This window comes from Tsukamurella pseudospumae (assembly GCF_001575205.1).
In the GTDB taxonomy this organism is placed as follows: domain Bacteria; phylum Actinomycetota; class Actinomycetes; order Mycobacteriales; family Mycobacteriaceae; genus Tsukamurella; species Tsukamurella pseudospumae.
Genome location: NZ_LSRE01000012.1, coordinates 1 through 229,242, shown reverse-complemented (window position 1 = coordinate 229,242; position 229,242 = coordinate 1). Strand labels below are relative to the sequence as shown.

At 70.9% G+C, this 229,242-nt stretch carries 205 protein-coding genes, 4 pseudogenes and 2 riboswitches (1 of these 211 only partly in view); of the genes and pseudogenes, 113 read left to right on the top strand and 96 right to left on the bottom strand.

Translation table 11 applies throughout. The features are described from left to right. From AXK61_RS25970 to aceA, 3 genes and pseudogenes are all read right to left on the bottom strand, one after another. Positions 1-629, bottom strand: a pseudogene (locus AXK61_RS25970) (NAD(P)/FAD-dependent oxidoreductase) (its annotated part extends 223 nt beyond the left edge of the window); the annotation flags it as partial. Positions 630-696: 67 nt separating this feature from the next. After that, complete coding sequence (locus AXK61_RS09895) at positions 697-1,566, bottom strand: 3-hydroxybutyryl-CoA dehydrogenase (RefSeq protein WP_068571127.1); 870 nt, start codon at positions 1,564-1,566, stop codon at positions 697-699. A 165-nt stretch (positions 1,567-1,731) separates the two neighbouring features. Next, on the bottom strand, positions 1,732-3,024 hold the full coding sequence (gene aceA / locus AXK61_RS09890; protein ID WP_068571128.1) for an isocitrate lyase: 1,293 nt from the start codon (positions 3,022-3,024) through the stop codon (positions 1,732-1,734). Between the two features lie 403 nt (positions 3,025-3,427). On the opposite strand from aceA, the gene ramB reads away from it, so the two are divergent. The 4 genes from ramB to AXK61_RS09870 all read left to right on the top strand — a co-directional run bounded on the left by ramB (position 3,428) and on the right by AXK61_RS09870 (position 6,484). Next, positions 3,428-4,828 carry an acetate metabolism transcriptional regulator RamB gene (ramB, locus tag AXK61_RS09885; protein ID WP_068571129.1) on the top strand — a complete coding sequence of 467 codons (1,401 nt, stop codon included), beginning with the start codon at positions 3,428-3,430 and terminating at the stop codon, positions 4,826-4,828. Positions 4,829-5,025: 197 nt separating this feature from the next. Next, positions 5,026-5,547, top strand: coding sequence for a carboxymuconolactone decarboxylase family protein (locus AXK61_RS09880; RefSeq protein WP_068571130.1), 522 nt, complete (start codon positions 5,026-5,028; stop codon positions 5,545-5,547). Further along, positions 5,544-6,128, top strand: coding sequence for an HD domain-containing protein (locus AXK61_RS09875; protein ID WP_197466784.1), 585 nt, complete (start codon positions 5,544-5,546; stop codon positions 6,126-6,128). Before AXK61_RS09880 ends, AXK61_RS09875 begins: the two co-directional genes overlap by 4 nt. 2 nt (positions 6,129-6,130) lie before the next feature. Beyond that, positions 6,131-6,484 carry a VOC family protein gene (locus AXK61_RS09870; protein ID WP_068745074.1) on the top strand — a complete coding sequence of 118 codons (354 nt, stop codon included), beginning with the start codon at positions 6,131-6,133 and terminating at the stop codon, positions 6,482-6,484. 81 nt (positions 6,485-6,565) lie between these two features. Here the strand turns inward: AXK61_RS09870 and thpD are convergent, their stop codons facing one another. The 3 genes from thpD to lpdA form a co-directional block, all read right to left on the bottom strand. Then, positions 6,566-7,438 carry an ectoine hydroxylase gene (gene thpD, locus AXK61_RS09865; RefSeq protein WP_068571489.1) on the bottom strand — a complete coding sequence of 291 codons (873 nt, stop codon included), beginning with the start codon at positions 7,436-7,438 and terminating at the stop codon, positions 6,566-6,568. 153 nt (positions 7,439-7,591) lie between these two features. Then, positions 7,592-8,425, bottom strand: coding sequence for a DUF4253 domain-containing protein (locus tag AXK61_RS09860; protein WP_068571132.1), 834 nt, complete (start codon positions 8,423-8,425; stop codon positions 7,592-7,594). A gap of 84 nt (positions 8,426-8,509) precedes the next feature. After that, positions 8,510-9,892 (bottom strand): dihydrolipoyl dehydrogenase, encoded by a 1,383-nt coding sequence (gene lpdA / locus AXK61_RS09855; RefSeq protein ID WP_068745072.1) that lies wholly within the window; start codon positions 9,890-9,892, stop codon positions 8,510-8,512. Between lpdA and AXK61_RS09850 the strand changes: the two genes are divergently transcribed. The 4 genes from AXK61_RS09850 to AXK61_RS09835 all read left to right on the top strand — a co-directional run bounded on the left by AXK61_RS09850 (position 9,881) and on the right by AXK61_RS09835 (position 13,704). Continuing rightward, positions 9,881-11,962 carry a prolyl oligopeptidase family serine peptidase gene (locus AXK61_RS09850; protein WP_414929994.1) on the top strand — a complete coding sequence of 694 codons (2,082 nt, stop codon included), beginning with the start codon at positions 9,881-9,883 and terminating at the stop codon, positions 11,960-11,962. The two genes, lpdA and AXK61_RS09850, sit on opposite strands and share 12 nt — an antisense overlap. Then, a complete protein-coding gene (locus AXK61_RS09845; RefSeq protein WP_068745069.1) occupies positions 11,962-12,522 on the top strand; it encodes a hypothetical protein in 561 nt (186 codons plus the stop codon). The genes AXK61_RS09850 and AXK61_RS09845 overlap by 1 nt, the downstream gene beginning before the upstream one ends. An 11-nt stretch (positions 12,523-12,533) precedes the next feature. Beyond that, positions 12,534-12,848: a thiamine-binding protein gene (locus AXK61_RS09840; protein ID WP_068571136.1), complete on the top strand. Its 315-nt coding sequence runs from the start codon at positions 12,534-12,536 to the stop codon at positions 12,846-12,848. A 163-nt stretch (positions 12,849-13,011) separates the two neighbouring features. Beyond that, on the top strand, positions 13,012-13,704 hold the full coding sequence (locus AXK61_RS09835; RefSeq protein ID WP_231855495.1) for a L,D-transpeptidase family protein: 693 nt from the start codon (positions 13,012-13,014) through the stop codon (positions 13,702-13,704). 114 nt (positions 13,705-13,818) lie between these two features. Here AXK61_RS09835 and AXK61_RS09830 read toward each other — a convergent pair whose 3' ends face one another. The 3 genes from AXK61_RS09830 to ppk2 form a co-directional block, all read right to left on the bottom strand. Next, positions 13,819-14,649, bottom strand: coding sequence for an alpha/beta fold hydrolase (locus tag AXK61_RS09830; RefSeq protein WP_068745067.1), 831 nt, complete (start codon positions 14,647-14,649; stop codon positions 13,819-13,821). After that, positions 14,646-15,512, bottom strand: coding sequence for a hypothetical protein (locus AXK61_RS09825; protein ID WP_068571139.1), 867 nt, complete (start codon positions 15,510-15,512; stop codon positions 14,646-14,648). Before AXK61_RS09825 ends, AXK61_RS09830 begins: the two co-directional genes overlap by 4 nt. 85 nt (positions 15,513-15,597) lie before the next feature. Then, the gene (gene ppk2 / locus AXK61_RS09820; RefSeq protein WP_139057923.1) at positions 15,598-16,536 is read right to left on the bottom strand and encodes a polyphosphate kinase 2; all 939 of its coding nucleotides are present in this window, start codon (positions 16,534-16,536) and stop codon (positions 15,598-15,600) included. An 89-nt stretch (positions 16,537-16,625) separates the two neighbouring features. Between ppk2 and AXK61_RS09815 the strand changes: the two genes are divergently transcribed. Continuing rightward, entirely contained in the window at positions 16,626-17,276 is a 651-nt protein-coding gene (locus AXK61_RS09815; RefSeq protein WP_068571141.1) for a TetR/AcrR family transcriptional regulator, read from the top strand. A gap of 65 nt (positions 17,277-17,341) precedes the next feature. Here the strand turns inward: AXK61_RS09815 and AXK61_RS09810 are convergent, their stop codons facing one another. The 9 genes from AXK61_RS09810 to AXK61_RS09770 form a co-directional block, all read right to left on the bottom strand. Then, complete coding sequence (locus tag AXK61_RS09810) at positions 17,342-19,108, bottom strand: ABC transporter ATP-binding protein (RefSeq protein WP_068571142.1); 1,767 nt, start codon at positions 19,106-19,108, stop codon at positions 17,342-17,344. Next, positions 19,105-20,829, bottom strand: a complete 1,725-nt coding sequence (locus AXK61_RS09805) for an ABC transporter transmembrane domain-containing protein (RefSeq protein WP_068745065.1) — start codon at positions 20,827-20,829, stop codon at positions 19,105-19,107. The genes AXK61_RS09810 and AXK61_RS09805 overlap by 4 nt, the downstream gene beginning before the upstream one ends. 4 nt (positions 20,830-20,833) lie before the next feature. Beyond that, positions 20,834-21,904, bottom strand: coding sequence for an isochorismate synthase (locus tag AXK61_RS09800; RefSeq protein ID WP_068745063.1), 1,071 nt, complete (start codon positions 21,902-21,904; stop codon positions 20,834-20,836). Further along, positions 21,901-22,524, bottom strand: a complete 624-nt coding sequence (locus AXK61_RS09795; RefSeq protein ID WP_068571144.1) for an isochorismatase family protein — start codon at positions 22,522-22,524, stop codon at positions 21,901-21,903. The genes AXK61_RS09800 and AXK61_RS09795 overlap by 4 nt, the downstream gene beginning before the upstream one ends. After that, on the bottom strand, positions 22,521-24,176 hold the full coding sequence (locus AXK61_RS09790) for a (2,3-dihydroxybenzoyl)adenylate synthase (RefSeq protein ID WP_068571145.1): 1,656 nt from the start codon (positions 24,174-24,176) through the stop codon (positions 22,521-22,523). Before AXK61_RS09790 ends, AXK61_RS09795 begins: the two co-directional genes overlap by 4 nt. Then, the gene (locus tag AXK61_RS09785) at positions 24,173-24,922 is read right to left on the bottom strand and encodes an SDR family oxidoreductase (protein WP_068571146.1); all 750 of its coding nucleotides are present in this window, start codon (positions 24,920-24,922) and stop codon (positions 24,173-24,175) included. Before AXK61_RS09785 ends, AXK61_RS09790 begins: the two co-directional genes overlap by 4 nt. After that, a complete protein-coding gene (locus tag AXK61_RS09780) occupies positions 24,922-25,788 on the bottom strand; it encodes a siderophore-interacting protein (protein ID WP_068571147.1) in 867 nt (288 codons plus the stop codon). Before AXK61_RS09780 ends, AXK61_RS09785 begins: the two co-directional genes overlap by 1 nt. Before the next feature lie 68 nt (positions 25,789-25,856). Further along, positions 25,857-26,795 (bottom strand): methionyl-tRNA formyltransferase, encoded by a 939-nt coding sequence (locus tag AXK61_RS09775; RefSeq protein ID WP_068571491.1) that lies wholly within the window; start codon positions 26,793-26,795, stop codon positions 25,857-25,859. Further along, positions 26,795-28,090, bottom strand: coding sequence for a lysine N(6)-hydroxylase/L-ornithine N(5)-oxygenase family protein (locus AXK61_RS09770; RefSeq protein ID WP_068571148.1), 1,296 nt, complete (start codon positions 28,088-28,090; stop codon positions 26,795-26,797). The genes AXK61_RS09775 and AXK61_RS09770 overlap by 1 nt, the downstream gene beginning before the upstream one ends. Before the next feature lie 120 nt (positions 28,091-28,210). On the opposite strand from AXK61_RS09770, the gene AXK61_RS09765 reads away from it, so the two are divergent. After that, a complete protein-coding gene (locus AXK61_RS09765; protein WP_068571149.1) occupies positions 28,211-29,239 on the top strand; it encodes an iron-siderophore ABC transporter substrate-binding protein in 1,029 nt (342 codons plus the stop codon). Between the two features lie 5 nt (positions 29,240-29,244). On the opposite strand, the gene AXK61_RS09760 is transcribed toward AXK61_RS09765, so the two are convergent. Beyond that, positions 29,245-30,141: a siderophore-interacting protein gene (locus tag AXK61_RS09760; RefSeq protein ID WP_068571150.1), complete on the bottom strand. Its 897-nt coding sequence runs from the start codon at positions 30,139-30,141 to the stop codon at positions 29,245-29,247. Between the two features lie 18 nt (positions 30,142-30,159). Then, positions 30,160-31,140 carry an ABC transporter substrate-binding protein gene (locus AXK61_RS09755; protein ID WP_068571151.1) on the bottom strand — a complete coding sequence of 327 codons (981 nt, stop codon included), beginning with the start codon at positions 31,138-31,140 and terminating at the stop codon, positions 30,160-30,162. Positions 31,141-31,239: 99 nt separating this feature from the next. Here AXK61_RS09755 and AXK61_RS09750 point away from each other — a divergent pair, with 99 nt between their 5' ends. From AXK61_RS09750 to AXK61_RS09730, 5 genes are read left to right on the top strand one after another with little or no spacing between them, the layout of a single operon-like run. Beyond that, entirely contained in the window at positions 31,240-31,476 is a 237-nt protein-coding gene (locus AXK61_RS09750) for a phosphopantetheine-binding protein (RefSeq protein WP_068571152.1), read from the top strand. Then, positions 31,473-31,679: an MbtH family protein gene (locus AXK61_RS09745; RefSeq protein WP_068571153.1), complete on the top strand. Its 207-nt coding sequence runs from the start codon at positions 31,473-31,475 to the stop codon at positions 31,677-31,679. The genes AXK61_RS09750 and AXK61_RS09745 overlap by 4 nt, the downstream gene beginning before the upstream one ends. Continuing rightward, positions 31,676-40,426, top strand: coding sequence for a non-ribosomal peptide synthetase (locus tag AXK61_RS09740; protein WP_068745060.1), 8,751 nt, complete (start codon positions 31,676-31,678; stop codon positions 40,424-40,426). The genes AXK61_RS09745 and AXK61_RS09740 overlap by 4 nt, the downstream gene beginning before the upstream one ends. Next, a complete protein-coding gene (locus AXK61_RS09735) occupies positions 40,423-41,706 on the top strand; it encodes a hypothetical protein (RefSeq protein ID WP_068571155.1) in 1,284 nt (427 codons plus the stop codon). Before AXK61_RS09740 ends, AXK61_RS09735 begins: the two co-directional genes overlap by 4 nt. A 17-nt stretch (positions 41,707-41,723) precedes the next feature. Beyond that, positions 41,724-42,650, top strand: coding sequence for an LLM class F420-dependent oxidoreductase (locus tag AXK61_RS09730; protein ID WP_068571492.1), 927 nt, complete (start codon positions 41,724-41,726; stop codon positions 42,648-42,650). 107 nt (positions 42,651-42,757) lie between these two features. On the opposite strand, the gene AXK61_RS09725 is transcribed toward AXK61_RS09730, so the two are convergent. Beyond that, on the bottom strand, positions 42,758-44,728 hold the full coding sequence (locus AXK61_RS09725) for a GMC family oxidoreductase N-terminal domain-containing protein (protein ID WP_068571156.1): 1,971 nt from the start codon (positions 44,726-44,728) through the stop codon (positions 42,758-42,760). Positions 44,729-44,772: 44 nt separating this feature from the next. Next, a complete protein-coding gene (locus AXK61_RS09720; protein WP_068571157.1) occupies positions 44,773-46,194 on the bottom strand; it encodes an aldehyde dehydrogenase family protein in 1,422 nt (473 codons plus the stop codon). A gap of 98 nt (positions 46,195-46,292) precedes the next feature. On the opposite strand from AXK61_RS09720, the gene AXK61_RS09715 reads away from it, so the two are divergent. Beyond that, positions 46,293-47,534: a helix-turn-helix domain-containing protein gene (locus AXK61_RS09715; RefSeq protein WP_139057887.1), complete on the top strand. Its 1,242-nt coding sequence runs from the start codon at positions 46,293-46,295 to the stop codon at positions 47,532-47,534. A 4-nt stretch (positions 47,535-47,538) separates the two neighbouring features. On the opposite strand, the gene AXK61_RS09710 is transcribed toward AXK61_RS09715, so the two are convergent. The 3 genes from AXK61_RS09710 to AXK61_RS09700 all read right to left on the bottom strand — a co-directional run bounded on the left by AXK61_RS09710 (position 47,539) and on the right by AXK61_RS09700 (position 50,950). After that, positions 47,539-48,060: a mycothiol transferase gene (locus tag AXK61_RS09710; RefSeq protein ID WP_068571159.1), complete on the bottom strand. Its 522-nt coding sequence runs from the start codon at positions 48,058-48,060 to the stop codon at positions 47,539-47,541. Between the two features lie 29 nt (positions 48,061-48,089). Beyond that, positions 48,090-50,006, bottom strand: a complete 1,917-nt coding sequence (gene htpG, locus AXK61_RS09705) for a molecular chaperone HtpG (RefSeq protein WP_082789292.1) — start codon at positions 50,004-50,006, stop codon at positions 48,090-48,092. Positions 50,007-50,200: 194 nt separating this feature from the next. Then, the gene (locus AXK61_RS09700) at positions 50,201-50,950 is read right to left on the bottom strand and encodes an SDR family oxidoreductase (RefSeq protein ID WP_068571160.1); all 750 of its coding nucleotides are present in this window, start codon (positions 50,948-50,950) and stop codon (positions 50,201-50,203) included. 102 nt (positions 50,951-51,052) lie between these two features. Here AXK61_RS09700 and AXK61_RS09695 point away from each other — a divergent pair, with 102 nt between their 5' ends. Next, positions 51,053-51,898, top strand: a complete 846-nt coding sequence (locus AXK61_RS09695) for a helix-turn-helix domain-containing protein (RefSeq protein WP_082777961.1) — start codon at positions 51,053-51,055, stop codon at positions 51,896-51,898. A 145-nt stretch (positions 51,899-52,043) separates the two neighbouring features. Here the strand turns inward: AXK61_RS09695 and groL are convergent, their stop codons facing one another. After that, positions 52,044-53,669 carry a chaperonin GroEL gene (gene groL / locus AXK61_RS09690; RefSeq protein ID WP_068571162.1) on the bottom strand — a complete coding sequence of 542 codons (1,626 nt, stop codon included), beginning with the start codon at positions 53,667-53,669 and terminating at the stop codon, positions 52,044-52,046. Positions 53,670-53,946: 277 nt separating this feature from the next. Between groL and AXK61_RS09685 the strand changes: the two genes are divergently transcribed. Further along, positions 53,947-54,408 carry an SRPBCC family protein gene (locus tag AXK61_RS09685; protein WP_068571163.1) on the top strand — a complete coding sequence of 154 codons (462 nt, stop codon included), beginning with the start codon at positions 53,947-53,949 and terminating at the stop codon, positions 54,406-54,408. 78 nt (positions 54,409-54,486) lie between these two features. Here AXK61_RS09685 and AXK61_RS09680 read toward each other — a convergent pair whose 3' ends face one another. Genes AXK61_RS09680 through AXK61_RS09670 form a run of 3 tightly spaced genes read right to left on the bottom strand, consistent with a single transcriptional unit; the run spans position 54,487 to position 57,991 of the window. Beyond that, positions 54,487-55,665: a DUF7373 family lipoprotein gene (locus AXK61_RS09680; RefSeq protein WP_068571164.1), complete on the bottom strand. Its 1,179-nt coding sequence runs from the start codon at positions 55,663-55,665 to the stop codon at positions 54,487-54,489. Further along, positions 55,662-56,828, bottom strand: coding sequence for a DUF7373 family lipoprotein (locus AXK61_RS09675; RefSeq protein WP_068571165.1), 1,167 nt, complete (start codon positions 56,826-56,828; stop codon positions 55,662-55,664). Before AXK61_RS09675 ends, AXK61_RS09680 begins: the two co-directional genes overlap by 4 nt. Next, positions 56,825-57,991, bottom strand: coding sequence for a DUF7373 family lipoprotein (locus AXK61_RS09670; RefSeq protein WP_139057889.1), 1,167 nt, complete (start codon positions 57,989-57,991; stop codon positions 56,825-56,827). The genes AXK61_RS09675 and AXK61_RS09670 overlap by 4 nt, the downstream gene beginning before the upstream one ends. Before the next feature lie 75 nt (positions 57,992-58,066). On the opposite strand from AXK61_RS09670, the gene AXK61_RS09665 reads away from it, so the two are divergent. The 6 genes and pseudogenes from AXK61_RS09665 to AXK61_RS09640 all read left to right on the top strand — a co-directional run bounded on the left by AXK61_RS09665 (position 58,067) and on the right by AXK61_RS09640 (position 64,963). Further along, complete coding sequence (locus tag AXK61_RS09665; protein WP_068745058.1) at positions 58,067-59,479, top strand: M20/M25/M40 family metallo-hydrolase; 1,413 nt, start codon at positions 58,067-58,069, stop codon at positions 59,477-59,479. Further along, complete coding sequence (locus AXK61_RS09660; RefSeq protein WP_068745056.1) at positions 59,476-60,690, top strand: molybdopterin molybdotransferase MoeA; 1,215 nt, start codon at positions 59,476-59,478, stop codon at positions 60,688-60,690. Before AXK61_RS09665 ends, AXK61_RS09660 begins: the two co-directional genes overlap by 4 nt. 10 nt (positions 60,691-60,700) lie before the next feature. Beyond that, a pseudogene (locus tag AXK61_RS09655) lies at positions 60,701-61,011 on the top strand (GlsB/YeaQ/YmgE family stress response membrane protein). A 56-nt stretch (positions 61,012-61,067) separates the two neighbouring features. Beyond that, entirely contained in the window at positions 61,068-61,802 is a 735-nt protein-coding gene (locus AXK61_RS09650; protein WP_068745054.1) for a phosphatidylserine decarboxylase, read from the top strand. Positions 61,803-61,840: 38 nt separating this feature from the next. Further along, positions 61,841-62,695 carry a CDP-alcohol phosphatidyltransferase family protein gene (locus tag AXK61_RS09645; protein WP_068745276.1) on the top strand — a complete coding sequence of 285 codons (855 nt, stop codon included), beginning with the start codon at positions 61,841-61,843 and terminating at the stop codon, positions 62,693-62,695. A gap of 42 nt (positions 62,696-62,737) precedes the next feature. Continuing rightward, positions 62,738-64,963 (top strand): AAA family ATPase, encoded by a 2,226-nt coding sequence (locus AXK61_RS09640; RefSeq protein ID WP_068745053.1) that lies wholly within the window; start codon positions 62,738-62,740, stop codon positions 64,961-64,963. Positions 64,964-64,997: 34 nt separating this feature from the next. On the opposite strand, the gene AXK61_RS09635 is transcribed toward AXK61_RS09640, so the two are convergent. Further along, positions 64,998-65,444 carry a hypothetical protein gene (locus AXK61_RS09635; protein WP_082789291.1) on the bottom strand — a complete coding sequence of 149 codons (447 nt, stop codon included), beginning with the start codon at positions 65,442-65,444 and terminating at the stop codon, positions 64,998-65,000. 82 nt (positions 65,445-65,526) lie between these two features. On the opposite strand from AXK61_RS09635, the gene AXK61_RS09630 reads away from it, so the two are divergent. The 6 genes and pseudogenes from AXK61_RS09630 (at position 65,527) to mnhG (ending at position 72,087) form a co-directional block, all read left to right on the top strand. Further along, positions 65,527-68,430: a Na+/H+ antiporter subunit A gene (locus AXK61_RS09630; protein WP_068745051.1), complete on the top strand. Its 2,904-nt coding sequence runs from the start codon at positions 65,527-65,529 to the stop codon at positions 68,428-68,430. Then, on the top strand, positions 68,427-69,011 hold the full coding sequence (locus AXK61_RS09625) for a Na(+)/H(+) antiporter subunit C (RefSeq protein ID WP_068745049.1): 585 nt from the start codon (positions 68,427-68,429) through the stop codon (positions 69,009-69,011). The genes AXK61_RS09630 and AXK61_RS09625 overlap by 4 nt, the downstream gene beginning before the upstream one ends. Beyond that, positions 69,011-70,729: a Na+/H+ antiporter subunit D gene (locus AXK61_RS09620; RefSeq protein ID WP_082789303.1), complete on the top strand. Its 1,719-nt coding sequence runs from the start codon at positions 69,011-69,013 to the stop codon at positions 70,727-70,729. The genes AXK61_RS09625 and AXK61_RS09620 overlap by 1 nt, the downstream gene beginning before the upstream one ends. Next, on the top strand, positions 70,722-71,438 hold the full coding sequence (locus AXK61_RS09615) for a Na+/H+ antiporter subunit E (RefSeq protein WP_068745047.1): 717 nt from the start codon (positions 70,722-70,724) through the stop codon (positions 71,436-71,438). Before AXK61_RS09620 ends, AXK61_RS09615 begins: the two co-directional genes overlap by 8 nt. Then, positions 71,435-71,689: pseudogene (locus AXK61_RS09610) on the top strand (monovalent cation/H+ antiporter complex subunit F); the annotation flags it as partial. The gene AXK61_RS09615 and the pseudogene AXK61_RS09610, both read left to right, overlap by 4 nt. Before the next feature lie 65 nt (positions 71,690-71,754). Then, entirely contained in the window at positions 71,755-72,087 is a 333-nt protein-coding gene (gene mnhG / locus AXK61_RS09605; RefSeq protein WP_068745043.1) for a monovalent cation/H(+) antiporter subunit G, read from the top strand. A 24-nt stretch (positions 72,088-72,111) separates the two neighbouring features. Here mnhG and AXK61_RS09600 read toward each other — a convergent pair whose 3' ends face one another. From AXK61_RS09600 to AXK61_RS09550, 11 genes are all read right to left on the bottom strand, one after another. Next, a complete protein-coding gene (locus tag AXK61_RS09600; RefSeq protein ID WP_068745041.1) occupies positions 72,112-73,122 on the bottom strand; it encodes a pyridoxal-phosphate dependent enzyme in 1,011 nt (336 codons plus the stop codon). Next, entirely contained in the window at positions 73,119-74,057 is a 939-nt protein-coding gene (locus AXK61_RS09595; protein WP_068745039.1) for a GHMP family kinase ATP-binding protein, read from the bottom strand. Before AXK61_RS09595 ends, AXK61_RS09600 begins: the two co-directional genes overlap by 4 nt. Next, positions 74,054-75,259: an MFS transporter gene (locus tag AXK61_RS09590; RefSeq protein WP_068745037.1), complete on the bottom strand. Its 1,206-nt coding sequence runs from the start codon at positions 75,257-75,259 to the stop codon at positions 74,054-74,056. The genes AXK61_RS09595 and AXK61_RS09590 overlap by 4 nt, the downstream gene beginning before the upstream one ends. Further along, on the bottom strand, positions 75,256-76,062 hold the full coding sequence (locus tag AXK61_RS09585) for a Rossmann-like domain-containing protein (protein WP_068745035.1): 807 nt from the start codon (positions 76,060-76,062) through the stop codon (positions 75,256-75,258). Before AXK61_RS09585 ends, AXK61_RS09590 begins: the two co-directional genes overlap by 4 nt. Then, positions 76,059-77,060, bottom strand: a complete 1,002-nt coding sequence (locus AXK61_RS09580) for an ABC transporter substrate-binding protein (protein WP_068745033.1) — start codon at positions 77,058-77,060, stop codon at positions 76,059-76,061. Before AXK61_RS09580 ends, AXK61_RS09585 begins: the two co-directional genes overlap by 4 nt. Before the next feature lie 28 nt (positions 77,061-77,088). Next, the gene (locus tag AXK61_RS09575) at positions 77,089-77,838 is read right to left on the bottom strand and encodes an ABC transporter ATP-binding protein (protein ID WP_068745031.1); all 750 of its coding nucleotides are present in this window, start codon (positions 77,836-77,838) and stop codon (positions 77,089-77,091) included. Continuing rightward, positions 77,835-78,902, bottom strand: coding sequence for a FecCD family ABC transporter permease (locus AXK61_RS09570; RefSeq protein WP_068745029.1), 1,068 nt, complete (start codon positions 78,900-78,902; stop codon positions 77,835-77,837). Before AXK61_RS09570 ends, AXK61_RS09575 begins: the two co-directional genes overlap by 4 nt. A 72-nt stretch (positions 78,903-78,974) precedes the next feature. Then, positions 78,975-80,111, bottom strand: a complete 1,137-nt coding sequence (locus AXK61_RS09565) for a glutamate--cysteine ligase (RefSeq protein WP_082789301.1) — start codon at positions 80,109-80,111, stop codon at positions 78,975-78,977. A 2-nt stretch (positions 80,112-80,113) separates the two neighbouring features. Then, positions 80,114-80,848: a superoxide dismutase family protein gene (locus tag AXK61_RS09560; protein ID WP_068745027.1), complete on the bottom strand. Its 735-nt coding sequence runs from the start codon at positions 80,846-80,848 to the stop codon at positions 80,114-80,116. A gap of 118 nt (positions 80,849-80,966) precedes the next feature. Beyond that, on the bottom strand, positions 80,967-81,431 hold the full coding sequence (locus AXK61_RS24915) for a LytR C-terminal domain-containing protein (protein ID WP_068745025.1): 465 nt from the start codon (positions 81,429-81,431) through the stop codon (positions 80,967-80,969). A gap of 19 nt (positions 81,432-81,450) precedes the next feature. Continuing rightward, entirely contained in the window at positions 81,451-81,765 is a 315-nt protein-coding gene (locus tag AXK61_RS09550; RefSeq protein WP_068745022.1) for a DUF3263 domain-containing protein, read from the bottom strand. A gap of 173 nt (positions 81,766-81,938) precedes the next feature. Here AXK61_RS09550 and AXK61_RS09545 point away from each other — a divergent pair, with 173 nt between their 5' ends. From AXK61_RS09545 to AXK61_RS09535, 3 genes are read left to right on the top strand one after another with little or no spacing between them, the layout of a single operon-like run. After that, positions 81,939-82,529, top strand: a complete 591-nt coding sequence (locus AXK61_RS09545) for a peptide deformylase (RefSeq protein WP_068745019.1) — start codon at positions 81,939-81,941, stop codon at positions 82,527-82,529. Between the two features lie 4 nt (positions 82,530-82,533). Further along, a complete protein-coding gene (locus AXK61_RS09540; protein WP_068745016.1) occupies positions 82,534-83,427 on the top strand; it encodes a GNAT family N-acetyltransferase in 894 nt (297 codons plus the stop codon). Next, positions 83,424-83,903 carry a DUF1990 family protein gene (locus tag AXK61_RS09535; protein WP_068745014.1) on the top strand — a complete coding sequence of 160 codons (480 nt, stop codon included), beginning with the start codon at positions 83,424-83,426 and terminating at the stop codon, positions 83,901-83,903. The genes AXK61_RS09540 and AXK61_RS09535 overlap by 4 nt, the downstream gene beginning before the upstream one ends. On the opposite strand, the gene AXK61_RS09530 is transcribed toward AXK61_RS09535, so the two are convergent. Beyond that, positions 83,900-84,238 carry a GNAT family N-acetyltransferase gene (locus tag AXK61_RS09530; RefSeq protein WP_068745272.1) on the bottom strand — a complete coding sequence of 113 codons (339 nt, stop codon included), beginning with the start codon at positions 84,236-84,238 and terminating at the stop codon, positions 83,900-83,902. The two genes, AXK61_RS09535 and AXK61_RS09530, sit on opposite strands and share 4 nt — an antisense overlap. A 136-nt stretch (positions 84,239-84,374) precedes the next feature. On the opposite strand from AXK61_RS09530, the gene AXK61_RS09525 reads away from it, so the two are divergent. The 4 genes from AXK61_RS09525 (at position 84,375) to thiD (AXK61_RS09510) (ending at position 89,058) form a co-directional block, all read left to right on the top strand. Beyond that, positions 84,375-85,214, top strand: a complete 840-nt coding sequence (locus AXK61_RS09525; protein WP_068745013.1) for an ABC transporter ATP-binding protein — start codon at positions 84,375-84,377, stop codon at positions 85,212-85,214. Continuing rightward, positions 85,211-86,335: an ABC transporter permease gene (locus AXK61_RS09520; protein ID WP_068745011.1), complete on the top strand. Its 1,125-nt coding sequence runs from the start codon at positions 85,211-85,213 to the stop codon at positions 86,333-86,335. Before AXK61_RS09525 ends, AXK61_RS09520 begins: the two co-directional genes overlap by 4 nt. A gap of 30 nt (positions 86,336-86,365) precedes the next feature. Continuing rightward, positions 86,366-86,477: riboswitch (TPP riboswitch) on the top strand. Continuing rightward, positions 86,474-88,156, top strand: a complete 1,683-nt coding sequence (gene thiC, locus AXK61_RS09515; RefSeq protein WP_068571190.1) for a phosphomethylpyrimidine synthase ThiC — start codon at positions 86,474-86,476, stop codon at positions 88,154-88,156. It overlaps the preceding riboswitch by 4 nt. A 41-nt stretch (positions 88,157-88,197) precedes the next feature. Next, positions 88,198-89,058 carry a bifunctional hydroxymethylpyrimidine kinase/phosphomethylpyrimidine kinase gene (gene thiD / locus AXK61_RS09510; protein WP_156485631.1) on the top strand — a complete coding sequence of 287 codons (861 nt, stop codon included), beginning with the start codon at positions 88,198-88,200 and terminating at the stop codon, positions 89,056-89,058. A 58-nt stretch (positions 89,059-89,116) separates the two neighbouring features. Here thiD (AXK61_RS09510) and AXK61_RS09505 read toward each other — a convergent pair whose 3' ends face one another. The 3 genes from AXK61_RS09505 to AXK61_RS09495 form a co-directional block, all read right to left on the bottom strand. Beyond that, complete coding sequence (locus AXK61_RS09505; protein ID WP_068745010.1) at positions 89,117-89,581, bottom strand: HNH endonuclease; 465 nt, start codon at positions 89,579-89,581, stop codon at positions 89,117-89,119. An 80-nt stretch (positions 89,582-89,661) separates the two neighbouring features. After that, positions 89,662-90,075 (bottom strand): TA system VapC family ribonuclease toxin, encoded by a 414-nt coding sequence (locus AXK61_RS09500; protein ID WP_175399998.1) that lies wholly within the window; start codon positions 90,073-90,075, stop codon positions 89,662-89,664. 11 nt (positions 90,076-90,086) lie between these two features. Continuing rightward, on the bottom strand, positions 90,087-90,344 hold the full coding sequence (locus AXK61_RS09495) for a hypothetical protein (RefSeq protein ID WP_068571497.1): 258 nt from the start codon (positions 90,342-90,344) through the stop codon (positions 90,087-90,089). A gap of 122 nt (positions 90,345-90,466) precedes the next feature. Between AXK61_RS09495 and thiD (AXK61_RS09490) the strand changes: the two genes are divergently transcribed. Next, positions 90,467-91,330 (top strand): bifunctional hydroxymethylpyrimidine kinase/phosphomethylpyrimidine kinase, encoded by an 864-nt coding sequence (gene thiD, locus AXK61_RS09490; protein ID WP_068745266.1) that lies wholly within the window; start codon positions 90,467-90,469, stop codon positions 91,328-91,330. Here the strand turns inward: thiD (AXK61_RS09490) and AXK61_RS09485 are convergent. The 3 genes from AXK61_RS09485 to AXK61_RS09475 all read right to left on the bottom strand — a co-directional run bounded on the left by AXK61_RS09485 (position 91,296) and on the right by AXK61_RS09475 (position 94,282). Beyond that, on the bottom strand, positions 91,296-92,477 hold the full coding sequence (locus AXK61_RS09485; RefSeq protein ID WP_082777965.1) for an AbrB family transcriptional regulator: 1,182 nt from the start codon (positions 92,475-92,477) through the stop codon (positions 91,296-91,298). The genes thiD (AXK61_RS09490) and AXK61_RS09485 overlap by 35 nt on opposite strands. Positions 92,478-92,585: 108 nt before the next feature. Beyond that, positions 92,586-93,347, bottom strand: a complete 762-nt coding sequence (locus tag AXK61_RS09480; protein ID WP_068745008.1) for a hypothetical protein — start codon at positions 93,345-93,347, stop codon at positions 92,586-92,588. Continuing rightward, the gene (locus tag AXK61_RS09475) at positions 93,344-94,282 is read right to left on the bottom strand and encodes an ABC transporter ATP-binding protein (protein WP_068745007.1); all 939 of its coding nucleotides are present in this window, start codon (positions 94,280-94,282) and stop codon (positions 93,344-93,346) included. Before AXK61_RS09475 ends, AXK61_RS09480 begins: the two co-directional genes overlap by 4 nt. An 85-nt stretch (positions 94,283-94,367) precedes the next feature. Here AXK61_RS09475 and AXK61_RS09470 point away from each other — a divergent pair, with 85 nt between their 5' ends. The 4 genes from AXK61_RS09470 to AXK61_RS09455 all read left to right on the top strand — a co-directional run bounded on the left by AXK61_RS09470 (position 94,368) and on the right by AXK61_RS09455 (position 99,178). Next, positions 94,368-95,879 carry a serine/threonine-protein kinase gene (locus AXK61_RS09470; RefSeq protein ID WP_068745005.1) on the top strand — a complete coding sequence of 504 codons (1,512 nt, stop codon included), beginning with the start codon at positions 94,368-94,370 and terminating at the stop codon, positions 95,877-95,879. Positions 95,880-95,895: 16 nt separating this feature from the next. Then, positions 95,896-96,741 carry a serine hydrolase gene (locus tag AXK61_RS09465; RefSeq protein ID WP_082789289.1) on the top strand — a complete coding sequence of 282 codons (846 nt, stop codon included), beginning with the start codon at positions 95,896-95,898 and terminating at the stop codon, positions 96,739-96,741. Positions 96,742-96,819: 78 nt separating this feature from the next. Then, positions 96,820-97,677, top strand: a complete 858-nt coding sequence (locus AXK61_RS09460) for a LuxR C-terminal-related transcriptional regulator (protein ID WP_068745001.1) — start codon at positions 96,820-96,822, stop codon at positions 97,675-97,677. A 154-nt stretch (positions 97,678-97,831) separates the two neighbouring features. Further along, entirely contained in the window at positions 97,832-99,178 is a 1,347-nt protein-coding gene (locus AXK61_RS09455) for an MFS transporter (protein ID WP_082777994.1), read from the top strand. 4 nt (positions 99,179-99,182) lie between these two features. Here AXK61_RS09455 and AXK61_RS25340 read toward each other — a convergent pair whose 3' ends face one another. The 5 genes and pseudogenes from AXK61_RS25340 to thiO all read right to left on the bottom strand — a co-directional run bounded on the left by AXK61_RS25340 (position 99,183) and on the right by thiO (position 104,060). Then, positions 99,183-100,553, bottom strand: a complete 1,371-nt coding sequence (locus tag AXK61_RS25340) for a TetR/AcrR family transcriptional regulator (protein WP_068744999.1) — start codon at positions 100,551-100,553, stop codon at positions 99,183-99,185. A gap of 11 nt (positions 100,554-100,564) precedes the next feature. Next, a complete protein-coding gene (locus AXK61_RS09445) occupies positions 100,565-101,857 on the bottom strand; it encodes an ABC1 kinase family protein (protein WP_082777995.1) in 1,293 nt (430 codons plus the stop codon). A 199-nt stretch (positions 101,858-102,056) separates the two neighbouring features. Continuing rightward, positions 102,057-102,869 (bottom strand): annotated as a pseudogene (locus tag AXK61_RS09440) (hypothetical protein); the annotation flags it as partial. Next, positions 102,835-103,032, bottom strand: coding sequence for a sulfur carrier protein ThiS (gene thiS / locus AXK61_RS09435; protein ID WP_068744997.1), 198 nt, complete (start codon positions 103,030-103,032; stop codon positions 102,835-102,837). The gene thiS and the pseudogene AXK61_RS09440, both read right to left, overlap by 35 nt. Next, positions 103,023-104,060: a glycine oxidase ThiO gene (gene thiO, locus AXK61_RS09430; RefSeq protein WP_068745264.1), complete on the bottom strand. Its 1,038-nt coding sequence runs from the start codon at positions 104,058-104,060 to the stop codon at positions 103,023-103,025. Before thiO ends, thiS begins: the two co-directional genes overlap by 10 nt. Beyond that, positions 104,057-104,170: riboswitch (TPP riboswitch) on the bottom strand. Its footprint overlaps the gene before it by 4 nt. 32 nt (positions 104,171-104,202) lie before the next feature. On the opposite strand from thiO, the gene thiE reads away from it, so the two are divergent. Beyond that, entirely contained in the window at positions 104,203-104,868 is a 666-nt protein-coding gene (thiE, locus tag AXK61_RS09425; protein WP_068744994.1) for a thiamine phosphate synthase, read from the top strand. Positions 104,869-105,214: 346 nt separating this feature from the next. On the opposite strand, the gene AXK61_RS09420 is transcribed toward thiE, so the two are convergent. Then, positions 105,215-105,685, bottom strand: a complete 471-nt coding sequence (locus AXK61_RS09420) for an NUDIX hydrolase (protein ID WP_068571201.1) — start codon at positions 105,683-105,685, stop codon at positions 105,215-105,217. A 151-nt stretch (positions 105,686-105,836) separates the two neighbouring features. Here AXK61_RS09420 and AXK61_RS09415 point away from each other — a divergent pair, with 151 nt between their 5' ends. The 3 genes from AXK61_RS09415 to AXK61_RS09405 are packed head-to-tail and all read left to right on the top strand — an operon-like array spanning position 105,837 to position 110,545. After that, complete coding sequence (locus AXK61_RS09415; RefSeq protein WP_139057893.1) at positions 105,837-107,174, top strand: hypothetical protein; 1,338 nt, start codon at positions 105,837-105,839, stop codon at positions 107,172-107,174. Next, entirely contained in the window at positions 107,171-108,151 is a 981-nt protein-coding gene (locus tag AXK61_RS09410) for a glutamate ABC transporter substrate-binding protein (RefSeq protein WP_082789288.1), read from the top strand. The genes AXK61_RS09415 and AXK61_RS09410 overlap by 4 nt, the downstream gene beginning before the upstream one ends. A gap of 9 nt (positions 108,152-108,160) precedes the next feature. After that, complete coding sequence (locus AXK61_RS09405) at positions 108,161-110,545, top strand: serine/threonine-protein kinase (protein ID WP_068745262.1); 2,385 nt, start codon at positions 108,161-108,163, stop codon at positions 110,543-110,545. On the opposite strand, the gene AXK61_RS09400 is transcribed toward AXK61_RS09405, so the two are convergent. Genes AXK61_RS09400 through AXK61_RS09390 form a run of 3 tightly spaced genes read right to left on the bottom strand, consistent with a single transcriptional unit; the run spans position 110,542 to position 113,551 of the window. Beyond that, entirely contained in the window at positions 110,542-111,363 is an 822-nt protein-coding gene (locus tag AXK61_RS09400) for an ABC transporter ATP-binding protein (protein ID WP_068571204.1), read from the bottom strand. The two genes, AXK61_RS09405 and AXK61_RS09400, sit on opposite strands and share 4 nt — an antisense overlap. Next, entirely contained in the window at positions 111,360-112,451 is a 1,092-nt protein-coding gene (locus AXK61_RS09395; RefSeq protein ID WP_068571205.1) for a FecCD family ABC transporter permease, read from the bottom strand. Before AXK61_RS09395 ends, AXK61_RS09400 begins: the two co-directional genes overlap by 4 nt. Continuing rightward, positions 112,448-113,551, bottom strand: a complete 1,104-nt coding sequence (locus tag AXK61_RS09390) for a FecCD family ABC transporter permease (RefSeq protein WP_156485624.1) — start codon at positions 113,549-113,551, stop codon at positions 112,448-112,450. The genes AXK61_RS09395 and AXK61_RS09390 overlap by 4 nt, the downstream gene beginning before the upstream one ends. 43 nt (positions 113,552-113,594) lie before the next feature. Here AXK61_RS09390 and AXK61_RS09385 point away from each other — a divergent pair, with 43 nt between their 5' ends. Next, the gene (locus tag AXK61_RS09385) at positions 113,595-114,521 is read left to right on the top strand and encodes an ABC transporter substrate-binding protein (protein ID WP_068571207.1); all 927 of its coding nucleotides are present in this window, start codon (positions 113,595-113,597) and stop codon (positions 114,519-114,521) included. Positions 114,522-114,557: 36 nt separating this feature from the next. Here AXK61_RS09385 and AXK61_RS09380 read toward each other — a convergent pair whose 3' ends face one another. The 6 genes from AXK61_RS09380 to AXK61_RS09355 all read right to left on the bottom strand — a co-directional run bounded on the left by AXK61_RS09380 (position 114,558) and on the right by AXK61_RS09355 (position 122,647). Beyond that, on the bottom strand, positions 114,558-116,120 hold the full coding sequence (locus AXK61_RS09380) for an adenylate/guanylate cyclase domain-containing protein (RefSeq protein WP_068571208.1): 1,563 nt from the start codon (positions 116,118-116,120) through the stop codon (positions 114,558-114,560). Further along, positions 116,120-117,277 (bottom strand): acetate kinase, encoded by a 1,158-nt coding sequence (locus AXK61_RS09375; protein ID WP_068744988.1) that lies wholly within the window; start codon positions 117,275-117,277, stop codon positions 116,120-116,122. The genes AXK61_RS09380 and AXK61_RS09375 overlap by 1 nt, the downstream gene beginning before the upstream one ends. Beyond that, a complete protein-coding gene (pta, locus tag AXK61_RS09370; RefSeq protein WP_068745260.1) occupies positions 117,274-119,424 on the bottom strand; it encodes a phosphate acetyltransferase in 2,151 nt (716 codons plus the stop codon). Before pta ends, AXK61_RS09375 begins: the two co-directional genes overlap by 4 nt. 24 nt (positions 119,425-119,448) lie before the next feature. After that, positions 119,449-120,459, bottom strand: coding sequence for a glucose-6-phosphate dehydrogenase (coenzyme-F420) (gene fgd, locus AXK61_RS09365; protein WP_068571210.1), 1,011 nt, complete (start codon positions 120,457-120,459; stop codon positions 119,449-119,451). Between the two features lie 111 nt (positions 120,460-120,570). Further along, on the bottom strand, positions 120,571-121,488 hold the full coding sequence (locus AXK61_RS09360; RefSeq protein ID WP_068744986.1) for a SpoIID/LytB domain-containing protein: 918 nt from the start codon (positions 121,486-121,488) through the stop codon (positions 120,571-120,573). A 205-nt stretch (positions 121,489-121,693) separates the two neighbouring features. Further along, a complete protein-coding gene (locus tag AXK61_RS09355; protein WP_068744984.1) occupies positions 121,694-122,647 on the bottom strand; it encodes a dipeptidase in 954 nt (317 codons plus the stop codon). A 90-nt stretch (positions 122,648-122,737) separates the two neighbouring features. Here AXK61_RS09355 and AXK61_RS09350 point away from each other — a divergent pair, with 90 nt between their 5' ends. The 3 genes from AXK61_RS09350 to AXK61_RS09340 all read left to right on the top strand — a co-directional run bounded on the left by AXK61_RS09350 (position 122,738) and on the right by AXK61_RS09340 (position 129,108). After that, on the top strand, positions 122,738-124,606 hold the full coding sequence (locus AXK61_RS09350) for an ABC transporter ATP-binding protein (RefSeq protein WP_068744982.1): 1,869 nt from the start codon (positions 122,738-122,740) through the stop codon (positions 124,604-124,606). 96 nt (positions 124,607-124,702) lie between these two features. Then, positions 124,703-127,372, top strand: coding sequence for an ABC transporter ATP-binding protein/permease (locus AXK61_RS09345; protein WP_068571213.1), 2,670 nt, complete (start codon positions 124,703-124,705; stop codon positions 127,370-127,372). After that, complete coding sequence (locus AXK61_RS09340) at positions 127,369-129,108, top strand: ABC transporter ATP-binding protein (protein WP_068744980.1); 1,740 nt, start codon at positions 127,369-127,371, stop codon at positions 129,106-129,108. The genes AXK61_RS09345 and AXK61_RS09340 overlap by 4 nt, the downstream gene beginning before the upstream one ends. Position 129,109: 1 nt before the next feature. On the opposite strand, the gene AXK61_RS09335 is transcribed toward AXK61_RS09340, so the two are convergent. After that, entirely contained in the window at positions 129,110-129,463 is a 354-nt protein-coding gene (locus AXK61_RS09335) for a VOC family protein (RefSeq protein WP_068571215.1), read from the bottom strand. Position 129,464: 1 nt separating this feature from the next. Continuing rightward, positions 129,465-130,289, bottom strand: coding sequence for a MerR family transcriptional regulator (locus AXK61_RS09330; protein ID WP_175399999.1), 825 nt, complete (start codon positions 130,287-130,289; stop codon positions 129,465-129,467). A gap of 67 nt (positions 130,290-130,356) precedes the next feature. On the opposite strand from AXK61_RS09330, the gene AXK61_RS24910 reads away from it, so the two are divergent. From AXK61_RS24910 to AXK61_RS09290, 8 genes are all read left to right on the top strand, one after another. Continuing rightward, positions 130,357-130,848: a nucleoside deaminase gene (locus AXK61_RS24910; protein ID WP_068744979.1), complete on the top strand. Its 492-nt coding sequence runs from the start codon at positions 130,357-130,359 to the stop codon at positions 130,846-130,848. Next, a complete protein-coding gene (locus AXK61_RS09320; protein WP_231855494.1) occupies positions 130,845-131,534 on the top strand; it encodes an ankyrin repeat domain-containing protein in 690 nt (229 codons plus the stop codon). Before AXK61_RS24910 ends, AXK61_RS09320 begins: the two co-directional genes overlap by 4 nt. 67 nt (positions 131,535-131,601) lie before the next feature. Beyond that, the gene (locus AXK61_RS09315) at positions 131,602-132,408 is read left to right on the top strand and encodes a class I SAM-dependent methyltransferase (protein ID WP_068571218.1); all 807 of its coding nucleotides are present in this window, start codon (positions 131,602-131,604) and stop codon (positions 132,406-132,408) included. Next, positions 132,405-132,722, top strand: a complete 318-nt coding sequence (locus AXK61_RS09310; protein ID WP_068571219.1) for a cupin domain-containing protein — start codon at positions 132,405-132,407, stop codon at positions 132,720-132,722. The genes AXK61_RS09315 and AXK61_RS09310 overlap by 4 nt, the downstream gene beginning before the upstream one ends. A gap of 35 nt (positions 132,723-132,757) precedes the next feature. Further along, positions 132,758-133,402 carry a helix-turn-helix transcriptional regulator gene (locus tag AXK61_RS09305; RefSeq protein WP_331710557.1) on the top strand — a complete coding sequence of 215 codons (645 nt, stop codon included), beginning with the start codon at positions 132,758-132,760 and terminating at the stop codon, positions 133,400-133,402. A 94-nt stretch (positions 133,403-133,496) separates the two neighbouring features. Beyond that, positions 133,497-133,961, top strand: a complete 465-nt coding sequence (locus AXK61_RS09300) for a hypothetical protein (RefSeq protein WP_068571221.1) — start codon at positions 133,497-133,499, stop codon at positions 133,959-133,961. After that, positions 133,961-134,626, top strand: a complete 666-nt coding sequence (locus tag AXK61_RS09295) for an ABC transporter ATP-binding protein (protein WP_068744976.1) — start codon at positions 133,961-133,963, stop codon at positions 134,624-134,626. The genes AXK61_RS09300 and AXK61_RS09295 overlap by 1 nt, the downstream gene beginning before the upstream one ends. Continuing rightward, on the top strand, positions 134,623-135,432 hold the full coding sequence (locus AXK61_RS09290; RefSeq protein ID WP_068744973.1) for a hypothetical protein: 810 nt from the start codon (positions 134,623-134,625) through the stop codon (positions 135,430-135,432). Before AXK61_RS09295 ends, AXK61_RS09290 begins: the two co-directional genes overlap by 4 nt. Here the strand turns inward: AXK61_RS09290 and AXK61_RS09285 are convergent. Together AXK61_RS09285 and AXK61_RS09280 are read right to left on the bottom strand one after the other, a co-directional pair. Beyond that, positions 135,409-135,987: a hypothetical protein gene (locus tag AXK61_RS09285; RefSeq protein ID WP_068744970.1), complete on the bottom strand. Its 579-nt coding sequence runs from the start codon at positions 135,985-135,987 to the stop codon at positions 135,409-135,411. The two genes, AXK61_RS09290 and AXK61_RS09285, sit on opposite strands and share 24 nt — an antisense overlap. 52 nt (positions 135,988-136,039) lie before the next feature. Further along, entirely contained in the window at positions 136,040-137,008 is a 969-nt protein-coding gene (locus AXK61_RS09280; protein WP_068571504.1) for an alpha/beta hydrolase, read from the bottom strand. A 151-nt stretch (positions 137,009-137,159) separates the two neighbouring features. On the opposite strand from AXK61_RS09280, the gene AXK61_RS09275 reads away from it, so the two are divergent. The 5 genes from AXK61_RS09275 (at position 137,160) to AXK61_RS09255 (ending at position 145,014) form a co-directional block, all read left to right on the top strand. Then, complete coding sequence (locus AXK61_RS09275; protein ID WP_068744968.1) at positions 137,160-141,068, top strand: Pls/PosA family non-ribosomal peptide synthetase; 3,909 nt, start codon at positions 137,160-137,162, stop codon at positions 141,066-141,068. A gap of 240 nt (positions 141,069-141,308) precedes the next feature. Then, on the top strand, positions 141,309-141,785 hold the full coding sequence (locus AXK61_RS09270; RefSeq protein ID WP_068744966.1) for a GNAT family N-acetyltransferase: 477 nt from the start codon (positions 141,309-141,311) through the stop codon (positions 141,783-141,785). Between the two features lie 36 nt (positions 141,786-141,821). After that, positions 141,822-143,186 (top strand): M1 family metallopeptidase, encoded by a 1,365-nt coding sequence (locus tag AXK61_RS09265; RefSeq protein ID WP_068745258.1) that lies wholly within the window; start codon positions 141,822-141,824, stop codon positions 143,184-143,186. A gap of 154 nt (positions 143,187-143,340) precedes the next feature. Further along, entirely contained in the window at positions 143,341-143,697 is a 357-nt protein-coding gene (locus AXK61_RS09260) for a YciI family protein (protein WP_231855492.1), read from the top strand. Positions 143,698-143,745: 48 nt separating this feature from the next. Then, positions 143,746-145,014 (top strand): RNA polymerase sigma factor, encoded by a 1,269-nt coding sequence (locus tag AXK61_RS09255; protein ID WP_068744965.1) that lies wholly within the window; start codon positions 143,746-143,748, stop codon positions 145,012-145,014. A gap of 1 nt (position 145,015) precedes the next feature. Here AXK61_RS09255 and rfbC read toward each other — a convergent pair whose 3' ends face one another. Continuing rightward, the gene (rfbC, locus tag AXK61_RS09250) at positions 145,016-145,585 is read right to left on the bottom strand and encodes a dTDP-4-dehydrorhamnose 3,5-epimerase (RefSeq protein WP_197466783.1); all 570 of its coding nucleotides are present in this window, start codon (positions 145,583-145,585) and stop codon (positions 145,016-145,018) included. After that, entirely contained in the window at positions 145,582-146,454 is an 873-nt protein-coding gene (gene rfbA, locus AXK61_RS09245) for a glucose-1-phosphate thymidylyltransferase RfbA (RefSeq protein WP_068744963.1), read from the bottom strand. The genes rfbC and rfbA overlap by 4 nt, the downstream gene beginning before the upstream one ends. Positions 146,455-146,519: 65 nt before the next feature. On the opposite strand from rfbA, the gene AXK61_RS09240 reads away from it, so the two are divergent. From AXK61_RS09240 to AXK61_RS09165, 16 genes are all read left to right on the top strand, one after another. Continuing rightward, positions 146,520-147,581, top strand: a complete 1,062-nt coding sequence (locus tag AXK61_RS09240; protein ID WP_068744961.1) for an alpha/beta hydrolase family protein — start codon at positions 146,520-146,522, stop codon at positions 147,579-147,581. Further along, positions 147,578-148,732: a saccharopine dehydrogenase family protein gene (locus tag AXK61_RS09235; protein WP_068744959.1), complete on the top strand. Its 1,155-nt coding sequence runs from the start codon at positions 147,578-147,580 to the stop codon at positions 148,730-148,732. The genes AXK61_RS09240 and AXK61_RS09235 overlap by 4 nt, the downstream gene beginning before the upstream one ends. Continuing rightward, positions 148,717-149,556, top strand: a complete 840-nt coding sequence (locus AXK61_RS09230) for a DNA-binding transcriptional regulator (RefSeq protein WP_068744957.1) — start codon at positions 148,717-148,719, stop codon at positions 149,554-149,556. The genes AXK61_RS09235 and AXK61_RS09230 overlap by 16 nt, the downstream gene beginning before the upstream one ends. A 9-nt stretch (positions 149,557-149,565) precedes the next feature. Continuing rightward, positions 149,566-150,567, top strand: coding sequence for a dTDP-glucose 4,6-dehydratase (gene rfbB / locus AXK61_RS09225; RefSeq protein ID WP_068744955.1), 1,002 nt, complete (start codon positions 149,566-149,568; stop codon positions 150,565-150,567). Positions 150,568-150,715: 148 nt separating this feature from the next. Beyond that, complete coding sequence (kstR, locus tag AXK61_RS09220; RefSeq protein ID WP_068571231.1) at positions 150,716-151,342, top strand: cholesterol catabolism transcriptional regulator KstR; 627 nt, start codon at positions 150,716-150,718, stop codon at positions 151,340-151,342. 131 nt (positions 151,343-151,473) lie between these two features. Further along, positions 151,474-152,292 carry an MlaE family ABC transporter permease gene (locus tag AXK61_RS09215; protein WP_068744954.1) on the top strand — a complete coding sequence of 273 codons (819 nt, stop codon included), beginning with the start codon at positions 151,474-151,476 and terminating at the stop codon, positions 152,290-152,292. Position 152,293: 1 nt separating this feature from the next. Continuing rightward, entirely contained in the window at positions 152,294-153,163 is an 870-nt protein-coding gene (locus AXK61_RS09210; RefSeq protein WP_068744952.1) for an MlaE family ABC transporter permease, read from the top strand. A gap of 8 nt (positions 153,164-153,171) precedes the next feature. Further along, positions 153,172-154,203, top strand: coding sequence for an MlaD family protein (locus AXK61_RS09205; RefSeq protein WP_068744949.1), 1,032 nt, complete (start codon positions 153,172-153,174; stop codon positions 154,201-154,203). Between the two features lies 1 nt (position 154,204). Beyond that, a complete protein-coding gene (locus AXK61_RS09200) occupies positions 154,205-155,209 on the top strand; it encodes an MlaD family protein (protein ID WP_068744947.1) in 1,005 nt (334 codons plus the stop codon). Next, positions 155,206-156,198 carry an MlaD family protein gene (locus AXK61_RS09195; protein WP_068744945.1) on the top strand — a complete coding sequence of 331 codons (993 nt, stop codon included), beginning with the start codon at positions 155,206-155,208 and terminating at the stop codon, positions 156,196-156,198. Before AXK61_RS09200 ends, AXK61_RS09195 begins: the two co-directional genes overlap by 4 nt. Further along, positions 156,168-157,283 (top strand): MlaD family protein, encoded by a 1,116-nt coding sequence (locus AXK61_RS09190; protein WP_068744943.1) that lies wholly within the window; start codon positions 156,168-156,170, stop codon positions 157,281-157,283. The genes AXK61_RS09195 and AXK61_RS09190 overlap by 31 nt, the downstream gene beginning before the upstream one ends. Then, positions 157,283-158,308, top strand: coding sequence for an MlaD family protein (locus tag AXK61_RS09185; RefSeq protein WP_068744941.1), 1,026 nt, complete (start codon positions 157,283-157,285; stop codon positions 158,306-158,308). The genes AXK61_RS09190 and AXK61_RS09185 overlap by 1 nt, the downstream gene beginning before the upstream one ends. Further along, complete coding sequence (locus AXK61_RS09180; protein WP_068744939.1) at positions 158,305-159,363, top strand: MlaD family protein; 1,059 nt, start codon at positions 158,305-158,307, stop codon at positions 159,361-159,363. Before AXK61_RS09185 ends, AXK61_RS09180 begins: the two co-directional genes overlap by 4 nt. A 27-nt stretch (positions 159,364-159,390) precedes the next feature. Then, positions 159,391-161,481 (top strand): acyl-CoA dehydrogenase, encoded by a 2,091-nt coding sequence (locus AXK61_RS09175; protein WP_068744937.1) that lies wholly within the window; start codon positions 159,391-159,393, stop codon positions 161,479-161,481. A gap of 122 nt (positions 161,482-161,603) precedes the next feature. Beyond that, a complete protein-coding gene (locus AXK61_RS09170) occupies positions 161,604-162,389 on the top strand; it encodes a 2-keto-4-pentenoate hydratase (protein ID WP_068744935.1) in 786 nt (261 codons plus the stop codon). A 23-nt stretch (positions 162,390-162,412) separates the two neighbouring features. After that, positions 162,413-162,601 (top strand): ferredoxin, encoded by a 189-nt coding sequence (locus AXK61_RS09165; protein ID WP_068744933.1) that lies wholly within the window; start codon positions 162,413-162,415, stop codon positions 162,599-162,601. Between the two features lie 110 nt (positions 162,602-162,711). Here the strand turns inward: AXK61_RS09165 and dmpG are convergent, their stop codons facing one another. Both dmpG and AXK61_RS09155 read right to left on the bottom strand, forming a co-directional pair. After that, the gene (dmpG, locus tag AXK61_RS09160) at positions 162,712-163,761 is read right to left on the bottom strand and encodes a 4-hydroxy-2-oxovalerate aldolase (RefSeq protein WP_068744931.1); all 1,050 of its coding nucleotides are present in this window, start codon (positions 163,759-163,761) and stop codon (positions 162,712-162,714) included. Continuing rightward, a complete protein-coding gene (locus AXK61_RS09155) occupies positions 163,758-164,672 on the bottom strand; it encodes an acetaldehyde dehydrogenase (acetylating) (protein WP_068571508.1) in 915 nt (304 codons plus the stop codon). The genes dmpG and AXK61_RS09155 overlap by 4 nt, the downstream gene beginning before the upstream one ends. Positions 164,673-164,879: 207 nt before the next feature. Between AXK61_RS09155 and AXK61_RS09150 the strand changes: the two genes are divergently transcribed. From AXK61_RS09150 to AXK61_RS09140, 3 genes are read left to right on the top strand one after another with little or no spacing between them, the layout of a single operon-like run. Further along, on the top strand, positions 164,880-166,109 hold the full coding sequence (locus AXK61_RS09150; RefSeq protein WP_068745255.1) for a cytochrome P450: 1,230 nt from the start codon (positions 164,880-164,882) through the stop codon (positions 166,107-166,109). Continuing rightward, positions 166,106-166,678 (top strand): TetR/AcrR family transcriptional regulator, encoded by a 573-nt coding sequence (locus AXK61_RS09145; protein ID WP_068571243.1) that lies wholly within the window; start codon positions 166,106-166,108, stop codon positions 166,676-166,678. Before AXK61_RS09150 ends, AXK61_RS09145 begins: the two co-directional genes overlap by 4 nt. A gap of 37 nt (positions 166,679-166,715) precedes the next feature. After that, positions 166,716-167,474: an IclR family transcriptional regulator gene (locus AXK61_RS09140; RefSeq protein WP_068571244.1), complete on the top strand. Its 759-nt coding sequence runs from the start codon at positions 166,716-166,718 to the stop codon at positions 167,472-167,474. A 49-nt stretch (positions 167,475-167,523) separates the two neighbouring features. Here the strand turns inward: AXK61_RS09140 and AXK61_RS09135 are convergent, their stop codons facing one another. Genes AXK61_RS09135 through AXK61_RS09125 form a run of 3 tightly spaced genes read right to left on the bottom strand, consistent with a single transcriptional unit; the run spans position 167,524 to position 169,868 of the window. Then, a complete protein-coding gene (locus AXK61_RS09135; RefSeq protein WP_068571245.1) occupies positions 167,524-168,207 on the bottom strand; it encodes a nuclear transport factor 2 family protein in 684 nt (227 codons plus the stop codon). Continuing rightward, complete coding sequence (locus AXK61_RS09130; protein WP_068745253.1) at positions 168,208-168,972, bottom strand: glucose 1-dehydrogenase; 765 nt, start codon at positions 168,970-168,972, stop codon at positions 168,208-168,210. Positions 168,973-168,977: 5 nt separating this feature from the next. Next, positions 168,978-169,868, bottom strand: coding sequence for a 3-oxoacyl-ACP reductase (locus AXK61_RS09125; protein WP_068571246.1), 891 nt, complete (start codon positions 169,866-169,868; stop codon positions 168,978-168,980). 120 nt (positions 169,869-169,988) lie between these two features. Here AXK61_RS09125 and AXK61_RS09120 point away from each other — a divergent pair, with 120 nt between their 5' ends. Genes AXK61_RS09120 through AXK61_RS09105 form a run of 4 tightly spaced genes read left to right on the top strand, consistent with a single transcriptional unit; the run spans position 169,989 to position 175,502 of the window. Further along, positions 169,989-171,170 carry an acyl-CoA dehydrogenase family protein gene (locus AXK61_RS09120; RefSeq protein ID WP_068744929.1) on the top strand — a complete coding sequence of 394 codons (1,182 nt, stop codon included), beginning with the start codon at positions 169,989-169,991 and terminating at the stop codon, positions 171,168-171,170. Positions 171,171-171,191: 21 nt separating this feature from the next. After that, positions 171,192-172,274, top strand: coding sequence for an acyl-CoA dehydrogenase family protein (locus tag AXK61_RS09115; protein WP_068744927.1), 1,083 nt, complete (start codon positions 171,192-171,194; stop codon positions 172,272-172,274). Next, positions 172,271-173,914, top strand: coding sequence for a GMC family oxidoreductase (locus tag AXK61_RS09110; RefSeq protein ID WP_068744925.1), 1,644 nt, complete (start codon positions 172,271-172,273; stop codon positions 173,912-173,914). Before AXK61_RS09115 ends, AXK61_RS09110 begins: the two co-directional genes overlap by 4 nt. A 1-nt stretch (position 173,915) precedes the next feature. Then, positions 173,916-175,502: a long-chain-fatty-acid--CoA ligase gene (locus AXK61_RS09105; RefSeq protein ID WP_068571250.1), complete on the top strand. Its 1,587-nt coding sequence runs from the start codon at positions 173,916-173,918 to the stop codon at positions 175,500-175,502. Here the strand turns inward: AXK61_RS09105 and AXK61_RS09100 are convergent. Next, positions 175,491-177,008, bottom strand: a complete 1,518-nt coding sequence (locus AXK61_RS09100) for an ATP-dependent DNA ligase (protein WP_068744923.1) — start codon at positions 177,006-177,008, stop codon at positions 175,491-175,493. The genes AXK61_RS09105 and AXK61_RS09100 overlap by 12 nt on opposite strands. A 108-nt stretch (positions 177,009-177,116) precedes the next feature. On the opposite strand from AXK61_RS09100, the gene AXK61_RS09095 reads away from it, so the two are divergent. Both AXK61_RS09095 and AXK61_RS09090 read left to right on the top strand, forming a co-directional pair. Next, positions 177,117-178,145: an ATP-binding cassette domain-containing protein gene (locus tag AXK61_RS09095; protein ID WP_068744921.1), complete on the top strand. Its 1,029-nt coding sequence runs from the start codon at positions 177,117-177,119 to the stop codon at positions 178,143-178,145. Further along, entirely contained in the window at positions 178,142-178,963 is an 822-nt protein-coding gene (locus AXK61_RS09090) for an ABC transporter permease (RefSeq protein WP_068571253.1), read from the top strand. The genes AXK61_RS09095 and AXK61_RS09090 overlap by 4 nt, the downstream gene beginning before the upstream one ends. Before the next feature lie 22 nt (positions 178,964-178,985). Here AXK61_RS09090 and AXK61_RS09085 read toward each other — a convergent pair whose 3' ends face one another. Together AXK61_RS09085 and AXK61_RS09080 are read right to left on the bottom strand one after the other, a co-directional pair. Then, the gene (locus AXK61_RS09085) at positions 178,986-182,207 is read right to left on the bottom strand and encodes a BTAD domain-containing putative transcriptional regulator (protein WP_231855491.1); all 3,222 of its coding nucleotides are present in this window, start codon (positions 182,205-182,207) and stop codon (positions 178,986-178,988) included. Between the two features lie 28 nt (positions 182,208-182,235). After that, positions 182,236-183,816, bottom strand: coding sequence for a succinic semialdehyde dehydrogenase (locus tag AXK61_RS09080; protein WP_068744919.1), 1,581 nt, complete (start codon positions 183,814-183,816; stop codon positions 182,236-182,238). Positions 183,817-183,861: 45 nt separating this feature from the next. On the opposite strand from AXK61_RS09080, the gene AXK61_RS09075 reads away from it, so the two are divergent. After that, positions 183,862-184,881: an LLM class F420-dependent oxidoreductase gene (locus AXK61_RS09075; RefSeq protein ID WP_068744917.1), complete on the top strand. Its 1,020-nt coding sequence runs from the start codon at positions 183,862-183,864 to the stop codon at positions 184,879-184,881. Positions 184,882-184,916: 35 nt separating this feature from the next. Here AXK61_RS09075 and AXK61_RS09070 read toward each other — a convergent pair whose 3' ends face one another. From AXK61_RS09070 to AXK61_RS09055, 4 genes are all read right to left on the bottom strand, one after another. Continuing rightward, entirely contained in the window at positions 184,917-186,086 is a 1,170-nt protein-coding gene (locus AXK61_RS09070; RefSeq protein ID WP_068744915.1) for a hypothetical protein, read from the bottom strand. An 82-nt stretch (positions 186,087-186,168) separates the two neighbouring features. Next, positions 186,169-186,855 carry a hypothetical protein gene (locus AXK61_RS09065; RefSeq protein WP_068744913.1) on the bottom strand — a complete coding sequence of 229 codons (687 nt, stop codon included), beginning with the start codon at positions 186,853-186,855 and terminating at the stop codon, positions 186,169-186,171. A gap of 9 nt (positions 186,856-186,864) precedes the next feature. Further along, entirely contained in the window at positions 186,865-187,362 is a 498-nt protein-coding gene (locus tag AXK61_RS09060) for a pyridoxamine 5'-phosphate oxidase family protein (protein WP_068744911.1), read from the bottom strand. Positions 187,363-187,366: 4 nt separating this feature from the next. Continuing rightward, positions 187,367-188,470: an NAD(P)H-dependent flavin oxidoreductase gene (locus tag AXK61_RS09055; RefSeq protein ID WP_068744910.1), complete on the bottom strand. Its 1,104-nt coding sequence runs from the start codon at positions 188,468-188,470 to the stop codon at positions 187,367-187,369. 119 nt (positions 188,471-188,589) lie between these two features. Here AXK61_RS09055 and AXK61_RS09050 point away from each other — a divergent pair, with 119 nt between their 5' ends. Continuing rightward, positions 188,590-189,384, top strand: coding sequence for a crotonase/enoyl-CoA hydratase family protein (locus AXK61_RS09050; protein WP_068744908.1), 795 nt, complete (start codon positions 188,590-188,592; stop codon positions 189,382-189,384). A 75-nt stretch (positions 189,385-189,459) separates the two neighbouring features. Here AXK61_RS09050 and AXK61_RS09045 read toward each other — a convergent pair whose 3' ends face one another. After that, positions 189,460-191,013 carry an AMP-binding protein gene (locus AXK61_RS09045; protein ID WP_068744906.1) on the bottom strand — a complete coding sequence of 518 codons (1,554 nt, stop codon included), beginning with the start codon at positions 191,011-191,013 and terminating at the stop codon, positions 189,460-189,462. A 160-nt stretch (positions 191,014-191,173) separates the two neighbouring features. Between AXK61_RS09045 and AXK61_RS09040 the strand changes: the two genes are divergently transcribed. Genes AXK61_RS09040 through AXK61_RS09030 form a run of 3 tightly spaced genes read left to right on the top strand, consistent with a single transcriptional unit; the run spans position 191,174 to position 194,351 of the window. After that, positions 191,174-192,103 (top strand): Zn-ribbon domain-containing OB-fold protein, encoded by a 930-nt coding sequence (locus AXK61_RS09040; RefSeq protein WP_068571511.1) that lies wholly within the window; start codon positions 191,174-191,176, stop codon positions 192,101-192,103. Next, on the top strand, positions 192,100-193,179 hold the full coding sequence (locus AXK61_RS09035) for a thiolase domain-containing protein (RefSeq protein ID WP_068744904.1): 1,080 nt from the start codon (positions 192,100-192,102) through the stop codon (positions 193,177-193,179). Before AXK61_RS09040 ends, AXK61_RS09035 begins: the two co-directional genes overlap by 4 nt. Next, a complete protein-coding gene (locus AXK61_RS09030) occupies positions 193,179-194,351 on the top strand; it encodes a thiolase domain-containing protein (protein WP_068744902.1) in 1,173 nt (390 codons plus the stop codon). The genes AXK61_RS09035 and AXK61_RS09030 overlap by 1 nt, the downstream gene beginning before the upstream one ends. Positions 194,352-195,018: 667 nt before the next feature. Here AXK61_RS09030 and AXK61_RS09025 read toward each other — a convergent pair. Then, entirely contained in the window at positions 195,019-196,242 is a 1,224-nt protein-coding gene (locus AXK61_RS09025; protein ID WP_068571268.1) for a cytochrome P450, read from the bottom strand. 244 nt (positions 196,243-196,486) lie between these two features. Between AXK61_RS09025 and AXK61_RS09020 the strand changes: the two genes are divergently transcribed. Both AXK61_RS09020 and AXK61_RS09015 read left to right on the top strand, forming a co-directional pair. Beyond that, a complete protein-coding gene (locus AXK61_RS09020) occupies positions 196,487-197,647 on the top strand; it encodes a steroid 3-ketoacyl-CoA thiolase (RefSeq protein ID WP_068571269.1) in 1,161 nt (386 codons plus the stop codon). A gap of 4 nt (positions 197,648-197,651) precedes the next feature. Further along, positions 197,652-198,638, top strand: a complete 987-nt coding sequence (locus AXK61_RS09015) for an NAD-dependent epimerase/dehydratase family protein (RefSeq protein WP_068571270.1) — start codon at positions 197,652-197,654, stop codon at positions 198,636-198,638. A 113-nt stretch (positions 198,639-198,751) separates the two neighbouring features. On the opposite strand, the gene AXK61_RS09010 is transcribed toward AXK61_RS09015, so the two are convergent. Further along, positions 198,752-199,657: an SDR family oxidoreductase gene (locus AXK61_RS09010; RefSeq protein ID WP_068744900.1), complete on the bottom strand. Its 906-nt coding sequence runs from the start codon at positions 199,655-199,657 to the stop codon at positions 198,752-198,754. Between the two features lie 28 nt (positions 199,658-199,685). After that, positions 199,686-200,483, bottom strand: coding sequence for an SDR family oxidoreductase (locus tag AXK61_RS09005; protein ID WP_068571272.1), 798 nt, complete (start codon positions 200,481-200,483; stop codon positions 199,686-199,688). A 104-nt stretch (positions 200,484-200,587) separates the two neighbouring features. On the opposite strand from AXK61_RS09005, the gene AXK61_RS09000 reads away from it, so the two are divergent. Genes AXK61_RS09000 through AXK61_RS08985 form a run of 4 tightly spaced genes read left to right on the top strand, consistent with a single transcriptional unit; the run spans position 200,588 to position 204,100 of the window. Continuing rightward, entirely contained in the window at positions 200,588-201,430 is an 843-nt protein-coding gene (locus AXK61_RS09000; protein WP_068571273.1) for an enoyl-CoA hydratase family protein, read from the top strand. Beyond that, the gene (locus AXK61_RS08995) at positions 201,427-202,305 is read left to right on the top strand and encodes a CoA transferase subunit A (RefSeq protein ID WP_068744898.1); all 879 of its coding nucleotides are present in this window, start codon (positions 201,427-201,429) and stop codon (positions 202,303-202,305) included. The genes AXK61_RS09000 and AXK61_RS08995 overlap by 4 nt, the downstream gene beginning before the upstream one ends. Further along, positions 202,302-203,045 carry a CoA-transferase subunit beta gene (locus AXK61_RS08990; RefSeq protein ID WP_068571275.1) on the top strand — a complete coding sequence of 248 codons (744 nt, stop codon included), beginning with the start codon at positions 202,302-202,304 and terminating at the stop codon, positions 203,043-203,045. Before AXK61_RS08995 ends, AXK61_RS08990 begins: the two co-directional genes overlap by 4 nt. Further along, positions 203,042-204,100 carry an NAD(P)H-dependent flavin oxidoreductase gene (locus AXK61_RS08985; RefSeq protein ID WP_068744896.1) on the top strand — a complete coding sequence of 353 codons (1,059 nt, stop codon included), beginning with the start codon at positions 203,042-203,044 and terminating at the stop codon, positions 204,098-204,100. The genes AXK61_RS08990 and AXK61_RS08985 overlap by 4 nt, the downstream gene beginning before the upstream one ends. 106 nt (positions 204,101-204,206) lie before the next feature. Here the strand turns inward: AXK61_RS08985 and AXK61_RS08980 are convergent, their stop codons facing one another. From AXK61_RS08980 to AXK61_RS08965, 4 genes are read right to left on the bottom strand one after another with little or no spacing between them, the layout of a single operon-like run. Further along, a complete protein-coding gene (locus tag AXK61_RS08980; RefSeq protein ID WP_068571277.1) occupies positions 204,207-205,370 on the bottom strand; it encodes an acetyl-CoA C-acetyltransferase in 1,164 nt (387 codons plus the stop codon). After that, positions 205,367-205,972, bottom strand: coding sequence for a TetR/AcrR family transcriptional regulator (locus tag AXK61_RS08975; protein WP_068571278.1), 606 nt, complete (start codon positions 205,970-205,972; stop codon positions 205,367-205,369). Before AXK61_RS08975 ends, AXK61_RS08980 begins: the two co-directional genes overlap by 4 nt. Then, positions 205,965-206,753, bottom strand: a complete 789-nt coding sequence (locus tag AXK61_RS08970) for an SDR family oxidoreductase (protein WP_197466782.1) — start codon at positions 206,751-206,753, stop codon at positions 205,965-205,967. The genes AXK61_RS08975 and AXK61_RS08970 overlap by 8 nt, the downstream gene beginning before the upstream one ends. Beyond that, a complete protein-coding gene (locus AXK61_RS08965) occupies positions 206,750-207,910 on the bottom strand; it encodes an acyl-CoA dehydrogenase family protein (RefSeq protein ID WP_082777973.1) in 1,161 nt (386 codons plus the stop codon). Before AXK61_RS08965 ends, AXK61_RS08970 begins: the two co-directional genes overlap by 4 nt. Positions 207,911-208,022: 112 nt before the next feature. Between AXK61_RS08965 and AXK61_RS08960 the strand changes: the two genes are divergently transcribed. The 6 genes from AXK61_RS08960 (at position 208,023) to AXK61_RS08935 (ending at position 214,640) form a co-directional block, all read left to right on the top strand. Next, positions 208,023-209,552 carry a FadD3 family acyl-CoA ligase gene (locus AXK61_RS08960; RefSeq protein WP_068571280.1) on the top strand — a complete coding sequence of 510 codons (1,530 nt, stop codon included), beginning with the start codon at positions 208,023-208,025 and terminating at the stop codon, positions 209,550-209,552. Further along, positions 209,549-210,445, top strand: a complete 897-nt coding sequence (locus tag AXK61_RS08955; RefSeq protein WP_068571281.1) for an enoyl-CoA hydratase — start codon at positions 209,549-209,551, stop codon at positions 210,443-210,445. Before AXK61_RS08960 ends, AXK61_RS08955 begins: the two co-directional genes overlap by 4 nt. Then, the gene (locus AXK61_RS08950) at positions 210,445-211,605 is read left to right on the top strand and encodes an acyl-CoA dehydrogenase family protein (RefSeq protein WP_068571282.1); all 1,161 of its coding nucleotides are present in this window, start codon (positions 210,445-210,447) and stop codon (positions 211,603-211,605) included. Before AXK61_RS08955 ends, AXK61_RS08950 begins: the two co-directional genes overlap by 1 nt. Beyond that, positions 211,602-212,618 (top strand): acyl-CoA dehydrogenase family protein, encoded by a 1,017-nt coding sequence (locus AXK61_RS08945; protein WP_068571283.1) that lies wholly within the window; start codon positions 211,602-211,604, stop codon positions 212,616-212,618. Before AXK61_RS08950 ends, AXK61_RS08945 begins: the two co-directional genes overlap by 4 nt. Next, complete coding sequence (locus tag AXK61_RS08940; protein ID WP_068571284.1) at positions 212,615-213,655, top strand: acyl-CoA dehydrogenase family protein; 1,041 nt, start codon at positions 212,615-212,617, stop codon at positions 213,653-213,655. The genes AXK61_RS08945 and AXK61_RS08940 overlap by 4 nt, the downstream gene beginning before the upstream one ends. Positions 213,656-213,725: 70 nt before the next feature. Next, positions 213,726-214,640, top strand: coding sequence for an SAM-dependent methyltransferase (locus AXK61_RS08935; RefSeq protein ID WP_068571285.1), 915 nt, complete (start codon positions 213,726-213,728; stop codon positions 214,638-214,640). 47 nt (positions 214,641-214,687) lie between these two features. Here AXK61_RS08935 and AXK61_RS24905 read toward each other — a convergent pair whose 3' ends face one another. Next, on the bottom strand, positions 214,688-214,855 hold the full coding sequence (locus AXK61_RS24905; RefSeq protein WP_156485620.1) for a hypothetical protein: 168 nt from the start codon (positions 214,853-214,855) through the stop codon (positions 214,688-214,690). 76 nt (positions 214,856-214,931) lie between these two features. Between AXK61_RS24905 and AXK61_RS08930 the strand changes: the two genes are divergently transcribed. After that, positions 214,932-215,432 (top strand): hypothetical protein, encoded by a 501-nt coding sequence (locus AXK61_RS08930; protein WP_139057898.1) that lies wholly within the window; start codon positions 214,932-214,934, stop codon positions 215,430-215,432. Between the two features lies 1 nt (position 215,433). Here the strand turns inward: AXK61_RS08930 and hsaB are convergent, their stop codons facing one another. From hsaB to hsaA, 4 genes are read right to left on the bottom strand one after another with little or no spacing between them, the layout of a single operon-like run. After that, positions 215,434-215,997, bottom strand: coding sequence for a 3-hydroxy-9,10-secoandrosta-1,3,5(10)-triene-9,17-dione monooxygenase reductase subunit (hsaB, locus tag AXK61_RS08925; protein ID WP_068571287.1), 564 nt, complete (start codon positions 215,995-215,997; stop codon positions 215,434-215,436). Beyond that, a complete protein-coding gene (hsaC, locus tag AXK61_RS08920; protein ID WP_068571288.1) occupies positions 215,997-216,917 on the bottom strand; it encodes an iron-dependent extradiol dioxygenase HsaC in 921 nt (306 codons plus the stop codon). Before hsaC ends, hsaB begins: the two co-directional genes overlap by 1 nt. Positions 216,918-216,944: 27 nt before the next feature. Next, positions 216,945-217,814 carry a 4,5:9,10-diseco-3-hydroxy-5,9,17-trioxoandrosta-1(10),2-diene-4-oate hydrolase gene (gene hsaD / locus AXK61_RS08915; protein ID WP_068571289.1) on the bottom strand — a complete coding sequence of 290 codons (870 nt, stop codon included), beginning with the start codon at positions 217,812-217,814 and terminating at the stop codon, positions 216,945-216,947. Between the two features lie 2 nt (positions 217,815-217,816). After that, the gene (hsaA, locus tag AXK61_RS08910) at positions 217,817-218,992 is read right to left on the bottom strand and encodes a 3-hydroxy-9,10-secoandrosta-1,3,5(10)-triene-9,17-dione monooxygenase oxygenase subunit (protein WP_068571290.1); all 1,176 of its coding nucleotides are present in this window, start codon (positions 218,990-218,992) and stop codon (positions 217,817-217,819) included. 162 nt (positions 218,993-219,154) lie between these two features. Between hsaA and AXK61_RS08905 the strand changes: the two genes are divergently transcribed. From AXK61_RS08905 to AXK61_RS08875, 7 genes are all read left to right on the top strand, one after another. Beyond that, positions 219,155-220,618, top strand: coding sequence for an FAD-dependent oxidoreductase (locus AXK61_RS08905; RefSeq protein ID WP_068744894.1), 1,464 nt, complete (start codon positions 219,155-219,157; stop codon positions 220,616-220,618). Positions 220,619-220,853: 235 nt separating this feature from the next. After that, positions 220,854-221,300, top strand: a complete 447-nt coding sequence (locus tag AXK61_RS24900) for a hypothetical protein (RefSeq protein WP_139057899.1) — start codon at positions 220,854-220,856, stop codon at positions 221,298-221,300. Positions 221,301-221,494: 194 nt separating this feature from the next. Then, complete coding sequence (kstD, locus tag AXK61_RS08895; RefSeq protein ID WP_068571293.1) at positions 221,495-223,219, top strand: 3-oxosteroid 1-dehydrogenase; 1,725 nt, start codon at positions 221,495-221,497, stop codon at positions 223,217-223,219. Continuing rightward, positions 223,216-224,391 (top strand): Rieske 2Fe-2S domain-containing protein, encoded by a 1,176-nt coding sequence (locus AXK61_RS08890; protein ID WP_068571294.1) that lies wholly within the window; start codon positions 223,216-223,218, stop codon positions 224,389-224,391. Before kstD ends, AXK61_RS08890 begins: the two co-directional genes overlap by 4 nt. A 5-nt stretch (positions 224,392-224,396) precedes the next feature. Further along, complete coding sequence (locus tag AXK61_RS08885; RefSeq protein ID WP_197466781.1) at positions 224,397-224,717, top strand: hypothetical protein; 321 nt, start codon at positions 224,397-224,399, stop codon at positions 224,715-224,717. A gap of 15 nt (positions 224,718-224,732) precedes the next feature. Next, on the top strand, positions 224,733-225,815 hold the full coding sequence (locus AXK61_RS08880) for a ferredoxin--NADP reductase (RefSeq protein ID WP_068744892.1): 1,083 nt from the start codon (positions 224,733-224,735) through the stop codon (positions 225,813-225,815). Positions 225,816-225,845: 30 nt separating this feature from the next. Then, entirely contained in the window at positions 225,846-226,745 is a 900-nt protein-coding gene (locus tag AXK61_RS08875; protein WP_068744889.1) for a MaoC/PaaZ C-terminal domain-containing protein, read from the top strand. On the opposite strand, the gene AXK61_RS24895 is transcribed toward AXK61_RS08875, so the two are convergent. Further along, the gene (locus AXK61_RS24895) at positions 226,690-228,462 is read right to left on the bottom strand and encodes a hypothetical protein (RefSeq protein ID WP_156485619.1); all 1,773 of its coding nucleotides are present in this window, start codon (positions 228,460-228,462) and stop codon (positions 226,690-226,692) included. The two genes, AXK61_RS08875 and AXK61_RS24895, sit on opposite strands and share 56 nt — an antisense overlap. Positions 228,463-228,746: 284 nt before the next feature. Continuing rightward, positions 228,747-229,242, bottom strand: a 496-nt coding sequence (locus AXK61_RS08870; RefSeq protein WP_156485618.1) for an IS30 family transposase, incomplete at its 5' end; no start/stop codon positions are given.

The window sequence follows — 229,242 nt, the reverse complement described above, 5'->3', positions numbered from 1 at the left end:
CGCAGGGCGTCACCCTCGACGACCAGGCCGGCCACGGCACCGTCGACGATGCTGGTGCCGCGCGCCTCGATCGTGGTCCGGTCCTCGGTGGAGATGTCGAGGCCGTTGGTGAAGAACACCATGTCGCGCGACCACTGCGGGATGAGCAGCGCCTGGTGCACGGACATCGCGGCCACCTCGCCGCCGATCACCGCGAGCGGGCGGTCGCGGACCTCGTAGCCGTGGCAGAAGGGGCAGTGCAGGACGTCGCGGCCGAACCGCTCGGCGACGCCGGGGATGTCGGACAGCACGTCGGTCAAGCCGGTGGCGACCAGCAGGGTCCGAGCGCGCAGCACCTCGTCACCGGCGACCACCTCGATCAGGTCGCCGTCCCGCCGCGCGGCCGTCGCCCTGCCGGAGTGGACGCGCACGCCGTAGGCCTGCGCCTCGCGCCGACCGATCGCCAGCAGCTCCGCCGGGTTCAGTCCGTCGTGCCCGAGGTAGCCGTGCATGTGCTCGGCCGGGGCGTTGCGGGGCTCGCCCGCATCGACGACGGTGACCGAACGTCGCGCCCGGCCGAGGACCTGTGCCGCGGTGAGGCCGGCGGCCCCACCGCCGACGATGACGGTGTCGATGATGATCTCGTTCATGGGATCCACCGTGCCCCGGAAACGACTGAACCGGCAAGTTTCCTTGCCGGTTCAGCAACTGTTCTGTCTACTTCGCGGGGTACTCGAAGAAGCCGCGGCCGGCCTTCTTGCCCTTGTAGCCGGCCTCGACCATGCGCAGCAGGAGCGGCGGGGCGGCGTAGAGCGGCTCCTTGTACTCCTCGTACATGGCGTCGGCGATGAACTTCACGGTGTCCAGGCCGATGAGATCGGTCAGCTTGAGCGGGCCCATCGGGTGTGCCAGGCCCAGCACGATCGCCTTGTCGATGTCCTCGGCCGTGGCGAAGCCCGACTCGTACATACGGATCGCCGAGAGCAGGTACGGGACCAGCAGGGCGTTGACGATGAAGCCCGAGCGGTCGGTCGCGTGCACGACCTGCTTGCCCAGCACCTCGGAGGCGAACTGCTCGGCGCGGGCCACGGCACCGTCGGACGTGGACAGCGAGCTGATCACCTCGACGAGCGGGAGCACCGGCACCGGGTTGAAGAAGTGCAGGCCCAGGACGCGGCCGGGGTTCTTCGTGGCCTCGGCGATGCGCTGGATCGGCAGCGACGAGGTGTTCGACGCGAGCACGGCGTCGGGGTCGGTCACCACGGCGTCGAGCTTGCCGAACACCTCGGCCTTGACGGCCTCGTTCTCGACGATGGCCTCGATCACCAGCTGGCGGTCGGCGAAGTCGGCGAGGTCGGTGGTGAAGGTCAGCCGCTCGGCGGCCTGGTCCCGCTCACGCTCGGTGATCTTGCCGCTGGACACGGCCCGGTCCAGCGACTTGAGGATGCGCGCGCGACCGCCGGCCGCGAGCTCCTCCGTGGCCTCCCAGACCAGCACGTCGGCGCCGGCGCGGGCCGACACCTCGGCGATACCGCCACCCATTTGGCCGGCGCCCACGACACCGACGCGAGAAACACTCTCAGACATTTCCGCCTCTCCGAAACTTCTGCCGATATGAAGGAGGCCCGCAACGTCGCGTTGCGGGCCTCCTGTCAGGTATTCGGGCACGTTTGCGCGTACCCCTGTGGGATTACCCTCGTCTCACCTCACGCACTCGTCGCGTGTGACACGGGGCACTCCCAGACCAACTCCCTAGTGGAACTGGCCTTCCTCGGTCGAGCCCTTCAGCGCCGCGGTGGACGTGTTGGGGTCGACGGTGGTGGCGATGCGGTCGAAGTAACCGGCGCCGACCTCGCGCTGGTGCTTCGTGGCGGTGTAACCGCGCTCCTCAGCAGCGAACTCGCGCTCCTGCAGGTCGACGTAGGCCGACATCTGGTTGCGGGCGTAGCCGTGCGCCAGGTCGAACATCGAGTAGTTGAGGGCGTGGAAGCCGGCCAGCGTGATGAACTGGAAGGTGAAGCCCATGGCGCCCAGCTCGTTCTGGAACTTCGCGATGGTCGCGTCGTCCAGGTGCTGCTTCCAGTTGAACGACGGCGAGCAGTTGTACGCCAGCAGCTGGTCCGGGAAGTCGGCCTTGACGGCCTCGGCGAACTTCTTGGCGAGCTCGAGATCGGGCTTGCCGGTCTCCATCCAGATCATGTCGGCGTAGGGCGCGTAGGCCTTGGCACGGGCGATGCAGGGCTCGACACCGTTCTTGATGCCGAAGAAGCCCTCGGACGTGCGGGTGCCGTCGAGGAAGGGCTTGTCACGGTCGTCCACGTCGGTGGTCAGCAGCGTGGCGGCCTCGGCGTCGGTACGGGCGATCACCACGGTGGGGGTGTTCGCGACGTCCGCGGCCAGACGGGCCGAGGTCAGGGTGCGGATGTGCTGCTGGGTGGGGATGAGCACCTTGCCACCGAGGTGGCCGCACTTCTTCTCCGAGGCGAGCTGATCCTCCCAGTGGGTACCGGCGGCACCCGCGGCGATCATGGCCTTCTGCAGCTCGTAGACGTTGAGCGCGCCACCGAAGCCGGCCTCGCCGTCGGCGACGATCGGCACGACCCAGTTGTCGACGGCGTTGTCGCCCTCGACCTTGGCGATCTCGTCGGCACGGAGCATCGCGTTGTTGATGCGGCGGACCACGGCCGGAACCGAGTTGGCCGGGTACAGCGACTGGTCCGGGTAGGTGTGGCCCGCGAGGTTCGCGTCGCCGGCGACCTGCCAGCCGGAGAGGTAGATGGCCTTGAGGCCGGCGCGCACCTGCTGCACGGCCATGTTGCCGGTGAGGGCACCCAGGGCGTTGATGTACGAGCCGTCGCCCTTGGTCACGCCGTCCCAGAGGATCTCGGCGCCGCGCTTGGCGAGCGTGTTCTCCTCGACGACGGAGCCCTGGAGCTCCTCCACCTGAGCGGCGGTGTAGTCGCGCTTGATGCCGTTCCAGCGCGGGTTGGTGTCCCAATCCTGCTGGATCTCTGCGGCGGTCCTCGGCTGTCCGACGGTGCTCATTGGCTCCCCGTTCTTCGCTCTAGTCGATAAAGATTCAATCGGCCACCGATGGCGGGCGAGAGGCTGATCGCTAACCCGCTTCACTGCACCGGCGTTGCGCCTGAAGCCACTGTGCCACACCTAAAGCCGCAGGCCAAGGCAGTCGACGATGCCAAAGCAAGCCATGAAATCAGGAAGATCGTGCTAATTCTGCGAAGGATCGTCGCACGGCCCGCAGAAAAAAGTACGTCCGTACTGGGAGTTTGCGGGCCGGGCTTCCCGGCCCCGTCGGGCCGATTCCGACGGTCCGCCGCGGCCCGGCCGCGCACCGTCGGACCGGTTGTGTGACGTACTTCACTGCGAAGGTGGGCGATCGCTCCCGGAACGCACCGGTAGCTGGGCTTCCACGACTAATATTCGCTGCATGTCCAAGACCTTCGTGGGTGCTCGCCTCCGGGGCCTGCGCAAGGAGCGCGGGCTGTCGCAGGCGTCCCTCGCGGAGGCGCTGGAGATCTCGCCGTCCTACCTGAATCAGATCGAGCACGACGTGCGGCCGCTCAGCGTGCCGGTGCTGCTGAAGATCACCGACGTCTTCGGCGTGGACACCTCGTTCTTCAACTCGCAGGACCAGACACGGCTCATCGCGGAGCTGCGCGAGGTCACGATGGACGTCGACGCGCCCACCAGTACCGACGAGCTCTCCGAGCTGGCCCGCGACCACCCCGGCTTCGCCCGCGCCATGGTCGCGCTGCACCGCCGCTACCTCGGCGCCGCCGACCAGCTCGCGCAGGTCACCGACGGCCGCAACGACCCCGGTGCGCGCGGCAGCATCCCCAACCCGCACGAGGAAGTGCGGGACTTCTTCTACCAGCGGCAGAACTACTTCCACGAGCTGGACACCGCCGCGGAGGAGCTCACCGCCCGGATGCGCATGCACAGCGCCGACGTCCGCACCGAGATCGTCACCCGCCTCGAGGCCGTGCACAACGTGTCCATCCGCCGCCGCGTCGACCTGGGCGAGACGGTGCTCCACCGGTACGACCCGCGCACCCGCGTGCTGGAGATCAACCGGCACCTGTCGGGCGGGCAGCAGGTCTTCAAGATGGCCGCCGAGCTCGCGTACCTCGAGTGCGGCCGCGAGATCGACGCCATGGTCGACGGTGCCGGGTTCGGCTCCGAGGAGGCCGGTCGCCTCGCGCGGCTCGGGCTCGCGAACTACTACGCCGCTGCGGTGGTGCTGCCGTACACGCAGTTCCACGGCGCCGCCGAGGAGTTCGAGTACGACATCGAGCGGCTGTCCGCGTTCTTCTCCGTGAGCTACGAGACCATCGCGCACCGTCTGTCCACGCTGCAGCGCCCCAACCTGCGCGGCGTGCCCCTGTCCTTCGTCCGCGTCGACCGCGCCGGGAACATGAGCAAGCGGCAGAGTTCCACCGGCTTCCACTTCTCGGCGTCCGGCGGCACGTGCCCGCTGTGGAACGTCTACGAGACCTTCGCGTGGCCGGGCAAGATCATCACGCAGATCGTCGAGATGCCCGACGGCCGCAACTACCTGTGGGTCGCGCGCACCGTCGAGCGCCGGGCCGCGCGGTACGGCCAGCCCGGCAAGACCTTCGCCATCGGCATCGGCTGCGAGCTGCGGCACGCCCACCGCCTCGTCTACGCCCGCGGCCTGGACCTGAGCGACGCCAACGCCACCCCCATCGGCGCCGGCTGCCGCGTCTGCGAGCGCTCCGGCTGCCCCCAGCGCGCCTTCCCCGCCATCGGCAAGAGCCTGGATATCGACGAGCACCGTTCCACCGTCTCGCCCTACCTCGTCCGTTAGCGACGTGCCCTCGACATCCCCGCCAACCGCTCCACGGTCAGCCCCTACCTCGTCCGTTGGCGACCTGCCCTCGACATCGCCGCCAATCGCTCCACGGTCTTCCCCTACCTCGTCCGGTACGCCGATCGCCCGACGGTGAAATGAACTTCGTTCAAATCCTGCTCCCGGCGGTGCACCGCACGCGGTAGCGTCGGGTCATGACACCGCGTGTGACGCCCGGCGGACTCGGCCGGCTCGGACCGATCAACTACGCCATCGCCAAGGTCGGGGCGCGGGCCGTCCGCGCCGACGACATGCACCTGTTCTCCACCCTCGGCCGCACGAAGCGGCTGTTCCTCGGCTGGCTCGGCTACTCCGGCATGCTGATGCCCTTCGGCGCGCTCAAGCGGACGGAGTCCGAGACGGTCATCGTCCGCGTCGCCCACCTGCGGGGGAACGCCTACGAGCTCGGCCACCACCGTCGCATCGGCGCCCGCGCCGGCCTCACGGCGACCCAGTTCGAGCGGATCTTCGACGGCTCCGGCTGGAACGAGCGCAGCGCTGCACTACTGGACGTGGTCACCGAGATCGTCGAGGACAAGTCCGTGTCCGACGATGCCTGGGCCCGCCTCGCCGAGTTCTACGACGAGCGTCGGCTGGTCGAGATCGTCCTGCTCGCCACCAATTACGACGGCCTCGCCACCACGATCGACGTCCTGGGGATCGAGCCGGAGCGGTGACGGCGCCGTCGACCGCCCTGCTCGCCGCCGCCCAGCGCGACGACCTGTTGTCGCGCTGGAACGAGCCGCACCGCAGGTACCACACCGTCGACCACCTTGCCGGGGTGCTGCGCGGCCTCGATGACCTCGCGGCGGCCGGCGCTCCCTTCGATCGCGACGCCGTCGAGCTCGCCGCATGGTTCCACGACGCCGTCTACGTGATCGGCGCCCCGGACAACGAGGAGCAGTCGGCCGTCCTGGCCGAGCAGATGCTGGGCGGTGAGCTGGGTACCGAGGTCGCGCGACTCGTGCGGGTGACGGCCGACCACGACGTCCCCGCCGGCGACCCCGACGCCGCGGCCCTGTGCGACGCCGATCTCGCCGTCCTCGCCTCCCCGCCCGACCGGTACCGCGCCTACGCGGCAGCGGTGCGGGCGGAGTATTCGACGGTGCCCGACGACCTGTTCCGGCCGGGCCGCGCGCAGGTTCTCCGCGGCCTGCTCGAGCACGCCTTCCTGTTCCACACCGCAGCGGGGCGGGCCCGGTGGGAGGAAGCGGCGCGCGCCAACCTGGTCGCAGAATTGAACGAGCTGGAGGCCTGATCATGCAGGTGCACAAGGTGATCACCAACATCGCGGTCGACGACATCGACGCCGCCCGCGGCTTCTACGCCGACTTCCTCGGCCTGTCCGACGAGGAGTTCAACCTCGGCTGGGTCGCCCGCTTCTCCTCCCCCGACCATGCCGCCAGCGTGCAACTCGTGACCGGCGACCGCACCGCGGAGATCGACTCCGACATCTCCGTGATGACCGAGGACGTCGAGGCCGCGTGGGCGGAGGCGCAGGCCTCGGGCTACGAGATCGTGCACCCGCTGACCAGTGAGGAGTGGGGCCCGCGACGGTTCTTCGTCCGCGCCCCGGACGGCACGGTGGTCAACGTCGTCGGCCACCCGCACTGACGGCTCACGAATTCGAATTCTGCGGCATCGCAGGGTGCGCAAGAGCACACGTGACGCCGCAGAACTCGAATTCGTGAACCGCTAGCGCGTCGCCAGGTAGTCCGGGCGACGGGCGTCGGCCGCGAAGGGCTCGCCCAGCTCGTTCGACGCGGCGTTGAACACGACGAACAGGTTGGACCGCGGGTACGGTGAGATGTTCCCGGCGGAGGCGTGCAGGCAGTTGCAGTCGAAGTACAGTGCGCTGCCCGCACCTCCGGTGACCTGCTCGATCCCGTATTCGTCGGCCATCGCAGCGATGACGCTCTCCTCGGGCGTCCCGAACGGCGGGCGGTAGGACTTCAGCGACTGGCGGTGGTACTCCCCCGGCGTCCGGCCGACGCACGAGACGAACCGGCGGTGCGATCCCGGCATGATCATCAGCGATCCGTTGAACGGCGTGTTCGGCGTGAGCGCCAGCGAGACGCTCACGGCGCGGGGCGTCGGCATGCCGTCCTCGGCGTGCCAGGTCTCGAAGTCGCTGTGCCAGTAGAAGGGCCCGCCGGCGAAACCCGGCTTGAGGTTCACCCGGCTCTGGTGCACGTAGACCTCGTCACCGAGCAGCTGCCGGGCGACACCGGCGATCTCGTCGCGGGCGATGATCGACGCGATGCGCTCGCTGAGCTCGTGCACCGCGAACACCGAACGCACACTGCCGTCCGAGGTCTCGCGGATCACGCGCTCGTCCGGCCCGAGCCGTGCCGTGACCGCGTCGATCTCCGAGCGCACCTCACGGATGTCACCGGCATCGAGCACGCCCTCCACCGCACGGAAGCCGTGCGTCGCGAAGTGGTCGACGGCACCGTCGGGCCAGGGTCCGGAACGTCCGGGCCAGACGACGGGGTCGCGTCGATCCTGGATCTCACTGGTGTCGACGCGCGTCGGGTAGTGGTCGGTGAGCGTCGCTGCGTGGTTCATCGATTCCTTCCGTCCGTGCAGTGCGTTCCACTGCTGCCTCACGGCGCGGACGTCCGACGGTGACCGATGCCCCTTCTCGACCCGGCGCCGTGGCATCGCCACGCCGCGCACCCGACCCTGCCAGGGTCCGGGACGAGTGTCCAACTCAGCCGGTCAGTCCCACCAGAACGACCAGTGGGTCCATTCGGTCAGGCCCTCGCGGTACGCGGCGGTCCCCTCACCCCGGTCGACGTTGTCGGGGCAGAAGGCGTAATGCTCGGACAGCACACCGTCGAGCTGCTCGGGAGACTGCGGCGGGCGCGCGACCTGCAGCATCAGGGCGTCGTCGCCGATCGACACGGGCACTGCGCCGAACCGCTCCTCCCACGAGCGCAGCACCGACGAGACCTCCGTGCCGCTCAGCCCGTCGTCGCTCGCGCCGAGCCAGCCGACCGCGTGCGGCACGTCGGCGGGTCGCGCGACGGGCACGAGCAACAGCGCGCCGGCGCCCTCCACGTCGAGCGCGCCGGCGGGCAGCTCAGCGCCGGGCACCGCCGCGGCCAGTGCGGTCACGGCCGCCGGGCGGTCGGGGTCGGCGTCCGGATCATCGGCATCTGCGTTCTCGGCGCCGAGCCGCAGGAGCACGGGTAGGGCGTCGCCGACGGTGCTCTCCGGCCCGGCGAGTTCACCGTCTCCCCACGGCTGCCCCAGGTCTCCCCCGCTCCATGCCGCGTCGTCGCCGACGTCGCCCGGGACGTCGCCGTCCCACGAGTCCGGGCCGTCCTGGCCACGGCCGTGCGCCTGCAGCGGCCACAGTCCGGTGGTGCCGAAGACGGCCGCGAGGTCGCGGATCAGCGCACCCAACTGGTCGGCGGGCACCACATCGGCGCTGATCCAGGCGATCTCCTCGCCGCCCTGCGAGTTCACCGCCTTGCCCGGCGGGAGCTTCACACCCCCGATCTCGGTGGTATCGGCGGCGGGCAGCTTTCCGGGGGTGGCTCGGAACATCGTCGAACGCCTTTCATCGGGGGGAGGAGAGCACGTCGGCCCGGCACCGTCGATGACGATGCCGGGCCGACGAGGGTGCGGTTCCTACAGGTTGATCATGTGGCCGGCGAGGCCGTGGATCGACTCCTGCAACGCCTCGGACAGCGTGGGGTGCGTGTGCACGTTGCGGGCCAGCTCGTTGACGGTGAGGTCCCACTTCTGCGCGAGCGTGAGCTCGGGCAGCAGCTCGGAGACGTCGGGGCCGATGAGGTGGCCGCCGAGCAGCTCGCCGTACTTGGCGTCGGAGACCAGCTTGACGAAGCCGACGGGCTCGCCGAGGCCCTGGGCCTTGCCGTTCGCCGAGTAGGGGAAGGTCGCGGTCTTGACGTCGTAGCCCTCGTCCTTCGCCTGCTGCTCGGTGAGGCCGAACGAGGCGACCTGCGGCTGGCAGAAGGTGGCGCGCGGCATCATGCGGTAGTCGCCCAAGGCCTGGGTCTCGGCCCCGGCGATGGTCTCCGCGGCCACGACGCCCTGCGCCTCGGCGACGTGCGCCAGCTGCAGCTTCGCGGTGACATCGCCGATGGCGTAGACGCCGGGCACGTTGGTGCGCATGAAGTCGTCGATGGCGATGGCGCCGCGCTCGGTGAGGGCGACGCCGGTCTTCTCCAGGCCGAAGCCCTCGGTGCGCGGCGCGAACCCGATGCTCATGAGCACCTTGGAGACGGTGATCTCGCCCGGCCCCTTGGGGCCGGTGTACTTGACGACGACCTGCGAGCCCTGGTCGTCGACCGACTCGACCTTGGTGGAGGTCAGGATGTTCACGCCCAGCTTCTTGTACTGCTTGGCGATCTCCTTGGAGACGTCGGCGTCCTCGTTCGGCAGCGCGCGGTCCAGGAACTCGATGATCGTGACGTCCACGCCGTAGTTCTTGAGGACGTAGGCGAACTCCATGCCGATCGCGCCGGCGCCGACGATGGCGATCGACGCGGGCAGCTCGCGGGTGAGGATCTGCTCCTCGTAGGTGACCACGTTGTCGGACAGCGTGACGCCGGGGAGCAGGCGGACCGTCGAGCCCGTGTCGATGATCACGTTGTCGGCGGTCACCGTCTGATCGCCCACCTGGATGGTGTGCGCGTCCACGAAGACGCCGTAGCCGTTGATCTCGGTGATCTTGTTCTTCTTCATCAGGAAGTGAACGCCCTTGACGATCCCCTCCGACACCTTGCGGCTGCGGTCGAACGCAGCCCCGAAGTCGAACGAGACGTCACCGGAGATGCCGAAGAGCTGCGCCTTGTGCGTGAAGGTGTGCGCCAGCTCGGCGTTCTTCAGGAGTGCCTTCGACGGGATGCAGCCCACGTTCAGGCACACACCGCCCCAGTACTTCTCCTCGATGACCGCGACCTTCTGCCCGAGTTGGGCGGCGCGAATAGCGGCGACGTAGCCTCCTGGGCCGGCGCCGAGAACAACAGTGTCAAAGTGATCAGCCACGGGATTCAGCGTAGCCCTACTGTGGTGTCCATGGACCAGTACGCATGGCTCGAAGACGTGGAATCCGCCACTGCCCTCGATTGGGCCCGGGCCCGCAACGCCGAGAGCACGGCACGCCTGACCGGACCGCGGTTCGACGAGCTCGAGTCGCGTGTCCTCGCGATCCTCGACACCGACCAGCGCATCCCCTACCCGGTCCGCCGCGGCGAGCACCTGTGGAACTTCTGGCGCGACGCCGACCACCCCTACGGCCTGTGGCGCCGCACCACCCTCGAGTCCTTCCGCACCGACAGCCCGGAGTGGGAGGTCGTCATCGACGTCGATGCCCTCCGCGAGGCCGAGGGCGAGAACTGGGTCTGGGGCGGGGCGGCCGTCCTACGCGGGGAATCGCCCGACGGTGCGCGGTACGACCGGGCGCTCGTCTCCCTCTCGCGCGGCGGCGCCGACGCGAGTGTGGTGCGCGAGTTCTCCATCTCCCGCCGGGAGTTCGTCGACGGTGGCTTCTCACTCCCGGAGGCGAAGAGCCGGATCGCGTGGATCGACAAGGACACCGTTTACGTGGGAACGGATTTCGGTCCGGGATCGCTCACCGACTCCGGGTATCCGCGGCTGGTGAAGCGGTGGCGGCGCGATACCCCGCTGGGGCACGCGGACCTCGTGTACGAGGGGCACCACTCGGACGTCTCGATCGGCGCGGGGTACGACGACACCCCCGGCTACGAGCGGCATTTCGTCACCCGCGCGATCGACTTCTACAACAGCGAGATCTACCTGCTCTCGCCGGACACGTTGGCACTGGAGAGGATCGACGTCCCGACGGATTCCGACGCCGACGTCCACGAGTCACGGCTGCTGGTGCGCCCGAAGTCGGCGTGGGAGCTGCCCGGTGGTGTGGTGGAGCCGGGCGCCTTGGTCGCCTTCGATTTCGACGCGTACCGGGCGGGCTCACGCGAGCACAGCACCGTCTTCACGCCCGACGCGCACACCGCCCTCGCCGGGTACGCCTGGACCAAGTCGTATCTGTTGCTCTCGACGATGCGCGACGTGCGCTCGGAGCTGCACACCCTCGAACCGGGAACCTGGGAACGCCGGGAGACACGCGGCTTCCCCGAGCTGGCCGAGATCGGCGTGTACTACACGGACCCGCGCGAGGGCGACGAGATCTTCGCCACCGCCAGCGGTTTCACGCTTCCGCCCACGCTTCTGCACGGCGAGGCCGGCGGCTCCGTTGAGCCGCTGAAGTCCGCGCCCGCGTTCTACGACGCCGAGGGCGTGACCTCCGAGCAGTTCTTCGCGACCAGCGACGACGGGACGCAGGTCCCGTACTTCGTGGTCCGCCGCCCGCAGGAGGACCCGCAGCCGACCCTGCTCTACGGCTACGGCGGCTTCGAGGTCTCCCTCACACCGGACTACACCGCCGTGTCCGGCGCGGCGTGGATCGAGCAGGGCGGGGTGTACGTGCTCGCGAACATCCGCGGCGGCGGCGAGTACGGGCCCGATTGGCACACAGCGGCTCTCAAGGAGAACCGGCTGCGCGCGTACGAGGACTTCGCCGCGGTCGCGAAGGATCTCGTGGCCCGCGGCATCACCACGCGGGCGCAGTTGGGCGCGCAGGGCGGGTCGAACGGCGGGCTGCTCATGGGCGTGATGTACACGCGGTACCCGGAGTTGTTCGGCGCCATCGTCTGCCAGGTTCCGCTGCTGGACATGCGGCGCTACCACCAGCTCCTTGCCGGGGCGTCGTGGATGGCGGAGTACGGCGACCCCGACGATCCCGCGCAGTGGGCGTACATCAGCGAGTACTCGCCGTACCAGAACCTGCCCGAATCCGCCGGTGCGCCCGGAGATCTGCCCGCGCTTCTGGTCACCACGTCCACCCGCGACGACCGCGTGCACCCGGCGCACGCCCGCAAGTTCGTCGCGGCGCTCGAGGCGCGCGGCATCGACGTGGACTACTACGAGAACATCGAGGGCGGCCACGGCGGCGCGGCCGACAACAAGCAGGCGGCGTTCAAATCCGCTCTCGCCTACGAGTTCCTGTGGCGCGAGCTGGGATCCGCGGAGTCCTGATGCCGGTCCGCACCGCCCGGTCGCTGGCGATCTTCATGGGGCTGATGACCATCGCCTGGTCGGTCCTGGGCCTGCACGCGTACCCGCTCGTCGCCGCGATCGGCGCGGTGCTGGGCGCGGCGATCGCCCTCGGCGCGGTCGTCACCGCCCGGCGGGGCGCCCCGGCCCCGGCACCGCCGTCGCCCGGGACCGGAGAGGCGAAGGCCCGCCAGGTGTTCCGGATCGCGGTCGCGCTGGAGACGGTGGCGATCCTGGCCGCGATCGTGGTCCTCAACAAGACCGGTCACCCGGAGTTCATCATGCCGTCGATCGCGCTGGCGGTAGCGCTGCACTTCTTCGTGTTCCTGGTGAGCCAGCCGAGGTTCGCGCTGCACGTCGTCGCCGGCACGGTGGGCACCGTCGGCGCGGTCGCCGCGATCGTGCTCATGGCCACGGGCACCGTCGGGACCGCTGCCGGCCACGCGATCGCCGGCGGGGCGCTCGCGCTGTGCACCCTGGCCTACGGGCTGACCTTCCTCCGCGTCGTCATGTCGAACACCACCGGCCGCGGCCGGAACTGAGAGGACACATCATGCTCGCAGCTTTCTCGATCAGCCCCATGGGCGGCGACCAGAGCCCCGACGGCGGCGTCGCCGCAGCGGTCGCGGAGGCCGTCGCCATCGTGCGCGCCTCAGGCTTGCCGAACGAGACCACGTCCATGTTCACCACCATCGAGGGCGAGTGGGACGAGGTGATGGGCGTGATCAAGGCATGCGTGGACCGCCTGGCCGAGTCCGCCCCGCGGGTGTCCCTCGTGGTCAAGTGCGACATCCGCCCCGGCCACACCGGCCAGCTCACGGCCAAGCTCGAACGGATCGAGCAGCACCTCCGCGACAACGATCACTGACCGTCACGCGAGGCCCGACTCGGCGTCGCCACCCCTCCCGCGGAAGTTCTTCACCCGTCATCGGGTTGCAACCCACTACTCAGCGAGAGACTCCCGCGGGAGAACGGTCGCGGCCGGGCCGCAGGACTTCATGAGTGCCGACCACCATGTCATACTGTGGCGCATGTTACTAAAGAGGCGCCAGGTGCTCATGAGGTTCGCCGCGATCCCCGCGGCGGCCGTCGCCGCATCGCTGGCGATCCCGCACGCCGCAGCAGCCGACGCCGACAAGGCCCTGCTGGACGCCGCCATCGCGGCAGCTCCGAGCGCGCGCGAGGTCATCACGGTCGCGGCACCGTCGTTCTCCTCGACGGACGTGCAGGTCTCGGCGTGGGCGCTCCTCCAAACGGGCTGGACGAAGGTCTTCGGGCCGGTCCCGGGCAAGGTCGGGGAGCAGGGCATCGGCGAAGGCAAGGACGATGTCCCCCGCACCCCGTTCGGCGTCTTCGCGCTGGACCAGGCGTTCGGCCGGCAGGAGAACCCCGGCACGACGCTGCCGTACACCAAGGTCACCGATCAGCAGTGGTGGGACGGCAACCAGAGCTCACCGACCTACGACACGATGGTCACCCGCGCCACCAGCCCCGGCCCGGGCAGCGAGAACCTCTACGGCGCCGGTCCCGTCTACGACTACGCCGTGCATTTCAACAACAACCCGTCCCACACGCCGGGCAAGGGCGGCGCCATGTTCCTGCACGTCACAGACGGCAAGCCCACTCTCGGCTGCGTCGCGATCAGCAAGGAAGGCATGGTCACTCTTCTGAAATGGCTGGCGCCCGCACACAACCCGGTGCTCGTCACCGGCCTCGCCGGGTAGCCATGCGCCACACGCATGGCTCATCTCCCAAAAATCACCACTGACCTGCAGTTTCGCAGCCATGCGCCGCACGCATGGCTCGTGCGATCGACCATGCCACTCCGCCGAGACGCGCTACACCTTCTGCGCGATCCATCCCGACAGCGCGGGGATCACCGCATCGGGCGAGAGGATCCACTGGTTGTGGCCCAGCGGTTCCGCGATCCGTCGATGCACGGACGCGGGGAACTTCTCCCCCACGAACCGGGACTGCTCGTCGCTGACCAGTTCGTCGCCGGCGATGGCCAGTGTCAACACCGGCGTCTTCGTTCCCGCCAGCCGCGCCTCGTAGTCCACGTCCGCTCCGGAGACGTTGAAGTCGCCCGTCTGCACCAGGTGGTCGAAATCGCGGACGATGCCCTTCGGAACCTCTCCCAGCCCGTCGGGACCGGACCAGTGGCCCCGTCGGGCCGCGGTACGCGCGGCGACGGAGGTACCGATTCGGCGGGCGGCGCCGGACAGCCCGTCGAGCTTGTAATAGCCCGTGCCGCAGGCGATCAGGACCACCCCGGCCAGGTTCCGCCGGGCCCGCGCGGCGTACATGACACCCATCAGCCCACCGAGGCTGTGCCCCACCAGGATCCGCGGCGCACCGGGGAACTTCTGCCGCGCCAGGGCGGACACCGCCGGGTAGTCCTCCACCACCACGTCCTGGAAGCCGTGGGAACCGCCGGCACCGCGGGGCCGCGAATCGCCCTGCCCCCGTAGCTCGGCCACCACCGCGTTGAAGCCCGCGTCGATGAGCCCACGCCCGAAGTCGTCGAAGTACCCGGCGGGCACGTTCACGCCCGGCCAGATCATCAGTACGGGCGCGGCCGGGTCCGGCCCGCGGAAGATCCGGACGGGGTTCGTGGTCCCGTCCTGGTAGGTCAGCGTCGCGACGGTCGGCCGGGCGGTGGAACTCACCAGTCCCGCCGTTCGGCCCGCCGCGCCGCGACCGCGCCGAGCCCGCCGAAGATCAGCCCCAGCAGCGCGAGCGCGCCGCCGACCGCCGCCTCGGTCACGATCCACGGGGTCAGGCTCTTCGTCACCTGGCTCAGCGCCGCGTCGATGACCGGGCTCAGTCCGCCGGTGCCGCTGCGGCCCGTCACGTACGACGGTGCCGCCACGCACAGCATCCAGGTCACGCCCGCGGCGACCGCGCCGCCCAGCCCCAGGTAGAACAGCATGAATCCACGACGGTGCGCGGCGAGCAGCGCCAGCAGCGCGGCGACCACCGCCACCAGCGGCGCGATCCACGCGACCTGCTTCAACTTGTCGGCGATCTCGGCGTACCGTCCGGCCCGGAACAGGTCCCGGTTGGCGCCCGTGCCGGACAGGTCGATCGTGACCCGCTCGGGAACCGTCACCTTCACGTTGTTCGCCTCGGCGACGGACGTGATCATCGGCGCGAGGTCGATCTCCGCAGTGGTCGCGCCGCGCAACCGCTGCTCGGCGGTCGGCCGCACCAGCAGCCACGTGTGCACCTGCCCGATCGCCTCCTTGAAGGCGCCCGGGAACTGCGGGCCGTGGGTGTAGGTCGAGACATAGGGCGTGATCGCGGACAACGGCGGGCGCGCGTCCCCCTGCTCGGTGAGCAACCGCTGCACCTGCTGGGCGATCTCCTGCGCCATGGCGTCCTGCACCGCCGGGTCGTGCCCCAACGGCTCCATGAGCGTCATGAACGCGCCGCGGTCGAGCACGGTGTTCTTCGCCCAGACGGCGGGGACCGCCACGAAGGTGGCCAGGATCGCCACCAGAACGAGGAGGAAGGCCGTCAGAGAACGCACGGCGACAACGGTACTCGACGGTGCCGCCGGGCCCGGTCCGCTCGGCGCACCGTCGGCCCCGCGAACCGGCCCGCGCGGCGCACCGTCAGTCCCCGATCAGGTCCCGGCCGCGCCCGACGATGAGAGGATCCGGTCCCGACGCGAGGACCTCCATGTCCTTGTTGTCGTAGTCGAACTTGTCGAGGATGTAGCGCATGGCGTTGAGGCGGGCGCGCTTCTTGTCGTTGCTCTTGACCACGGTCCAGGGCGCGTAATCGGTGTCCGTCGCCGCGAACACCTCCTCCTTCGCCGCGGTGTAGCCGTCCCACTTGTCCAGCGACGCGAGGTCCATCGGCGAGAGCTTCCACTGCCGCACGGGGTCGATCTGCCGGATCGCGAAGCGGGTGCGCTGCTCGAGCTGGGTCACGGAGAACCAGAACTTGGTCACGTCGATGCCGTCTTCGACCAGCATCTTCTCGAACAGCGGCACCTGGTGGGTCCAACGCTCGTGCTGCTCGTCGGAGCAGAAGCCCATGACCCGCTCGACGCCGCCGCGGTTGTACCAGGAGCGGTCGAACAGGACGATCTCACCCTTGGTCGGGAAGTGGTCGATGTAGCGCTGGAAGTACCACTCGCCGGCCTCACGCTCGGTGGGCTTGACCAGCGCCACCACGCGCGCGCCACGCGGGTTGAGGTGCTCCATGAACCGCTTGATGGTGCCGCCCTTGCCGGCGGCGTCGCGGCCCTCGAACACGATGACCAGGCGCTGGCCGGTGTCCTTGACCCAGCGCTGCAGCTTGAGCAGCTCGATCTGCAGCAGCCGCTTGTCCCGCTCGTACTCCGAACGCGCCATCCGCTCGGAGTACGGGTAGCCCTCGCGCCACGTGTCCACGACGTGCCGCTCCGGGGTGAGCAGCACCGGATCGTCGTCATCGTCGTCGTTCACGGAGAAGCCCTCGGTCGCCCGGAGGTCGACGATCTTCTGCAGTGCCTCGCGGCCGCTGACCGCGCTCAAATCGATGCCCACGGGCAGGTCGAGATCCATCACGGCCGGAAGCGTACGGGCAGGTCCGGACCGGCGGGTGAACGTCGCATGAACGCGGGGTGCATCCGACCCGCGTAAACTCCTCGGCGATGCCTACCACCGCCAACCGCGCACGCCGGCGCGCCGAACACCTCGGTCCCGAGCGTCGCCGCCCCCAGGTCCTGGACGCCGCGCTGGAGATCGCCGCGCGCGACGGTCTCGGTGCCGTGACGATCGGCACCGTCGCCGACCGCCTGCAGGTCACGCGCCCCGTGATCTACTCGTGTTTCCCGGACCGCGTCGCGCTCATCACCGAGCTGCTCGACCGCGAGACCGAGACGATGATGGCCTTCGTCCTCGCATCGCTGCACAGCGCCCACGGGGAGGATCCCGAGCAGGCCTTCATCATCGGCATGCGCGGCCTGCTCGACGCGGTGAACGAACGCGCCGACACCTGGCAGTTGTTGTTCTCCGGCGTCACCGACCCGGAGGTCGTGCACCGCGTCGTGGCCGCCCGCGCCACCCTGGCGCGGCAGGCGGAGGAGTGGATCCGGCCCGCGCTCACCCGGTGGTGGGACATGCAGGGCCTCGATGAGAAGCTGCCGATGCTGATGGAGCTCTTCGTCTCGGTCTGCGAGGCGGCAGTGCGGTCGATGCTCGCCGACCGCCCCGACGACGCCCCCGCCTCCTGGCGCGGCGATTCCGAGCGGATCGGCACGTTCTACGGTTCGGCCGTCTACCGCGCCTTCCACGACGCCTGACGGTCCGCCCGCCGGTACTGCCGGCGGCCCGTCCCGGTCCGCCCGCCCGACGGTCCGCCGTCACCTCACCGATGCCGGGACCAGGCGGCCCAGAGCCGGGCGTACCGTCCGCCCGCGGCGCGCAGGCTCTCGTGCGTGCCCTCCTCGACGATGGCGCCGTGCTCCATCACCAGGATCCGGTCGGCGCGCGCCGCCTGGCTCAGGCGGTGCGCCACCACCATCGCCGTGCGCCCGGCGAGCGCGGCCTGCGCGGCGTCCTCGAGGACGTCGGCGTCGGCGCTGTCCGCGTCGGCGGTGGCCTCGTCGAGGATCACCACCGGCGGATCCAGGAGCACCAGCCGGGCGAGCGCCAGCTGCTGCTCACGCTTCGGGGTCAGGGCGTGCCCGCCGGCCCCGACGACGGTGTCGAGTCCGTCGTCGAGCATCTCCACCCACTCGCGGGCGCGAACGCGGTCCAGTGCGGCGCGCAGATCGTCGTCGGTGGCATCGGGCGCGGCCATTCGCAGGTCCTCCGCGAGGGTCCCGGCGAAGACGTGCACGTCCTGCGTGAGCAGCACGGGCGCGGCGTCCTCGGGGAGCGTCGCGAGGTCGGTGCCGCCGATCCGGACCGCGCCGGCGTCGGGCACGTGCACCCCCGCGATGAGCGCGGCGAGCGTCGACTTGCCCGCACCGGAGGTGCCGACCACGGCCACCGTCTCCCCCGACTCGAGGGCGACGCTCACCCCGTCGAGCACGCGGCGCGCGCCGCCGTACCCGAAGGCGACGCCGTCGACCTCCACGCGGGGCGGCCCGTCCGTCCGGTTCACCACGCCCGACGGTGCGCTCTCCCCGTCCGCCAGCCGGATGACGCCGACGATGCGGGCGAGCGAGGCGCCCGCGGACTGGATGTCGTCCATCACCATGAGCAGGGCACCGATGGGTCCGAACAGCCGCAGGAAGAGCAGCATCGCGGTGGTCACGGCGCCGACGGTCGCGAGCTCGCGATCGACGAGCGCGTAGCCGAGCAGCAGGATGGTGGCCATGCCGACGAACTCGGCGAGGTTGACCCGGCCGAACAACCGGTTCTGCACGATCCGCGCCCGCATCGTCCAGCGCACGACGCCCCACGACGCGGTGCTCACCCGCAGGCTCGAGCGCTCCATGAGGTCGAAGGCGTGCACCGTGGGCAGGCCGCGGATCGAGCCGAGCATGTGGTGTGCACGCACTGCCATCGCCGCCCGTTCTGAGCGGTAGACCGGGGGCGCGGTGCGCACGTACATGCGGGCGCCCAGCGCGTACACGGGCAGCACCACGAGCACCACGAGCAGGAACCGCCAGTCGAGCGCGGCGAAGCCGCCGATGGTGACGACGACGGAGAAGCCCGACCGGGCGAGTGCGGGCACGCCCCGCGAGATCGCCTGGCTGACAACGCTGACATCGTCGGTGGCGCGGGAGACGAGGTCGCCGGAACCGGCCTCCTCGACGCGCGCCTGCGGGAGCCGGAACGCGGCGCCCACCATGGACTCGCGCAGCCGCGCGAGGGCGGTCTCGAAGAGCTGGGCCGTGAGCGCGATCCCGATGCCGGTGAACGCAGCCGACGCGATGGCCGCGACCACCATGAGGCCGCCGATGCGCAGTACCTCGAGGTATCCGCCGTCGTCGATGGCGATGTCGACCATCGCGCCGAATCCCCAGGGCACGGCGAGGCCGAGGGCGGCGCCCACGAGCAGGACCGCGAACACGACGAGCAGCGGCCCGCGTTTCCCGGTGAGCAGCCCGCGGGCGTAGCGGAAGGTCTCGCGTCCGCCCGCGACGGGCAGGGCGCCCTCGGCGGTGTCGGTGGCGATGGTCATGCGCGTACCTCCGGTGCGGCCGTGACGATCTCGTCGTCGCGGCTCAGCGTGAGCACGGTGTCGGCCGCGGCGATGAGCGTCGGAGACTGCGTGAACACCACCGTCGCGAGGCCCGCGCGCGCCGCGCCGAGTCGCTCGGCGATGGTGGCCTCGGTGACGGAGTCCACGGCGCTCGTCGGGTCGACGAGTACGAGGGTCCGGGTGTCGGTCGCCAACGCGCGGGCCAGCGCGACGCGCTGCCGCTGGCCGCCGGACAGTAGCCGGCCGGCCTCGCCGACGGGCGTCTCGAGCCCGTTCGGGAGCACCTCGAGGACGTCGTCACAGGCGGCGGCGAGCAGCGCGGCGGCCACCCGGTCGGGCGCCGCGTCGGCGCCCACGTTGTCGGCGACGGTGCCCTCGAACAGGGTGGTGGCGTGCGGCGCGACACGCACGGCCCGCAGCGCGGCCGGCTCGTCGAGCGTGTACAGGTCCGTGGTCCCGACGGTGACCGACAGGCCGGGGTCCGGGGCGCCCGTCCGGGCGAGCAGGGTGGTCGCGGCGGTCGCGGTCCCGGGGTCGCACACGACGGCGGTGACGCCGACGGACGGGAGCTCCAGGTCGACGGTGCCGCCACCCACCGGCAGTCCCGTGATCCGCACGGGCACGGCACCGTCGGGATCGGCGACCGTGCCGGCGTCCCGGGCGTACCGCGCCTGCAGCACCATGAGCACGCGCTTCGCCGAAGCGTTGCCGGCGACCCAGAACTTGCCGAAGTTGGTGCCCATCGCCTGCAGCGGCGACATCACCACCTGGGTCAGGCCGACGACGGTGATGAGCTGCCCCACGCTGAGGTCACCGTGCACGGCCTGCACCCCGGCCAGCACACCCACGACTACGACGAAGACCGCGGCGACGGCCTCCATCGAGCCGACATAGGCGCCCTCCGAGCGGCGGGCGCGGATGACGGCGGCCAGGGCGCGGGCGCTCGCCGCGCGGTAACGCCGGTCGGCCTCCCTCTCGGCGTGCATGCCCTTGACCACCCGGAGCCCGGCGACGAGATCGGCCGCGGAGCCCGCGGCCTCGCCCGCCGCCCGCTGCTCGGCCTCGCTCCGGGCGCGCAGTGCTGCGCCCGCCTTGTCGAGGCACCAGAGCATCGCGGGGGCGCCGAGCAGCACGAGCAGGCCGAGCTGCCAGGAGATCGACAGCAGCACGACGCCGCAGAAGACCACCGCCGCCAGCTCGCCGACCGGATAGAGGCCGAGCGCGACCGACATCGCCAGCCGCTGCACGTCCGAGGTGGCGATCGACAGCAGCACGCCCGGCGGGTGGCCGCCACCCAGGCCGCGCGGGTCGAGGATCCGGTCGGTGACCTGCGTCCGCAGCCGATGCTGCACCGTGTTCATCCCGAGGAAGCCGATCCGTGAGCCGAACCGGAAACTGAAGGACAGGAAGGCGAACAACACGCCCAGCAGCAGCACCCAGCGCACCGTCGATCCCCAGTCGCCGGTCTTGATCGCGCGGTCGATGGCGAGCCCCATCACGACGGGGACGAGCGCCTCGCCCACCTGGTGCCCGATGATGAGCAGCCCCGCGGGGAGCGTGCGCGACGGGTTGCCGAACATGGTGCGCAGCACCAGTGAGCGGGGCGTGGTGTCGTCGTCGACGCCGATCGGCCGGTGGTCCGGCTGCTGCTCGGGCGCCTCGAAGAACACCGGCAGGCGGCTGCCGGTCCAATCGGTCATCGGGTCAGCTCCGGGCGGTCTCGGTGACGAGGAAGGGTCCGAGCACGGTGCGCAGCTTGTTGTGCGTCTCGGTGAGCTCGGCCCGCGGGTCGGACGCGCCGACGATGCCGCCGCCCGCGTAGGCCCGCAGCGCTGTCCCGGCGACCTCGGCGCAGCGGATGCTCACGCGCCAGTGCCCGTCGCCGCTCGCGTCGGTCCACCCGACGGCGCCGGCGTAGAAGCCCCGCTCGCCCTCGATGTCGGCGATGGCGCGGGCGGCGCTCGCGCGGGGGAAACCGCACACCGCCGGGGTCGGATGCAGGGCCAGCGCCAGGTCGAGGGCGGTGGTCGACGGGTCGCGCAGCGTCCCGGCGATCCTGGTTCCGAGGTGCCACACGGGCCCGGCCCGGGTCACCGACGGTGCGCCGGGCACGTCCAGCTCGGCGCACAGAGGCGCGAGCGCGGCCGCGATCTCGTCGACGACGTAGGCGTGCTCCTCGCGGTCCTTCTCGGAATCCAACAGGCCCTCGGGCGTCGACGCGGTGCCCGCGAAGGGGTGGCAGTAGACGGTGTCGCCCATCCGCGCGACGAGCACCTCGGGGCTCGAGCCGACCAGCGCGCGCCCGCGGAACGCGTCGCCGGCAGCCGCGAGGTCGACGGCGAAGGCATTGCCCTCGAGATCGCGGTCCGCCAGCGCTGCGGCCACGGCGAACGGATCGAGCGGCTCGGCGGCCTCGAAATCGACCGCGCGCGCGAGGACGACCTTGCGCAGGTCCCCGGGGCCGGTGATGAGCCGGACGGCCCGCTCGACCCGCGCCACGTGCTCGGCGGGCTCGGGGTGCTGGGCGGTCAGCGTCAGGGTCGGCAGTTCCGCTGCGGGGCGCGCGGGCAGGGCGCCGAATCGGACGGGCACCGTCAGCGCGGCGGGATCGTGCAGGTCGAAGGGCAGGGCGCCGACGACGACGGGAGCGCTCCCGTCGCGCAGGGCCGCGGCCGCCGCGTGCGGGTCCGGGAACACCGCGCGGACGCCGCTCCCCGCGTGGGACCGCCCCGCAGCGGTCAGCAGGAAGTGCGGCTGCTCGCCTTCCTGAGTCATCGCAGTGCCTCCAATACCCGATCCGTGCTCTCCACTCTGCCGCATCGAGTGGACACGTAGGTGAGTGCGCGCTCGTGATCCTCCACCGAGAAGTCCGCGACGGCGTCGCGCACCACGTAGGGCTGGACATCCCGCATGAACGCGTCGAGGGCGGTGGTCATGATCCCGATGTGGGCGTAGATCCCGGCGATCACCAGCTGGTCGCGGCCCCACGCGCGCATCCGCTCGGCGAGGTCGGACTTGGCGAACGCGCTGTAACGCCACTTGGTGAGCAGTACGTCGTCGGCCGCCGGGGTGAGCTCGGCGATGATGTCCTGGTTCGCGGTGGCCAGCCCGGGCCCCCAGAAATCGGTGAGCAGCGCCCGCTCCTCGGGGTCCTGGTCCCCCGGCTGCGCGGTGTAGACGACCGGCATTCCTGCGGCGCGCGCCGCGGCGCGCAGGGCCACGATGTTCGGCACGACGGTGCGCAGCGGCTCGGCGTCGCGCCGGAACGGGCCGACGAAGTGCTCCTGCATGTCGTGGATGAGCAGCACGGCCCGGCCGGGTTCGACGGCCCAGTCGACGGTGTCGGCGCACTCGATGCCGGGCAGTTCGTAGACGATGCTCTTGGGCAGGCTCATTGCTTGTCCTCCTGGTCCGCCCTGGAGAGCTGCTCCGCCAGGGTGCGCCGCAGCTCGCGGCGACTGATCTTGCCGACGCCCGTGGTCGGGAACTCGTCGGCGAACACGATGCGATCGGGCACCTTGTACTCGGCCACGCCCCGGGCGCGGACGAACTTCTTCAGTTCGGGAACGGTCGGCCGCGCGCCCGCGGTCAGGACGACGGCGCAGGACCGCTCGCCGAGGAAGTCGTCGGCCACGGCCACGACCGCCGCGTCGATCACGGCGGGGTGCGCGATGAGGTGGTTCTCGACCTCCTCGGCGGCGATCTTCTCGCCGCCGCGGTTGATCTGGTCCTTCGCGCGGCCCTCCACCACGAGGTGCCCGCTCGGCAGCCGCCGGACGATGTCCCCGGTGCGGTAGAAGCCCTCGGCGTCGAAGGACTCGGCGTCGACGCCGCCCAGGTAGCCACGGATCGTGTACGGGCCGCGCGTCCAGAGGAGGCCGGGCTCGCCGTCGGCGACGGGGAGGCCGTCCTCGTCGAGCACGCGCACCTCGTCGTCGGGCGAGATCGCCCTCCCCTGGGTGCCGAGCACGAGATCCTCGGGATCGTCCGCACGCGTGTAGTTCACGAGCCCCTCGGCCATGCCGAAGACCTGCTGCAGCCGGCAGCCCAGCTCGGGCTCGACGCGGCGCGCGGCCTCGGGGGTGAACTTGGCGCCGCCCACCTGCAGGACCTCGAGGCTGGACAGGTCCGCGGTCGCGGTGGGCCGGGCCTGCAGCCAGAGCATCGCGAGCGGCGGCACGAGCGAGGTCATGGTCACCTTCTCGGCCTCGATCAGCGGGAAGGCCCGCGACGGTGCCGGGTCGGTCCCCAACACGACGGTGCCGCCGGCCCACAGCACTCCGAGGATGCCGGGGCTGCTCATCGGGAAGTTGTGCGCCACGGGCAGGACCACCAGGAACCGGGTACCGGGTCCGAGTCGGCAGATCGTGGCGGACTCGCGGACCGAGTACAGGTAGTCGGCGTGGGTGCGCGGGATCAGCTTCGGCACGCCGGTAGTACCGCCCGAGAGCTGCAGGAAGGCCAGGGATTCCGGTTCGACGGTGACCGGCGTCCCGCTCGCTACGCTCCCGGCGACGGTGACCGGCGTCCCGTCCGCGTTCCCGGCGCCGAAGGGCTCGTCGTCCACCACGAACGCCCGCACGCCGGTCTCCGCAGCGACCTCTGCGGCGAGGCCGCGGTGATCGAACCGGTTGATCGACGCGGCGGTGACGAGCGCCTTCGCCCCGGCCGTCAGTACGAAGTGGGTGAGCTCGCTGCGACGGTGCGCGGGGAGCGCGAACACGGGGACCGCACCGATCCGGAACAGCCCGAACAGGACCGAGACGTACTCGACGGTGTTCGGCAGCTGCAGCACGACGCGGTCGCCCGCTCCGATGCCGCGGGCGACCAGCCCCGCCGCGATGGCCGCGGCGGCGGCGTCCAGCTCGCGATAGGTCAGGCGGACCCGATCACCCGTGCGGTCCTCGCCCACGAGGGCCTCGGCGTCGCCGAACCGCTCCGCGGCCTCCGGAAGGAAGCCGGCGAAGGTGTCGCCGTTCCAGTACCCCGCCGCGCGGTAGCGCTCCGCGAACTCGGGCGGGAAGTACCGGGTCTCGGTGCTGGTCATGCGGTGGCTCCTCCGTCGACGGTGAGTACCTGCGCGGTCACGTGCCGCGCGTCGGGCGAGAGCAGGTACTCGATCGCCCCGGCGATGTCGTCCGCATCGGCGATGCGGCCCAGCGGGATTCCGGGCCGGTGCCGCGACAGGTCGCCGGCGATGGCCGCCTCGGCGGCCGCGGCGCCGCCGAACGCCGTCTGCATCGGCGTCGCGGTCGAGCCGGGAGCGACCACGTTGACCCGCACGCCGCTGCCCGCCACCTCGAGCGCCAGGGCCAGTGTGAGGTTGTGCGCGGCGGCCTTCGACGCGCCGTACACGCCCAGGCCCACGCGGGGGCCGTTGCCGGCGTTGGACCCGACGACGACGGCGGAACCCGTTCCGCGTTCGGCCATCCGGGAGACGACAGCGGTGAGGACGTTCGCGGTGCCGGTCAGGTTCACGCCGAGTGCGGCCGCGATGTCGGCGGCGGACGCATGGAGCACGGGCCCGGTCACGAGGACTCCGGCGCAGTGCGCGAGCGCGTCGACCGGCCCGCCTGCGCGCTCGGCGGCGTCGAGGGCCGCGAGCACGGCGGCGCGGTCGGTCACGTCGACCACGTGGGAGGACGCCGTGCCGCCCGCGGCGGACACGGCGCGCGCGGTGGCGACCAGGCCGTCGGCGTCACGGTCGGCGAGGGCGACGGGTCCGCGCCGCGCGAGCCGCAGGGCGGTCGCGGCACCGATTCCCGACGCCGCGCCGGTCACGAATGCGTGCATCAGTGGTCGTCCTCGTCGAAGTCGGCGACGCCGAGCTTCCAGTAGCCCGTGATGTCCTGGTCGTGCTTGGGCAGTTTCCACGCCTCGGCGACCCAGCGGCGCAGGGGCTTGAGCACCCCGGCCTCGCCGGCCAGCCAGCAGTACCACCGCTCACCGTCGGGTACCTCCTGCGGGAGCTCGGCGACGGCACGCTCCAGCACGTCGGAGGTGCCGGGCGCGGCCTCGCCGCGGTGCAGCCAGCGGACCTGGAAGCCCGGCGGCGGGTCGAGCGGGATCTCCTCGGAGGCGTCGATCACCTCGATGAGCGCCCAGCCGGCGGCGTCGCGCGGCAACTCCTCGAGCCAGCGGTCCATCGCCGGCAGCGCGGTGATGTCGCCGGCCATGAGGTACCGGTCGTAGCGCGGGGGCACGATCACGCCGCCGGGCGGGCCGGCCACGTGGATCCGCGCGCCCGGGGCGACCGCCTCGGCCCAGTCCGAGCCGAGGCCACCCGGGTGCAGGGCGATGTCGATGTCGAGCTCGCCCGCGGCGGCGTCGTAGCGGCGCACGGTGTACTCGCGGGTGATCGGCCGCGGGTCGCGAGGCCAGTGCAGCATGAGCCCGTCCTTGCGCGGCAGGTTGAGTTCGCCGCTCTCCTCGGGGTAGAGGAACTTGATGTGATCGTCGGCGGCGTGGGTCTGGAAGCCCTCGAGCTCGGGGCCTCCGAGGGTCACCCGGATCAGGCCTGCGCCCACCCGTCGGGTGCCGCGGATCTCCAACTCGCGCATGCCGATCGGGTAGGGCACGCGCTCGGCGCCCTCCGTCGCACCGCCGAGCACCTCGGCGATCCGCTCGTGATGTCGAGCGCGGTGATCGGTTCGTGCCATGTCGATGGTCCTGTTCGTCGGGCTGGGCTGGGCTGGGCTGGGCTGGGCTGGTGGTCGCGACGGGCGGGTCAGGTGCCGAGGTAGGCGCCGGAGTCACCGAGGATCTTGGCGGCGGGGTGTTCGGCGCCGTCTGCGGTGCGGACACGCTCGACGACGAGGGCGGGGTTGCCGCCGCGCCAGGCCTCGGGGCCGGCGACGACGGCGATGCCCTCGCCGTCGGGGACGCATACCCGCCCGGGCGTGCCGCCGTACCGCTTGGTGGAGACGGACGCGGCGGTGATCGCCAGTCGCTCACCACGGAAGACGGTGTGCGCGTTCGGGTACGGGTCGGACTGCGCGCGGATCAGGCGTTCGATCGCGTCGGCCGGCCAGGACCAGTCGATCGCGCTGTCGGAGTCGGAGCGCTTGTGGAAGTACGTCGCCGCGGCGGGGTCCTGCGGGATCGGCTGTGCGGTCCCGGCTTCCAGCTCGCCGAGGGACCGGGCGACCAGCGGGCCGATCAGGTCGACGGTGCGGTGGAACAGGTCGACGGTGCGGTCGGCGGGCCCGACGGCGATCGACTCCTGCGCGATGATCGGACCGGTGTCGAGCCCGTCGTCCATGAGGTGCGCGGTGACCCCGACATGGGTCTCGCCGTTGATCAGCGCCCAGATCAGCGGCGAGAAGCCGGCGTAGCGGGGCAACAACGAGTCGTGGATGTTGAGCGTGCCCAGGCGCGGCATGTCGTAGATCGACTTCGGCAGCCAGGTGCGCCAGTTGTTGGCGACGATGATGTCCGGATCGGCCGCTGTGACGGCCTCGAACAGGGCGTCGTCGGGCTTCTTCGCGAGGTGCACCGGCACGCCGCGGTCGGTGGCCAACTGCTCCACCGAGTCGTTCCACATCATCTCGTACGGGTTGTTCGACACGGGATGGGTCACCGCGAGGGTGACCTCGTGGCCCGCGTCGAGGACGGCGGACAGCGTGCGGTGGCCCCAGGTCTGGAAGCCGAAGGTGACGACGCGCATCATGCTCCCTTCGCGACGGTGGTGAGGGCGGTGTCGGCGACGAGTCCGTCGAGGATCTCGCCGGAGCGGACGGCGACGTTCGACAGCAAGGTCGACCCGAGGCCGTGGGTGGATTCGGTGGCACCCTGCACGTACAGGCCGGCGACGGGCTCGCCGTCGATGGTGAGGCGGTAGTCGCGGCCGACGCCCAGGCGCTCGGGCGCCACGTCCCATCCGGCGAGCACGTCGGAGACGCCGATCGAACGGAAACCGGTGGCGCACACGACGGCCGTGTAGTCGGCGGTGTCGGTGACGCCCGCGAGGCGGTCGTGCAGGTCCACGCGGACCCCGGTGTCCGACGGTGCCGCGGAGACCACGGCGGTCGCCGGGCGCATGACCAGGCGGCGGCGCCCCGTGACCTTCTCCTGGTACTCGACGGCGAAGAGCTCGTTGATCAGCTCCAGGTCGACGCAGCCGTAGTTGGTGGTGGCGTGCCGGGTCATCAGCTCGGCGCGCACCTCCGCCGGCGCGTCGTAGAAGTCGTCCACGGCCTGCGGGTCGAACACCCGGTTGGCGTACGGGCTGTCGTCTGCGGGCTGGAAGCCGTAGGAGTTGAACGCGCACTCCACCACGGCCTCCGGGTAGCCGCGGTGCAGGTACTGCGCGACCTCCGCCGCACTCTGACCGCCGCCCAGCACCAGGAAGCGGTGCGGCGCCGTGGGGTCGAGCGCGGCGGCATCGAGGTGCTCGAGCAGTCGGTGGTTGTGGAACAGCCGGGGTCCGGTCTCGGCCCACTCGGGAACACGCTCGCGCAGCCCCGTCGCCACGACGACGGAGCGGGCGCGCAGTTCCCCCGCACCGTCCGGGCCGGTGTACCGGACGAGCCACCGCGCACCGTCGACGGCGATGCCGTCGAGCCGCTCGACGGAGGTGACCGTGGTGCCGTACTCGATGCGCGCGGCGACGGTCTCGGCCACCCAGGAGAGGTAATCGGTGAACTCGACCCTGGTCGGGAAGAAGGTCTGGTGATTGATGAAGTCCACGAGCCGCCCTCGCGCCTCGAGGTAGCTCAGGAAGGTGAACGGGCTGCGTGGATTGCGCAGGGTCACCAAGTCCTTGAGGAACGCGATCTGCATGGTCGCACCGTCGAGCAGCATGCCGGGGTGCCACGCGAAGGACGGTTTGCGTTCGAGCACGGTCATCGAGATCGGGGGCAGGCCGGTGCGATTGCGCTCATCGACGGCGGCGGCCAGGCCCAGGTTGGACGGGCCCGCCCCGATCCCGATCACGTCGACGATCGCGTGCTGCTGTGCCATGTGTCTCCCTCGTGCTGACCAACTTAGATAGGATAGGCATACCTGAAATTCGGTACGGTTCGCCAGTCGATCCACTCGCTGTGTCCAGTGCCACAGCCCCGACGAACCAGGAGAGAAACCGTGTTCTTCCGACCCCGACTCGCGCGATCGGCGCTGGTCATCACCACTGCCGCAGCACTTCTCGCGGGCACCGCGGCGTGCGGCTCCACCCCCGCCGGCGAGGACCACGCGCAGCACGACGCAGGCTTCCCCGTCAGCATCACCAGCTCGCTCGGCACGGCCGAGATCACGCAGCGGCCGCAGCGCGTCGTGACCCTCGGCTGGGGCAGCACCGAGGCTGCGCTCGCGCTCGGCGTCACTCCGGTGGGCATGCGCGACATGAAGTCCGACTCGGGCACCGTCGACGGGATCCTGCCCTGGGTCAAGGACCGGCTGGGCGACGCGAAACCGGTTCTGCTGCAGGAGACCAGCAAGGCGATCCCGATCGAGGAGATCGCCGCGCTCAAGCCGGATGTGATCCTGTCGGTGCAGTCCGGGCTCACCGCGGACCAGTACGCGCAGCTGAGCCGGATCGCCCCCACCGTGGCGCAGCCGGGCCGCGCCTGGCAGACCTCGTGGCAGGATCAGACCACGATCGTGGGCAAGGCGCTCGGTCGCGACGCCGAGGCGAAGCAGCTCGTCACCGACACGGATCGACGCATCGGCGAGGCGAAGACGGCGCACCCGGAGTTCGCGGGGAAGACGGTCGCGGCGGCCAGCGCCACCACCACGGACAGCCTGAACCTGTACTTCGACACCGATCCGCGCGTGCAGCTGCTGCAGGGCCTCGGCTTCACCCCGCTGCCGGGCCTGGCGAAGCTCCGCGAGGAGTCGCCGGCCGGCAAGTTCGCGGTGCCGGTCAGCTGGGAGAAGGTCTCGCAGTACAACGCGGACGTCCTCACCGCCTGGTACCTCTCGCCCGAGACCCAGCGGACGGTCGAGGCCAACCCGGTGTTCGCGAGCCTGACCGCGGTGCAGCGCAAGTCCTATGTGCCACTGACCGATCCGCCACTGGTGTTCGCCGTGAGCTCGCCGAACGCATTGAACATGCCGTGGCTGCTCGAGCGCTACACACCGCTGCTCAAGGCCGCCGTCGACTCCGTTCGCTGACACGGCTACAACCCGGCGGCCTCAAGGGCCTGTTCGTAGAGATCCGTCGCCTCGTCGCGGGAGAGTCCCGCAGCGAGGGCGTCGGCGAACACGCCGCGGAGCCGGTCCTCGCCCACGGCTTCGAACCGTTTCGTCCACTCCTCGGCGTCGAACCGCCAGTAGCCGACGACATCGGCACGGTCCCGCACCCACCCCAGCCCGCGCACGTGCTTCTTGGCGGCGCGGGTGTCCGCCGCCTCTCCCGCGAGCCAGAGGTAGGCGTCGGTCGGCAGGTCGACGGTGCGCAGCAGCGCCGGCAGGCGGCTGGGCGCGGCGCCGTTGCCGGTCCCGATCGCCTCGATGATCTCGGTCCCCGGGCGGCGCGGCAGGTAGTCGATCTCGCTGCGGTCCAACACCTCCGCGATCACGGTCACCTCGATGCCCGCCGGGGTGTCCTCCAGGATCCGGGCGAGCGCGGGCAGTGCCGCCAGGTCGCCCGCGAGCACGTGCCGGACAGCGTCCCCGGGCGGCTCGTACCAGGAGCGCGGCCCGGCGGCGAGGAGCCGCCAGCCTGGCTGCGCCGCCCGGAACCAGTCGATGGCCGGGCCGTGGCCGTGTTCGGCCACGTCCACGACCATCCGCCTGGTGCCGGGGTCGTAGCTGCGCACGGTGTAGTTGCGGTGGCCGAGACTACGGGCCTCGTCGCCGATCTCCCAGCCGCCCAGCGCCTTCGGATCGTCCGACGGTACGGCCCGCAGCTCGGCACCGTCCGGCGAGAAGTAGAACGCGATGGACTCGTCCCCGGGGGCGATGGGGGTGTAGCCCCCGCCCGATCCCTCGCCGACCTCGAACTCGAGGCGCAGCAGGTTCCGGGCGACCTGCGAGACGCCGGTCACGGTGAGGACGAAATCGTTCCACTTCACGCTTGCACTCCGTTCTTCCTACTTCTTGCGGAAGGTCTTCTCCACCACGTCCAGCGTGTCCATCGCCCGGTCGAAGTCGGGACGCTGCACCCAGTACGGCAGGTCGTAGGCGTGGTTCGTGGTGAATGCGGGCAGCGCGGCGTACACCGGCTCGCTGCGCAGCTTGGCCACGTCGAAGGTGTCGCGGTTGAAGCCGATGATGAACACCGTCGGCTGGGTGATCACCGAGGGCAGCAGCTCACTGCTGAGTTCGAACGAGTCGCCGCCGGCCTGATAGGGCTTGTACTTCCCGCTCGCGAACAGCGGGTCGGTCGTGAAGCCCAGGCGGGCGAACTCAGCGGGCAGGCCGCGGTTCTCGATGAGCACGAAGGGCCGCTTGTCGGCGGTCATCGACAGGAACGAGACCGGGTTCGGCGGCACCGTGATGTTGCCCTTGACCTGCTCGATGCGGGCGTCGTAGCGCTTCGCGGCGTCCGTGTAGACGTCCGGCTTGCCGAAGGAGTCCGCGATCCACTTGAACTGCTGCTGCCAGGTGTCGAGCTTGTTGTCCACGAGCACCGTGGGCGCGATCTTGCTCAGCTTGTCGTAGCTGTCGCTGGCCTGCTTGAACGGGAAGGCCAGACCGCCCGCGAGGATCAGGTCCGGCTTCTGGGCGGTGATCGCCTCGATGTCGAAGCCCGTCGAGGGCCAGGGCAGGAACTTCGTTCCGGCCTTGTCGAAGTCCGCCTTCCATGCGTCGCGGGGAACGCTGGTCTTGTCGGTCGCCTCCGGCGTCATCGCAACGATCGGCAGACCGAGGTCGAAGGCGTAGCCCGCCAAGGAGTAGTTCAGCAGCACCACGCGCTTGGGCGCGACGGGCACGGTGACCTCGCCCTTGACGGTGCTGATCGTGCGGGTCGCGGTGTCCGCCGGCGCGTCCTTCGCGCCGGAGTCGCCACAGCCGGCGACCAACGCGACCGCACAGGCAAGGGCGGCGATGATACGGAACTGTCTCTTCACGGGGGACCTTTCTTCGAGGATGTCCGTAGGTCAGGGTAGACTAACCTAGTTTTGGATAGGCATGCACTACCCTTCGCCGACCTTCAGGAGTACTCACTCATGACCGCCCCCACCCTCACCGCCGCGCAGGTCCGCACCGACGTCGCCGAGCTGCTGCAGAGCGACCCGTCGTCGATCGCGCTCGACGACAACCTGTTCGACCTGGGCCTGGATTCGGTACGAGTGATGACGCTCATCGAGCGCTGGCGCACCGCCGGCGCCGCGGTCGAGTTCCCCGATCTCGCCGAGCAGCCGGAGCTGGGCCACTGGCAGGCGCTGCTGGGACTGTCCGAATGAACCCGTTCGACGAGGCCGACGGCGCATTCCTCGTGCTCGTCAACCACGAGGACCAGCGCTCGCTGTGGCCCGCGTTCGCCGAGGTGCCCGACGGCTGGCGGCCGGTGTTCGGGCCGGCCGGCCGCGCCGAATGCCTCGCCCACGTCGAGACCACGTGGACCGACCTGCGCCCGCTCTCACTCCAGGAGGCTCTGCGCCCGTGACCCGTGCCGATCTCGATGCTCCCCACGATGCGGGCCCGACGGAACCCGACCGGACCCCGGATCGTCGCGGACCCGCCGCGGCGACCGATTCCCCCGAGGCGCTGCTCCCGCTCACCGCGGCACAGCTGGGGATCTGGAACGCCCAACGCCTGGAGCCGGACTCGCCCTTCTACGTGGTGGGCGATGTGATCGAGATCGGCGGGGGCCCCGCGATCGACGGTGCCGCGCTGCGCCGGGCGATCGCCGACACCGTCGACGAGGCGGACAGCCTCCGGGTGCGGATCCGCGAGACCGCCGACGGTCCGCGGCAGTGGATCTCGACGGAGCCGACTCCCCTGCCCGAGGTCCTGGACCTGCGCGGGGAGAGCGATCCGCACGCCGCGGCGGAGGCCGCCGTCACCGCCGAGCGCGCGCGGATCGCGGCGCGGTGCCGCGCGATGACCGACCGGCCGCTGTTCGCGCACCGCGTGCTCGTCCTCGCCGAGGACGAGGTCTGGTACACCCAGCTCGGCCATCACCTGGTCTTCGACGGCTACTCCGCGGCCATGCTCTCGCGCCGCGTGGCCGCGCGGTACACCGCCGCCGTCGACGGGACCCCCCTGCGGCCCAGCCCCTTCGGCAGTTTCGCCGAGCTGATCGCCGACGACGCGCAGTACCGCGCGGGTGAGCAGCACGACGCCGACCGGGCCTACTGGCGGGACCGGCTCACCCCGCTCCCGGACATCCCGCCGCGCGGCGAGGTCGACGGTGCCGCGGCCGGCACCCTCAGCGCGCGCGGCATCGTCGACGCCGCAACCCGCGAGCGCCTCGCCGAGGTGGCCGGCGAGTCCGGGACCACCTGGGGCGAGGCGATGATCGCCTGCTACGCGGCGTTCCTGCAGCGCAGCACCGGCGTCTCCGACGTGGTCTTCGCCCTGCCCCTCATGTGCCGCACGGGCTCCGTCGCGCTGCGCACCCCGGCGATGGCGGTCAACGTGCTGCCCCTGCGGGTGCGCGTGGACGCCGGCGACACGCTGCCGGAGTTGAGCGCACGCGTCGCGGAGGCCATGCGCGAGATGCGCACTCACCAGCGCTACCGTGGCGAGGACCTCCCCCGCGACCTCGGAGCACCCGGGGCCGGCGCGATCCTGCACGGCCGCGGCATCAACCTCAAGGCCTTCGACCTCACGCTCACGTTCGGCGGGGCGTCGGGTGTCATGCGCAATGTCGCCGGCGGACCGCCGGAGGACTACGGGCTCAGCGTCATTCCGGCCGGCGACGATCTTCTGCTCGGCTTCGAGGTGGATTCCCGGGCGGCCGACCAGGACCGGGTCGACCGCCGTATGGCCGCGATGCTGGCCTTGATCGAGGGACTCACCGCGGACGATCGCCCGGCAGTGGGACAGGTCCCGCTCCGCGGCGCCGCGGAATCCGCGGCCCTGCTACACGCCTGGCACACACCCGACGACGCGCCGCTGCCGTCGGCGATCGACGCACTCGCGGCGCTCGACCCGGCGGCCCCGGCCCTCGTCGCGGGCACGGAACGTCTCACGGCCGGCGACCTCACCGCCCGTGTGCACCGCCTCGCGCGGCTCCTGCGTGCCCGTGGGGTCGGCGCCGACGACGTGGTCGCGATCGCGCTTCCCCGTTCCGCCGACCTGATCGTCGCGCTGCTCGCGGTCCTCGACGCCGGTGCCGCCTACGTGTGCCTCGACCTCGCCCACCCCGACGCGCGACTGCGCGACCTGGTGGCCGACGCCCGCCCCGCGCTCGTCCTCACGGATTCCGCGCACGCGGGCGAGCCCTGGCGCGGCGACGTCCCGGTCCTGGACCTCGACGGCGCCGCCGCGGAACTGTCCACCCTTTCGGCGGATCCGCTGGTACCCCGCGAACTCTCGGCGCCCCGCCACCCCGACCACCTGGCGTACGTCATCTACACCTCCGGTTCGACGGGCCGCCCCAAGGGCGTACTCGGCCGCGTCGGAGGGCTCGCGAGTCTGCTGCGGCACCACCGTCGCACGCTGCAGCCCCACGCCGCCCGGCAGGAACCGCAGGGACGGTTGCGGACCGCGCACACAGAGTCCCCTCTCCCCGCCCAGGGCGTCGCCCGGCAGGAACGGTTGCGGACCGCGCACACAGAGTCCCTTCTCCCCGCCCAGGGCGTCGCCCGGCAGGAACGGTTGCGGACCGCGCACACCTACTCCTTCTCCTTCGACGCCTCCCTCGACCAGCTGCTGTGGCTGCTCGACGGGCACGAGCTGCACCTCTACGACACCGGGATCAGCCGCGACGCCGAGGCGCTCGCGGCCGCGTACGCCGCCGACCGCATCGACGTCGTGGACACCACCCCGTCGATGGTCCAGCCGCTGCTCGACGCCGGGCTGCTGACCTCCGCGCACCCTCCGGCGCTGCTGCTCCTGGGCGGCGAGGCGACGCCGCCCGCGCTGTGGCGCACCGTCGCGGCCAGCGGGGTCCCGGCGCTGAACCTGTACGGCCCCACCGAGGCCGCCGTCGACGCGACCGCCGCGCCGATCACCGGCACAGCGCCGACCATCGGGCGAGCCGTCGCCGGCACCACCGCGATGGTGCTCGACGGCGCCCTCGAACCGGTACCCGAGGGCGAGACCGGCGAGCTGTACCTCGCGGGCCCGCACCTGGCTCGCGGCTATCTCGGCATGCCGGGCACGACGGCCGAGCGATTCGTCGCGAATCCCCACGGCGAACCCGGGTCCCGCATGTACCGGACCGGTGATCGGGTGCGCTGGAGCGCTGCCCAGGGCCTCGAGTTCCTCGGCCGCAGCGACGACCAGGTCAAGATCCGGGGATACCGGATCGAACTCGGCGAGGCGGAGACCGCCCTGGCCGACGTCCCGGGCGTGACCGCGGCCGCGGTCATCGTGCGGTCCGACGGCGGTCGCCCCCGCCTCGTCGGCTACGTGACGGGCGCCGTCGACGCGGACGCGGTGCGCGCCGACCTCGCGGACAGGCTGCCGGAACACCTCGTGCCCAGCGCGGTCGTCGTGCTCGACGAGTTGCCCGTCACCATCAACGGCAAGCTCGACCGCGCCGCGCTGCCCGCGCCGCAGGTGCGCTCCGAGGGCCGCGCACCGCGCACCGACGCGGAGCGCACCATGGTCGCGGTCGTCGCGGCCGCCCTCGGCCTCGAATCGGTGTCGATCGACGACGACCTGTTCTCGATCGGCGGCGACAGCATCTCGGCGATCACCGTGTGCAGCGCGCTCCGCGCCGAGGGACTGGAGATCCGTCCGCGGGAGTTCCTGTCGGGCAGGACCTTCGCCGCGCTCGCGGCCGCGGCGCAGCGCACCTCGGACGCCGTGGTCGCGCCGCCCGACGAGCCCCTCGGCGAGGTCCCGCCGCCGCCGATCGTGCGCTCGCTCCTCGCGGCGGCTCCAGACCTGGACGTCATCGCGGGCTACGCGCAGTGGACCGCGCTGCGCGTCCCCGCCGGCCTGTCCGAGACCGCCCTGGCCGCGGCGTTCGACGAGACCTTGCGCGTCCACGACGCCCTGCGGCTCCAGATCGGAGACGACGGCGTGCTCGTCGTGCCGCCCGTCCCCGCCTCGGGCTCGGGAGAGCCCCCGGTGCTCACCGTCTCCGACGGTGCCGCCGACCCCCGGTCCGTCGCGGAGCGCCTCGGCGCACGGCTCGACCCGCGGGTCGGCCGGATGCTGGTCGCCGAGCTCATCCGCACCGGCGGCGACGAGGATCGGCTCGTGATCGTTGCGCATCACCTCGTGGTGGACGGCGTCTCGTGGCGGATCCTGGTGCCCGATCTGGAGGCCGCCTACGCGGGGGCGACGATCGCGCCCGCGGCCACGAGCTGGCGCAGCCACGCGCTGGCTCTCGCCGGTACCCCACCGCGCCCCGCCGAGACCGCGCTGTGGGAGGCCGCGGATGCCGCGGTGTTCCGGCTCGGCGACCGCCCCCTCGATCCGCACCTCGACACGGTCGCCACCGCACGGATCTCGCACACCGGGACCGCGGCCGCCACGACGGCGCTGCTCGACGACCTGGCCGCAGCGTTCCGCGCGGGTGTCGACGACGTCCTCCTCGCGGCGCTCGCGCTCACCGTCGCCGCGTGGTCGCGCGGGGCGCGCGGCGCGGTCCCCACCGCCGCGACGGTGACGGTCGAGGGCCACGGACGCGAACCGCTCACGCCCGGTGCGGATCTGGCGCGCACTGTCGGCTGGTTCACCACCGAGTTCCCGCTGCGGCTCCCGCTCGATGCGGTCGCCGACGGCTCCGCGGGCGGCGATCCGTCTGCCGGCGATCTCGCCGATGCGCTGCGTGGCGGCTCCGCGGCGGGGCGGCTGCTGCGGGCGGTGAAGGAGTGCAAACGCGCGATCCCCGACGGCGGCATCGGTCACGGCCTGCTCCCCAGCACCGGAGCCGTGCCGGACGCCACCGCGGGCGGCGCGCAGAACTCCGCTCCCGACCTCGTGCTGAACTACCTTGGCCGCTTCGCGGACGCCCCCCACGCCGGGTGGCGACTCCCCGAGGAGGAACCGTTCGGTCTGCTCGACCCGTCCGCGAAGGCGCTCGAACAGGTACTGGCGATCAACTGCTTCCGCGTGGGCGACGGCCTGCGCACGGAGTGGACGGCGGCATCGCGTGCGGTGTCCGAGGGCACCGTCGAGCGGCTGCAGGAGCTCTGGGCCCGGTCCCTCGACGGGCTCGCGGCGTACGCGCGATCCCTCGGCGGACGCCGGGGCGCGCTGACGCCGTCCGATGTTCCGCTGGTACGGATCCCGCAGGCGGAGCTCGACGTGTTGCAGGCCGACCGTGCGATCGCCGATGTCCTGCCGGCGACGCCGCTGCAGGTGGGGCTGGCGTACCAGACGATGCTCGCCGCCGACGGCGACGCCGACGCCTACGTGGTGCAGGCCGCGACGCATCTGTCGGGCACCGTCGACCCCGATCGGATGCGGCGGGCCGCCGAGGAACTGTTGCGGCGCACGCCCGCGCTGCGGGCGTACCTCGCCCAGATCGAGGGCCGGGACGCCGACGATCAGGTGGTCCAGGTGGTCCCCACGGAGACGGCGCCGGAGTTCCGGTTCATCGACCTGCGTTCCGCGCCCGAGCGTTTCGAGTCCGAGGCGCTCGTCGAACGGACCCGGCCCTTCGATCCGGCCGAGCCGCCGCTGATCCGGTTCCTCCTGTGCCGCACCGGCGGCGAGGAATACCGCCTGGCGATCACCAATCACCACAGCCTGCTCGACGGCTGGTCCATGCCGATCGTGGGCCGCACGCTGCTCGCGCTCTACGCGGAACTGGGCGGCGGCCCCGTCGCCCCGGCCGCGGAGCCGCTGGGCGAGTACTTCCGATGGCTCGCGGGCCGCGACGCCGAGGAGGCGCGGACCGCGTGGCGCTCCGAGCTCGAGGGCCTGGACGCGGGGACGCACCTGGTCCCCGCCCGGCCGGCGGGCCCGGCGCAGGCCGCGGAGCGCGTGTACACCGACCTCGGTGCCGACCTCACGCGGCGCGTCGAGGCCCTGGCCCGCGCGCAGGGCGCGACGCTGACCTCGGTGCTGCACACGGCATGGGGCGTGCTGCTCGGGCGGCTCACCGGCCGCCGGGACGTGACCTTCGGCTGTCCGGTGTCCGGCCGCCCGCCGGAGGTCGACGGCGTCGGCCGCATGGTCGGGCAGCTCGGCAACACCATCGTGGTGCGCGTGGGCTTCACCCCGGCGACCCCGGCCGCGACCGTCATCGCGGACGTGCACGCCCGCTCGCTCGCCGTCGCCGACCACCACCACGTGGGTCTCACCGAGATCACGCGGCTGGCCGGCGTGGGCGAGCTGTTCGACACGATGGTGGTCACCGAGAACTTCCCGATGTCGGACCGGCACACCGAATCGATCACGGCGGAACTGGATCTCACGGGCGTCGACATCGCCGATGCCACCCACTACCCGCTCACGCTGATCGTGCTGCCGGGCGAGACGATCCGCATCGGCTTCGGCTACCGGCCGGAGCTGCTCGACGAATCCGTGGTGCGCGGCTACGCGCGGTGGCTGACTCGGCTGCTCGAGTCCCTGGTCGCGGCACCGGATCTCCCGGTGGGCCGCCTGCGGCACCTGCCCGGCGACGAGGAGCGGCGGGTCCTGGACCTGGGTCGCGTGCCCTCCTCCCACCGCCGCGGGCCGATCCTCGACGAGCTCGCCGCCCGCACCGCGGAGACGCCCGACGCCGAGGCGCTGGTGTGCCGCGACCGGTCCCTGACCTTCGCGGAGCTCCGCGGCGCGGTGAACACCGCTGCGCGGGAGCTGATCCGGCGGGGCGTGGCGCCGCAGGACACCGTCGCCGTGTTCGCCGAGCGGGACGTCGAGATGACGATCGCACTCCTGGCGATCCTCACCGCGGGCGCCGTGTACCTGCCGCTCGATCCCGCGCATCCGGCGGGTCGCCTGCAGTACATGCTCGACGACGCCGCGCCCGCCCTGGTGGTGACGACCGGTTCCGTGGAGATCCCCGCGGAGCTCGCGGCGGAGCGCCCCGTCTGGCACCTGGCGTACGAGGCGGGCACCGTCGACCCCGGGGATCCGGCGGCGGCGCGCTCCCGCCTGACCCCGGACGCGCTCGCGTACGTGATCTACACGTCGGGCACGACGGGGCGACCGAAGGGCGTCGCGGTCCCGCTGCGCGGTCTGCCGGACCTGATCTCGTTGCAGGAGGAGGTCGTCGGGATGCGGCGCGGCGAACGCTACCTGCAGTTCGCGTCGACGGGCTTCGACGTCGCGGTGTGGCAGATGCTCGGGCCGCTGCTCTCCGGCGGCACGTCGGTCATCGCGCCGGACGAGGTGCGGCTGCCGGGCGACGAGCTGTTGGACTACATCGCCGAGCACCGCGTGACCGGCGTCAACCTCCTGCCGTCGTTCCTGGCGGCGATGCCCGACGACCGCGCCGTGCCCGACGACGTGTTCTTCGTGGTCGGCGCCGAGCGGCTCGACCCGGCGCTCGCGCGGCGATGGGGCGAGGGCCGCACGGCCCTGTTCAACGCGTACGGGCCGACGGAGGTCACCGTCAACGCGGTGACCTGGCGCTACGACCCGTCCGATCCCGGCCCCCTGCCGATCGGCCGCCCGGATCCGGATGTGGACGCGTACGTCCTCGACGACGCCCTGCTCCCCGTGGGCGTCGGCGTCGTCGGCGAGCTGTACCTCGCCGGCACCTCCGTGGCCCGCGGCTACCTGGGCCGGCCCGACCTGACGGCGTCGGCGTTCACGGCGAACCCGTTCGGTCCGAGCGGGTCCCGCATGTACCGCACCGGCGACCGGGTGTGCTGGCGCGAGGACGGGAACCTGGTGTTCCTCGGCCGCGTCGACCACCAGGTGAAGATCCGCGGTCTACGGGTGGAGCTGGGCGAGATCGAGACCGTTCTCGCGCAGCAGGACTCGGTCCGCGCCGCCGCGGTCCTGGTTCGCGATGACGACGCCACCGGGAAACAGCGATTGGTCGCGTACCTGGTGCCGTCCGACGGTGCCGTCCCCGACCCGGGTGCGATCCGTGCGGCCGCGGCGCAGCGGCTACCGGACCACATGGTGCCCACCGCGTACGTCGTGCTCGACCGGTTCCCCCTGGGCGCCACCGGCAAACTCGATCGCGACGCGCTGCCCGCGCCCGCGGCCGCCTCGGGAGGCGCGGACCGGACACCGTCGACGGACGCGGAACGGGCCCTGCTGCCGATCTTCCGGGACCTCCTGGGCGACGACATCGGTATGGACGACGATTTCACCGACCGCGGCGGCGACTCACTGCTGTCGCTGCAGGTGGTCTCGCGGGCGCGGCGCCGCGGCTGGACGCTGAGCCCGCGGGACGTGCTCGAGGGCCGATCGGTGGCGGGCATCGCCCGCCGCGCCGTGCCCGCAGCGCGCGAGACCGGTATCGAGGTCAGCGATTTCGAGGATCTCCTGGCCGTGCTGCGCCTCGCCGACGGCGAGGCACCGGGCGTCTTCGTCGGGCGGCACCCGGCGAAGGTCGGCGTGCACACCTTCGGTGGGCAGATCCTGGCGCAGGCGATCGTCGCCGCGGGGCGCACGGTCGACGGGCTCCCCCTGCACGCGGCGCATACGCACTTCGTGGAACTGGGTTCCGTGACAGCGGATCTGGTCTATCGCGTGGTTGCGCTGCGCGACACCCCGTCGGCGGCGAACCGGCAGGTCACCGTGGAACAGGACGGCCGGGTCGTCGCGGTGATGACGCTCGCGTACCAGGCGGACGCCCCGGATCCGCTGACGCACGCCGACCCCGCGCCGCGGGTCGCGCCACCCGAGTCGCTGCCGCGGATCCAGGAGTCCTTCGCCGGACGCGAACGCGAACTGCACGCCCTCGTGGATGCCTCGCACCCGATCGACATGCGGTTCGCATCGGATCCCGTGTGGGTGCGCCGGGAGACGGAGACCCGCGAGGGCGGCAACCGGGTGTGGATGCGGGCCGACGGCGCGCTCCCCGACGATCAGGTGGTGCACGACGCCGCGCTGGCGTGGGCATCGGACATCACGGTGCAGGACCCGATCGTGATGCGGCACGGCCTGTCCTGGGGCTACGACCGCGTGGCGGCGGCGACGCTGAACCAGTCGCTGTGGTTCCACCGGCCGGTACGGTTCGACGCCTTCCACCTGTTCGCCACGGACTCGCCGGTGGCGCGCCGCGGGCGCGGACTCTCGACCGGACACTTCTACACCCGGTCCGGGGAACTGGTGGCGACCGTGACCCAGGAAGCCGCCGTCCGGAGGACGCACGCATGACCCGGGCCGAGCGGCCCTCCCCCGCCATCGTGGTCGCGCGGACCGTCGCGCTCGCGGTGGCGGGCCTGGTCCTCCTGCTCTTCACGGCCGCCGTGCTCCTGTCTCAGATCTTCGCCGCGATCTCCGCGGCGTCGGCGTTCTCGCCCGTGTGGCGGACCGTCGGGGCTCTGGGCGCGAGGGTGACGGGCACCGCCCCCGCCCCGGTCGACGTGGCGACGGGCAGCGACCTCGCCTGGGCCTGGCAGTTCCACGCGGGAGCGCTCGTGATCGGCATCGCCGTGGGACTGGTGTGGGGCGTACTCGCCGTCCGCGGCGACGACCGGGGCCGGGCCGGCATCGAGCGCGCCGGCCGCGTACTGCGGGCGGCCGCGATCGGCGTCCTCGCCGTCGCGATGCTGCTCTACGGCCTCGCCAAGGTGATCCCCGCGCAGATGGGGTACATGAACCTGCCCGCGTACCAGTTGCAGGCCGTCGGCGACACGGAGCCCTTCTCCCTGCTCTGGGGATACATGGCGGCGTCCACGCCCTACACCGTGATCACGGGGGCGATCGAACTCACCGCGGGACTGCTGCTGATCGTCCCCCGCACCCGGCTCGTCGGGGCGATGCTCTCGATCGCCGCGCTGACGCAGATCGTGCTGCTCAATGTCTTCTACGACGTGCCGGTCAAGCTGCTCGCCGCCGAGCTGCTGGTGATCGCCGTGGTCCTGGTGTTCCCGCATCGCCGGGAACTGCTGCGCGCCGTCCTTCCCACCGCCGCATCGCCCGCGCGGCGGACGGGCACCGTCGTGGCAGGCGTGCTGGCCGCCGTCCTCATCGCCGCGACCGTCTCCGGAAACCTGGCGCGGGTCGACACCATGAACACGCCGCGCGATCCGCGGGACGGGGTCTGGCGGGCGGTCTCACTCACCGTCGACGGTGCGCCCGCCCTCGCCACGGGCGAGGCCGGCCCCGTCTGGACGTCGATCGCGATCACGCTGCGCGGGACCGCGGACCGTCCGGCGAGCGGATCCGCACAGGACAGCCTCGTCACGCAGGCCCCCGACGGGGCCGTGACGGCCTGGGGCCTGCGGGTGCGGGGCGATCGGTTCACCGTGCGCCGGGGTGCGTCCGCGGCGCCGGTGGACCTGCTGGTCACGACGGTGCCGGGCGGACTCCGGATGGTCGGCACCGTCGACGGGCGGAGCCTCGACGCGCGGTACGAGCGGCGCGCACTCGAGCGTCGGGACGACATCCGACTGGTGCAGGCGCCCTTCGATCGCACCCGCCCGCGCCTGTAGTGGCACAGTGGTCTCCCATGGAGCTACGCATCTTCGTCGAACCCCAGCAGGGCGCCACCTACGCCGACCAGCTCGCCGTGGCCCGGACCGCGGAAGCATCCGGGTTCGGTGCCTTCTTCCGGTCCGACCACTACGTCGCCATGAACGTCGACGGTGCGCCCGGCCCGACGGACTCGTGGGTCACGCTCGGCGGGATCGCGCGGGAGACCTCGTCGATCCGGCTCGGCACCCTGGTCACCTCGGCCACCTTCCGCTTCCCCGGCCCGCTGGCGATCTCGGTCGCGCAGGTCGACGAGATGTCCGGCGGGCGTGTGGAACTGGGCCTCGGTGCGGGCTGGTTCGCCGACGAGCACCGCGCCTACGCCATCCCCTTCCCCGAGGTGAAGGAGCGCTTCGCCCGGTTCGAGGAGACCCTCGAGATCGTGACCGGTCTGTGGGAGGCTCAGGGCCCGTACAGCTTCCAGGGTGAGCACTTCTCCGTGGTCGACTCCCCCGCGCTGCCCAAACCGGCGCAGGCGCACGTCCCGATCGTGCTCGGCGGGGCGGGCCGCACGCGCGGGGCGGCGCTGGCGGCGCGGTTCGCCGACGAGTACAACACCCCGTTCGTGCCGGTCGCCGAGGCGGCCGCGGTGTGGGGCCGGATCGATGCGGCCTGCGAGGCGGCGGGCCGCGATCCGCGATCCGTGATCAAGTCCGCCGCGCAGGTCGTGTGCGGCGGCTCCAGCGAGGCCACCGTCGCCCGCCGGGCCGCGACCATCGGTCGCGAGCTGCCCGAGCTCCGCGAGAACGGCCTCACCGGGTCCGCGGACGAGATCGTCGACAAGCTCGGCGTCTTCGCCGAAGCGGGCGCATCGCGGGTCTACCTGCAGGTGCTGGACATGAGCGATCTCGACCACGTCGAGTGGATCGGCGCCGAGGTGCTCCCGCAGGTCGCCGGGCTGTAGCGGGCCGCCACCGCCCGTCTCCTTCCCGCGACCGCGACGTGTTCCCGCGATCACCGTGGTGATCGCGGGAACGATTCGTCGCCGCGGGAGACGCCGTGCGGCGGCGATCAGGCCTTCGCGGCCAGCAGGTTGGTCGCGGTGCGGCGGGCCAGCGCCATCGTCGTGATCATCGGGTTGACGCCCGAGCACGTGGGCATACCGCTGGCGTCGGCGATCCACACGCCCCGGGTGTCGTGCAGCTCGCCCGAGGGCTTCGCCACCGAGGTCGCGGGGTCGGCGCCCAGCGGGGCGCTGCACATCTGGTGCGCGCTGAACACCGGAGTACCGCCGGGGCCGATCGGGATCGCGTTCACCTGCTCGATGAACGCCTCGAGATCCTCGCCGCGGGTCCAGGGCTCGAATCGCTGGCCCGCCACGTAGATCCGTCGGGCGCCGGCGGCCTCCTGCATGCGGATCGACGCGACGATCCCCTCGCGGAAGTGCTTGCGGTCCAGCTCGTCGTCGAACGGGTAGGCGTGCACGGCCTCGCCGTCGGGGCCGATCGTGACGGTGCCGGTGCCGCGGTCCTTGACCAGCACCACCCAATCGGCCCGGTTCCCGTACTGCGCGGTCAGCTCCTTGTGCGCGGCACCGCCGAGCCACGGCACGACGCTGTTGAACAGGCCGGGCAGGTGCTGCACGGACTCGACGAGGAAGCCGTAGCCCGAATCGGCATCGGCGAACTCGTTCATCACGCCGGACATCGCCGGGCCGTACCAGGGGTTCTGCGGCTCGTCGTAGATGCCGCTGACCAGCGTGGCCGGGTGCAGCCGGAGGCTCTGCCCGACGGCGGGGCCGCCGATCCCCGACCGCAACAGCAGGGCGGGCGTCTCGAGACTGCCGGCGGAGACGACGACGACGGGCGCCTCGATCCGCACCGGCGTCTGCGCGCCGGTCTCGGGGTCGGTGTACACGCCCTCCACGCCTGTCGTGGTGCGCGTACCGTCGGCCGCGTCGACGGTGGTGACGGTGGCGATCCGGGTGTTCGGCAGCAGCCGCGCGCCGGCGTCGGAGGCGTCCTGCAGGTAGGTCCTCATGGTGCCCTGCTTGGCGCCCGTCTGATCACCCATGCCGCTGTACGCGCTGCGCACCGGATCGAACCGGTCCGGGCTCACGTTGAGATCGACCTTCCGGTAGGTGTAGCCCAGGCCCGCGGCGCCCTCGGACAGCCGCTGGTGGGGCTCGTTCTGCAGCGCGACATCCTCGTTGCAGCCAAGCCGGGCGAAGACCGCGTTCAGGTGCTCGTCGAACTCGGGGCCGAGGGCATCGTCGAGGCCCGCACCGGCCCATTCCTTGCGGACGATCTCGGGCGTCTTGAGCGAGTTGGACCAGTTGACGGTGCTGCCGCCACCGACGGTGCCGCCCGCGGCCAGCATGATCATGCCGTCGGACGACGGGAAGAAGCCGCCGCGCAGGAACAGCGTCTGGTACGCGAACAGTTCGTTCTGCACGAAGTCGGCCTCGTTGCGGTAGGAGCCGCCCTCGACCACGATGACCTTCTTGCCGGCGCGAGCCAGCTCGGCCGCGGCCACACCGCCGCCGGAGCCGGAGCCGACGACCACGGCGTCCGCGGTCAGGGTCTCGCCCGCGGTCGGTGCGATCGCGGTGATCGTCTTCGGGGTGGCGGGCGGCGCGGACACGGGCCCGGGGTAGCCCATCCCGGCCCACAGCGGGTTGCGGCCCTCCTCGTCCATGAGGCCGTACGCGATCATCGTGGACAGCTGGCACAGGCTCGCGACAGCGAGGCCGGACTCAGGCGTGATGCCGCCGAGGTTCGCGAGGATCACCTCACGGACGGCCTGCGGCTGGTTCTTCAGGCCCACGAGGGCCGCGGTGTCGAGCAGCTGGGCGAGGCCGGCGAGCCCCTCCTCGGGCAAGTGGGCGAGCAGGTACTGCTCGACCGCGGCATCGACCATCAGGTCGCTGCCCTTGACGGCCCAGAAGCCGGTGGGATCGTCCTCGCGGGGCACGGAGGCGACGAAGGTGTCGACCACGGCGGTGAGCGTCTTGCGCTGGCGCGCATCGAATTCGAAGGTCATGATGGGTCCTCTCGGGAAGGTCGGTCGTGGAGTCGGGTGCGCACTCAGGGCAGCTGCATCGACTTGGTCTCGAGGTAGTCGTCGAGGCCCCACGCGCCGAACTCCCGGCCGTTGCCCGACTGCTTGTAGCCCCCGAACGGGGCGTTGATGTTGAAGGCACCGTCGTTGATCTGGACCTGCCCGGCCCGGATGCGCCGGCCCACCGCCACTGCGCGGTCCTGATCGGCGGAGAAGACCGCGGCGTTGAGGCCGTACGGAGTGTCGTTGGCGAGCTCGACCGCCTCGTCCTCGGTGTCGTAGGCCTGGATCACCAGGACGGGACCGAAGATCTCCTCGCGGACGATCGCCATCCCGGCGTCGACGTCGGAGAACACCGTCGGGCGGACGAAGTAGCCGCGATCCAGTCCTTCCGGCGCGGTCGGGCCGCCGGCGACCAGACGCGCACCGTCGGCGATGCCCTTCTCGATGTACCCGACCACCCGGTCCCGTTGCTGCGCGGAGACCAGCGGCCCGAGCACGGTGTCGGGCTCGAAGGGCCCGCCCACCTTGATCTGCTCGACGCCCGCCGCGGCGATGGCCTCGAACTGCGGCATCGCGGCTCGGGGCACGATCATGCGGGTCAGCGCGATGCAGGTCTGGCCGGAGTTGAGGAAGCACCCGTTCAGGCCGGCGGTGACCGCCTCGACCGGGTCGGCGTCGTCGAGGACCACGAGCGGCGACTTGCCGCCGAGCTCGAGGGCGACCTTCTTGATCGACTGCGCGGCCACCGCGCCGATGCGGCGGCCCGCGCCGGTGGAGCCGGTGAGCGAGACCATGTCGACCTCGGGGTGACCGACGAGCGCCTCGCCGACCGTCTGCCCGGTGCCCGTGACCACGTTGAACACGCCCTTCGGCAGCCCCAGTGCGTCGAAGACCTCGGCGAGCACGAACGCCGTCAGAGGCGCGACCTCACTCGGCTTGAGCACCACGGTGCAGCCGGCGGCGAGAGCGGGCGCGACCTTGGCGACCACCTGGTGCAGCGGGTAGTTCCACGGCGTGATCGCGACGACGACGCCGATCGGCTCGCGGACGACCAGCGAGTTGTACACCGTCTCCTCGAAGGCGTAGGTGCTCGCGACCTCCGCGATCGAGACCAGCGACTGCACCGGCAGGCCGGCCTGCACCACGTTGCTGTACGCGAAGGGCATGCCCACCTCCTGGCTGACCAGGGTCGCGATCTCGGTCTGCCGGGCCTGCAGGGCGCGGGCGGCGCCGAGGAGGAAGTCGAGCCGCTCGGCCAGGGGCGTGCGCGACCAGCCGTCGAAGGCGGCGCGGGCGGCGGCGACCGCGGCATCGGCATCGTCGGCGGTACCGGCGGCGACCCGGGCGATGACCTCCTCGGTCGTCGCGTCGTGGACGTCGATCGTCTCGGTGCCGGCCGACGGCCGCCACTGTCCGTCGATGTAGTGACTGGTGCGGTCGATCATGTCAGGCTCCTGCGGTCGGGTGTGTTGTTCGACACTCCTATGATCGTGTGTGATGAGCGTCATATTCTTGGTGTCATGAGCAAGGTTCGGCCCGATTTTTGTCCCTCCGAACAAAGCCCGTCGTCGTGACGGCGCTGTCGCCGCCCGCCCGCCGGTGGCTCGCGGAATTCGCGCGGGCCGGCGAGAACGAGCAGGCGCTCGACACGATGGTGCGCGACGTCGACGACGCGATCGTCGCGGCGCTGCCCGAGATCGACGAGCCTCTGCTGCGCGCCGAGCTCGACGCCAGCACCCGCGCGCACTGGCGCGGCGTGCTCGGCAACGCCACGCGCGAGACGATCACGATCCGCCCCGGCGAGGAGACCCACGACCTGGCCCGCACCATGGCGCGCCGCGGCCACGAACTCCGCGTCCTCCTCGCGGTCTACCGCGTGGGCCAGAGCGCGGCGTGGGAGCTGTTCACCACCACCGCTGCCGCCGAGATTCCCGACGCGGAGGTCCGCTCCGAGGTGCTGCTGCACTTCTGGCCCCGGACCACGCAGTGGCTGGACGTCTCGATCGAGGCGATGATCGGCACCTTCGTCGCGGAGCGCGAACAGTGGCAGCGCGGCGCGCTGGCCCGGCAGGCCGCCACCGTCGAGGCGCTGCTGTCCGGGCAGGACGTCGACCCCGCCGATGCCAGTGCTGCGCTCGGATATCCGGTGAACCCCGTGCACACCGCGTACACCCTGTGGGCCGACGAGGGCGTCCTCGACGCCGACGTGCAGCGGCACCTCGAGCGCGCAGGCCTCGCCGTGCACCGGGCCGTGGGCGGCGAGCACCGTCTGGCCCTACGGACCGGAGCCCGGTCACTGCGGTGCTGGAGCACGGGATCGACGGTGCCCGATCCCCCGGACCTCCCCCCGACGGTGCGCTGCGCCCTCGGCACCGCGCACCCCGGGATCGACGGATTCCGGACCAGTGCAGCCGAATCCGCGGCGGCCCTGGAGGTCGCGCAACGGACCGGCCGGCGGATCGTCGCCTATCGGGACGTGGAGCTGGCCTGCCTGGCGCACGGGATCGCGGGGCCGACCGGCGCGGACACGCTGATCCGGCGGGAGCTCGGCGACCTCGCCGCCGCGACGGATTCCGCTGCGCGCCTGCGGGAGACGGCGCTCGCCTACCTCGGCGCGGGCGGCGATGCGAAAGCCGCCGGCGAGTCGCTGATCCTGCACCCCAATACCGTTCGGTATCGGATCCGGCAGGTCGAGCAGCTGCTCGGGCACTCCATCGACGAGCGGCGCGTGTACGTCGAGCTGGCACTGCACGCCGTGAAGACCTTCGGTGCGGGCCCCGCGTGACGAGTCAGATCGTGGACTCGAGGGCGCCCTTGAGGTAGGCGGCGGCGCCGAGGTGCTGGGCGCAGTCGTCGACGATGCTCACCAGCCGCACGGCGACGGTGACCGGCGGGTCCCACGCCTCGTCGATCACGCGGGCGAGCTCGTCCGGTGTCACATCGGTCAGATAGGTGCGGGCCATCGCGTCGACGTCGCGGAAGTAGCCGATGAGCAGCGCGTCGCTGCCGTGCACCTGCGCCGCCTCCACGCGGGTGTGTCCGTATCCGGTGGAGTCCGCGGGCAGATCGAGGCCGAACCGGCCGAACCAGTCCTGCGCGGTCCAGACCTGCTCGACCCCGGCGATCGGCGCGAGCTGCGCGTCGATCACCCGGGCGCTGTGCCAGACCAGCCACGCGATCGTGTTGGCGTCCGGCACGATCCGACGGTCCGCGATGTCCGCGGTGAGCCCGTCCGTCACGGCCTCCGCGTGCTCGGCGATCCTCGCGAAGGAGTCGATCAGCAGGTCCCGGGCAGCGGTCGCGTCGTCCATGGACCCGACGGTACGCCTCCCGCCGCCGATCAGCCGAGGTTGCGGGCGAGCTGCCGGGCGAGCACCGCGGCGAACTCGGCCGGGTCGTCCACGGCACCGCCCTCGGCGAGCACCGCGGTGCCGTAGAGGATCTCGGCGGCGTCCTGCAGATCGTCGGCGGGCTCGCCGTCGCCGACCTTCTCGCGCAGGGCGAGCACGAGTGCGTTGTCCGGGTTGAGCTCGAGCGTGCGCCGGGTGCGCGGCACCTCCTGGCCGCTGGCGCGGTACATCTGCTCGAGCTGCGGACTGAGATCGAACTCGCCGCCCACGAGGCACGCGGGCGAGCTGGTCAGTCGGGAGGTGAGGCGCACGCCCGAGACCTTGTCCTCCAGCGTCTTCGCGAGCCAGGCGGTGAGCGACTCGAAGCCCTCCGCCTCCGGCGCGTCGCCGCCGAGATCGGCCTCGCCCTTCGCCACGGAGACGAACCGCTTACCGTCGAACTCCGCGCCGGTGGTCCAGAGCTCGTCGACCTGGTCGGTCAACAGTAGGACCTCGAAGCCCTTGGCGGCGAACGCCTCCAGGTGCGGGGACGACTCCAGCTGGCGCCGCGACTCGCCCGCCGCGTAGTAGATGACGTCCTGCGCCTCGGGCATGCGGGAGACGTACTCCGCCAGGCCCGTGGTTCCGTCCGCGCTGAAGGTCGACGCGAACGACGATGCCTTGAGCAGGGTTTCGCGGTTGTCCTGATCGTCGAGCAGCCCCTCCTTGAGGACGGCGCCGAAGGCGGTCCAGAAGGTGTCGTACTTCTCGCGTTCGTTCTCCCGCATTGCCGTGATCGTCTGCAGCACACGCTTGACCAGGCGCTTGCGGATCATCACCAGGTGGCGGTCGTTCTGCAGGATCTCACGGGAGACGTTGAGCGACAGGTCCTGTGCGTCCACGACGCCGGTGATGAAACGGAGGTACGGGGGCAGCAGCGCCTCGCAGTGATCCATGATGAACACCCGCTTGACGTAGAGCGCGGGGCCCGGCTTGGTGTTCCGGTAGAACATGTCGAAGGGCGGCATCGTCGGGATGAACAGCAGCGCCTGATACTCGAAGGTGCCCTCGGCGCGGACGGCGATGGTCTCCAGCGGCTCGTCGAAGGCGTGGCTGGTGTGCCGGTAGAAGTCGGCGTACTCCTCGGCGCTCACCTCGTCCTTCGGGCGCGCCCAGAGCGCCTGCATGGAGTTGAGGGTCTCCGGGCCGGACGGTGCGGCATCGTCGGCCTCGGTGGTCTCACCGTCCTTCGCGGCCGGGAGGACCAGTCGGATCGGGAAGGCGATGAAGTCGCTGTAGCGCCGCACGACCGTGCGGAGCACGTGCTCGGAGGCGTAGTCGTGGAGGCTGTCGTCGCCGTCCGCGGCGCGCAGGTGCAGCGTGATCGCGGTGCCGTGCTGGGCGGGGACCTGGTCGCCGGCGAGATCGGTGACCGTGTACGTGCCGTGGCCCTCGGACTCCCAGCGGGTCGCGGTGTCCTCCCCCGCCTTGCGAGTGACGAGAACGACGTGGTCGGCGACCATGAAGGCGCTGTAGAAGCCGATGCCGAACTGGCCGATGAGCTCCGCCGAAGCCCCCTGCTCCTTGGCCTGCTTCGCGGCCTCCAGCTTGCGCTTGAGTTCACCGGTGCCGGACTTGGCGAGCGTGCCGATGAGGTCGACGACCTCGTCGCGGCCCATGCCGATGCCGTTGTCGGCGATGGTCAGCGTGTGGGCTTCGGGGTCGGGGCGCAGCTCGATGTGCAGGTCGGAGGCATCCGCCTCGAGGTCCTTGTCCTGGTAGGCCTCCAGGCGCAGCTTGTCGAGGGCGTCGGAGGCGTTGGAGATCAGCTCGCGGAGGAAGACGTCCTTCTCCGAGTAGACGGAGTGGATCATCAGCGACAGCAGCTGATCGGTCTCGGCCTGGAACTGCAAGGTCTCTGCGGTCACGTCTCGCGCCTCTCTCGTACGACTGGTGCGCCGACGATTCTGCCAACCCGATGTCGATCGGGCGGAGGGGGTACCGGTCACGCGCCCGGCGCAGCAGAAATCGCCGGGCGCAGCGAACACTTCCGCTCGCCCCGTGGATTCTCGGGGCGAGCGGAGGTATCTGCAGCCGCTGAAGATTTCTGCTGCCGGCGCGGTCAGCCCTGCGCCGTGGGGAGCACGATCATCGAGGCGACGTTGACACCCGTGGGCAGCGCCGCGCTCCAGGCCACGGCGTCGCCGATGGCGGATGCCGGGATCGGCGGGTTCTGGATGGCGTACTCGCGCAGGGCAACAGCGGCGTCCGGGTCCGTGACTCCCGCTGCCAGTTCCGACTCGATCATCCCCGGCTCGATCGCCCGCACCCGCACACCCCGCGGCCCGAACTCACCGCGCAGGTGCGTTGTGAGGTGCGTGACCGCCGCCTTAGTCGCGTTGTAGACCGAATATCCGGGGAGGACGATGTGCGCGCCGATGGAGCTGATCAGGATCAGATCGGCAGCGCCTCCGGCTTCGGCGGCCGCCGCGAGATCGCCGATCGACTCACGGGCCGTCGTGAGCAGACCCGTGATGTTGGTCGCGATCATCCGGTCCCAGTCCAGCGGATCGGCGGAATCGAACGCAGCGGGGAGCATGGCGCCGGCGTTCGCGACGACGAGGTCGAACGGCCCGGTCTGCGCGCGGACCTCCGCGATCGCGTGCGTCAGCGCGTTCCGATCGGTCACATCGGCCGAGGTGAACACAGCTCCCGTCGCTGCTGCGACCTCCGCCAGCCGGTCGGCACGACGACCGATCATTCCCACCCGCGCACCGGCCGCAGCCAGGGCGACCGCGGTCGCGGCGCCGATACCGGAACCTCCTCCGGTCACGAGCGCGGTCCGGCCGATCAGATTCTGTGTCTCTGTCATGGGATCGAGCCTCGCGGAGACGTCCGATGCCAAGAAGGCCGCGTCACTGCCGGGTAGCCGCACTACCTGGCTGGACCTGCACGAATGGGTAGCGTGGGACGGGTGACCGACAACGTGCTGGGTGAGTTCCTCCGCGCGCGCCGCGAACGCGTCGACCCGAAGGCGCTCGGGCTGCGCGCCATGGGCGTACGACGCACCCCGGGCCTCCGACGCGAGGAGGTCGCAGCGCAAGCGGGAATCAGCGTCGAATACCTCGTGCGCCTGGAGCGAGGGCGGGACCGCAGGCCGTCCCCCGCCGTGGTCGCCGCGCTCGCGGGAGTTCTCCAGCTCGACTCCGACGGTGCTGCCCACCTCGCACAACTCGCGGAGCTTCCCGATGGTCGTGGCGGCGAGGTGGTCGACGAGATGTCCGATGTGGTCCGCCGCCTGCTCGATTCATGGCCGAACCCGACGATCGTCACCAACTCGCTCCTCGATCTCATCGGGACCAACGCGGCGGGTGGGGAACTGCATCGCGGGATCGGGCTCGAAGTCGGCGACAACATGGTGCGGTCCCTGTTCCTCGACCCCCGATCGCGAGAGGTGTTCCTGGACTTCGACACCGTCGCCCGGGAATCAGTCGGGAACCTGCGGGCACTCTCGGGCCCGAACCCGTCGAATCCTCGATTGATGGCGCTCGTCGGCGAGCTTTCGGTGCGCAGCGAGCACTTCGCCCGCCTGTGGGGCGATGGTGAGGTTCAGGCCAAGACCAACGGCGGCAAAGTGATCGCACATCCCGAGTTGGGAGTTCTCGAACTGGAATGGTCCACGCTCGAGGTCGCCGCGGCGCCGGGGCAACTCGTCGTGGCATACCAGGCCCAAGAAGGCACCGCGACGGTGGCCGTACTCGACGCCCTGGTGCGGCGGGTGCCCGTTCCTCGTGACGTTGCAGCCTCCCGCCGAAAGTGACAAGAATCCCCGCATGACGCGAATGTTGTCACTTAGCTTCGCCGTAAAGTGACAATGCGCAGGTCGAGGGCAGAAACGGGAAGGGCCCGGCACCGTCTTTTGCGACGATGCCGGGCCCTTGAATCCCTAGCCGAGGGGGAAGGACTTAGAAGTCCATGCCGCCCATGCCGCCGGTCGGATCGCCCATGGGCGCTCCGGCCTTCTCCGGCTTGTCGGCGACGACGGCCTCGGTGGTGAGGAACAGCGCCGCGATCGAGGCTGCGTTCTGCAGCGCCGAGCGGGTGACCTTCACCGGGTCGTTGATGCCGGCGACCAGCAGGTCCTCGTAGACGCCGGTGGCGGCGTTGAGGCCGGTGCCGGACGGCGAGTTGCGGACCTTCTCGGCCACGACGCCGGGCTCGAGGCCGGCGTTGAAGGCGATCTGCTTGACGGGGGCGTCGAGCGCGACCTTGACGATGTTCGCGCCGGTGGCCTCGTCACCCTCGAGAGCGAGGGCGTCGAACACGGAACCGGACTGCGCGAGAGCGACGCCACCACCGGCGACGATGCCCTCCTCGACGGCGGCCTTGGCGTTGCGCACGGCATCCTCGATGCGGTGCTTGCGCTCCTTGAGCTCGACCTCGGTCGCAGCGCCGGCCTTGATGACGGCGACGCCGCCGGCCAGCTTCGCGAGGCGCTCCTGCAGCTTCTCCCGGTCGTAATCGGAGTCGCTGTTCTCGATCTCGGCACGGATCTGAGCCACGCGGCCGGCGATCTGCTCCTGCGAGCCCGAGCCGTCGACGATGGTGGTCTCGTCCTTGGTCACGACGACCTTGCGGGCGGTACCCAGCACCTCGAGGCCGGCGGTGTCGAGCGACAGGCCGATCTCCTCGGAGATGACCTGGCCACCGGTGAGGATCGCCATGTCCTGCAGCATCGCCTTGCGGCGATCGCCGAAGCCGGGGGCCTTGATGGCGACCGACTTGAAGGTGCCGCGGATCTTGTTGACGATGAGCGTCGACAGGGCCTCGCCCTCGACGTCCTCGGCGATGATCGCGAGCGGCTTGCCCGACTGGATGACCTTCTCCAGCAGCGGCAGCAGGTCCTTGACGGTCGAGATCTTGCCGGCGACGAGCAGCACGTAGGCGTCCTCGAGCACGGCCTCCTGACGCTCCGCGTCCGTGGCGAAGTAGCCCGAGATGAAGCCCTTGTCGAAGCGCATGCCCTCGGTCAGCTCCAGCTGGAGCCCGAAGGTGTTGCTCTCCTCGACGGTGATGACGCCTTCCTTGCCGACCTTGTCCATGGCCTCGGCGATGAGCTCACCGATGGCGGGGTCGCCGGCCGAGATGCCCGCGGTAGCAGCGATCTGCTCCTTGGTCTCGACCTCCTTGGCCTCCTTGAGCAGGTGCTCCGTGACGGCCGCGACGGCCTTCTCGATGCCCCGCTTGAGGCCCAGCGGGTTCGCACCCGCGGCCACGTTCCGCAGGCCCTCGCGCACGAGCGCCTGGGCCAGAACGGTGGCGGTGGTGGTGCCGTCGCCCGCGACGTCGTCGGTCTTCTTGGCGACCTCCTTGACGAGCTCGGCGCCGATCTTCTCGTAGGGATCCTCGAGCTCGATCTCCTTGGCGATGGAAACACCGTCGTTGGTGATCGTGGGGGCGCCCCACTTCTTCTCCAGCACGACGTTGCGGCCCTTGGGGCCGAGCGTCACCTTGACGGCGTCGGCGAGGGCGTTCAGGCCCCGCTCGAGACCGCGGCGGGCCTCTTCGTCGAACGCGATGATCTTGGCCATTGCGAAGTGATTCCTCCAGATAGGGGCCGGTTCGGCCCGTACTTTGGACACGTCTTCTAGGTCGATTCGGTGCCCGCGACGGACGACCCGGCGTGTCACCTGCGCGGGTTGCGCACAGGGCCCGGTCTCACCTACTCGACCTAGCACTCACGTAATCCGAGTGCTAAGTCGTTTCTAGCACTCGACAGGGTCGAGTGCAAGGTCGATGCCGGCTGTTCCGCCACGGGCGGAAGCACGGCACCGTCGGGCGCTTCCTACTGCTGGGTAGGATCCGGTCATGGCAACCCCCGTATTGGAGTCGAGCGTCGTGATCGACGCGCCCGTGGAGAAGGTCTGGACCGTCGTGTCCGACCTCGAGGCGATGGGCCGTCGCAGCCCGCAGTGCAAGAAGGTGTTCGTGTTCGGCGGCCCGCTCAAGGTCGGCAGCCGGATGCTGAACATCAACCGTCAGGGCTGGAAGGTCTGGCCCACCAACACCCGGGTCACCGAGTTCACGACGAACGAGCGCGTGGCCTTCCGTGTGGCCGAGAACCACACCGTCTGGAGCTTCACCCTGGTGCCGGACGGCGACAAGACCACCGTCGTCGAGCGTCGCGAGGCGGCCGGCGGCAAGACGACCGCGGTGAGCAGCGGCCTCGTCGCCGCGCTCCTGGGCGGCAACGAGGACTTCGAGCGCGGCCTGCTGGTCGGCATGAAGCAGACCCTCTCCCACATCAAGACCGAGGCCGAGGCGAAGTAACCCACTGGCTCACGACCGAAGGGCGCACCCGGCGAGGGTGCGCCCTTCGTCGTCAGCGCTGTTGCGGCGCCGCGCGCCTCACTTCACGTCCCGCAGGATCAGGTACTCGGCGCCGATGCGTTGGACGACCTGTTGCTGCTGCCCCGCAGCGACTTCGACGACGAATCGGCCCGCCGTGGCGATGCACCAGTTGGTGGTGATGGAGCTGCCCGGGTACATCGGCAGCACCATGCACACCACGCCCGGGATGTTCTTCGCGGCGATGGGCGTGTTCGTCGAGTAGAAGCTCCGGACGTCGTCGACGAAGGACTTCTGCATCCGGACCGCCGCTGCCGCGTCCTTCGCGCGGTAGACGGTGCTGTTGCCGACGCCGACCGCGTCGACGCCGGCATCGTCGAAGGCCTTCTTGGCACTGGTGACGTCGAGCTGGTTCTGCAGGGCCACCGTGATCGGCAGTGTTCCTGTGCGCGTGGGGTCCTCGGTGCTCGGCGGGAGCGTGTACTTCGCGACACCGGAGTCGTCGACGGGGAGCGTGGTGAGCTTGTCGACGGGGGTGGGCGTGAAGCCGTCGAGGCCCTTGGTCTGCTCGTCGAAGTACCTCTGGATCTGCACCGGCGAGAAGGAGCCGTAGCTGAAGATCACGAACTGCTTGTACGCGAGGAACGCCACGTTCGGAGTGCCGGTCTTGAACGCCTGCGAGTACGCGATCGCCTTGTCGTAACCGGGAATCGATATCGTCTTCTTCTCCGGAGTCTCCGCGTCCGCATCGGGCTCGCGGCCCCGCAGGCCGACGGTGACGGCGGCCGCCGCTCGAGCCGGCGACGGCATGCGCAGCACCCCGACCGTGATACCGCGGGACTTCGTGGTCGAGGAGCTGCGGACACCGGGCTTCTGATCGCTCGCGCCGATGAAGAAACCCACCTCGTGATCGCGGAAGGCGTCCGCACCGAGCTGCCCGATCATGAACTTCACGCTGCGCTGCCCGGTGTTGAGCCGCCCCGTCTCCACCTGGCTGCTGTAGCGGATCGCGGGGTCGATGTCGAAGACGAGCGGCGACGTCGCCGCCATCCGACGTCCCTCGAGCACGAGACCCAGTGCGGTGTCGGCCGTCCCGACATCCCGGGGCTCGATGCGGTTGGAGCCGTACTCCGGCTTCGGGACCGCAGAGGGGTCGACGACGGCGGTGCCGGGCACCGTCGTCGAGCAGGCTGCGAGGAGAGCCACCGAGGCGACCACCAGTGCCGCGCGGGTCTTCACTTCGCCCCCTGCAGGACGAGGTACGACGCGCCGACGGCCTGTTTGGTCTTCTCGAGCTGGGTGCCGGAGACCTCGACGAGATACCGACCGACCGGGGCGACGCAGTAGCTCCGGGAATCCTTGGACCCCTTGTACGGCGGATAGGTCAGGCACTGACCGCCCGGCACGCCCTTGACCGTGGAGGCCGTGTTGCCGGCGTAGAAGCCCTTGAGTTCCGCGACGAACGCGTCCGCGAGCAGCCGAGCACCGGCCGCATCCTTGGCGCGGTACACCGTGTTGCCCGCGCGGGCGACGACATCGACACCGGCGTCCGCGAAGTTCTTCACCGATCCGGTGATGTCCGACTGGTTGACCACCGCGGTCCGCGCCGGCAGCACGACGTCACGGTTGCCCTCGCCCGCCAGGGTGTACTTCAACAGGTCGTCCCGATCCTTGGTGAGGGTGCTGAACCTGTCGACAGGAGTCGGCGTGAAGCCGCCCAGCGCCTTGGTCTGCAGGTCGAAGAACTTCTTCACCGCGTCCGCGGTCATGGTGGTGTAGGTGAACAGTACGTACCGATCGCTCGCGAGCACCGCCACGATCGACACCGTCTTGGTCGACGGCCAGGTCATCCGGTAGGCCTTCGCGGCCGAGTAGCCCGGGATCGCGACCTGTTCCTTCGCCGGCTCCGAGGTGCTGAACTGAGGCTTCTCGGCCGCCAGGATCGCCGGGTCGGACACCGCCGCCGTCGCGGCGGCAGCGTCCTTCATCCGGGCGAAGCCCATGAGCAGCGATGTGCCCGGGGTGTCGAAGGTCGAGACGCCGGGTTTGGTCGACTGCGCCGACGAGTACGCGCCGACCTCCATGTCCTTGAGCGCACTGCCCACGCCCTCACCGAACGACAGTCCGAGACTGGGCTTTCCGACCGATATCGATCCGTTGTACCGCTGCGAGGGATCGACATCGGGCGGCATGGGGATGATCTCCGCCATGCGATAGCCCTCGGCAGCACGTGCCTGCGAGTCCGTGAGCGAGCCGACGGTGCGCGGGGCCGTCGGGAACGAGCCGACGTCCGGCTTCGGCACCGCCGACGGGTCCGCGACCGGAGTACCCGCGATCGTGGACGAGCAGGATGCGAGGAGAAGCGCCGTACCCACGACGGCCAGTGCCGCGCGGACTCTCACTTCACGCCCTGCAGGATCAGGTACGACGCGCCGATGGCCTGGTTCGCGCGCGTCTGCTGCGTATCGGAGACCTCCGCCAGGTAGCGCCCGACCGGCGCGACGCAGTACGTACGGGTGTCTTTGGATCCGGAGTACGAGGGATAGGTCAGGCAGCGCCCGCCCGGCACCCCCTTCGGCTTAGACTCGGTCGACCCGGCGTAGAAGGTCCGCGTCTCGGTGATGAACCGATCCGCGAGCAGCGAGGCACCGGCTGCGTCCCGCGCACGATAGACGTTGTTCCCGGCGCGGGCGATGTAGTCGACGCCGGCGTCGGCGAAATCCTTGACGGCAGCAGTGATATCGCTCTGCATGGGCGTCATCGTCCGGGCGTTCAGCGTGGCCTGGTAGATGGTCGGGGTCGATTCCGCGAGGGTGTACGTGAGCAGATCGTCGTGGTCGCGCGTCAGGGTGGAGAACTTGTCCACCGGCGTCGGCGTGAAGTCCTTCAACGCCGGGATCTGCAGGTCGAAGAACTTCTTGACCCAGTCGAGCGAGCCCGTCGTCCAGCCGGCGAGGACGTACCGCCCGCTCGCGAGCAGTCCGACGGTGCTGGTCGAGTACGTGGTCGTCTTCGTGTACGCCTTCGCGTCCGCGTATCCCGGGACGGTCACGGGCACCTTCGGTGTCGGCGTGGAACCCGCGAAACCCTTGTCGTCGGCGAAGACGGCCGGATTGCCGACCGCCGCGCGCGCCGCGGCCTCGTCCTTGAACCGGAACACGCCCGTGATCAGGTCCTTACCGGAATCGGTCGACTTCGAGCCCGGCGCCTTGTCGCCGGCCGACGTGTACGCCCCCACTTCCAGGCCCTCGAGCGCCGTGCCGACCCCGTCACCGATGGCTGACCCGATGGAACTCGAGATCCGACCGAAGCCCGGCCTCCCCGGGTACCGGACCGAGCCGTCGATCTGGGTGGCGAGCGGGATGATCTCCATCATCCGGAACCCCTCCGCGGCGGCCTGCACCTTCTCCGTCATCGGTTCGACGGTCCGCGGAGCTGTCGCGTACGAGCCCGTGTCCGGCCTCGGCATCCCCGACGGATCGGCCTCGGGTGTGCCCGCCACCGTTGTGGAACAGCCCGCGAGCAGCAGCGCCGCCCCCACCGCTGCGATCGACTTTCGCACCATGGATTCCTCCTCCAGAGTCATCTCAGTGAACCACGGGACGCCTATCGGCTCTCTGCGCCGCGCTATCGTGAACCGATGACCGACAGCAGCCTGCGGCGCACCGTCGAATCCCTGATGGACCGGGCCCGCTCGGACCTCGCCGAGTTGGTGGCGCACCCGTCGGTGCACGACTCCCCCGAGTTCGGCCCGGAGCCCAACGCGGCCTCCGCGGAGTGGGTCGCGAAGGCCTTCGCCGAGGCGGGCATCGGGAACGTCGAGCGGATCACGACCTCCGACGGGTCCATCGCGATCGTCGGGCACGCACCGGCACCCGAGGGCGCGCCGACGGTGCTGCTCTACAGCCACCACGACGTCCAGCCGCCCGGCCCGAGCGAGGCCTGGGAGTCCGACCCGTTCACCCTGACCACCCGGCCGGGCCCGGACGGCACGGACCGCTGGTACGGCCGCGGCGCCGCGGACTGCAAGGGCAACCTCGTGGCGCACCTGACAGCGCTGCGCGCGGTCCGCGGGGAGGACGGGACCTTCCCCGTGGGCGTGCGCATCGTCATCGAGGGTTCCGAGGAGGGCGGCGGCGTGGGTCTGGAGGACCTCGTCGCGCAGCGTCCCGAGCTCGCGCAGGCCGACCTCATCGTCATCGGCGACACCGGCAACGTCGCGGTCGGCCGGCCGACGCTGACCACCTCGCTACGCGGCGCTGCGAACGTCCGCGTCGAGGTCAGCACCGGCACCTCGGACCTGCACTCCGGCGCCTTCGGCGGCGCCGCACCCGACGCACTCGCCGCCCTCATCGCCCTCCTCGCGACCCTGCGGGACGGCTTCGGCAACACCACGATCGACGGGCTCGACAGCTCGGCCCGCTGGGCCGGAGAGCCCTACGATCCGGCGCAGTTCGCCACCGACGCCGCGATCTACGACGATGCCGCGATCCTCGGCTCCGGGACCATCGCCGACCAGCTGTGGGCGCGCCCCGCGCTCACCGTCATCGGCCTGGACGCCCCCGCTACGGCCACGGCCGCCGCCGCGATCCAGCCCCGCGCCGCCGCCCTGCTCAACCTGCGCGTACCCCCGGGCACCGACCCGCACGCCGCCACCGAGCTGCTCCTAGCGCACCTGCGCAACAACGCGCCGTGGGGCGCGCACGTCGACGCGCACATCGAGGCCGTCGGCGAGCCCTTCGCCGCGGAGACCACCGGTCCCGCCTACGCAGTCCTCCGCGAGGCCCTCGCCGAGGCGTACGACGGTGCCGAGGTCGCCTTCAGCGGCCAGGGCGGGTCGATCCCGCTGTGCACGCAGCTGCGGAAGGCCGCACCGCAGGCGGAGATCGCGCTGCTCGGCGTCGAGGAGCCGCAGTGCCGCATCCACGCCCCCAACGAGTCCGTCGACCCCGGTGAACTGCGGCGCACCGCGCTCGCCGAGGCACTACTGCTCACCCGGCTCGCGCCGGCACGGTCGGAGGCCCCGGCACCGTCGAACGCGCCGAGCGCATGAGGTCGGTGGACGAGCACCGGGCCGCGGTCGCCGCACTGATCCCGGCACCGCGGACCGTCGACCTGTCCCCGGGGCTGCGTCCCGACCTGGTCCTGGCCCGCGACGTTCGGGCACCGATCTCCCTGCCGCCGTTCACCAACTCGGCGATGGACGGCTACGCGGTCCGCGCCGCCGACGCCCCGGAGGGCGCGGTGCTGCCCGTCGCCTTCGACATCCCCGCCGGCCGGACCGACGTGCCCGCACTCCCGCCCGGGGCCGCGTGCCGCATCATGACCGGCGCTCCCCTGCCCGACGGTGCCGACGCCATCGTCCCCGTCGAGCAGACCGACGGGGGCGTGGAGGCCGTGCGGATCGACGTCGCGCCCGAGCCCGGGCGGTTCTTCCGCGCCGCGGGCAGCGACATCGAGGCCGGGGAGGTGGCGCTGCGCGCCGGGGAGCGGGTGAGCGCGCCCGCCGTCGGCCTCGCGGCGGCGCTGGGGCTCACCGCCCTGCCGGTGCTCGAGCCGCTGCGCGTCGCGGTGCTGTCCACCGGGTCGGAGCTGGTCCGGCCGGGGACGCCGCTGCTCCCGGGGCAGATCTACGAGTCGAACGCCGAGATGCTCGCGGCCGCGCTGACCGAATCGGGCGGCGTCACGGTCGAGATGCTGCATTTCGTCGAGGATTCGGTGGACTCGCTCCTCGCCCGGCTCGCCGAGCGGGTCACGGCGGGCGGGATCGACCTCGTCATCACCACCGGCGGCGTCAGCGCCGGAGCGTACGAGGTGGTCAAGGACGCCCTCTTCGGCCGCGGCGTCGAGTTCGTCAAGGTCGCGATGCAGCCCGGCATGCCGCAGGGATGCGGCACCGTCGAACTGGGGGACGCGAGGGTCCCGTTCGTCACGTTCCCCGGCAACCCCGTCAGCGCCCTGGTCTCGTTCGAGGTCTTCCTGCGCCCAGCACTCCGGGCCGCCATGGGCCTGCCGGACCGTCCCCGACGGTCCGCGCGGCTCGCCGAGCCGGTGGACTCGATCCTCGGGAAACGTCAGTACCTGCGCGGACGTCTGGCGAAGGAGGACGACGGTACCGATTCGGTCTCGGTACTCGGCGGACCGGGTTCGCACTACCTACGATGGCTGTCACAGGCGAATTGCCTGCTGGACGTGCCCGCCGAGGTCGAGCATCTGGCCGCTGGCACCCCGGTGGACTTGATCGTCCTGGATGGCACTCACTAGGAGGCACCACATGATCACCCAGTACGCCGACGCACTCATCGCCGCATCGTTCACGCCCGACAAGGTCGGATGGATCGGATGGATCGTCATCGGCGGCCTCGCCGGCTGGATCGCCAGCAAGTTCATGGGCACCGACAAGCAGATGGGCTTCATCCTCAACGTCGTCGTCGGCATCATCGGCGGCCTCCTCGGCGGCTTCATCCTCACCAAGCTGGGGATCGACGTGAAGGCGGCGGCTACTGGTTCACCTTCTTCACCGCCGTCGCAGGCGCCGTCGTACTCCTGTTCATCGTGAAGCTGGTCACCGGGCGCAAGGGATAGCACCGTCGGGTGCGAGAATGTCACCCGACATGAGCACTGCATCGAAGGGACGTTAGGTGGCGCGCCGACCTCGCACGCCGGTCGACGGGCATCTGACCGAGCACTCCACCGGTATCGAGCACATCGCTGAGCTGATCCGGCACACCGTACCGCCGCTGCACCCCGCGGGTACCCCGTTCATCGCGGGCTCCCTCGGGGTGGCGGCGGTCGGCTACCGCAAGAGCTGGATCCGGGTTCCCGCCCTGATCACGGCCGCGGCGTGTGCCGGCTTCTTCCGGCACCCGGCCCGCGTGACGCCCACCCGGGAGGGCGTCGCGGTGGCTCCCGCGGACGGCGAGGTCACCCTCGTCGACGAGCACGTCCCGCCGCGCGAGCTGGGTCTGGGCGATGCGCCGCTCCCCCGCGTCTCGATCTTCCTGTCGGTGTTCGACGCGCACGTGCAGCGCGCGCCGCTGGCCGGCGTGGTCGACTCCGTGGTCCACACCGACGGCAAGTTCCTCCCCGCCGACCTCCCCGAGGCCAGCGACCGCAACGAGCGCACGACGGTGCGTCTGGCCACCGAGTACGGCCCCGTCGGCGTCGTGCAGATCGCGGGTCTCGTGGCACGTCGCATCCGCACCGATTGCGCGCCGGGCGACGTCCTCGAGCTGGGCGAGACCTACGGCATCATCCGGTTCGGATCGCGGGTGGACACCTACTTCCCCGCCGGCACCGAGCTCGCCGTCTACAGCGGCCAGCGCGCCGTGGCGGCCGAGACCGTGATCGCGCACCTTCCGGTCGCACAGCCGTGAGTCCGGCGCTGCAGGAACAGCCCCGCCCCGTCGGGATCATGATCCTGCCGTCGGTGCTGACGGTCGCGGCGCTCTGCGCCGGCCTGACCGGCGTGCGGTTCGCGGCGGCGGGCAAGGTCGACCTGGCGATCATGCTGGTCGTGGTCGCGGCGATCCTGGACGGCCTCGACGGCCGCGTCGCGCGGTTGCTCGGTGCCGCGACCAAGATCGGCGCCGAGCTGGACTCCCTGGCCGACGCGATCAACTTCGGCGTGACGCCCGCGCTGATCCTGTACTTCGTGGTGTTCCCGGGTTCGCCCGCCGGGTGGATCGTCGCGCTGCTGTTCGTGGTCGCGATGGTGCTCCGGCTCGCCCGCTTCAACACCCTCGCCGCCGACCCGACGGCACCCGCGTACACCAAGGACTTCTTCGTCGGCGTGCCCGCGCCCGCCGGCGCACTGCTGGTCCTGGCGCCGCTGGCCGCGCAGCAGGAGTGGGGCACGGGCTGGTGGGTGAGCACGCCCGCCGTCGCCGTCTGGACGCTGTTCGTGGCCGCGCTGACCGTGTCCCGGATCCCCACCTCCAGCTTCAAGACCATGACCGTGCAGCCGGCGAAGGCCGCCGGCGTGCTCGTGCTGGTCGCCGGCCTGGTCGCGCTGATGCTCACCTACCCGTACATCGCACTGCTCGTGGTGATCGCGATCTACCTGCTGCACATCCCGTTCGCGTGGCGCTCGAAGCGCTGGGTCGCCTCGCACCCGTCGGCGTGGGACAGCAAGCCCGCGGAGCGCCGCGCCATCCGGCGCGAGCAGCGGCGGCCACTGCGGCCCCGTCGTCGCGCCGCGACCGCAGGCCGGGGAGGCCGACGGTCCGCCGCCCGCCTCGGCCTGCGCCGCCCCACCCGCGAGGACTGACGGCCCACCTCCGCGTGGGGCTCGACCACTAAGCTGGCGAAGGTGCCGAACCTGTCGCTCACCGTCCGTCTGCAGACCTCGGCCCTCGAGGCGCGGCGGGGCATCGTCCGGATCCACCCCGAGGCCCTTGCAGCGCTCGGCCTGCGCGAATGGGACGGGATCGAACTGCTCGGCGCGCGCCGCACCGCGGCGGTCGTGGCGGCGGCACCGTCGGGCAGCGCACCCGGGGCCGCGCTCCTGGACGAACTGACGATCGCCAACTGCGGTCTCCGCGAGGACGCGACGGTCGTGATCTCGCCGGCCGTCGTGTACGGCGCGAAGCGCGTGCTCCTGCGCGGCAGCGCCCTCACCCGCAACGCCCTCGACGGTGCCGCCCTCCGGCAGGCCCTCCTCGGCAAGGTGATGATGCCCGGTGACAGCGTGTCGCTGCTCCCGCGCGACCTCGGGCCCGGGACGTCGAACGCGGAGGCCACCCAGCAGCTGTCGCGGCTGGTCGGGATCACGTGGACGAACGAACTACTGACCGTCGTATCCGTCGATCCCGAGCCCGGGCCGGTGTCGGTGCAGCCGAACTCCGCGGTGCTCTGGGCCGACGAGCAGGCACCTGCGGCACCGTCGGAGATCGTGACTCTCGCGGAGGCCGTGCCCGAGGCCGAGGCGCCCCCGGTGCGGGCCGTCGCGGACCTCGTCGGCGCGGACACCGCGGTCAAGCGCCTCACCGAGTGGCTGTCGCTGGCGCTGGACGAGCCGGAACTGCTCCAGAAGCTGGGCGCGCCCGCGCGGCTCGGGGTGCTCGTCACCGGGCCCACGGGCGGCGGCAAGGCCACCGTCGCGCGGGCCGTCGTGGCGCCGCGCCCGCTCGTCGAGCTCGACGGTGCCCTCACCGGCGCGCTGGAGCCGCAGGCGCGCCTCGAGCGGGTGCGGGACGCCGTCGCGCGGGTCCGGGCAGCGGCCGACGGCGGCGCCGACGACGCGGGTCCGCCGGGTTCCGGGGCGGCACTGTTGGTGCGCGACGTCGAGGGCCTGCTCCCCGCCACCCGCGAACCGGTGTCGACGATGATCCTCGTCGAACTCCGCCGCGCCGTTGCCACGCCGCGCGTGGCCCTGATCGCGACCACCTCGGCGCCCGGCGACCTCGACTCGCGGCTGCGGGAGCCGGATCTCGCGGACCGGACGGTCGCCGTCGACCTGCCGGACGTCGGGCAGCGGAAGAAGCTGCTCGACCTGCTGCTGCGGGAGGCGCCGACCGTCGACCTCGATCTGCACGAGGTCGCACTGCGCGCCCCCGGGTTCGTGGCCGCGGACCTGGCGGCGCTGTGTCGGGAGGGGGCGCTGCGGGCGGCGGCGCGGGTGCTCAACGACGGTGCGGATCACTCCGTCTCCATCACTCAACCCGACCTGCTCGGCGCGCTGTCGGTGATCCGGCCCGTGTCCCGCTCCGCCACCGAGGAGGTCTCGGTCGGGTCGATCACGCTCGATGACGTCGGTGACATGGTCGAGACGAAGCAGGCCCTCACCGAGACCGTGCTGTGGCCGCTGCGCCACCCCGACACCTTCGCGCGACTGGGCGTGGAACCGCCTCGCGGCGTGCTGCTCTACGGCCCGCCCGGCTGCGGCAAGACCTTCGTGGTCCGGGCGCTCGCCGCGTCGGGCCAGCTGTCGGTGCACGCGGTCAAGGGCGCGGAGCTGATGAACAAGTGGGTCGGCGAGTCCGAGAAGGCGGTCCGCGACCTGTTCGCGCGGGCGCGGGGCAGCGCACCGTCACTGATCTTCCTGGACGAGGTCGACGCGCTCGCTCCGCGCCGCGGGCAGTCGAGCGACTCCGGCGTCGGCGATAAGGTCGTCGCCGCGCTGCTCACCGAGCTCGACGGTGCCGAGCCCCTCCGCGACGTCGTGGTGCTGGGCGCGACGAACCGACCGGACCTGGTCGACCCGGCGCTGCTGCGGCCCGGCCGGTTGGAGCGGTTGATCTTCGTGCCGCCGCCGGACGCCGAGGCCCGGGCGGAGATCCTGCGGACCGGCTCGCGGTCGATCCCGCTGGCCGACGACGTGGACCTGCCGGCGCTGGCCGAGCGGCTCGACGGCTACTCGGCCGCGGACTGCACCGCTCTGCTGCGCGAGGCCGCGCTCACCGCGATGCGCCGGGATCTGGACACGGCCACCGTCACCGCGGCCGACGTCGAGGCGGCACGACAGGCCGTCCGCCCTTCCTTGGACCCGGCCCAGGTCGCGGACCTGCAGGCGTACGCGGACCGTCGGACCTCGTAGCCACGCGGGAGGCCCCGACCGCCCCCGACCGGGTCTACGCCTTGCTGACGGCGTAGAAGACGGCGTTGGGAATCGCTCCCGCCGAGGCCGCGTTGACAGTCACGATGTAGCCCTTCCCAGAGAACTGCGCGGACCGACTGTCGGGCGACCCGGCGCCGTCGCCGAGGGCGGTGTAGCCGGCGGCGACGAGCTTCTTCTTCGCCTCGTCGTACCCGTCGGGCTTGGCCTGGACCGTCACGTTGAAGACGGTCACGCCGCCCTGGGAGCGTTCGCCGGCGTCGATGAGGTTCCCGTCGACCAAGGGAACATCACCCTTGGGGAAGGTGGCCGGAAGGGTCACCGTGGCGGAGGGTCCGTCCGGGATATCACCGTTGCACGCGGCGGTGCCCAGGAGCAGCCCGGCGACCGCCAGGAGGGACGCGACGGCCGGCCCGACGCGCCGACGCGCGGGCCCGAACGAAGTGGTCAGACGATCCGTCATCTGGTCCATGCAGCTCCCGACATCCCTCACCGGTAGAATCAGCAAAGAACGACACCCCGCTCACCAAAGGACGGAGTGCCCATTGCTCATCATTCTCATCTGTTTGTCATTGGCGACCTTAGCCGCACCGGTCGCGGTCGGACGGTTCGGCGCGCGCGCCTTCCTCGGGCTCGCCGTGGTCCCGGCCGCGGCTCTCGTGTGGGTCATCACCGTGTGGCCCGTCTCCGGCGAACCCGCGCGGACCGAGTCCCTGCAGTGGGTCCCCGCCCTGCACATGGACCTCGACCTGCGGCTCACCGAGCTCGGCGCGATCATGTCGGTCCTGGTCCTCGGGATCGGTGCGGTCATCCTCGTCTACTGCGCGGGCTACTTCACCGGCGTCTCGAGCACTCGCAAGTTGCCCACCTTCGCGGCCGAACTGGTCGCCTTCATGGCCGTCATGTTCGGCCTGGTCGTCAGCGACAACATGCTCGCGATGTACGTCTTCTGGGAGCTCACCTCGGTGCTCAGCTTCTTGCTCGTCGGCTACTACGCCGAGCGCGCCACCAGCCGCCGCGCGGCCACCCAGGCGCTGCTCGTCACGACGCTCGGCGGCCTCGCGATGCTGGTCGGCATCATCGAGCTGGGCGAGCACTACGGCACTTACCTGTTCTCCGAGGTCATCGCGCGCGCGGTCGGCGACCCGTCGACGATCTCCATCGGCGTCGAGGTGGGCGTCGTGCTCATCCTGATCGGCGCGATCAGCAAGTCCGCGATCGTGCCCTTCCACTTCTGGCTCCCCGGCGCCATGGCAGCACCCACCCCCGTCTCGGGGTACCTGCACGCCGCCGCGATGGTCAAGGCGGGCATCTACCTGGTCGCGCTGCTGGCTCCGGCCTTCGCCCACCTGAACGCCTGGCGGGTGATCGTGCTCGGCCTGGGCATTCTCACGATGATCCTGGCGGGCTGGCGCGCGCTGCGCGAGTTCGACCTCAAACTCATCCTGGCCTTCGGCACCGTCAGCCAGCTCGGCATGCTCATGGTGCTGGTCGGCGGGGGCGAGCGGAACCTCATGCTGGCGGGCATGACGATGCTCACCGCGCACGCCCTGTTCAAGGCGACGCTCTTCATGGTCGTGGGCATCATCGACCACGCGACCGGCACGCGCGACATCCGGCGGCTCGCCCGCCTCGGCGACCGGCAGAAGGTACTCGCGGTGATCGCGGCGCTGGCCGCCGCGTCGATGGCCGGCATCCCGCCGCTGTACGGCTTCGTCGGTAAAGAGGCCGCGCTCGAGACGATGCTGCACAGCTCCCTCCCGAAGCCGCTCCCGATCGTGCTGCTCGTCGGGATGTGCGTCGGCTCGGCGCTGACGATGGCCTACAGCATCCGCTTCCTGTGGGGCGCGTTCGGCAGCAAAGGGCACGCCGCACCCACCCGCGCCGTCGCCGAGATGCATGCCATCAGCCCGCTGTTCCTCGCCGGGCCGGCGGTGCTCGCCGCGCTGTCGCTCATCGACGGGCTCGCCTCCAGCCTGCTGGACCACGTGCTGTCCGGCTATCCCGACGATGCCTTCGCGCCCGCGTCGGAGCCCTACCACCTGGCGCTCTGGCACGGCTTCACGCTGCCTCTTCTGCTGACGGCGCTCATCATCGGGGCGGGCATCGTCATCGCCCAGCCGCACAGCCCGTTCGCCCGGCTCCGCCGCCGCAACAGTGTGCTGCTCGGCAACGCGGACCGGCTCTACGACGCAGCACTGCGCACCGCGGACTGGTTGTCGCTGCGCATGACGCAGAGCACGCAGCGCGGTTCACTGCCCCTCACCCAGGGCACGATCCTGCTGACGCTGGTGCTGCTCCCCGTCATCGTCCTCGCCGTCGGCAGCCGCGCACGGCCCGACCTCCACCTGCACGCCTCGCCGCTCTTCCTCGCGATCTCACTGCTCATGTGCGTCGCGTCGCTCACCGCGGTCCTGCTGCGCAACCGGTTGGCGACGGTGCTCGTGGTCAGCGTGACCGGCTACGGCACGGGCGTGGTGTTCGCGATCTACGGCGCGCCCGACCTGGCGCTGACCCAGTTCCTCGTCGAGACGCTCACGCTGGTCGTCTTCGTCCTCGTGCTCCGCAAGCTGCCCGCGGAGGCCCCGATCACCGGCAGCCGGCCCTCCCGCGTCGCGCGGGCGCTGCTCGGCGTCGCCGTCGCGGCGATGGTCATCGTCGTCGCCGTGGCGGCGCGCGCGGCCCGCACGGCCGCCCCCGTCGCGCACCGTCTTCCCGAGCAGGCCTACAAGTTCGGCTACGGCCACAACACCGTCAACGTGATCCTCGTGGACATCCGCGCCTGGGACACCTTCGGCGAGATCTCGGTGCTGCTCGTCGCGGCGACGGGCGTCGCCTCGCTGGTGTTCCGCAACCGTCGCTTCGGGTCGGCTCCCCGGGTCAGCGCCGAGCGCGCCGCGGCGGCGATCGCCTCCCCCGGGAACACCTGGTTGATCGGCAGTGCCCTGCGCGATCCGCGGCACCGGTCGCTGGTCCTGGAGGTCACCGCCCGGCTCGTCTTCCCGACGATCATGGTCGTGTCGGTGTACTTCTTCTTCGCCGGGCACAACGCCCCCGGCGGCGGCTTCGCGGGCGGACTGACCGCCGGCCTCGCACTGGTGCTGCGCTACCTCGCCGGCGGCCGGTACGAGATCGGCGAGGCCCTGCCGCTGGACGCGGGCCGCATCCTGGGAACCGGCCTGCTGCTGGCCGCGGCCGGCACCGTCGTCTCGCTGCTGGTGGGCGCACCGGCGATGTCGTCGGTGGCGTTCGAGTTCACGGCACCCGTGTTCGGCCACGTCAAGGTGGTCACGGCGCTGATCTTCGACGCCGGCGTGTACCTGATCGTCGTGGGACTCGTGCTCGACGTGCTGCGCAGCCTCGGTGCCCGGCTCGACCTGGAGGGATCCCCCGCGGACATGACCTCGCCCATCCCGGTCCAGTCGCCGGCCGGAGGTGAGCGCCGATGATGATCGACGTCGGGCTGTTCGCCGCGATCGCCGTCATGATCGCCACCGGGGTGTATCTGCTGCTCGACCGCAGTCTCACCCGGATGCTCATGGGCATCATCCTGTTCGGCAACGCGGTCAACCTGCTGCTGCTCGCGCTGGCCTCGCCGCCCGGGAACCCGCCCATCGTCGGGTACTTCTCCGAGGGCCGCGCGTCCGACGCGGACCCGCTCGCCCAGGCACTGATACTCACGGCGATCGTCATCACCATGGGTCTGTCGGCGTTCATCCTGGCGCTGGCCTACCGCTCCTTCACCATCAACACCGACGACGAGGTCGACGACGATCCCGAGGACGCGAAGGTCCTCGAGCGCGACGGCGACATCGCCTCCGAGGAGCCGGACTACGACGCCTCGGACGATCCGATCACGGGCGCACCGTCGGCCCTGGGCGACGCCTTCGGGCCCGACGGTGAGCCGTTGACCGGCGAGGACCTGCAGCGAGCCCGGCTCGACGCCGTCGACACCGGCGCGCTGCCCCTGCCCCGGGTGCCACGGGAACGAGAACTACCGCCGGGCGACAGGAAGGGGGATGCACGATGATGACCGATTCGACCATGCACACCCTGATCCCGCTGCCGACGGTGCTGCCGATCATGGCCGCCGCGATCACCATGGTGATGGGTCGCTACCCGCGGCTGCAGCGGGCGATCTCGTTGCTGTCGCTGAGCGCGATCGTCGTGGTCGCGGCGGCGATGCTCTACTACACGGACCGCCACGGCACCGTCGCGCTGCACATCGGCGGCTGGGGCGACCGGGACGGTGGGGGCGGCCCACTCGGCATCACCCTGGTCGCCGACCAGCTGGCCGCGCTCATGGTGCTGGTCTCGGCGGTCGTGCTGCTGGGCGTGCTCGTGTACTCGGTCGGCCAGGGTATCCGCGACGGTGACGAGCACCAGCCCGTGTCGATCTTCTACCCGACCTACCTGATCCTCGCCGCGGGCGTGTGCAACGCCTTCCTCGCGGGCGACCTGTTCAACCTGTTCGTCTCCTTCGAGATGCTGCTCGCCGCCAGCTTCGTGCTGCTCACCGTCGGCGGCAGCGCCGACCGGGTGCGCGCCGGAGTCTCGTACGTGATGGTGTCGATGGTCTCGTCGCTGGTCTTCCTGCTGGGCATCGCCTACGCCTACTTCGCGACGGGCACGCTGAACCTGGCCGACATGGCGATCAAGCTGCAGGACCTGCCGTCGGGCACGCGGACCACGCTGTTCGCGGTGCTCCTCGTCGCGTTCGGGATCAAGGCGGCGGTGTTCCCGCTGTCCACGTGGCTGCCGGACTCCTATCCGACGGCGCCGGCACCCGTCACGGCCGTCTTCGCGGGCCTGCTCACGAAGGTCGGCGTGTACGCGATCATCCGCGCGCACACGCTGCTCTTCCCCGGCGGCTCGCTGGACGACGTGCTGATGATCGCCGGCCTGCTCACGATGATCGTCGGCATCCTCGGTGCCATCGCGCAGACCGACATCAAGCGCCTGCTGTCGTTCACGCTGGTCAGCCACATCGGCTACATGATCTTCGGGATCGCGCTCTCGACGCCGCTCGGCCTGAGCGCCACGATCTACTACGTGGTGCACCACATCCTCGTGCAGACCACGCTGTTCCTGGTGGTGGGTCTGATCGAGCGCCAGGCCGGGGCCGCGACGCTGCGCCGCCTGGGCGGACTCGCCGCCGCCAGCCCCGTCCTGGCGATCCTGTTCTTCATCCCCGCCCTGAATCTCGGCGGCATCCCGCCGTTCTCGGGCTTCATCGGCAAGGTCGGGCTGATCGAGGCGGGTGTGATGAAGGGATCGGTGCTGGCGTGGGTGCTCGTCGCGGGCAGCGTCATCACCTCGCTGCTGACGCTGTACGCGGTGGCACGCGTGTGGACCAAGGCCTTCTGGCGGGCCCGCGCCGACGCCCCCGAGGGACAGCTCGCGGGCGCTCGCCCGGAGGCACTGCTCGACGACGCCGACGTGATCGAGTTCGCCGATCGGGAGGACCCGGGCCGGATGCCGCTCAGCATGGTCGCGCCGACGGCCGGCCTGCTCGCGGTCGGCCTGTTCATCGCCCTGTGGGCCGGCCCGATGTTCGGCATCACCGACCGCGCCGCGGACCAGCTCATCGGCAGGGCCGACTACATCGAGGCCGTGCTCGGGCCGGAGGCCCTCGAGAAACTCAAGACGCCCGACGGTGACGCCGGGTGGCACGCCTACGAACCGCTCACCGTCGGGCAGCCCGACGGCGCGCCGACCCCCGGACCGCAGGGAGGCGCGCATGGCTAAACGACTCGTGACCCGGATCCTGCCCGACCTGCGGGACCGCCGCACCGTCGCGGTGAAGGTCGGTCAGCTGCTCTGGCTGGACGCGGTGTGGGTGATGCTGTGGGGGCGGGTGACCTGGGGGAACATCGCGGGCGGCCTGATCATCGGGCTCGCGATCCTGCTCCTGCTGCCGCTGCCACCGGTACCGGTCGAAGGGCGGGTCCACGTGGGCTCGCTGCTGAAGCTGGCGGTGGTCTACGTGGTGGAGATGTTCAAGTCCTCGGTGCAGGTGGCCTGGCTGGCGATCCGCCCGGGCGCGATGCCGATGAGTGCGGTGCTGCGAGCGAAGGTGTCGGTCAAGTCCGACCTGGTGCTGACGCTGCTGGTCGACATGATGAACCTGATCCCCGGCACGATGGTGCTCGACATCGACGCGAAGCGCCGGCTGCTGTACGTGCACGTCGTGGATGTGAGCAGCGAGAAGGCGGTGCGGCAGTTCTACCTGAGCACCGCACGGCTCGAGCGCCTGTTCATCAGCGCCTTCGAGCGCGACAGCGAGTGGCACGCCAGCCCGCTGCACGGCATCGACGACGAGTACCACCACGTCGACGACGCGGCGCGGCGCGGCGCGACCCGGCCCGACCGGATCGGTGCCGCCCGGCGGATGGCCGCCCCGGAGATCGCCCACCGGCGCGCCGAACAGGCCCCACCGACCGAGGAGCAGCCATGACCGTCGTGTACACCGTGACCGGCGTGATCCTGGTGGTGGCGGCCTTCCTCACCGCCTACCGCCTCCTGGTGGGCCCGAACACCCTCGACCGGGTGGTCGCCGTCGACGCGCTCGTCGCCATCGCGATGGGCGGCCTGGCGGTGTGGGCGGCGTTCAGCCGCAACTCGTCGGTGATCCCCGGCGTGGTCGCACTGTCGCTGATCGGTTTCGTCGGGTCGACCTCGGTCGCCCGGTTCCGCGTTCCCGACGATGCCGGGCTCGCCCCGAAACCCGACGAGACGCCCGACATCGCGCTCCGCCCGGGCGGTGAGCCCCGATGATCGTCGACGTGGTCTCCGCCGTCCTGTTCCTGACCGGTGCGCTGTTCGCGCTCACCGCCGCGATCGGGATCATCCGGTTCCCGGACACCCTGACCCGCATGCACGCCGCGACGAAGCCGCAGACCATGGGGCTGCTGCTCCTGCTGCTCGGCGCGATCGTCCAGATGGCCGATTCGGTCGACGTGTGGATGCTGGTGCTGGCCGGTCTGTTCGCGATGCTGACCGCGCCCGTGGTGGCGCACCGCGTGGGCCGCGTCGCCTATCAGGAGCAGCGTCTGCGGGACAGCACCATCGCCAAGGACGACATGGAGACGGGCGCCCGGGACTGAGAGGGCCCGTTCACTACGTCCGGTTCAGGTCGGTCCGGGCCGTCCCGACCACGACATCCGCGACCAGGGAAGAGCGATGTCCGACGGGTCGTCGACGAGGCGCGGCCGCACCGGTTCCGGTTCCGCGGGAAGAGATTCGGTCAACGCACGCAGGTAGCGGTGACCGGTGTCCGGGAGCACCTGCACGGTGGCGTCGACGGGGTCGCCGTGGTCCTGCTCGTACCCGGCGACGACGTGCCCCGCCCCGGAGGAGAGACCCGCGAACAGCGCGTGGTCGGCGAGCAGTCGGTGCGTGCCGCCCCGCGCGACGTCGAAGGACACCCAGTGGATGACGTCGTAGAGGCGGTGCCTGACGTTCTCGAACCGGATCGACGAACCGATGCCCGCGATGAGCATCGCGGGGTCCTCCACGTGGTCGGCGCCGAAGGTCGTGCTGCCGAAGGGCTGCACCCCGACGAGCCGCACCCGCAGACCCGCCTCCTCGAAGCCGAGCCGCAACGCCCCGCTCGAGACCCCCGATCCCACCGGCGCGACCAGGCGCAGCGACCGCACGCCGGCGGCGGACAGCTCCGCGGCGACGTTGCGCGCGATGTCGCGGTAGCCCAGGTAGTGCACCGCATCGTGGTACTGCCGCATCCAATGCAGCGACGGGTCCTCCGCGAGCAACTCGGTGATGCGGCGGACGCGGCGGTCCTGATCCAGCTTGAGCGACTCCGACGGCGGCATCTGCTCCAGATCGACGCCGAGAGCCAGCAGCTGGACTCGCAGCCCCTCGTCGATGGTGGTGGATCCGACGATGCGGCACCGGACGCCGGCCTCGTGACAGGCGAGCGCCAACCCGTACGCGTAGATGCCCGACGAGGAGTCGATGACGGTGCCGCCGGGACGAACCCGGCGCGCGTCCAGGGCCGCCCGCAGCGCGGCGCGCGCGGAGGCGACCTTCATCGACTCGAACCGCAGGAAGTACCGCGCGTCATCGGCCCGGATGAGGGCGGGCCGGCTCAGCGCCTCGGCGATGTGCCCGTACGCCGTCATGCGGCCCCTCCGATCGGCAGCGGCTCGGCATCCACCCGGAAGCCGTCCGCGCGCACCCGATCCGCCGCGCGGCGAACCCGTTCCGGGAACGTGTGCGCGAAGAGCAGGCCGGCGACGTTGCCCGAGTGGGCGACCTGGACGCCCAGTGCGCCGGCCCGCTCACCGGCCGCGATGAGCCGGTCGAGTTCGGGCTTGTAGTGCCGGCCCTGATTGAGCCGCGCGCTCCGCGTGGCGACGGCGGCGACACCCGCGGCATCACCGTCGGCGACCGCGCGCCGCAGCAGGGCGCGCAGTTCCTCGTACTCGTCCACGGCCCCCGTGCCCGCCGGGGCCAGCGAGAGGGTGTCGACGGGGCCGCCCAGCACGCAGCGCACGAGCAGCATCCGCGGGAGCTCCGGTCCCAGTTCCTCGATGACGTGGCCGTGCCTGTGCGCGAACAGGATCGGCCGGTCAGACCACAGCGGATCGGACGCCCCCTCGGCGCCGACCGCGAGGCGCGCGACGGTGTCCGTATCGAGATCGGCGCCGCCGGAGTCCGCGACCGCCCGGACGGCCGCGAGGACGTCGGCGGTCGAGGAGCCGAGTCCGAGTCCGACTGCGGTCGTCCGGGTAATGCGCAGTTCACCACCGGAGAACCGGGGTGCGCCGTGCGCGCGCAGGTGGGCGAGCGTCGCCTCGGCGGCGCGCCGCGCCTTCTCCAGATCCCGGGCGTCACCGTCGGACCGGATCCGCACGCGGCCACCGGTATCGGGGGTGAAGACCGCGACGGATCCGACGGTGCCGTTCGGCACCGTCACCAGGCCCGGGCACTCGTCGAGCACGGGACAGCGGAAGCGTCCCTGGAGCAGTTCGCCGTGGTGGCCGGCGCTCCTGCCCGTGCCCCGGCCGCTGGAGGCCGGGCGCCGGCCGCTGGAGGCCGGGCGCCGGCCGGTCATGCGACCGGCTCCGCGGCGCGCAACCGGCCCGAGGCCCGGAGGGCGAAGGCCGCGGCGAGGGCTGTCGCGCCACCGAGCACGAGCCCCACGCCGGTCCACCCGCCGGCCGCGAGCGCAGCCCCGCCGAGGGTGGCGCCGGCGAAGACACCGACGCTCTGGGCCGCGCCGTTGAGCGAGAGGACGGTGCCGCGCACCGGCCCGGCGCCGCGCACCAGCGTCGTCGTCACCGCAGCGGCGATGACCGCGTGCGCGGCCGAGACGACCGCCACCATCGGCCACGCCACCGCGATGTACGGGATCGTGTAGAGCGCGACCATCGCGATCGAGGCGACCACGATCGCGATGCCCGCCGTACGGAACAGCCGTTCGCTGTCGCGGTCCTGCATCGCCCGGCCGCCGAAGAAGTTCCCGAGGAGGAAGGCCAGGCCCGACGTGGCCCAGACCAGCGAGAACCAGCCCGTCCCAATGCCGAAGCGCTCGCCGAAGGCCGCGGCGATGTAGGCGAGCGAGCCCATGAAGGCCAGCGTGCGCAGCAGGGAGATCGCCAGGACGTCCATCGCGCCGGGGATCGACCGGACGGTGCGGAAGGCGTCCAAGTAGCTCAGCCGGGTGTCCCCGCCGCTCGGGTCGTTGCGACGCGCGACCAGGACCGCGACGAGCAGCAGCACGACCGCGGCCGCCGCCATGTCGGCGCGCCATCCCCACAGCGCCGCCGGCACCGCCAGCACGGGCGCCGCGAGGACGGCGGTGAGGGTCATGGTCGACGAGACCAGGGTCGCGGCCCGCGCGGACGCCGCGGGGGCGTCGAACCGGTCGGCGGCCATCGCCGACAGCGCGGGGTTGAGGACCGCCGTACCCGCGCCGATCAGCAGGCAGAAGGCGATCCAGGCCCCGGTGCTCCCCTGCAACGACAGGCCGCAGCCCACGGCGAGGACGACCAGGGCCAGCGCGGCCACCGTCGACCGCGAGAGCCGGTCGAGCAGCGGCGCGGCGGCGATCCCGACCAGCAGCGCCGCCACACCGCCGAGGCCGCGGAGGCTGCCGATCAGGTCGACGCCCGCGTGCGCGTCGGCGGCGATGGCGACGAGGAAGTTCGCCATCACGGTGAACGGAACCAGGCCGAGTGCGGCGGCGGCGAGCAAGGGCCACACCGCGCGGATGAGGGCCCGGTCGGGCAGCGGGCGCTCCTGCGGCGCGCTCACGCGTGCCCCCGGTACAGGTACATCGGCGAGGCGTCGGCGGAGAACTGGGAGAACGGGAAGTGCTCGGCGGAGAGGGCCGTGAGGCCGGCGCCGAGGAAGGCGCGGGCCACTGCAGCTCCGCTCTGTGCGTACACCGCCAACGGCACGCCCCGCTCCCGGCACGTCGTCAGGATCTCGTCGAAACTGCCGTTGCCGAGCGTCATCCCGGTCGCGAGCACGACATCCGCCTGCGCGATGACGTCACGATGGTCGTCGGCGACGGGGTCGCCCCAGTGGGTGCGCTCGAGGTTCCGGTCGGCGAGCAGCGGCTCCCCGCCGCGTTCCCGGATCGCGGCCACCAGGGGATTGACCACGCCGATCAGGCCGACCCGCGCGCCCGGAGCGACCGTGAGCAGCTCCGCCACGGCCGCGTCCCGGGCCACCGCGCGGACGTCGGGGGTGCCGGTGGGCAGGGTTCGCAGTTCGGCGCGCGGATCGTCGCGGTGCGGTGCCGCGGCGCCGAGTGCCGCGTCGGCGGCGGCGATCCGCAGCGGTTGGGCGGCGTGATCGAGCAGTGCCGCGAGCGGCTCGCCGGACAGGTCGGCGACGCCGGGGTCCAGCTCACCCTCCTCGAAGGCGCACGCGCCGAAGGAGTCCCCGACGCGCACGAGGACGTAGCGGTTGCGGTAGCGCTGCTCGCTTCCCGCGAGCCGGGTGCCGTGCGCGACGAAGAAGACGCTGCGGGCCACCTCGTCCTCCGCGACCTCGCGGGCGAGATCCAGGACGTCGGCAACGGATTCGGGTGCGGAGCCGGGCGCGCTCATCGGGCCGTCCCGCTCTGCTCCAGGTACTCCGCCAGCGACTGCGCGGCGTCGAGGTTCCGCGGCCCCGCCACCAGCTCCGCGTAGTCCACGACGCGGATGCGATTCTCCCGCACCGCGGGCGAGTCCTTGATCGGCGACGACTGTCGCAGGTAGTCGATCTTCTGCTGTGCGGGCTGCTTGTCGTAGTCGACGATGACGATCACCTCGGGTTGCGCCTGCACGACGGACTCCCAGCCGACGGTGGTCCACCGCCCGTCCAGGTCATGGGTCACGGAGCGGCCGCCGGCCAGGGAGACGACCCGGTCGGCCGCGGCGCGGCGCCCGGCGGTGTAGGGCTCGGCGGTTCCCGAGTCGTAGACGAAGACCGAGGGCCCCACCGTCTTCCGGTCGGCGCGCTCCTGCAGGGTGCGCTCCCGCGTCCGGAGACCGTCGACCAGCTTCGTCGCGCGGTCCTGGACGCGGAAGATCGCGCCGAGATTGGTGAGATCGGCGTAGGTGTCCTCCATCGGGTTGGCCGCCCGCGCAGCCGGCTTGTCGCCGTAGTTGTAGCAGGTCTCCTCCTGCATGTAGCTGTCGATCCGCAACTTCCCCAACGATTCCGGAGTCACTCCGCGGGCAGGGCTGAAGCCCGCCTGCCACCCGGCGAAGACCCAGTCGGCCTTGGCGGCCACGAGGGGTTCCTGTGCGAGCACCCCGTCGCTGAGGATCGGGACCTTGGCGTACTCGTCGCGGTAGGGGGACTTCGCGATGACGCCGTGCACCGTCTTCGGGAGCACGATGCCCTTCATGCGGTCGGTGAGCCCCAGGGCGAACATCTTCTCGATCGCCGAGACGTCGTAGGGCACGGCCGCTGTCGGTGACCGGTACTGCTGGTGCACACCGCAGTTGGTGACGTCGATGACGTCCGCGGCGGTGTCTGCGGGGTGCGCACCGCAGGCGGCGCCGCTCAGCACGGCGCCCGCCGCGACGGCGGCGGCGAGCAGGGAACGGGGGTGCATCTTCTCGATCCTCTCGATCGGTCGGGTTCTACAGTTCGAAGCGGATGCGCGGCGGGCCGCTGCCCGCCGTCGCAACGGTGGGACGGACGCCGTAGACGTCCGCGATGCGGTCCGGCGTCAGGACCGTCGCCGGGGTTCCGGCCGCGACGACCCGGCCGGAGTCCAACAGCACCAGGCGATCACAGCTCTGCGCGGCGAGGTCGATGTCGTGGATGGCGGTGACGGTCGTCTTCGTAGTGGCTCGCAGCAGCCTCAGCAGATCCAGCTGGTGCCGCACGTCGAGGTGGTTGAGGGGCTCGTCGAGCAGGAGCACCGGGGTCTCCTGCGCGAGGGCACGGGCGATGAGGATCCGTTGCCGCTCGCCGCCCGAGAGCCCGAGGACGCTGCGCCGGCGAAGGTGCGCGGCGCCGACCGCATCGAGCGCCGCCGCGCAGGCGCGGCCGGCCCCGTCGCTGCCGGCGTCTCCGTGGGCGAACCGGCCCAGCATCACGGTTTCCTCGACGGTGAATCCCAGGTGGCCGGACTCGCTCTGGGTGACCGCGGCGACCCGTCGGGCACCGTCGCGCCGCCGGAGGCCGCCGAGGTCGTCGCCCCCGACCCGAACCGACCCGGTGGTCGGCGCTATCGCGCGGTAGAGGCACCTCAGCAGCGTCGACTTCCCACTGCCGTTCGGACCGATGAGGCCGACGTGCGACCCCGCCTCGATGTCGAGCGTCACCCCGTCGAGGATGCGGCGACCGGCGAGCTCGACGGAGACCGAGTCCAGTTCCACCCTCATGCCGGGCCGCCCAGCAGGCCGCCACGACGCCGGAGCAGAACGATGAAGACGGGCACCCCGACCAATGCCGTGACGATCCCGAGCGGCAGCTCGCGGGGTGCCACCACCAGCCGACTGAGGAGATCGACCCAGACCAGGAGCAGCGCACCGACGAGGGGTGCGAGCAACAGCACGCGGCGGTGCGCCGGCCCGACGATCATCCGCACGGCGTGCGGGACCACGAGCCCGACGAAGCCGACCGTGCCCGCGACCGCGACGAGGACCGAGGTCATCACGACGATGACGAGGAACAGTGCTCGCCGGGCGCGATGCGGATCCAGCCCGAGCGCGGCGGCCGCCTCGTCACCCTGGGCCAGCACGTCCAGTACGCCCGCGAGGCGCGCGATGACTGCGCCGCAGACCGCCACGGTGATCGCTACGAGCGGTAGCACCGACCACTGTGCGCCGCCCAATCCGCCGAGGAGCCAGAACATCACCGACCGCGCGGCGTCGCCGACCGGGTCGAAGAAGACGATCGCGCCCGCGAGCCCCTGGAAGGCGAAGGCGAGCACCACGCCCGTGAGCACCAGCCGGACCGGACTGAGAGCACCGTCGGAGGTCCGGCTCAGCAGGTACACCAACACGGAGGCGAGGACCGCCGTGACGAAGGCGGACCCGGCGGTTCCGGCCACGCCGAGCCCGGCGACGACACCGGTGGTGACCACGAAGCTCGCCCCCACGGAGGCGCCACTGGAGATGCCGAGGATGAACGGGTCGGCGAGCGGATTGCGGACGAGCGCCTGACAGGCGACGCCGGCGAGCGCGAGCCCGGCGCCGACGACGGCGGCGAGCAGCACGCGGGGGACGCGCAGGTCCCACAGGATCGAATAGATCGAATAGTCCTCGCGGGCCACCGTTCCGCCGCTCAGTGCCGCCCAGAGGAGGCGGCGGGCGTCGTCGAGCGGCACCGTCGCGGCACCCTGGGACACCGCGATCGCCATCGACGCGACCAGCGCCGCGGCGAGGACGCCGGCCAAGAGCACGGGTCGGGCACCGGCACGACGGCCGGGCGGGGTGGTGAGCACGCGGCAAGGTTAACGACAATGATTTTCGTTAACAAAGACGCATGCGTCTATACGTCGAGGGGACGCGAGGGACTACGGAAGGATCAGCTCGCCCGTCACGGACCGCACGACGTCGCGGTAGGCGTCCGTGCTGCACACCCCGTCGGCGACGGCGCGCTGTCGCTGGTACGAGGCGCCGCGCTGCGTGATCTCGGCGACCGCGGCCAGTTCGCGCGAGCAGCCGAGCCGTCGGGCGATCGGGGCGAGCTGCTCGAGCAGGTCGTCGAGGTCCTCGGTGACGAGGCGCTCGTTGTTGTCCGCGTCCTGGATGATGATGGCGTCGAGGCCGTAGCGAGCGGCGCGCCACTTGTTCTCCTGGACGTGCCACGGGGGCAGCGTCGGCAGGGTCTCCCCCGCCTCCAGGCGGGAATCCAGCCAGACCACCAAGCAGTGGATCAGTGCGACGATCGCCTGGAGCTCCGCGAACGACGACATGCCGTCGCAGATCCGCACCTCGATCGTGCCGAGGTGGCACGCGGGCCGGATGTCCCAGCGGATCTCGTTGAGGTGGTCGATGATCCCGGTGGTCTTCTGGTCGTGCACGAAGCGCTCGAACTCGCTCCACCGCTCGAACTGGAAGGGCAGCCCGGCCGTGGGCAACTGCTGGAACATCATCGCCCGCGTGCTGGCGTAGCCGGTGTCGTGGCCGCCCCACATCGGCGAGCTGGCCGAGAGCGCCAAGAGATGCGGGTAGTGGTTGAGCAGCGCGGAGATGATCGGCAGCACCTTGTCGCGGTGATTCACGCCGACGTGCACGTGCACGCCCCAGATGAGCATCTGGCGGCCCCACCACTGGGTGCGGGCGATCAGCTCGTCGTAGCGCGGATTCTCCGTGAGCTGCTGCGCGTTCCACTGCGCGAACGGGTGGGTGCCCGCGCCGAAGAGCTCGACGCCCATCCGGTCCGAGGTCCCGCGTACCGCGCCGATGATCGCGGCCAGATCCGTCATGGCCTCGGCCGTGTTCTCGCAGACGCCCGTCACCACCTCGACGGTGTTGCGCAGCATCTCCGAATGCACCTGCGGCGCGATGTCCGGCCGCGCGGCACGGACCCCGTCGAACAGCTCCCCGGCCCTACTGACCAGGTCCGCGGTCTCCCGGTCGACGAGGGCGAACTCCCACTCGACGCCGATCGTCGGCCGCGGCGACGCCTCGAAGGCGACGGGCTCGATGATTAACCGACCTTGATCACGCCGCAGGCGATGCGCCCGCCGGCGTCGCCCGTGTTGAGCGTGGTCTCGTCCGGCACGGGCTGACCCGGAACGACATTGGTGTAGCGCGCCGACGGGATGTTGCCGAAGTTGTCGGGACCCGCGTGGATCATGAGCGCGTTGCCGTCGGCGTTCTTCTTGATGTCGGCCAGGCTGAACGCGCCGGTGCTGGTCACTGTCTGGCCGGTGCCGTTGGCGTTGACGTAGATCGAGACGAGGTCGCCGGTCATCGGGTGGCCTGTCGCGCCGGCCTTCTGCCAATGGCCCCCCGCGGAGCCGAAGTTGGTGGCGGAACCGGGAGCGCCGTTCTTGGCGACCGAGTTGGCCTCGCACTTGCCGACCTCGTGGATGTGCATGCCGTGGAAGCCGGCGGTCAGTCCCGTGACCCGCACGTCGATCACGACGACGCCGTCCTTCTCCGAGAAGGTGGCCTTGCCCGCGCTGCTGCCGTCGGGCTTGACGAGCGAGGCTTCCGCCGAGCCGGCCGACGGGGCGCTCTCACCGGTCGCGTCCGCACCGTGGCCGCCCTCGTTGCTGGTGACCAGGCCCTGGGTCGGAACGGACGCGCCGCTCACGACCGCCGGCGCGGTGGGGCCGGTGCCCTTCTCAGCGGGCTTCTCGTTGGCGCTGCAACCGACCAGGGCGAGGGCCGCCACCGGGAGGATCGCAAGCGGGGCGAGGAACTGACGCTTCGTCATCGATGACTCCTTATGGAACGGCTTCCTGGGCGGTGCCGCCCTGGGCTGGGTTGCCCGAATCATATCGGGGTCGGTGGCCGCCGCTGCGGACAGGACCCCCGTGTCGGCCTCGACCGAGCTACTTCTTCACCACGGCGACGGCGAGGACACCGGCGCACGCCTCGAGCGCCGCCGGGCGCGCCGCGGTGGTCGAGCCGGGCAGGGCGGACGCGACGGTCTTGGCGTCCGCCTCACCGCCGTCATCGAAGTAGACGGTGGTGGCACGCGGGGCCGCAGGACGGTTGGGCCAGACCGCGGTCTCGGGCTGGACGGTGACGCCCGCCTTCTTGAGCCTGTCCGTCGCGTCGGCGAGCGGTGCGCGGGCGACGGCGAGCAGGCACACCGTCGGCTTGGACACCGGGGCCGCGGTCGTCTCGGCGGCTGCCGCCTTGAGCTTGGCCTCCTGAGCGTTCAGGGCGGCCTGCGGATCGTCGTTGCGGGTCACGAGACCGTGCACCCCGATCGCCGCGAGGATGATCGCGGCCGAGATCAGGATCATGATGATCGTCCGGATCGGTACGGCGCGGGTGTTCTGAGTGCTCACGACACTCGACTGTATCGGATCACGTGATCTCGAAGCCGAGCTTGCGCGCGGCGCGGGCCTTCTGCCGGCTCGAGCGGACGCGGCGCAGGCGCTTGACGAGCATCGGGTCGGCGGCGAGCGCCTCCGGCGTATCGACCAACGCGTTGAGTACCTGGTAGTACCGGGTCGCGGAGAGCCCGAAGAGCTCCTTGATCGCGTCCTCCTTGGCACCGGCGTACTTCCACCACTGGCGCTCGAACGCCAGGATGTCGTGTTCGCGCCTGGTCAGTCCGTCGTCACCCCGCTCGTGGGCGGGCTGCGCGTCGTCTTCCCGCGCGGCCGTCGCGCCCTCCATGCGTTCCCCTCGCATTCGAAATCACACCGCTGTAGTTCGGATCAATCTAACCACGGTCCGCCGCGGCGCCGCGGGGCTACGGGGGCGTGTCGCGGATCGGCCCACGCCGGTCGGCGACGCCCCTCCCCTGGCGCGAGTGCGGCCCCGGCCACCACCCCGACTACCGTGGGCCCATGCCTGTTCTTCCCATCGTCATCGTCGGCGACCCCGTGCTGCACACCACCACGACGCCCGTTGAACTGGACGCGGACGGTAGGCCCGCGGCCGAGATCGTGGCGTTGCTGGACGATATGTACGAGACGATGGACGTCGCGAACGGCGTGGGGCTGGCCGGCAATCAGGTGGGCCACGGGCTGCGACTGTTCGTCTACGACTGCCCCGACGAGGAGGCCGGCGAGCGGCGCCGCGGCGAGGTCATCAACCCCGTCCTCACCACCTCGGAGATCCCCGAGACCATGCCCGACCCCGACGACGACTGGGAGGGTTGCCTCTCCGTCCCCGGCGAGTCCTTCCCGACCGGCCGCGCCGACTGGGCGAAGGTCGTCGGCACCGACCGCGACGGCCGGAAGGTCGAGATCGAGGGCACCGGCTTCTTCGCGCGGATGCTGCAGCACGAGACCGGCCACCTCGACGGCTTCCTCTACACCGACGTCCTCACGGGCCGGTACGCGCGCCAGGCCAAGAAGGCCATCAAGAAGAACGGCTGGACCGAGCCCGGCCTCACGTGGATGCCCGGCACCGTCGAAGACCCCTTCGGTCACTGAACAGATGACTCCGCCGTCTCCGAGGCCCGGCGAGCGGGTCGTCGTCCGGCGACTGCTGCTGTCCGGGCTGGCCTCGGACGTCATCGGGACCCTCGTCTCCGACGGTGAGCCGCTCGTCGTCGAGCGCGACGGGGAACGGATCACGGTGCCCCGGTCCGACGTCGTCGCCTACAAGCGCGTGCCGCCGAAGCCCGTGCGGGCGAGCGAGATCCGCTCGCTCGACCTGGCCCGGGCACGGTCCTGGTGGTCGGTGGAGCGGGAGTGGATCGACGGCTGGCTGTGCCGGGCCGCCCCCGGCCTCGCCGGGAACCGCGCCAGCTGCGCCGCGCCGCTGCACCCCGACGCGTCGCTGGAACACCTCGACGGCGTCCGCGCCTGGTACGCCGACCGCGACCTGCCCCTGCAGCTGACGCTCTCCGACCGACTGCTGCGCGGCGCGCGCGACCTGTCCCCCGTCGTGCAGCCGACCGGCGTCCTCGTCGCGCCGAGTGGCGGCCCGGAGCCCGACGGCTCCGTCGTCATCGAGGACGACCCCAGCGCGGCCTGGCTCGCGCGCACCGGCACCGACGCAACGCTGGTGACCTCGGTCGACGGGCGGGCGCGGTTCGCCGCTGTTCCGGGGCCCGACGGTGCGCCGATCGCCGCAGGCAGGCTGACCCTCACCGCCGACGCGGCCGGGACCGTGTGGGGCGGCCTCGGCTCGATGGCCGTCGCACCCGAGTACCGCCGACGGGGCCTGGCCTCCCGCCTGGTGGACGCGCTGCGCGCGGAGGCCGGCCGAGAGGGCGCCGACCGGATGTTCCTCGAGGTCACGCACGCGAACACGGGCGCGCAGGCCCTGTACCGGAGCCTCGGTTTCACGCTCCACCACGGCTACCACTACTGGACCGCGCCATGACGCGACCCGATGCACCCGCCTGGGACGACGCACCGTCGGGCTACCGCCGGGCGGAGATCGTCACCACGATCGGCCATGGCGACGAGGCCTTCCGCCGCGCCGCGCATAACGTCCTGCGCTGGGCGGTGAAGACGCGCAGCGGCTTCGCCGTGTCCACCAGCGAGCCCGTCACTCCCGGACAGCGACTCACGGTGACGGTCACTGTCGCGGGCGTCACCGTGCGCGAACCGGTGGAAGTCGTCGAGGTGGCGCGCACCGCGGACCGAGCCGGCTTCTCCTACCGGACGCTGCCCGGCCATCCCGTGTCCGGCGAAGAGGCCTTCATCGTGCACCGCGCCGGTGACGACGTGCTCCTCACGATCCGGTCGCTGACGCGGCCGGCACCGTCCGGATTCTGGCGGATCGCGTTCCCCGCACTTCTCGTCGCACAGCGCAAGGCGCGCCGCAGGTACACCCGCGCGCTGCGAGCGGATTAGGCGCGCGCCGCGTTGACCACGTCCTGGTACTGCGGGAACCGGGTGACGAACGAGCGCACGTAGGTGCACACGGGGATCGCGTGCCGGTTACGCGAGCGCAGGTCGTCGAGGACGCCGGAGACGAGCGCACGCGCGAAGCCCTGCTTGCCGAACTTCTCCATCACGACGGTGTGCAGCAGGATCACATCACCGTGGTCGGTGACCTCGTAGCCCTCGACGCCGATCAACTCGTCGCCCGACCACAGCTCGTACCGGTCGCGGACGGGGTTGTCGAACAAGCGCAACGACTCCGATAGCTCCATCGTGGGCGGCGGAACCTCGACCATGTCTGACATGAACACCTCCGTGACGTGATGCGTATCACTTCACCGTACGCCGAGACACCGACAAGTCGGCGCTGCCGACACGACCGTGTCCCGATCGATGCGTGTTTCTTGATCTCGAACTCGAAAACGCCGCTACTGTGGCCCCATGACCCTGGTCGCCCGCGGACTGTCGCGGACCTTCAAGCAGCACGTGGCCGTCGCCGACGCGACGCTCACCCTGACGCCGGGCCGGATCACCGGGCTCGTCGGCCCCAACGGCGCGGGCAAGACAACGCTCCTGCTCATGCTCGCGGGACTGCTCCGCCCGTCGTCGGGAGGCATCGAGCTCGACGGTGCGCCCATCGCCCCCGAAGCGCTCCGGCCCCGCGTCGGGTGGATGCCGGACGTGTTCGGTACGTGGGACTCGTTGACGCCCACCGAGATCCTGACCACGTTCGCGAAGCTGTACGGCGTACCGTCGGGCGAGGCCCGCACTCGAGCACACGCCCTGCTGGAGCGCGTGCACCTGAGCGAGTTCGCCGACCGGCCCGCGCAGGTGCTCTCGCGCGGGCAGAAGCAGCGGCTCGGCTTCGCTCGCGCCATGGTGCACCACCCGCCCGTGCTGCTGCTCGACGAGCCCGCGTCCGGGATGGACCCGCGGTCCCGGTTCGAGCTGCGGGACTCGTTGCGCGCCTTGGCCGGCAGCGGCGTCGCGGTGCTCGTGTCCTCGCACATCCTCTCCGAGCTCGCCGAGATGGTCGACGACGTGGTGATGATGGCCCGCGGCCGCACCGAGCCGCCGCCCGAATCGACGACCAGCACCTGGCGGATCCGGCTGCTCGGCGAACCCGCCGGCGGCGGGGTCCTCGTCTCCTTCGCAACCGAGGCGGAGGCCGCAGAGCACCTGCAGCAGGTCGTGGCCGACGGCACCGACGTCGTCGAATTCGCCCGCGCCACCAATGCTCTCGAGGACTCGTACTTCGCACTGGAGGCGGATCGCACATGAACGGATTCACCGCGTGGTGGCGCACCGTCGGCGTCCTGATCGGTCTCGAACTGCGGCAGCGCACCCGCGCCACCCGCTGGCGCGTCCTGCTGGGCGTGTTCTTCGGGTTCGTGAGCGTGGTCGTCTTCGGGTCGCTGTGGTTCGCCACGACGACCGGCGGCAGTGACCCGTACCAGGACTGGAGCGAGAACCTCTATCTCATCGTCCTGGGGCTCGTCGGCTTCCTCGGCCTCGTCATCTCGCCGACGATGACCGCAACCTCCATCAACGGCGACCGCAAGGACGCGACGCTCGCAGTCGTGCAGGCCACGCCCGCGACCGGCTTGCAACTGGCGACGGGCAAGCTCCTCGGTGCCTGGATCGCCTCCTGCGCCCTAGTCGTGGTCTCCGCGCCATATCTGATCTGGGCCGTCGCGGAGACGCCGTACCCGATCGGCTTCTCCCTCCTCGGTATCGTCGTGGTCGCTCTACTCTTCCTCGCGTACTGCGGTATCGGACTCGGTTTCTCCGCAGTGTTCTCCCGGCCTATCGGGTCCGCCGCTGTCACCCAACTGACGACCCTGTTCCTCCTCATCGGCCTGCCCGCGATCACCGCGATGCTCACCCCCGCAACGGTCTCCACGATGGAGGCCACCCAAACTCGCTTCGTCTACAACAACAACGACAGCACCGGCCGGTGCACGGAAGTGCGGAAGCAGGTCGAGGTCACCCACACCGAGAGGATCTGGTGGATCCTGTCCCCGAACCCCGCCGTCGTTTTCGCCGATGCGGCGGCACAGTCCGATCCCGGTCGGGACGCACGGGGGAACCGCCGCAGGTACGCCGACTACACCTCATCCCAGGGCGCTCCCGACGAGACTGCGCTCGCGACGCTCGCCGATCTGGTCTCCGATGTCCGCGTCGGGGCAGATCGGAACCACGACGAGACCTGCGCCGCGCGCTACGGAGACGACTACCCGTCCTACAGCAGAAGCTACGAGGACGATTCCCGGTACGTCGGCCACTCCTGGTACTGGGGCCTCCTGGCGAACCTGGCGCTGGGCGGGATCGGCCTGGCGATCGCGGCTCGCCGTCTTCGGGTCCCGGCCGGGAAGCTCCCGCGCGGCGTGCGCATCGCCTGACGGGGCGGAATTCATGCGTTACCCTCGGTAGCGCACACCATCGGGAGCTCGCCGCAGCGAGCTGAGAGGGCGCCTGTCGCGGGCGTCGACCGTACGAACCTGTCCGGGTAATGCCGGCGTAGGGAAGAGGAGTCCCGTATGCCTGTTTCGTCGTCCACACCTGTCTCCACCGTCACCGTCGGGCCGATCGAGGGTTCCGCCAAGCAGTACCGCACCGTCCCGGGCGTCGACGGTGACCTGCACGTCCCGTTCCGGCGCATCTCACTCACCAACGGCGATCACCACGACGTCTACGACACCTCCGGTCCGTACACGCAGTACACCGCCGAGGATCAGCTGCACGACCTGGCCGAGGGCCTGCCCAAGACCCGCGAGGGCTGGAGCAGGCCCGCCCCGGTCGACGGTGCCAGTACCCAACTCGCCTGGGCCCGTGCGGGAATCATCACCGACGAGATCCGGTTCGTCGCCGCCCGCGAGGGCATCGATCCGGAGAAGGTGCGCGAGGAGGTCGCAGCCGGTCGCGCGGTGATCCCCGCCAACCGCAAGCACCCCGAGCTCGAGCCCGCGATCATCGGCAAGGCCTTCGCGGTGAAGATCAATGCGAACATCGGCAACTCGGCCGTCACCAGCTCCATCGCGGAAGAGGTCGAGAAGATGGTGTGGGCCACCCGCTGGGGCGGCGACACCATCATGGACCTGTCCACCGGCAAGGACATCCACGAGACGCGCGAGTGGATCATGCGCAACGCGCCGGTCCCCGTCGGCACCGTGCCGATCTACCAGGCGCTGGAGAAGGTCAAGGGCGACCCGACCAAGCTGACCTGGGAGATCTTCCGGGAGACCGTGATCGAGCAGTGCGAGCAGGGCGTCGACTACATGACGGTGCACGCCGGCGTGCTGCTGCGCTACGTGCCGCTCGCAGCGAATCGCGTGACCGGCATCGTCAGCCGCGGTGGCTCGATCATGGCCGCGTGGTGCCTCGCGCATCACGAGGAGTCCTTCCTGTACACCAACTTCCGCGAGCTCTGCGAGATCCTGCGCGAGTACGACGTGACCTTCTCCCTGGGTGACGGTCTGCGCCCCGGGTCCATCGCCGACGCGAACGACGAAGCGCAGTTCGCGGAGCTGCGCACCCTGGGTGAGCTGACGAAGATCGCGAAATCCTATGGCGTGCAGGTGATGATCGAGGGACCCGGCCACGTGCCGATGCACAAGATCGTGGAGAACGTGCGGCTCGAGGAGGAGCTCTGCGAGGAGGCGCCGTTCTACACGCTCGGCCCGCTCGCCACCGACATCGCGCCGGCGTACGACCACATCACCTCGGCGATCGGCGCGGCCATCATCGCGCAGGCGGGCACGGCGATGCTCTGCTACGTCACACCCAAGGAGCACCTGGGCCTGCCCAACCGCGACGACGTGAAGACGGGCGTGATCACGTACAAGATCGCGGCGCACGCCGCCGATCTCGCCAAGGGGCACCCGGGGGCGCAGTCCCGCGACGACGAACTGTCCAAGGCCCGCTTCGAGTTCCGCTGGGTGGACCAGTTCAACCTGTCGCTGGACCCGGACACGGCACGCGAGTTCCACGACGAGACGCTGCCCGCGGAGCCGGCGAAGACGGCGCACTTCTGCTCGATGTGCGGCCCGAAGTTCTGCTCCATGCGGATCAGCGCCGACGTGCGCGCGTACGCCGAGGAGCACAACCTGGTCACGCAGGAGGACATCGACCGGCAGCTCGACAAGGAGATGGCGGCCAAATCGCAGCAGTTCGCCGACGCCGGTAACCGCGTGTACATCCCGCTGGAGACCGCGGCCCCGTGACGGAGGTCCGCGGGGTGATCGACGGCGAGCCCACAGTCGTGATCGTCGGCGCACCGTCGCGCCTGCCGACCGCGCCGCGGGGCACGGCGCCGCACCGGGTCCTGACGATAGCGGGGTCGGATTCCGGTGGCGGCGCGGGCATTCAGGCCGACATGCGGACCTTCGCCACCTTGGGCCTGCACGCATGTGTGGCGATTACGGCGGTCACGGTGCAGAACAGCGTGGGCGTGCAGGATTTCCGCGGGATCGAGCCGGACATCGTCGGGGCCCAGATCCGTTCCGTCGCGGGCGACATCGGCGTCGAGGCCGCCAAGACCGGAATGCTCGCGTCCACCGCGATCATCGAGGCGGTCGCCGCGGCGGCGGATGCGGAGGGCATCGGCAACGGCCGTGCCACTCCCCTGGTGGTCGATCCGGTGGCCGCGTCGATGCACGGCGACCCCCTCCTCGCGACGGAGGCGCTGGACGCCCTGCGCTCCGAGCTGATCCCGCGCGCCACCGTCGTGACTCCCAATCTCGACGAGGTGCGCCTGATCACCGGCATCGACGTCGTCGACGGTGACACCCAGCGCCGGGCCGCCGACGCGTTGCTCGCGCTCGGTGCGCAGTGGGTCCTGGTCAAGGGCGGTCACCTGCGGGAGAGTCCGGACAGCCCGGACCTGCTCACTGACGGCGCGCAGTCCGTCGCGTTCACCGCGCCGCGAGTCCCCACCGGTCACGACCACGGGGCGGGTGACACCCTCGCCGCAGCGATCACGGCCGCGCTCGCGCACGGCCGCACGGTGCCCGCCGCCGTCGAGTTCGGCAAGGCCTGGGTCACCGAGGGCCTGCGCTGGGCGTACCCCCTCGGCGCAGGCCACGGCCCCGTCAACCCGCTCTGGTCGGTCGCCCCCGGCAATTGAACACCGTTATGGAGAGGAAACCCGCAGGTCGGATTCTCCATAACGGTGTTCAATTCGGTCAGACGCCGGCGGGGCGGAAGGGCTCACGCACCAGTCGCATGCCCGCCTCCGCCGGCGTGCGGTCTGCCTTGCGGTGATTGCAGTCCGCGCAGCACGCCACGAGGTTCGACCACGTGTTGCCGCCGCCCCTCGACCGCGGGAAGACGTGGTCGATCGTGGCGGCCCACGCACCGCAGCCGGCGTACTGGCACACGGAACCGTCGCGCCGCAGGATCTCCGACCGGCTCGCGTGATCGGCGGTGCGCCGGTAGGGAACCGTCGCGTACCGCACCAGCAGCAGCGACCTCGGCACCTCGATCTCGGTGCTCGGGGACCGCAGCACGCGCGGCGGATCGTGGGGCTCCAGCGCGTGCGCGACCTCGCGCAGCAGCATGCCCACGGCGTCCCGCCAGTGCACGACGTCGAGCGGGCTGTAGTCGGCGTTGAACACCCGCACCGGCGGTGCGGAAGCAGTCGCGTTCATCCCGCACCTCCTCTTCTCGACGTGCAAGAGTAGGCGCGGCCGCACCCCGGTTCAACGGAATTACTCGCAGCGCCACACCGCTACTGCAGCGGGTTCACCACCCGGACGTCAGGGAATCGGAGGAAGTCCCTGTCGTTCGAGTGGACCGTTGCCCGCTTCTCGATCGCGAGCGCCGCGATCTGCGCATCGGGCGTGAGATTCCCTGCGGCCTCGGCGGTTCTGAGCAGCCGCAGAGCCGTTCGGACGTGGTCTGCACCGGGGACGATACGACTGACCATCGGCCTGTCGAACCACTCGCCCACCACGTCCGCGGTGGCGTCGACCGTCATCGGGTTCTCGAGGATCCGTGGATTCGTCACGATGCGGACGAACCCGAAGATCGCCACATCGCACAGGCCCACCGGCTCATCCCCGTTCAGTGCCGCATCCCACCACCTTCGCGTGCGTTCGTGTTGCGGGTAGCCATCGATCACGGCGTACACCAGCAGATTCACGTCCGGAACGATCATCCGCGCTGCCGCCGCTCGACCAGCGCGGCGTCGTCGAGCTCATCGGCGAGGCGGTTGAGGTTCGCTCCGGTGATTTCGGGCCGCACCCGGGAACGGTGCACGGGCGTGCGATACACCTCGCCCGACGCCGGCGCGGTCCCCAGTGCTGAGCGCAGGGCATCGTTGACGATCTGCTTCATCGACGCACGCTCCCGGTGCATCGCCTCCGCGACGAGCTCCGCGACATCGGCGTCCAGTGTGATGGTCGTCCGCATGTCCACATCATAATGTCCGATTTCGATGGCATCAAGATGCTTAGTGGCTGTCATGACATCCCTCCCCTCTTCCATTGGACGCATCGGCCGACCGAACGGTTCCCGGCGCTACCCTGATGTCCATGCAGCACCTGCCCCTCCCCGGCACCGGCGAGACCCCGGTCCGGGTGATGACGATCGCCGGATCCGATTCCGGCGGGGCCGCCGGTCTCCAGTCGGACCTGCGCACCTTCGCGCTCGCGGGCGTGCACGGCACCTGCGCGATCACCGCCGTCACGGTGCAGAACAGCCTGGGCGTCACCGGTTTCCATCCGATCCCGCCCGTCACCGTCGCCGGCCAGATCCGGGCCGTGGTGGAGGACATCGGCGTCGGCGCGGTCAAGACGGGCATGCTCGCGACGGCGGAGATCATCGACGCCATCGCCGACACCGCGATCGACCTCGGCATCGGCGGGCGCCTCCCCGGCAGCGCCGACAGCGTCCCGTTCCTGGTCGACCCCGTCTGCGCCTCGCAGCACGGCGATCCGCTGCTCACCCCGGAAGCGCTGGACACGCTCCTACGCCGGCTGTTCCCGCTGGCCTGGATCGTCACGCCCAACCTCGACGAGGTGCGGCTCATCACCGGCATCGAGGTGGTCGACGAGGCCTCCCAGCGCGACGCCGCGCGCGCCCTGCACGCGCTCGGCCCGCGCTGGGCGCTGGTCAAGGGCGGGCACCTGCGCACCGCCGTCACCAGCACGGACATCCTGTACGACGGTGCCGAGTTCCTCGAGTTCGAGGCCCCGAGGCTCGACACGCGCCACGATCACGGCGCGGGCGACACGCTCGGGGCGGCCACCGTCTGCGCGCTCGCGCACGGCATGGACGTTCCCACCGCGATCGCCTTCGGCAAGGAATGGGTCACCAGGTCGCTCGCCGCCGCCTACCCCGTGGGCGCGGGACACGGCCCCGTCAACGCGTCGTGGCGTCTGCGCGAGCGGCTCTGAACCCGGACAGCCGGCTCAGTGCCCCCACCACCAGCGGCAGTGCCAGCACCACGATGATCAGCCGCAGGCTCTGCACCGTCGCGATCAGCGCCATGTTCGCCGTGGAACTGCCGGTGGCGCTGGCCACCACGGCGTTGATCCCGCCGGGTGTGGTCGCGAGGTAGGCGTCCGCCACCGACACCCCGGTCATGCGCGCGGCGGCGACCGCGAGGAGCGCCACGACCCCGCACAGCGCGACGATGCCGCCGGCGATCGCGGGCAGCAGGTGCGCCAGCCGGCGGAGCAGCCTGCGGTCGACCATCAGCCCCACCTCGAGCCCCACCACGATGAGCAGCAGCTCCTTGAACGCGCCCTGCGGCGCGAACCCGCGGGTGAGTTCCGCACCGCCGATCACGGCGGCCACCAGCATCGGACCGATCAGGCCGCCACCGGGCAGGTGGAGCCGGCGCCCGAGCCACATCCCGGCCAGTGCGAACACGATCGCCGTGGACAGGCCCGCCACCTGGTCGCCGCGTCCCACGATCTGCAGGTCGAGGGACCAGGCCTTCGCGGGCACCGTCGCCCCGCCCGCGAGGCCCACCGCCACGAAAGGCGCCGTGGCACTGACCAACAGCACCCGGGAGTACTGCATGACCCCGACCACGTCCTTGCGTGCGCCGAGCTCGTCGCACAGGGTGACGACCGCCGACGATCCGCCCGCCATGAGACCGAGTGTCGCCGTGCGCTGATCGAGATCGGCGACCCATCTGCTCAGCACCCAGGCGGCCCCGACCGACAGCACCACCGTGAGCACCGAGACCGCGAGGAAGGGCGCGAGCACCGGGCCGACGGCGCGCATCGCCTCGACGTTGAGATAGCCGCCCAGCATCACCCCGATGAAGGCCTGCGTCCACCGGGAGACCTCGGCGGGTACCGCCACCTCCCGCCCGATCGCGAGCCGCAGCACGGCACCGAGCAGTAGCGCCGCCAGCAGCGCGGGCGCCGGTACACCGATCCGGCCCATCGCCTCGGCGAGCAGCCAGGCCCCGGCCAGCACCGCCAGGTAACGCACGCCGCGCCGTCCGACGGTCCGCCGGACGCGCCCCGGTGCGGCGGCCGCCGGAGCGGAGGTCGGCGTGGTCGGCGGGGCGGTGCTCTCGACGGTCACCCCTTGTGTGTAGCACTGCGAATCACCCGGCGGCCAGAGCCGTGGGCGAACGTTCACGCGATGCTTACATCATCCCTGTGACCTGCGGCGTATCACGCAGCGAGTGAGTCATGCGTCACGCCGCGCGAGCAGCGCAACCGCCCCCGTCCACAGCGCCCCGACCACCACCAGGAGGTACAGGAAGGACACCGGTGCACCCCAGGGAAGACTCGTGAACAACACTCCCTGCAGGTTCTGCAGGTTGGAGAACGGCAGGAACGCGGCGGCGTCGTGGGTCTGCGGAATCTGACTGATCACGTTGTCGACCACGAACAGGTAGCCCAGCAACAGCGCGATCGCTCCTGCGCCGTTGCGCAGCGCGGCTCCGGTCGCCACCCCCAGAACCGTCGCGAACGCCACTGCGACGGGAAATGTGAGCAGCGTGGTGTCCCCCGCGCGGAACGCCGCGAACAGCGAACCGTGCGCGATCAGTCCGTACAGGACGGACCCGACGAGCAGCGCGAGGAGGTGCACGACGGCGCAGACCACCACGACGACCGAGGTCTTCGCGAGCAGTGCCACCCACCGGTTCGGCACGGCGAGGAAGGTCGTCCGGAGGGTGTTGAAACGGATCTCCGTGGTCACCGACAGCACGCCGATGATCGCGGCGAAGACGATCGAGATGCCCGGCACCCCGCCGAACCCGGTGAACGGCGCGAAGGCGATCACCCCCTCGTCCGATACCTCTTCGGAGCGAAGGATCGACCGCATGACGAGGGCGACGATCAGTGTGATGCCGAGCGAGAACACCGTCGACCCGATGAGCAGCCACCTGGTGGCCCGGACCGTCGTGAGCTTGACGAACTCGGCCCGTACGGCGCGCGCGATCATCCGATGCCTCCCATTCCCCGGTACTCCACGGCCGCACCGGTCAGCCGCATGAAGACCTGCTCGAGCGAGCTGGTCTGCGGCGCGAGCTCCGCGAGCGGCAGCCCCTCCGCGGCGGCGATCTCGCCCACCGCGTCGCTGGTCGCGCCGCGCACCGTCAGCACGGTGCGGCCGCCACCACCGGGAGCCGGCTCGGCCGCCGCGTCGACGGCGAAACCGCGGGAGGTCAGTGCGGTGGCGAGCTCGCGATCACGCGGGCTGCGCACGCGTACGGTGTGTTCCGAGTTCTGCGCGATGAAGTCGGCCATGGTGCCGTTCCACACGAGGTGCCCGCGGCCGACGATGACCACGTCGTCCGCGGTCAGCGCCATCTCGGCCAGGAGGTGACTGGAGACGAAGACGGTGCGTCCCTGCGCGGCGAGGGATTTCATGAACGTGCGCACCCAGACGATGCCCTCGGGGTCGAGCCCGTTGACCGGCTCGTCGAACAGCAGCACACCCGGATCCCCCAGCAGCGCACCGGCTATGCCGAGCCGCTGCGCCATGCCGAGCGAGAACCCGCCCGCCTTCTTCCGGGCGGCGTCGGTGAGCCCGACCGCGGCCAGGCACTCGTCAGCCCGGCCGGCGGGGATCCCGCTCGCGACGGCGAGCCAGCGCAGGTGATCGCGCGCGGAACGATTGGGGTGCACCCATTTCGCGTCGAGCAGGGCACCCACCTGCGTGAGCGGACGGTCCAGGGTCCGGTACTGCCTGCCCCCGATGGTGGCGGCACCGGCGGTGGGCCGGTCCAGCCCGAGGATGCACCGCATCGTCGTCGATTTGCCCGCGCCGTTCGGCCCGAGGAATCCGGTGACCCGGCCCGGGCGCACCGCGAACGACAGGTCGTTCACCGCCCGGACGGCACCATAGGTCTTGGTCAAACCTGCGACTTCGATCATGGATTCACGCTAGCAATGATCCGGCGAACCTGCCCGGAGGCCGCTCGGCATACACTCTCCACGATCGGACTCAGGGAGGAGCGCGATGGACGGGGACGCATCAGGGGCGCGGGCGGGGAGCACGTTCGGCCGGTACCGCCTGGTCCGGCTGCTGGGCCGCGGCGGGATGGGTGAGGTCTACCTCGCGCACGACACCACCAAGGACCGCGATGTCGCGCTCAAGCTGCTCCACGCGAGCGCCGCGCAGGATCCCGGCTTCCGCGAGCGCTTCACCCACGAGTCGCAGACCGCGGCACGGCTGTCCGATCCGCACGTCATCCCCATCCACGACTACGGCGAGATCGACGGCACGCTGTACCTCGACATGCGCCTGGTCGACGGCAGCAACCTCGCCGAGATCGTCGCCGCAGGCCCGCTTCCCGCGGAGCGCGCCGTCGACCTCATCACCCAGGTCGCCTCCGCGCTGGATTCGGCCCACCTGCAGGGCCTCGTGCACCGCGACGTGAAGCCGGCCAACATCCAGGTCACCCCGTCCGGCTTCGCCTACCTCCTCGACTTCGGGCTCGTCGTGACCGGCGACGCCGACCGCCTCACCTCCGCCGGGTTGTTCGTCGGCTCGCAGGCCTACGCCGCGCCGGAGCGGTTCGACGGTGGCGGCGCCACCCCGGCCGGGGACGTCTACTCGCTGGCGTGCGTGCTCTACGAGTTGCTGGTCGGCCGGCCCCCGTTCGCCGCGAGCTCCATCTCCGAGATGATGCGGCACCACCTGCTCTCGGCGCCGCCCCGCCCATCGGTCGACGCACCGCAGCAGCTGCCGGCGACCCTCGACGCCGTGGTCGCCAAGGGCATGGCCAAAGCCCCGGAGAACCGGTACGCGACCTGCGGTTCGCTCGCCCGGGCCGCCGCCTCCGCCCTGCAGGGCACGGCGCAGAGCTGGGGCACCACGACGACGGTGCCGTCGGCGCCGCGCCCGGCGCCACCGTCCTCCGTGCCACCTCCGACGCAGGTCTCCTCCCCCCACAGCGCGCCCGGGTCGAGCGGCGGGCCGCGCTATGTCACGCCGAGCTACGCGCCCCCGGCGTCGTACCCGCCCGCGCCCGCCGCACCGCCGCAGCGGAGACGGTCCGTGGTGCCCGCGCTCGTGATCGCCGCCGTGGTCCTGGTCGTGGCCCTCGTCGCCGCCGTGGCCGTACTGCTCACCTCCGGCGGGCGCAGTTCCTCGCCGACCACCGCCGCGGCATCCACCTCGTCGTCCGTCGAGACCACGACGAGCGCGGCACCGTCGACCACCCCGACGGTCACGAAGGCCGTCCAGCCCGCCAACACCACTATCTGCACGCCCGGCACGGGCGACGCCTTCACCTCGGTCGCGGCCGACAAGGGCAGCGGCGTCGCCGGCGAGCCCTACACCTCGTGCGAGTTCGCCGGCGCGATCGTCGCCGCGTACCGCGCCCGCTTCACGGCGCCGCAGTCCGGGACCGTGGCGGCGGTCAGTCCCCGCGCGCCGGACCTCGGCACCATCTCGATGTCGTGCACCGGCGCGTCCAACATCGTGACCTGCCGGGGAGGGAACAATGCAATCGTCTATATCTACTAGGGCCGCAGCGCTGTTCGTGGTCGCCCTGAGCGCGACGGCCTGCACGATCGGGGACGACGGTGCCGCCGCCCCGTCGTCCGCGAGCTCGACGGCGGCCCCGGCCCCGGCCGCGGCCGGCCCGGGAGGTCCGGCACCGACACAGCGCGCCGATCCGCTGCAGGCGGCGCTGGACCGCGCCGTCGAAGGGATCCCCGGCAGGGCTAGCATCGCCGTCGCGGCCGGCGACCGGGTGGTGACCGCGGGCAATTCCGCCGGGCTCCCGGCGTGGTCGACCTCCAAGGTGCCGCTGGTGATGGCTGCCCTCGAGCGGTCCGGGCAGCAACGGGCCACGGACCGGATGCGCGCCGCGATCACGCAGTCCGACAACGACGCCGCGGAAGCGATCTGGGATTCCCTCGGCACCCCGGCGCAGGCCGGTGCGGCGGTGCAAAATGTCCTCCGCGAGGGCCGTGACACGCAGACCAGGGTGCAGACCGAACCGGTGCGCCCGCCGTTCTCCGCCTTCGGCCAGACACTCTGGACCGACGGTGCCGCAGCGCAATTCGCCGCCCGGATCCCGTGCTCCCCCGCGGGGCTCACCACCCTCGGACTCATGCAACAGGTCGCGGGTAACCAGCAGTGGGGCCTCTACGGGTTGCGCGGCGCGCAGCCGGTCGGCGTCAAGGGCGGGTGGGGCCCGGGCACCGACGGCGCCTACGTCGTACGGCAGCTCGCCGTCGTCCGGACCGAGCGCGGCAGTACGGGCGTCATGCTGTCGGTCCGCCCGGCCGACGGTGCCCTCGCCTCCGGGGAGGCCGCGCTCACCATACTCGCGAACGCGGTCCGCACACAGCTCCGAACCCTCCCCGCGGCCCCCTGCTGACCTCTCCTCGTTCGGACTACACGGACGAATCGGGCATGCGATGATGGATCTTCCCTCTCGTCCGCCCGGAGATCGCAGATGACCGCCCACGGCACGCTCGACAGCGACACGACCCGGGCAGCCCTCCGCACCATTCGTACGCGCACGGAACTTCCAGTGTCCTTCGTCGGCCTGGTCGACGACGACAGGCTCGTCCTGCGCGGCGGCATCGGCCTGCGCACGCCCGCGCTCAGCGGGCTGCCCGTCGCGCGCGGCGCCGGCGTCGGCGGCCACGTCCTGCGCACCGGGCGCCCCACCGCGGTCGCCGATTACGGCACCGCCGGGATCACCCAGCACTACCACGCGCAGGTCCACGCGGAGGGGCTGCGGGCGATGGTCGCGGTGCCGCTGGCCGTGAACGGCGTCGTCCGAGCCGTGTTCTACGCCGCGGACCGGCGCGAGTCCACCTTCGGCGACGCCGTGCTCGGCGCGGTGGCGCGCACGGTTCGCGACCTGGCGTACGAGCTGCGCGTCCGCGACGAGGTCGAGCGTCGAGTACGGTTCGCCGAGGCCGCGGCGGCCGAGCGCAGCGCGCTGGGCGGGGTCGACCGCGAACTTCTGCGGGAGGTCTTCTCCGAGCTCCGAGCGCTCGCCGGGGAGATCTCCGACGGTGCCGTCCGCTCCCGTCTCGAATCCGCATGCGGCCGGATCACCGACTTCGGCCGCGGGTCCGACGGTGCCGCGCCCGCCACCGCGCCCCCGCGCGCCCTCACCGTCCGGGAGCTCGACGTCCTCGCCCATGTGGCCCTCGGCTGCACCAACAGTGAGGTGGCGCAGCGCCTCTCGATCGGCGCCGAGACCGTGAAGGCCTACCTGCGCAGCGCCGCGCAGAAGCTGGGCACGCGCACGCGGTTCGAGTCGGTCACCCGTGCCCGCAGCCTCGGGCTCCTGCCGTAGCGCGGCGCACCGTCGGACCTTCTACCCCCTTTCGGGGGTACCCGGCGTGTGACCCGCATCACTACCGTTCGGGAGGTCCACAGACCCCCGAGGAGCACACGTGAGCGCACCCGAACTCCCCGCCGTCCCCAAGCCCCGGCTCCGCCGGGTGGCGATGGCCAGCTCGATCGGCACCACGATCGAGTTCTACGACTTCTTCATCTACGGCACCGCCGCCGCGCTGGTGTTCCCGACCATCTTCTTCTCCGACATGTCGCCCGCCGTGGCGACCCTGGCGTCGTTCGCCACCTTCGCCGTGGCCTTCTTCGCCCGCCCGGTCGGCGCGATCCTGTTCGGCCACTTCGGTGACCTGATCGGCCGCAAGCGCACGCTGGTGTGGACGCTCCTGATCATGGGAGCCGCCACCGTCGCGATCGGCCTGCTACCCGGCAGCGAGACCGGCGTCTTCGGCCTGTTCCCGGACGGCATCGGCACGCTCGCGCCGATCCTGCTCGTGGTCATGCGCTTCCTGCAGGGCTTCGCCGTCGGCGGCGAGTGGGCCGGCGCGACGCTGCTCACCGCGGAGTACGCCCCGAAGGGCAAGCGCGGCCTGTACGCGATGTTCCCGCAGCTGGGCCCCGCCTTCGCGTTCTTCCTCTCCAGCGGCACCTTCCTCATCTTCACGCTGGTCGCCGGCGACACCAAGGACGCCGACAGCGCGTTCATGACCATCGGCTGGCGCATCCCGTTCCTGATGTCCGCTCTGCTGGTGCTGGTCGGCCTGTGGGTGCGGCTGTCGGTCGAGGAGACGCCGGTCTTCACCGAGGTGCGCAAGCGCGCGCTGTCCGAGATCAACCGCACGCGGCTGCCCTTCCTGGACGCGATCCGCTTCCAGTGGAAGGAGATCCTCATCGCGGGCGGCGCGCTCGCCAGCCTGTTCTCGCTGTTCTACATGGGCACCGCGTTCCTGACGAACTACGCCACCAAGAACCTCGGTTTCCCGCGCACCACCGTGCTGGCGATGGGCATGGTCGCGGCGGTCTTCTTCGGAATCTCGATCGCGGCGTCCGCGGTGTACTCGGACCGGATCGGCCGCCGCAAGGTGATCATGACCTCCTGCGCGCTGGCCGTGGTGTGGGCGCTGGTCCTGTTCCCGATCCTGGACACCGAGTCCCTGCCGATGTACGCCCTCGGTCTGATCGGGACGCTCATCATCTTCGGCATCGCCTACGGTCCGGCCGGCGCCGCGCTGCCCGAGCTGTTCCATGAGCGGTACCGGTACACCGGTGCGGGCCTGGGCTACAACCTCGCGGGCATCTTCGGCGGCGCGATCCCGCCGCTGCTCGCCGCCCAGCTCGTGGCCGACGGCAAGGTGCTGTGGGTGGGCATCATGCTCGCAGCGCTGTCCGCGGTGAGCGTGTTCTGCTGCTACCTCATGGTCGAGACCAAGGACAACGACATCGTCGAGGCCTCCGGCGACCGGGACGACGCGCCCGAGGGCGAGGATCTCGCGGCCGTGTGACCGATCAGTGCGGGCGGGCCCCGCCGAGGAGCAGGTTCGTGACCACACGGGCGCTCTCGGCGGGGCTCGCCACGTCCACCTCGCTCACCATCGCGGCGACCGCGCCCAGCATGTAGCCGAGCCACGCCTCGGCGGCGACGGCGATGTCGATGTCGACGGTGTCCTCGATCAGGCCGGCCGCAGCGCCGGCGGCCAGGATCGCGGCGTACCGGTCGGTGCCCTCGCGATAGAGCCGCAGGTAGTCGTCGAAGGCCTCGGCGTCGACGCCCGGCACCTCGAAGGTGAGGAAGCGGAATTCGTCCAGCCGGGCCGCGATGTCCTGCAGCGCACCGGTGTTGACCGCGAGGATCGCCTCGTACAGCGCGCGGGCGGTCAACGGCTCGTCGAAGGTCGCGGCCGCATCCTCGAGCCGTCCGAGAAGTAGCGTCCTATTCCGGTCGATGAGAACCGACAGCATGTGTCGCTTGCTGTCGAAGTAGTTGTAGAAGGTGCCGTGGCTGACGCCCGCGCGCTCGGTGATCTCCTTGACCCCGACCTCGGCGTAGCCGTTCTCGACGAACTCGCCGATCGCCGCGTCCAACAGCTCCGCGGCTCGTCCTCCCGCTCCGTCCCCGCTCAGTGACCGTGCCTCGCGCGGGGCCGACTCGTCGCCGGAGGGCAGCGGCTCGGCCCTCAGGGCCTCGCGCGCACCGTCGGAGACCAGACCGCTCGCCGACATCCGGACCGCCACGCGCACGTACGCCTGCCGACGTCCGGGATCGGCATCGCCGTTGAGCGCCATGACCAGTCCCGGCACGCCGAGCGCGGGGAGTAGCCGCCCCAACTCGACGGTCTCCGACTCCGGATTGTCGGTGCGGGTCACGATCCACCCGCGATCGCGCGCGTGCGCGAGCGCCCGCCCCATCATCGCGTCGAAGGTCTGATACAGACCGCGGATCCGGTAGCGCAGTTCCTCGTCGACGGTGCCCGCCTGCACCATCACGACCTTGAGGATGTCGGGCCGCGCGTCGACGAGATGGAACAGCCTCTGGCTCAGGGCCTCCACCATCGCCTCGGAGGCTGCGAGGTCGCCCGTCGCGGTCGTCTCGATCACCTCGTCGGGCGAGATCGCCGTCATCAGTTCGTCCACGGAGCGATCGAAGACGAGGTCGAGCAGCTCGCGTTTGCCGTCGACGTAGCGGTACAGGGTGCCCTGTCCCATACCCGCGCGTTTCGCGATGTCGGCGACGGAGGACTGCTCGTAGCCCAACTCCGCGAACACCGCGAACGCCGCGTCGGTCAGCTCGTCCCGGCGCCGCTCCGCAAGGCCGGCCGAGGGCGGCCGGCCGCGGCGGGGCTTGGACCCGTCGCGGACTTCCGACTCCGGTTCCGACATGGTTGAAGACTCTAGCGTGACGGGTTCACCCGGCGCGCACGCCACTCTGCAATCTCAACCCCCATGGCCGTCGTCGGCCCCGTGATCCCCAGGACCTCGCACGCCACGTCCCGCCACGCGGCCGTCGCTCGCAGCTCACCGAGCAACGCGACCGTCGAGATGTCGGTGCGCCGGCCGAGGGCATGGGCCTCCTGCAGCATCTGGCCCTCGAACTTGTCGAAGAAGCCGCCGGCCGGCAGGGTCGCGGTGATGACCGCGTCGCGCGCGGTCCGCGGCGTCACGGTGATCTCACCCTCGTGGATGTGCCAGCCGACCACCTTGTCGATGTACTCGGCGAGGTCCTCGGAGGTCATGAGGTCCGGGCGGCCGATGAATCCCGCCTGCACCGCGAGACGGTGCACCTGCTCGTGCTCGCCGCGCAGCAGGGCCGTGAACAGCTCCTGCTCGAACTCGTGATCGGCGGGGCTCAGGTGCACCGTCATGCCGAAGTCGACGAAGCCCGCCCTCCCGTCCGCGAGCACGATCACGTTGCCGGGGTGCGGATCCGCGCAGAAACGCCCCGTCCGATACATCTCACCGCAGTAGAACCGGTAGATCGCCTCCCCGAGCCGGTTCCGAACGGCCGGGTCGTCGTCAAGGGCCTCAGCGAAGGGCTTCCCGTCGAGGAACTCGGTGACCAGCACCCGGTCGGTACACAGCTCGTCGACGGGTTGCGGCACGGCGATCGACGGATGTCCGGCGAACAGGTCCGCGAAGTAGCGGTGGTGGTCGAGCTCGGCGACGAAGTCGAGCTCTGCCATCACCTGCCGCGAGATCTCCTCCGACAGTTTCTCCGCGTTGGACGCGGGGATGTACTTGCCGAGCACCTTCATCAGCAGGCGCATGTTCTTCAGGTCCGCCCGGACCATGGCCTGGACGCGGGGGTACTGGATCTTGATCGCCACGGCGCGCCCGTCGTCGAGCACACCGCGATACACCTGGCCGATCGACGCGGCCGCGATCGGACCCTCGAGCGAGACGATCCGGCCGCGGCGCTCGCCGAGCTGATGATCCAGGAGTTTCATCATCTCGGCGTCGGTCCACCGCGGCGCCGATCGGAACAACGGTTGCAGCCGCTGCGCGAACTCATCGCGCGCCGCGCCACTCGTGATGCCGATGTCGATCACCGCGAGCAGCTGGCCGAGCTTCATCGCGGCGCCGCGCATCCCGCCGAGCACCGTCACCAGGTCGTCGGCGAGGGCCAGGATCATCGCATCGCGCGCGTCCCGGTCCGCCTGCTCGTCGCGGAATCTGGAGGCGACCATCGTGCCCGCCGTGCGCGCCGCGTGGCGGACGGCGACACCACCGATCTGGGCACCGCGCCGCACCCTCCCTGTCGCAGCGGCCGATTCGGTGTCGAGAGGCTCCCCGCGTTCACGCCGTGCCACGGCCGGCCCCCACCCCGAGTCGCCCCGCGGTCGGAGACGCTCCACTGCCACGACCACCGCTCGCCCCGGTTCCCAGCCGCCCTTCCACCGGGGATGACGCCCTCGCCCATCGCCGCTGGGGGATCCGCCCGGCCCCGCGCGCGAGGAGCCCGGCCTCGACGGCCAGCCGCATCGCCGTCGCCATCGCCTCCGGTTCGGCCGCCCGAGTCACCGCCGATGCGAGAAGCACTGCGTCGCAACCGAGTTCCATCGCCAGGGCCGCATCGCTCGCGGTGCCGATCCCCGCGTCGAGGATCACGGGGACCTCGCTCTGCGCCACGATCATCTCGATGTTGTGCGGGTTGAGGATCCCCAGCCCGGTGCCGATCGGCGCCCCCGCGGGCATCACCGCGGCGCAGCCGACGTCCGCGAGGCGGCGCGCCAGGATCGGGTCGTCGTTGGTGTAGGGCAGCACGGTGAAGCCGTCGGCCACCAGCTCCTCGGCGGCCTCCACCAGCGCGACCGCGTCGGGCAGCAGGGTCTCGTCGTCGCCGATCACCTCGAGTTTGATCCAGTCGGTGTGCAGCGCCTCCCGCGCCAGTCGCGCGGTGAGGACCGCCTCGGCCGCGCCCAGGCAGCCGGCGGTGTTCGGCAACGGCACGATGCCGAGCTCACGGATGAGGTCGAGGACCCCGCCGCCCTCCGCCAGGCTGGTACGGCGCAGCGAGACCGTGGTCATCTCGGTCCCCGAGGCGACGAGCGCCGCCCGGAGGTGATCCAGGTTGGCGCTACCGCCGGTGCCCGTGATGAGCCGCGAGCCGAAGGCGCGGCCACCGATCACCAGCGGCTCGACGGGCGGGGTGCTCGGCGCCGTGTCAGCCACCCTGGACCGCCGTGAGCACCTCGACATCGGCGTACGCCGGCAGGGCCTCGTCCCACCGCGACCGCGGGTGGACGGCGCCGTTCACCGCGATCGCGACGCCCTTGTCGGGCAGCCCGAGCTGCTCGAGCAGCGACTCCGCGGACGTCCCGTCGAGGACCTGCCGGTCCTCGCCGTTCACCGTCAGCTCCATGCGTGCACCTCCTGGTCGAGAACCATATCCGCCGCGCGCGCCCCGGTGACGGGAGCGAGCAGGATGCCGTTGCGGCCGTGTCCGGTGGCGGCGAAGACGCGCCCGCCGACCGGCGCGATCACGGGTACATTGTCCGCCGTCGTGGGGCGCAAGCCCGCGGTGACCTCGAGCAGGTCGTACTCGCGGAGGAAGGGCAGCACCGTGAACGCGTCGTCGAGCAGGTCCACCACCGGGCCGACGCGGGGCGCGAGGTCGCGGTCGTTCTCGTACTGGGTGGCCCCGACGACCACGCCGTCGGGGCGCGGCACCACGTACACCTGCCGGCCGTGCACGCGGGCCCGGACGGTCACCGTCGGCGGGGGCAGACAGGACGGGCCGCACCGCAGCCGCACCACCTCCCCCTTGACGGGGCGGACCTTCAGGTCCGCAGCCAGGGCCCCGGAAGCCGAACCCGCACAGACGATCACGGCATCGCCGCCCAGGTCCTCCAGGCCCGACGGTCCGCCGACGGCGTCCGCCCGGAACGCGACCCCGGCGTCGGCGCAGGCCGCCGACAGGGCGCGGTGCACGAGGCGGTTGTCGACGGCGATCTCCCGCGGTGCCGTCGCGGCGGCCCGGATCCGCGGGGCCGCACCGGGCACCGTCCGGATCGCGACCGACGGGCGCAGCGGCCCGAACAACTCGTCGTCGCCGACGGCGGCCGTGACGGTCGCGAGGTCGGCGGCGTCCCCGTCGTCCATCGCCAGCCAGACGGTGCCGCGGGCGGTGATCAGCGGACCGTCGGCGTAGGGCTGGAGGGCTGCTGCGAAATCGGCCCACAGTCCGAGGGATTCGACGCCGAGGGCGTACAGCTCCTCCTCCCCCGGCCACGCTTCCGAGTACGGGGCGATCATGCCGCCCGCGACCCAGGACGCCCCGGAACCGGGCTCCGGATCGACGACGGTGACGGCGCACCCCCGGCGCGCCAGCGACCACGCCACAGTGAGGCCGACGGTTCCGCCGCCCACGACCGACACGCTCTTGTTCATCCGCACGGGATCCTTCCTTCGCCGGCATTACCCGGATCAGGTCTGACGGTCAGGGGCGGCGCGTGCCCCACTCTCAGCCCCGCGACCTCGGGACTCCCGTGTGTACGTCCGCCACCCTACTCCCGGCGCCTAGGGTTGGGGCATGGTCTCCCCACGCGAGCGGCTCGCCTCCTCCTCCCTGTACCTGTGCACCGACGCACGTCGCGAGCGCGGAGACCTGGCGGAGTTCGTGGCGGCGGCGCTGCGCGGCGGCGTCGACATCGTGCAACTCCGCGACAAGGGCTCGGCGGGTGAACGCGAGTTCGGAGCGCTCGAGGCTGCGCAGGAGATCGAGATCGTGGCGCAGCTGCGGGAGATCGCCCACGAGCACGGCGCGCTGATCGCGGTGAACGACCGCGCCGACATCGCGCTCGGTGCCCGTGCCGACGTGCTGCACCTGGGCCAGGACGACCTGCCGGTTCCCGTCGCGCGCGCGATCGTGGGACCGGACGTCGTCATCGGCCGGTCGACGCACGACGCCGCGCAGGCCCGGTCCGCGGCGGTCGAGGACGGCGTCGACTACTTCTGCACCGGCCCGTGCTGGCCGACCCCCACCAAGCCCGGCCGGTTCGCGCCGGGCCTGCCGCTGGTCCGCGAGACGGCGGCCGCCGCTCCCGCGCGAAGGTGGTTCGCCATCGGCGGCATCGACCTCGAGCGCGTACCGGAGGTGACCGCCGCGGGCGCGAACGCGATCGTCGTGGTCCGCGCCATCACCGCCGCTGCGGACCCCGAGGCCGCCGCCCGCGCCCTCAAGGCCGCCCTCGGCTGATCGCTCACGGACAATTTCGTTCGGGGTGGGAGATCGGGCGTTCCGTGGGGGGGACTCGGCACCGCGTGGGCCACGGTATGCGACATCTTTCGAAGCGTTCTGCGACGGGATCGGCCCGATTCGTCGCAGAACGCTTCGAAAGATGTTGAGTGGCGACGCCACGCCGGCGCGCACCGGGCAAGGTTCGACAGCCACGGCCTCACACCCGCCGTCTCAGCAGCAGCGGTATTCGCGCCCTGCATAACGCTCCGAAGAAGCAGGCCACTGAGCTGCGCAAACATGGGCATACAGCCCGCGTATGACTGCGCGCAAAGACACTCCACGCCGACTGGAGGAGGCGGGGCGGCTACTCGCCGGCGAGAGCGCGGACCTGGACCTGCAGTTCCGGCCAGGCGGTGGCGAAGGCCGGATGCAGTTTGCGGTCGGTGACGGAGCCCAGTGCGACCCACTCGAGGGCGGTGGACTCCTCGTTCGGCACCAGCTCGCGCGGCTCGACGAGACGGGCCAGCACCGTCGTATAGGTCCACCCGACGGCGGAGCGGGCGGTGACCACCTCGGACAGCACCTCCAGAGAAGTGGGCGGCAGGCCCGTCTCCTCGAAGGCCTCGCGGAGTGCTGCGTCGGCGGCGGACTCGTGCGAGTCGCGCGCGCCGCCGGGCAGCGCCCACGTGCCGCCCTGATGACTCCACCACGCTCGGTGCTGCAGTAACACGCTGCTCTCGTCGGGCGACAGAGCCAACAGACCCGCCGCGCCGAACCGGCCCCAGAACCGGGAACCGTCCGGGTCGCGCACCCAGCCGTTCCCGTCACCCAACATGCACCCCACCGTAGCCGACGAACCGCGGACTCGGGCGAGGACAAAGCGCGTCATGCGCGCCGATCCAGTGGGGTCGCGCGATAGGGTCGAAGCACGTTGTCCGTAGTGGCCCGACCTCGGCCGGAGGGTGAACTTCAGGAAGGAGCAGACGGTGACAGCCCAGGCGTCGAAGAATCGGCAGCTGTCGTCCCTGCGCCTCCGATCCTTCCCCGAGTCATCGGTTTTCGGCGAGCTCCGTGAGTTCTTCACCTCCAGCCCCGGCAAGCTCGTGTCGATGACCCTGGTGCTCATCACCATGTGCCTGTTCACCGGATGGTTCACCTCGGCCGTGCAGCTTTCGCGCACCGAGGTGCTGCAGCAGAACCTCGCCGACTACGAGCCGCGCGCCCACGCCGCCCAGGTGCTCTACAGCTCTCTGTCCGCGGCGAACGAGTCCGCGAACGCGGCCTTCGTCGCCGGCGGCCTCCCGTCCGACGAGATCCAGAGCAGCTACAGCCTCGCCGTCGCCACCGCGGGCAAGGCGCTCATCACCTCCGCCACCAGCCTGCCGCCCGAGGACGGGCGCGCGCACGGCAACCTCGACACCATCGCGATGAACCTCCCCGTGTACACCGGCCTCGTCGAGACGGCCCGCACCAACAACCGGCTCGACAACTCGGTGGCGGCGGCCTATCTCGCGACCGCCTCGACCCTCATGCAGGACACCCTCCTGCCGGCCGCGGAGAGCTTCTACCGCGAGGAGACGGAGAACCTCCGAGACACGCACGCGAAGTTCGCCTCGCCGCCCTGGGCCGTGTTCGGTGTGCTCGGGATCGCGCTCGCATCGTTGCTGCTCACACACGAATACCTCGCACGCCGCACCCAGCGCCGGATCAATCGCGGGCTGGTCGTCGCTGCGGCGGCGCTCACCATCGCCCTGACATGGGTGGCGGTCGCGGGCCTCGCATCGTCGACCTACTCCCTGCGCGCCGAGCAGCGCGGCACCGCAGCGGTGGACGCGCTGTCGCAGGCCCGGACCCTCACCCAGAAGGCGCGCTCGATGGAGACCATGGCGCTCGTGCAGCGCGGCGCCGGACGAGGTGTACCACCGAGCGCCTTCGCCGAGACCCTGCAGCAGGCGCAGTCCGAGCTCGAGTCGCTGGGTACGCCCGACGCCGAGATCTCCGCGGCGGTCGAGGCCGCCAGGGCCGACGCCGCGCACTGGATCTCCGCGCACCAACAGATCGCCGCGCGGGAGGCCACGGGCGACTACCTGGGCGCGACGCGGCTCGCCATCGGCTCGGACCCCGGCTCCGCGGCCGTGGCCTACCGCTCGCTCGACGAGCACCTCACCGCTGCGATCGACCGGGCCCGAACCCTGTACCGGGACAACGTCAACACGGCACGCTTCGCCATCGCGTTCTCCGGCCCCAGCGCCTTCGTGCTGTGCGTGCTGGCGGCGGCGGGCGTCGCCGCCGGCTTCTACCCCCGGGTGAGGGAGTACCGATGATGCGCAGGCTGCTCGGCGGAATCGCCCTCGGCACGGCCGTCGCCCTCGCGTCGACGGGGTGCGTGGTATCGGCTCCCGAGGCCCCGGGCGACGCGGTCACGGCGTACTCCCAGCCGGTGCCGGGTTCCGGGTCGGTCGTCCCCACCGACGCCCCGATCCCCGCCGAGGTGTCCATGTGCCCCGGTACCCTGGCACCGTCGGGCCTGCCGCCCGCGGGCCAGATGGTCCCCGGCACCACGATGGCGACCATCCACGATCGCGGCCGGCTCATCGTCGGCATCGACATCGGGTCGAACCTGCTGTCCTTCCGCGATCCGATCACGGGCGAGATCAAGGGTTTCGACGCCGACATCGCGCACCAGATCGCCGCCGCGATCTTCGGCGACCCGAACCGGATCCACTTCCGGATCCTCTCGACCGCGGATCGCCAGAAGGCACTCGAGGACGGCACCGTCGACATCGTGGTCAAGACCATGTCCGCGACCTGCGACCGCGCCAGGACGGTGGCCTTCTCCGCCACCTACTTCATCGCGCAGCAGCGGATCCTCGCGCCGCGCGGCGCTCCGATCAACACGGTCGGCGACCTGTCCGGGCGGCGGGTGTGCGAGGTGCGCGGCACCACCTCGCTCGACCGGGTGCGGCGACTCGTGCCGAGCGCGAGCGTGGTCGCCGCGGATTCGTGGTCGGACTGCCTGGTGATGCTGCAGCAGTCGCAGGTCGACGCCGTCTCGACCGACGACGCCATCCTCGCCGGGCTGGGGCAGCAGGACCCGAACCTGACGCTGACGGGGCCGTCCATGGGCCTCGAGTACTACGCCGTCGGGATCGGGAAGAACCGACCGGACCTCGTACGTTTCATCAATGGGGTGCTGCTGCGGATGGCCTTCGACGGCACGTGGATGCGCCTCTACAACCAGTGGTTCGCGCCGTCGCTGGGCCAGGTGTGGTCGGCGCCCGCGGCCAGGTACGAGGGGTAGGTGAGCACGATGAGCGACGAGGCCGAGGAGGCGGAGCGCACGCAGGCGCAGGTCGTCGTGTTCGACGAGGACGACGAGGGCCCGGGCACCGTCGGCGCTCCGATGGACGGGCTGCTGGACGACGAGGACGAGGGCACCGTCGGGGCACCGATGGAGGGGTTGTTCGACACCGAGCCCCCGCCCGTCGGCACCCAGGTGACGACGGTGCCGCCCCCGGCCCCGGCGGTCCAGACCGAGGCGACGCCGCGGTTCGGGAACGGACCCGTCCGCGCAGCGAGCACGACGCGCGTCGCGGCCCGCCGCCGCGTGGGCGGCGGCCTCGTCGAGATCCCCCGGATCACCGAGGTCGACCCGTCCGAGGCGATCCGGACCAACCCGATCATCGCCGAGGGCAAACGGTACTGCTGGAACTGCCGCAAGCCCGTCGGCCGCGCCCACGACGGCGAGCCCGGCGCACTGATCGGCACCTGCCCGCACTGCGGGGCCCGGTTCTCGTTCGAGCCCGCGCTCAAGCCCGGCGACATCGTGGCGGACCAGTACGAGATCCAGGGCGCGATCGCGCACGGCGGCATGGGATGGATCTACCTCGCGACCGACCTCAACGTGGTGGACCGGCCCGTCGTGCTCAAGGGCCTGCTCAATTCCGGCGACGCCCAGGCGCAGGCGGTCGCGGTCTCCGAGCGCCGGTTCCTCGCCGAGATGACGCACCCGTCGATCGTGAAGATCTACAACTTCGTCGAGCATCCCGATCCGGACGGCACCCGGATCGGCTACATCGTGATGGAGTACGTGCCGGGCAAGACCGTCAAGGACATCCTGTCGGAGGCGGAAGCGGGCGACGGTCCGCCGTCCGCGGCGCGGGTGGAGGTCGAGCAGGCGATCGCGTACATCCTCGAGGTGCTCCCCGCCCTCGGCTACCTGCACAGCCTCGGCCTCGCCTACAACGACCTCAAGCCGGACAACATCATGATCAGCGAGGAGGACGTCAAGCTCATCGACCTCGGCGCCGTCGCCCCGCTCGGCGGCTACGGCTACATCTACGGCACGCCCGGCTTCCAAGCGCCGGAGATCGCCAAGACCGGGCCGTCGATCGCCTCCGACATCTACACGGTGGGCCGCACCCTCGCGGTCCTGGTCGCCGACGTGCCGATGGAGAAGGGCCGGTACGTCGACGGTCTGCCCTCCCCCACCGAGGATCCGACCCTCGCGCAGTACAACTCGCTGTACCGGCTGCTGGTGAAGGCGACGGCGGAGAACCCGGACGAGCGGTTCTCCTCGGCGGCCGAGCTCACCGATCAGCTGCTGGGTGTGCTGCGGGAGTGCCTGTCCACCAAGTCGGGTGAGCCTCGGCCGGGCCTGTCCGTGGTGTTCACGCCGCAGCGCTCGACCTTCGGCGTGGAGCTGATGCTGCGCGCCGTCGACCCCGACCCCGAGGTGCACGACGACCGGCTCCGCGCCCCGGAAGTACTGGCCGCACTGCCGATCCCGATCGCGAACCCCGCCGACCCCGCAGCGAGCGTCCTCGCGCTGACGATGCGCAGCGATCCCACCCAGATCCTCGACTCGCTCGCCGAGCTGCGCGAGGCGATGGCGGGCACGGTCGAGATCGATCTGGCCGAGGCGCGCGCACACCTGGAGTTGGGCGAGGTCGACGCCGCGACCACGCTGCTCGACTCGCTGGCTGCGCGCGAGCCGCACCGCTGGCAGGTCACCTGGTACCGCGCCGAGACCGCGCTCATGCAGGGCGACTACGCGGCGGCCTACGACTACTTCGAGACGGTGACCGACCAGGCGCCGGGCGAGGCGGCACCGAAGCTCGCCGCGGCGGTGGCCGCCGAGTTCTGTTACATGTCTGGCGAATCCGATCCGGAGGGCTGGCTCGACCGCGCCCGCTGCCGGTACGAGAACGTGTGGCGCACCGATCGCGGCATCATCTCGGCGGCCTTCGGCGCCGCCCGGATGCGCCGCGCCGCAGGCGATATCGCGGGCACCGTCGAGATCCTGGACCAGGTCCCGTCCACCAGCCGGCACTACCACAACGCGCTGTGCAGCTCGGTGGTCGCGCTGGTGCACGGCCGCGATCTGGCCGAGGTCACGGAGGCACAGCTGCACGAGGCCGCGCGCCGCGTGCGCACGCTCCCCAAGTCCGAGTTCCGTCGGATGCAGTTGCGCGCGTTGGTCCTCGGCGTCGCGCTGGGTTGGGTGCAGCACCGCAATCAGCACGGTCGGCTCGACGGCACGGGCACCCTGCTCGACCACGCCCTCACCGAGCGCGGGCTGCGCAAGGCCACGGAGAAGTCGTTGCGCGAGATCGCCGCGCTCGCCGAACGCAAGCGCCAGCGCCACGCGCTCGTCGACCTCGCGAACGCGATCCGCCCGCGCACGTTGTTCTAGCCGGTGCGGCGCGCGCCGATCGGGATGATGCACGGGCGGCCGGGCGCGACGGGATCGTCGATCACCGTCGAGTGCAGGCCGAAGGTCTCGCGCAGCATCTCCTCGCTGATCACCTCCGCGGGCGATCCCTGGGCGACCACGGCACCGTCGCGCATGGCGATGATGTGGTCGCTGTACCGGATGGCGAGGTTCAGGTCGTGCAGCACCATGACGACGGTCCGCCCCTGGCTGCTGAGCTCGTCGACCAGGTCGAGCACGTCGAGGGCGTGCGAGAGGTCGAGGTAGGTGGTGGGCTCGTCGAGGAGCAGCAGGTCGGTGCCCTGTGCGAGGGTCATGGAGATCCAGACCCGCTGCCGCTGGCCGCCGGAGAGCGAGTCGACGGGGCGATCGGCGAGGTCGCGCACGCCGGTCTGCTCGAGCGCGGCGTCGACGACCTCCGCATCGTCGGAGCTCCACTGCCGCAGCCAGGTCTGGTGCGGGTGCCGGCCGCGGGCAACGAGGTCGCCGACGGTGAGTCCCTCGGGCGCCAGCGGGCTCTGCGGCAGCAGGCCCATCGTCGTCGCGATCTGCTTCGTCTTGAGCTTCGCGATGTCGGCACCGTCGAGCACGACGTGACCGGACGAGGGCTTGATCAGACGCGCGAGGGTGCGCAGCAGCGTCGACTTGCCGCACCCGTTCGGCCCGATGATCGTCGTGACCACCCCGGTGGGGATGTCAAGGTCGAGGTCGTCGAGGACCGTGGTGTGGCCGTACCCGGAGGAGACCTTGCGGGCGCCCAGGCGCGACGGTGCCGTCGTCGCGGTATCGGTGGTGGTCACTTGGCCCCCTTGAGGTTCTGGCGGACGAGCAGGTAGACGAGGAACGGGCCGCCCACGGCGGCGGTCACGATGCCCACGGGCAGCGCGACGGAGAACAGGGTGCGGGCGACGAGGTCGGCGCAGGCCAGCAGTGCCGCGCCCATGAACGCGGACGGGATGAGCGGTGGCGTGGGCAGCCTGGTGAGCCGCATCGCGAGCTGCGGGGAGACGAACGCGACGAACGCGATCGGTCCGGCGGCGGAGACGCCGGCCGCCGCGAGCAGGACCGCCGCGATGAGCAGGATCGCCCGGGTCCAGCCGAGGCGCACGCCGAGGCCGAGGGCCACGTCGTCGCCGAGCTGCACGGCGCGCAGTGCGAACGCCGCACCGAGGGCCAGGATCACCGCGGGGACCGCGATCCCCAGCGCCGACCACACGTCGGTCCAGCTGCGGCTCTCCAGTGAGCCGACCAGCCACGCCTGGGCGCGGGCCACATCGCGGATGTCGGCGCGCACCAGCATCCAGTCGATGAGCGCGCGCATCAGCGCGGTGATCGCGATGCCGACGAGGATGAGCCGCATGCCGTCGACCCCGCCGCGCACGGCCAACAGGTACACGAGTGCGCCGGTGGCGAGACCACCCGCGAGCGCGACGATCGGCAGTCCGACACCGTTGTTGAGCGTCGTGGCGAGGGTGCCCGTGGAGGTCACGAGGAAGACCGCCGCCACGCCCGCGCCGGCGGTGATGCCGAGGATGTCGGGGCTGGCCAGCGCGTTACGGGCGATCGACTGGACGATCGCCCCGGACATGCCGAGCGCCGCGCCCACGATGATCGCGACCAGTGCCCGCGGCATCCGCAGCTCCATGATGATGAAGTGCGTCATCGAGTCGCCGCGGCCGACGAGGGCCTGCAGCACCTCGCCGAAGGTGAGCGGGAAGGCGCCGATCCGGATGCTGGCGCAGAACGCGACGAAGGCCACCGCCGCGATGATCGCGGTGACGATCACGGGCCAGGGTCGCCACACGAAGGAGACGACGGTGCCGAAGCGCAAGCCGGGCTGGATCGGCGGCTTCTTCGCCACGTCCGTCCGATCGATCGTCGTGCTCATACCCGGACCGCCTTCCGCCACCACACGAGTCCCACGAAGAAGGGCGCACCGACCATCGCCACGACGATGCCCACCTCGAGCTCGCCGGGCCGGGCCACGACCCGGCCGACGATGTCGGCCGCGAGCAGCAGCCAGGCGCCCATGAGCGCCGAGTAGGGCAGCAGCCAGCGGTAGTCGGGGCCGGTGAAGTACCGGACGATGTGCGGCACCATGAGGCCGAGGAAGGCGATGCTGCCGCACGCCGCCGTGGCCGCGCCGACGAGGATCGTCACCGCCACCACGCCGACGGTCCGCGCGAGGTTGATGTTCAGGCCCAGTCCCTTGGCAACGTCGTCGCCCATGTTGAGGAGATTGACGGCCGGGCCGTTGGCCAGGGCGAGGATCACGCCCAGCAGGATCGGGAGGGCGACGACACCGATCACGTCGTAGCCGCGGCCGACGACGGCACCCGCGTTCCAGAACCGCAGCGTGTCGAGCGAGGCGTTGTCGCTGAGCGCGATCGCCGAGGTCATCGAGCTGAGGAAGACGCTCACACCGGTGCCCGCGAGCACCAGCGTCAGCGGCGAGGACACGCCACGCCCCATGCTGGAAAGGCCGAAGACGACCACCGCGGCGATCGCCGCGCCCGCGAACGCGAACCACACGTACTGGATCGGCGCGGTCAGTCCGCCGAGGAAGGTCGCGCAGACCACGGCGAACGCCGCGCCCTGCGTGATGCCGAGGATGCCCGGGTCGGCGATGGGATTGCGGGTGTGGCCCTGGATCAGGGAGCCGGCCAGCGCCAGCGCAGCGCCGGCGATGAGCGCCAACAGCGTGCGCGGGACGCGCAGCGTCTGGATGATGATCGCGGCCTGGTTCAGTTCGGCGTCGGCCGGGTTCGGGCCGGTCGTGTACCGGTGCCACAGACCGGCCCACACGTCCGACGGTGCCAGACTGCGCGAGCCGATCGCGAGCGACGCGATCACGGTCACCACGAGTAGCACGATCAGCACGGCGAGCCCGACCGTGCGGCGCCGTCGCCGGGCGGCGCCGGAGGTGGACTCCGGGCGCGCGGGAGGCGTCGCCCCGGGGGCGGCCTCCTCAGTCGATGTAGCGGTCACATCCGTAATGATAGGCTGCCCTTCATTCTAAGGAAGGGGCGGTATGCGTCTGATCTCGGTGGTACTCGCCATCCTGGTGTCCCTCACCGTGACCGCGTGCGGGACCTCCTCCGAAACGGGCCCCGCGAGTTCGGCGCCCGCGAGCCCGCAGCGCGTGGCCTCCCTCGGCCTCGGCGATGTGGACACCCTCCTCGCGCTCGGCGTGGTCCCGGTGCTCGTCGCACCGTGGGCGCAGGACGCCAAGGAGCCGGTCGGTGAGTGGGCCAAGCCGCTGCTGCAGGGGAAGAATCCGCAGATGCTGCTCGGCACCGGGACCAAGCTCGACACCAAGGCCCTCGAGACCCTGGCCGCCAGTAAGCCCGACGTGATCGTCGCGGTCAACTCCGGCTTCGACGACGCCACCTTCTCCCGGCTCGAGACGATCGCGCCCGTGGTCCGCCGGCCGGCGCAGTTCGCCGCGTGGGGTGTGCCCTGGCAGGAACAGGTCCGGGCCATCGCCTCCGGCGTCGGGCGCGCCACCCAGGGCGACGCGCTGATCACCAAGACCGAGAACACCATCCGCCGTACCCAGGAGCAGCACCCGCAGTACCGCGGTCGGACCGCCGCCACGGTACTGCCGAAGTCCGACGGCGGCTTCTACGCCTATGCCACCACAGACGGCCGTGGCCAGGTGCTGACGATGCTCGGCTTCACACTGCCCGAGACGATCTCGTCGGTGGTCCCGGCCGGGAAGTTCTACGCCGAGATCCCCGCGGAGAAGGTCGCCGTCCTCGATCTGGACGCGCTGGTCTACCTCGACTACGGCACGAAGGTCAGCGAGGACACGGCCTTCCGCGCGCTCGCGGTCAGCCGCGAGAACCGGGTGACGACCATCGACCGGACCCTCGGCAACGCGATGTCGATGCCCAATCCGGTGACCATCGAGTGGGTACTCAAGACCCTGCCGCCGAAGCTGCCCGCGTTCACCTGATCGCGCCGCCGCGCCGACCTCCTGGGCGGGGCGCGGTCACCGTCGGGCGAGGAACATCCACGTCGGATGCGAACGGCCCCGGAGCACCTCGGTCGGGCCCTCGCGCCACCGGCGCCGCTCCGCGGGCTCGGCCGCGTCGAACGCCGAACCGGAGGCCCACGGCACCGTCGGGTCGGCCTTGGCGTAGGTAGAGAGCCGTGCGGCCTCGTTGACCGGATCGCCGATCACCGTGTACTCGAAGCGGTCCGCCGCGCCCACGTACCCGGCGACGACGGTGCCGTAGGTGACGCCGCAGCCGGCCCGCACCTCGGGCACCTCGCGGGCGAGGCGCCGCATCATGGCGCGCGACGCGGACAGCGCCGCGCCGGCCGGGTCCGACAGGGCGGCGGGCGCGCCGAAGATCGCGAGCACGGCGTCGCCCTCGAACTTGTTCACCAGACCGCCACGACTGTTGACCTCGGCCACGACGACGCTGCAGAAGCGGTTCAGGATGTCGACCACCTCGGCTGCGGGGCGCTCCGCGGCGAGCGCGGTCGACCCCACGAGGTCGATGAAGATCACCGCCACGGTCTGCTCCACGCCGCCGAGCTCGGGGTCGCGCTCGATGCTCGCGCGGGCCACCTGCTCGCCCACCTGCCGGGCGTAGAGGTCGCGCACCCGCTCCCGCTCCCGCAACCCGTCCGCCATGGCGTTGAAGCCGGACTGCAGGTCGCCGAGTGAGGTTCCGTCGTAGACCACGACCTCGGTGTCGTACCGCCCCTCGGACACACGCCGCATCGCAGCGATCACGCTGCGGACCGGCGAGGACACCCGCGTCACCCCGAGGAGATTGAGGACGACGCCCGAGAGGATGCCGCCGCCCGCGACCGCGCAGATGCTGACGGCCATGCCCCGCACCGTCATCCCCTCCGGGCCGGCGAGGGCGAACAGCGCGATCATCAGGACCCCGGCGGTCGGCAGGCCCGAGCCGAGGAACCACAGGCCGAGCGAGCGCGCCTGCAGGGTCTGATGTCTCGGTGTCGGACGGTAGGTCTGGAGCACGATCGCCGTCACCGGCCGGAGGCTGAACTCGGCCAGCACCTTGCACACGCCGGCGGTCAACAGGCCCACGCCGGCGAGCACCAGGACCACCTTCGGCACCAGTTGCACATCCCGCGAGCCGTACATCAGGCCGAACAGCGCCGCGGCCAGGAACCAGCTGAACAGCTCGAACAGATAGATCCGCTGCGGCAGGGCCAATGTGCGCCGCGCCTCCCGCTCGGTCGGCGGAACGTCCAGCCCCGACCAGTGCAGGGCGCGGTGGACCGTGAACGTCGCGTACCCGAATCCCACCAGGACGCCGGCGAGCACGTAGGAGGGCACCCCCACCGCGTTGACGACGCGCAGCTCCGGCCGCAGCACCGAGGGCTCGGGCAGCCCCACCATGATGAGCATGGTCGCGTAGCCGGCGCCGACGATCGTCGCGATGGTCGTGGCTCCACTGAGCAGCAGGACGGTTCGCAGCCGCCGTTGCCGGGCGCCCTCCGTGCGCGTGCCGAGGAGCGGCGATCCGAAGTCGCCGCCGTCGTCCTCGATCCTCGCCGGGCGCCCGAGGGGCATCAGAGCGCCGCTGCTTCGCGCGCGATCGCGAGCTCCTCGTTGGTCGGGATCACGAGCACGGCGACGGGGGCGTCGTCGGGCGAGATCCGGGTGGGTTCGGAGATCCGGCCGGCGTTCCGTTCGGGGTCGACGACGATGCCGAATCCCTCCAGCCCGGCGAGGGCGTCGGCCCGGACCTGCGCGGCGTTCTCGCCGACGCCGGCCGTGAAGCTGATCGCGTCGGCCCCGCCGAGGTCGACCAGGTACGCGCCGATGTACCGCCGCAGTCGATGGATGTACACGTCGTAGGCCAGCTTCGCGTGCTCGTCGCCCTGCGCGATGAGGGCGCTCAGCGCGCGGAAGTCGTTCTCGCCCGCGATCCCCTTCAGGCCCGACCGGCGGTTGAGGAGGGCGTCGATCTCGTCGATGCCCATCCCGAGGGATCGCCCCAGGTGCAACACGAGACCCGGGTCGATGTCGCCGGACCGAGTGCCCATGACGAGGCCCTCGAGCGGGGTGAGTCCCATCGACGTGTCGACGGCGCGGCCCCCGCGGACGGCGGAGGCCGAGGCGCCGTTGCCCAGGTGCAGCACGATCTGGCTCACCTCGGCGGTCGGCCGGCCGAGGAACGCCGCCGCCCGCTGCGAGACGTACTCGTGCGAGGTCCCGTGGAAGCCGTAGCGCCGCAACGCGTGCTCCTCCGCGAGCTCGCGGTCGATCGCGTAGGTCGCTGCCGCGGCGGGCAGGTCGAAGAAGAAGGCCGTGTCGAACACGGCCACCTGCTTGACCCCCGGCAGCAGCTCTCGGGCGACCTCGATGCCCTGCGCGTTCGCCGGGTTGTGCAGCGGCGCCAGCGAACTGAGCCGGCGGATCTCCGCCAGAACGTGATCATCGATCACGGTGGGCGAGTGGAAACTGCGACCGCCGTGCACCACTCGGTGCCCGACGGCGACGAGCCCCTCCGGGCTCCCCGCACCGTCGGTCAGGTCCAGTCCGCGCGCGGCGAACTCGTCGAACACCAGGCGCAGCGCGGCCTTGTGATCGGGCACCTCGGCCTCGCCGATCCGCTCGACGATGCCGCCGTGCACCACCTCACCCGAATCCGGGTGCAGCAGCTGATACTTCAGCGACGACGAGCCCGAGTTGAGGACCAGGACCGCTCCCGCGACCGCGTTCATGACTGTCCCTTTCCTGCGGCCGGCTCGGCCGTCGCCCCGTGCCCGCTCCGCTCCGGGGCGAAGGCCTGCGCCTGGATCGCGGTGATCGCCACGGTGTTGACGATGTCCTCGACCAGCGCCCCGCGGGAGAGGTCGTTGATCGGCGCGTTGAGGCCCTGCAGCACAGGGCCGATCGCGATGGCGCCCGCCGAGCGTTGCACCGCCTTGTAGGTGTTGTTGCCGGTGTTGAGGTCGGGGAAGACGAGCACCGTCGCCTGACCGGCCACCGGGGAGTCGGGCATCTTCGACGCCGCCACGCCGGGATCGACGGCGGCGTCGTACTGGATCGGGCCCTCCACCAACAGTTCCGGAGAGCGCTCACGGACCAGCGCGGTGGCTGCGCGCACCTTGTCCACATCGGCGCCCGTACCGGATTCGCCCGTCGAGTAGGAGAGCATCGCGACCCGCGGGTCGATGTCGAACTGCGCGGCGGTCTGCGCCGACGAGATGGCGATGTCCGCCAGCTGGGTCTCCGTCGGGTCCGGCACCACCGCACAGTCGCCGTAGGCGAGCACCTTGTCGGCCAGGCACATCAGGAAGATGGACGACACCGTCGACACGCCGGGCTGGGTCTTGATGATCTCGAACGAGGGGCGGATGGTGTGCGCCGTGGTGTGCGCCGCACCGGAGACCATGCCGTCCGCCATGCCGAGATGGACCATCATCGTGCCGAAGTAGCTCACGTCCACCACGGCCTCGGCGGCGCGCTCCAGCGTCATGCCCTTGTGCTTGCGCAGCTCGTAGTAGGCCTGGGCGAACTTGTCGACGAGGTCGGTCGCACGCTTCGGGTCGATCACGTCGGTGTCCCCGAGGTCGACGCCGAGTTCCGCGGCCCGGGCCCGCACCCGGGACTCCTGGCCGAGGATGGTCAGATCGGCCACCTCGCGTTGCAGCAGTCGGCCGGCCGCCCGCAGGATGCGATCGTCGCCGCCCTCGGGCAGCACGATGCGCTTGCGGTCGGCGCGCGCCCGGGCGATGAGGTTGTACTCGAACATCTGCGGGGTCACGACGCCCGGGTTCGACACCTGCAGCGCCTCGAGCAGAGCCTCCGAGACCACGTGCTTCTCGGTGAGCGCGATCGCGAGGTCCACCTTGCGCTCCGAGCCGGGACCGACGCGCCCGCGGGTCTTCGCGGCCAGCCGGGCGGTCTCGTACGTACCGTGCTCGACGGAGATGATCGGCACGTTGGGCGCGAGCCCGTCGACCAGCGCGGCGGTCACCGGGTGCGGCATGTATCCGCCGTTGAGGATGATCCCGGCCAGCGACGGGAAGCCTGCGGCGCGGTGCGCGGTGACCATCGCGAGCAACACCTCGGAGCGATCACCCGCGGCGATGACGGCGACGCCCTCTGTGACCCGTTCGAGGCTGTGCTCGGCCGTCATACCTGCGACCAGCACCGACATCGCCTCGCGGGAGAGCAGCTCCGGGTCTCCCCACAGCAGTTTGCCGTCCATCGCGTCCATGAGCTCGCCGATGGTCGGCGCGGTGAGCACGGGCTCCTCCGGCAGCGCCCAGACGGGCAGCCCGGTGTCGGCCTTGAGCGCCTCGCAGACCGCCTCGCGCTGTTCCGGCGCGCACCGGTTGGCGATGATCGCGGCCGTGTGCGCGTGGTTGGCCCGGATCTCGGCCATGCACTGCTCCGCCACCGAGACGACCTGCTCGGGCGTGCGGTCCAGGGCCTTGACCGCCAGCAGGATCGACGCTCCGAGGTTCGCGGCGATCCGGGCGTTGAAGGACAGCTCGGTCGGCGTGGTGACATCGGTGTAGTCGGAGCCGAGGACCAGCACGAAGTCGCACTTGTCGGCGACGGCGTGGAAACGGCTCACGATCTCGGCGATCGCCGCGTCCGGGTCCTCGTGCACCTGCTCGTAACTCACTCCGATGCACTCGTCGTAGTCGAGTTCGGCGGTCGCCTGCTCGATGAGCAGTTCCAGGATGTAGTCGCGCTGGTCGCCGGTGGACCGCGGGATCGGCCGGAACACCCCGATCGTCCAGCCGGTGGACGTGAGCAGGTTCATCGCGCCGAGCGCGATGGTGGACTTGCCCGTATCGCCCTCCGGAGAGGCGATGTAGATACTGGTCGTCTTCGGTGCTCGATCCGCGGCCATGAGCTCCACTCTTCCAGCCGAGGGTCAGCCGAGCGCGCGCAGGCGGGGCTCGAGATCGCGCTGGAAGTTGGTCAGGAACCGCCGCTGGTCGTGGCCGGGGGCGTGGAACACGAGGTGGTTCAGGCCCGCATCCACGTACTGCTTGACGGCGGCCACGGCCTCGTCGGGATCCGAGGAGACGATCCAGCGCTTGGCGACCTGCTCGATCGGCAGCTCGTCGGCGAGGCGCTCCATCTCGGCGCTCGAGTTCACCGAGTGCTTCTGCTCCGCAGTGAGCGAGAGCGGCGCCCAGAAGCGCGTGTTCTCCAGCGCCAGTTCGGGATCCGGGTCGTAGCTGATCTTGATCTCGATCATCTTGTCGAGCGCGCCGAAGTCGCGCCCCCCGAGGCCCGCCCCCTCCTGAGCGGCGGGGATGAGCTTGTCGGTGTAGAGCTCCATGCCCTTGCCGGAGGTGCAGATCATGCCGTCGCCCACGCGGCCCGCGTACTTGGCCACGACAGGTCCGCCCGCGGCGATGTAGACCGGCACGGGGCGCTCCGGAATGTCGAAGAGGACGGCGTCCTTGGTGTGGTAGTACTCGCCCTCGAAGTTCGTGATCTCACCCGACCACAGTTCGCGCATGAGGCGGACGGACTCGCGCAGCCGCGCGAACCGCTCCTTGAACTCGGGCCACTCGCCCTGGAAACCGGTGGCGTACTCGTTGAGCGCCTCGCCGGTTCCCGCGCCCAGGAAGATGCGGTCCGGGTACATGCACGCCATGCTCGCGAAGGCCTGCGCGATCACCGCGGGGTTGTACCGGAAGGTCGGGGTCATCACCGATGTACCGATCTTCACGCGCTCGGTGCGCTCGCCCACCGCCGCCATCCACGCCAGGGAGAACGGGGCGTGCCCGCCGTTCACCCGCCACGGCTGGAAGTGGTCGCTCACCGCGACCGAGTCCATGCCCGCGGCCTCCGCCGCGACCGCGATCTCCACCAACTCGCGGGGCCCGAACTGCTCCGCCGATGCCTTGTACCCGAGCTGCAACTTCGCCATACGGTTCAGCCTACTGGGAACGGTCCCCGCGTCCACGGCGCTCGGGGCACACGCCTGACGACGATCGGTACGGGAGCCCGACGGTGCCGACCGCGACGGTGCCGCCCCGGATCACCGGACGGGGTCGACCGCCGGATCGTCCGCGCGGGAGGCGCCGTACTCGGTCTCGTAGACGCGGCCGTTCTGAGCCATGACCAGACCGCTCGTGCTGGACACGGCGGCGTCGGTGCGCGGATCCTCCTTGTCGATCCCGCCGTACACCTGCGAGCCCTGCGTGTCGTCGAACTCCTCGCCCCGCGCGGCGCCGCGGACGAGGGCGTAGGACCGGGCGGCGATGGCCTGGGCCTGCAGCGCGGCGGTACCGCCCTGATCCGCCCAGCCCGGCGAGTTCTCGACCGGAACCACGCTGCGCACGTAGTCCTCGATGCCGACGACGTTGATCACGCCATCGGGCCGGGCCGTGAGCCGCCCCCGGTAGCCGGCGTTGCTGCCGCAGAACCGCAGCACCTGGTTCGGGGCGAGGGACTGGTCGTTCGTCAACGGGCTGACGGTGGCGTCGGGCACCTCGAGCGTCCCGAGCACCTGCCCGCCGCAGCCCGAGCGCACCGTCGCCGTGGTCCCGCTGATGCTGACCGCCTGACCGGGGGCCAGGGACTTCCCCGCGATCATGCCGCCCGCGGGGGCGACGACGTCGAGTCGGCTCTGGTTGGTCAGCCGGACGGTGATCGGCAGGCCGGTGTTCACCCGCCCCAGCGTGGTACCCGGGTAGTACTTGGCCAGGATCTGCTCGGCGTTCCAGCCCTGCTTGGCATAGGTGAGCGCGCCGAGCTGGCTCATGCCGCGGCCGTGTCCGCCGGCGCCGCCCGGTGCGGTGTCGTTGGGCCCGTCGACCAGCGTGGTCGCAGGCAGTTCGCCCGATCCGACTAGCGCCCCGCCGATGACCAGCGCGGGCGCTACCGCGACCAGCGCCGCGCGGGTCGCCAGGGCACGCGGAGAGCGACGGGGGCCTCCGTCGATCCACACGGGCATCCGATGTCTCCTTCGGTCGCGGCGCGACATTCTGTGACGAATGTTGCTGTTGTTGTTATTGAGACTCATGTAAATCCTAGGAGATGTCAAGGACCGCCCACGCCGCCGCACCGATCGCCCGTCCCCGCAGATACCTCCGCTCGCCCCGAGAATCCGCGTCGCGAGCGGGGATACCTGCTGCGCGCGAGGACGTCTGCCGCGGCGCTCAGCGCCAGGTCGCCCGCGCGACTCGCAGGAAGTTGCCACCCGTCACCGCCGCGATGTCGGACGGCGCCCATCCGCGGCCCGCGAGGAACGCGGCCAGGCGGATGAACTCCTCGGGAGGCACCCACTGGATCGGCCCCCATCGGGTGTACGACTCGTCGAACAGGCCCGGATTCGTTGCGATCTCGGTGCGGAAGTCGTCGGCGTCGAAGGAGTGATCCGTGCTCACGCCCACGTGGTCGATCCCGACGAGCTCCACGGCGTACTCGAGATGCCGGGCCATCGCCTCCAACGTCGGGGTGTTGGGCCCGAGGAAGATCCCCACACCGGTGATGCCGACGACGCCACCGGTCTCGGCGCACGCCCGGGCCTGTTCGTCGGTGATGTTGCGCGGATGCTCCCACACGCCTGCCATGCAGGAATGGCTGTAGACCGTCGGGCCCGACGATGCCGCGGAGATCCCGAGTCCCGTCCTACGGCCGCAGTGGGATCCGTCCGGGACGACGCCCACCTCGTTCATCCGAGCGACCAGGTCACTCCCCCAGCGAGTCAGACCGTCGTCGTTCGCATCGAGGCAGCCGCCGCCCGCACGGTTCGCGTGGTTGTAGGTCGGGCCGATCGTCCGGACGCCGAGTCGAGCGAGCTCGGCGAGGTTGTCGAGGTCACCGTCGAGCGGATTCGCATCCTCGAGATCGAAGGCGACGGCGATCCGCCCCGACGCGGTCACCCGGTCGACCTCCTCGACGGTGCCCGCGAGACCCAGGTCCGGATTCCGCTCGACGGCCGCGCGGCAAGAACGGAGGAGCGAGATCGAGTCGACGTACGCCTGCGGCCGGTACCCGGCATTGACCGACACGTACGTCGGCACGCCGGAGGCATAGCGGCCCAGGGGCGCGACCTCGGCTCCGACGGTGAGCGGTAGGCACGCGTGCTGATCCCAGATCAGAGATTCCATCCGATCAGTGTGACGCGCGACCTCGCCCGATTTCGCGGGGAGCGAAAAGGGGTGGACATGAAGGTAACTTGAGGTCCTAGCCTTGCATGCATGAGCATGGAATCGGTCGCGTGGAGCACGCTGTATCAGGGGAACCGGTCGCTCGATGCACCGTCGAGGCGTCCGAGCGAGACATTGCGGCGGATGGGCCCGTTCGCCCGACCGCACCGCTGGCGGCTCACGTGGTTCCTCCTTCTCTCGATCGTCTCGGCGCTCCTGGCGGTGGCGACGCCGCTGCTCGCGGGCAAGGTCGTCGACCGGATCGTGGGCGGCGGACCGACCAGCACCGTCGTCGAGCTCGCGATCCTCATCGCGGTGATCGCCCTCGTGGGTGCCGGCGTGGACCTGCTCTCCCGCTGGTTCTCGAGCCGCATCGGGGAGGGCCTGATCGACCAGCTGCGGACCGCCGTCTTCGACCACGTCCAGACGATGCCCGTGGCCTTCTTCACCCGCACCCGCACCGGCGCCCTGGTGAGCCGGCTCAACAACGACGTGCTGGGCGCGCAACGCGCATTCTCGGACACCCTGGCCGGCGTCGTCACCAACATCGTCACGCTCGCGCTGACGCTCGGCGTCATGCTCAGCATCTCGTGGCAGATCACGCTCCTCGCGCTCGTGCTCCTGCCGGTGTTCATCGTCCCGTCGCGCAGCATGGGCGTGCGGATCGCGGCCATGTCGCGGCGCGCGGCCCGGCACAACGCGTCCATGAGCGACCAGATGACCGAGCGCTTCTCCGCGCCCGGCGCCACCCTCGTCAAGCTGTACGGCCGGCCCGAGATCGAATCGCACGAGTTCGCCTGGCGTGCCGCGGCCGTCCGCGACATCGGCGTCCGCACCGCGATGGCTCGGATGACCTTCGTGACCATGCTGACGCTGGTCAGCTCCCTCGCGCTGGCCCTCGTCTACGGCCTCGGCGGCTTCTACGCCCTCCGCGGCGAGCTGCAGGCCGGCGCCGTGGTCGCGCTCGCACTGCTCCTCACCCGTCTGTACGTTCCGCTCACCGCGCTCGCCAACGCCCGGGTCGAAGTGATGACCGCTCTGGTCTCCTTCGAGCGCGTCTTCGAGGTGCTCGACCTCGAACCCATGGTCCGCGACGCCCCGGATGCGCACACCGTCGGCAAGGGCCCCACCCGACTGCGCTTCGAGAACGTCGACTTCGCGTACCCGTCGGCCGACAAGGTCTCGCTCGCCTCACTGGAGGAGGTCGCGCAGCTGGACACCCGCGGCGGCGAGACGGTGCTGCACGACGTGTCCTTCACAGCCGCACCGGGTTCCATGGTCGCGCTGGTGGGCAGCTCGGGCGCCGGCAAGTCGACGATCGCGCAGCTCGCGACCCGGCTGTACGACCCGGATCGCGGGGCGATCACGCTGAACGGCACCGACCTGCGCGACATCACCGCCCGGAGCCTGCACGGCACCGTCGGCCTCGTGACGCAGGACGGGCACCTGTTCCACGACAGCATCCGAGCGAACCTGCTGCTCGCGAACCCGGACGCGTCCGACGCCGAGGTCCACGACGCGCTCCGCCGCGCCCGGCTCGACGACCTCGTCGAGCACCTGCCCGACGGGCTCGACACCGTCGTCGGTGAGCGGGGCTACCGACTCTCCGGGGGCGAGCGGCAGCGGCTGACCATCGCGCGCCTGCTCCTCGCGCAGCCCTCGGTCGTGATCCTCGACGAGGCCACCGCGCACCTCGATTCGACCTCGGAGGCGGCGGTACAGGCGGCGCTCGGCGAGGCCCTGGCCGACCGGACATCGCTGGTGATCGCGCACCGGTTGTCCACGATCCGCGCCGCCGACGAGATCCTGGTGCTGGAGGCCGGGCGCATCGTCGAACGGGGAACGCACGAGACCCTGCTCGCGCAGGGCGGGCGGTACGCGGAGCTCTACCGCACCCAGTTCGCCGATCAGGCGGCCTGAGCCGTCGACGAAGAACCGAGCTTAGGCTAACCTCTAGCCGATGGCCTCGACGCCCCGACGCACCCGCGCCCGGGCGCGTGGCGGGAGGGCGGCGAGATGGCACGCGGGTTCAGTGGGGCGGTCATGCGGGCGTTCGGCGCGCAGGACTACGCGATCACGGTGGTGGACAAGGAGCAGCGCACCGCGCACTGCATCCGGATCCGGTTCCACTCCGACACGCTCTTCGACGTCGTCTCGGACGGACCCACGTCCTGGATCCGCTGCTGGTTCCCCGACGACTCGGGCAAGGAGTTCCAGCGCGCGTACACCTTCTCCGAGGTCGACGCCGCCTCCGGCCGGTTCGCCCTCGACTTCGTGCTGCACGAGCCGGCGGGCCCCGCGTCGAACTGGGCGCGCGCCGCGCAGCCCGGCGACGAGCTGGCCGTGAACTACATGAGCTCGGTACCGCTCGAGATCCCGGAGGAGAATCCGCCCGCCGGCTACCTGCTGATCGGCGACTCGGCATCGGTTCCCGCCATCAACACGATCATCGCCGCGATGCCGCCCGAGATCCCCGTCGAGGTCTATCTGGAGGAGCACGAGCCCGCCGACCGCGAGCTGCCGTTGGGCGCGCACCCCCGGCTCCGGGTGCACTGGGTGCACCGCGCGGGAACGCACTCGCTCGCCGACGCCCTCGAGGCGCGCGACTGGTCGAACTGGTACGCGTGGGCGGGACCGGAGCAGAACTCGCTCAAGCTCATTCGCGCGCGACTCAAGGAGTTCGGCTTCCCGCGCTCCGAGACGCACGCCCTCGCCTACTGGTCGCAGGGCAAGGCCATGGGCAAGGAGCGCGCCCCCGAGACTCCCGAGTCCGACGGTGCCGCAGCACCCGCCGTGCCCGACGGCACGGCATCACCGGCCGGGCCCGACGGCGCCGCCCCCGGGCCCGGGATGCCGGCGCCGGCCACCGGGGCCGACGGTGCCGCCGCCCGTCCTGAGCCGGAGCGCGGGGCACCGTCGAAAACCACTCCCCCGCAGGGCCGCTGGCGCGCGGCCGGCGCGGGACGACTGCTCGCACCGCTCAAGCGCACGCTGATCCTGGCCGGGGCGGCGCAGGCCGTCGTGACGCTGCTGCAGTTCGCGCCCTACCTGCTGCTCATCGAGCTGGGCCGCCGACTGTTGGACGGCGCACCCGCGTCGGACCTGTGGTCGGTCGGCGTGCTGGCGATCGTGCTGCTGGGCGTCGGCACTCTCCTCGAATCGGCACTCATGCTGTGGCTGCACGCCGTCGACGCGCGCTTCTCGCGGGACCTGCGCGGCAGCCTGCTCGGCAAGTTGGCGCGGCTGCCGCTGGGTTGGTTCTCCGCGCGGAGCTCCGGCGGTGTCAAGACGCTGATCCAGGACAACACGCTCGCCCTGCACTACCTCGTCACGCACGCGACGCTCGACGCCGTCTCGGCGGTCGTCGCGCCCATCGCCGTGCTGGTCTACCTGTTCACGGTGGACTGGGGCATCGCCCTGTTCCTCCTCCTGCCGGTCCTCGGGTACGTGATCACCATGTACCGCATGGTGATCGCTTCGTCGGCGCAGATCCCGCAGCATCAGGCCTGGGTCGACAGGATGGGCGGCGAGGCCGGCGCCTACCTCGACGCACAACCCGTGATCCGGGTGTTCGGCGGCGTGCTCGCCTCCGGCTTCCAGCGGAACCTGGACGGCTACATCGATTTCCTCTCCGGCTGGCAGCGCCCCTTCGTGCGCACCAAGACCGTCATGGACATCGTGACGCGGCCGACCACGTTCCTGTGGGTGATCGCCACCGCCGGAACACTCTTCGTCATCCAGGGCTGGACCCGGCCCGTCGACCTGCTGCCCTTCCTGCTCCTCGGCGCGACCTTCGGGGTCCGCCTGCTGGGGATCGGCTACGGCCTCAGCGGGCTGCGTGCGGGCATGATCGCGGCCCGCGACCTGCAGACGGTCCTCGACGAGCCGGAGCTGGCGACCCGCGCACCGTCGGACGACGGTGCCGTGACGGCCGCGCCCGGCGCGGTGGAGGTCCGGGGCGTGACCTTCGGATACCGACCGGACGTGCCGGTGCTGCACGACATCTCGATGAGTCTGGCGCCGGGCACGGTGACCGCGCTGGTCGGGCCCTCGGGCTCGGGCAAGTCGACGCTCGCTGCTCTGCTCGCCCGGTTCCACGACGTCGACGCCGGCACGATCACCGTCGGCGGCCGCGACATCGCGACCATGCCGGCCGACGAGCTGTACGCCCGCCTCGGATTCGTGCTGCAGCAGACCCAGCTCGTGGTGGGAACGGTCGCCGAGAACATCGCGTTGGCGGTTCCCGACGCCACGCAGCAGCGCATCGAGGAGGCGGCCCGCGCGGCGAACATCCACGAGCGGATCCTGCGCATGCCCCAGGGCTACGACACCCCGCTCGGACGGGATCCCGCGCTGTCCGGCGGTGAGCGACAACGCCTCACGATCGCCCGGGCGATCCTCGCCGACGCCCCGGTCCTCGTACTCGACGAGGCGACGGCGTTCGCCGACCCCGAATCCGAGTACCTCGTACAGGAGTCGCTGAGCCGACTCGCCGCGGGCCGCACGGTGCTCGTCATCGCGCACCGCCTGCACACCGTCGTCGACGCCGACGCGATCGTCGTGCTCGACGGGGGCCGGATCGTCGAGAGCGGCACGCACGACGATCTGCTCGCCGCGGGCGGCGCCTACCGCTCGCTCTGGGACGCGGCGCGACCCGCGGCACCGTCGATGGGAGAGACCCGATGATCCGCACACTGCTCGCCCTCCTCCCCCGCGACCGCCGTCCGCTCGTGGTGCGCTTCCTGGTGCTCGCGATCGTCTCGGTCGCCGCTCGTGCCGCCGGGGTGGTGCTGCTGATCCCGCTGCTCACGGCCCTCTTCGAGGGCCGGAACTCCGATGCCCTCGGGTGGCTCGGCGCGCTCACCGCGGCCGCCGTCCTCGGCTGGATCATCGACGCCGCGACCTCTCGCGCCGCCTACGAGCTCGGCTTCGACACACTGAACAGCGCGCAACACGCCGTCGCCGAACGCCTCTCGCGGATCCGCCTCACCTGGTTCGGCACGGACAACGTCGCCACGGCCCGACAGGCGATCGCGGCGACCGGACCCGATCTGGTCGGCCTCGTCATCTACCTGGTGCTACCGCTGCTCACGGCACTGCTCCTGCCCGTCGCGATCGGCCTGGCGCTGTTCCCGATCGCATGGCAACTCGGCCTGGTCGCCCTGGCCGGAGTGCCGCTGCTGCTCGGCGCACTGTGGGCGGGCGGCGCGATCAGCCGTCGGGCCGACCATGTCGCCGACGAGGCGAACGCGCTGCTCGGCGAGCGGGTCGTCGAGTTCGCGCGGACCCAACAGGCGCTGCGTGTCTCCCGTCGGGTCGAACCGGAGCGCAGCCTCGCCGGCGAGGCGCTGCTCCGCCAGCACGGCGCGACCATGCGGCTGCTCCTCCTCCAGGTACCCGGGCAGATCGTCTTCGGCATCGCCGGGCAGATCGCGCTCTTCGCTCTCGCGGGCACCACCGCCGCTCTCACCCTGCGCGGCGATCTCACCGCACCCGCGGCCGTCGCCCTCATCGTGGTGGCGGTGCGCTACCTCGAGCCCTTCACCACGCTGGGCCTCCTCTCGGGTGGCCTGGAGACGACCCGCCTGACCATGCGCCGGATCAAGGCGGTACTGGACGGTCCCATCGCACCGTCGGGCGCCGCGACCCGCACGATCGACGGTGCGCCCCGCATCGAGTTCCGAGGTGTCACCTTCCATTACGACGATCCCGAGCACCCGGTGCTCAGCGACCTGGACCTCGTGCTCGAGGCGGGCTCGACCACCGCGATCATCGGGGCTTCAGGCTCGGGCAAGAGCACGATCCTCGGCCTCCTCGCCGGACTGTTCGAACCGGTGTCCGGCCGGATCCTGGTCGACGGTGCCGATGTCGCGGACCTCGATCTCACCTCACGTCGGGCGCTCACCAGCGTGGTCTTCCAACAACCCCATCTGGTGGCGGGCACCGTCGCCGAGAACGTCCGTGCCGGTGACCCCGAGGCATCGCAGGAGCGCGTCGCGGCGGCCACGGCGCTCGCCCGCGTCGACGAGCTGGTCGAACGGATCCCCGGCGGCCTCGACGCGCGCGTCGGCGAGGCCGGGAGCGCGCTGTCGGGCGGCGAACGCCAGCGGGTGAGCATCGCCCGCGCTTTGCTCAAGCCCGCCCCGATCCTGCTCATCGACGAGGCGACGAGCGCGCTCGACAACGTCAACGAACGCGCTGTCGTCGACGCGCTGTCCGCGGACGCGACCGCCCGGACCCGGGTGATCGTGGCGCACCGTCGGGCGGGGATCCGGCGGGCCGACCGCGTGATCGTGCTCGACGACGGACGGATCGTCGAGTCCGGAACACCGGACGAGTTGCTCGCCGCCGACGGACCGTTCGCGCGGTTCTGGCGCGCTCAGGACTCCGCAGCGGCATGGCGGCTCACCGACGCGCACTGAATCACCCCTGGGCGATGCAGAATTCGTTGCCCTCCGGATCCGTCAGCACGGTCCACTGCACGCCCCACTCGTCGTGGTCGCGCAGGTGAGTCGCGCCCAGCGCCAGGACCCGGGCGACCTCGGCGGCCCGGTCGTCGGCGTGCAGGTCCAGGTGCATGCGGTTCTTGACCGTCTTGCCCTCGGGCACCGCGAGGAACATCATCCGCGGCAGCACGGGATTCTGATATCCGACGGTGCGCATGAAGGCGTTGCCGTCGTTCTCGTCCACGGGCACTCCGAGCGCCTGCGACCAGAACGCCGCCTGCCCGGCGACATCGGCACAGTCGAGGTTGATCATCTGCACGGTCAGGGCCATGTCATTTCTCCTTCGTCGCGGTGGCCAGGACCGGCCACCAGATCTCGGTGCGCAGGTCCGCGGGGTCCGCGGCGGCGCAGGGGTCCACGAGGTAGCGCTCGATGATCGCCCCGCGCGCGTCGGTCGCGTTGCGGGCGACCCAGGCGCCGAGCTGGCCGTAGGTCTCGTCGAACCGCTCGTACGAACCGTGGTGCACGGCGACGGCGCACAGCGCGCGGCCCAGCCGCCGGTTGCTCACCCGCCCCGTCACGGAACCGGGGCCCGAGACGGGGATCATCGCCGACACGTGCTCGACCTCGCCGACCTGCGACGGGTACTCGGCGAGCGAGGGCCCTGTCACCGTCAGGCCCGCGGCGGCCGCGCACGCCTCCAACTCGGTGTAGGCGGCGTCGAGGAACTCGGGGAGCCGCGTGTGCTCGACCTCCGCAGCGATCTCCAGGACGTCGATCGCGTCGAACCCGCGGAGATGCGTCGGGGTGTGCGCGACCGGGGCCGTCGCGTCCTGCAGCGCGACGATGGCGCGCTCCAGGTCGGCGCGGCGCGCCCGTAGCGTCGCCTCGTGCTCCGTGAGGACCTCGCGGGTGATGTCCGGGTCGCGCGCCTCCAGCACCCGGGCCACGGCCACGAGCGGTAACTCCAGGTCACGCAGCCGGGTGAGCACCGCGGCGTCGTGCACCCGCGCGGCGTCGTAGTGCCGGTACCCCGTCGCTGGGTCGATCGCGGCGGGCACCAGCACGCCCTGCTCGTGGTAGCGCCGCAACTGCTTGACGGAGAGCAACGTTGCGCGCGAGAACATCCCGATCGACATGAGGCCCGATGTGGTCACGGGTCGAGTATGGGCTCTCCCCCCGAGGGGAGGGTCAAGACCGGCATCTCGGACTACGGTCGAAGCCATGTCCCACACTGCCCCGCTCCCAGAGGATCTCCCCCATCTGCGACGTTGCGTCGACCTCGCCCGCGCCGCCCTCGACGACGGCGACGAGCCCTTCGGCTCGGTGCTGACCTACGGCGGCGAGATCGTCTTCGAGGATCGCAACCGGGTGGCCGGCGGGGACGCCACGCGGCACCCCGAGTTCGAGATCGCCCGCTGGGCCGCAGAGCACCTCACGCCCGTGGAACGCGCGGACGCCGTCACCTACACCTCCGGCGAGCACTGCGCGATGTGCAGCGCCGCGCACGCCTGGGTGGGGCTCGGTCGCATCGTCTACGCGGGGAGCACCGAGCAGTTGGTCGGCTGGCAGGCGGAATGGGGCGTGCCGCCCGCGCCCGTCGCGCCGCTGCCCATCGGCGCGGTCGCGCCGGGCGTCCCCGTCGCCGGCCCGGAGCCGTCCCTCGCCGCCGAACTGCGCGCGCTGCACGCCCGGTCCGCCGGGATCGAATCGTGAAGCGACTCGGCCTGTTCTGCGCGGCGGCGCTCCTCGTCGGGTGCGCCACCCCGGAACCCGCGGCACCGTCGTCGACGGTGCGCCCCGCCCCGAGCCCGGAGGCGACCCGGGCGCTCGTGAGCGCCGTGACCACGGGCGACCTCGCCGCGACTCGGGCGGCCATCGCCGCCGGCGCGGACCTCGAGGTCCGGATCACCCGCGCCCGCACGGCGCTGGTCGCCGCGACGAAAACCGGGCACACGCAGATCGCACTGGCCCTGCTCGATGCCGGCGCGGACCCGAACACCAAGGACGACATCCAGGACTCCGCGTACCTGTACGCGGGCGCGGAGGGGATGACCGAGATCCTGGCGTCGACGCTGAGGCACGGCGCAGATGTGCGCAGCCTCAACCGCTACCGCGGGACTGCGCTCATCCCGGCCTGCGAGCACGGGCACGTCGAGAACGTGAAGCTGCTCATCGCCGCCGGCGTGGACGTGGACCACGTGAACGGCTCGGGATGGACCTGCCTGCTGGAGGCCGTGATCCTCGGCAACGGCGACGACGCCCACGTCGAGACGGTCCGCCTGGTGCTCGACGCGGGCGCGCGCCCCGGTCTCGCGGACCGCGACGGCGTCACCGCGAGGCAGCACGCAGTGAACCGGGGGCAGACCGCCGTGGTCGCCGAGATCGACCGGCGCCGCTGAGAAGATATTGGCAAGGCTCCCCTATTTAATGCAATACTCTCCGGTAAATACCGAGAGAGGCGGCGCGATGCCCGAACCCACCAACGAACTCCCGCTGCACGCCCGCAGGACCGAGGATCTGCCCGGGCACTGGCTGCTCGCGCGCCTCGGCAAGCGGGTGCTCCGGCCCGGCGGCCGGAAGATGACCGAGGACCTGCTCACCGACGCGAGCCTGCGGGGCGCCGACGTGGTCGAGCTGGCTCCCGGTCTGGGCAAGACCGCCGCCGAGATCGTGGGCCGCTCCCCCGCGTCGTACATCGGTGTCGAATCCGACCCCGCCGCGGCGGACTGGACAGGCGCGGCGGTGGGCAGCGGCGGCCGCGTCGTCGTCGCGGAGGCTCAGGCCACCGGCCTCGACGCAGCCAGCGCCGACGTGGTGATCGGCGAGGCGATGCTCACGATGCAGACCGAGCGCGGAAAGAAGGAGATCGCCGACGAGGCGCACCGCGTACTCCGCCCCGGCGGCCGCTACGCGATCCACGAGCTCGCGCTGCACCCCGACACGCTGCCGGACGAGACCAAGACCGAGATCCGCAAGGCCCTCGCCCGGTCGATCAAGGTGAACGCGCGGCCGCTCACCGAGGACGAGTGGCGGGCGACGCTCGACCGGTCGGGCTTCGACGTCGAGGTCGTCCGGTTCGCGCCGATGGCGCTGCTCGAGCCCCGGCGCGTGATCGCCGACGAGGGCGTCGTGCGGACCCTGCGGTTCGTGGGCAACGTCCTGCGCGACGGCGCGGCGCGCAAGCGCATCCTGGCGATGCGCACGGTGTTCACCCGGCACAAGGCCAACCTGGCCGCGATCGAGATCGTCGCCGTGAAGCGGGCGGAGGCGTGAGCGCGGGCTGGGCCGAGGTCGACGGGCTCGCCGAGGGGACCCCGAAGGCCGGCGACGCCCCCGATGTGAAGCTGCGGCAGCGCACCGACGCCGCACGCATCATCCAGATCACCTTCGCCGCAGGCCAGAGCATGCCCGGGCACAGCGCGCCCCGGCCGATCGTGCTCCTCGGGCAACGCGGCACCGTCACCGTCGAGATCGACGGCGACGTGGTCGCTCTCGAGCCCGGGCGGGCGGTCCAGATCGACGAGCGCGTCCCACACTCCCTCACCGCGGTCACCGCCGCCGACGTCACCCTCATACTGGTGGGGTGAGCGCCCGGGCCCCGGGCGAGAGAGTCCGGGAGGTCATGCGCATGGAGTCGGCGGGACGCGGCGGGGTGCTGACACTCGTGCGCACGAGGGGCCCGATGACCGCCACGGAGGTCGCCGACGCGCTCGACGTCCACGTGAGCACGGCCCGGTTCCACCTGACCAAACTGGTGGAGTCCGGCCTGGTCGAGACCGCCCCGGACAAGCGGCGCACCGTCGGCCGGCCGCGCGTCACCTATGCCGCCCGCCCGCAGGCGCCCACCGGAGAGCTCCTCGGACTGCTCCTCGCGCAGCTCGGGCCCACGCCCGAGCTCCGGGAGCGGGCGGCGGCCGACGCCGGCCGACTGTGGGCCGCGTCGCGCGCCGTCGTCGCGCCGTCCGACGGCCTGCCGGACCCCACGGCCGTCGCGGGCGCGATCCTGCGCGCCCTCGGCTTCGAGATCGAGTCCACGACCAGCGCGTTCGGCACGCATACGCTGCAGATCTGCGCGTGCCCGCTGCAGAGCCTGGCGAGCGGCTCCCCCGAGGTCGCACGCGGGGTGGTCCGCGGCGCCGTCGAGCAGGCTCTGGCGATCGCCTCTCCTTCGCTCGGCTCGCAGTACGTGGTGCGCGTGCAGCCGGATCCCCACGGCGACTGCGCGATCGGCGTCCGCCTGGCCCCGATGGCGACCCACAGCGTGTGATCGACATCTCCACAAGGCGAGCCTTGCCTAAATTATTTGAATGAGTCAGACTCCTTTTTATCCGGGCGGCCGTCGCCCGGTAAGAGAGGAACCGATGCCGACCATCCGCCCGCGCACCGTCGCCGCCACGCTCCTGGCCCTCAGCGCGCTCGTGCCCGCCGCTCCCGCCCTGGCCGCCCCCGGCGCCGGATTCCGCGTCACCTCGGAGAATCCCACCGCGGCCGAGCTGAACGACCTGGTGCAGTTCATCGTCACGACACCCGCCAGCGACGCCGACAAGGCCGCCAACGTCGAGGGCGGCATGTCCTCGGTCGTCGTGCCCCGCACCGTCTACACCCTGGGCCTGTTCCGCGCGCCGCGCGGTTCCAGCGAGGTGACGGGCCCGCTGGCGCGCAACGGCGATCGGGTCACCGGGAACCTGACAGCGAGCTCGGTCGGCATCCCCACCGTCCGGATGAAGGTCGACTTCGTCCGCGAGGGCGGCAACTGGAAGCTCGCCTCGAGCTCGATGTGCGAGGGCGTCAAGGCCGTCGGCCTGCCCATCTTCTGCAACGCCTGATGATCTCGGTCCACGAGCTGCGGGTGCACCGCGCCCGGCGCCCGGTCCTGCAGGGCGTCACGCTCGCCGTCCCCGACGGTGCCGTGACCTACCTGCTCGGACGCAACGGTGCCGGCAAGTCGACATTGCTCCGTGCCATCGCCGGCCTCGTCCGTCCCAGCGCCGGCACCGTCGACCCGGGCGGCGACATCGGCCTGCACCTGGGCCCGGACACCGCCGATCCCGGGCACACCGTGCGCCGCCACCTGCGCTGGATCGCCGCGGGTTCGGGGTGCCCGCGGGCACGCGTGGACGACGTGCTCGGCGAGGCCGGCCTCGACGGGGCGGCCGACACCAGAATCGGTGCCCTGTCCCTGGGCTGGCGACAGCGCGTCGCGGTCGCTGCGGCCCTACTCCCCGGCGCGGGCACCGTCGTCTTCGACGAACCCCTCAACGGCCTCGACATCGACGCGGCACTGTGGTTTCGCGACGTCCTCGCAGACCTCACCGGCCGCGGCGCGAGCGTGCTCGTCGCGACGCACCACCTCGACGAGGCGCTGCGCACCGGCGACCGGCTCGCGGTGCTCGCGGGCGGGCGCATCGTCGGGGAGCACCTCCCGTCGGACTTCGCCGACGGAGCCTCCCTCGAGGCCGCGTACCTGCGCATGATCGGCGAGTCCGCGTGACGGCGCTCGCGATCGCCGCCCGCGCGGAGGTCGTGCGTATCGGCGGGCTGCGCGGCGCGGGTGCGGCGCTGCTGACCCTCGCGATCGTGGGCCCGGCCGCGGTGACCGTGGCAGTCGCGGCGCTGGCGGAACATGTCGCACGGATCGCGTCGACCGTCCAGGTCACAGCGGTCTCGACGACGAATTCCGCGTACTGGCTACTGTCACTGACTCCGGTGGCGTGCTGCGCAGTCGCGGCGTACGCCACGGCGGGCTCGGCGCGCCGGGAGTGGGACCACTTCCTGATCCCGAACCCGGCCGTCGGAGCCGGGGCCCGGTGGCTGGTGTTCGGCGGGTTCGCCGCAGCCGCGACCGCGGTCCCGACCGCGGTCGCCCTCGCCGCGCTGCCACTCGCCTTCCCTCGTGTCTACGGCGACGTGCGATTGGCGAGCGCCACGGGCGTGCGGATGGTCCTGGTGGGCGGCATCACGGCGTTCCTCCTCGTCGGCGCCGCGATCGGCGTCGCGCTCCTGCTCCGGCACCCGATCGCGGCCATGGTCACCGTCGTCGGATGGGCCGAGATCGTCGAGCCGGGCGTCGCGCTGATCCCCGGTGCCGCGAGCGCCCAGCGGTACATGCCCTTCCTCAACGCCGTGTACGCGAGCGGGCAGGACCTGATCTTCGCCCCGCCCTGGTCGCCCAACGGTGCCGTCACCTACCTCGTCGTGCTGTGTCTGGCCCTCCTCGCCGTCGGACTCGTCGGAGACGGGCGGCTGCGGCCACGACCAGTCCGGCGAATGCGATCAGGCCCGACGAACCCGGCGTAGTGCCGCCACCGCGAGGCCGAACCCGACGATCAGCACCGCGACCACCGGAAGCGACCACCACGATTGCGTGGCGGTGAGCAGCCAGGACATCGGCGGGCCGGGCAAGCGGTGCTCCTCGGCACCCGGACCGGGCGGCGTTCCCGTGAAGTCCGGGGCGTCGGAGCGGCCGAAGACCGCGTTGGCGCACGTCGGATACTCCCAGCGCGGACCGCCACGCTCGACGACCATGCGAATCGTCTGCCCGTCCTGGAACTCGCCGCCACACGAGGAGTTGGTCGCAGCCTCCGCCCGGATGACGGTGACCCGCTCCGGCGGCGCGCCGTACATCGAGGTCACTCGCACCTGCAGATCCACATATCGCGAACCCACCTGTTGCTTCTCGACCACGCCGCGAACGACGACCAGATCAGTCGGAATCGGCTCGTTCGGCGCGTAGCCGCAGCTGCAGGCGGACGCGGTTCCGGCCGGCCCCGGCAGCACCACTCCGATACCGAGAACCGCGAGCACCACGGCCGCCGCCGTCGCGAGCACGCGAACGATCGATTGCCGAGTCATACCCGGAGTTTACGATGAAGAACCCTCGATGCGCTTCTGTTCGCGCGCCTGATCAGGCGGCGTCGCTGCGCGCGCCGTCCGCCTCCGCCTCGGTCAGCTGCGCGGAGAGGAAGGCCACCGCGGTCTTGTACGCGGCCCAGGACTCGGGAGTCAGGCCCGCGCTCACGACGAAGGCGTGCACCTGAGCGTCGTAGAGGTGCACCTCGTTCTCGATGCCCGCGCGGTCCAGCGACGCGTGCAGCTCCAGCGAATCCAGTTCGAGGGCCTCGCGGCTCGCCGCGAACAGGATGGTGGGCGGGAAGTACCGCGCGGTCGCGTCCGTCGTCATGTTCTGCGGACCACGCAGCGGCTCCGGGCCGCGCCCGAGCACCATCCGCAGCTTGCGGATCTTGCCGAGCGGCAGCATCGCGTCGTGCCGCGACGACCTGGGCAGCTCCGCGCTGATGTCGAGGAAGGGCGAGAACCCGGCGAACGCCGTCGGGCCCTGGATGCCGGCCTCGCCGGCGTACTCGACGACCTTCGCGCAGACGAAGCCGCCGGCGGAGTCGCCCGCCACGACGATCCTGTCGAAGTCACCGGAGTCCAGCAGCTCGCGGTACGCCGCGAATCCGTCGGCCACGGACGTCCCGACGCCGCCATCGGGGTACTGGCGGTACTCGACGTTGTAGACGGGCACCCGCAGACCGCGGGCCAGCAGCGCCGCGATGCGTCGATGGGTGTCCAGTCCACAGCCGATGAACGCGCCGCCGTGGAAGTAGATCAGCGCGGCGCGCGGGTGGGGGTCCGCGTCACCGTCGGGGACGATCCGCTCGGTCGGCACGCCGCCGAGGGTGACCTTCTCGATCCGCACGCCCCGCACGGAGTTCGGCACCCGACTCAGATAGGGATCGAAAGCGCGCAGGATCGGCAGCGTGCGGTCGCTCATCGGGAACACCCGGAACAGCGTCTTCATCACGATCCGCACGAACCACAGCACGATCAGCGCGCGCACACTGCGGCCTCGATGGGCGACGACGGCCATCGCGATCACTCCTTGTTACTGGCCGGTAATCAATACGCCCATAGTAGCGCCGGAAGCCCCTGCTGCAGGATTCCTGTGACCTGACACAATCAACGCGAAGTTCTGTGCTCTCTGTCGTCCCCGTTCTCTTAACCGGAGGAAGTCGGCCACCGTGGTCCCGCACGAGATCCCCCCGCAGTACCTGCTCTCCGCGCTCGCCCCCGAGCCCCGCACCCTGATCGACATCCTCAGGGCGTCGGTCGACGAGCATCCCGAGGCGCCCGCGATCGACGACGGTGACGTCGTCCTCACCTACTCCGAGCTGTGGGAGGAGGTCCTCGAGGGTGCCGACTTCCTCGGACGCAGCGGCGTCGCAGCGGGCGACCGCGTCGGCATCCGCATGCCCTCCGGGCACCGCTCGCTCTACGTCGCGATCCTCTCGACGATCGCGGCCGGCTGCGCCTACGTCCCCGTCGATGCCGACGACCCGCAGGAACGCGCCGACCTCGTCTTCGGCGAGGCCGTCGCCGCCGCGATCTTCACCGGCGACGGCCTCTGGCGCGCACCGTCGACCAAAGAACGGGCGGCCGCGATCGAGGCCGGCACCGCCGAGCCCGGCAACCGCCTGCCGACGCCCGACGACGACTCCTGGATCATCTTCACCTCCGGTTCGACGGGCACCCCCAAGGGTGTGGCCGTCACGAACCGCAACTCGGCGGCCTTCGTCGACGCCGAGGCCCGGCTCTTCCTGCAGGCCGAGCCCCTCAAGCCCGGCGACCGGGTGCTCGCCGGACTGTCCGTCGCCTTCGACGCCTCCTGCGAGGAGATGTGGCTGGCCTGGCGCCACGGCGCCTGCCTGGTCCCCGCGCCGCGCTCGCTGGTGCGCTCGGGCATGGACCTCGGGCCCTGGCTCGTCTCCCGGGACATCTCCGTGGTGTCGACGGTGCCGACCCTGGCCGCGATGTGGCCCGCAGAGGCACTCGAAGCAGTCCGCCTGCTGATCTTCGGCGGCGAGGCCTGCCCTCCCGAGCTGGCGCAGCGGCTCGCGGTCGACGGCCGCGAGGTGTGGAACACCTACGGTCCGACCGAGGCCACCGTCGTCGCGTGCGCCGCCCCGCTCGACGGGCAGGGCCCCGTCCGGATCGGCCTGCCGCTGCAGGGCTGGGACCTGGCCGTCGTCGATCCGGCGACGGGGCTGCCCGTCGCGGTCGGCGAATCCGGCGAGCTCGTGATCGGCGGTGTGGGCCTGGCCCGCTACCTCGATCCGGCCAAGGACGCCGAGAAGTACGCGCCGATGGAGACCCTCGGGTGGGATCGCGCGTACCGTTCCGGCGATCTCGTGCGGCTCGAGCTCGAGGGGCTCTTGTTCGAGGGCCGCGCCGACGACCAGGTGAAGGTCGGCGGTCGGCGCATCGAACTCGGCGAGGTCGACACGGCGCTGCAGAACCTGCCGGGCGTGTCCGGCGCGGCCGCCGCGGTGCGGAAGAACTCGGCCGGTACGTCGATGCTCGTCGGCTACCTCGCGTCGACCGACCCCGACTTCGACCTCAAGGCGGCCCGCGAGCTGCTGTCGAAGGAGCTCCCCGCGGCTCTGGTGCCGCGGCTCGCGCTGATGGACGAGCTGCCCACCCGCACCTCCGGCAAGGTCGACCGCAACGCGCTCCCGTGGCCGCTCCCCGGTTCCGACGACACCGACACGGGCGACCTGGCCGGCACCGCGGCGTGGGTCGCGGAACGCTGGGCCGGCATCCTCGGCGCGTCGATCACGAGCGAGGACGCCGATTTCTTCGCCGAGGGCGGCGGGTCGCTCAGTGCGGCGCAACTGGTCACGGCACTGCGCGAGCAGTACCCGTCGATCACCGTCGCCGATCTCTACGACCACCCCCGGCTCGGATCCCTGGCCGCGTACCTGGAGTCGCTGCGGCCCGCGGAGGTCGCGGAGCCGCGCGAGGTGCGGCCCACGCCGCGGTCGACGGGGCTCGCGCAGATCGTGCTGTCGGTCCCGCTCACCACCCTGACGGGCCTGCAGTGGCTGACCTGGATGGCCATCGCGAACAACGTCTTCGCGTGGGCCACCGGCTCGACGCTGCTGCCCACGCTGAACTGGTGGGCCGTACTCGTGCTGTTCCTGGTGTTCATCACGCCGATCGGGCGGATGACGCTGTCGGTGATCGCGTGCCGCCTGCTGCTGGGCGGGCTGCAGCCGGGCGTCTACCGCCGCGGCGGCCCGGAGCACCTGCGACTGTGGATCGCCGAGCGGTTCACCGCCGCGTCCGGCGCCGAGAACCTCTCCGGCGCACCGTGGATGATCTACTACGCCCGCGCGCTGGGCGCGACGATCGGCCGCGGCGTGGACCTGCACGCCCTGCCGCCCGTGACCGGCATGCTCGAGTTGGGCGACTACGCGTCCGTCGAGCCGGAGGTCGACCTCGCCGGGCACTACCTCGACGGCGACGAGCTGCACATCGGCGAGATCAGCATCGGCGAGGAGGCGTCCGTCGGGGCGCGGTCCACGCTGCTGCCGGGCGCGAAGGTCGGCAAGCGCGCCGAGATCGGTCCGGGCTCGGCGGTGTTCGGCAAGGTCAAGGCGAAGCAGCACTGGGCGGGCTCGCCCGCGGAGAAGATCGGCAAGGCCGAGCACCCGTGGCCCGCGGAACATCCTCCGCGCAAGCCTTTCTGGGTGTGGGTCTACGGGGTCAGCTCGGTGCTGCTCGCGGGCCTGCCGATGGTCGCGATCGGGGCGGGCCTCGCGCTGATCGGCTGGTTCGTCCGCGATGACGCCTTCCTCAAGGAGGCCGCGCTGCACGGACTGGCGATCCTGCCGATCGCCGTGATCCTCTCGCTCACCGTGTACGCCCTCCTGACGCTGATCGCCGTGCGGCTGCTCGCGATCGGCATGAAGCCCGGCTACCACGCGGTCCGCAGCCGTGTCGGCTGGCAGGTGTGGGCCACCGAGCGGCTCATGGACGCCGCGCGCACCTTCCTGTTCCCGCTGTACGCCTCGCTCCTGACACCGATCTGGTTCCGCATGCTGGGCACCAAGGTGGGCAAGGACGCCGAGATCTCCACGGCCATGGTCATTCCGAAGTTCACCACGATCGGTGACGGGTCCTTCCTCGCCGACGACACGATGGTCGGCAGCTACGAGCTCGGCGGCGGCTGGATGCGCATCGACGAGGCCAAGATCGGCAAGCGCGCATTCCTCGGTAACTCGGGAATGACGGGGCCCGGCCGTCGCGTCCCGAAGGACGGCCTGGTGGCCGTCCTGAGCGCCACCCCGTCGAAGGCGAAGAGCGGCAGTTCGTGGCTCGGCTCTCCCCCGGTCCGCCTGCGCCGCACCGCCGGTAACACCGACTCCACCTTCACCTACAACCCGTCGCTCGGCCTGCGGATGGCCCGTGGATCCGTCGAGACGGCGCGCCTGCTGGCGGTGTTCGTCAGCTTCGGCCTCGGCCTGGCGACACTGGTCTCGTTGAACTACTTCGCGATCAACGTCGGCTGGTGGCTCGCTGCGCTGTTGTCGGGCGTGACGCTACTGGTGGCCGGCGCGATCGCATGCTGCGTCGCCGCTGCGGCGAAGTGGCTGGTGGTCGGACGGATCGGCCGCGAGGAGCATCCGCTGTGGTCGTCCTTCGTCTGGCGCAACGAGCTCTCCGACGCGTTCGTCGAGTGCGTCGCCGCCCCGTGGTTCGCGCACGCCGCCACTGGCACGCCGATCCTCAACCTGTGGCTACGGATGCTCGGCGCGAAGATCGGCCGCGGCGTCTGGTGCGAGACCTACTGGCTGCCCGAGGCCGACCTGGTGACCCTCGGCGACGCCGCCACCGTCTCGCGCGGCTGCGTCGTCCAGACGCACCTGTTCCACGACCGGATCATGGCCATGGACACCGTCGTCCTCGGCAAGGGCGCGACGCTCGGCCCCCACTGCGTCGCGCTGCCCGCGTCGTCCGTCGGCGACGGTGCCACCGTCGGCCCCGCCTCCCTGGTGATGCGTGGCGATTCCGTGCCCGCCAACACCAAGTGGCAGGGCAATCCGATCTCGCCGTGGATCTTCAACTCGGGCAAGCGCAAGCGCGACTGACCGGTCCCGGGCCGGACGGCGCCCGTCGACGTCTCCGCTCCCCGCAGATATCTCCGCTCCCCTCGTGAATCCGCGAGGCGAGCGGAGATTTCTGCTGTGTGCAGAGGATCTTGCCGCGTCCCTCACGATCGGCGCCCCACCGCAGGCCACCCTCGCCGCCGTCGTCACGGCCCTCCGCGGCGGACGGTGACGTCGCCGCCCACTACTGTGGTCCGCGACACCCCCGACGAAAGGTCTCCCGTGAGCGACGGGCTCGAGATCACCCCGTTCCAGCCGAGCGACGTGGCGGAGCTGCTCGTGCTGCAGCGGTGCTGCTGGGTGCAGGAGGCGATCGCGAACGACAGCCTCGACATCCCGCCGCTCACCGAGACGCACGACGACATCCTGCGGTGGGCGTCCCAGTGGGCGACCTTCGTGATGCGGCTCGACGGTCGGCTGATCGGTGCGGTCCGCGGCCGGGCTGAGGCCGAGCACCGCTGGCACATCGGTCGCGTGATGGTCGCACCGGACCTCGCCGGACGCGGGCTCGGCTCGGAGCTGATCGCCCTCATGGAATCCCTCGCCCCGCAGGGCACCGAGGAGTTCGTCATGTTCACCGGCGCGGGCAGCGAACGCAACATCCGGACGTACGAGCGCGCGGGGTACGCGGTCTCCGACCCGGAGCCCCCGCCGCACGGCGGCGTCGCGACCGTGACGCTGCTCAAGCCGGTAAGGTGATCACCCGAACCCCAGCGAAAGGAAGTGCGATCCGTGGTGCGCAAATCGGTCGGCCCGAAGCTCGTCGCCGCACCGAATCCGCAGCACGCGCGCGCAGTGGATCCGTACATCCCCGGCCACGGTAATCCGGGCTACCGGGTGTCGCGGTACGCCCTGGAGCTGACCTACAAGGTCGAGAGCAACCGGCTGGACGGTAAGGCTGAGATCACCGCGACGGCCTCCGAGCCGCTCAAGCGGTTCTCCCTCGACCTGTCGGACGCCCTCACCGCGTCGAAGATCTCGGTCAACGGTCGCCGCCCGCAGCGGTACGCGCAGCGCGGCGGCAAACTCGAACTCACCCTGGCGAACGAGGTCCCCGCCGGCGCGGCGATGACGATCTCGATCCGGTACGCGGGCACGCCCCGCCCGATCCGTTCCACCTGGGGTGAGGTCGGCTGGGAGGAGCTGTCGGAGGGCGTGATCGTCGCCTCGCAGCCGAGTGGCGCACCGTCGTGGTTCCCCTGCGACGACCATCCGGCGTCCAAGGCCTCGTACCGCATCACCATCACCACCGACTCCCCCTACCGTGTGGTGTCCAACGGAAAGCTGGTCTCCCGGAAGGTCTCGGCCGCGCACACGACCTGGGTCTACGAGCAGGCCGCGCCGATGGCGTCGTACCTGGCCACCATCCAGATCGGCGCGTACGACCTGCTCAAGGTCGCCGACAAGCCGGTGCCGATCCGGGCCGCCGTCCCCGCACGCCTGACGTCCGACTTCCAGCGCAGCTTCGGCAACCAGGAGCGCATCATGCGCGCCTTCACCCGTTGGTTCGGCCCGTACCCGTTCCCGGAGTACACCGTCGTCGTCACCGACGACACGCTGGAGATCCCCGTCGAGGCCCAGACCGTCTCGATCTTCGGGGCCAACCACTGCGACGGTACGCGGCACGCCGAACGGCTCGTGGCGCACGAACTGGCCCACCAGTGGTTCGGCAACTCCCTGACGCTGACCCGGTGGAAGGACATCTGGCTGCACGAGGGCTTCGCCTGCTACTCCGAGTGGCTGTGGGCCCAGGAGTGCGGCGAGGCCACCACCCAGCAGATGGCGGCGCGGTACTACGCGAAGCTGGCGGCGTCGCCCACGGACATCGTCGTCGGCGATCCGGGCCCGGACCTGATGTTCGACGACCGGGTCTACAAGCGTGGCGCGCTGACCGTGCACGCGCTGCGCGTCGCGCTGGGCGATCCGGCGTTCTTCTCCCTGCTGCACGAGTGGACCTCCGAGTACGCGCACCAGTCGGTCTCCACCGACGATTTCGTGACCCTGGCCGCGAAACACAGCTCGGAGCCGCTCCGCGAGCTGTGGCGGGCATGGCTGTACGAGACCTCGCTACCGCCGCTGCCCGTCCTCACCGCACTCTGACATCGGTCGGATCGGCATGTTCGCCGATCGCGGAAAACTTTCTGTGGGGATGATGTCGAAGCGGGGTCGCCCCGTTCGACGTACGGGTGAGACACGCTCCACCCACCACAGAGAAGGACTGATCGACATGCCTCGTTTCATGGGATTCGTACGGATGGCTGAGGGCCCCGAGGTCGGCGCGCCGCCCCAGGCGCTCTTCGACGCGATGGACGTCTACATCGGGGAGCAGGCCGCCAAGGGCCACTTCCTCGACGGCGGCGGTCTGTACGGCACGGAGGACGCGGTGAACTTCGTCGTCCGCAAGGGCGAGATCACCCGAGTCGACGGCCCCTACGCCGAGTCGAAGGAGATCGTCGGCGGCTGGTCCTTGCTGCAGTACGACACCCTCGAGGAGGCGATCGTCGCCTCGGAGGAGTTCGCGCAACTGCACGCCACCCACTGGCCCGAGCTGAACATGGTCTCCACACTGCGGCAGATCTCGGACGAGCCGCCGACTCCGGCGGACGCCTGACGGCCCGTCCACCGACGCTTCGGCGGTGCTCCCGCCTACGCTGGTCGAGTGCCAGCCGGGACCACCGCCGAAGCGATCACCGCCACGTGGCGGGCCGAGTCGACGCGCCTCGTCGGCGCGCTGACCCGCATGACCCGCAGTATCCAGCTCGCGGAGGACCTCGCGCAGGACGCGCTGGTCGCCGCGCTGGAGCAGTGGCCCGCGACCGGGGTCCCGAGCAACCCGGCAGCGTGGCTCATGACCACCGCCAAGCGCCGCGGCATCGACTCGATCCGCCGCGCGGAGACGCTGCGCCGCAAGACCGAGGAGCTCGGCCACGGCTTGCGGGAGGACGACGGTATGCCCGACCTCGACGCGCAGGTCGACTTCATCGAGGACGACGCGCTGCGCCTGATCTTCCTCTCCTGCCACCCCGCGCTCACCCCGGAGTCGCGCGCGGCGCTGACGCTCCGCGTGGTGGGCGGCCTCACCACGGCCGAGATCGCCCGCGGCTTCCTGGTTCCGGAGAAGACCATGGGGCAACGGATCTCACGCGCGAAGAAGACCTTGACCACCGCACGCGCGGAGTTCGAGCTGCCCACCGGCGAGGAGCGCACCCGCCGCCTCGACGATGTGATGGCCGTGATCTACCTGATCTTCACCGAGGGCTACACGGCCACTGCCGGCGACGACTGGATGAGGCCGGAACTGGCTCGCGAGGGCATCCGGCTCGCGCGGATGCTCGCCGGGCTCGCGCCGGACGAGCCCGAGACCCACGGCCTGCAGGCACTGCTCGAACTCCAGGGCTCGCGCCTCGACGCGCGCACGGACTCCGACGGTGCGCCGGTCCTGCTCGACGACCAGGACCGGAGTAGGTGGGACGCCCTGCTGATCCGACGGGGCCTCGCCGCGCTCGGGCGCGCAGAATCCCTGGCTGCGCGGGGCATCCCGGTGGGTCGGTACTTCCTCCAGGCGGAGATCGCCGCGCAGCACGCTCGCGCCGGAGCTCCCGGCGAGACGGATTGGGCGCGGATCGCAGCGCTGTACGACGCGCTCGCCGAGGCGGCGCCCGGCCCCGTCGTCGAGGTGAACCGTGCCGTGGCGCACGGACGCGCCCGCGGACCGGAGGCGGGTCTGGCCGTCCTGGACGCCGTCGATCCGGGCGCGCTCGGTGATTCCCCGCTCCTGCCGAGCGTCCGCGGAGACCTCCTGGAACGGGCCGGGCGGCACGCCGAGGCCGCCGAGCGGTTCGACGATGCCGCCCGATCCACCCGCAACGAGGGTGAACGCGCGCTGCTCGAGCGTCGAGCGCGGGAGAACCGTTCGGAACCGGGCTGATTCAGCCGTGCCAGCGCGGGAGCGCACCGGCGGCCAGGGCCTCGGCGAGCGACGGTGCAGCCGTGTCCTTCTCGGACAGGATCGGCGGGACCTCGCTCGGCCAGTCGATCGCGAGGTCCGGATCCAGCGGATCGACCCCGTGCTCGGCGGACGGGTTATACTCGGAGGACACGTGATACGCGACCACGGCACCGTCGGTCAGCGCACAGAAGCCGTGCCCGAGTCCCTCCGTGAGGTACACCGTGCGATGCCCCTCGTCGTCCAGGCGCACCGTCTCCACCACGCCGAACGTGGGCGATCCGACCCGCAGGTCGACGATCACGTCGAGGACCGCGCCGTGCAGGCACGCGACCAGTTTCGCCTGCCCCGGAGGGACATCCGCGTAGTGGATGCCACGCACCGCGCCCACGCGGTTGACGGACACGTTGGTCTGAGCGACCACGAGTTCGTGTCCCGTGGCCGCACGGAACGCCGATCCCTTGAACAGCTCGAAGAATTCGCCGCGCTCATCGGGTCGGACGATCGGATCGAGCACGAACGCGCCGGCGATCGACAACTCGCGCACGTTCATCGCGCCGCCTCGTCGAGCAGTCCGCGCAGGTAGCCGCCGTAGCCCGACTTGGCGAGCCGATCGGCGTGGGCGAGCAGCTGCGCATCGTCGATGAAGCCGTTGCGCCACGCGACCTCCTCGGGCGCGCCGATCTTGGTGCCCTGCCGCTGTTCCACCGCGCGTACGTACCCCGTGGCGTCGGCGAGGGCGTCGAAGGTGCCCGTGTCCAGCCACGCGGTCCCGCGCGGCAGCACCTCGACGGCGAGCCGCCCCTCGTCCAGGTAATGCCGGTTCACGTCGGTGATCTCGTATTCGCCGCGCGCCGAGGGCTTCAGGTTCCGGGCGACATCGACGACCGAAGGGTCGTAGAAGTACAGGCCCGGCACCGCGTACTGCGAGCGCGGCTGCTCCGGCTTCTCCTCGAAGCCGATCGCACGTCCGGCACCGTCGAACTCGATGACCCCGTACGCGCGCGGGTCCGCGACCCGGTACGCGAAGACCGCGCCCCCCTCGATGCCGTCGAACCGCCGCAGCTGCGAGCCGAGGCCCGGGCCGTAGAAGATGTTGTCGCCCAGGATCAGCGAGACCGTCTGGTCGCCGATGAAGTCCGCGCCGAGCACGAAGGCCTGCGCGAGACCGTCCGGGCTCGGCTGCACGACGTACTCGATCCGCACGCCGAACTGGGAGCCGTCGCCGAGGAGCCGCCGGAACTGTTCGGCATCGCCCGGCGTCGTGACCACGAGGATCTCCCGGATCCCCGCGAGCATCAAGGTGGAGAGCGGGTAGTAGATCATCGGCTTGTCGTAGACGGGGAGCAGCTGCTTACTGACGCCGACGGTGATCGGGTGGAGCCTGCTGCCCGTCCCGCCGGCCAGGATGATCCCTCGCATGAGCCGACTCTATCGGACTGCATAACTCTCTTTTCATTAACGATCGTCGTTGATATGATCGTTTCATGAAGAAGTATTGGGCGATCGCCGCCGTCGCACTCGTCGTCGTCCTCGCACTGTCGCTGGGCGTACGGATCGCGGTCTCGAACACTTTCGCCTTCGACGAGCAGCGGGTGAGCATCCCCGTCACCGATGCCGTCGCCGCGGGTGGCACCACACCGGACGCGCACACCGGCGGCCGCCTCGACGGCGTGCTCACCACCCCGAAGGGGAGCTCGCGCAGGCACGGCCTCGTCGTCTTCGTCCACGGCGACGGGGCCGCGACCGCGTCGCGCGACGACGCGTACCGGCCGATCTGGGAAGCCCTCTCCCGCGCCGGTTACGCAACGCTGTCGTGGGACAAGGCCGGGGTCGACGGTGCGCCGGGGAACTGGCTCGACCAGTCCCTCGCGGACCGCGGCGCCGAGGTCGCGGCGGCTCTCGACTGGGCACGGACGCGGCCGGAGATCGACCCGTCGCGCATGGGCGCGTGGGGCGTCAGTCAGGGCGGCTGGGTGCTGCCACCGATCGCGGCGAAGCGCCCGGACCTGCGCTTCCTCATCCTCGTCGGCGCGGCGGTGAACTGGCTGCGCCAGGGCGTGTACCACACCCTCGCCGGCCTCCGCGGCGCGTCCGAGGAACAGAAGCGCGCAGCCCTCGACGACCGCGCGAAGAGCATCGCCCTCCTCGAACGCGGGGCGAGCTACCCCGAGTACCTCGCGGCGAAGGTCGACGACAAGCCCATGACCGAGGACCGCTACGGCTTCGTCCTGCGCAACTTCCGCGCGGATGTCACGCCCGACCTCGGGCGGATCGCGGTCCCCACGCTGCTCCTCCTGGGCGACGCCGACCGCAACGTGGACACGGCCGAGACCGCGCGGGTCTACACCGCCGGCATGCGCCCCGGGCTGCTCACCGAACGCACCTTCCACGGCGCGACGCACAGCCTCACCCGCGACGACATCGAGTACCGCAGCGACGACCCCCGGGTCATCGCGGGGGCGGTTCTCGCGCCGCGGGAGATCTATGCGCCCGGGTACCTCGACGCCCTCACCGACTTCGCCGCCCGGCAGGCGACAGCGCGGTGAGGGTGATCGTGCTCGGCGCGGGCGCGATGGGCGCCCGCGCCGCAAGAGCCCTCGTGGGACTGACCGGCATCGACGCGCTCGTCGTGGGCGACATCGACCTCGGGGCCGCGGAGCGGATCGCGACCGCGCTGCCGCGCGCCGTTCCGCGGCGGGTCGACGTCACCGACGCGGCCGAGCTCCGCGCCGCACTCGCCGGCGCCGACACGGTCCTCAGCACGGTGGGACCGTTCTACCGCTTCGGCATCGCCGTGCTCCAGGCGGCGATCGACACCGGCACCGACTACGTGGACATCTGCGACGACTGGGAGCCCACGCTCCGCCTGCTCGAGCTCGACGGGGCCGCCCGTGCGGCCGGCGTCTGCGCGGTCGTCGGAGCCGGCGCGAGCCCCGGGCTGAGCACCCTGCTCGCCGCGGCCGCGGCGCAGCGGCTCGATCGGGTCCGTCACCTGTACACCGCGTGGCCGGTCGACTCCACGGGGCCTTCGACGGAGGACGCGATGGCCGGCGCTGCCGCGGTGCACTGGATGCACCAGTGCAGTGGCGCCGTCGCCGAGGTCTCCGATGGCGCGATCGTCCATCGCGCCCCGCTGCGCGCCGTGACCCTGCGTCTCCCCGGCGGACGTCGTGGGACCGGCTGGACCGTCGGGCACCCCGAACCGGTGACCCTGCACCGCACCGCGGCACCGTCGGGTGAGTCGGCCTGCCTCATGCTGCTCCGGCCCGCCACCGCGGCCTACCTCGACGTGCTCCGGCGGGACATCGACACCGGCCGCATCCTGCCCGACGGCGCGGCCCTCCTACTCGAGCCACCGTCGAGATCCCGTGTGCTGCGGTCCCTACCGGGAGCATTCGCCCGGCCCGGCCCGGGCGACCTCCCGCCGTTCTTCGCGGCGGCAGACGGCACCGTCGACGGCCGCCCCGTCCGGGTCTGCGCACGCCTCGAGACCGACGACCGGCTCCTGCACGACATGGCCGCCGTCACCGGGGTCCCGGCGGCACTCGCGACGGCGCAGCTCCCCTCCGTCCGCACGCCCGGCGTGCACCCTCCGGACTCGGTGCTCGACGGTCCGCGGCTGTTCGCGGATCTCGCGGTAGCGTTTCCGGGCACACGCGTGGTCGTCGAGGAGGAGGCCGGATGGCTGACGGAGTGATCTCCACCCGCGCGCTCATCGAGGCGATGATCCGCGAGGACGCGACGATAGACGCGGGCGAACTGTACGCGGTCGCGGAGGCGCTGGGCATGGGCGATCAGCAGGTGCGGCTCGCCATCAAACGGTTGGTGACGGAGGGCCGGTTCACCGTCGCCGGTCGGGGGCGCCGCGCCGTGCTCACCGCGACCGACGCCACGCGAGCCGACATCGAACCGGACCGGGCGCACATCGATCTCGCGTACGCGCAGGACCGGGGCGAGGCGCCGTGGGACGGGGTGTGGCACCTCGCGGGGTTCGCCGTGCCGGAGGCCGAGCGGGAGGCTCGGGGCGTCCTCCGCGAGACGATCCGCGCGCTCGGCGGCGGACTCGTGCAGGGCGGGCTGTACGTCTGCGCCCACGCGTGGGAGGACGAGTTGCGATCCGCCGCCCGCGCCATCGGCGCGAGCGACTACCTGACGACCTTGAGCACCACCGACCTCGCGATCGGCGGCACCCGCGGCGCCGCTGCCGCGCAACGACTGTGGGCCCTCGACGATCTGGCCGACGGGCACCGTCGGCTCGCGGACACCGCGGCCGAGGCACTCGACCGCGCGCCGCATGCCGCACACCCCGAACGACTCGCGCTCACCGTCGGACTCGTCGCGGCGTTCGACCGCGCGCACGAACCGGACCCCCTGCTGCCGCCGGAGCTCCTCCCGCAGAACTGGGTCGGCGCGCGCGCCCGGGCGCTGGCCCAGCGGGCCTGGTCCGCGCTGGCCGCCGCGGAACCGGACTCGCCGATCCGGCTGCTGCGCTGGTTCGACGCACCCTTGCAACCCCACTAGCCTGTTCCCATGCACATCGTGGTCACCGGCGGCGCCGGGTTCATCGGCGCGAACTTCGTCCGCCGCACCGTGGCGACCCGCCCGGACGTGCGGATCACGGTCCTGGACGCACTCACCTACGCCGCCAACGAGGCCTCGCTGGACGAGGTGCGCGAGCGGATCGACTTCGTCAAGGGCTCGATCGCCGACCCCGCCGTCGTCGACGAGGTCGTCGCCGGCGCCGACGCGGTGGTCAACTTCGCCGCCGATACGCACAACGACAACTCACTGAGCGATCCGTGGCCCTTCGTGGACACCAACATCCGCGGCACGGCGGTCCTGCTCGACGCCGTGCGCCGGCACGACGTCCGGCTGCACCACATCTCCACCGACGAGGTCTTCGGCGACCTCCCACTGGACGCGCCGGAGCGGTTCACCGAGGACACGCCGTACCGGCCGTCGAGCCCGTACTCGGCCTCCAAGGCCTCCTCGGACCACCTGGTGCGGGCGTGGGTGCGCAGCTTCGACGTGCGTGCCACGATCTCCAACTGCTCCAACAACTACGGGCCGTACCAGCACGTCGAGAAGTTCATCCCGCGGCAGATCACCAACATCCTCAGCGGCGAGCGCCCCAAGCTCTACGGCGCGGGCGCGAACGTCCGCGACTGGATCCACGTCGACGATCACAACGACGCGGTCTGGACCATCCTCGACCGGGGCGAGATCGGCGAGACCTATCTCATCGGGGCCGACGGTGAGCGGTCCAACAGGGAGGTGCTCCGCACCCTTCTCGAGGTGATGGGCCGCCCGGCCGACGACTTCGACGTCGTCCCCGATCGCGCCGGGCACGACCTGCGCTACGCGATCGACTCGAGCAGGCTCCGGCGCGAACTCGGCTGGCAGCCCACGCACGCCGATCTCGACGCGGGCCTGCGCGACACCGTCGAATGGTACCGGCGCAACCGCGCGTGGTGGGAGCCCGGCAAGGCCGGTGTGGAGGCCGCCTACGCGCGCCGGGAGACGGCGCGCTGACGCCGGAAATCGTGTGATCTTCGACCGAACCACCGCGGAAAGCACAGGTCCGGCGCGAAAACCTGTTTCAATTATCGCGACATCAGACGCGACCCGACCGTCCGGGCCATCGACCCGGCGGCCGACGAGATCTACGAGGTGACCATCCATGCCGCCCGAAGGCACCCCCGCCGCTACCGCCACCGCCACCGCAGCTCCGCCGCGGGAGGACCTCGACACCGCGGGGCAGCGCGAGCGGCGCAAGCGCATCATCGACGCCACGTTGGCGCTGGCCCGCAAGGGCGGCTACGACGCGGTGCAGATGCGCGCGGTGGCCAAGAAGGCGGATGTCGCGCTCGGCACGCTGTACCGGTACTTCCCGTCGAAGGTGCACCTTCTGGTCGCGGGACTGGTCAGCCAGTTCGAGCGGGCGGGCGAGCGGATCGGGAAGGCGCAGATCCCCGGCGACACCTCCGCCGAGCGACTGATGTTCGTCCTGGACCGCAACACCGAGGCGCTGCAGCGGGCACCGCTGCTGACCGAGGCCATGGTGCGGGCGTTCATGTTCGCGGACGCCACGGCCGCCGCCGAGGTGGAGCGGGTCGGCCGTCTGCTGGAGGACATGTTCGCGCACGCGCTCGGCGTGGAGGACCCGGACGATCGCCAGCGCGACACCTTCCACCTCATCGCCGACGTATGGATGGCGAACCTCGTCGCCTGGGTGACGCACCGCGCGTCCGCGACGGAAGTGCAGAAGCGGCTCTCGGTCGCCGTCGACCTCCTGATCAAGGACTGACGAACCACCTGTTCACAGCGGGTTCTTAACCGAAAAACTGAAACACGTACTAGTTTTGCCCCGGCAGTTGATACGCTCCTTCCGATAATTGAGGGAGAGGGACAGACGATGGCGCGTTCGTCAGGCACGGCATGAGGGCCGCGGCGCTGTACCGGCTGTATCAGTTGGCGGCGATCTTCACCAAGAGCCTGTCCACGGTCGGCCGGTCGGTCCTGTTGGCCGGGCAGATCATCACGTGGACGGTGCGCGGAGTCCTCAAGCGGAACTTCGCGGTCGGCGAGACGATCACGCAGGCGGTCACGTTGCTGCGAGTGACCACGCTGCCCGCGATCCTCGTCGCCATCCCGTTCGGCGCGGTGGTGTCGGTGCAGGTCGGCGCACTGGTCGATACCGTCGGGGCGAACTCCCTGGTCGGTGCCGCCAGCGGCATCGGCATCATCCGCCAGGGTGCGCCGCTCGCCACCGGCGTGCTGCTGGGCGGCGTCTGCGCCTCCGCCATCGCCGCCGACCTGGGCTCCCGCACGGTGCGCGAGGAACTGCAGGCCATGCAGGTCATGGGCGTCGACCCGATCGCCCGGCTGATCGCACCGCGCATGCTCGCGCTGATGCTCATCGCGCCGATGCTGCTGGTGGCGATCGTCGCGGTCGCGATGGTCGTGGCGCTCACGGTCTCGGTGTGGCAGTTCGGGCTCAGCTCCGGTGGGTTCTGGTCGTCCTTCGGCGCGTTCTCGGCACCGTCGGACCTCGCGTTCGCGGTACTCAAAGCCGAGACCGGGGCGATGATCGTCGGCCTGGTGGCCGGTCTCCGCGGACTGGAGGCCTCGGGCGGCCCGCGCGGCGTCGCCGACGGCGTGAACTCCTCGGTGGTGCTGTCGATCACGCTGATCTTCCTCTCCTTCCTGGGCCTGACCCAGTTGCAGACGATGTTCTTCCCGAGTCAGGTGGCGTGAGATGACCACGAACGCAACCGCTCCCGTCGAGAAGCCGACCGCGAAGCCGAAAGGCAGCGCCCTCGCCTCGGGCCCGGCCGGGCTCGTGGCCCGGATCGGCGAGGCCGTCGTCTTCGTCGCGCAATCGATCTACCTCGTGCCCCTCGCGCTCAAGAAGTACCGCGGGGAGACCTCGCGGGTGCTCAAGCAGCTCGCGTGGGGCCGCGGGTCCGTCATCGTCGACGGCGGCGTGGTCGTCATGATGGTCATCCTCGGCGCCGCCAGCGGCGCGGCCGTCGCGATCGAGGCCTACGCGGGCCTGAACCTCATCGGCTTCGGCCCCCTCACCGGCGTCATCGGCGGCCTCGCGAACATCCGCGAGATGATCCCGATCTCCGCCGGCATCGGCTTCGCGGCGCAGGCCGGCTGCCGCATGACCGCGCAGATCGGCTCGATGCGGATCGCGGAGGAGATCGACGCCGTGGAGGCGCTCGGTATCCGGTCGATCCCGTACGTGGTCAGCACCCGCTTGATCGCCGGCATCGTCGTGGTGCTCCCCGCCTACCTGCTCACGCTGCTGCTCAGTTTCCTCACCTGCAAGCTCATCGTGGTCGTCTTCCACGGCCAGGCGCAGGGCACCTACAACCACTACTTCGAGCAGTTCCTCAGCCCCGGCGACATCGCGCTGTCCACGGTCAAGGCCGTGGTCTTCTGCGCGGCCGTCACGATCATCCACTGCTACTACGGGTACTTCGCCAAGGGCGGCCCGGAGGGCGTCGGCCTCGCGAGTGGACGCGCCGTGCGCGCGAGCCTCGTCACCGTGCTGACGCTCGACTTCATCATGACCATCGTGATGTGGGGCATCACGCCCGAGATCGTGTTCAAGGGTTAGGGGGAGCCGTGTACGAATTGCTCGGTGGCACACCGCAACGCCAACAGCGGGTCTTCTTCGTCGTGGGCGCCGCGACCGTCGCGGTCATCCTGGTGGCGGCCCTGGCAGGGTTCATCTCCTCCCGTATCCCCGCATCGGACAGCCGCCTCGCGGTCACCGTCGAATCCGCGGACGTGGGCCCGGGCGTGAAGGCCGGCACGCGGGTCACGCTCCGCGGCGTCCCGGTCGGCGAGGTCCAGTCCGTCGTGATCCCCCGCGCGGGCCAGGCCAAGGTCGCGGTCCGGCTGGACCGCGGGAGCATCCGCGGCCTGACCGACGCGCTGTCGGTGCGCTACCAGCCCGGCAACTACTTCGGCGTCACCGAGATGGCCCTGGTCCCGGGCAAGGGCGGCGGGGACCTGCGCTCCGGTAGCACCCTGCGCCCCGTGTCCAGCAACGACACCATCTCGGACCTGCTCACCCGAAGCGCGGTCTCCGTCTCCGGCGTGATGACGCCGAAGCTGATCGAGGTCACCAAGAAGGCCACCTCGTACACGCAGGCCATCACCCCGCTGCTGCAGGTCGCGTTCTCGGTCGAGCAGCAGAACGCGCTCACCGTCAAGGTGCCCATCGCGACCACGCTGCGCACCGTACGCACCACGCTCGACGGGGTGCCGGGCCTGGTCGAGGGCGCTTTCGAGGGCTGGTTCGTCCCGCAGATGCGCGGCGGCGAGGCGGCCGGGACGCTCGACTACACGGTCAACAACTACGACAAGATCGACAAGACGACGACCCTGCTGGGCACCGGCTTCTTCACCCCGCTGGCCGACATGTTCGGCTCGCACGAGAAGGAGTTCACGTCCGGCACCGTGCTGCTGCGCGTCGTCATGGACAGCACGACCAAGGTGATGCGCACCGTCAGCGTCCCGCGTCAGATCGTCCCGTTGATCACCGGCCTGAACAACGCTTTCATCACCGTTCCGGAGGGCACCGCACTGCGCATGAACATCATCGCCGATCGCATCCCGGCAGCCGCCTCCGTGCTCGAGGGGGGTCGCTGACATGCGCGCGAAGAACACCCGCGCCGCCGTCACCCTGGCGATCGCGCTCGTCGTCACGCTGGTCATCGCCGCGGGCATCTTCGCCGCGCTGCGCAACCCGGCGGGCGGCGAGACCCGCGACTACGAGGCGCACCTGTCCGACGCGTCGGGCCTGCGCGTCGGCAGCGACGTGCGGCTGCGCGGCGTGCTCATCGGCAAGGTCACCGCGGTCGACGTCCGCAGCACGGCCGACGGGAACGGCAATGAGGCGGTGGTCGGCTTCTCCGCGCAGAAGGACCACCCCGTCACCTCGACCACGCGGGTCGCGGTCAAGTACCGCAACCTCACCGGCGAGCGGTTCATCGAGGTCCAGCCCGGCTCCTCCGCCGGCGGCGTGCCCACCTCGACGATCCCGATGGGCCGCACCACACCGTCGTTCGACATCACGACCCTGTTCAACGGTCTCGCGCCCGTGCTGCGCACGTTGAGCCCCGAGGACGTCAACGATCTGACCCGCAACCTGCTCGGACTCCTGCAGGGCGACGACACCACCGCGGCGCAGACCTTCGGGGCGATCGACAAGATCACCGCGAACCTGGCCGATCGACAGACCGTGATCAAGACCCTCATCGACAACGTCACCCGGGTCGCGAACATGATCAACGACTACTCGCCGCAGGTCGTGGAGTTCATCGTCAACTTCGACCTGTTGCTGACGAAGGTGCTCGAGAACCTCGACGAGTTCCGGCGCACCGCCACGTACGGGCCCGGGTTCGGCGCCGCGACCAACCGGGTGCTCACGGCGCTCGGCCTGTCCAAGGACCTCGACGTGGAGAACCTCGTCCGCACCGCCTTCAAGGATCCGGGTGCGGCCGTCCAGGCCATGGGCAAGCTGCCGGGTCTGTTCACCGGTGTCGCCGCGCTGCTCGGCGCGCCGCCGGCGCCGTGCTCGAAGGGCACGGCACAACTCCCGAACAAGGTCACCGTGCTGACCGGCGGAACGAATGTGACGGTGTGCCTGAAATGATCTTCACCGGACGTCCGCCCTGGCGCGGACTCATCAACCGCAGCACGCGGATCGGCGCGATCGCCGTGGCCGTGGCGCTGCTCATCACCGCGGGCCTGGCGTACGTGTACCTGCGACCGCCGGGGCAGAAGGAACTCACCTTCGTCACCCAGGACGCGGCGCTCATCAAGCCCGGCGTCGAGGTACGAGCCTCGGGCGTGCGCATCGGGTCGATCTCCGCGGTGGACCTGCGCAAGGACGACGTCGAGGTGACGGCGCGGATCGACGACTCCGTGTTCGTGGGCGATCAGACCTCCGTCGCCGTCCGGATGCTCACCGTCGCCGGCGGCTTCTACGTCGCGGTCAACTCCGCGGGCCGGGCGTCCCTGGGCGACAAGCCGATCCCCCGCACGCGGGTCGAGCTGCCGTACAGCATCGGCGACCTGCTGCAGGACACGCCGGAGAAGCTGGTGCCGGTCGACCGGACGCAACTCGCCGCGTCGATCAAGGCGCTGAGCACGGGCCTCGACTCGAACCCGGGTTCCGTCGACAACATCGTCAAGGGCGTGAACTCGCTCATCGGACAGCTCACCGACCAGCGCGACCAGGTGGGGCGCATCGTCAACATCAGCACGCAGTACACCACCGATTTCGCCAAGCAGCGCGAGACCATCATGAACATGATCCATAAGGCGTCTCTGGCGATCGTCACGCTCGATCAGACCGCCGCCAACTTCGGCATCGCCTACCAGGGCCTCGCCGGGATGTTCGGCAAGATCAAACCCTTCCTCGATCTCTATTGGAAGTACCGCGACACCCTCGGCGACGCCTTCGCCAAGATGGAGTCCGCGCTGAAGACGACCAACGTGACCATCCCCGCGATGATCGGCGAGCTGCAGAAGGCGATCGACACCATGCAGAAGACACTGGAGAAGCAGGGCAAGCCCATGTCGCCCGACACGGTGCTGGCCAGCCGCCTGTGCTTCCCGACGGCGACGGTGAGCTGCTGATGCGCCCCACGAGGATCTCCCTGATCGCGGCGGCCGCCGCCCTCGTCGCCGCGACGGTTCCCACCGCGATCGGCACCGCCGCAGCGGCTTCCACCACCCAGTGCGCCTACCTGGCCGACGGCATCGGCCTCTACCCGAACAACGACGTCACGCAGATGGGCGTGAAGATCGGTGCGGTGCGCAAGGTCGAGCCCAACGGCGACGGCGTGAAGGTCACCTTCGACGTCTCCGGGCGCACCCTTCCGGCCACCGTGAAGGCGGTCACCCGCTCGACCTCGATCCTCGCGGACCGCTCGCTCGAGCTGGTCGGCAACTACTCGTCCGGCGCGACGCTCTCCCCCGGGAACTGCATCACCCGGGACCGGACCGCGACGCCGAAATCGATCTCCGAGACCACCTCCGCCGCAACGCGGCTGGTCGATTCGGTGACCGAGGGCGGGGCCTCCGCCGACCTCGGCAAGCTGCTCACCCGGCTCGACACCGAGGTCGGTCCGTCGGTGCCGCCGCAGGCCGCTCGCTCGCTCAACAATCTCTCGACGCTGCTCAGCGATCCGGCGGGCTTCCTCGGCGATGTCACCACCGTGGTGAGCGACATCCGGCCGCTGATGCAGAGCATGGACTCGCAGTGGGGCGAGCTTCTGCTCACCCTGCAGCACGTGGGCAACGTGCTGGACCAGTACGGCAAGGTCACCTTCCCCGCGGTGTCGGAGATCTTCCAGACGCTGCCGGTGTTCTTCCTGGTGGGCGACGATGCGATGCGCCGCTACGGCCACATCCTGCGGCCCGGCGGCACGATGGCCGCCGACGCGGTGCGGCTCGCCGCGACCGGCGTGCGCTCGAACGAGGCGCTCGCCCGGACGCTCCCGGTGTTCGGCTCGCAGATCGCGCCGTACCTGCCCCGCGGCGGCGACGAGGGCCCCGTGACCGTCGCCGGGGTCCCCGTCACCACGGTCGCGACGAGCGATCCGGCGAAGCTCTGCGCGAGCATCAACGCCCAGGCGCCGGGGAGTTGTTCGGTCGTCGCCGGCAAGGCGCAGACCGCCACCGTCAACCTGCTCCAGCTGCCCCTGCAGGGAGGTCGATGATGTTCGGCACTCGGAAGCCCGTCCGCTGGCTCCCCCGGTCCGTCGCCGCAGCGATCGCGCTGACCGCGGGCGTCATGCTCGCCGGATGCACGGTGAGCCCGGCGAACATGGACATGCGCAACCCGATCGGCGACGGCGACCAGTACGACGTGAAGCTGCAGTTCGCGGACGTCCTGAACCTTCCCATCGGTGCGCGGATCTCGCTCGGCGGGCTGACCGTCGGCCGGGTCAAGGCGGTCAACCTGGGTGAGGACGCGGCCACCGTCACCGTCCGCGTGGACAAGTCGGTCGAGCTGCCCTCGGACATCCACGCCTCGGTCCTGCAGGACACCCTGTTGGGTGAGGCCTACGTCCGGCTCGAGGCACCGGCGACGCCGAGCGCCTCCGCCACGCCGCTCCGCGCGGGATCCGTTGTTCCCCTGACGCAGACGAGCCCGCCCCGCTCGGTGGAGAGCACGCTCACCATCCTGGCGGACTACTTCGGCAGCGGCTCGGTGCAGGAGATCAGCCGCACGATCAACCGGCTCAACACCGCGGTGCCCAAGGACCGCCCGCAGTTCGAGCAGCTCTCCGATCAGCTGAGCCGCGATGTCACGGGCATCGGGTCGTCGACCGCCGAGGTCAACCGGCTGCTCGACTCCGCCACGGAGATGGCGGACCGACTGGCCAAGCAGGAGAAGAACTTCAAGGACACGTTGTCGCCCTACCACCTCAAGTACTGGAGCAACCAGGGCAAGCTGATGTCGAACATCGGCGTCCTGCTGCCCGCCGTCGGCGGCATGCTGCAACAGGGCTCGTGGCTGATCCCGCTGATGAACAGTTCGTCGGACCTGTTCGAGCTGCTCACGGCCGACATGGTGTCGCTGGGCACGGCGATTCACGGTGGATCGATCCTGGTGAACAAGAACCTCGTGCCGTTCGTGAACAAGCCCGTCGTCAAGATCGATTCGGTGACCGGCGCGGGCGGGCAGGATCTCTCGCCCGGCACGGTCAAGGTCCTCCGACTGATCGGACAGGCACGATGACCCGTTCCGGAATCGCCTCCACCCTCGGCCTGATCGCGCTCGTCGTCGTGTCGGTGCTCCTCCTGGGACAGCAGGGCGTGCAGTGGCTCTCGCCCTCGGGGCAGCGCACCGCCTACATCCAGCTGACCGACGCCAACGGGCTGCAGGAGGGTTCGCGGGTCCTCGACCGGGGCGTCGAGGTCGGCAAGGTCCGCGCCCTCACGGTCAACGCCGACCGCATCGAGGTCGAGGTCCGCTACGCCAAGGACACCCGGATCACCTCCGGCGCGAAGGTCCGGGTCCAGAACCTGTCCGGGCTGGGCGAGACCTACCTGACCATCGCCCAGGGCGACGGTGCGCCCGTCCCCGACGGCGCCCGCCTCGAGGGCGTCGTGGACACCGCTGATTCCACCGTCGGCGCGCTGTCGAGTTCGCTGTCGCGCCTGATGAAGCAGCTCGATCCCGCGACGGTGCAGCGTCTCCTCGCACGCGCGGACGAGGCCCTGCCCGCCGGGGAGCAGACCGTGCCCACGATCGACGCCGGCGCACTGCTCACCGCGACGTCGATCCTGCGGCAGCTGCCCGACATCAAGGACCTCATGCAGTCCTTCAACTCGATCACCCCGCGCGCGGGCGACGTCGGCGCGCTGCTGCTGAGCCTGAACCAGCCGCTGCGGACCTTCGGCAAGGGCTACGGCGAGATGGCGCCGTACTCCGTGTCCTACATCAGCCAGGGCGACTATCCGAACGTCATCAAGGACGGCATGCTCGAGCTGTTCAAGATCATCCAGAACTTCGAGGACCGTTCGGCGTCCAGCGTGCAGTACCTGTCCGACCTGATGCTCCCGTCGGTGCGCGCCATCGCCGAGCCCCTCTCGACCATCAACGGCGGGCAGCTGCTCGACACCGCGCTCTCGTCCGTTCGCGGCCGCACCGGGGCCGTCACGCTGCGGATGGCACCGTCGGGCGCCCCCGCGGGCTCGACGGCCGCCAAGCCCTCCGGCGCACCGTCGAGCGCCGCGCCGGCGACCTCCGGGGCCGCCGCACCGTCCAGTACCCCTGCCAAGCCCCGCTGACGCGGGACCAAGGAGAACCCGGAGACCATGGCCCTCGCGCTCACCGATGTCCAACTCGCCCTCGCTGATTCGATCCGCGACTGGGCGGACCGCGCACACCCCGTCGATGCCGTCCGTTCGGGCGACCCCGGGGCCGTGGAGAAGGCGTGGCGCGGCCTGGCCGACATCGGGGTCTTCGGCATCACGCTGAGCGAGGACTTGGGCGGGTTCGGCGGGACCGCCGACGACGCGGCCGCCGCTGTCGAGGCCGCCACCGCCGTCCTCGCTCCCGGGCCGGTCGCGGGCACCGTCGCGGTCGGGGTCCTGCTGGAACGTCACCTGCGCGGGACGGACCGGCTCGCGGGTGTGCGGGCCGAACTCGCCGCGGGTGAGGCTCGTGCGGCGCTCGTCGTCGACGGTGACGGCTCGCTCGCCCCGGACGCCACCCCGGGTTCGCATCTCCTCGTCGCTTCTCCCGAGGGCACGTGGCACCTGCTGCCACCCGGTCACCCCGGGGTCGTCGTGGAATCCGTTGCCGGGCTCGATACCTCGCGACCGCTCGCGCGGATCCACCTGGAGGCGCCCGCCTTCGGCGACGACACCCTGGTCCCCGGCGTCACCTCGGACGACGCCCGCGCGGCGCTCGCCGTGTTCGCCGCCGCGGAGGCCGCGGGCGTCGCCGCCTGGGCGCTGCGCACGGCGGCCGAGTACGCCAAGGTCCGTGTGCAGTTCGGCAAGCCGATCGGCTCCTTCCAGGCGATCAAACAGATCGCGGCCGACATGCTCTGCCGCTCGGAGCAATCCGCCGCGCTGGCGTGGGACGCGGCGCGATCCCTCGGCGCGGGCCCCGAACACCTGCTCGCCGCCGCGGTCGCCGCCGCGGGGGCCCTCGACGCCGCGGTCGAGAACGCCAAGGACGCGATCCAGGTGCTCGGCGGCATCGGCTTCACCTTCGAGCACGACGCCCACCTGTACCTGCGTCGCGCGACCGCGCTCCGGGCGCTGCTGGGCGATTCGCCGCGCTGGCGCACGCGCGCCGCGGAACTCGCCCGCTCGGGCGTGCGCCGAGGGCTCGACTACGAGGTGGACGGCGATCACGCCGGCGCCGCCGCGGAGGTCGCGGCGATCGCGGAACTGCCGGCGGGCGAGCAACGGCGCGCGCTGGCGGAGTCCGGACTGCTGGTGCCGCACTGGGATCCGCCCTACGGCCGCGGCGCGGGCCCCGCCGAGCAGATCGTGTTGGACGGCGCGCTCGAGGCGGCCGGGATCGAGCGGCCGACGCTCGTGATCGGCGCGTGGGCCGCTCCCACCGTCCTCGAACACGGCACCCCCGAGCAGGCGGAGCGTTTCGTGTGGCCGACCCTACTCGGCGAGATCAGTTGGTGCCAGCTGTTCAGCGAGCCCGAGGCGGGTTCCGATCTGGCGTCACTGCGTACGAAGGCGACGCGGGTCGAGGGCGGCTGGTCGCTGACGGGCCAGAAGGTGTGGACCTCGCTCGCGCACGAGGCGGACTGGGCGATCTGCCTGGCCCGCACCGACCCCGACGCGCCGAAGCACAAGGGCATCACCTACTTCCTCGTCGACATGCTGTCCGACGGCCTGGACGTGCGGCCGCTCCGGGAGATCACCGGCGACGTCCGGTTCAACGAGGTCTTCCTCGAGGACGTCTTCGTCCCCGACGACTGCGTCGTGGGCCCGGTGAACGGCGGCTGGCGGCTCGCCCGCACGACCCTCGCCAACGAGCGGGTCGCGATGAGCGGCTCGGGACTGGGCGCCCGCCTCGAGGCGCTCATCGCCGAACCGGGCGCGGACGCCGACCTCGGCGAGCTCGGCGCGCTGATCACCGAAGCGGCCTCCTGTTCGCTCCTCGACCTGCGGGCCGTCATCGCCAGCGTCGGCGGCCAGGACCCCGGCGCCGCGTCCAGCGTCCGCAAGCTGGTGGGCGTGCGGCACCGTCAGGCGGTCGCCGAGGCCTGCCTGCGCAGTCTCGGTCCCGACGGTGCCGTGGCCGGCCCCGACGACCCCGCCGACGTGCGGTACGAGTTCCTGCTCACCCGCTGCCTGTCCATCGCGGGCGGCACCGAGCAGATCCTGCGCAATGTCGCGGCGGAGCAGTTGCTGGGCCTCCCCCGCTCCTGATCCGAACTCAACAGCGTCAGCCCAGAGGCCGTCCTGCGGAAACGCGTGCATCGAGTGCTTGCTACCCGCGAGTAACCCGCGGTTCCGCACCGCCCGACTGAAACCTGTTCTAGTATTCGATCATGGACGATTCCGCCATCTCCGCCGCTGCCGACGCGCTGCTCGGCGCCTACGCGGCGCGCACCCCGATCGACCCGATCATCAGCCGCTTCCCCGAGGCCACGATCACCGACGCCTACCGCATCCAGCAGGAGCAGGTGCGCCGCTGGGAAGCCGACGGCGACCTGGTGAAGGGCCACAAGGTCGGGCTCGCATCGCTCGCGATGCAGCGCCAGATGAACGTCTACGAACCCGATTTCGGGCACCTCACGGCGTCGATGTTCCACCTCGAGCAGATGCCCATCGACACCTCGGCGTGGATGCAGCCCCGCATCGAGCCCGAGATCGCCTTCGTCCTCGGCCGCGAGCTCAGCGGTCCGGGTGTCACGGTCGCCGATGCGATCCGCGCGGTCGATTTCGTGGTGCCCGCGCTCGAAGTGGTCGATTCGCGCATCACGGACTGGAACATCTCGATCGTCGACACGGTCGCCGACAACGCCTCCTCGGGTGGCGTGATCCTCGGCAGTCGCCCTACCCGCCTGCACGACGTCGACCTGCGCACCGTCGGATGCACGTTCCGGATCAGCGGCGAGCAGGTGGGCACGGGCGCCGGCGGCGCCGTCCTGGGCTCGCCCATCAACGCGCTCGTCTGGCTCGCCAACACCGTCGGACCGCTCGGCACCGTCCTGCAGCCCGGCCACGTCGTGCTGCCCGGCTCGATGACCCGGGCCGAGCCCGTCCGCGCCGGCGATGTCGTCGTAGCCGACATGGGCCCGCTCGGGTCCGTGACCGCAGTCCTGACCCCCTGACCACCACGAAACGGAGAATCACCATGAAGATCACCATCGGCGAGGCGTGCACCGGATTCGGCGTCTGCGAGGGAATCCGGCCCGATGTCTTCGAGGTCAACGACGAGGGCTTCGCCGAGGCCACCGACGAGGGCCTCACGGACGCCGACCGCGAGGAAATCGAGTACGCGGTGAGTCAGTGCCCCACGCAGGCCATCACCGTCGAGTACTGACACCCCTCCGACCGAACAGCACTGGAGCCCTGACCCTTCGGCGAAAGGTCGGGGCTCCACTGCTGTCGCGTCACGGGAGGGGCCCGACGGTACGCCGCCGGGCCCACCCGTCAGGCCTGCTGCGCGGCCGCCATCTCGACGGCGATCGCGATGATCATGTCCTCCTGGCCGCCGACGTAGCCGCGGCGCCCGCACTCGTAGAGGATCTCGTACGCGGGCACCCCGTAGCGCTCCTGCGCCCGCTCCGCGTGCAGCAGGAAGCTGGAGTACACGCCCGCGGCGCCCTGGACGATCGAGCTGCGGTCCATCACCGGCAGACGCGTGATGTACGGCTTGACCACATCCTCCGCGGCGGCCATGAGCGCGTCCTTGTCGGTGCCCGTGCGGATGCCGAGCTTCTCGAAGGTGGCCGAGAGCACCTCGGTCGGCGAGTTGCCCGCGCCCGCACCGAGTGCCAGCAGCGAGCCGTCGATCCACGTCGCGCCGGCCCGGTGGGCGATCACCGAGTTCGCCACGCCGAAGCTGAGGTTCTGGTGGCCGTGGTAGCCGACCTGGGCGTCGTCGCCGAGCTCCGCGACCAGCGCCTCGACCCGCTCGCCCGCGTCCTCGAGGATGAGGGCACCCGCCGAATCGACGACGTACACGCACTGGCACCCCGCGTCGGCCATGATGCGCGCCTGCTTCGCCAGCGCCTCGGGCGTGGACATGTGCGAGAGCATGAGGAATCCCGCCGTCTCCAGGCCGAGTTCCCGTGCGGCGCCGAAGTGCTGGATGGAGACGTCCGCCTCCGTGCAGTGAGTGGCGATGCGCAGCGCGCCCGCCCCGAGATCCGCCGCGATGCGGATGTCCTCGACGGTGCCGAGGCCGGGCAGCATGAGCACGGCGATCTTCGCCTGCTGCGCCTCGTCGACGGCGGCGGCGATCAGCTTGCGCTCGTCGACCAGGGAGAAGCCGTAGTTGAAGGTGCTGCCGCCCAGACCGTCCCCGTGGGTCACTTCGATGAGCGAGACCCCCGCATCGTCGAGGGCGCGCACGGTGTCACGGACGTTCTTCTCGGTGAACTGGTGCGCCATCGCGTGGCTGCCGTCACGCAGGGAGGTGTCGACGATGCGGACGTCCCGGTTCGGGTCGCTCCACAGGTTTCCGTTGATGCCGCTCATACCTTCACTCCTGCCAGGATGCGCTGCGCCAGCAGCTCGCCGGCGCGCGCGGCGGCGGCGGTCATGATGTCGAGGTTGCCCGCGTAGGTGGGCAGGTAGTCGCCGTTGCCGGCCACTTCGAGGAACACGGCGACGCGCGCCTTGCCCTCCCAGCCCGGCCGGGGCTCGTCGAACTGCGGGGGCGCCTTGAGCGTGTAGCCGGGAACGTACTGCTGCACGTCCGCCACCATCTGCTCGATGGACGCGGTGATCGCGTCCCGGTCGGCGTCGGGGTCGATGGCACAGAAGACGGTGTCCCGCATGATCATCGGCGGCTCGACCGGGTTGATGATGATGATCGCCTTGCCCTTGACTGCGCCGCCGACCTCCTCGATGGCGCGGGCGGTGGTCTCGGTGAACTCGTCGATGTTCGCGCGGGTTCCGGGGCCCGCCGAACGCGACGACACCGACGCCACGATCTCCGCATAGCTGACCGGCGTGACCCGGCTGACCGCGTGCACCATCGGGATGGTCGCCTGGCCGCCGCAGGTGATCATGTTGACGTTCGGGGCGTCGAGCTGCGCCTCGAGGTTCACCACGGGGCAGGCCAGGGGGCCGACCGCGGCGGGCGTCAGGTCGACGGCGACGATGCCCGCCTCGGCGTACCGGGGCGCGTTCGCACGGTGCGCCTTCGCGGACGTCGCCTCGAAGACGATCCGCGGCGGCTCGGGCCGGCTCAGGAGCCAGTCCACACCCTCCGCCGAGGTCTCCAGCCCGAGGTCGGCGGCGCGCTTGAGCCCGTCCGATTCGGGGTCGACGCCCACCATGTAGCGCACGTCGACGTGCTCGCTCCGCCGCAGCTTGGCCAGCAGATCCGTGCCTATGTTTCCGGGGCCGACAATCGCAGCAGTGACCTTGCCGTGTTCCGTCATCGACATCCCTCGTTCCCCGTTGCGACGATGGCCGCCGTTACCTTCTGAGTCATGTCTCACAGCGTCGACCACCGACGCCCACCGGTCCACGTTCGCGTTCCGCTGAGCGGGACGGCACCGCGGATTGGCCGACTCTTGACGATTGACGGAACTCGTTCTATTTTCGATACATATCATCGGTTTCGTCTCACATCATCCGGAGTGCCCATGACGACCGCACCGACCTTCGCCCCGTCCTCCGCCGAGACCTGGGCGGATCCGTTCGCGCTGTACCGGGACCTCCGCGCGTCCGGCGCGGTCCACCGAGCGGAGCCGCTGGACGGCGAAGATCTCGAGTACTACGTCCTCCCCCGGCACGCGGACGTGTGGCACGCGGTCCGCTCCCCCGAGGAATTCTCCTCCGCGCAGGGCCTGACGCTCCACTACGGCGAGCTCGAGAAGATCGGCCTGCAGGAGAATCCGCCGATGGTCATGCAGGATCCGCCGGTGCACACCGACTTCCGCCGCCTCGTGGCGCGCGGCTTCACGCCGCGACAGGTGTCAGCGATCGAGCCGGACGTGCGCGCCTTCGTCGTCGAGCGGATCGAGCGGCTGCGCGAGCAGGGCGGCGGTGACATCGTCGCGGAGCTGTTCAAGCCCCTGCCGTCCATGGTCGTCGCGCACTACCTCGGCGTGCCGCCGGCGGACCGCGGGAAGTTCGACGTGTGGACCGAGAGCATCGTCGCCGCCAACTCGGGCGGCGGCGACCTCGCGTCCGTGGTGGCCTCGGCCGCCGATGCCGTCGGTGAGCTCATGGGCTACTTCGCCGCCCTCATCGAGCGGCGGCGCTCCGAGGCGGAGGACGACGTGGTCTCGCACCTCGTGGCCGCGGGCATCGGTGCCGACGGCGACCCCGCCGGCGTGGTCTCGATCCTCGGATTCACGTTCACGATGGTCGCGGGCGGCAACGACACCACGACGGGGCTGCTCGGCGGCGCGATCCAGCTCCTGCACCAACGTCCTGACCAGCGGCGCCTGCTCCTCGAAGATCCAGGACTGATCCCCGGCGCGGTCGAGGAGTTCCTCCGCCTGACCTCACCGGTGCAGGGGCTCGGGCGCACCACCACCCGCCCGGTGGAGGTCGACGGGACCGTGATCCCCGCGGACCGTCGGGTCCTGCTGCTCTACGGCTCCGCCAACCGCGACGAGACGGTCTTCGGTGACGACGCCGACACCCTGGACGTCACGCGCAACCCTCGCAACATCCTCACCTTCGCGCAGGGGCCGCACCACTGCCTGGGCGCGGCCGCAGCGCGGATGCAGTCGCGGGTCGCGCTGGAGGAACTGCTCGCCCGCGTTCCGGGGTTCGAGGTCGATCTCGACGGGGTGCGCTGGGCGCCCGGGGCGTACGTGCGGCGCCCCACGACGGTGCCCGTCACCGCGGGCCGGCTGCCGTGACCCGCGCAGCGAACACGAGCTGGTCCGACGCCGCGCGCTCGGGCGCCACCGAGCGGATCCTGGACGCGGCGGCGGGCCTGTTCGCCGAACACGGTGTCGCCGCGGTGGGCATGGACGACATCGCCCGCGCCGCGGGGTGCTCGCGCGCCACGCTCTACCGCTACTTCGCGAACCGCGAGCGCCTGCGTTCCGCCTACGTCCTCCGCGAGATGACCGGGGCCCTCGCCCATCTCGCGGCCCGCGACGGCGCCACGGGCACACCGCCGGAGCGGTTGGTGGGGGTCATCGAGTCCGCGATCGCCTACGTGCGGGAGCGGCCGGCGCTGCTGGCCTGGTTCTCCTCGGAGGACTTCGCCGTCGGCCCCGTCCTCGCCGAGAACGCCGAGGCTCTCGCCACCGCCGCTGCGGGCGCACGCGTCGCGGACGACCTGCCGGAGCTCGCCGATCCCCAGGTCTTCGATTGGGTCGTCCGCGTGATCGTCGGGCTGCTCACGCACCCCGGCGCCGACGCCGGCTACGAGCACGCACTCCTGGTCCGGTTCGTCGGTCCGATCGTCGATCGCCGATAGCGCGACGGCCCCGGGCCGAGGCTGGCAGACTGATCCCATGCGTCCCGCTGAGCGGAACGACGGTGCCACCGTCGACCGGATAGCCGCCGTGCTCTCCGCCTACCGGCCCGGCGACGGCGGCCTCGGCGTGTCCGAGCTCGCGCGGCGCACCGGCCTGCCGAAGTCGACGGTGCACCGCCTGACGGGGCACCTCGTGGCCGCGGGGCTGCTCGCGCGCTCCGGCACGGATCTGCGGCTCGGCCTGCGGCTCTTCGAGATCGGGCAGCTCGCGACCGGGCACCGGGACCTCGTCGACGCCGCACGTCCGCTCCTCGCGGACCTGCGCTCGGGCACCCGGAACACCGTTCATCTGGCGCGGCTCGAGGGCACCGAGGTCGTCTACTTCGAGGTCCTCCCGGGTCCGGACGCGCCGAACCTGCCGTCGCGGGTCGGCGGGCGCATGCCCGCGCACGCGACGGGCGTCGGCAAGGCGATCCTGGCGTTCTCGGACGCCGCGGTCGTGGACGGCGTGATCGCGACCGGCCTGCCCCGGCTGAGCACCCGGACCATCACCTCGCCCGCGATCCTGCGCCGGCAACTGCAGCGCGTCCGGGACGACGGCGTCGCCTACGAGCGCGAGGAATCGAGCACGGGAACCGTCTGCGTGGCCTGCCCGGTCCTCGACGCCGACGGTGCCCCCGTCGCCGCCGTCTCCGTGGCCGGGTGGAGCAACCGCATGCGTCCCGAGCGGGTCGCTCCCGCGGTCCGCGCCGCCGCCCTCACCCTCTCCCGCGTCGCCGCCCGCCGCCCCGATTGAACACCGTTACGGAGAGGAAACCCGCAGATCGGAATCTCCATAACGGTGTTCAATCGGGGAGGTGGACGGTGACCGTCGGCTCCCGTCCGCACAGGTCGACGAGGGCCACGCCGCGGCGGGCACCGTCGTACACCGTGGCGGTCACGGCCGTGCCGGAGGCGAGGACCTTGCCCACCTGCAGTCCGCGCAGGTGCAGCAGCTCGGTGGCCCGCCGCCGGCCGCTTCCGCCGACACCGCGGACGCCGCCCAGGAACGCCAGGGCGGCACGAGGACCGAGAGTGCGGAACAGACGCGGTCCGAGCAGGGCGCCCGCAGCGAGGCCGCGCGGCCCGGAGAGCAGCAGCTGCGCGATCATTCCGCGCAGCTCCCAGTGGGCGTGCAGCCCGGTGATCGCGGCGCCGTCGGGACCGTCCGCCACGGTGTACCGCAGGTGCATCGGGATGTGCAGCGTGACACCGGTACTCATCGTGGTGTGCACGGTGAGGTCGCGGACCATCAGTCCCTCAGCCGCGAGGATCACGTCGTGCTCGACCTCGAAGACGATGGTGTTCGGGCCGATGAACATGTCGTAGAAGCGGGCGATCGCCGCGGGAGTCGTCTGCGGCGGCGGCCCGACGGGGTCGTGCACGGCCCCGTCGGGCGCGAACAACGCGGTCCATGCCGCCTTGTCGTGCGCGGCGACGGCGGTGGGCGAGGCCTCGACGACCCGCCGGATCGCTTCGATGCCGGGCATCTACAGCTTCAGGGCGTGGGTCGCGGTGGCGCCGCCGTCCGCCACGAACTCGGCGCCGGTGCTGTAGCTCGCCTCGTCGGAGGCGACGAACAGCACGAGCGAGGCGATCTCGTCGGCGCTGCCCTGCCGCCCGATCGGCAGTCGCTGCTTGAGCCAATCGGTCGGCGGTTCGTTGCCGCCCAGCGCATCCGCCACCATCGCGGTGTCGATCATGCCCGGATGCACGGAGTTGACGCGGATGCCGTACTGCCCCAGTTCCATCGCGGCGGACTTGGTCATGCCGCGGATCGCGAACTTACTGGCGGTGTACGCGGTGAGGTAGGGCATGCCGCCCAGCCCCTCGACGGACGAGGTGTTGACGATCGATCCGCCGCCCGCGGCCTTCATCGGCTCCACCGCGGCGCGCATGCCGAGGAAGCAGCCGAACTGGTTGATGCGGATGACCCGCTCGTAGTCGGCGAGTGCCGTCTGCTCGAGCGCCGAGAAGAACAGCACGCCGGCGTTGTTCACCAGCACGTCCAGTCCGCCGAAGCTCTCCTGCACGGCCGCGATCGCAGCCGCCCAGTCCTCCTCCGAGGTCACGTCGAGGTGCCGGTACACGGCGGCGCTGCCGAGCTCGGCGGCCAGTGCCTCACCCTGCTCGTCCAGCACGTCGCCGAGCAGCACCTGCGCGCCCTCCGCGACGAACCGGCGCGCCACCGCGGCGCCCTGTCCCCGTGCGGCGCCCGTGACGAGCGCCCGCTTCCCCGTGAGCCTTCCGGTCATACCGATCACCCTTCCAACTGTGCTGCGACGAACATGCGGTCGTCGCGGTCCGCGAAGTAGCCGCCCACCGCGGCGGCGAGACCGGCCTCGTCCCACTGCCCGCCGTCGGCGTCGAACCGCTGCTCGAGCGAGGGCGGCGCCATGAGCGCCACCATCCCGCCGTGCACCACGAACACCTGCCCGTTGATCCTCGCGGCCTCCGGTCCGGCGAGGAAGCGCACGAACCGCGCCACGTGGTCGACCGACAGGGGGTCGACGGTGCCGTCGGGTGCGTCCCCGAAGACGCCCTCGGTCATGGCCGTCCGCGCGCGGGGGCAGATCGCGTTGGCACGCACTCCGTATCGTCCGAGTCCCCGCGCGGTCGCGATGGTCAGTGCCGCGATGCCGGCCTTGGCCGCCGCGTAGTTGGGCTGGCCGACCGAGCCGAACAGGAAGGCCTCCGAGGACGTGTTGACCACCCGGCCGTAGACCTCGCCGCCGGACGCCTTCGCCGCGTCCCGCCAGTACGCCGATGCGTTGCGCGAGAGCAGGAAGTGCCCGCGCAGGTGCACCCGGACCACCGAGTCGAACTCGTCGTCGGTCATGGAGAAGATCATCTTGTCGCGGCAGAAGCCCGCGTTGTTGACCACGATGTGCAGCCCGCCGAGCCCCTCGGCGGCGGCCATCAGCGCGTCGGCCGTCTCCCGGTCGCCGGAATCGCCGAGCACCAGCTCGGCGCGGCCGCCGTCGGCCCGGATCGACGCGACCACCTCCTCCGCCGCGGGCGAGACATCGCCCACCACGATCGCGGCGCCGCCGCGGGCGAGCGCCAGCGCCTCGGCGCGGCCCAACCCGGCGCCCGCGCCGGTCACGATCGCGACCTTGCCGTCCAGGCTCGCCACCTCTGCCTGCGTCATGTTCCACCCTTCGATGTAAGAACCTGTTCACTGCGGAGCTCACGCTCCCCCTCCACAGGAAAATACTGCCGAGACCGCGGTTTCGTTCCACTTTTCTAGAACTTGTTCTACAGTGACGCCATGCGGATCGACTATGCGCCGGAACAGCAGGAGCTGCGCGCGGAACTGCGCGGCTACTTCGCCCAGCTCATGACACCCGAGCGCCGCGAGGCCCTGCTCGGCGCCGGTGGTGAGTACGGTGACGGCGAGGTCTACAAGGAGATCACCCGGACCCTCGGCAAGGACGGCTGGCTCGCGATCGGGTGGTCCGAGGAGTACGGCGGGCAGGCGCGCCCGATGCTCGACCAGCTGATCTTCACCGACGAGGCCGCCGTCGCCGGCGTGCCCGTCCCCTTCCTCACCGTGAACACCGTGGGCCCCGCGATCATGGCGGGCGGCACGGCCGAGCAGAAGGCGGAGCTGCTGCCCGGCATCGCCGCGGGCGAGACCCACTTCGCGATCGGCTACTCGGAGCCCGAGGCGGGCACCGACCTGGCGGCCCTGCGCACCCGGGCCGTGCGCGACGGCGACGACTACGTGATCAACGGCCAGAAGATGTGGACCTCGCTCATCGAGTACGCCGACTACATCTGGCTCGCCGCGCGCACCGATCCCGAGGCGCAGCGCCACCGCGGCGTGTCGATCATGGTGGTCCCCACCGCCGCCGAGGGCTTCTCCTGGACCAAGGTGCACACGGTGGCCGGCCCCGGCACCTCCGCCACCTACTACCAGGACGTCCGCGTGCCGGCCACGGCCGTGGTGGGCGAGCTGCACGGCGGCTGGAAGCTCATCACCAACCAGCTCAACCACGAACGCGTCGCGCTGACCTCCGCCGCCCCGCTGCTGGACTCGGAACGGCAGGTGCGGCACTGGGCGCAGAACACCAAGCTGGCGGACGGCTCGCGCGTCATCGACGCCGAGTGGGTCCGTACCCACCTGGCCCGCGTGTACGCCCACGCGCAGTACCTCAAGCTGCGGAACTGGAAGATCGCGTGGGCCGCCGACCACAGCGAGCTCGGCCCCGCCGACGCCTCCGCCACCAAGGTCTTCGGCACCGAGTACGCCACCGAGGGCTACCGGCTCCTCATGGAGGTCCTCGGCACCGCCGCGATCGTGCGCGCGGGCTCGCCCGGCGCGCTCCTGCGCGGCCGGATCGAACGGCTGCACCGCAGCTCCCTGATCCTCACCTTCGGCGGCGGCACCAACGAGATCCAGCGCGACCTGATCGCCGGAGCCGGGCTCCGGCTGCCGGTCAGCCGCTAGGACGTCAAGGAGACACACGACATGGATTTCACCGTCCCCGAGGCACGCACCGACCTCGCCGAGCTGACCCGGCGCATCGTCGAATCGTGGCGGGACAAGACGCCCCGCCCTACCGATTCCGGTCTCGACCAGGAGCTCTGGGCCACGCTGGCGCGGTCGGGCGTGCTCGACGCGGCGCTCCCCGCCACCGTGGGCGGCGGCGGACTGGGCCTGCTGGCCCACACCGCGGTCCTGGCCGAGCTCGGTCGCGTCGCGGCCCCGGCGCCCTACCTCGACACCGTCCTGGTCGTCGCCGAGAGCCTCGCCGAGGCCGGGAGCCCGGAGCAGATCGAGCAGTGGCTGGTTCCGCTCGTGCGCGGAAGGTCCACGGCCGCGGTCGCCTTCGGCGATGCGCTGAGCGGGTTCACCGCCCGTCCGTCGGGTGACGGCTGGCGGGTCGACGGTGCCCAGACCGCGGTCTCGTCCGCCGCCTTCGCCGACCTCCTCGTCATCGAGGCGACGACGCAGGACGGGCCCGCGCTCTTCCTGCTCCCGCGCGCCACGACCGGGCTGTCGGTCACGGGCCAGCACGTGGGGAACGGGACCGATGCCGCGCTCGTCGAGGCCGATGCTGCGCTCGTGCCCGCGACGGCGCGGCTCGGCGGCGCCGACACCGCGGCGCGCGCTCGCCGCCTCGCTACCCTCGGCTGGTGCGCTCTGCAGGCCGGCACCACGGAGCGCGCGCTCGAGCTCACCGCCGACTACGCCCGCACGCGTGAGCAGTTCGGCAAGCAGATCGGCTCGTTCCAGGCGGTCCGGCAGCGCCTCGCCGACGCCTACATCGATGTCGAGGCCGTCCGCCTGACGGTGCTCGAAGCCGCCTGGCGCGAGTCCGAAGGCCTCGATGCATCGGCCGAGATCGCCACCGCCAAGTTCTGGGCAGCCGAGGCCGGACACCGGGTGGCGCACACCGCGGTCCACGTGCACGGCGGCGTCGGCATCGACACCGACCATCCCACCCATCGCTACTTCGTGGCGGCCAAGCGCGCGGAGTTCGCGCTCGGCGGCGCGACGGCCCATCTCCGCGCCCTGGGCGCGACCCTCGCCGGAAGGAACCCCGCATGATCCGCAAGACGTACAAGACCACGACCTCCGCCGTGTCGCCGAACGAGGCGGTCGACTACATCGTGATCGGTTCCGGCAGCGCGGGTTCCGTGGTCGCCGGACGGCTCGCCGACACCGGCGCCAGCGTCGCGCTGCTCGAGGCCGGCCGCAACGACAACACCCGGCTCGCCCAGGTCCCCGGCATGATCTCGATGGTCCACACGGTCCCGCAGCTCAAGGCGCGGGTCGCCTGGAAGCAGTACTCGACCCCGCAGAAGTTCGCCAACGACCGCCGGATCCCCATGACCCGCGGCAAGGTGCTCGGCGGTTCCAGCTCGATCAACGGCATGCTCTTCGTCCGCGGCAACCGCGCCAACTACGACTCGTGGGCCGCCGAGGGCGCCACCGGCTGGGACTACGAGGGCGTGCTCCCCGCCTTCAAGCGCCTCGAGAACTGGGAGGACGGCGCCACCGATCTGCGCGGCACCGGCGGCCCCATCGAGGTGACCCGACAGGCCCACCTCACCGACGCCACGAGGTCCTACATGGGGGCACTGTCGTCGACGCTGAACGCGCCCATGATCGACGACTACAACGGCCCGTCCCAAGAGGGCGTGAGCGTCTTCCAGCAGAGCGCCGCCGGCGGCACCCGGTTCAGCTCCGCGCACGGTTACCTGCGCGAGGCCCGCCCGAACCTGCGAGTGCACGTGAACGCCCACGTCAAGCGCGTGGTGATCGAGAACGGCCGCGCCACGGGCGTCGAGGTGCTGGACGGGAACGCCGTGACCACGATCCGCGCCAACCGCGAGGTCATCGTTTCGGGCGGTGTCATCGGCTCGCCGCAGATCCTCATGCTGTCCGGCATCGGGCCCGGTGCGCACCTGCGCGAGAAGGGGATCGACGTGCACGCCGACCTCCCTGTGGGCCAGAACCTGCACGACCACCTGTTCGTCCCGCTGACCTTCCTCATGAAGGACGCCGTCCACAAGGGCACGCCCGCGTACTTCGCGAAGGGCCTGGCGAAGGAGTGGCGCAGCCCCGGCCAGAGCTTCATGGCGAACACCGTTTTCGACGCCGCGGCCTTCGTGCGCACCTCCTACGCCAAGGACATCCCGGACCTGCAGATCCACTGCCTGCCGTGGAACTACCCGACGCCGAACCAGGACGCCGACAAGCTGCACATGGTCGACCCGCGGCCGGGCCTGACGATCCTGCCCACGTTGATCTACCCGCAGAGCCGCGGCGAGCTGCGGCTGAACTCGGCGAACCCGCTCGAGCAGCCGTCGATCGACCCCGGGTACCTCAGCGACCCGCAGGACACCGAGGTCCTCATGGAGGGCATCGGCATGATCCGCGAGGTGATGCGGCACCCGTCCGTCGCGCCGATGGTGAGCGAGGAGTTCACGCCCGGCGCCTCCTTCATGGACGATGCCGCCCTGCGCCGCGAACTCCCGAACCGCGTGCACTCGGTGTACCACCCGGTGGGCACCTGCCGCATGGGCACCGACGAGCGGTCCGTCGTCGACCCCGAGCTGCGGGTCAACGGGATCGAGGGGCTCCGCGTCGCGGACGCCTCGATCATGCCGTCCATCACGGGCGGCAACACGAACGCGCCGTCGTACATGATCGGCGAGATGTGCGCGCGGTTCCTCGGCGCGTGAGATGAGCGCTGCCCTCCCGCAGTCACTTCCGACTGTCGCCGACCTGCTGCTCGCCCGCGCCGGGGACTCCCGCGCGGGCCTGCGGGCCGGTGACCGGACGTGGACCTGGACCGAGCACGTCGAGCAGTCCGCGGTCCGGTCCGCCGTCCTGCGGGAGCTCCTGCCCGACGACGCCGGAGGCGGCCCCAGCGCAGGAGCTGCGCCCCGTCACATCGGGGTGCTGGCGGACAACGTTCCGGAGTTCTCCTTCCTGCTCGGCGCGGCAGCCCTGTCGGGTGCGGTCGTGGTGGGGCTCAACCCCACCCGCCGCGGCGAGGCGCTCGCCCGGGACGTCGCACTGGCCGATTGCGGCGTGGTCCTCACGCAGGGCCGGCGCGCCGCGCTCCTCGACGGCCTCGATCTCGGCGTGCCGGTCATCGACCTCGACGGTCCGCGGTGGGCGGAGCTGCTCGCCGCGCACGCGGGCGCGTCGCCGCCCGCCGCGGCGGTGAACACCGACAGCCTGCTGGCCCTCGTCTTCACCTCGGGCACGAGCGGCGAGCCGAAGGCCGTGCAGGCCACGCACGGCAAGTTCACGGGTGCCGGCATCATGCTGGCGCAGCGGTTCCGGCTGACCGGCGACGACACCGCGTACATCGCGATGCCCCTGTTCCACTCCAACGCGCTGCTCGCGGGGTGGGCTGTAGCGCTGGCCGCCGGCGCGACCATCGCTCTGGCCGAACGGTTCTCGGCGTCGGGCTTCCTCGACGACGTGCGCCGGTACGGCGCCACCTACGCCAACTACGTAGGCACGCCCCTGTCGTACATCCTCGCCACGCCGGAGCACGCCGACGACGCCGACAATCCGTTGCGCGTGCTCTACGGCAACGAGGGCCGCGCCGACGACATCGCCGCGTTCGCTGCCAGGTTCGGCTGCCACGTCCAGGACGGGTACGGCTCGTCCGAGAACGGTGTCGCGATCGCCCGCACGCCGGACACCCCGCCCGACGCGCTCGGCCCCCTGCCCGACGGTGTCGCCGTCTGGAAGCCCGGCACCGCGCAGGAGTGCCCGCGTGCCGTGACCGGCCCGGACGGGGCGCTGCTCAACGCCGACGAGGCGATCGGCGAGCTGGTGAACACCGCGAGTACCGGCGGATTCTCCGGCTACTACAAGGATCCCACCGCGGACGCCGCGCGCGCGACGGGCGGCGTGTACCGCACGGGCGATCTCGCCTACGTCGACGAGGCGGGCTTCGTGCACTTCGCCGGCCGCACCGGCGACTGGATGCGGGTGGGTGGCGAGAATCTCGGCGTCGCACCGATCGAGCGCGCTCTGCTGCGCCATCCCGCCATCGCCGAGGCGGCGGTGTACGGCCTGCCCGATCGCGTGGGCGACCAGGTGGCCGCGGCACTCGTGCTGGTCCCCGGCGCGACACTGACACCGGGCGACCTCGCGGACTTCCTCTCCGTCCAGCCGGATCTGAGCCCGCGCCAGCACCCGCGCCGCCTGCGCATCGTGGACGAGCTGCCCCGCACCCCGTCGTTCAAGGTGCTCCGGCGGGCCCTGGTCACCGACGGAATCGACGCCACCGATCCGCTACTCGGGTAGCAGTGACCGCACCGCCTCGATCGTGTCCGCCTCCGCGGCGGACTTGTCCGGGCGGTAGCGCAGCACCCGGGCGAAGCGCAGCGCAACACCGCCCGGGTACCGACGCGAGACCTGCACGCCATCGAGCTCGATCTCGACGACGATCTCGGGACGTAGGAACACCGTGTGCTCGTCCCGCTCGCGCTCGTGGAGCGGGAACTCCTCGGTCTGCCAGCGCAGCAGCGCATCGGTCAGGCCCTTGAAGGTCTTGCCCACCATGATCGGATCGCCGCCGCCCGGGTCCCGGGCACCGAGGTGCAGGTTCGAGAGCATGCCCGTGCGGCGGCCGTAGCCCCACTCGGCGCCGAGCACCACCAGGTCGAGCGTGTGGACCTGTTTGACCTTCTGCCACGCCCGCCCGCGGCGGCCTGCGGCGTACGGCGACGTGAGGTCCTTGATCATCACGCCCTCGTGGCCCGCGGCGAGCGCGGCGGCGTAGTGGGCGGCGGCCTCGTCCGGCGTGGGCCGGGCCAGGGCCGGAATGCGCAGCTCGCCCGCCACCGCCTGCAGCGCGTCCACACGCACGGACAGGGGCTCGTCCAGCAGGTCGCGTCCGTCGAGGTGCAGGCAGTCGAAGAAGTACGGGCGAAGTACGGTCTCACCGGACTCCGCCGAACCGAATCGGCTCATCGTCTCCTGGAAGGGCCGCGGCCGCCCGGCATCGGTCAGGGCGAGCGACTCCCCGTCGAGTACCACCGAGCTGCACGGCAGTTCCCGGGCCAGCGCGACGATCTCGGGCACCGAGGCGGTGATGTCGCGCAGCGTGCGGGTGTACACGCGGACCTCCTCACCGAGCCGGTGCACCTGGATCCGGGCCCCGTCGAGCTTGAACTCGACGCTGACCTCGGGCCCCAGATCCGCCAGCGCGCCGTCCACACTCTCCGCCGGGGACGCGAGCATCGGCGAGACGCCGCGCAGCACCTCGAGCCCGAATCCGGCGAGCTCCACCGCACCGCCCGACAGGGCGGCCACGGCGGTGCCCGGGAGGGAACCCGAGAGCATCGCGGCCCTGCGCACCACGTCGAGCGGGACGCCGGCGGCGCGCGCCACCGCGTCGGTCACCACGCCCGCGAGCGCGCCCTGGCGCAGCTCCCCGGTGATGAGCCCGACCAGGAAGCGCTGTTCGGCCGCCGTCGCGTGGCCGAGCAAGCCGGTGAGGACGGCGTCCCGTCGGGCCACCGAGCCGGCGCCCGAGGTACCTGCCAGCTCGTCCAGCGCGCGGGAGACCTCCTCGACGGTCAGCGTGGGCTCGTCCGCGGGCTCCAGACCGTCGACGGTGCGCCCGACGGTGCGCCAGCCCGCGCCGAGGCGGCCCTGCAGCAGCCCGCCGGACAGCCACGCGACGACGGGCCGCACGTCGGCGGGCCCGGCCGCACGGATCACGGCCGCCAGCGCGGCGATCTTCGCGGTGCGCGAGCGGGTACCCGCGACCTCGGCGGATGCGGCGACGACCTCGGCGAACAGCACCCCGCCATTGTCGCGCAGACCCCTGACACTTTCCTGCGCGAGCGCCGCGACAGGCGGCGACAGCGCCGTGCAAGGCCCACGACAGCGACACGATGCATCGTGACGGCCATGACGATCACCCAGATGAGGACCGGCCACGCCCCGTCCTCCCCCACCGACCTCGCGATCGACGCCCGCGGCCTGGTCAAGCACTTCGGTGCGACCCGCGCCGTCAACGGCGTCGACCTGCAGGTGCCGACCGGCACCGTCTACGGCGTCCTCGGCCCCAACGGTGCCGGCAAGACCACGACCATCAGCATGCTCGCGACCCTGCTCAAACCCGACGCCGGCAGCGCCCGTGTCTTCGGACACGACGTGGTGGCCGAGTCCACCCTGGTGCGCTCGCTCATCGGCGTCACCGGGCAGTACGCCTCGGTCGACGAGGACCTCACCGCGAGCCAGAACCTGATTCTGTTCGCCCGGCTGCTCGGCAAGAGCCGCGCGGCCGCGCGAGCGCGCGCCGAGGAGCTGCTGACCGCCTTCGGCCTCGAGGACGCCGCCAACCGTCCGCTCAAGGAGTTCTCCGGCGGCATGCGGCGGCGGCTCGACCTCGCGGCCAGTCTCATCGACACGCCGCCGCTGCTGTTCCTCGACGAGCCGACGACCGGCCTCGACCCGCGCACCCGGTCCCAGATGTGGGACACCATCCGCGATCTCGTCGCCCAGGGCTCGACGGTGCTGCTCACCACGCAGTACCTCGACGAGGCCGACCAGTTGGCGGACCGGATCGCGGTGATCGACCGCGGGCTGGTCATCGCCGACGGCACCGCCGACGAGCTCAAGGCCTCGGTCGGCTCCGCGACCCTGCAGCTCACGCCCGCCGACCGCGCGGACGCGCCGACGGTGGCCCGCACCGTCGAGCGGATCCTCACGGAGACGGCGGCGTTCAGCCCCGAGGCCGCCCGCGTGACGGCCCCGCTGCATCGCCCCGACCTCGTCCCCGACCTGCTCATCGCCCTCCGCGAGGAGGGCGTCGCCATCGAGGAGATCGTCGTCTCCAAACCCAGCCTCGACGAGGTCTTCCTCACCCTCACCGGCCGCCCCGACGACAGTTCGGAAGGCTCGGCCGCCACCGACACCGCCCAGGAGGCGTCATGACCACCACCCTCACCCCTGCACCCGGCAGGACGCCGGAACGCATGGCCACGAACCACATCGGCCTCGCCGAGACCGTCCGGCAGTCCTTCACCATGGGCTGGCGCGGCGTGCTCAAGATCCGGCACAACCCGGAACAGCTCTTCGACGTCGTGCTGCAGCCGATCATCTTCACGCTGATGTTCACCTACATCTTCGGCGGCGCGATCAGCGGCGACGTGCAGCACTACCTGCCCGTGATCATCCCCGGGATCCTCATGCAGACGGTGATCGTGGCGTCCATCGTCACCGGCACCCAGCTGCGCGAGGACATGGACAAGGGCGTCTTCGACCGGTTCCGGTCGCTGCCCATCGCCCGGATCAGCCCGCTCGCAGGTGCCCTACTCGCCGATGTCATCCGCTACCTGATCGCCACCGTCATCACCTTCGCGGTAGGCATCGCCATGGGCTGGCGCCCCGACCCGGTGGGCGTCCTCGCCTCGACCGCGCTGATCCTGTTCTGCGCCTTCGCGGTGTCGTGGATCTTCGCGCTGATGGGCTGCCTCATGAAGAAGGCCACGGCCGTGCAGGGCGTGTCGATGATGATCATGTTCCCGCTGACCTTCCTGTCCAACGCGTTCGTCCCGGTGGACACGATGCCGGGTTGGCTGCAGGCCTTCGTCAACGTCAATCCCGCGAGCCATCTGGTGACCGCGATCCGGGAGCTGTGCGACACCGGCCACGCCGGCATCCACGTGGTCTGGAGCCTCGTCGGCGCCGTGGTGCTGATCGCGGTGTTCGCGCCGCTCGCCGTGCGCGCCTACATCCGCAACGCCCGCTGACGCCGCGCTCCCGGCGCCGCCGCTACCCCTTCTCGCGCAGCGCGGCGGTGGTCTCGCGCAGGAGGCGGACCGCCCTCGACCGGGACAACCCGGCGATGCGGTCCGCCTCGGCGCGCCACCTGACGTCCGGGAGGTCCGACGGTGCCGCGAACCGCTGCAGCGCCGCGTGCATGACCGGGTAGTCCTGCCGCGCACCGAGCCTGCGCGCCAGGCTGATCAACACGGTGGCCTCCTCCGACGCCGGCTCGGTGGCGACGAGGTACGACCCGACTGCGAGCGCCATGGTCGCGGCCTGTGGGAGATCCCAGTACCCCGTGATACCGAACATGGCCTCGTCGCCGGCGATCAGCGCCGCGACCAGTTCCCGGCCGGTCTCCGCCGCGCCGCACTCGACGACGCCGAGCAGGGCCGTGGCGACGAGCATCTCGCCGCCGGGATCCCTCCCGCCGTTGGGGATCCGGCGTATCAGCAATTCCCCCGCCCGCCGGTACAGTGCCGCGTCGGGCTCGCCACGGAGCCGCGCCAGCTCCGCGGCGCCGATCAGCACGGAGGCCGCGACCTCGGGGCCGCCGTCCGGATCCGGTCCCGTAGGGTCCCAACCGTCCTCGAGCGTCCGCTGCAGGGCAGCGGCCTCGTCGATCCGGCCGAGGCAGCACAGACCGGCCACGAGGTACGCGGTCGCCTGTTTCACGTCCTCGTCCGCACCGATCGAGGCCAGCTTCTCGGCGGCGATCCGGTAGCGCCGGACGGCCTCCTCCCAGTCTGCCCGCTGGCCGTACACGCTGCCGGTGCTCATCGCCAACATCGCATCGGCCCACGCGTCCCCGTCGTGGCCGAGCGCGCTGATCGCCTGTGAATCCTGGAGCGCGCCCACGAGGTCACCGCGATTCTCCCGCAGGTTCATCCGGGCGGCGAGCGCCGGAACGCGGACCTCGTCCGCGGGGGCGTCCACGCCGGCGACGACGAGCCGCAACACGCCGGTCACCGAGTGCTGCAGGAACAGGGCGCCGAAGTAGTCCGCGGGTCGGTTCAGCCGCAGGTCGGGGCGGTGTAGCCGCCGGATCATGGTACGGCCGCGGGCCATGTGCCGCGCCCTCGGGTCGACGCCCGGCGCCGCGCACGAGGCGAGCAGCGTGATCTGCCACAGCTCCCGCTCCTCCTCATCGATGCCCGCGGCGATGGCGGCGCGCGGATCGGGGAGTGCTCCGACGATCCGGTGGCCGATCTCCTGGACCTGCCCGTGCAGGCTCCGCATCGACCACAGGCCCGCGATGAGTGGGAACACCCGGATCACCGTCCGGGTCGCAGCGGTGTCGCCGGCGACCATCTCCGCGACGGCGCCGCGGAGCACGAAGACCAGGTTCTCGATGTCCTCCGCGAGGCGTCCGATGACGCCGTGCCCGCCGACCGCACGGTATTCGCGCCACATCCGGACCGCGACGTCCGCCGCCCACTCCGCCATCGCGGCGTCCACGTCCGCCGATTCCGAGCCCTCGAGCGCCGTCGGGCCGCCCTCAGCGAGGCGTTCCTCGCCGAACTCGCGGACCGTCTCCAGCATGCGGTACCGGGTGCGACCGCCGTTCTCCGTGACCTGGAGGAGTGACTGATTCGCGAGCGAGACCAGTGCGTCGTCGAGCGCCAGCGGGTCGAGACCCGTCGTGGCGGCCGCCGCCTCGGCGTCGAACCCCGCGGGGAACCGGCACAGTCGGCGCAGCGACAGCTGCGCGTCCGGCTCGAGCAGGTCCCAGCTCCATTCGATGACCGCGTGGAGCGTCCGGTGCCGGTCCGGTGCGGAGCGATCCGCCGACCGCAGCAATGCGAACCGCTGCTCGAGCCGCGCGGTGATCTCCTCGACGCCGAGGGTCCGTACCCGTGCCGCCGCCAGCTCGATGGCGAGCGGCAGGCCGTCCAGACGGCGGCAGAGCTCGGCGACCGCCTCCACGGGAAGCCGCACGTCGGGGCGCACGGCGCGGGCGCGCTCGCCGAACAGCTCGACCGCCGCGGCTCCCTCGCCCTCGGTCCCGAGCACCGGGAGGGGGTGCACCCACTCGGCGCGTAGTTGCAGCGGAGATCGGCTGGTCGCGAGCACGCTGACCCCGGACGCCCCGGCGACGAGATCCGCGACGACGTCGGCACAGGCGTCCACGACCTGTTCGCAGTTGTCCAGGACGAGGAGGCACCGTCGGCGCCCGAGATGCTCCAGCAGACGCTCCCCCAGATCCCGGATCGTCATGCGGGGCAGGCCGTCCGCGCCCAGATCGGGTTCGGAGAGCCCGAGCACGCGCGCGACGGCGGGGAGCACGCCGTCGGCGGATCGGACCGAGGCGAGGGGCACGTAGTAGACCGCGGTGCCGGCGCGCGCGAGCGCGTTGCCGACGGCCTCGGCGATGCGGGTCTTCCCGACCCCGCCCGGCCCGAGCACCGTCACGATCCGCCGGTCCGCGAGCAGGCCGACGAGCTCCGCGACCTCGTCGTCGCGGCCGATGAGCGGCGTGACCTCGGCCGGGAGACCCACCGCGGCCGCCCGGTCGGCCGACGGTGCCGCGCTCGCCCCGGCCAGCAGGTCGCGGTGCAGGCTCGTGGCCTCGGCGCCGGGGTCCGTGCCGAGCTCTGTGATCGCGACGCGCCGGAGCTCGGCGTACGCGGCGAGCGCCTCGGACGTGCGTCCCGCGCCGGCGAGGGCGCGCATGAGCAACACTCGAGCCGGTTCGTCGAGCGGATCCGCCGCGATACGACGCTCCGCGATCGCCTGCGCCGTCGCATGATCCCCGTTCTCGAGGGCATCGGCGGCGACGCGGGCCTCGAGTCGGTCGAACGCCGACGCCGCGCGGCGGGCGAGCTTGTTCGTGGGGCCGAGGCCTTCGAGATCATCGCCGGGGGCGCCGCGCCAGAGCCGCACCGCGGCGGCGTGCCCTTCGCCCTCGCGCACCGCGGACTCCGCGCGGGCCAGGTCGGTGTCGGCCTCGAGACGGTAGCCGCCGGCGACCGCGTCGACCGTGACCGGCCGGAGCAGCGTGCGCAGCCGGGAGATCTGCGTGTGCAGCGCCGCGTGCGGGGACCTCGGGGGCTCGTCGCCCCACACCTCGTCGACGAGGCGGTCCGCGCTCACCGGGCGGCCGTCCGCCAGCACGAGGGCCACCAGCAGGCGCCGGGCCCGAGAGCCCGGTACGGCGCGACCACCGACGACGACCGGTCCGAGGACGCCGATCATCGCCGCTTCGTCGGGAGCGCTGCCGTCGTGCACCCGGCCAGCGTAGTCGCGTGGCGCGCGGTCAGCGGATGCGCAGCTTGCGCATCCAGCGCAGCACCTGGACGGTCTGTTGGGCGTACTGCGCGTAGCTCTGCCCCGGACGCACGCCGTAGACCTGCTTCTTCAGTGTCGCGAGGTTGGTGGTGTCGGTGTACTTGAGCAGGCCCGCGTCGCCGTGACGCACGCCGACCCCCGAGGCCTTCCAGCCGCCGGACGGGGTGCCCTTGCTCGCGAACGAGGCGGCGAAGCCGTCGTTGATGTTCACGTTGCCGGCCTCCAGCTGGGCGCCGACCCGTGCCGCACGCTGGAGATCCTTGCCCCACACGCTGGCGTTGAGGCCGTAGCGGGTGTCGTTGGCGAGGCGGATGGCCTCGTCCTCGCTCGAGTACCGGAACAGGGCGACGACGGGGCCGAAGGTCTCGGCCGTCGCGAGGTGCATGTCGGGCGTGACGCCGGTGAGCACCGTCGGGGCGTAGAAGGCGGGGCCGACGTCCGTGCGTTCGCGCCCGCCGCACAGGACGGTGGCGCCCTTGGCGCGCGCGTCCTCGACGTGCGCGGCGACGCGGCGCAGCTGATCGGGCGAGGCCAGCGAGCCCATGTCGGGGTCGTAGTCGTAGGTCGCGCCCAGCTTGAGCGCGCCCGCCGCGGCCACGAAGCGGCGGGAGAATTCGTCGAAGATGTTGTCGTGGATGTACATCCGCTCGATGTGCATGCACGCCTGACCGGCGTTGGCGAAGACGGCGAAGATCGCCGACGTGATGGCCTCGTCGAGGTCCACGTCGTCGAGCACGATCATGGGGTTCTTGCCGCCGAGCTCGAGGCTGCAGCCGATGAGGTTGCGCCCGGCCCGCTCGCCTACCGTCGTGCCCGTGGCACTGGACCCGGTGAACATGACGAAGTCGGACTCGTCGATGAGCGCGGGCCCCACATCGGGCCCCTGCCCGCAGACCACCTGGAACAGCCCGTCGGGCGCCCCGGCGCGGCGCAGCAGCTCGACGCCGTAGAGCGCGGCGAGGGCGGTCTTGTTGTCGGGCTTGAGCACCACGCCGTTGCCCGCGATGAGGGCGGGGATCGCGTCCGAGAGCGCCATCGCGAACGGGAAGTTCCACGGCGCGATGACGCCGATGACGCCCTTGGGCCGGTGCAGCTCCACGGAGTTGCTGAGCACCGGAACGGGCCCGCCGCGGCGGCGCGAGCGCAGCAGCTTGGGCGCGGCCCGGAGGTAGTGGCTGATCACCATCGGGACGTCGCAGGACTCCTCGAAGGCCATCCGCCGGTTCTTGCCGGTGCCGCTCTGAATCAGGTCGACGAGGAGCTCGTTGTTCTCGAGGATCAGCTCGTGCAGTCGGCGGAAGACGGCGAGCCGGTCCTCGAGCGGACGCTGCGCCCACTCCCGCTGCGCCTCGCGCGCGGTGGCGAAGGCCGCGACCACGTCGCTCGGGGTGGACTGCGGCAGAGTGCCGATCGCCGCTCCCGTGAAGACCTCGGTCATGGTGAACGGGTCGCGACTGCCGTCGGCCACCACGAGCGCGGTGAGGCGCTCGACGAGCTCGTCCGTGACGCGCGCGGGCAGGGTGTGCTGAATCTGCGTGGGCGAAGCCATACCGAACTGTAACCCAAAACCTAGAACTTGTTCTAGATTCGAGGAATGGTCAACGATCTCAATCTGGGCATCAACCTCGGCTACTGGACCCGTGGGCCGGAGGACCACACCGACACCGTGGTCGCCGCCGACGCTCTGGGCTACGACTACGTGTTCACCGCGGAGGCCTACGGCTCCGACGCCTTCTCCACCCTGGCCTGGTACGGGTCGCGGACGAAGCGGATCAAGCTCGGCACCGCGGTGGCGCAGATCCCCGCGCGCACACCCGCCGCGACGGCGATGCACGCCCTGACGATCGACGGACTGTCCGGCGGGCGCATGGTGCTCGGCCTCGGCGCATCCGGGCCGCAGGTCGCCGAGGGGTGGTACGGCAGCCCCTTCCCGAAGCCGCTCGCGCGCACCCGCGAGTACGTCGACATCGTGCGCCGGGTGATCGCCCGCGAGGAGCCGGTGACCAGCGCCGGCCCCCACTATCCGCTGCCGCTGCCCGGCGGCACGGGGCTCGGGAAGCCGCTCAAGTCCATCGCGCTGCCCGTCCGACCGCGGATCCCGATCTTCCTCGGTGCGGAGGGCCCGAAGAACGTGGCGCTCTCCACCGAGATCGCCGACGGCTGGCTGCCGCTGTTCGTCGATCCGCAGCAGGTCGAGTCGGTCTTCGGCGAATCCCTCGCGGGCCGCTCCGCCGATTTCGAGATCGCCGCGACCGTGTCGGTGATCGTCTCCGACGACCTCGACGCGGCACTCACGCAGGCGAAGATCCCGCTGGCCTTCTACATCGGCGGCATGGGCCACAAGTCGACGAACTTCCACCTGGACCTCATCGGCCGCTTGGGGTTCGCCGACGCCGCCGTGGCCGTGCAGGAGATGTTCCTCGCCGGCGATCGCGCCGGCGCCATCGCCGCGGTCCCCGACGAGTTGGCGGACTCCATCGCCCTACTCGGCCCCATCGATCGGATCGCCGAACGCCTGGAACTCTGGCGCGACTCCCCCGTCACGACGGTGCTCTTCAGCGGCGTCCGGGACGAGGCGACGCTGCGCGCGCTCGTCGAGGCGGCCCGCGGCTGACAGGAGCCCACCGAGCGGGACCGGCGGGGCCGGCCTCACTCCCAGAACCGCCAGTCCACGGGTGCAGGCGGCCACGCCGGATCCGGACGCCAGTTCGCCGGCGGGGCCCAGCCCGACGGTGGCGACGGCCAGCCCGGCGCGGGACGGAACGCGGCGCCCGGCCACGGCCGGGCGAACGGGCTCGCAGGGGACGCCCCCGGTGCACTCGCCACCTGGGGCGCCGGGCCCGGTCGGGACGGCGCCGGACGCGGCGCAACGGGCGCGGCCCCGGCCGCGGGGGTTCCCGCCCCGACCAGTTCCCGTACCTCCGCCCACGCCCGGGCCACCGGGATCGGCGGGGTCGCGAACCGCAGGACCAGACTGTGTCCCTGTTCCACGGCGCGGATGTCCGCATACACGAGGCCCTGGCACGTCAAGTAGCACATCGCCACGAACAGACCGGCGGCGAACAACAGGATCCCACCGAGGACGCTCGGCAGCTCCATGCCGATCATCATCAGGGGCGCACCGACGAAGGCCCAGATCAGGTGCAGCGCGATCAACTGCAGGACGGCCTTGCGAGCGAGCGTCGCGGAGCGGGCGAACGCCGCGATCACGCCCTTGCCCTCGAACAGGACGGCCCACGGTGCGAACTCCATGACGATGACGATCGACACGATCACCACGATGTACAGCAGACCGAGCAGGACGAGGGTCCCCTCCGACATCAACATCACCGACGGCATGTTCATCAACAGGAGGCCGGCGACGATCGGGAGGAAGCCGACGACGAGCAACATGATCACGAACACCGTGGCCAACGGGACGAATCGTCGGCGGATCAGGCCGGCCACTTCACGCGCGGCGGGCCGCCGGGCGGCCCTGATCGTCACATCCGTCGCGACGGCGACGATGCCGATCCACGGCGCGTCGAGCACGCCGTTGACCACGATCATCACGAACCACCCCACGACGAGCACAGTGAGGATCGTCGTCATCACGGAGCCCATGTCGTCGAACGAATCCGCCGAGGAGAACGAGTTCGAGATGGCCGTCATCATCAGGTACAGGACGAGCGTCAGCGCTCCTACCGCCAGCACGTAGACGGCCGCCGAGGCCAGAATGAACGGCCATGTCCGGCCGAGGATCTGGAAGGTTCCCACGACGAGCTGCTTGATGGTCAGCCTCCGCGGGCCCGACACGGGCGCGGCTGGATTCGGGTGCATCGCCCGAAGATATCGCCGCCCGGCCCACGTGGCGATCCTCCGTTCGGATGAATCCGCACGCTCGGGCCCCGTCCGCCCGAGGTCACCGTCGGCCGAAGGTGAAGGCGAGGTCCCAGGGGTCGATGTCCCAGCGGCTGATCGCCTCGATCATCACGGTCGGGGCGGTCGCCACCGTCTCCGGGCCCGACGGTGCGCTGATCGTTGCGGTCCGGTCCCACTCGTCGACGTAGGGCGCCCACAGGTCCGAGTCACGGGGCGGCGGAGAGGTCTCGACGACGGTGACGAAAACGCCCGGTTCCGTCCCGGCGGGCAGTACCGCGAAGAGGCAGAAGGGCTCTCGTCCGGCATCCCGGGCACCCCGCTCGACCACGAGGTACTCGTCCGTGGCGGCGCAGTGTTCGACCGCCCGGCTGAGCACCTCGCGGAAGTCCTCGAAGGTCGACCGCGAGGGCCGCTTCTCCGGCGCCAGCGCGACGACCTGCTCGGCCATGGTCAGGTTCCCGTCGGCGCCCCGCATCGGGCCCCGCGGACGGACGAGCAACGCACCGTCGGAGTCGGCGAGGCGCGCCGCCTCGCGGTACCGGTTCTCCTTGCGGGAGACGCGTCCGATCCGGCCGGTGGCCTGGGCGTCGCGGATCCACGCGTCGTCGGGCACCGACCAGAGCCGGGAGGCACCGTCGTCCGACCAGGTCCGGACGAGACCCCCGACGCAGGGACTGAGCTCGACGAGGGCGGCGGAATCATCCAGCCGCGCATGCGATCCGGGCATGCCGGCCCCCTAGAGGAACGCCGCGGTCGATCCGCTCACCGGCATCTCGGGCATGCCGAGCTTGCGGTGGTCCCAGCTGCGCACGCGGTCGGCGCGCAAGCGCACCGCGACGCGCTTGTTCATCATCGCGTCGATGGCGGGCTTGAGTTCCTCCGAATACGGGCCGAAGTAGCGCTCGTAGACCTGCTCGCACACGGCGCGCACGGTCGCCTCGTCCTCGACGATCTCGGCCGTGCCCTCGAAGGTCACCCCGCGGAGCTGATCGTAGGACCGGCCCGACTCGATCGAGGCGCTCATCGCCGGGTTGCGGCGAAGGTTCACGACCTTCTGCGACTTCGCCTTCGTCTCGATCCACAGGTCGCCGTCGATCACGGCGTACCACATGGCCACGAGGTGGGGCACCCCACTGGAGCCGACAGTGGCGATGGTGGCGGTCCGGCTGCGCTCGATGAACTCCTCGACCTCCGCCTCGGACATCTGGATCTGGCCGCGCTGATTGTTTCCCATGGGGTCAGCGTGCCAGGTTCAAGCGTTCGACGGCAGCCTCGAACTCGCCGACCAGCTCGGCCATGATCTCGGCGACGGGCCGCACCGCGTTCATCCGGCCCACGATCTGGCCCACCGGCATCGCGACGACGGAGGGATCACCCGAGGCGTGGATCCGGCTGTGCGCCTCCCCCACCAGGAGGTTCTGTAGGGGCATGGGCAGGGCCGACGGTGCGCCGGGCTCCTCCCAGGCCTGCGTCCACCGGGTCTTGAGCAGACGGGCCGGCTTGCCGGAGAAGATGCGGGTGCGCACCGTGTCCGCACTCGTCGCGGCGACCAGTGCCTCCTGCATAGTCTGCGACCTGGTATGCGTCTCGAGGTACTCGGTGGTGGTGAGCCAGTAGGACCCCATCCACACGCCCTCGGCTCCGAGGGTCAGCGCGGCTGCGATCTGCCGACCGGAGCCGATGCCGCCCGCGGCGACGACCGTGGCGTCCTCGCCCACCTCATCGACGATCTCCGGCAGCAGCACCATCGAGGCGATCTCGCCGGTGTGGCCGCCGGCTTCGTAGCCCTGCGCGATGACGATGTCCACGCCGTTGTCGACGTGGGCGCGGGCGTGCTTGGCGCGACCCGCCAGGGCCGCGACCTTGACGCCGTGATCGTGCGCCGCATCGATCACGTCCGCCGGCGGAGAGCCGAGGGCGTTGGCGATCAACGCGATCCGATGCTTCAGCGCCACATCGACGTGGGAACGGGCGACCGAGTGCAGCCAGCCGAGCACCCCGGCCCCGGCGGCACCGTCGGGCAGCTCGGGTACGCCGAGCTCGTGGAGCGTGCGCTCGACGAAGGCGCGGTGCTCCTCGGGGATGAGTTGCGCGAGATCGCCGGCGGCGCCCTCGGTGGGCACCTTGTTGGGCATGACGATGTCGACGCCGTAGGGACGGCCGTCGGTGTTGGCGTCCATCCAGTCGAGGACGGCGTCGAGCTCGTCGGGGTCGTTGAAGCGGACGCAGCCGAGCACGCCGAGGCCGCCCGCACGGGAGACCGCCGCGGCGACGTGCTCGGACGGGGTGAACGCGATGACCGGGTACTCGATGCCCAGGTCGTCGCACAGGGGTGTGCGCATGGAATTCCTCCTGAAGAGATCTTTCCACCAAACTAGAACCTGTTACTGTTCCATGGAAGCGGATTCCCGCATTTGCCGATCCTCGTTTCGGCGAGGATCTCGACCCAGGAGGTCCAGCCGTGACCGATGTCGCCCCGCACGCCCTCGTCGAACAGCGCGGACACACGCTTCTCATCACCATGAACCGGCCGGAGCGCAAGAACGCACTCACCGGTGAGATGCTGCAGATCCTCAGCGACGCCTGGGATCGCATCGACTCCGACCCCGAGATCCGCAGCGCGGTGCTCACCGGCGCGGGAGGTGCGTTCTGCGCCGGGGCCGACCTGAAGAACATGGCGAAGTCCAACCCGGGAGACGCGATGTCCGGCGGCGGCTGGGATCCGGCGCGGATCCCGGGACTGATCAAGGGCCGCCGCCCCGGCAAGCCGCTGATCGCCGCCGTCGAGGGCGCCGCCATCGCCGGCGGCACGGAGATTCTGCAGGGCACCGACATCCGCGTCGCGGGCGAGAGCGCGAAGTTCGGTGTGTCCGAGGCGAAGTGGAGCCTGTATCCCATGGGCGGCTCCGCCGTCCGGCTGCCGCGCCAGATCCCGTACACGGTGGCCGCCGACCTTCTACTGACCGGCCGGCACATCACCGCCGCGGAGGCCAAGGAGTACGGGCTGATCGGACACGTCGTTCCCGACGGGGGCGCGCTGGACAAGGCCCTGGAGCTCGCCGAGCTGATCAACGCGAACGGCCCCCTGGCCGTGCAGGCGATGCTGCGCACCATGCGCGCCACTGAGGGCATGCACGAGGAGGAGGCCTTCGCGATCGACGCGAAGGAGGGACTGCCGGTGTTCCTCTCCCAGGACGCCAAGGAGGGTCCCCGCGCCTTCGCCGAGAAGCGCAAGCCCGTCTTCGAGGGCCGCTGACCCTGCATTGAACACCGTTATGGAGAGTCCGACCTGCGGGTTTCCTCTCCATAACGGTGTTCAATTCGGTGGGGGTCAGGCGTAGATCGCGCGCAGGGCCTTCTTATCCGGCTTGCCGAGGGGGCTGACGGGGATCGAGTCGACGAGGTCGACGGTCTTCGGCGTGTAGACGGCGCCCTTGCGGTCGCGGACCAGCTCGCGCAGTTCCTCCACGTCCACCGTCGCGCCGGCGCGGGGCACCACGACCGCCTTGACGGCCTCGCCCCACTTGTCGTCGGGCACACCGATCACCGCCACGGACGCGACGGACGGGTGCGTGGAGATCACGTCCTCGACCTCACGGGGGAAGACGTTGAAGCCGCCGGTGACCACCATGTCCTTCTTGCGGTCGACGATGTACAGATAGCCCTCGTCGTCGAAGCGGCCGATGTCACCGGTGTGCAGCCACCCGTGCTCGGTGGCCTCGGCCGTCTGCTCGGGCTTGTTCAGGTACCCCTGCATCACAAGGGGGCCACGCACGCAGATCTCCCCCGGCGCACCGGGTTCGACGGTGCGCCCGGCATCGTCGAGCAGGGCGACGGTCACCCATGGGACCGGCTTGCCGCAGCTCGCCAATCGTTCGGGTTTCGACGGGTCGTGGTCGCCGCGGCGGAGCACCGCGATCGTCATGGGGCACTCGGCCTGCCCGTAGAACTGGAAGAACTTGGGGCCGATCCGCTCGATCGCCTCGGTCAGCCGCGTGGGTGAGATCGCGGACGCCCCGTAGAACACGGTCTCGAGGCTCGACAGGTCGTAGTCGTCGAACTTCGGGTGGTCGAGCAACGCGTAGATCATGGTGGGCACCAGCATCGTCGCGGTGATCCGGTACTTCTCGATAGCGGCGAGCACGGCCTCCGGCTCGAACCGCGGCAACACCACCATGGAGCCGCCGGACATCGACGTCGGGTTCCAGAACGCCCCGCCCGCGTGGCTGAGCGGCGCGCAGACCAGGAACCGGATCTCCTGCGGCCATTCCCATTCCGTGCGCTGGATGCGCAGTAGCGACGCGCCGCCGGTGTAGCTGAGCATGACGCCCTTGCTCTTGCCCGTGGTGCCACCGGTGTACGCGAGGCTCGCGGTCGACGACGGATCGGCCGTGTGCGCGGTGAGCGGTTCGGGCTCGAAGCCGGCCGCCACCTCCGTGAGATCGACGCCGGTGCCCGTGGGCCCCAACGAGAGCAGCGTCTTCAAGCCGGGAACCCGTTCTCGCAGGTCGGCGGCGCGCTGCTCGTACAGCCGCGGATCGTAGATGAGGGTCTCGATCCCCGCGTCCTCCATGACGTACACGTGGTCGTCGAGGGAGCCCATCGGGTGGAGCGCGGCGAAACGCACGCCGGTGATCAGGTTGGTGGACTGGGCGATCAGCACCTCGTGCCGGTTGCCCGACAGCATCGCGACGGGGCTGCCCACGCCGAGACCGAAGGACGCGTAGGCCTGCGCGTACCGGCTGACCTCGTCGCGCACCTGCGCGTAGGTGAGCGTGCTGTCGCCCTGCGGACCGGTGACGTGCACGGCGGTCCGTTCGGAGTAGGCGCCGAGCGAGCCGAGCAGGATGTCGCCGGCCAGCGGCTCGCGATGCAGATCGTCCATGGAACACCTCGTGGATCGTTGCGGAACACCGCCTTCTCGTGCGGTACGAACGTCTCCACGGTAGGGGCTCAATCCCATTTCCGGGATACCCTTGCGCCAAAAAGTTAGAACATGTTTCACTCGTGAGGTGACCGCAGAACCGCAGACCCTCTCGGCGCCGATGAACCTGTCCTTCGACTACACCCGGTCGCTCGGACCGGTGCTGGGCGCGTTCATGACCAACCTCCGCGCGCGCCGCATCATCGGCACCCGGGACGCCGCCGGGCGGGTGCACGTGCCCCCGCTCGAGTTCGACCCGGACACGTACGCTCCCTTGAACGAGGTCGTCCCCGTGTCCGACACCGGCACCGTGACCGGCTGGACCTGGAACACGCACCCGGTCGACGGGCAGCCCTTCGACCGGCCCTTCGCCTACGCGCTCATCAGGCTCGACGGTGCCGACACCGCCGTCCTGCACGCCGTCGACGTCACGAGCCCGGACGAGATCTCGACGGGCATGCGGGTGCACGCCCGCTGGGCCCCCGAGACCACGGGGGCGATCGGCGACATCGCGTGCTTCGTCCCCGGAGAGGGCGACGGCGTGCCCGAGGGCGCGGCACCGTCGGACGATCCGGTGACGATGCTGGTCACCCCTGTCGCCCTGACGCTCGAGCACTCCGCCTCCGAGCCCGAGACCCGCTACCTGCGGGCACTCGCCGAGGGCCGGCTGGTGGGCCAGCGCTGCGGGAAGTGCGGGAACGTCTACGTCCCGCCCCGCAACGCCTGCCCGATCGACGGCATCCCGACGACGGAGGAGGTGGACCTTCCGGACACCGGCGTGGTCACCACCTTCTGCGTGGTCAACGTGCCCTTCCAGGGCCAGCGGATCAAGCCGCCGTACGTCGCCGCGTACGTGCTGATCGACGGTGCCGACATCCCCTTCCTGCACCTCGTGCTCGGCTGTGACCCGGCCGAGGTCCGGATGGGCATGCGCGTGCGGGCCACGTGGAAGCCCCGCGAGGAGTGGACCGAGAGTCCCGGGAACATCTCGCATTTCGAACCGACCGGTGAGCCGGACGCCCCCTACTCCAGTTACGAGAAGCACCTGTGAGCACACGCACCTGCACCGACCCGGACGGCTCCGTCGCCGTCGTCGGCTACGCCGCCACCCCGTCGCTCCGCGCCGCCGAGACCACCACCAACGGCGTGGAGATGCTGATCCCGCTGTTCGCGGACGTCTTCGCTCAGACCGGACTCACCAAGTCCGACATCGGATTCTGGTGCTCCGGCTCGTCGGACTACCTGGCGGGACGGGCGTTCTCGTTCATCGCCGCGGTCGACTCCATCGGCGCCGTGCCACCGATCAACGAGTCGCACGTGGAGATGGACGCGGCCTGGGCGCTCTACGAGGCGTGGATCAAGATCCGCACCGGCGAGATCGACACCGCGCTCGTCTACGGCTTCGGAAAGTCCTCCGCCGGCGTCCTGCGCCGCACGCTCACCATGCAGTTGGATCCGTACACCGTCGCGCCGCTGTGGCCGGACTCGGTGTCGGTCGCCGCGCTGCAGGCGCGCGCCGGACTCGACTCCGGCGCATGGACCGAGGCGGACATGGCTGCGGTAGCCGCGCGCAGCCTCACCGACGCGACCACGAACCCGGCCGCGCAGATCTCACGTACCGTCTCTCCCGAGGAGTTGCTGGGGGAACCGATGTGGTCGGATCCGTTGCGCCGGCATGATATCGCGCCCATCACCGACGGTGCCGCGGTCGCCATACTGGCGTCCGCCGACCGCGCTCGCGAACTCCGTGAGAACCCCGCTTTCATCACCGGCCTCGAGCACCGCATCGATTCCCCCGCACTGGGCTCGCGCGATCTCACGCAGTCCCCGTCGACCACTGCCGCGGCCCGGGCCGCCGGCGCGGACGGCGTGCAGTTGGCCGAGCTGCACGCGCCGTTCACACACCAGGAACTGATCCTGCGCACCGCGATCGGGCTGGGCGACGACGTGCGGGTCAATCCGTCCGGCGGTGCGCTCGTGGGCAATCCGATGTTCTCCGCGGGGCTCGCGCGCATCGGCGAGGCCGCCCGCGCCGTGTGGAACGGCGACGCCGAGCGCGTCCTCGCGCACGCCACCGGCGGGCACGCCCTGCAGCAGAACCTGATCGCAGTGATGGAGGCCAAGTGATGGGTAAGCCCACCGCCGTGCTCGGAACCGGCCAGACCCACCACCGAGCCAAACGCACCGACGTCTCCATGGCGGGCATGATCCGCGAGGCCGTCGACGCGGCCCTGCTCGACGCGGGCACCACGATGGCTGACATCGACGCCATCGTCATCGGCAAGGCCCCCGACATGTTCGAGGGCGTCATGATGCCCGAACTGTTCCTCGCCGACGCACTCGGTGCCGTCGGCAAGCCGATGCTGCGCGTACACACCGCGGGATCCGTGGGCGGGTCCACTGCCAATGTGGCTGCCGCGCTGATCAAGTCCGGCGTGCACAAGCGAGTGCTCACGGTGGCGTGGGAGAAGCAGTCGGAGTCGAATGCCATGTGGGCCTTGTCGATCCCGGTTCCGTTCACCGTGCCCGTCGGCGCGGGCGCGGGCGGCTACTTCGCGCCGCACGTGCGCTCCTACATCCGCCGCTCGGGCGCCCCCGACCACGTCGGCGCCATGGTCGCCGTCAAGGACCGGCGCAACGGCGCCCGCAATCCCCTGGCGCACCTGCACCAGCCCGACATCACGCTCGACTCGGTGCAGGCCTCGCAGATGCTCTGGGACCCCATCCGGTTCGACGAGACCTGCCCGTCGTCCGACGGTGCCTGCGCCATCGTCCTCGGCGACGAGGCGGCCGCGGCGGAATCCGAAGCGGCCACCGGAAACCGCGTCGGCTGGGTGCTCGCGACCGCGATGCGGACCGAACCGCTCGCCTACGCGGGACGCGAGCACGTGAGCCCACAGGCCGGACAGGACGCCGCGGCAGCGCTGTGGCGTGATGCCGGCATCACCGATCCCCTGAACCAAGTGGACGCCGCCGAGATCTACGTCCCGTTCTCGTGGTTCGAGCCGATGTGGCTCGAGAACCTCGGCTTCGTCCCCGAGGGCGAGGGCTGGAAGCTCACCGAGTCCGGGGGCACCGAGATCGGGGGCACCCTGCCCGTCAATCCGTCCGGCGGCGTGCTGTCCTCGAACCCCATCGGCGCGTCGGGCATGATCCGGTTCGCCGAGGCCGCCAAACAGGTCATGGGCCGCGCCGGGGACTACCAGGTCGACGGTGCCCGGACCGCCCTGGGCCACGCCTACGGCGGTGGCTCGCAGTACTTCTCGATGTGGCTGGTGGGGGCGGACAAGCCGCGATGATGGGCCGGTGCGCGGCGTTCGTCGCAGGCACGTGCGGTGGTTGGCTGACAGCCGGCGCCGTCACCCGGCTCCCCCGCCGATTCGGCACTGCAGGAGCCGCGACGGGGCTGCTCGTGGCGGCGGGCATCTACCCCGCAAGCAGGTTTCGTCGCTCGGCACCACGCCGCGGAGAGATCGCTGTCGTCACGGCGTGCGGCGCGGCGCTGCCCCTGGTGCTCCAGCTTCCCCCGCGACAGGCCCGGCACCTCGTGGCCGTCGGATGGCTTGGTCACGCGGCGTTCGATGCTCGCTACCACCATGCGGCGTCCGAAACAGCTCTACCGGCCTGGTATGCCGCGTTGTGCGCCGGCTACGACATCGGACTGGGCGGGGCACTTCTGATCATGAACCGCTACTCCGCCGGGAAATCGAGTCTCACGGTGGATCGTTCACGTCCAGCGACGTAACAATGCTTCCGCGCGACACTCGGATTCTGCCCACTACGGACACGCCGTCCGAAACGGACAAAATCCGAGTGTCGCAGGGAAGTCGATCTCCACGGAACCAGGGCTCGTCCGACCCCGCTTTCAGCAGCCAGTCCCGTCCCCGCGACATGTGGCACACCTACCGCGACGCGACTGTGCCCCCGAGAAGGATCTCGGGGGCACCGTCGTCGTGACGCGCGGCCCTACTCGTACGCGACCTTCCAGTGCTTGATGCCGTTGAGCCAGCCGGACCGCAGGCGCTGCGGGGGCTCGAGCTCGCGGAGGTTGGGCATCACGTCGGCGATCGCCTTGAACATCAGGTCCATCTCCAGGCGAGCGAGGTTCGCGCCCACGCAGTGGTGGGTGCCCGAGCCGCCGAAGCCGACGTGCGGGTTCGGGTCGCGGAGGATGTTGAAGGTGTACGGGTCCTCGAAGGCGTCCTCGTCGAAGTTGGCGGAGGCGTAGAACAACGCGACGCGCTGGCCCTTCTTGATCGTCTGCTCGCCGAGCTGGACGTCCTCGAGGGCGGTGCGCTGGAACACCGACACCGGCGTCGCCCAGCGGACGATCTCGTCCGGCGCGGTGCGCGGGCGCTGCTCCTTGTAGATCTCCCACTGGTCGGGGTGATCGACGAAGGCCTTCATGCCATGACTGATCGCGTTGCGGGTGGTCTCGTTGCCGGCGACCGCGAGCAGCAACACGAAGAAGGCGAACTCGTCACTGCCGAGCGACTCGCCGTCGATATCGGCCTGGATGAGGGAGGTCACGATGTCGTCCATCGGACACTTGCGGCGTTCCTCCGCGAGGTTCCAGGAGTAGCCCGTGAACTCGGTCATCGCCTCGAGGTAGTTGCCCTCGAACTCCGGGTCGTCGTAGGCCATCATCGAGTTGGACCAGTCGAAGAGCTTGCGGCGATCCTCCTGCGGCACGCCGAGCAACTCGGCGATCGCCTGCAGGGGCAGCTCGCTCGCGACCTGCTCCACGAAGTCACCGCCGCCGGTCTTCCGCGCCTCGTGCACGATCTGCTCGGCCCGCTCCGCCAGCGCGTCGTGCAGCGACTGCACGGCCTTGGGAGTGAACCCGCGCGAGATGATGCGCCGCGTCTTGGTGTGCTGCGGCGGATCCATGTTGAGCAGCAGCATGCGCTGCATGTCGATCTGCTCGCGCTCGATCTCGGGCCCGAACCGCACGATCGCGCCGTTCTCCCAGTTCGAGTACTGCTTCGGGTTCCGGGAGATGGCCTTGATGTCCTCCAACTTGGACACCACCCAGAAACCACCGTCGTCGAAGCCCGTGGTGCCGGGCGGGATGTCCTGCCACCAGACCGGCGCCGATCGCCGGAGTTCGGCGAACTCGGCTTCGGGCCGCCGCTCCGACCACAGGTCGGGGCTGGTGAAATCGAACCCCGCGGGGAAGTGCACGCTCACGCCGCCTCCTCAAGCGTCTCCACCTGGCCCTAGCCAGGCGCATCTGAAACATGTTCTACTCATTGAAGCACAGACTGTCCGCCCGTGAGCTAGATTGCGGAGGACGCTGGTTGCACAGCAGTTACACAGGGACGAATCCGTCGCGGCGCCACCGCATGAGGCTCGACAAGGCCGGAGTTGCGCGCCACAATCGAGAACGTGCTCTACCCACAGGGCGGAGCCAAGAATGTGAGGAACGATCGATATGGGAATCCCCGTCATCGTCGACGCCGTCCGCAGCCCCATCGGCAAGCGGGGCGGTTGGCTGAGCGGACTGCACCCCGCCGAACTCCTCGGGGGCACCGTCACCGCCCTCCTCGGACACGCCGGGGTCGACCCGGCGCAGATCGAGCAGATCATCGGCGGCAATGTCACGCAGGCCGGTGAGCAGGCGGGCAACATCACCCGCACCGCCTGGCTCAACGAGGGTCTCCCGGAGCTGACCGGCGCCACCACGATCGACGCGCAGTGCGGATCGGCCCAGCAGGCCACGGGCCTGATCGCAGGCCTCATCGCCACCGACGCCATCGCGGCCGGCATCTCGTGCGGAGTCGAGTCGATGAGCCGGATCCCACTCGGCGCGAACCGCCCGGAGGGCCTGGGCACCTCCCGTCCCCCGTCGTGGACCATCGACATGCCCAACCAGTTCCTCGCCGCCGAGCGGATCGCCGAACGCCGCGGGCTCACCCGCGAGGACATCGACGCCTTCGGCCTCGCGTCACAGCGCAAGGCGCTCCAGGCCTGGCAGGAGGGGCGGTTCGACCGCGAGGTCGTGGCGCTCAAGGCCCCCGCGATGGCCGACGGTGCGCCCACCGGCGAGACCATCGAGGTCTCCCGGGACCAGGGCCCGCGCGAGAGCACGCTCGAGGGGCTCGCCAAGCTCAAGCCCATGCTCGACGGTGGCCGGCACACGGCCGGCACGTCCTCCCAGGTGTCCGACGGTGCCGCCGCCGTACTGCTCATGGATTCCGACCGCGCCGCGGCGCTCGGCCTGAAGCCGCGCGCCCGCATCGTCTCCCAGGCCCTGGTCGGCGGGGAGCCGTACTACCACCTCGACGGGCCTATCCGTGCCACCGAGCGAGTCCTGGAGCGCTCCGGCCGGTCGCTGCGCGACATCGACCTGTTCGAGGTCAACGAGGCCTTCGCCTCCGTCGTCCTGTCCTGGCAGCAGGTCATCGGTCCCGACCCGGACAAGGTCAACGTGAACGGCGGCGCCATCGCGCTGGGCCATCCGGTCGGCTCGACGGGTGCGCGGCTCATCACCACCGCGCTGCACGAACTGGAGCGGCGCGACGCGTCGAGCGCGCTCATCGCGATGTGCTGCGGCGGCGCGATGGCCACCGGCACCATCATCGAGCGGATCTGACGGCATGCGGGTAGCAGTCACCGGCGCGGCCGGATTCGTGGGTGGAAACCTCTTGCAGCAGTTGGTCGAGCACGGGCACGAGGTGGTCGCGATCGACCGGACCTCGTCGCCGCACGCACCCGAGGGCGTGCGGTGGGTGCAGGCGAGCGTCCTCGAACCGGACGAGATGCGCGCGGCGTTCGAGGGCGTCGAGGTCGTCTACCACCTGGTCGCGATGATCACGCTGCGGATGGAGGACGAGGCCGCGTGGCGCCTCAACACCCAGGGCGTGCGCATCGTCGCTCGCGCAGCGCTCGACGCAGGTGTGCGGAAGATGGTGCACCTGAGTTCGATCCACGCGTTCGATCAGGACCTGGTCGAGGTCATCGATGAGACCGCGCCGCGGTCCGTGCGCCCCGAGATCCCCGTCTACGACCGGTCCAAATGGGCCGGCGAGCAGGAGCTCCGGAAGGTCATCGACGACGGGCTGGACGCGACCATCTGCAACCCCACGGGCGTGTGGGGGCCGGCTGATCACGGCGTCGCCCTGTCGCGCTTGAATCGACTCGCGCACACGGCCGCCCGTGGACGGATGCCCGCCTTCGTCTCGAAGGCCGGCTTCGACCTGGTCGACGTCCGGGACGTGGCCGCCGGCGTCATGCTCGCCGCGGAGAAGGGCCGGACGGGCGAGAACTACCTGCTCGGTGGAGAATTCGCGCCGATCATCGACGCGATGCGTCTGTCCGCACGCGCCGCGGGCCGCTCCGGACCGCGCGTGGCCGTGCCGATCGGGGCGCTCGCCGCGGTCATGCCCGTCCTCGAGCCGATCAACAGCCGGCTGGGGTCCGACGTGCTGTCGAAGGCGGCACTCGGACCACTCTTCGCATCCCCCCTGGTGGACATCTCGAAGGCCCGTAACGAACTCGGGTACGCGCCGCGCTCGATGGAGAGCACCGCGACGGAGCTGGTGCAGTTCTTCGTGGACTCCGGTCGGCTCAGCGCCCGGGCCTGACCTCACGAACTCGGCCCACCCCTCGCCGAGACGCGGCCGGCCGCGCGGAGATCCCCTCCCGCGCGGCCGGCATCGTCGTCTCCCGGGGCTCCGCCGGAGCACCCGGGCCTGCGTTACGCGCCGTAGACGGCCTCCGGGGCCGGCGCCTCGGCGATCAGGCCGCGCACGACCGTCCCGAGTTCCGCGGGCTCCCAGCGGGCGCCCTTGTCGCGCTGCGGGCCGTGTCGCCAGCCCTGCGCCACCGAGACCTTGCCGCCCTCGACCTCGAAGACGCGGCCGGTGATGTCCGCGGATTCAACACTGCCGAGCCAGACCACGAGCGGCGACACGTTCTCCGGCGCCATCGCGTCGAATCCGTCCTCGGGCGCGGCCATGTCATCGGCGAAGGTCGTCTCCGTCATCCGGGTCCGGGCCGCAGGCGCGATCGCGTTCACGGTGATCCCGTACCGCCCCATCTCCGCGGCCGCCTGGATCGTCATCTCGGCGATGCCCGCCTTCGCGGCGGCGTAATTGCCCTGGCCGATGCTGCCGAGCAGGCCCGCGCCCGAGCTGGTGTTGATCACCCGCGCGTCCGGCTGCCGCCCCGCCTTGGACTCGTCCCGCCAGTAGCCGGCCGCGTGCCGGAGCATCGCGAAGTGCCCCTTGAGGTGCACCCGGGTCACCGCGTCCCACTCCGCCTCGGACATGTTCACCAGCATCCGGTCCCGGAGGAAGCCCGCGTTGTTCACCAGGACGTCGAGGCGCCCGAACTCGTCGATCGCCGTCCGCACCAACGCCTCCGCGCCCGCCCAATCGGCGACGTCCGACGGATTCGTGACCGCCCGGCCGCCCGCGGCGCGGATCTCCTCGACGACCTGCTGCGCCGGTCCCGACGAGGCCTCGGCACCGTCGAGCCCCACGCCGTAGTCGTTGACCACGACCGCCGCGCCCTCCGCGGCGAAGGCGAGTGCGTGGGCGCGACCGATACCCCGGCCGGCTCCGGTGACGATGACGACGCGGCCGTCGACGATTCCTGTCATGAGTGTTCTCCTAATTGGTGGTTCGGATCTACCGCGCGTCGCGCTCGGCGTTCGCCGCGGCGAGGAAGGCGGGGCGTTCGCCGCCGCCGTGGACGAGTAGGGTCGCGCCGCTGACATAGGACGCGAGAGGCGACGCGAGGAACGCGGCGCACGCGCCGACCTCCTCGGGATCGGCCAGGCGGCCGAGCGGCACGGTCGCGCCGATGGCAGCGATGCCGGCGTCGTCGCCGTAGTGCTGCTCGGCGGCCTCGGTGCGGACCATCCCCACGTCGAGAGCGTTGACCCGCACCGCGGGTGCGAACTCCACCGCGAGGCTCGCCGTGAGCGAGTCGAGCCCCGCCTTGGCCGCGCCGTAGGCCGCGGTGCCCGGCGAGGGGCGGGTGGCGCTCACGCTGGAGACGTTGACGATCGCCCCTCCCCCAGCGCTCTGCATGACCGCATTGGCCTTCTGCGCCACCAGGAGCGGCGCGAGCAGGTTGAGCCCGACGACCTTCTCGTGGAAGCGCGGCGAGGCCGTGGCGGCATCGGCGAAGGGGGCACCGCCCGCGTTGTTGACGAGCACGTCGAGCCGGCCGTGCCGGTCGACGACGCCGGCGATCAGGGTCTCGACCTGCTCGGGCTCGCGGACATCGGCGGCGACGAATTCGGCCACGGCACCGTCGACCTCGACCTGACGCTCGGGCTCCCGCCGGGCGCAGACCACCACCGTCGCCCCGTGCCGGAGGAACACGCGGGCGATGCCCGCGCCGATCCCGCGGACGCCACCGGTGACCAGGACCACCGCGCCCTCGAGTCCCAGGCCACCTGGGACGGCTGCGCTCGACATGGATTCTCCTCTTCGTATTCCGGCTGACCCGGCTTCGGTGGTAGCGTACCAAGCAATTGCTAGGTTTAGATCACGTTCTACCTGTCTACCTCGAAGGAGTCGGTGTGCCTTCACCGATCACGACCACCGTCGACGAGCCCGGGATCCACACGATCACCGTCGATGCACCCCCCGTCAACGCCCTCACCGTGCAGGGCTGGTTCGACCTCGCGAACGCCATCACCGAGGCGGGTCGCGACCCGTCGTGTCACGTCGTGGTGGTCCGCGCGGCGGGCCGCGGCTTCAACGCCGGCGTGGACATCAAGGAGATCGACGCGGCGCAGGCCGCCGGCGACGGCTACGGCGCGCTCATCGGCGCGAACGCGGGGTGCGCCGCGGCCTTCTCCGCGGTGTACGACTGCGCGGTCCCCGTGATCGTCGCGGTGAACGGCTTCTGCCTGGGCGGCGGCATCGGCCTCGTCGGCAACGCCGACGTGGTCGTCGCCTCCGACGACGCCACCTTCGGGCTGCCCGAGGTCGACCGCGGAGCGCTGGGCGCCGCAACGCATCTGGCGCGTCTCGTGCCGCAGCACCTCATGCGCACGCTGTACTTCACCGCCGGCACCGTGACCGCGCAGCAGCTGGAGCACTTCGGGTCGGTGTACCGCGTGGTGCCGCGCGACGAACTCGACGAGACCGCGCTCGAGGTGGCTCGGGCCATCGCCGCCAAGGACACCCGGGTGATTCGCAAGGCCAAGGAGGCCATCAACGGGATCGACCCGGTGAACGTGCACACCAGCTACCGGTTCGAGCAGGGATTCACCTTCGAACTCAACCTCGCGGGCTACTCGGACGAGCACCGGCGGGAGTTCGTCGCCACCGGCCGCACCGTCGGCGACGCGTCCAGCGCCGGGGGCGGAGCGAGCGGGCGGCCCGTATCCGACGACGCAGCACAGGAGAACGCATGAGCGACAAGACCATGACCCCCGATCAGGTGGTCGCCGAACTCGAGGACGGCATGACGCTGGGCATCGGCGGCTGGGGCTCGCGGCGCAAGCCGATGGCCCTGGTACGCGCGATCCTGCGCTCCGACCTCACGGACCTCACCGTGGTGTCCTACGGCGGCCCCGATGTGGGCCTGCTCGCCGCGGCCGGGAAGATCCGCAAGCTGGTGTTCGGCTTCGTCACCCTCGACAGTGTGCCGATCGACCCGAACTTCGCGCGTGCCAGGCAGTCCGGCGCCATCGAGGTGGCCGAGTGGGACGAGGGCATGTTCGCCGCGGGCCTCAAGGCCGCCGTGCAGCGCCTGCCGTTCCTGCCGATCCGGGCGGGCCTGGGCTCGTCGGTGATGGACATCAATCCCGATCTGCGCACCGTCGTCTCGCCCTACGCGGACGGCGAGGAGCTGGTGGCCGTGCCGGCGCTGCGGCTCGATGCGTCACTCGTGCACATGAACCGGGCGGACGCCCGCGGCAACGCCCAGTACCTGGGTCCGGACCCGTACTTCGACGACGACTTCGCCCTCGCCGCGGACCGCTGCTACGTCTCGTGCGAGCGGATCGTCCCGACCGAGGAGCTGGTGGCCGGCGGACCGGTGCAGTCGCTGATCATCAACCGCAGCGCCGTCGCCGGCGTCGTCGAGACGCCGAACGGTGCCCACTTCACGACCGCCGTCCCGGACTACGGCCGCGACGAGAAGTTCCAGCGGCACTACGCCGCGAGCGCCAAGGATCCCGAAGCCTGGGCCGCCTTCGAGGAGCGCTTCCTCAGCGGCGACGAGGCGCACTACCAGGCTGAAGTGGCTGCATGGGCCGCGGTATCGGCTGAGCAGGAGAAGAAATGACCGACATCACCCGCGCCGAGGTCTGTGTGGCCGCGATCGCCGATCTGTTCCGCGGCGACGGTGAGATCACCGCGAGTCCCATGGGTCTCATCCCGTCGTTGGGCGGCCGGCTCGCCCGCCTGACCTTCGCCCCCGACCTGCTGCTGTCCGACGGCGAGGCCTACCTCGTCGCCGATGCGGCCAACCCGTCCGCCGGGATCGAGGGCTGGCAGCCCTTCAAGAAGGTGCTCGACGTGGTGGTGCCGAACGGCAAGCGCCACGTCATCATGGGCGCCAGCCAGATCGACCGGTTCGGCAACCAGAACATCTCCGCCATCGGCGATCACGCCGCCCCGACCCGACAGTTGCTCGGTGTGCGCGGCGGTCCGGGCAACACGGTGAACAACCGCACGTCGTACTGGATCCCCAAGCACTCCACCCGCGTCTTCGTGGAGGCCGTGGACGTGGTGAGCGGCGTCGGCTACGACCGCGCCCGCGCGGCCGGTCCCGCCGCGAGCCGGTTCCACGACATCCACCGCGTGGTCACCGATCTCGCCGTTCTGGGCTTCAACGACGACGGTGCGATGACCATCCTGTCGGTACATCCGGGGGTCACGGAGCAGCAGGTGCGCGAGGCGACCGGATTCGAGCTGGACGGCGCCGGCGCCCCCGAGACCCGCGTGCCGACCGCCGAGGAGCTCGAGCTGATCCGCACCGTCGTCGACCCGAAGGGCCTGCGCAGCAGGGAGGTCCCCGCATGACGCTGCGGACGCGCCTGACGGAGCTCGTCGGCATCGAGCACCCCGTGGTGCAGACCGGCATGGGCTGGGTGTCCGGCGCCCACCTCACCGCGGCCACGGCGAACGCGGGCGGCCTCGGCATTCTCGCGTCCGCGACGATGACTTACGCCGAACTCGAGACGGCGATCCGGAAGACCAAGGAACGCACCGACAAGCCCTTCGGGGTGAACCTGCGCGCCGACGCGGAGGACGCGCAGCAGCGCGTGGAGCTCATGATCCGCGAGGGCGTGAAGGTCGCCTCCTTCGCGCTCGCGCCGCGCAAGGAGATGATCGCGCAGCTCAAAGACGCCGGGCTCGTGGTGATCCCGTCGATCGGCGCGGCACGGCACGCCGAGAAGGTGGCTGCGTGGGGCGCCGACGCCGTGATCGTCCAGGGCGGTGAGGGCGGCGGCCACACCGGCGGTGTCGCCACCACGCTCCTGCTGCCGTCCGTCCTGGACGCCGTGGACATCCCCGTGATCGCCGCCGGCGGCTTCTTCGACGGCCGCGGCCTCGCTGCGGCGCTCGCGTACGGCGCGTCCGGCGTGGCCATGGGCACCCGCTTCCTGCTCACCCGGGACAGCCGCGTCCCCGAGTCGGTCAAGGCGGAGTACCTCCAGCGCGGGCTCGCGGACACGGTGGTCACCACCAAGGTCGACGGTATGCCGCACCGGGTCCTGCGGACGGCCCTCGTCGAGGCCCTGGAACGATCGCACGGCGTCGCCACGCTCGCGCACGCCGCGCGGAACACTCTGCGGTTCCAGGCCCTCACGGGCGTCTCCTGGAAGGGACTCGTCACCGAAGGCCTCGCGCTGAAGAAGGGCGGCGACCGCACCTGGAGCCAGCTCATGATGTCGGCGAACACGCCGATGCTGTTGCGCGCCGGGCTCGTCGAGGGCAATACCGACGCGGGCGTGCTGGCCTCGGGTCAGGTGGCCGGCATCATCGACGACTTGCCGACCGTAGCCGAGCTCATCGAGCGCATCGTGGCCGAGGCCGAGACCCGCCTCGACCACCTCGCCACCCTGCGGGCCTGACCCGCACCGCGCACCGTCGCACCCGTTTCCTGACTCAACAGCGTTAGCCCATACCGAACCCGCAGGTCACGGTATGGGCTAACGCTGTTGATTCAGAGGGGGCGGCTCAGAGTCGCTCGATGATGGTGACGTTGGCGGTGCCGCCGCCCTCGCACATCGTCTGCAGGCCGTAGCGGCCGCCGCGGCGCTCGAGCTCGTGCAGCAGGGTGGTCATCAGCTTGGCGCCGGTGGCGCCCAGGGGATGCCCCAGCGCGATGCCGCCGCCATTGACATTGACCTTGTCATGCGGGATGCCGAGCTCGTCCATCCACGCCAACGGCACCGAGGCGAAGGCCTCGTTGCACTCGAACAGATCGATGTCCTCGACCGTCAGACCCGTCTTCTGCAGCGCGTACTGCGTGGCCGGGATGGGGCCGGTCAGCATCCACACCGGGTCCGCAGCGCGCACGGAGATGTGGTGGATGCGGGCACGGGGCGTGAGGCCGTGTCGCTGGGCGAAGTCCGCCGACGCGACCATGACGGCGGCGGCACCGTCGGCGATCTGGCTCGCGACGGCCGCCGTGATCGCGGAACCCTCGGCGAGCGGGGCGAGTCCGGCCATCTTCTCCAGTGACGTGCCCCGACGGGGCGTCTCGTCCACCGCGAAGCCGTCGACCGGCGCGATCTCGGCCGTGAAGCGGCCGGCGTCGCTCGCAGCGATCGCCCGCTCGTGGCTGGCGAGCGCGAACTCCTCCATGCGCGCGCGGGAGACGCCCCACTTGGTCGCGATCATGTCGGCGCTGGCGAACTGCGAGACCTCGACGTCGCCGTACCGCTCGCGCCACCCCGTCGAACCGGAGAACGGGTCGTCGAAGCCGTACTCGCGCCCGGCGAGCATCGCAGCGCTGATCGGGATGGCGCTCATGTTCTGCACGCCGGCGGCGACGACCGCGTCGGCGGTGCCGGACAGCACGGCCTGCGCCGCGAAGTGGACGGACTGCTGGCTCGATCCGCACTGACGGTCGACGGTGACACCCGGGACGTGCTCGGGCAGCCCGGCTGCGAGCCAGGAGGTGCGCGCGATGTTGCCGGACTGCGGGCCGATCGTGTCGCAGCAACCCATGATCACGTCGTCGACGAGCTCGGGGTCCACACCCGATCGGACAACCGAGGCCCGCAGCACGTGCGCGCCGAGGTCGGCGGAATGCACGGCCGCCAGAGACCCGCCGCGTTTACCGGTCGGGGTGCGCACCGCGTCGAGGATGTAGGCGCCGGGGGCGAGGTCGGTCATGATTGCTCCTTCTCGGGACTGGCGATCCCGTGCTCGAGGATCGTGAGGTACTGATCGGCGACCGTGCCGACGGGCAGTTGCCCGCCGGGCCGGTACCAGCGGACCGCGATCCAGACGGTGTCGCGGAGGAAGCGGTAGGTGACGTCGACGTCGAGATCTGCACGGAAGGCGCCGGATTCGATGCCCCGACTGAGGATGCCGCGCCACATCGTGCGGAACTCCTGCAGAAAGTCGGCGATGTAGCCGAACCGCTCCTGCTGGGCGAGGCCGCGGGCCTCCGACTGGTAGATGGCGACGGCGTCGGGCCGGGCGTCGATCGCGTCGAACGAGGCGATGACGCACCCGCGCAGCTGTTCCCGGGGATCGTCGACGGCGGCCAGGACTGCGCGGTAACCGCCGAAGAGCTCGCCGAGGAACTCCCGCAGGATCTCGTCGAGCATCGACTCCTTGGAGTCGAAGTGGTGGTACAGGCTGCCCGACAGAATCCCTGCCGCGTCGGCGATGTCGCGGACGGTCGTGGCGCGGTAGCCGTTGTCGGCGAACAACTTCGCACTGATGGACAGGACCTCCGCGCGCCGCGCGGACGGGTCCGGTTTAGGCATGCTGACTACTCACCGAGACCACCTCGCCGGTCATGTAGCTCGAGTAGTCCGAGGCCAGGAAGGCGATGACGTTCGCGACCTCCCAGGGCTCCGCGGCGCGGCCGAAGACCTCGCGCCGCGACAGCTCGTCGAGCAACTCGTCGGAGGTCACCTTCGCGAGGAAGGCGTGCATCGCGATGCTCGGTGCGACGGCGTTGATCCGAATCCCGTGGGGTGCGGCGTCGACCGCGGAGCACCGGGTCAGCGCCATGACGCCCGCCTTCGCGGCGGCGTAGTGGGCCTGCTCGGCCTGGGCGCGCCAGCCGATCACCGAGGCGTTGTTGACGATCACCCCGCCCCCGCCCTGCGCGATGAACCGGTTGATCGCCGCACGGGTGGCACGGAAGGTGCCGGTGAGGGTGACATCGAGCACGCGCGACCACTGCTCATCGGTCATGTCCTGCACGGCGACGCTGCCGCCGAGGCCCGCGTTGTTGACCAGCACGTCGACCCGCCCGAAGCGCTCGGCGGCACCGTCGAGCAGGGCCTGGACCTGCTCCTCGACGGTCACGTCGCAGACGATCGCATGAACGCGATCACCGAACTCCGCCGACAACTCGTCGCGCTTCTCACCGAGGCGGCGCTCGTGCCAGTCGGAGATCACCACGCGGCCGCCCTCCTCGAGGCAGCGGCGGGCGGTTGCGGAGCCGATGCCGGTCCCGGCGGCCGCGGTGACGACGACGACCTTGTCCTCGACGAGGTTGCGGCCCTTCGGATACTGGGGTGCGGGGATCGCGTTCACGGGCGCGCCTCTCTGGGTAGGCCGAGCACGCGCTCGGCGATGATGTTGCGCTGGATCTCGTTGGAGCCGCCGTAGATCGTGTCGGCGCGGGTGAACAGGTACAGGCGCTGCCAGTCGTCCAGTTCGGGGTCGGCGAGTAGCCCGGCGGCGCCGCGGACGGTCATGGCGATCTCGCCGAGCCGGCGGTGCCAATTCGCCCAGAGCAGCTTGGCTACCTCGGCGGTACCGGTGGCGGCGGAGCCGAGGGTGCGGAGCGCGTGCGCGCGCATCACGTCGAGGTCGGTCCACGCGCGCCGGAGTTCGTCGGCCACCTCGGGCCGGTCGGCGGCTCCGGTGTCCAGGGCGAGGTCGGTGAGCCGCTGCAGCTCTCGACGGAAGCCGATCTGCTGGCCGAGGGTGGCGACGCCGCGCTCGAAAGCGAGGGTGCCCATCGCGACGCGCCACCCCTCGCCGGCCTCGCCGACGACGTTGGCCGCGGCGGTGCGCGCACCGTCGAAGAAGACCTCGTTGAACTCCGAGGTCCCCGTCAGTTGGACGATCGGGCGGACCTCGATCCCCGGCTGGTCCATGGGCACGAGGAGATACGAAAGCCCCTTGTGCCGCGTGGATCCGGGTTCAGTGCGGGCGACCACGAAGCACCAGTCGGCGACGTGCGCGAGGGACGTCCAGACCTTCTGCCCGGAGATCACCCACTCGTCGCCCTCGAGGCGCGCGGTGGTGCTGACGTTCGCCAGATCGGAACCGGCGCCCGGCTCGGAGTAGCCCTGGCACCAGAGTTCGCGGACGTCGCGGATGGCCGGCAGGAAGCGGGCCTTCTGCTCGTCCGTGCCGAAGGCGATGAGGGTGGGGCCCAGCAGTTCCTGGCCGAGGTGGGAGACCTTGGCGGGCGCGCCCGCGCGGGCGTACTCCTCGTGGAAGATCACCTGTTGCGCGAGAGAGGCTCCGCCGCCGCCGTTCTCCGCGGGCCAGCCGATGCAGTTCAGTCCCGCGGCGGCCAGATGCCGCTCCCAGGCGACGCGCTCGTCGAAGAACTCATGCTCGCGGCCGGGCCCGCCGGCACCTCGGAGCCCGGCGAACTCTCCGGACAGGTTGGTCGCGAGCCAATCGCGGATCCGCGCCCGGAATTCCGCGTCCGTCTCGTCGCTCGCCGTGGCCACGGCACTCCCTTCGCCACTCACCAAGCAAGTGCTTGGTGGAATCAAGTTACACAGACCTGCCTCGCACTGTAACGTGTTCTACCAAGCACTTGCTAGGCAGAAGGGTTTGCGCATGTCACGCACCATCGCAGGGGCTCTGCGCGGCGCCGCGGAGCAGTACGCGGATCGCACCGCCGTGGTCGACGGCGACCTGCGGATCAGTTACGGCGAGCTGCACGAGCGCGTTCGCGACGTCGCGCGGGCGCTCCTCGCGGAGGGGATCGAGAAGGGCGATCGGATCGCGATCTGTGCGCCCAACGGGCACGAGTGGATCGAGGCCGCGCTCGGCGCCGCCTACATCGGCGCCGTGCTCGTTCCCGTCAACACCCGGTACACCGGGCCCGAGATCGTGGACCTGCTGGTCCGCACCCGCTCACGCGCCTTCGTCGTCGCGGGCCCGTTCCTCGGCGTCGACCGGCTCGACCTCGTGGTCGACACGGCCGGCGGCCTCCCCGGCGACATCGTCGCGGTGTTCCGGCTCCCGGACTGGAACGAGGTGCCCGCGCGGGGCGCGCACGTCACGGACGCGGAGCTCGACGGTGCCGCCGCCGCGGTCGCCCCCGACGCACCGTCGGACATCTTCTTCACGTCCGGGACCTCCGGACGGAGCAAGGGCGCGGTGAGCACGCACGCGCAGACGCTCGCCAACGCGGCGAACTGGGCCGAGCTGGTGGGCGTCACCGACGCCGACCGGTACCTGATCGCGAGCCCGTTCTTCCACATCTTCGGGTACAAGGCCGGGATTCTCGCGGCCCTCCAGCACGGCGCCGCGATCTACCCGGCGCAGACCTTCGACGTGGTCCGGACCTTCGAACTCATCCAGCGGGAACGGATCTCGATCCTGCCCGGCGTGCCCACCGTGCACCAGATGATGCTCGACCACCCCGCCCGCGCGGACTACGACCTCTCCAGCCTGCGCGCCGCCACCACCGGCGCGGCCACGATCCCCGTCGTGCTCATCGAGCGGATGCGCGACGAGCTGCGGTACGACCGGGTGCTCACCGCGTACGGGCTCTCGGAGGCCCCCGTCGTCACCATGTGCCGGGAGGACGACGCGCCCGAGGTGATCGCCACGACCTCCGGGCGCGCCGTGCGCGACATGGAGGTCCGGGTCGCGGACGACGGGGAGATCCTGGTCCGCGGGCCGAACGTGATCGCCGAGTACTTCGAGGATCCCGCGGCGACTGCCAAGGCCTTCGGCGCAGACGGCTGGTTCCACACCGGTGACGCCGGGTCGATGGACGAGGCCGGGAACCTGCGGATCACCGACCGCATCAAGGACATGTTCACCAACGGCGGCTTCAACGTCTACCCGGCGGAGATCGAGCAGGTGATCGCGCGGATCCCCGGCGTCTCGGAGAGCGCGGTGGTCGGCGTGCCGGAGCCGCGCCTCGGCGAGGTCGGCAAGGCCTTCGTCGTGCTCACCGCGGGGCGCGAGCTCACCGAGGAAGCCGTGATCGAGCACTGCCGGGAATTCCTGGCGGGCTTCAAAGTCCCCCGGAGCGTGGAGTTCGTGAGCGAACTGCCGCGCAACGCGACCGGAAAGGTGCTCAAGCGCGTCCTGCGCGGCGAGCCCGACCCTGCAGCAGGAGAGAAGCGATGACCGATTCCGTACCCCAGACCACGTCGGACGACGGCGCGACCGCGGAACCGGAGGTGGTGACCTACGAGGTGCGCGGCCCCGTCGCCGTGGTCACGATGAACCGGCCCGAGTACCGCAATGCGCAGAACTCGGCCATGACCTACGCCCTGGACGCTGCCTTCGTCCGCGCGGTGGAGGACCCGGCCGTGAAGGTGATCGTGCTGGCCGGCAACGGCAAGCACTTCTCCGCCGGCCACGACATCGGCACGCCGGGCCGGGATGTGGACCAGCACTTCGAGAACAAGGCCGTGCTGTGGTGGGACCACGTGGGCCGCGAGGGCGGCGATCAGCGCTTCGCGCGCGAGTCCGAGGTGTACCTCGGTATGTGCCGGCGGTGGCGGGAGATCCCCAAGCCCGTGATCGCCTCGGTGCAGGGTGCGTGCATCGCCGGCGCGCTGATGCTGGCGTGGAGCTGCGACCTGATCGTGGCCTCCGACGACGCCTTCTTCTCGGATCCCGTGGTGCGCATGGGCATCCCCGGCGTCGAGTACTTCGCCCATCCGTGGGTGATGGGCCCGCGCGCGGCGAAGGAGTTCCTGTTCACCGGGGACCGGTTCTCGGCGCAGCAGGCCAAGGAGTGGGGCATGGTCAACCGCGTCGTACCCCGCAGCGAGCTCGAGGAGGAGACCCTCGCGCTCGCCGAGCGGATCTCGGACATGCCGAGTTTCGGTCTGGCGCTGACCAAGAAGGCCGTCAACCAGTGCGAGGACCTCATGGGAATGCGCGCGGGTATGGACTCGGTCTTCGGCCTGCACCACTTCGCACACGCGCACAACGCCGAGATGTCCGGCGGGGATTCGCTGGGCGGGCAGAGTGCCAAGTCGATGGCGTCGGGCGCACGGAAGGCCGAGTAGTGGACCTGGACTTCGACGACGCCACCCTCGCGTTCCGCGACGAGGTGCGCGCCTGGCTCGCGGCGAACGTGCCGGCCGAGCCGCTCCCGTCCTTCGACACCGCTGAGGGCTTCGCCGCGCACCGCGCGTGGGAGGCGACGCTCGCCGACGCCGGTCTGGCCGCAGTGTCCTGGCCCGCCGAGTTCGGCGGCCGCGACGCGACGCTGCTCCAGTGGGTGGTCTTCGAGGAGGAGTACTACGCCGCGGGCGCTCCGCTGCGGGTGAACCAGAACGGCCTCTTCATGCTGGCCCCCACGCTGTTCAGCCACGGCACCGACGAGCAACGCGCGCGGATCCTGCCCGCGATGGCCCGCTCCGAACGGGTCTGGGCGCAGGCGTGGTCCGAGCCCGAGGCGGGCAGCGACATCGCCTCACTCCGATCGACTGCCACGCGCGTGGACGGCGGCTGGAAGCTGTCCGGCCAGAAGACCTGGAGCTCGCGCGCCGCCTTCGCCGACGGCGCCTTCGGCCTGTTCCGCAGCGAACCCGGCTCAGAGCGGCACCGGGGCCTGACCTATCTCACGTTCGATCTGAGGGCGCCGGGCGTGACGGTGCGCCCCATCCCCCAGCTCGACGGTGAGCCGGGCTTCGCCGAGATCTTCCTCGATGAGGTCTTCGTGCCCGACGCCGACGTGATCGGCGAGCCGGGTCAGGGCTGGCGCGTGGCGATGACGACTGCGAACAACGAGCGCGGCCTCTCATTGCGCAGTCCCGGCCGGTTCCTCTCCGCCGCGGACGCCCTCGTCGACCTGTGGGAACGCGAGGACGGCGACACCACGAGCGCGGACGCACAGCGCGTCGCCGATGCGTGGATCGGCGCCCGCGCCTACCAGCTGTACACCTTCGGCACCGTGACCCGCCTGGAGGACGGCGGCGAGCTGGGCCCGGAGTCCAGCGTGAACAAGCTGTTCTGGAGCCACCTCGACGTGGCGCTGCACGAGACCGCGCTCGACCTGCTCGGGCCGCTCGGCGAGCTCACCGGCGCGGATGCCCCGGATGACGGGCGATGGCCGGCCGGCTATCTGTTCTCGCTCGCCGGCCCCATCTACGGCGGCACCGACCAGATCCAGCGCAACACCATCGCCGAGCGCCTCCTCGGCCTACCCCGGGGAGCCCGATGAGATTCGTACCGTCGCAGGAGAACCAGGACTTCGCGAGCTCGCTCGACGACCTCCTCTCGAGTGCCGACGTCGTCGCTGCCGCGCGCGCGTGGGCGGCCGGCGACGCCGGACCCGGACACCGGATCTGGGGGGCTCTCGCCCGCCTCGGCGTGCCCGCGCTCGCCGTGCCCGAGGAGCACGGCGGTGTCGGCGGCGACCCCGCGGATCTCGCGGTCGCCTTCCAGCGCCTGGGGTACCACGGTGTTCCCGGGCCCGTCGTCGAGTCGATCGCCGTGCTGCCCGTGCTGCTCGGCGCCGACTCCCCACACCTCGCCGCGCTGGCGGAGGGCGCGATCGGCACCGTCGCCCTCGCGCCCCGCACCCCGTTCCTCCTCGACGCCGATGTCGCGGACCTGCGGTTCGTCGCGGGCGTCGACGGCTCGATGACCGAGGTTCCGGCACCGTCGACCGAGCCTCTGGGCTCCATCGACCGGACGCGCCGCCTGTTCCACCCGCAATTGAACACCGTTACGGAGGGAGAACCTGCAGGTCGGATTCTCCATAACGGTGTTCAATCGGGAGAGGTGGCGGGGGCCTTCGCGGTGGCGGCGCAGCTGCTCGGCGCCGGGCGGCGCCTGCTGGACGACACCGTCGAGTACGCGAAGGCACGGTCGCAGTACGGCAAGGCGATCGGTGAGTACCAGGCGATCAAGCACCTTCTCGCCGATGTGGCGACGCGCCTCGAACTCGCAGCGCCGCTCCTGCACGGAGCTGCGGTCGCCCTGTCCGGGGCCGCCTCGCGCGGTGTCGATCTGGACCCGGTGCGCGACGTGTCCGCGGCGCGAGTCGCGGCGGCCGATGCCGCATATCTGGCCGCGCGCACCGCGCTGCAGGTGCACGGCGCGATCGGCTACACCGCCGAACACGATCTGGGCCTGTGGATCACGAAGGTCCGAGCGCTCCAGTCCGCGTGGGGAACCCAGGCCGAGCACCGCGCGGTCGTGCTCGACGCGGTCCGGAAGGCGGCACGATGACCGACGAGCTGAACGACCTCGCCGACGCCGTCCGCAGCGTCGTCGACCGGCGGTGGTCGGCGGCAGCGCTGCGGGCCGCGATCGACTCCCCCGAGGGCTACGACCGCGACCTGTGGTCGGTGCTGTGCGAGCAGGTCGGCGTGGCCGCGCTCGCCGTCCCCGAAGAGAACGACGGCGTGGGCGCCGGGGTCCGCGCGCTGCAGGTGGTGGCGGAGGAGCTGGGGCGCCAGCTGATCCCGTCGCCCTTCCTCGGCTCCGCGGTCCTCGCGACCGCGTTGCTCGCGCAGACCGACGACGCGGAGCTCCTCACCGCCCTGGCCTCCGGCGCACGCACGGCGACGGTGGCGTTCGCGGGCTCGTCGTTCGCCGACAGGCCGATCACCGCCGCCGCCGGAACACTCTCCGGCACCGCGCAATACGTCCTCGACGGTGACCTCGCGGACGACCTTCTCGTGGTCGCGGGCGACGAGCTGTACCTCATCGACGGGGCGTCGGCGCACCGTCGGCACACGCCCTCGATGGATCCCACCCGACGGTTCGCGGAGGTCACCGTCGACGGGCTCGCCGGACGGCTACTGCCGGGCGGCTCGGAGGCCGTCCTCTCGCACGCGCTCGACGTCACGTGCGCCGTGCTCGCCGCCGAACAGGCGGGGGCCGCGGCCCGGGCTCTCGAGCTCACCGTCGAGTACGCGGGCTCCCGCGTACAGTTCGGCCGACCCATCGGCTCCTTCCAGGCGCTCAAGCACCGGATGGCGGACATGTACGTGCTCGTGGAGTCCGCGCAGTCGGCGGCCGGCGCCGCGGGCGACGCCCTCGACCGCGGCGACGCAGACGCGTCGCTCGCCGTCGCGACGGCGAAAGCGTACTGCTCGGAGGCGCTGTGTACCGTCGCCGCCGAGATGATCCAGTTGCACGGCGGCATCGGCATCACCTGGGAACACGACGCGCACCTGTACTTCAAGCGGGCCCACTCGTCGTCGCAGCTGTTCGGCGACCCGACCCACCACCTGGCTCGGCGGGCTCTGACGCACACCTGAAACATGTTCTTGCCGCGCCTCGCGACACGATGTACTTTCGTAGGCGAACTACTTGCGAAAGGAAACACCGATGGCGAGCAGCACGCGTACGGACGGCGACACCTGGACGATCACAACCAGCGTGGGCTTCACCGCGCTGCTGGTGGCCGCTGCCCGGGCCGTGGAGACCGAGCGCCCCGACGCCCTCGCTCAGGACCCGTACGCCCGGGTCTTCCTCGAGGCGGCGGGCGACCAGCGCGCCGTCGCGCTGGCCGACGCCGGGGACGGCGCGGGCAATCCGATGGCGGCAACCCGCCACCTCGGCGTGCGTACCCGGTTCTTCGACGACTTCGTCCGGGACGCCGTCGCCGCCGGCGTCCGGCAGGTCGTCATCCTCGCCGCCGGGCTCGACGCCCGCGCGTACCGCCTCGACCTGCCGGCGGGCACCGTCGTCTACGAGCTCGACCAGCCCAAGGTGCTGGCGTTCAAGGAGGAGACTCTCGCCGCGCACGGGGCGAGCCCGGCCGCCGGGCTGCGGCACGTCCCCGTCGACCTGCGCGACGATTGGCCGGCCGCCCTGCGGTCCGCCGGGTTCGACGGTGCCGCACCGACCGCCTGGCTGGTCGAGGGCCTGCTCCCCTACCTGCCCGCCGCGGCGCAGGCGCTGCTCTTCGAGCGGATCGTGGAACTCTCCGCACCGGGTAGCCGGGTCGCCGTCGAGGGTCAGATCGGATCGCTCGACCTCGGCCGGTTCCGCGCCATCACCGACAGGTACTCGCAGAAGGGGAATCCCCTGGGCGACTTCGATGTGACCGCGTTGTTCGTCACCGATGAGGACCGCGCCGATCCCGCCGAGTACCTCGCCGCGCAGGGCTGGACCGTGACTCGCGCGGGGAACCCGGTGGAACTGGGCCGCAGCTACGGCGTGCGGGACACCGTTCCCGCGGACGCGGAACTCCTCTCCGGCACGATCGGCTACTTCACTGCGGCGCTGCCCGCAGGCTGATGGTGGGAGTACCCTCGTCTTGCATGGAGTGTAGATCGCCTTCAGTTTCACGATGCACTGCGCTGATCGCGTCCGCGATCGTGCTCGGCACCGCGGGGTGCACGACGGCACCCGGGGAGCCAGCAGGCGACGGCCACGTCGGCGATCGAGTCCTCATCCGCGCCGACGACTGCCCCGTCCGCGGCACCGTCGTCCGCGGCGGTCCCGGTGAGCACGGTGCGCGAACGGTGTCCCGATCCGTATCCGGGCGCCGGCGGGCCGGACTGCTTCGCCGAGGCGGACGGATACCGCGTGACGAAACAGCTGCGCGACAAGCGGGCCGTCGTGACGGTGCAGCGCGCGGGGGCCACGGTCCAGACGATCACCGTCCCCGTCGACGGCTACGTCGGATCGGGGGCGCTACTCCTGCGCCGCCTCACCGCGGACGCCGCACCTGACATCCTGGTGTCGACGACGGGCTCCGGCGCGCACGGTCAGAACTCGACCTGGTCGGTGTGGCACAGCTCCGGCGGCGCTTTCACCCCGATCGGCGACCTCTACGGCAACCAGTTCTGGGACGCCGGCTCCGGCCTGGTCGGAACCTACGCCTCCGGCGGCGGATGGGCGGTGACCTTCTCCACCCGCGCGGACGGTCGGCTCCGCGCCGTGGCCGAGGTCGGGCGCTCCGACACCGCGGGGTTCCGCGACCCGAAAGCGCCGGAATGCACCGTGATGTCGAGCAAGGCGGGCGCGCCCGCGGACCCGTGTGCGCTGGCACTGAGCCAGGCCCACGAACACGGGCTGAAGACCTGAGCTACATCCAGTCGTCGCCGACGGGCCAGGTGAGGAACGAATCGAGCGACAGGGCACGGGGAATGGCCTGGCCGGGATCGGTCACCGTCTGGGTGTAGCGGCCGCGGTAGAACAGCAGCGGCCGACCGGCGTTGGGCGCACTGAGCTCGAGCACGCGACCGATCACGATGTGGTGGTCGCCGCCGTCGTGCACCGTCTCCACCGCGCAGTCGATCCAGCTGAGCGCACCGTCGAGTAGCGGAGAGCCCGTGCGGGAGGGCTTCCAATCGACCGCCCCGAACTTGTCCGGATGCCGCGATCCGAACACGGAGCTGACGTCCTGCTGGCCCTCGCCGAGCACGTTCACCGCGAACCGGCCGGAGCGCTCGATGGTGCGCCACGCGCCCGACGTCTTCATGGGACAGAACAGGACCAGAGGGGGGTCGAGCGAGAGCGCCGAGAAGGACTGGCAGGCGAATCCGACGGGGCCCTCGTCGTCGGCCGCGGTGATCACCGTGACGCCGGTGCAGAAGTGCCCCATGGCCGTCCGGTAGTCGAGCGGCTCGATCGCCGCGGGTGCGGTCATCACTGCTCCTTGAAGCCGATGGTGAAGTCGTGTCCCCAGAGGCTGACCGCGGTGGACTCGCGGGCGATCCAGTCGTCGTTCTCGACCTCGAGTCCCTCGCAGCCGAACTCGATGTCGAAGCCGCCCGGTGTCTTCATGTAGAAGGACAGCATCTTGTCGTTGATGTGCCGCCCCAGAGTGGCGGACATCTTGACCTTCTTGCGGTTCGCGCGATCGAGGGCGAGCCCGACGTCGTCGGAGTTCTCCACCTCGACCATGAGGTGGACGATGCCCGTCGGGTTGGGCAGCGGCAGGAAGGCGAGCGCGTGATGACGCGGATTGCAGCCGTAGAACCGCAGCCAGGCGGGGTCACCGTCAGCCGGACGACCCACCATCTGCGGGGGCAGGCGCATCGAGTCGCGCAGCTTGAAGCCGAGCACGCCCTGGTAGAAGTCCTGCGCCGCAGCGTCATCGGAACAGGTGAGCACGACGTGCCCGAGCCCCTGCTCGCCGGTGACGAACCGATGCCCGTAGGGGCTCACGAACCGCCGACCCAGGTACTGCGCCCCGTGGAAGGCCTCGAGCGTGTTCCCCGCCGGATCCCGGAACCGGATGAGTCCCTCGACGCGACGCTCGAGCTTCTCCTCCTTGGTCCCCTCCTCGAAGGAGACACCGGCTGCCGTGAGCGTGTCGCGCAGCTCCTGCAGGCCGGTCGCGTCGGTGACCTCCCACCCGGAGACGAGCAGGCGGTCCTTCTCGCCCGGCACGATCACCAGCCGAGCCGCGAAGTCATCCATGCGCAGGTAGAGATTCTGTGAGGTGTCGCCCGCACCGGCCGGTGGAGCACCCTCCATCATCCCGAGTACCTTGAGCCCGTACTCGCGCCAGGCCGCCATGTCGGTGGCCTCGATGCGCATGTACCCGAGCGCCTTGATCGCCATATTCGTTCTTCTCCCCGAATGCCTTTGTCAGCCGGCCAGGAAATCGGCCGTGAGCCGGTTGAACTCGTCGAACTTCTCGAGCTGCGCCCAGTGCCCGCACTGCCCGAAGACGTGCAGTTGTGCGCGCGGGATCTGCTTGAGGGCGAGCAGGGCACCATCGAGCGGGTTGACCCGGTCCTCCCGGCCCCAGATCATCAGCACGGGCTGACGCAACTTGTACGCGTCGCGCCAGAGCATGCCCTTCTCGTAATCCGCGGAGGCGAAGGACTTCCCCATCGCCGTGAACGCGGCGATCGCCTCGGGGTCGAGCGCGAGCTCGAAGCGTTCCTCGACGAGTTCGGGCGTGATCATCTTCTGGTCGAAGACCATGATCCGCAGGAAGTCCTCGAGTCGCTCCTTGCTCGGCGCGGCGTAGAACTTCTGCAGGGTGCGCAGTCCCTCGGTGGGGTCGGGCGCGAAGGTGTTCACGCTGAGCCCGCCCGGCCCCATGAGCACGAGGCGGCCCGCGCGGTCCGGGAAGTCGAGCGCGAACCGCACCGAGGTGCCGCCGCCGAGAGAATTGCCCACCAGGTGAACGCGTCCGGTGACCCCGAGCGTGTCGAGCAGGCCGGCCAGGGCCGTGGCGCTGTGCACGAAGTACTGCGGGTGTTCGGTCGGCTTGTCGGACCGGCCGAAGCCCGGCTGATCGACCGCGAGCACGTGGAAGCGCTGCGCCAGCACCGGAATGTTGCGCCCGAAGTTGCTCCACGAGGAGACGCCGGGGCCGCTGCCGTGCAGCAGGACGACGGTGCCGTTCGCCCGGTTCTCCTCGCCGACCTCGTGGTAGTGCAGGGTGAGTCCGGCCGCCGTGGTGGCGAACTTCCCCTCCTTGAGGACGTCGATCTCGGTGTCCGCCACCTCTAGACCATCCCGTCCATGACGGGAAGGCCGAACTCGCCGGTGCCGAACATCTTGTAGGCGCGCTCGGGATCGTTCGCGGCGTGCACACGGCCCGCGTGGGCGTCGCGCCAGAACCGCTGGATCGGCGTGCCCTCGGCCAGCGCGCGGCCGCCGGAGTTCTCGAACATCCGGTCCACGGCGAAGATCGCGCGCTCGGTGCCGCGCACCTGATCGCGACGCACCTTGAGCCGCAGGTTGAACGGGATCTTCTCGCCCGCCTTGACGAGGGCGTACTCCTCGTTGATGTTGGAGATCAGCTGGAGCCAGGCCGCATCGATCTCGCTACCGGCCTCGGCGACGCGGACCATGGCGAACGGGTCCTCCTTCGCGGTCTCGCCGGCATAGGCGGCGCGCACGCGCTTGCGCTGGTGCTCGACGTGCGCGTCGTAAGCGCCCTGCGCCATGCCGATGATCGGAGCCGTGATCGTGGAGGGGTGCACCGAGCCGAAGGGCATCTTGTAGAGCGGGCTGTCGTTGACCTCCTGGCCCGGGCCCTTGCACTTGCTGACGTCCTTGAAGCTCAGCGCGCGGCGCGCGGGGACGAAGACGTCCTCGACCACGATGTCGTTGCTGCCGGTGCCCCGCAGGCCGACGGTGCGCCACACGTCGTTGATCGTGTAGTCACTGATCGGCACGAGGTAGGTCAGGAAGTCGACCGGCTTGCCGTCCTGGAACGCGGGACCGCCCAGCAGCGCCCAGGTGCCGTGGTCGCAACCGGAGGAGAAGCTCCACTTGCCGGAGAGCCGGTAGCCGCCCTCGACGATCTCCGAGCGGCCCATCGGCGCGTACGACGACGAGATCAGGGTGTCCTGGTCCTCGCCCCAGACCTCCTGCTGGGCCCGGTCGTCGAACAGCGCGACGTTCCACGGATGGATGCCGAGGATCGAGGAGACCCAGCCGGTGGATCCGCACGCGCTCGCCAGCATCTTGACCGCGGTGTAGAAGTCCGCCGGGTCGGCCTCGAAGCCGCCGTAACGCTTCGGCTGCAACAGACGGAAGAAGCCGCTCTTCTGCAGCGCCTTGATGGACTCGGCCGGGATCCGGCGGGCGTCCTCGGTCTCCTGCGCCCGGTCCCGGAGGGTGGGCAGCAGCTCCGCCACTTCCGCCAGAACCGCGTCGACGCTCTGATCGCTCATCTTTCCTCGCCTTCGTCAGGGCCACCTGGCGAGCACCCACGCCCGCCGCTGGAGACCAATACTAGAACACGTTCTCATTTTCTGACGCGAAACGCTACATCAAAGGTTCCGATCCACCTATGTTCCTGATGCAACCGGTTCCGACACCGACCGAGGAGAGCCATGCCCGAAAGCCGCCGCCCCGTCGCGTTCGCCGACATCGATACATGGGACCTGGAAGCCGACGTGGTGATCGCGGGCCACGGCATCGCGGGAGTCTCCGCGGCGATCGAGGCCGCGCGAGCCGGTGCGGAGGTCCTGATCCTGGACCGCGCCGGCGGGTGGGGCGGGGCCGCGGCGCTGTCCGGCGGGTGGATCTATCTCGGCGGCGGCACGCCGCTGCAGCGGGCCCTGGGCTTCGAGGACAGCGCGGAGAACATGGAGACCTTCATGACCGCCGCGCTGGGTCCGGGCGTCGACGGTGGGAAGATCCACGCCTACGCCCACGGCAGCCTCGAGCACTACGACTGGCTCACGGGCTGCGGCGTGGTGTTCAAGGAGGAGTTCTGGGGCGAGCCGGGGTGGGAGGTGCCGCACGACGAGGGACTGGGCTACTCCGGCGGCGAGAACGCGTCGCCCTTCCGTGAGATCGCGACGCCCGCGCCGCGCGGGCACATCCCGCAGATGACCGACAAGCGGACCGGCGTGCGCGGCGCCGGCTACATGCTGATGAAGCCCCTGGTCGAGACCGCCGAGACGCTCGGAGTACGCGCCGAGTACGACACTCGCGCGCAGCGCCTGGTGACCGCGGCGGACGGCACGGTCGAGGGGCTCGTCGCGCGCCGGTTCGGCACGGACGTGCGCGTGCGGGCCCGACGGGGCGTCGTCCTCGCGACCGGCAGTTTCGCCTACAACGCGGAGATGATCGAGGCCTACGCCCCGCGCCTGATCGGCCGTCCGGCCGCCGCCATCGAGGAGCACGACGGCGCCGGGATCCTCATGGCACAGGCCGCCGGCGCCGCGCTCGCCCACATGGACGCCACCGAGGTCGCGTTCTTCGGCGACCCGCAGATGATGGCCCGCGGCATCCTGGTCAACGGCCGGGGCCAGCGCTTCATCGCCGAGGACACCTACGGCGGCCGCATCGGCCAGGCCGTCCTGATCCAGCAGGACAACGCCGCGTACCTCGTCATGGACATGGACGCGCACGAGGAAGCGCTCGGCACCGAGACCTCGACCCCGTACTTCCGGCAGCCGCCCACCTGGGCGGCGGAGACCGTCGCGGAGCTCGAGTCCGACATGGGCCTGCCCGCCGGGACGCTGACGGCCACCGTCGACGCCTACAACCGGCACGCCGCTGACGGCGCCGATCCCGTACTGCACAAGAAGGCGCAGTGGCTGCGCCCACTGTCCGGCCCGGTCGCCGCGTGGGACATGCGCGGATTCACCGCGGGCTTCACCCTGGGCGGGTTGCGCACGGACGTCGATTCGCGGGTGCTGCACGTCGACGGTGCGCCGATCCCCGGCCTGTTCGCCGCGGGTCGGTGCACCTCGGGCGTCTGCGCCGGCGGGTACGCGAGCGGCACGAGCCTCGGCGACGGGAGCTTCTTCGGTCGCCGGGCGGGAGTCTCCGCGGCATCCGGGTAGGCGTTGATTTGCGACTGCACCGACTCAGCAGGGTCTCCACCATCGAGTCGTCGCGATCGCGCAATCCGCACTGATACGGCATACCGAAGAGAAGTTCAGTCACCGGACATCCAGTGCCACATCGTCACTCGTGTTCGCTACCACCTACCGGGGCGCGCGTCGCACACTGGGAGTATGTCGGTATGACTGCGACGATCTCTGCCGCGTCCGCACCCCGACGAGGAGGGCGTGGATCATGACGCATCGAGTCGATTCCGGAACTCGGCGGCTCGGCGGTTTCGCCGGCCGAGTCCTCGCCATCGCCGCCGCGGCGGCCCTCTGCGTCGCGGCGATCGCGGTGACAGTGAGCATGTGCAGCGGCCCCTCGCCGGCGCCGCGCCCGGTGGTCGCGCCGTCCGGGACATCGGGCGCTCCGTCGGCCATCCCCTCCGGTCCCGCCTCCCCGAGTCCGAGCGCACCGTCGACCCCGACCGCGCCGAGCATGCCGAGCACGCCGTCCGCGGCGGCCCCGTCGACCCCCGTCACCACACTCGCCCCGACGCCCCGGACCACCACACCGGCCGCCACCGCGCCCCCGCGCGTGACGCCGACGACCACGCGGCCCGCGCCGTGCACACCCGGTTCGCGCTGGGTCTTCCGGCCCAGCACCGGGACCTACGAGAAGATCACCATCCCCTGCTGACCGCGCTCCGGACCGCCTCGACCATCGCCGAAGCAGAAAGGCGAGCAGAGCCCGCGCCTCGAGGTGAGCTCGCCGATCGACGTCATCCCTAGATACTGGAACGTGTTCTAGTCTATGCTGCAGTCATAGCGCGTACCTGCTGCCCATCGGCGCAGGTGAGGCTAGAGAACTTGTTTCAGCAATGAGGAGAGTCGATGACGGCGGAAGCCACCGAGTACGACGTGATCGTGGTGGGCAGCGGCGCGGCGGGCATGGCCGCCGCGCTCAAGGCCGCGGACACCGGGCTCAGCGTCCTGGTCGTGGAGAAGGCCGAGCACTACGGCGGATCGACCGCGCGCTCCGGCGGCGGCGTCTGGATCCCCGGTAACGAGGCGCTGATGAAGGCCGGGATCAAGGACTCCCCGGACGAGGCGCGCAAGTACCTGCACGCCATCATCGGCGACGTGGTTCCGGCCGAGCGGATCGACACCTACATCGACCGCGGCCCCGAGGTGATCGAGATGATGCACCGGATGAGCCCGCTGGAGCTCACCTGGGTGCCCGGCTACTCCGACTACTACCCCGAGGCGCCGGGCGGCCGCGCGCACGGGCGCTCGTGCGAGCCGAAGCCCTTCGACGGCAAGCAGCTGGGCGACGAGCTGAAGAACCTGGAGCCGGACTACACCAAGGCCCCGATGAACCTCGTGGTCACCCAGGCCGACTTCAAGTGGCTCAACCTGATCATGCGTCACCCCAAGGGCGTGGCCCGCGCGCTGCGCGTCGGCGCGCGCTTCTACACCGCGAAGGCGCGGGGCAAGCACCTCCTGGGCCGCGGCCAGGCTTTGGTCGCCGCGCTGCGCGTGGGTCTGCAGCGCGCGAACGTGCCGCTCTGGCTGAACACCCCGCTGGTCTCGATCCAGCAGGAAGGCGACCGCGTCACCGGGGTCACCGTCGAGCACGAGGGCCGGCCCGTCGTCCTGACGGCGCGCCGCGGCGTGATCCTCGCCGCCGGCGGCTTCGAGAGCAGCAAGGAGATGCGCGCGCAGTATCAGCGCCAACCGATCGGCACCGAGTGGACCAACGGCGTGCCCGCCAACACGGGCGATGCGATCCGCGCCGGCCAGGCCGTGGGCGGCGCTCTCGAGTTCATGGACGACGCCTGGTGGGGACCGTCGATCCAACTGCCGAAGATGGCCTGGTTCGCGCTCTCCGAGCGGTCGCTGCCCGGCAGCCTCATGGTCAACACCGCCGGCGAGCGGTTCGTCAACGAGTCCGCACCGTACGTCGAGGCCGTGCACGCCATGTACGGCGGCGAGTACGGGCAGGGCGACGGCCCGGGCGAGAACGTGCCCGCGTGGCTCGTCTTCGACCAGCGCTACCGCAACCGGTACCTGTTCGCGGGACAGAGCCCCCGCCAGCCGCTGCCCAAGCGCTGGTTCGAGTCCGGCTGCATGGTGCGGGCGAGCAGCCTCGCCGAGCTGGCCGAGAAGATGGGCGTGCCGGCCGAGGCGCTGACCGGCACCGTCGAGCGGTTCAACGGTTTCGCCCGGGCCGGGCGCGACGAGGACTTCCATCGGGGCGAGAGCGCGTACGACCACTACTACGGCGATCCGCGCAACAAGCCGAATCCCAGTCTGGCGGAATTGGCCACGGGGCCGTTCTACGCTGCGCGTATGGTTCCCGGCGATCTCGGCACCAAGGGCGGCCTGCGCACCGATGTCGCGGGCCGGGTCCAGAGGGAGGACGGCACCGTCATCGACGGGCTGTACGCCGCCGGCAACACCAGCTCGCCCGTCATGGGCCACACCTACGCCGGTCCCGGCGCCACCATCGGTCCCGCGATGGTGTTCGCGTACCTCGCGGTCGAGGACATGGCCCGTCAGGAATCATCGACGCCCGCGGCGGCAGCCCCCGCCCGCGCGGAGGAGGAGATCTCATGAGCAGCACCACCGAGGCGGCGGCCCGCCTCATCGACAGCGGTACCGCGCCCACGCGGTACGCCCGCGGCTGGCACTGCATCGGCCTGCTGAAGGACTTCACCGACGGGAAGCCGCACGCCATCGAGGCTTTCGGTACCAAGCTCGTGGTGTTCGCCGGCGAGGACGGCGCCGTCAACGTGCTCGACGGCTACTGCCGGCACATGGGCGGCGACCTGACGCAGGGCACCGTCAAGGGCAACGAGATCGCCTGCCCGTTCCACGACTGGCGTTGGGGCGGCGACGGCAAGTGCAAGGGCATCCCGTACGCCAAGCGCGTACCGCTGCGCGCCCGCACGCGGACGTGGCCCACGATGGTCGAGAACGACCAGTTGTTCGTCTGGCACGACGTCGAGAACTCCAAGCCCCCAGCGGAGCTCACCATCCCGAAGATCGACGGTGACGTCGACGGGCCCGAGTGGTCGAACTGGGTGTGGAACGAGATCGTCATCGAGAACAGCAACTGCCGCGAGATCGTCGACAACGTGGTCGACATGCCGCACTTCTTCTACATCCACTACGGCCTGCCCACGTACTTCAAGAACGTCTTCGACGGGCACATCGCCTCGCAGTACCTGGACACCAAGGGGCGCAACGATGTCAGCGACATCGGCCTCTCCGGCGGCGACGACGTTCTGCTCAAGTCCGAGGCCCACTACTTCGGGCCGTCGTACATGATCAACTACCTGCACAACGACTACAAGGGCTTCCTGATCGAGAACATCCTGATCAACTGCCACTACCCGATCGATCAGAACTCGTTCAAGCTGATGTACGGCGTGAAGGTCAAGAAGCTCCCCGGTTTCGACGACGAGAAGTCCGATTACCTGGCCGGCAAGTTCGCCAAGAACGTGGGCCTGGGCTTCCTGCAGGACGTCGAGATCTGGAAGAACAAGACCCGCATCGACAATCCTCTCCTCTGCGAGGAGGACGGCCCCGTCTACCAACTGCGCCGCTGGTACGAGCAGTTCTACGTCGATGCCGCCGAGGTCTCCGAGGACATGACGCAGCGGTTCGAGTTCGAGATCGACACCTCCCACGCCGTCGAGGCCTGGGAGGCCGAGGTCGCGCAGAACATCGCGCGGCAGGAGTCCGAGAAGGCCGCGGCCGCCGACGCTTCCGGCGCGGGGGCCTGATCCGCATGTCCCCGACGGTGACGATGTTCGGCGAGCCGGTGACCAGGCCGGCGACGGTGGCCGACCGCGAGGGCTTCCTCACGGACGGTTTCACCCCGCTGAACTGCGGCACCTGCGGGGTCGCGGTGCAGGTCAAGAAGAACAGCCGCGAGCAGACCTCGATCCAGTGGTACGGTTCCGCGCGGGAGTGCGCGGTCTTCGCCGCCGACGGTTCCGGCTCCGCGCTGCGGGCCACGTGCCCGCGACTGATGGAATCCATCACGCGCGCCGCCAAACTGGGCGAGGTGCCCGTCCCGACGAACGACATGTCGTCGGACACCGACTAGGAGAGTGACGAAGAAGTGAGCATCCACCGACTGCTGGTCGCCAAGGTGGTCGCGGAGACGCACGACGCGCACTCCATCGAGTTCGAGGTGCCGGCCGAGCTGGCGTCGAGCTTCACCTACAAACCCGGCCAGTTCCTCACGCTGCGCGTCCCGAGCGAGCGGACCGGCTCCGTGGCGCGGTGCTACTCGCTGTGCAGCGCGCCGCACGACGACGGTCCGCTGCGCGTGGCCGTCAAACGCACCGCCGACGGCTACGCCTCGAACTGGCTGTGCGACAACGCCACCCCCGGCATGGAGATCGACGTGCTGGTGCCCGCGGGCATCTTCACGCCGAAGTCCGTCGACGTCGACATGCTGCTGTTCGCCGGCGGCAGCGGCGTCACGCCGATCCTGTCGATCCTGCGCACGGTGCTCGAGACCGGTAGCGGCTCGGTGACGCTGATCTACGCCAATCGCGATGCGCAGTCGGTGATCTTCGCCTCGGCGCTGGCCGAGCTGACCCGGACGTATCCGGATCGGCTCGCGGTGATCCACTGGCTGGAGTCCGTGCAGGGTCTGCCGAGCGCGGCGAACCTGGCGACGCTCGCGGCGCCGTACGTGGACCGCGAGGTGTTCGTGTGCGGGCCCGGCCCGTTCATGGACGCCGTGTCCGAGGCGATGACGGGGCTCGGCAAGGGGCGCCGCGAGGTGCACATCGAGAAGTTCCGTTCCCTGCCCCGCAACCCCTTCGAGGTCGAGGCCGCGCAGGAGGAGGCGGAGGAGAGGGCCGCGATCGCCGAGGCGGAGGATCTGCCGGTCGCGGTCGCCCCCGCACCCGCCGACGACGGGGGCACCGTCACCGTCGAACTGGACGGGAAGACGACCGAGCTCGCCTGGCCCGCGGAGAAGAAGCTGCTGGATGTGATGCTGGCCGCCGGCATCGAGGCTCCGTACTCGTGCCGCGAGGGCGCGTGCAGCGCGTGCGCGTGCCGCCTCGTCGACGGCGAGGTCGAGCTCGCGCACAACGAGGTGCTCGATCAGGAGGACCTCGACGACGGCCTCATCCTCGCGTGCCAGTCGATGCGCCGCAGCGCGGCCGTGCACATCACCTACGAATAGACCCTTCTGTCCTACCGCCTAGGGAGATCCATGCCCATCGACCCGTCGGTCGCCATCGGCGCCGAGCTCGGCACCGCCGAGTTCTCCTGGAGCGCTTCGGATGTGCTCCTCTACCAGCTCGCCCTGGGTGCGGGCGCGGACCCGCTCTCGCCGCGCGAGCTGCGCTACGCGACCGAGCAGGGCACCGTCGTGCTGCCCACGTTCGCGACGGTCGCGCAGAACTTCCACGCCACCGAGGCGCCGAAGGTCTCCTTCCCCGGCGTGGAGATCGACCTGGCGAAGGTGGTGCACGGCAGCCAGTCCGTGACGGCGCACCGCCCGCTTCCGGTTTCCGGCACTGCGGTGGCGCGCACCCGGATCAGCGACGTGCACGACAAGGGCAAGGCGGCCGTGATCTGGCAGGAGACCGAGGTGGTCGACGCCGCCGGCGAACCCCTGTGGACCGCCCGGTCGTCGATCTTCGCCCGCGGGGAGGGCGGCTTCGGCGGGGAGCGCGGACCGTCGGATCGGATCGAGGTCCCCGACCGCGAAGCCGATGTGACGGTAGATGTTCCGACGCTGCCGCAGCAGGCGCTGCTGTACCGCCTGTGCGGCGACCGGAACCCGCTGCACTCGGACCCGGCGTTCGCGCGCGGCGCCGGCTTCGACGCCCCGATCCTGCACGGGCTGTGCACGTACGGGATCGTCGCCAAGGCCGTGACCGATGCCGCGGTGGACGGCGACGCCTCCGCGGTGGGCTCCTGGTCCGCGAAGTTCGCCGGGATCATGCTACCGGGCGAGACACTGCGCGTGCGGATCTGGCATGACGGTGGACGCCATTTGGTGACGGCCGAGTCGGTGGAGCGATCCGCACCGGTGCTGTCCGCGGGAGTTCTTAGGGGCCGCCATTCGCGACCTGAAGCCAGCTCCGTAGGGCGAGATACCTGCTGACGTCGTCGGCGTCACCCTTGTCGAGTCGGATCTTGGAGTGCCCGAGCACGGTCGCTAGCAGAGCACGCGCTCTCTCGTTCTGTAAATCTTTCGCCGCCGCCCATCCTATGTTGTGCAGTTGAACTACAGCATCTCGGACGAATACCTGATTGACCTCAAAAATCGACATCATCTGGTCGAGTGCGACGGCAGCTCCCTCGAAATCACCTGCCCACGCTAACGTTTCCGCTCGCAGTCCGGGAGCTTGAAAACGAACCGGTAGCGGCGGATCTGAGGCCTCAATGCTGGCGATCAAGCGCAGGGCTTCCGTGTCATCGTCACCAGTCCGAATAAGTTCGGAAATTCGTGATATGACCGACGTCAGACCATCAAGTTCGCGGACAGCTAGCCTACCAATGCTTTCGCGGAGTCTCAAGAACGCCGGCTCTGCACGTCTCTTTCCACACGTTTCAAGAACAGCGGAGAACGCTTCAACTTGGGCCTCAAAGGCTCTCATATCGCTTACACCCAGAGCCAGTTCTTTGAGAATTTCGCACCCGAATTCGCCTATTTGAACAAGAACGGATGTCGGATCATCGCACTCGAGAGCTGCTTCCAAATATTGGACGTACACCTTAGCAACAAGAATGTTCGGCCGATCTTCAACGCCACTGCGCTCAGACGACGAAATAGTTTCCAACTGGGCGAGTTCGTAGCAAAGCAGACCCTTCGCTCTTGCGAACTCACCACGAACCCTACATGCGCCAGCCAAATTTCCGGCCAATAGCACAGTCGGGATGGAGCATATTCGGTTCTCCTCAGCATGAGTTGCTAGCCTATCCGCATGCGCCTCAAGCTGCTGGACACGCTCGAAGAGCTGTTCGTCGAGAGCATGAGCCAGGCAGCGATTCATATGATAGCTGGAGTCTGAGATAATCTTCAGGATTCGATCATCCGAATTATTGCGCGCCAGATACCCTCTAACCACTAGCTGCGTAATTGCATTGATTGTCAGCCGATCCGCCATGAACTCATCGGAATTCCCGAGCGCAGAGGAACGATGCCTCACAACTAGAGAGGATCGCCTCAGAATGAGAACAATGCTCGCTGTTTCTATCTCGAAATTCTCGAACTGTAGCGCACCGACTAGCCCGCTATTCTCGGTAGAAGCCGGCTCTAGAAGGGCTGAAGCCAGAAGCAAGTTCAGGGGAATGTCTCGCTCAGCGAAGTAGGCAGCAGCGCTGAGCACCGCCATCGCCGCCAAGGGCGCGTCAAACTCCTCGGTACGATCACCTGACTTCACCGTAGAGATCGCCGTCAGTATTGCTGCACCCAAAGTCTTCGGGTAGCCCTCGGGTATCGACGACACATCTGATATCATGTTACTAGCCAAGATCTCCAGGTACTTTTGTGTTGACGCCGCGAGCCGCAGTGAGGAGTTCGAGATATAGTTTGCTGCCATACTGAGCGCGAGAGGCCAATCTCCCAATGTTTTCGCAAGGTCTCCCAGAACCAGCGTTTGGGAAGGTGCCATTTCCTCGGTCTCAAGCGCGGCGTTTAGGTACTCCAGCGATTCACGTCGCTCGAATCCCTCAACCTCGATCGGCTTGGCCAAGCCGTACGCTGTCCCGTCGACGGTCGTCACGATAATGTCACAGTCGCCAGATGAAGGAATCCATTTCGATATCTGCCGTGAGTCGTCGACGTTGTCAAACACGACAAGCCAGCGGTCCGGCACACGACCCAATGTTGCCAGAACGTCAAGAGGATCCACACGCTCGCGAGACTGGTCCCCGGACAAGTAGCTCCATACTCGCGCAAATGAGGCGCGTGCTGTATCTTCCGTCTCGCAATTGATCCAGAGCATAAACTGATAAATCGATGCATTGAGGTATCCATATTGAGCGGCCGCGGCCGACTTTCCGCTGCCTGACAGACCACGCAGAACGGCGCGCCGAACAACCCTAGGGCGCGCAATGCTTCGGCAAAGTCTGTATGAAATAGAGTTAAGCACCGGCGATGTCAACTCGTGGAAGCAACAGCGCTGGTCAGTAGTAGTTTCTCGAACACCTCCCGGGGTGTGCGGAAGCCGAGGCAGGCTCGGGGGCGTTCGTTGAGTTCGCGGGCGATGGAGTCCAGGTAGGGCTGATGATCGGTGATCTCGGTGCCCTTGGGCAGGTACTCACGGATCAACCCGTTGGTGTTCTCGTTCGTCGGCCGCTCCCACGGCGACCGCGGGTGGGCGAAGAAGATCGGCAGGTCCGCGGCGACGGTCACCGACGCATGCTCGGCCATCTCGGTGCCTTGATCCCAGGTCAGGCCCTGTTTCATGAACGCGGGCAGACCTGCCAGGTGGTCGATGAGCACGTCGGCGACACCGTCCGCGTGCTTCCCGCCGGGCAGCCCGAGGATCAAGGTGTAGCGGCTGGTCCGCTCCACCAGCGTCGCCGCAGCAGTCTTACCGTTCTTCCCCACGATCAGATCACCCTCCCACCAACCAGGCACCCGCCGGTCATTC

Coding starts and splice junctions, on each gene's coding strand:
- AXK61_RS09895 (WP_068571127.1), bottom strand. CDS start 1,566: ATGTCTGAGAGTGTTTCTCGCGTCGGTGTCGTGGGCGCCGGCCAAATG.
- aceA (WP_068571128.1), bottom strand. CDS start 3,024: ATGAGCACCGTCGGACAGCCGAGGACCGCCGCAGAGATCCAGCAGGAT.
- ramB (WP_068571129.1), top strand. CDS start 3,428: ATGTCCAAGACCTTCGTGGGTGCTCGCCTCCGGGGCCTGCGCAAGGAG.
- AXK61_RS09880 (WP_068571130.1), top strand. CDS start 5,026: ATGACACCGCGTGTGACGCCCGGCGGACTCGGCCGGCTCGGACCGATC.
- AXK61_RS09870 (WP_068745074.1), top strand. CDS start 6,131: ATGCAGGTGCACAAGGTGATCACCAACATCGCGGTCGACGACATCGAC.
- thpD (WP_068571489.1), bottom strand. CDS start 7,438: ATGAACCACGCAGCGACGCTCACCGACCACTACCCGACGCGCGTCGAC.
- AXK61_RS09860 (WP_068571132.1), bottom strand. CDS start 8,425: ATGTTCCGAGCCACCCCCGGAAAGCTGCCCGCCGCCGATACCACCGAG.
- AXK61_RS09845 (WP_068745069.1), top strand. CDS start 11,962: ATGCCGGTCCGCACCGCCCGGTCGCTGGCGATCTTCATGGGGCTGATG.
- AXK61_RS09840 (WP_068571136.1), top strand. CDS start 12,534: ATGCTCGCAGCTTTCTCGATCAGCCCCATGGGCGGCGACCAGAGCCCC.
- AXK61_RS09835 (WP_231855495.1), top strand. CDS start 13,012: ATGTTACTAAAGAGGCGCCAGGTGCTCATGAGGTTCGCCGCGATCCCC.
- ppk2 (WP_139057923.1), bottom strand. CDS start 16,536: ATGGATCTCGACCTGCCCGTGGGCATCGATTTGAGCGCGGTCAGCGGC.
- AXK61_RS09815 (WP_068571141.1), top strand. CDS start 16,626: ATGCCTACCACCGCCAACCGCGCACGCCGGCGCGCCGAACACCTCGGT.
- AXK61_RS09810 (WP_068571142.1), bottom strand. CDS start 19,108: ATGACCATCGCCACCGACACCGCCGAGGGCGCCCTGCCCGTCGCGGGC.
- AXK61_RS09805 (WP_068745065.1), bottom strand. CDS start 20,829: ATGACCGATTGGACCGGCAGCCGCCTGCCGGTGTTCTTCGAGGCGCCC.
- AXK61_RS09800 (WP_068745063.1), bottom strand. CDS start 21,904: ATGACTCAGGAAGGCGAGCAGCCGCACTTCCTGCTGACCGCTGCGGGG.
- AXK61_RS09795 (WP_068571144.1), bottom strand. CDS start 22,524: ATGAGCCTGCCCAAGAGCATCGTCTACGAACTGCCCGGCATCGAGTGC.
- AXK61_RS09790 (WP_068571145.1), bottom strand. CDS start 24,176: ATGACCAGCACCGAGACCCGGTACTTCCCGCCCGAGTTCGCGGAGCGC.
- AXK61_RS09785 (WP_068571146.1), bottom strand. CDS start 24,922: ATGCACGCATTCGTGACCGGCGCGGCGTCGGGAATCGGTGCCGCGACC.
- AXK61_RS09780 (WP_068571147.1), bottom strand. CDS start 25,788: ATGGCACGAACCGATCACCGCGCTCGACATCACGAGCGGATCGCCGAG.
- AXK61_RS09775 (WP_068571491.1), bottom strand. CDS start 26,795: ATGCGCGTCGTCACCTTCGGCTTCCAGACCTGGGGCCACCGCACGCTG.
- AXK61_RS09770 (WP_068571148.1), bottom strand. CDS start 28,090: ATGGCACAGCAGCACGCGATCGTCGACGTGATCGGGATCGGGGCGGGC.
- AXK61_RS09750 (WP_068571152.1), top strand. CDS start 31,240: ATGACCGCCCCCACCCTCACCGCCGCGCAGGTCCGCACCGACGTCGCC.
- AXK61_RS09745 (WP_068571153.1), top strand. CDS start 31,473: ATGAACCCGTTCGACGAGGCCGACGGCGCATTCCTCGTGCTCGTCAAC.
- AXK61_RS09735 (WP_068571155.1), top strand. CDS start 40,423: ATGACCCGGGCCGAGCGGCCCTCCCCCGCCATCGTGGTCGCGCGGACC.
- AXK61_RS09730 (WP_068571492.1), top strand. CDS start 41,724: ATGGAGCTACGCATCTTCGTCGAACCCCAGCAGGGCGCCACCTACGCC.
- AXK61_RS09725 (WP_068571156.1), bottom strand. CDS start 44,728: ATGACCTTCGAATTCGATGCGCGCCAGCGCAAGACGCTCACCGCCGTG.
- AXK61_RS09720 (WP_068571157.1), bottom strand. CDS start 46,194: ATGATCGACCGCACCAGTCACTACATCGACGGACAGTGGCGGCCGTCG.
- AXK61_RS09710 (WP_068571159.1), bottom strand. CDS start 48,060: ATGGACGACGCGACCGCTGCCCGGGACCTGCTGATCGACTCCTTCGCG.
- AXK61_RS09700 (WP_068571160.1), bottom strand. CDS start 50,950: ATGACAGAGACACAGAATCTGATCGGCCGGACCGCGCTCGTGACCGGA.
- groL (WP_068571162.1), bottom strand. CDS start 53,669: ATGGCCAAGATCATCGCGTTCGACGAAGAGGCCCGCCGCGGTCTCGAG.
- AXK61_RS09685 (WP_068571163.1), top strand. CDS start 53,947: ATGGCAACCCCCGTATTGGAGTCGAGCGTCGTGATCGACGCGCCCGTG.
- AXK61_RS09670 (WP_139057889.1), bottom strand. CDS start 57,991: ATGGTGCGAAAGTCGATCGCAGCGGTGGGGGCGGCGCTGCTGCTCGCG.
- AXK61_RS09665 (WP_068745058.1), top strand. CDS start 58,067: ATGACCGACAGCAGCCTGCGGCGCACCGTCGAATCCCTGATGGACCGG.
- AXK61_RS09660 (WP_068745056.1), top strand. CDS start 59,476: ATGAGGTCGGTGGACGAGCACCGGGCCGCGGTCGCCGCACTGATCCCG.
- AXK61_RS09645 (WP_068745276.1), top strand. CDS start 61,841: ATGATCCTGCCGTCGGTGCTGACGGTCGCGGCGCTCTGCGCCGGCCTG.
- AXK61_RS09635 (WP_082789291.1), bottom strand. CDS start 65,444: ATGACGGATCGTCTGACCACTTCGTTCGGGCCCGCGCGTCGGCGCGTC.
- AXK61_RS09625 (WP_068745049.1), top strand. CDS start 68,427: ATGATGATCGACGTCGGGCTGTTCGCCGCGATCGCCGTCATGATCGCC.
- AXK61_RS09620 (WP_082789303.1), top strand. CDS start 69,011: ATGACCGATTCGACCATGCACACCCTGATCCCGCTGCCGACGGTGCTG.
- AXK61_RS09615 (WP_068745047.1), top strand. CDS start 70,722: ATGGCTAAACGACTCGTGACCCGGATCCTGCCCGACCTGCGGGACCGC.
- mnhG (WP_068745043.1), top strand. CDS start 71,755: ATGATCGTCGACGTGGTCTCCGCCGTCCTGTTCCTGACCGGTGCGCTG.
- AXK61_RS09600 (WP_068745041.1), bottom strand. CDS start 73,122: ATGACGGCGTACGGGCACATCGCCGAGGCGCTGAGCCGGCCCGCCCTC.
- AXK61_RS09595 (WP_068745039.1), bottom strand. CDS start 74,057: ATGACCGGCCGGCGCCCGGCCTCCAGCGGCCGGCGCCCGGCCTCCAGC.
- AXK61_RS09585 (WP_068745035.1), bottom strand. CDS start 76,062: ATGAGCGCGCCCGGCTCCGCACCCGAATCCGTTGCCGACGTCCTGGAT.
- AXK61_RS09580 (WP_068745033.1), bottom strand. CDS start 77,060: ATGCACCCCCGTTCCCTGCTCGCCGCCGCCGTCGCGGCGGGCGCCGTG.
- AXK61_RS09575 (WP_068745031.1), bottom strand. CDS start 77,838: ATGAGGGTGGAACTGGACTCGGTCTCCGTCGAGCTCGCCGGTCGCCGC.
- AXK61_RS09560 (WP_068745027.1), bottom strand. CDS start 80,848: ATGACGAAGCGTCAGTTCCTCGCCCCGCTTGCGATCCTCCCGGTGGCG.
- AXK61_RS09550 (WP_068745022.1), bottom strand. CDS start 81,765: ATGGAGGGCGCGACGGCCGCGCGGGAAGACGACGCGCAGCCCGCCCAC.
- AXK61_RS09545 (WP_068745019.1), top strand. CDS start 81,939: ATGCCTGTTCTTCCCATCGTCATCGTCGGCGACCCCGTGCTGCACACC.
- AXK61_RS09540 (WP_068745016.1), top strand. CDS start 82,534: ATGACTCCGCCGTCTCCGAGGCCCGGCGAGCGGGTCGTCGTCCGGCGA.
- AXK61_RS09535 (WP_068745014.1), top strand. CDS start 83,424: ATGACGCGACCCGATGCACCCGCCTGGGACGACGCACCGTCGGGCTAC.
- AXK61_RS09530 (WP_068745272.1), bottom strand. CDS start 84,238: ATGTCAGACATGGTCGAGGTTCCGCCGCCCACGATGGAGCTATCGGAG.
- AXK61_RS09525 (WP_068745013.1), top strand. CDS start 84,375: ATGACCCTGGTCGCCCGCGGACTGTCGCGGACCTTCAAGCAGCACGTG.
- AXK61_RS09520 (WP_068745011.1), top strand. CDS start 85,211: ATGAACGGATTCACCGCGTGGTGGCGCACCGTCGGCGTCCTGATCGGT.
- thiC (WP_068571190.1), top strand. CDS start 86,474: ATGCCTGTTTCGTCGTCCACACCTGTCTCCACCGTCACCGTCGGGCCG.
- AXK61_RS09505 (WP_068745010.1), bottom strand. CDS start 89,581: ATGAACGCGACTGCTTCCGCACCGCCGGTGCGGGTGTTCAACGCCGAC.
- AXK61_RS09495 (WP_068571497.1), bottom strand. CDS start 90,344: ATGCGGACGACCATCACACTGGACGCCGATGTCGCGGAGCTCGTCGCG.
- thiD (WP_068745266.1), top strand. CDS start 90,467: ATGCAGCACCTGCCCCTCCCCGGCACCGGCGAGACCCCGGTCCGGGTG.
- AXK61_RS09480 (WP_068745008.1), bottom strand. CDS start 93,347: ATGATCGCGCGCGCCGTACGGGCCGAGTTCGTCAAGCTCACGACGGTC.
- AXK61_RS09475 (WP_068745007.1), bottom strand. CDS start 94,282: ATGATCGAAGTCGCAGGTTTGACCAAGACCTATGGTGCCGTCCGGGCG.
- AXK61_RS09470 (WP_068745005.1), top strand. CDS start 94,368: ATGGACGGGGACGCATCAGGGGCGCGGGCGGGGAGCACGTTCGGCCGG.
- AXK61_RS09460 (WP_068745001.1), top strand. CDS start 96,820: ATGACCGCCCACGGCACGCTCGACAGCGACACGACCCGGGCAGCCCTC.
- AXK61_RS09455 (WP_082777994.1), top strand. CDS start 97,832: ATGGCCAGCTCGATCGGCACCACGATCGAGTTCTACGACTTCTTCATC.
- AXK61_RS25340 (WP_068744999.1), bottom strand. CDS start 100,553: ATGTCGGAACCGGAGTCGGAAGTCCGCGACGGGTCCAAGCCCCGCCGC.
- AXK61_RS09445 (WP_082777995.1), bottom strand. CDS start 101,857: ATGGTCGCCTCCAGATTCCGCGACGAGCAGGCGGACCGGGACGCGCGC.
- thiS (WP_068744997.1), bottom strand. CDS start 103,032: ATGGAGCTGACGGTGAACGGCGAGGACCGGCAGGTCCTCGACGGGACG.
- thiO (WP_068745264.1), bottom strand. CDS start 104,060: ATGAACAAGAGCGTGTCGGTCGTGGGCGGCGGAACCGTCGGCCTCACT.
- thiE (WP_068744994.1), top strand. CDS start 104,203: ATGGTCTCCCCACGCGAGCGGCTCGCCTCCTCCTCCCTGTACCTGTGC.
- AXK61_RS09420 (WP_068571201.1), bottom strand. CDS start 105,685: ATGTTGGGTGACGGGAACGGCTGGGTGCGCGACCCGGACGGTTCCCGG.
- AXK61_RS09410 (WP_082789288.1), top strand. CDS start 107,171: ATGATGCGCAGGCTGCTCGGCGGAATCGCCCTCGGCACGGCCGTCGCC.
- AXK61_RS09405 (WP_068745262.1), top strand. CDS start 108,161: ATGAGCGACGAGGCCGAGGAGGCGGAGCGCACGCAGGCGCAGGTCGTC.
- AXK61_RS09395 (WP_068571205.1), bottom strand. CDS start 112,451: ATGAGCACGACGATCGATCGGACGGACGTGGCGAAGAAGCCGCCGATC.
- AXK61_RS09385 (WP_068571207.1), top strand. CDS start 113,595: ATGCGTCTGATCTCGGTGGTACTCGCCATCCTGGTGTCCCTCACCGTG.
- AXK61_RS09380 (WP_068571208.1), bottom strand. CDS start 116,120: ATGCCCCTCGGGCGCCCGGCGAGGATCGAGGACGACGGCGGCGACTTC.
- AXK61_RS09375 (WP_068744988.1), bottom strand. CDS start 117,277: ATGAACGCGGTCGCGGGAGCGGTCCTGGTCCTCAACTCGGGCTCGTCG.
- pta (WP_068745260.1), bottom strand. CDS start 119,424: ATGGCCGCGGATCGAGCACCGAAGACGACCAGTATCTACATCGCCTCT.
- fgd (WP_068571210.1), bottom strand. CDS start 120,459: ATGGCGAAGTTGCAGCTCGGGTACAAGGCATCGGCGGAGCAGTTCGGG.
- AXK61_RS09360 (WP_068744986.1), bottom strand. CDS start 121,488: ATGCCCGTGTGGATCGACGGAGGCCCCCGTCGCTCTCCGCGTGCCCTG.
- AXK61_RS09355 (WP_068744984.1), bottom strand. CDS start 122,647: ATGGAATCTCTGATCTGGGATCAGCACGCGTGCCTACCGCTCACCGTC.
- AXK61_RS09350 (WP_068744982.1), top strand. CDS start 122,738: ATGAGCATGGAATCGGTCGCGTGGAGCACGCTGTATCAGGGGAACCGG.
- AXK61_RS09345 (WP_068571213.1), top strand. CDS start 124,703: ATGGCACGCGGGTTCAGTGGGGCGGTCATGCGGGCGTTCGGCGCGCAG.
- AXK61_RS09340 (WP_068744980.1), top strand. CDS start 127,369: ATGATCCGCACACTGCTCGCCCTCCTCCCCCGCGACCGCCGTCCGCTC.
- AXK61_RS09335 (WP_068571215.1), bottom strand. CDS start 129,463: ATGGCCCTGACCGTGCAGATGATCAACCTCGACTGTGCCGATGTCGCC.
- AXK61_RS24910 (WP_068744979.1), top strand. CDS start 130,357: ATGTCCCACACTGCCCCGCTCCCAGAGGATCTCCCCCATCTGCGACGT.
- AXK61_RS09315 (WP_068571218.1), top strand. CDS start 131,602: ATGCCCGAACCCACCAACGAACTCCCGCTGCACGCCCGCAGGACCGAG.
- AXK61_RS09305 (WP_331710557.1), top strand. CDS start 132,758: ATGCGCATGGAGTCGGCGGGACGCGGCGGGGTGCTGACACTCGTGCGC.
- AXK61_RS09300 (WP_068571221.1), top strand. CDS start 133,497: ATGCCGACCATCCGCCCGCGCACCGTCGCCGCCACGCTCCTGGCCCTC.
- AXK61_RS09295 (WP_068744976.1), top strand. CDS start 133,961: ATGATCTCGGTCCACGAGCTGCGGGTGCACCGCGCCCGGCGCCCGGTC.
- AXK61_RS09285 (WP_068744970.1), bottom strand. CDS start 135,987: ATGACTCGGCAATCGATCGTTCGCGTGCTCGCGACGGCGGCGGCCGTG.
- AXK61_RS09280 (WP_068571504.1), bottom strand. CDS start 137,008: ATGGCCGTCGTCGCCCATCGAGGCCGCAGTGTGCGCGCGCTGATCGTG.
- AXK61_RS09260 (WP_231855492.1), top strand. CDS start 143,341: ATGGCTGAGGGCCCCGAGGTCGGCGCGCCGCCCCAGGCGCTCTTCGAC.
- rfbC (WP_197466783.1), bottom strand. CDS start 145,585: ATGAACGTGCGCGAGTTGTCGATCGCCGGCGCGTTCGTGCTCGATCCG.
- rfbA (WP_068744963.1), bottom strand. CDS start 146,454: ATGCGAGGGATCATCCTGGCCGGCGGGACGGGCAGCAGGCTCCACCCG.
- AXK61_RS09240 (WP_068744961.1), top strand. CDS start 146,520: ATGAAGAAGTATTGGGCGATCGCCGCCGTCGCACTCGTCGTCGTCCTC.
- AXK61_RS09230 (WP_068744957.1), top strand. CDS start 148,717: ATGGCTGACGGAGTGATCTCCACCCGCGCGCTCATCGAGGCGATGATC.
- rfbB (WP_068744955.1), top strand. CDS start 149,566: ATGCACATCGTGGTCACCGGCGGCGCCGGGTTCATCGGCGCGAACTTC.
- kstR (WP_068571231.1), top strand. CDS start 150,716: ATGCCGCCCGAAGGCACCCCCGCCGCTACCGCCACCGCCACCGCAGCT.
- AXK61_RS09215 (WP_068744954.1), top strand. CDS start 151,474: ATGAGGGCCGCGGCGCTGTACCGGCTGTATCAGTTGGCGGCGATCTTC.
- AXK61_RS09210 (WP_068744952.1), top strand. CDS start 152,294: ATGACCACGAACGCAACCGCTCCCGTCGAGAAGCCGACCGCGAAGCCG.
- AXK61_RS09200 (WP_068744947.1), top strand. CDS start 154,205: ATGCGCGCGAAGAACACCCGCGCCGCCGTCACCCTGGCGATCGCGCTC.
- AXK61_RS09195 (WP_068744945.1), top strand. CDS start 155,206: ATGATCTTCACCGGACGTCCGCCCTGGCGCGGACTCATCAACCGCAGC.
- AXK61_RS09185 (WP_068744941.1), top strand. CDS start 157,283: ATGTTCGGCACTCGGAAGCCCGTCCGCTGGCTCCCCCGGTCCGTCGCC.
- AXK61_RS09180 (WP_068744939.1), top strand. CDS start 158,305: ATGACCCGTTCCGGAATCGCCTCCACCCTCGGCCTGATCGCGCTCGTC.
- AXK61_RS09175 (WP_068744937.1), top strand. CDS start 159,391: ATGGCCCTCGCGCTCACCGATGTCCAACTCGCCCTCGCTGATTCGATC.
- AXK61_RS09170 (WP_068744935.1), top strand. CDS start 161,604: ATGGACGATTCCGCCATCTCCGCCGCTGCCGACGCGCTGCTCGGCGCC.
- AXK61_RS09165 (WP_068744933.1), top strand. CDS start 162,413: ATGAAGATCACCATCGGCGAGGCGTGCACCGGATTCGGCGTCTGCGAG.
- dmpG (WP_068744931.1), bottom strand. CDS start 163,761: ATGAGCGGCATCAACGGAAACCTGTGGAGCGACCCGAACCGGGACGTC.
- AXK61_RS09155 (WP_068571508.1), bottom strand. CDS start 164,672: ATGACGGAACACGGCAAGGTCACTGCTGCGATTGTCGGCCCCGGAAAC.
- AXK61_RS09150 (WP_068745255.1), top strand. CDS start 164,880: ATGACGACCGCACCGACCTTCGCCCCGTCCTCCGCCGAGACCTGGGCG.
- AXK61_RS09140 (WP_068571244.1), top strand. CDS start 166,716: ATGCGTCCCGCTGAGCGGAACGACGGTGCCACCGTCGACCGGATAGCC.
- AXK61_RS09135 (WP_068571245.1), bottom strand. CDS start 168,207: ATGCCCGGCATCGAAGCGATCCGGCGGGTCGTCGAGGCCTCGCCCACC.
- AXK61_RS09130 (WP_068745253.1), bottom strand. CDS start 168,972: ATGACCGGAAGGCTCACGGGGAAGCGGGCGCTCGTCACGGGCGCCGCA.
- AXK61_RS09125 (WP_068571246.1), bottom strand. CDS start 169,868: ATGACGCAGGCAGAGGTGGCGAGCCTGGACGGCAAGGTCGCGATCGTG.
- AXK61_RS09120 (WP_068744929.1), top strand. CDS start 169,989: ATGCGGATCGACTATGCGCCGGAACAGCAGGAGCTGCGCGCGGAACTG.
- AXK61_RS09115 (WP_068744927.1), top strand. CDS start 171,192: ATGGATTTCACCGTCCCCGAGGCACGCACCGACCTCGCCGAGCTGACC.
- AXK61_RS09110 (WP_068744925.1), top strand. CDS start 172,271: ATGATCCGCAAGACGTACAAGACCACGACCTCCGCCGTGTCGCCGAAC.
- AXK61_RS09105 (WP_068571250.1), top strand. CDS start 173,916: ATGAGCGCTGCCCTCCCGCAGTCACTTCCGACTGTCGCCGACCTGCTG.
- AXK61_RS09095 (WP_068744921.1), top strand. CDS start 177,117: ATGACGATCACCCAGATGAGGACCGGCCACGCCCCGTCCTCCCCCACC.
- AXK61_RS09090 (WP_068571253.1), top strand. CDS start 178,142: ATGACCACCACCCTCACCCCTGCACCCGGCAGGACGCCGGAACGCATG.
- AXK61_RS09080 (WP_068744919.1), bottom strand. CDS start 183,816: ATGGCTTCGCCCACGCAGATTCAGCACACCCTGCCCGCGCGCGTCACG.
- AXK61_RS09075 (WP_068744917.1), top strand. CDS start 183,862: ATGGTCAACGATCTCAATCTGGGCATCAACCTCGGCTACTGGACCCGT.
- AXK61_RS09070 (WP_068744915.1), bottom strand. CDS start 186,086: ATGCACCCGAATCCAGCCGCGCCCGTGTCGGGCCCGCGGAGGCTGACC.
- AXK61_RS09065 (WP_068744913.1), bottom strand. CDS start 186,855: ATGCCCGGATCGCATGCGCGGCTGGATGATTCCGCCGCCCTCGTCGAG.
- AXK61_RS09060 (WP_068744911.1), bottom strand. CDS start 187,362: ATGGGAAACAATCAGCGCGGCCAGATCCAGATGTCCGAGGCGGAGGTC.
- AXK61_RS09055 (WP_068744910.1), bottom strand. CDS start 188,470: ATGCGCACACCCCTGTGCGACGACCTGGGCATCGAGTACCCGGTCATC.
- AXK61_RS09045 (WP_068744906.1), bottom strand. CDS start 191,013: ATGGACGATCTGCATCGCGAGCCGCTGGCCGGCGACATCCTGCTCGGC.
- AXK61_RS09040 (WP_068571511.1), top strand. CDS start 191,174: ATGAACCTGTCCTTCGACTACACCCGGTCGCTCGGACCGGTGCTGGGC.
- AXK61_RS09030 (WP_068744902.1), top strand. CDS start 193,179: ATGGGTAAGCCCACCGCCGTGCTCGGAACCGGCCAGACCCACCACCGA.
- AXK61_RS09020 (WP_068571269.1), top strand. CDS start 196,487: ATGGGAATCCCCGTCATCGTCGACGCCGTCCGCAGCCCCATCGGCAAG.
- AXK61_RS09015 (WP_068571270.1), top strand. CDS start 197,652: ATGCGGGTAGCAGTCACCGGCGCGGCCGGATTCGTGGGTGGAAACCTC.
- AXK61_RS09010 (WP_068744900.1), bottom strand. CDS start 199,657: ATGACAGGAATCGTCGACGGCCGCGTCGTCATCGTCACCGGAGCCGGC.
- AXK61_RS09005 (WP_068571272.1), bottom strand. CDS start 200,483: ATGTCGAGCGCAGCCGTCCCAGGTGGCCTGGGACTCGAGGGCGCGGTG.
- AXK61_RS08995 (WP_068744898.1), top strand. CDS start 201,427: ATGAGCGACAAGACCATGACCCCCGATCAGGTGGTCGCCGAACTCGAG.
- AXK61_RS08990 (WP_068571275.1), top strand. CDS start 202,302: ATGACCGACATCACCCGCGCCGAGGTCTGTGTGGCCGCGATCGCCGAT.
- AXK61_RS08985 (WP_068744896.1), top strand. CDS start 203,042: ATGACGCTGCGGACGCGCCTGACGGAGCTCGTCGGCATCGAGCACCCC.
- AXK61_RS08980 (WP_068571277.1), bottom strand. CDS start 205,370: ATGACCGACCTCGCCCCCGGCGCCTACATCCTCGACGCGGTGCGCACC.
- AXK61_RS08975 (WP_068571278.1), bottom strand. CDS start 205,972: ATGCCTAAACCGGACCCGTCCGCGCGGCGCGCGGAGGTCCTGTCCATC.
- AXK61_RS08960 (WP_068571280.1), top strand. CDS start 208,023: ATGTCACGCACCATCGCAGGGGCTCTGCGCGGCGCCGCGGAGCAGTAC.
- AXK61_RS08955 (WP_068571281.1), top strand. CDS start 209,549: ATGACCGATTCCGTACCCCAGACCACGTCGGACGACGGCGCGACCGCG.
- AXK61_RS08945 (WP_068571283.1), top strand. CDS start 211,602: ATGAGATTCGTACCGTCGCAGGAGAACCAGGACTTCGCGAGCTCGCTC.
- AXK61_RS08940 (WP_068571284.1), top strand. CDS start 212,615: ATGACCGACGAGCTGAACGACCTCGCCGACGCCGTCCGCAGCGTCGTC.
- AXK61_RS08935 (WP_068571285.1), top strand. CDS start 213,726: ATGGCGAGCAGCACGCGTACGGACGGCGACACCTGGACGATCACAACC.
- hsaB (WP_068571287.1), bottom strand. CDS start 215,997: ATGACCGCACCCGCGGCGATCGAGCCGCTCGACTACCGGACGGCCATG.
- hsaC (WP_068571288.1), bottom strand. CDS start 216,917: ATGGCGATCAAGGCGCTCGGGTACATGCGCATCGAGGCCACCGACATG.
- hsaA (WP_068571290.1), bottom strand. CDS start 218,992: ATGAGCGATCAGAGCGTCGACGCGGTTCTGGCGGAAGTGGCGGAGCTG.
- AXK61_RS08905 (WP_068744894.1), top strand. CDS start 219,155: ATGCCCGAAAGCCGCCGCCCCGTCGCGTTCGCCGACATCGATACATGG.
- AXK61_RS24900 (WP_139057899.1), top strand. CDS start 220,854: ATGACGCATCGAGTCGATTCCGGAACTCGGCGGCTCGGCGGTTTCGCC.
- kstD (WP_068571293.1), top strand. CDS start 221,495: ATGACGGCGGAAGCCACCGAGTACGACGTGATCGTGGTGGGCAGCGGC.
- AXK61_RS08890 (WP_068571294.1), top strand. CDS start 223,216: ATGAGCAGCACCACCGAGGCGGCGGCCCGCCTCATCGACAGCGGTACC.
- AXK61_RS08885 (WP_197466781.1), top strand. CDS start 224,397: ATGTCCCCGACGGTGACGATGTTCGGCGAGCCGGTGACCAGGCCGGCG.
- AXK61_RS08875 (WP_068744889.1), top strand. CDS start 225,846: ATGCCCATCGACCCGTCGGTCGCCATCGGCGCCGAGCTCGGCACCGCC.